Raw genomic sequence first — 230,686 nt, forward strand, 5'->3', positions numbered from 1 at the left:
CGCGTGCAGAACATGCCGTCGCTGCCGCGCGCCTCGTTCAAGGAAATCCTCACCGCTGGCCGCAAAGCGGGCTGGGGTTTGATGCTGATCGTGATCATTCTCGGCGGTATCTACTCGGGCATGTTCACCCCGACTGAAGCCGCTGCGGTGGCCGCGGTATACGCCGCCTTCGTAGCGATCTTCGTCTACAAGGACATGACGGTGCGCGAGTGCCCGAAAGTGATCATCGAGGCCGGCAAGCTGAGCGTGGTGCTGATGTTCATCATCGCCAACGCCATGTTGTTCGCCCACGTGCTGACCACCGAGCAGATTCCGCAGTCGATCACCGCCTGGGTCGTCGAGCAGGGCTTCAGCCCGATCGAGTTCCTGATCGTGGTGAACATCGTGCTGCTGATCGCCGGTACCTTCATGGAGCCGTCGGCGATCATCCTGATCCTGGCGCCGATCCTGTTCCCGATCGCCATGCAGCTGGGCATCGACCCGATCCACCTGGGCATCATCATGGTGGTGAACATGGAGATCGGCCTGATCACGCCGCCAACCGGACTCAACCTGTTCGTCACCTCGGCGGTCACCGGCATGCCGCTGACCCGTGTAGTGCGCGCGGTATCGCCGTGGCTGCTGGTGATGCTGTGCTTCCTGCTCCTGGTCACCTACGTGCCGTTCATTTCGCTGGGCTTGCCTAACTTCCTGGGCATGTAAGACGTTCCACTTTATGGGGGTTCGCCCCCATTACGCCCGGCCTCAGTGCCGGGCTTTTTTGTTTCAGGCAGATCGCATGTGAGCCGTGCCGCCGCAACCGATAACGGGTAACCTTGTATCAAGTCGTGACTCGTGGGTCATGGATCGCGTCAGCATAGGCACCTGAATTTCCATCATGGCGCCTATCGTCAGAAACGCGCGCCTCGCCTCGATCCGCTGACCCAGCATCCGCTCGATAATGGCGCGTGCTGATCTAATTAGTTGAAGGAGTGTCCGCGTGAAGTCTCGTTTGCCTGTGATCGTCGGTTTCGGTGGCTACAATGCCGCCGGCCGCAGCTCCTTCCACCACGGCTTCCGCCGCATGGTGATCGAATCGCTGGACGAGCAGGCACGCCGCGAAACACTCATCGGCCTGGCGGTGATGACCAAGCTGGTGCGCGTGGTCGATGGCGCCTATCAGAGCCAGGCCGGTGAACCACTGTCGGCCATCGAGATCGAGCGCCGCTATGGCGAGCAGGTGCTAGCGTCCACCCTGGTGCGCCGCATCGAGAAACAGCACCTCGACCCCGACGCTGCCCATTGGCACAAGAGCATCTCTTTGAACGGTGAAGGCGGCAGCCTGACCTTCGTCAGCACCCGCAAGCAGTTGCCCGAGCCGCTGCCGGCCAACTGGTCGGTAGAGGAACTGGGCGGCAACGACGTGCGCGTCACCCTGCACGACACCTGTGAATTCAAGGTCGACAGCTACCGTGCCCTGCCGGTGAAATCCGCAGGCCAGTTGCCGACCGGCTTCGAGCCGGGCGAACTGTACAACTCGCGCTTCCACCCGCGTGGCCTGCAGATGGCCGTGGTTGGCGTCACCGATGCCCTGCGCGCCACCGGTGTGCCGTGGCAGACCATCGTCGACCACGTTGCCCCCGACGAGATTGCAGTATTCGCCGGCAGCATCATGAGCCAGCTCGACGAGAACGGCTTCGGCGGTCTGATGCAGTCGCGCCTCAAGGGCCACCGCGTCAGCTCCAAGCAGCTGGCCCTGGGCCTGAACACCATGCCCGCCGACTTCATCAACGCCTACGTGCTGGGCAGCGTCGGCACCACCGGCAGCGTCACCGGCGCCTGCGCAACGTTCCTCTACAACCTGCAGAAAGGCATCGAGCAGATCAATGCCGGCACCGCACGAGTAGTGATCGTCGGCAACAGCGAGGCACCGATCAACGCCGAGTGCATCGAGGGCTATGGCGCCATGGGCGCACTGGCCACCGAAGACGGCCTGCGCCTGATCGAAGGCAAAACCGATACAACCCAGGGTAACGTCGACTTCCGCCGCGCCAGCCGCCCGTTCGGCGACAACTGCGGTTTCACCCTGTCGGAAGCCTGCCAGTTCATCGTCTTGATGGACGATGAGCTGGCCCTGCAACTGGGTGCCGACATCCACGGCGCCGCCACCGACGTGTTCATCAACGCCGACGGTTTCAAGAAATCCATTTCCGCGCCCGGCCCAGGCAACTACCTGACCGTCGCCAAGGCCGTGGCCAGCGCCGTGCAGCTGCTGGGCGTCGATGCCGTGCGCCAGCGCAGCTTCGTGCATGCCCACGGCTCCAGCACCCCGGCCAACCGGGTCACCGAATCCGAACTGCTGGATCGCGTAGCGGCGGCTTTCGCCATTGACAGCTGGCCAGTAGCGGCAGTGAAAGCGTTCGTCGGCCACTCCCTGGCAACCGCCAGTGGCGACCAGGTGATCTCCGCGCTGGGCACCTTCAAGTACGGCATCATTCCTGGCATCAAGACCATCGATGAAGTGGCTGCGGACGTGCACCAGCAGCACCTGAGCATCAGCAACGTGGATCGTCACGACCAGCGCATGGACGTGTGCTTCATCAACTCCAAGGGTTTTGGCGGCAACAACGCCAGCGCCGTAGTACTCGCCCCGCACGTGGTCGAGCGCATGCTGCGCAAGCGTCACGGCGAGGCGGCCTTCAGCACCTACCAGCAGCGTCGCGAGCAAACCCGCGTGACGGCGCGGGCTTACGACGAGCAGGCACTGAAAGGTCAGCTGGATATCATCTACAACTTCGGCAACGACCTGATCGACGACACGCAGATCGACATCGGCAGCGAGCAGATCAAGGTACCGGGCTTCGCCCAGCCGCTGGTGTTCAAGCAGGACGGCCGCTACAGCGACATGCTCGACTGAGGCGTAAGCCACTGTCCATGTAGGAGCGTCGCCCTCGGCGCGAACGATTGTGGTTATACCGCGATTTCCGCGCTGGCCAGACGATTCGCGGCGGGATAGCGGCTCCTACAATGTTTGGCAAATAGCGGTAGCCGGGGAGGCGCTAATTAACTGGCACTAACCGCTTGGCTTCCTCGACCAGCAACTCGCGCCATTCGACGTCGGCCGGCAGTGCTAGAAAGAAAGGATTGAGCAGCGACTCCCGTGCCTCGTAGCGCAGCGGCTCGCCCTGCAGGGTCAGCACCACACCGCCAGCGCCCTCGAGTACGCCCTGAGCAGCAGCGGTATCCCACTGCGAAGTCGGCGCTAGGCGCGGATAGAAGTCCGCGCTGCCTTCAGCGAGCTGACAGAACTTCAGCGAACTGCCGACACTGATTCGTTCTATATCGCCAAAGCGCGTAACCAGGGCGGCCAGCAACTGCTCCTGCTCGGCGCTGCCATGACGCCGACTGGCGACTACAGTGAGACCGACGGCCGGCGTTTCTCGTACGGCAATCGCCTGCGGCTCCTCACCCGGCTCAGCGCGCCAGGCCCCCAGGCAGCGACCGCCGTAATAGATGACGCCCGAGGCAGGAATGCCGACCACCCCGAACACCACTTGCCCACGCTCGATCAGCGCTACGTTGACAGTAAACTCTTCGCTGTCAGCGATGAATTCCTTGGTGCCGTCGAGCGGGTCGACCAGCCACCAGCGAGTCCAACCAGCACGTTCGCTCAGAGCAATATCGGCGTCTTCCTCGGACAGCACGGGAATGTTCGCGTCGAGCGCCTGCAGGCCGTCGGCCAGCACACGATGGGCCGCCAGATCGGCGGCGGTCACCGGCGAGGCATCGGCTTTTTCGATCACCTGAACACCCTGGCGCCAGAACGGCAGAATCACGACGCCCGCCTGCTGCACCAGTTCCAGTACCGCAGGCAGTAACGGATGGCTCATCGGCTCAGTTCCCCACGCTGCTCCAGCAGATCGCGCACCAGATACAGGGCCGCCAGAGCTCGGCCTTCGCTGAACTGCGGATGCTGGATCAGGGCGGACAGCTCACGCAGGCTGACTTTATCCACACGTAGCGGCTCCGGCTCGTCGCCGGGCAGTGTTTGTGGATACAGATCACGGGCCAGTACCACCTGGATCTTCTGGCTCATATAACCGGGAGACAGGCTCAGCTCGGTCAGATGTTCAAGCTTGCGAGCACCGAAACCGGCCTCTTCCTGCAATTCGCGATTGGCGGCATCGAGTACATCCTCGTCCGGCTCGATCAGCCCCTTGGGCAGGGAGATCTCGTATTCGCCAGTACCGCCGCAATATTCTTCGACCAGCAGAACGTGCTCGTCATCCACCATGGCCACGATCATCACCGCACCATGCCCAGTGCCGCGCCCGACCAGCCGTTCGTAGGTGCGCTCGGCACCGTTGCTGAAGCGCAACTGGATTTCCTCGACACGAAACAGGCGGCTGCTAGCGACGATTTCTCGGGCGATGACGGTGGGCTTCTGACGCATGGGTGAGTCCTGCTGCTGGGCTGACCGGAACGGTTATCATACCGCGCCTGCCTGGATTGTCTGCGCTCTAAAAGCGCGCATTTGACGACTAGCAGGCCCTGTCCACCGCATTTCCATCTCAGAGAGCCGCCTTGCCATGAACCTGCCCTGGCCCGAAATCGACACCGTATTGCTGGACATGGACGGCACTCTGCTCGACCTGCACTTCGATAACCACTTCTGGCTCGAGCACCTGCCACAGCGATACGCCGAGCACCACGGCGTCAGCCGTGCCCTGGCCGATGCCGAACTGCAGCCGCTGTTTACGAAGCACGCTGGCCAACTGAACTGGTATTGCACGGACTTCTGGAGCCGCGAGCTGAACCTGTCGATCCGTGACCTCAAGCGCGAGGTCGCCGACCTGATCGCCCTGCGCCCGGACGCCGACACCTTTCTCGCCGCCATCCGCCGGGCCGGCAAACAGGTGGTGATGATCACCAACGCCCACCGCGACTCGCTGTCCCTGAAGCTGGAACGCATCGAACTAGCGCCCTACTTCGACCGCCTGATCAGCTCACATGACTACGGCTTCCCCAAGGAAGACGCGCAGTTCTGGTCTGCCCTGCAGCAGGATCTGTCGTTCGAGCCGGCGCGCAGCCTGTTCATCGACGATAACGTGCCGATCCTGCGCAGCGCCCAACGCTTCGGCGTGAAGCACCTGCTGGCGGTTCATGAGCCGGATAGCCGCAAGGGCGTGAAGGACACCGAAGAGTTCGAGGCGGTACGGGATTACCGGGCGCTACTGAACGGGCTGTAGGTAGCAAGAGCGGCTGGTGAGTGGCGGGAGCGGACATAGAGCGCTGCTGCTTTTGTGGGAGCGGCTTTAGCCGCGAGCTCTTTGTTTGCCTTGATTAAAAGCTCGTGGCTAAAGCCCCTCCTACAAGTTACGCGAACGTCCGCTTCTGCCTTGATGATGGCTCCCACGCTCCAGCGTGGGAGCCCAATCCAGGGCGCTCTGCGCTCGCCAGGCCTCGACATCGGACGCAGAGCGTCCCTGCAGGCATTCCCACGCGGAGCGTGAGGAACGATCAGATCGAACCCCGCAGCAGATGACCGCTTTCGCCTGACGCCTGCCCTTATCCCATCTCACACCACGCCGGTCGTCTGCGCACCAAAAGGCTTCAGCGCGGCTCCGCTACGGTGCAGGAATAGTCCTAAAAAACCTCTCAATAAAATAAAATTCATAAAAATCAGCTAGTTAAAAACTGGCATCGCTCTTGCTCTAGCAATTCCAACTTGGATACAAGATGGAATATCAGAGCATGTCCAACGCCTCCTTCGCTTTTACCCTCGCCGACTGGCAACAGGCTTACCGTGATGCCGCGCAACCAGCCGAGCTGCTGCACGCCCTGCGCGCGCAACTGAGCCGTGACGACAACGCCTGGATCTGCCTGGCCAGCACGGCCCAGCTCGACGCCCAGTTGAGTAATCTGCAGGCCCTGCTCGACAAGGCCGAAGGCCAGCAGGACAAGCTGCCGCTGTACGGCGTGCCGTTCGCCATCAAGGACAACATCAACGCAGCCGGCTGGCAGACCACTGCTGCCTGCCCCGAATTCGCCTACCAGGCCGAGGCCGATGCGACGGTGGTCGAGCGCCTGCGCGCCGCCGGGGCCATCCTCATCGGCAAGACCAATCTCGATCAGTTCGCTACCGGCCTGGTCGGCACCCGCTCGCCCCACGGCGCGGTCGCCAACAGCTTCAATCCGCAGTACGTCAGCGGTGGCTCCAGCTCCGGCTCGGCCAGCGTGGTCGCGCGCGGCCTGGTGCCGTTCTCACTGGGCACCGATACGGCCGGCTCGGGCCGTGTGCCTGCGGGCTTCAACAATATCGTCGGGCTCAAGCCGACCAAGGGCTGGCTACCGAACACCGGCCTGGTGCCAGCTTGCCGCACAGTCGATTGCATCTCGGTGTTCGCCCTCACGGTCGGCGACGCCGAAACCGTCGCGCGCCTCGCGGGCGGTTACGATGCCGACGACGGCTACTCGCGCAGCAACCCCAACAGCGCCCCTGTCGGCATGAAGTCCGCACCGACCTTTGCCGTGCCCGACAGCCTGGAGTTCTTTGGCGATACCCAGACCCAGGCCGTGTTCGAGCAGGCGCTGGAGAAACTGCGCGCCCTGGGCGTCACCCTGCAACCCATCGACTTCAGCCCCTTCCGTGAGCTCGCCGAACAGCTGTATTACGGCCCCTGGGTCGCCGAGCGCACCGTCGCCGTGGAGGGCGTGGCGCCGGAGCACCTCGATCCGGTGGTGCGCGGCATCGTCGACAGCGGTCACCAGTACAGCGCCTGCGACGCCTACAAGGCCGAGTACCTGCGTGCCGAGCTGAGCCGCAAGATCAACGACGCGCTGGCAGGTTTCGACGCGCTGGTAGTGCCGACTTCGCCGACCATTCGCAGCCTCGACGAAATGCGTCAGGAGCCGGTGCTGTTCAACAGCCAGTTCGGCACCTACACCAACTTCACCAACCTCGCCGACCTCTCTGCCCTGGCCGTACCCGCCGGCCTGCGCGACGACGGCCTGCCCGCGGGCATAACCCTGCTCGCCCCCGCCTGGCACGACCTGGCCCTGGCGGCCTTCGGCAAACGCTGGCAGGCCAGCCTGGAGCTGCCGCTCGGCGCCACCGGTCGCGCGCTGCCTCCACAAAAGCCGCCCACGGCAGTGCCTGCCGGCAGCGTGCGGGTAGCCGTGGTAGGTGCGCACCTGACCGGCATGCCGCTGAACTTCCAGCTGACCACCCGCAACGCGGTGCTGGTCGAGCAGACCCTGACCTCGCCGGACTATCGCCTCTACGCCCTGGCCGGCACCGTGCCGCCCAAACCGGGCCTGGCGCGTAGCAGCGATGGCACGTCGATCATCGTCGAGCTGTGGGACATCCCTCTGGCGCGCTTCGGCGAATTCGTCGCGGAAATCCCCGCGCCTCTGGGTATCGGCAACCTGACCCTGGCGGACGGGCGCAGCGTGAAAGGTTTCATCTGCGAGCCCTGGGCGCTGAGTGATGCCCGAGACATCACCAGTTTCGGTGGCTGGCGCGCCTTTATTGCCAGCACCAAGAAGTGAGCAGTGCCCTCTCCAGTAAAGGAGAGGGAGCGACCAACGACCTGCCGCCGAATCTGCCTGGAGAAGCAAACCGATGTTCCATACCGTACTGATCGCCAACCGTAGTGACCAGCAGCGCAGCAGCGCAGCGACGAAGTCAAATTGCAGGACGGGCGTAGCCCGTCACGGCGATCTCGCCACGGAGAACCGCCATGTTTGAAACAGTCTTGATCGCCAACCGTGGCGAGATCGCCGTCCGCGCCATCCGCACCCTCAAGCGTCTCGGCGTGAAGAGCGTGGCGGTGTATTCCGATGCCGACCGCAATGCCCAGCATGTACGTGATGCCGACGTGGCCATAGCGCTGGGCCGCGACAAGGCTGCCGACAGCTACCTGCGTATCGACAAGATTCTCGCCGCCGCCAAGGAGACCGGCGCCCAAGCGATCTATCCGGGTTATGGCTTTCTCTCGGAAAGCGCCGAATTCGCCGAGGCCTGCGAAAACGCGGGCATCGCCTTCGTTGGCCCGACGCCGACGCAGATCCGCGAGTTCGGCCTCAAGCACCGGGCTCGCGAGCTGGCAGCCGAAGCGCAGGTGCCGATGGCGCCCGGCACCGGCCTGCTGCAAAGCCTCGAAGAGGCCCTGGCGGCCGCCGAAGGCATCGGCTACCCGGTGATGCTCAAGACCACCGCTGGCGGTGGCGGTATCGGCCTGACCCGCTGCGCCGACGCCGTGGCCCTGGCCAGCGCCTATGACGGCGTCAAACGCATGGGTGAGCAGTTCTTCAGCGATTCGGGGGTATTTCTCGAGCGCTTCGTCGACCAGGCGCGCCATGTCGAAGTGCAGATATTCGGTGATGGCAAAGGCCGCGTGGCTGCCCTGGGAGAACGCGACTGCTCGCTGCAGCGGCGCAACCAGAAAGTGGTCGAGGAAACCCCGGCCCCGAACCTGCCGCAAGCCACCCGCGAGCGCCTGCATGCCGCCGCTGTCGAACTGGGCGAGTCGGTGAGCTACCGCAGTGCTGGCACCGTAGAGTTCATCTACGACGCCGCTCGCGACGACTTCTACTTTCTCGAAGTGAACACCCGCCTGCAGGTCGAGCACCCGGTGACCGAGATGGTCACCGGCCTGGATCTCATCGAGTGCATGCTGCGCGTTGCCGCAGGCGACGAGCTGGATTGGCTCGCGCTAAACCGTGCCCCGCAAGGTGCGGCCATCGAAGTGCGCATCTATGCAGAAGACCCGCTGAAGAACTTCCAGCCCAGCCCTGGCGTGCTGACCGACGTGCACTTCCCGGACGACGTCCGTGTAGATGGCTGGGTCAGTACCGGTAGCGAAGTGTCGGCCTTCTACGACCCGATGATCGCCAAGCTGATCGTCCACGCCGCCACACGCGAAGAGGCCATCGCCAAGCTGAGCAAAGCGCTGGGCGAAACCCGCCTGCACGGTATTGCCAGCAACCTCGATTACTTGCGCCAGGTGGTTGCCGAGCCGCGCTTCCACGCCGCGCAGATCTGGACCCGCCTGCTCGACACCTTCAGCTACGCGGCGCAGGTGGTCGAAGTACTGGAGCCCGGCACCTACAGCAGCGTGCAGGACTTCCCCGGCCGTCTCGGCTACTGGGACATCGGCGTTCCGCCGTCCGGGCCGATGGATGATTACGCGTTCCGTCTGGCCAACCGCATCGTCGGTAACCACGAGAGCGCCGCCGGGCTGGAATTCACCCTGCAGGGCCCGAGCCTGCGCTTCCACAGTGATGCGCTGGTCGCCCTCGCCGGTGCTGACTGCCCTGCCGAGCTGGACGGTGAAAGCGTGCCCTACTGGGCGCCAATCGCCATCAAGGCCGGCCAGGTGCTCAAACTCGGCCGCGCAACCAGCGGCTGCCGCACCTATCTGGCAGTGCGTGGCGGCTTCGATGTGCCCGTGTACCTGGGCAGCCGCTCGACCTTCGCCCTCGGCCAGTTCGGCGGCCATGCCGGGCGTACCCTGCGCACCGCCGACATGCTGGCCATCTCCCAGGATTTGCCCGCCTGCACCACGCCGGCGCCGATCAGCGAGCCCCAGGCGCTGGATGCCAGCCTGGTTCCCGAGTACGGCACGACCTGGAACATCGGTGTGCTCTATGGCCCCCACGGCGCACCGGATTTCTTCACTGCCGAGGCGATCGAGCAGTTCTTCGCCGCCGACTGGCAGGTGCACTACAACTCCAACCGCCTGGGCGTGCGCCTGAGCGGGCCGAAGCCAAGCTGGACACGCGCCGACGGCGGCGAAGCCGGCCTGCATCCGTCCAACGTGCATGACTGCGAATACGCCATCGGCGCCATCAACTTCACCGGCGACTTCCCGGTGATCCTTACCAAGGACGGCCCGAGCCTGGGCGGTTTCGTCTGCCCGGTAACCATCGCCAAGGCCGAGCTGTGGAAGGTCGGCCAGGTCAAGCCAGGCGACACCCTGCGCTTTCATCCCATCAGCTTCGAGCAAGCTCAAGCACTGGAACAGGCGCAATTGGGTAGCCTGCAAAGCCTAAGCGCGGTCAATGCCGTAGAGTTGCCGGCGCCCAGCCTGCAGCCAGGCGACACCGTGTCGGCCACCGTGCTGGCTGAGCTGCCGGCCGATGGCAGCCGCCCGCGCGCGGTCTACCGCCAGGCGGGCGATGCCTACATCCTGCTCGAATACGGCGACAACGTGCTCGACCTGGCGCTGCGCCTGCGCGTGCACCTGCTGATGGAGGCCCTCAAGGCCGAGCCACTCGCTGGCCTGGAAGAGCTGGCGCCAGGCGTCCGCTCGCTGCAGTTGCGGTACGACAGCCGCGTGCTGCATCAACAGGCGCTGCTCGATCACCTGCTGCGCCTCGAGCGCGAGCTGGGCGATGTGGCGAATCTCAAGGTGCCGACCCGCATCGTCCACCTGCCGATGGCCTTCGAAGACAGCGCCACCCTCGCTGCCGTCAGCCGCTACAGCGAGACCGTGCGCAGCCAGGCGCCGTGGCTGCCAAATAATGTCGATTTCATCCAGCGCGCCAATGGCCTGGCCACCCGCGAGCAAGTGCGCGACATCCTCTTCGCGGCCAGCTACCTGATCCTCGGCCTCGGCGACGTCTACCTCGACGCGCCCTGTGCCGTGCCACTCGACCCGCGCCACCGCCTGCTCAGCTCCAAGTACAACCCGGCACGCACCTACACCGCTGAAGGCACCGTGGGTATCGGCGGCATGTACATGTGCATCTACGGTATGGATTCGCCCGGCGGCTACCAGCTGGTCGGCCGTACCCTGCCGATCTGGAACAAGTTCGTGAAGAACGCCCAGTTCGAGGGCGGCCAGCCGTGGCTGCTGCACTTCTTCGATCAGGTGCGTTTCTACCCGGTCAGCGAAGCCGAGCTCGACGAATTCCGCGACGCCTTCCGTGAAGGCCGCGCGCAAATAAAGATCGAGCAGAGCACCTTCGATTTCGCCGAATACCAGCGCTTCCTGGCGGACAACGCCAGCAGCATCGCCAGCTTCCAGCAGCTGCAAAAGCAAGCCTTCGACGCCGAAGTGCAGCTGTGGCGCGACGACGACGCCGACAGCCACGCCGCGCCAGTTGCCAGCAGCGAGGAGGACGAAGCCGTCGATGGCCAGGCCGTCAGCGCCGACATGTGCGGCAGCGTCTGGAAGGTGCTGGTCGAACCGGGCCAGTACGTCGAAGCCGGTACGCCGTTGCTGGTGGTCGAGGCGATGAAGATGGAGCTGGCCGTGCTCGCGCCGGTAGCGGGAACGGTCAAGGCCGTGCGCTGCCAGCCGGGCAAGGCGGTCACTCCGGGCGACGTGCTGCTGATCCTCGATCCGAGCGAGGCGGCCTGACATGCAACTGGTCGACCCGATCAAACGCGGCAAGGAACGCCCGGAGAACCTCGCCGAGCGTATCTACGGGCAGCTCAAGGACGACATTTCCGAGTTCCGCCTGCTGCCGGGCGACCGTTTCAGCGAAGGTGAAGTGGCCGAGCGCATGGCCGCCAGCCGCACACCGGTACGCCAGGCGCTCTATCGCCTGGAGCGCGAGGGTTATCTGGAGGTGTATTTCCGTAGCGGCTGGCAGGTCAAGCCGTTCGACTTCCACCATTTCGAGGAGCTCTACGACGTGCGCATCGTGCTCGAACTGGCGGCGGTTCGGCGCCTATGCGACCGCCCGGCGGGTGAAACGCCAGAACAATTGGAAGAACTGCGCCACATCTGGACGGCACCGCCCGAGCAACGCCCACCAGAAGGCCGCGAAGTGTCGCTGCTCGACGAAAGCTTCCACTGCCAGTTGGTGGAGGCCACCGGCAACCGCGAGATGGCTCGCCTGCACCGCGAAATCAGCGAAAAGATTCGTATCGTTCGTCGCCTGGACTTCACCAAAACGCCTCGGGTGGAAGCCACCTACGAAGAGCACGCACGCATCCTCGGCGCGATCCTGTCGCGTCGTTGCGAAGAAGCACAGCTGTTGCTGAAGACCCACATAGAGGTCAGCAAGGCGGAAGTGCGCAAGATCACCCTGCACATGCTGCACAACGCCCGCGAGCGGGCCGTACAGGCGCAGGGCTGATGTGGTGTCCCTTGATCCACTGCCAACAACATAAAACTCGTCAGTCAATGGAGATCGTCCTATGCAACGTCGCAGCCTGATCAAGGCCTTCACCCTTTCCGCATCCATCGTCGCCATGGGCCTGAGCTGGAGCATCCACGCCGCCGAGACCATCAAGGTCGGCGTCCTGCACTCGCTGTCCGGCACCATGGCCATTTCGGAAACATCGCTCAAAGACATGGCGCTGATGACCATCGACGAGATCAACGCCAAGGGCGGCGTACTCGGCAAGCAGCTCGAAGCGGTGGTGGTCGACCCGGCCTCCAACTGGCCGCTGTTCGCCGAGCGTGGCCGTCAGTTGCTGACCCAGGACAAGGTCGCGGTGACCTTCGGCTGCTGGACGTCGGTGTCGCGTAAATCGGTACTGCCGGTCTACGAAGAACTCAACGGCCTGTTGTTCTACCCCGTGCAGTACGAAGGCGAAGAAATGTCGCCGAACGTGTTCTACACCGGCGCCGCGCCGAACCAGCAAGCGATCCCGGCGGTGGAATACCTGCTCAGCGAAGACGGCGGCGCCGCCAAGCGTTTCTTCCTGCTCGGCACCGACTACGTCTACCCGCGCACCACCAACAAGATCCTGCGCGCCTTCCTGCACAGCAAGGGCGTTCAGGACAAGGACATCGAAGAGGTCTACACGCCGTTCGGCCACAGCGATTACCAAACCATAGTCGCCAACATCAAGAAGTTCTCCGCCGGCGGCAAGACCGCGGTGGTCTCCACCGTCAACGGCGACTCCAACGTGCCGTTCTACAAGGAACTGGCCAACCAGGGCATCGAAGCCACCGACGTACCGGTGGTGGCCTTCTCGGTAGGTGAAGAAGAACTGCGCGGTATCGACACCAAGCCGCTGGTCGGTCACTTGGCCGCATGGAACTACTTCCAGTCCGTGGAGAACCCGGTCAACGAGAAATTCGTCGCCGACTGGAAAGCCTACGCCAAGGCCAAGAAGCTGCCGAACGCCGACACCGTGGTCACCAACGACCCGATGGAAGCCACCTACGTGGGCATCCACATGTGGGCCCAGGCCGTCGAAAAGGCTGGTACCACCGACGTCGACAAGGTGCGTGCCGCCATGGCCGGCCAGGAGTTCGCCGCACCGAGCGGTTTCACCCTGAAGATGGACGAGAAGAATCACCACCTGCACAAGCCGGTGATGATCGGCGAAGTCCAGGACGACGGTCAGTTCGAAGTGGTCTGGGAAACCGACGGCCCGGTTCGCGCCCAGCCGTGGAGCCCGTACATCGAAGGCAACGACAAGAAAGGCGACACCCCGGTGAAGTCGAACTGATCCACGGGCTCGCCCGGCTCCTCCTGTAGGAGCCGGCTTGCCGGCGAGCAATCTCAAGAGCGCGTTGTTCTGAAGATCAATCGCCAGCAGCTGACTCCTACAGCTCCCCGGTTTTATCGGGCACCAAGGATTACCCCATGCATAACGCATTTGTCCGACTACTTCTCAGCCTGCTGCTGGTAGTGCCATTCGCCGCCCAGGCTGGCGATGCTGCCGACTTCGTGGCTGCCAGCCCGGCGCAGCAGGCCAAACTGCTGGAAAGTTGGGCCGCCATGCCCGACCTGGCGCGCCAACCGCTGCTCGACGCCCTGCAACAGGGCCGTGTAGCTGCGGATAGCGAAAAGACCGCGTTCATCGAAACCGACGACGGCTATCAGGCTGCCGAAGGTGAAGCGTCCCCTGTGGATAACCCGCGCAAATTGCGCCTGAACAACCGCCTGCGTGGCCTGATCGCTAACGCCCAGGCCAGCCATCAGTTGCTTGCCAATGAACCGGCACAGCGCCTCAGTGCTGCAGTGCAGCTACAAAAAAGTGCCCAGCCGGCGCAACTGCCACTGCTCGCCCAGACCCTGGAGAAGGAAGACGACGATATCGTTCGTGATGCCCTGACCCTGGCTCTTGCCAACCTGCAACTGGTCGACGCCAACCCTGCGGTGCGCCTCGCTGCCGTGCGCCTGCTCGGTGAAACCGGTGAGCCGCTGGCGCGTACCCGCCTGGAAAATCTGCTGGAACCCGGCGTGGAAAGTGACGCAGCCGTGCGCACCGCCGCCGAAACCAGCCTGGCTCAGGTCAAGCGCAAGCTGCTGATCGGCGAGCTGCTCGGCCAGGCATTCAGTGGCATGAGCCTGGGATCGATCCTGCTGCTCGCCGCTCTTGGCCTGGCCATCACCTTCGGCCTGCTCGGGGTGATCAACATGGCCCACGGCGAGATGCTGATGCTCGGTGCCTATTCCACCTACATGGTGCAGATCCTCTTCCAACGCTACGCTCCCGAAGCCCTGGCGCTGTATCCGCTGGTGGCACTGCCGGTGGCTTTCTGCGTGACCGCCATCATCGGCATGGCGCTGGAGCGCACGGTGATTCGTCACCTCTACGGCCGGCCACTGGAAACCCTGCTCGCCACCTGGGGTATCAGCCTGATCCTGATCCAACTGGTGCGCGTGCTGTTCGGTGCGCAGAACGTCGAGGTGGCCAACCCCTACTGGCTGTCCGGTGGTATCCAGGTGTTGCCCAACCTGGTGCTGCCGTATAACCGCATCGTGATCATCGGCTTCGCCCTGGCCGTGGTGGTGCTGACCTGGTTGCTGCTGAACAAGACCCGCCTGGGGCTCAACGTGCGCGCAGTCACTCAGAACCGCAACATGGCCGCCTGCTGCGGCGTACCCACCGGCCGTGTGGACATGATGGCCTTCGGGCTCGGCTCGGGTATCGCCGGCCTTGGCGGCGTGGCCCTCAGCCAGATCGGCAACGTCGGCCCGGATCTCGGCCAGAGCTACATCATCGACTCCTTCCTGGTGGTGGTACTCGGCGGCGTCGGCCAACTGGCCGGCAGCGTCATGGCGGCCTTTGGCCTGGGCATCGCCAACAAGATCCTGGAACCACAGATCGGCGCCGTGCTCGGCAAGATCCTCATCCTCGCGCTGATCATTCTGTTCATTCAGAAACGTCCGCAAGGCTTGTTCGCCTTGAAAGGGAGGGTAATCGATTGAGCACCATGACCTTCTGCACCGTGGGAGCTGGCCATGCCAGCCACTGTATCCTCACCATCGCTCGCGCGCATGGCGCGCTCCCACAGGTCGGCTTACAGGGGATTCACCGATGAACGCAGCCAACCAAACGTTGCTGGCCCGCGCCAGCCATAAGCTTGGCCCGCAGGTGTCGCTGGCCCTCGGCCTGCTGGTGCTCGTCGTGCTGCTCGCCATGCCGCTGCTGCACCTGCTGCCCGGTGATCATGCGCTGCACGTGTCGGCTTACACGCTGACCCTGGTCGGCAAGATCCTCTGCTACTGCGTCGTCGCCCTGGCGCTCGATCTGGTCTGGGGCTACGCCGGCCTGCTGTCCCTCGGTCATGGCCTGTTCTTCGCCCTCGGCGGCTATGCCATGGGCATGTACCTGATGCGCGAAGCCGCTGGCGACGGCCTGCCGGCGTTCATGAGCTTCCTGGCCTGGACCGAGCTGCCGTGGTACTGGTACGGCACCGACAATTTCCTCTGGGCCATGTGCCTGGTGGTGCTGGCGCCTGGATTGCTGGCCTTGGTGTTCGGTTTCTTCGCCTTTCGTTCGCGGATCAAGGGCGTGTATTTCTCGATCATGACCCAGGCCCTGACCTTCGCCGGCATGCTGCTGTTCTTCCGCAACGAGACCGGCTTCGGCGGCAACAACGGCTTCACCAACTTCCGCAGCATCCTTGGCTTCGAGATCACCGCCGCGAACACCCGTGCCACGCTGTTCTTTCTGACCGTTGTGTTGCTGGTCAGCAGCCTGTACCTGGGCTGGCGCCTGGCGCGCAGCAAGTTCGGCCGGGTGCTGACCGCCCTGCGCGACGCCGAGAACCGGCTGATGTTCTGCGGCTACGATCCGCGCGGCTACAAGCTGTTCATCTGGGTGCTGAGCGCCGTGCTCTGCGGCCTGGCCGGTGCGCTGTACGTGCCTCAGGTCGGCATCATCAACCCTAGCGAAATGGCCCCGACCCAATCCATCGAAGCCGCCGTGTGGGTGGCGCTCGGCGGGCGCGGCACGCTGATCGGCCCGCTGCTCGGTGCCGGTCTGGTCAATGGCATGAAAAGCTGGTTCACCGTGGCCTTCCCCGAGTATTGGCTGTTCGCCCTCGGCGCGCTGTTCATCGTGGTCACCCTGTTTCTGCCCAAGGGCGTAATCGGCCTTCTCAAGCGAGGGGATAAGTCATGAGAGCTGCACCGATTCCCGAGATGATGATCGACCCGGCTGGCAGCAGCCGTGATGCCATCGGCCTGGGCAAGAGCGCGGGCAGTGGCCTGAACACGCGCCATGGCACCATCCTGACGCTGGAGGACATCAACGTTTCCTTCGACGGCTTCAAGGCACTGACCGACCTGACGCTGTACATCGGCGTCGGCGAGCTGCGCTGCATCATCGGCCCCAACGGCGCCGGCAAGACCACTCTGATGGACGTGATCACCGGCAAGACCCGGCCCAACAGCGGCGTCGCCTACTTCGGCGAGACCTTCGACCTGACCCAGATGAGCGAAGTGCAGATCGCCCAGGCCGGCATCGGTCGCAAATTCCAGAAGCCAACGGTATTCGAGGCGCTGAGCGTGTTCGAAAACCTCGAACTGGCCCAGAAGACCGACAAGTCCGTATGGGCCAGCCTGCGCGCCCGGCTCAACGGCGAGCAGCGCGACCGTATCGACGAGGTGCTCGCCACCATCCGGCTCGACGCCTCGCGCCAGCGCCCGGCAGGCTTGCTGTCTCACGGCCAGAAGCAGTTCCTGGAGATCGGCATGTTGCTGATGCAGGACCCGCAGCTGCTGCTGCTCGACGAACCCGTGGCCGGCATGACCGACGCGGAAACCGAATTCACCGCCGAACTGTTCAAGTCCCTGGCGCGCAAGCACTCACTGATGGTGGTCGAGCACGACATGGGCTTCGTCGGCACCATCGCCGACCACGTCACCGTGCTGCACCAGGGCCGCGTGCTCGCCGAAGGCTCGCTGGACGCCGTGCAGGCCAACGAACGGGTGATCGAGGTTTATCTGGGCCGCTGAGAGTAGCGGCAAGCTTCAAGCCGCAAGCCCGAGCAATCACGATCCACTTTATCGATGGTTCCCACGCTCTGCGTGGGAACCCCCTCCCGGAACGCTCTGCGTTCCAGCGACGCAAAGCGTCGCCAGATGCATGCCCACGCAGAGCGTGGGAACGATCAAGGGGTAAGCCATGCTGCAAGTTCAACAGCTACACCAGTACTACGGCGGCAGCCATATCCTGCGCGGCCTGTCGTTCGAGGCCAAGGTGGGGGAAGTCACCTGCCTGCTCGGCCGCAACGGCGTGGGCAAGACCACCCTGCTCAAATGCCTGATGGGCCTGCTGCCGGCCAAGCAGGGCCAGGTCAGTTGGGAAGGCAAACCGATCACCGGCTTCAAACCGCACCAGCGGGTGCACGCCGGCATCGCCTACGTGCCCCAGGGCCGCGAAATCTTCGGCCGCCTGACGGTCGAGGAAAACCTGCTGATGGGCCTGTCGCGCTTTCCAGGCAGCCAGGCAAAGGAGGTTCCGGCCTTCATCTACGAGCTGTTCCCGGTGCTGCTGGAAATGAAACACCGCCGCGGCGGCGACCTGTCCGGCGGCCAGCAGCAACAGCTTGCCATCGGCCGCGCCCTGGCCAGCCAGCCACGTTTGCTGATCCTCGACGAACCCACCGAAGGCATCCAGCCCTCGGTGATCAAGGAAATTGGCGTAGTCATCAAGAAGCTCGCCGCCCGTGGCGACATGGCCATCCTGCTGGTCGAGCAGTTCTACGATTTCGCCGCCGAGTTGGCCGACCAGTATCTGGTGATGAGCCGCGGCGAAATCGTCCAGCAGGGCCGTGGCGAAACCATGGAGACGGATGGGGTACGCGGGTTGGTGGCGATCTAGCCTGCGCCGTCATAGCGGCGTAAAGGCGGTAGCAGAGCTTTTGTGGGAGAGGCTTTAGCCTCGATTTGGACTGGGCTCCCACGCTGGAGCGTGGGAGCCATCATCAATCTCGTGGGAGGGGCCGGGCGGCGATCCGCTTTAGCCGCGAGCTCTTTGCTCTTCAATAGAGCTCGCGGCTAAAGCCACTCCTACAAAAAGAAAGCTCTGCATCCACCGGCCGCTTCTACCGGCGGATTCACTCGGCGAAATCCGGCTCCAGTCGGGCGATCTGGCGTTTGATGCTTTCCAGGTGCAGCCGCGCACTTTCGGCATTGCCTTCGAGCATGATCCGGCAGGCCTTGCGCGCCAGCTCATGGGGCACGGCTTTGAGGGGCCGGCCGCTGGCCATGGCCTTGAGCTGTACCTCGGCGGCACGCTCCAGGTAGTAGAGGTCGTCCCAGGCTTCGGCGATGGAGCTACCAAGCACCAGCGGGCCATGGTTCTTGAGCATCACGACATCCGCCTCACCCACGGCCCCGGCGATGCGCTCGCCCTCGGCGTTGTTCAATGCCAGGCCGTTGTAATGCTCGTCCACGCGCATGCGGTCATAGAACTTCAAGGCCGTCTGCCCCGCCCAGATGAACGGATCGCCTTCGAGCATGCACAGCGCCGTGGCGTTGGGCATGTGGGTGTGGAACGCCGCCTTGGCGCGCGGATGCAGACGATGCAACTGCGCGTGAATGAAGAACGCGGTGGCTTCCGGCGCGCCCTCACCAGCCACCACGCGGCCATGGAAATCGCAGATCAACAGCGACGAAGCGGTCACCTCGGCGAACGCCAACCCGTAGGGATTGACCAGAAACAGGTCGTCGTGGCCAGGCACCACGAAGGAGAAGTGATTGCAGATCCCCTCGCCCATCCCAAGTCGCGCAGCCATGCGAAAGCAGGCAGCCAGGTCGATCCGCGCCTGACGGATCGCCGGGCTGTCGACCACGCGCGGATCGAGTGGCGTGGCGTTGACCTCGAATGCATGTGCCATGGGTGCTGATCCTCCAAGTGTGCAGATGACGTTACCCTAGCAAGCTGCCCCCATCGCGCCAGGGACAGATAGCGGCAGTCGACGGGCCAGATAGCTGACCCGCCGACTCCAGGCATCTGGCCCTACGGCGGGCAGCGCCTTTATTTTTATGGTGAGCCTGTCGCCAGCAACTCAGCAGGCGCTCTTCACGTCACGAGGTCGCCATGAGCAGCCCAACGCAGATCAGCAACGCCTATGTCCATGCACTGGATCGCCAGTACGTTTTCCATTCCTGGTCGACCCAGGGCGCACTCAACCCGCTGGTGATCGCCGGGGGCGCCGGTTGCACGCTGTGGGACTACGACGGCCGCGAGTACCTGGACTTCAGCAGCCAGTTGGTCAACACCAACATCGGCCACCAGCACCCCAAGGTGATTGCCGCGATCAAGGCCCAGGCCGAGCAACTGGTGACCATCGCCCCGGCCACCGCCAACCTGATGCGCGGTGAGGCGGCCAAACGCATCCTGTCCCACGCGCCAGCCAACTTCAGCAAGGTGTTCTTCACCAATGCCGGTGCCGACGCCAACGAAAACGCCATGCGCATGGCACGCACCTACACCGGCCGCGACAAGATTCTCTCGGCCTACCGCTCCTACCACGGCAGCACCGGCTCGGCGATCGTCGCCACCGGCGATCCGCGCCGGGTGCCCAATGAGTTCGCCCGCGGCCATGTGCACTTCTTCAATCCGTACCTGTACCGCAGCGAATTCAATGCCGCCAGCGAGGAAGAGGAATGTGCCCGCGCGCTGCAGCACCTGCGCCGGGTCATCGAATGTGAAGGCCCGGCCTCGATCGCCGCGATTCTGCTGGAAACCATTCCCGGCACTGCGGGCATTCTGGTGCCGCCGAAAGGCTATATGCAGGGCGTACGCGCCCTGGCCGACGAGTTCGGCATTCTGGTGATTCTCGATGAAGTGATGGCCGGCTTCGGCCGTACCGGCAGTTGGCTCGCGCTGGACAATTTCGACGTGGTGCCGGATCTGATCGTCTTTGCCAAGGGCGTCAATTCGGGCTACGTGCCGGCCGGTGGGGTGATGATTTCCCAGCCCATTTGCGAGTATTTCGACAGCCACTTCTTCCCTGGCGGCCTGACCTACTCCGGTCACCCGCTGGCCATGGCGGCCATCGTCGCCACCCTCGACACCATGGCCGAGGAAGGCATGGTCGACAATGCCCGGCAGATCGGCCAGGAACTGCTTGGCCCCGGCCTCAAGGCGCTCGCTGGCAAATACCCGTTGATCGGGGAAGCGCGCGGCATCGGCCTGTTCCAGGCGCTGGAGTTCGTCGCCGACCCGCTGAAGAAAACGCCACTGGCCGCGCCTATCATGGCGCAGATGAAAGCCACGCTACTGGAGCGCGGGTTGCTGGCCTTCGTGGTGGAGAACCGCATCCACGTGGTGCCGCCGTGCATGGTCAACGCGGCCCAGGTACAGCAGGCGCTGGCGATCTTCGACGAGGTGATCGGAGAGTTCAGCGCCAAGCACCTGTAATAACCCCCGCTTCACCGCATGATGTCAGTCCGTTAAGCAAGGTCAGCGGTTTGCGCTGGCCCTGTAGGAGGCGCGCCCTCGCGCCGAATCATATGGGCGATGCCGGAATCGCGGTGTAGCAACGATCTTTTCGCGCCGAGGGCGACGCTCCCACACGGGCGTATTTTCCGCACGTGCGCAGCCGAACCGCACCCACAACACGCTACAGACCGGCATCAATCATCACTGCCCCTGCAGCACCTCATTGAGAATACGGATGCCCGGTTCGATCAGCGGCACGTCGATGGCGTGAAAGCCCATGCGGAAGTAGCGCTGCGGCGGATCTTCATTGAAGAAGAACTGCGCTCCCGGCTCGATCAGCACACTCTGCTGAGCCGCTGCCCAAGCCAGCCGCTGGCTGTCGATTCCGGCTGGTGCACTGAGCCAGAAGGCGCCAGCGCCAGCACTGCTCACATGTCGACAACCATCCAGAACGCTATCCAGCGCGCCATGCAGCGCTTCACGACGGCGCCCGTGCTCCTCGCGAAAACGCCGCAGGTGCGCATCGTAATGCCCCTGGGCGAGAAACTGAGCGAGCATGCGCTGGTTGTTCAGTGGCGGGTGGCGATACATCAAGCGGCGCAAAGCCCGCAGTTCCTCGACCAGTTCGGCGTCGGCGACCAGGTAACCCAGGCGCAATCCCGGTGAAAAGGCCTTGGACAGGCTGCTCATGTACACCACCCGACCGCTGCTGTCGCTGGCCTTTAGGGCTGGCTGGGGATGGCTGTCGAGATTCAGTTCGGCGTCGTAGTCGTCCTCGATGAGGATCTGGTCGTGCTGGCGGATCTGCTGCAGCAACTGGCTGCGCCGCGCTGCGCTCATGCTCACCCCGGTGGGCACCTGGTGGCCGGGCGTGACATAGAGGTACTCACAGTCGTTGAGGCGCTCGTCGACACGCATGCCCTGCTCGTCGACATCCTGCAGATGGATATCCGCACCCTGCAGATCGAAAACGTTCCAGGCATCACCGAACCCTGGGTTCTCCAGCGCCACACGGGTGCCCTTGCTCATCAGCAGGGTGGCCAGCAGATACAGGGCATTTTGCGAACCGAGGGTGATGAGGATTTCATCGGCGCCGGCCCAGATGCCGCGCTTGGGCAACACCCGGGTACGCAACTGCTCGATCAGCATGGCGTCATCCTGATCATGGCTGTCGCGCAGCCACTCCGGGTTGCGTTCGTTGCGCATGCTGTTGCGCGACACCTCGCGCCAGCGCTCCAGGGGAAACAGATCGGCAATCGGCTGGCCGTAGATAAAGGGATAGGTGAAGCGCCGCCAGTTACTGGGACGCAGCACACCATGCCTCAAACTCGGCTGGATCTTGAACCGGCCGCTCCATCCTGGTGCACCAATGGCCTGAGGATTGGCGTCGCTATGGGCCGGTGCCAGACGCGCCAGGGCGCCTTCACGTTGGCTACCGCAGTAGTCTGGGTGCAGGTAATAACCACTGCGTGGACGGCTGACCAAGTAGCCATTGTCGAGCAGGCTCTCATAGACCAGTGCCACGGTATTGCGGGACACCGACAGCTGCTGCGACAGGCGCCGGCAGGACGGCAAGGGCTCGTCCTGGGGAAAACCGCCGGCAAGAATGGCGGACACCAGCGACTCGCGCAGTTGCTCCTGCAGCCCACGCTGCTGGTCGAAATTCAGGTGGTAGAAGTGGTCGATCATGGTCACTGCCGCTCCACGTGCTGTGTCCACCACGAAGCAATTAGTGAGCCATGGCCCGCGCTCCAGGCTGGCCAGGCGAATGCGCCAAACTGCACCTATTGCCCGACGCTTTGCGCTCTCTATGGTGAAAAACAGCCACCTGGCACGCCCATCGCAAGCCAATCGATCTGTCGACCCCTGGAGCTCTGACCATGACCCATGCAGGCATCGCTACCGCAACGCCCATGAACGGATTCGCCCAGTTGCGCAAACTGGCACTCGCAGGCCTGGCCGGCTGTCTGCTGGCCAGTGCCACCAGCGCTCACGCCGATCTGGCCGACGTCGAAAAACGCGGCTACCTGAGCGTCGCCACCGAGGACGACTACGCGCCGTTCAATTACATCGTCGACGGCAAGCCCGAGGGTTTCCACAAGGAGCTGCTCGAAGACCTCAAAGCCTACGCCAAGGAAAAAGGCTTCGACGTGCGCCAGGAAATCCTGCCGTGGACAGGCCTACTCGCCTCGGTTTCATCCGGGCAGTACGACATGGCTTTCACCGGCGCGCTGGTCACCGACGACCGCCTGCGCGTGTTCAACTTCGCACCGCCTTTCGCCTCGGCCCAGCACTTCTACGTCAAGCGTGCCGGCGATGACAGCCTCAGCGATATCGCCAGCCTGTGCGGCAAGACCGCTGGCCTGCAGGCCGGCAGCGCACTGCTCGCCCGTCTGCCGGAACTGAAGAAGATGATGGCCGATGCCGGCTGCGAAATCGGCGACGTGGTCGAGTACCAGTCCTACCCAGAAGCCTATGCCGATCTCGCCAACGGCCGCCTGGACTATGTGATCAACGCGCTGATCTCGGTCAACGACCTGGTCAAGACCCGTGGCGATACCTTCGCCAAGGGCATCGCCGTATCCGGTGACGGCTTCGCCGCCTGGCCGGTGCCGAAGAAGAGCCCTGAGCTGCTGAAGCTGATCACCGGCTTCATGGATCAGATCCGCGACAACGGCCGCCTGGCCGAACTGCAGACCAAATGGTTCGGCGAAGCCTTCCCGACCATGCCCAAGGAGCCCATCACCGAAGTCGATCAGTTCCATACCCTGGCAGGCATGAAGTAACCCGACGCATCACGGCAGACAGCGAACAGGCGCAGGGATTTACCAGCCGCGCCTGACTCGCTCGCCTCACTCATTTCGTCCCTAAGGAGCTGCCATGAACGGACAAGCCTGGCTACTGCTGCTGGAGGGCGCCTGGACGACCCTGTGGATATCCGGCATCGCGATTGCCATCGGTGTGTTCTGCGGGCTCGGCATTGCCCTGTTGCGCATGGCGCGCATCCCCTTTCTGGAACAGTTCCTGATTCTCTACACCAGCCTGGCACGCGCCACGCCGCTGGTGACCCTGGTGCTGTTCATCTTTCTCTCAGCGCCGATGTTCGGCATCAACCTCGACCGCAACACCGCCGCCATCCTCGCCCTGACGCTCAACACCACCGCCTTCAACGCGGAAATCTGGCGTTCGGCATTCATCAGTTTCTCCCGTGATCAGAAGGAAGCAGCCCTAGCCTGCGGCATGACCCAGGGCGTGTTCTTCCGTCGCATCATGCTGCCGCAGATGCTCACCAGCAGCCTGCCCGGCCTGGTCAACGAAATGTCCTTCCTGATCAAGGGCAGCCCGGCGATCGCCATCATCGGCATCGTCGACCTGACGCGAGTGACCAACCGCATCGCTGCCGTCACCTACGACCCGCTGCCGCCGATTCTCGCTGCCGCGCTGCTGTACATGCTGATCATCGGCGTGCTGCTCAAGCTGCAGGCGATTGCCGAGAAGAAAGCCAACCGACTGGCCATGTAAGGACATTTCAGCATGACCGAATGGAGCATTATCTGGGACGCCCGCGAAGCCTTCTTCAACGGATTCCTCAACACCCTGGCGCTGTTCGCACTGTCCATCGTCTGCGCCTTCGTGCTCGGCTGCGCGATGCTTTACAGCCTGGAAGAACGCACGCCGCTGTCGATCGTGGTGCGCTGGCTGGTCAACGGCATGCGCATGTTGCCGTTCCTGATCCTTACCTACCTGCTGTACTACGGCCTGCCGCGCCTGGGTTTACGCCTGGACGCCTGGACGGCCGGGCTACTCGCCCTGATCGTCTACCACGGCGCCTACTTCACCGAGATCCTGCGCGGCAGCCGCCTGGTCCTGCCCGCGGGCTATGTCGAGGCAGCCAAGGCCCATGGTTTCACGCCCTTCAGATTGTTCATGCGCATCATCCTGCCGCAGCTGGTGATCAAGACCCGGCCGCTGCTGGGCAACCAGTTGATCATCGCCCTCAAGGACACCGCCTTTCTGACCATCATCACCGTGCAGGAACTGACCGCCGCCGCCAACTCGGTACAGGCCACCTACTTCATTCCCACCGAGGCCTTCGTGGTGGTGATCGTTCTGTACTGGCTCATCAGCATCTGCCTGGAACTGGCGCTCAAAAGAGCGGCGCGCTTCGGAGCGAAACGAGGATTCGAACATGGCTGACATCCCGGCGGTACGCATTCAAAACCTGTCCAAGAGCTTCTCCGACATCGAGGTGCTGCGCGACATCGAACTGACCGTGAACAAAGGTGAAGTGGTCAGCGTGCTGGGCTCTTCCGGCTCGGGCAAATCGACCATGCTGCGCTGCATCAACTGGCTGGAAGAGCCGGATCGCGGCAGCATCTACATCGCCGGGCAACGCATCGGCATCAATGAAGAAGCCGGGCGCAAGATGACCAACCGCGAGCTGGCGGCCATCCGCGCCAAGACCGGCATGGTGTTCCAGGGCTTCAACCTGTGGCCCCATCTCAGCGTGCTGCAGAACGTCATGGAGGCGCCGGTGCAGGTCAAGGGCATGGCCAAGGAACAAGCCCGCGCGATCGCCATCGAATTGCTGGAAAAAGTCGGCATGGGCGACAAGCGTGACAGTTATCCTTACACCCTCTCCGGCGGCCAGAAGCAGCGTGTGGCGATTGCCCGCGTACTGGCAATGAGCCCGGAGGTGATCCTGTTCGACGAGCCTACCTCGGCACTCGACCCGGAACGCGTCGGCGAAGTGCTGACGGTGATGAAAGACCTCTCCGCAGAGGGCTACACCATGATCGTGGTCACCCACGAAATGGAATTCGCCCGAGCGGTATCGGATCAGGTGGTGTTCCTGGAAAAAGGTAAGATCATCGAAAAATCCACCCCGGAAAAGTTCTTCAGCAACCCGGAGACCGAGCGGGTACGCAAGTTCCTCGAGCTCTCCGCCTGACGACGAGGCCGGCGCATGCAAGCGCCGGCTGCTACTGACACCCTGACAAGAGGCAGAACATGACCAAGGTAGTTTTCATCACGGGCGCAACCTCCGGCTTTGGCCGCGCTACCGCCCGCCGCTTCGCCGAAGCGGGCTGGGCACTGGTACTCAGTGGCCGTCGCCAGGAACGCCTGGACGAGCTCAAGGCCGAGCTGGAAGGCAAGGTACCGGTACACATCGCCACCCTCGACGTGCGTGACGCCACCGCCGTGCAGGCCGTGGTCGACGGCCTGCCTGCGCCGTTCGACAAGATCCACGCGCTGATCAACAACGCCGGCCTGGCTCTGGCCCCGGAACCGGCGCAGAAGGTGGCCCTGCAGGACTGGCACACCATGATCGACACCAACATCACCGGCCTGGTCAACGTCACCCACGCCGTGCTGCCCAAGCTGCTGGAAACCGGCAAGGGCGCCAGCATCGTCAACATCGGTTCGGTGGCTGGCGAATGGCCGTATCCGGGCGGCCACGTGTATGGCGCCAGCAAGGCGTTCGTCAAACAGTTCAGCTTCAACCTGCGCTGCGACCTGGTGTCCACCGGCGTGCGCGTGACCGACATCGCGCCGGGCATGGCCGAGACCGAGTTCACCCTGGTACGCACCAAGGGCAACCAGGCCGCCTCCGACGCGCTGTACAGCACCACCACGCCGTTGAGCGCGGAAGATATCGCCGAGCAAATTTTCTACGTCGCCACCCTGCCCGACCATATCAACATCAACCGCTTGGAAATCATGCCCAGCCGCCAGGCCTGGGGCCCGTTCGCGGTCGACCGCGACAAGTGACGGCAACGCCGGGCGCGCCCTGCGCCCGGCTTACTGCAGTCATAGTTTCAGCAGACTGGTGCATAACGACAGCGCCGACAACGCCACCAGCAGCACACCGACCAGGCGATGCAGGGAAAACGGCTGCCAGCGCGGCTGCAACCATTGGCCGAGCAGATTGCCAGCCAGCGCCGGTAGTAACAACGTCGCGGCAAGGTGCAGGTGAGCGGTAGCGAGCAGGCCGAACACACCCATACCCAGCAATGCCGTGGCACTGCTGGCGGCGAAGAACATAATCGCCGTGGCGCGCAGCACGCGTGGCTGCAGACCACAACGCAGCAGATAAAGCATCAGCAGCGGCCCACCTGCAGACGCCATCACGGTGGCCAGGCCAGATCCCAGCCCCGCCCAGAACGCCGCCGGTAATGACGGCTCCGCGGCAACGATGAGTGCCTGCGGTTGGCGCAGTACCAGCACAGCACCAATCAGGCACAGCAGGGCAATGGCCGGCGCCAACCACTGACCCGACACCCAGGACAACCCCAACACCCCAAGCGGTACTGCCACCCACATACCGGCTGCCAAACGCACCATCAGCGGCCCATGCATCTCACGTAGCGCACGCGACCAGAGACTGGCACTGCAGAGCAGGTCGAGCAGTAGCACCACGGGGATCACTTCGACCGGTGGCCGAGCACTGAGTAGGCCAAGCGCCAGGATCATGGCAAAGCCAAAGCCGCTGTAACCGCGAACCAGGCCGGCAAACGCGGCCAGAAGCATGAACATGGTGGCACCCATAAGATTTGCCGCCACTCTATGCAGTTGCATTCACGTCAGGCAGAGCCAGATACCGCCACCACGCGAGCCAGCACCTGGCTGCACTCTCTATGCTTGCGCGTTAGAGTAGAGGCTCAGCCGACTCCTCGAACCGCACGCCCTGCAACTGGAAAGCCCCATGACGCCAACGATCCGTGATGCCATCGCTGATGACCTGCCCGCAATCCTCGCCATCTACAACGACGCCGTGCTCAATACCACAGCAATCTGGAACGAGCGCCCCGTGGATCTGGCCAACCGCCAGGCCTGGTTCGACGCTCGTGCAACGCAGGGGTATCCAATCCTGGTGGCGGTCAACGCCGCGCAGGAAGTGCTCGGCTATAGCTCGTTCGGCGACTGGCGACCATTCGACGGCTTCTGCAATACGGTCGAGCACTCCGTCTACGTGCGCAACGACACCCGCGGTCAGGGCCTCGGCCCACTGCTGATGCAGGCGCTGATCGAGCGGGCGCGCAAGATCGGCAAACATGTGATGGTCGCCGCCATCGAAAGCGGCAACAGCGCCTCGGTTCGCCTGCACGAGCGCCTGGACTTCACCATCACCGGGCAGATGTCGCAGGTCGGCTGCAAATTCGGTCGCTGGCTGGACCTGACCTTCATGCAGTTGATCCTGACGCCACAGCGGAGCACGCCATGACCTTGCAGATCCGCCAGCTCGACGAAGCCGACTTCGATGACCGCCGGCCAGGGTTGATCGAGCTGCTGCTCGATGCCGTGGCCAACGGTGCATCGGTAGGCTTTCTGGCCGATATCGACACAGCGCAGGCTGACCGTTACTTCAGCGAAGTTCGCCACAACTTGAGCAGCGGTACGCTGGCGATCTGGGTCGCAGAGGATGAGGGGCAGCTACTGGGCTCGGTGCAGCTCGGCCTGTGCCTGAAACCCAATGGACTGAATCGTGGCGAGGTACAGAAGCTACTGGTACTGAGCAGCGCCAGGCGCCGGGGCATTGCTCGGCTGCTGATGCAGCGACTCGAAGCCCATGCCGAGCATCTGCGGCGCGGCTTGCTCTATCTGGATACCGAAGCCGGCAGTGACGCCGAAAACCTCTATCGCAGCCTTGGCTACACCTGTATCGGCGGCCTGCCGGACTATGCCTGCGGGCCAGACGGCCAGTACCGCGCCAACGCCATCTATTACAAGACGTTGTTCCCAGTCTGACTAACGCAGCTGGCTGTCCTTGCTGCCACGGCGGTTAAAGCCGCCGGCCTTGGCCTGCTCCTTGTCTTCCTGGGCCTGGCAGTTCACGCACAGCCGCACGCCGGGAACGGCCTTGCGTCGCGCTTCGGGAATCGGCGCATCGCATTCTTCGCAGTGGCTCAGGCTCTCACCTGTGGGTAATTGGCTGCGCGCGCGCTGCACGGCCTCTTCGATGGTGCTGTCGATCTGTTCCTGCACGGCGCCGTCTTGCGCCCAACCGGTGGCCATATCGCTCTCCCAATGGGTGGTGCTGACTGGAAGATAGGAGCGTGCGCGCGTGATTGGCAAGCAGCAGCCGACGGCGGACTAATCGGCTCGCGTTGCGCGGCCGCTGTCCGGCGTGGCGGGTGAAGCGGTTGTTATTCCTTGACGTTCATGAACTCGTCGGCCCAGGCCACGTAGTCTTCGGGCTGGGTGTACTTGTGCGACAGTTCGGAAGCGCTGAGGTCAATGCCGACCGCACTGCGTTGCTCACGCAAGCAATCGTAGGTGGCCTTGATCGCAGCGAAATAGGCAGCATGGCCGTTGACCACGATACGCACGCCCAGCTTGGCCAGGCGCGCGTTGTCACGCAGCTTGGGGTTGCCGTAGGTCACCAGCATCAGCGGCACGCTGAGGTGCTCGGCAATCTTCTCCAGGTGGTCGAAGTCTTCGACACCCACCATGCAGATGCCATCGGCGCCCGCCTTCTGGTAGGCAACGGTGCGTTTGATCACTTCATCGACACTGAGCACACCGGCGTTGGTACGGGCGATGATCGCCAGCGCCGAGTCGACACGCGCCTCGAGGGCTGCACGCACCTTGCCAACACCTTCGGCGACGCTGATCAGATCCGTCGACTTGCGGTTGAATTGCGCGGGCAGCAGGGTGTCTTCGATGGTCAGCGCGGAGATACCGGCACGTTCCAGCTCGACCACGGTGCGCATCACATTCAGGGCATTGCCGTAGCCGTGGTCGGCATCGGCGATCACCGGCAAGTTGGAAACACGACCGATACGGGTGGCCTGTTCGACGAACTCGCTGAGGGTGATCAGCGCGAAATCAGGCGCGGCAAGCACCTGCAGAGAGGCCACCGAACCACCGAGGATACCGACCTCGAAGCCGAGGTCACCGGCGATCCGGGCGGACATCGGATCGAAGACCGATGCGGTGTGGTAGCAGGAGTCCGAAGCCAGCAGCGCACGAAAGGCGCGCCGCAGCTCATGGTGGGAAGCACGTTGCATGTTCGACATAAGGCATTGTCCAAAACGTCAGATGAATCGGGTGCCCAGCGGCCTTTTCCTGGCCGCTTTGAGCGAATTCTCGTGTTATGCCGCTACCGGTACGAATGCACGGTGGCCACTGCGTGGGCTGCCTGCTCGCCATCCGTGGGTGTCTCATGCCACCGGCGATCGGCGCATCCTGACACCCAGCAGCAATTATCCCGCCAACTCAGCGGAGAGCCTCAGGCAGCTCTACATCGGGCAACCACTGGCGGAAAATCGCCGAAAAGCGGCCGTCGCGGCGCATTTCCGCCAACTCGCTCTGCCAGGCAGCGACGACCGCCTGATCCGTGTCCAGAGAAAAGGCGATGTAATACGACGACTCCATGAACACCATCTGCGGCTCTACGTCCGCCGGCGTCAGCCCTGCCGGGGCAAGCATGTCGCGCAGCAGGATGTCCTCCAGCATGATCAGGCTGACCCGGCCATGGCGAAACATGGTGACCATGGTTTCGGGCGTTGGTACGCCGTAGAGGTTCTGCAGACCCTGATCCTTCAGCACCTCGTAGCTGTACCACTGCTTGGGCACCGCTAGCGGCCCGCTGGCCGCGACATCCTGGAGGCTGTCCACCTTCAAGCCGCTAGACTTCAGCGAATAAAAGCGCACCTTGCCATGCAGAATCGGGCCGGCCCATTGAAAGCGCTTCTCCCGGTCGGGCGTACGCATCATGGCGAACAGTGCCACGCCCGGTTCACGCTGGGCGATGGTATAGGCACGCGTCCAGGGCATCATCTCGATCTGTGCTTGCGACCCGGTACGGGTTATCAACTCGCGCACTACGTCCACGCCAAAGCCCTGCAACTCGCCGTCCTTCATGAAGGCCGTCGGTGGGCCGGGCTCGGTAAGGATGCGCAGCCCGGCGGCCGCCTGCGCACAGAACAGCAAAGCGAGAAAGAGCACCCCGTAGCGACGTAACAGGCCCATTGGCCATCCCCATAGGTACTTCAAAAAACAGCCAGCCGGGCACCAGCAGCAGGCACCAGTGGTTTGTCGATGCAAACCTGACGGCAATGAGCGTCAACTTTACCGCAGTGCCTGCTCAATTTCAGCTAGCGCTGTGCTTAGTGCTTTCACCAGCCATGACTCTAGCAAGCGGGCGAATTACCGCTCATCGCACAGTACGTAGCAGAGCGGCCAGCGAAGGACTTTGTGGTGATTGCGCTGACAATCGGACTGGCGCACAAGCCTCAGGCAGGCGATCATCGGCGCTCGTCCACCCACGCCGAATGACATGACCGACACCACTCAGACGCCCTCAGCTACACATAAGCCTCGCCCATTCATCGATCTGCTGATCAGCATTCTGATCCCTTCGCTGATCCTCATGAAACTCAGCGGCGAAGCGCGCCTGGGCCCGGACGGCGCGCTGGTGCTGGCCCTCGCCTTCCCGCTGGGCTGGGGCGCTTTCGAGCTGCTCAAATACCGCAAATTCAACTTCGTCGCCCTGCTCGGCTTGGTCAGTGTCGTGCTGACTGGCGGCATCGGCCTGTTGCATCTGGATAACCAGTGGCTGGCGATCAAGGAAGCAGCGATCCCCGGCCTGATCGGCATCGCCGTGCTGGTGTCGACGCGTACTCGTTATCCGCTGATCCGCACGCTGCTGTTCAACAAGACAGTACTCAACGTCGACAAGATTCATGATCGCCTGAAACAGGGTGGCCATACCGAGCGCTTCGAATCGCGCCTGATGCTTGCCACCTACTGGCTCAGCGGCACGTTCTTCTTCTCCTCAGCGATGAACTACATTCTGGCCAAGTGGATCGTCACCAGCCCGGCCGGCAGCGAAGCCTTCAACGACGAACTGGGGCGCATGACGCTGCTCAGCTACCCGATGATCGCCATTCCATCGATGATCATGCTGATGGCCATCTTCTACTACCTGTGGCGCACCATTAATGGTCTCACCGGCCTCAAGCTGGAAGAGATCATGGCCAACGCAGAGCCGGACAAGAAGTCCTGACGGCGCCTAGCCTTGCTGGACATTTACGCCTATCTGGGGCTGTTCGCAGCCGCGTTCGGCGCAGCGACACTACTCCCACTGCAGTCCGAGGCCGTACTGGTGGCGCTGTTGCTCGGCGCCGCCCAGCCGGCCTTGGCACTCCTGTTGGTGGCCAGTACGGGCAATGTGCTTGGCTCGCTAGTCAATTGGTGGCTTGGCCGTTATCTCGAACGCTTTCGCGGGCGCCGCTGGTTTCCAGTCAGCGAAGCGCGCCTGCAACAGGCCCAGACCTGGTACGGCCGCTATGGGCGCTGGTCATTGCTACTCAGTTGGCTACCGGTGATCGGCGACCCACTGACGCTGGTTGCGGGCATAATGCGTGAACCGCTGTGGCGTTTCGTACTGATTGTCACCCTCGCAAAAACCACTCGTTATGCCGTGCTGACCGCGCTGACACTGGGTTTGAGCAACTGAAAGGACACACTCGGTAACGGCCTGTAAAGCGGTGCCAGTTGAGCAACCGGCCCGCCTCCGGGATACTGCGCACCCTGTACACCTACATCGCGGCAGATATGCCCCGGTATAAGGTATGAACGATGGTTGCGACAGCCCATCGAATGCAGAGCCGACTGTCCGTAGAGACGTGAAACAGGGGATCGCAGTTGCAAGGTACCAAACCCACGATGAAACGCAGTGACCTGATTTGGACGCTGATCGGGTTGTGTGCCGTGGTGGCGTCCTGCTTCTTGCTCTACCGCGAAGTACGCAACATTTCTCTCGACGAGATCGCCGAAAGCCTCAAGGCCATTCCGCACCTCAACTGGCTGCTCGCCGGCGCCGCCACCTTTGGCGCCTATTGCGCCCTGGCCTGGTACGACCGCATCGCCATCGCCCACTTGGGCAAGAAGATTTCCTGGCGGTTCATCACCCTGTGTTCCTTCACCACCTACGCCCTGGCCCACAATATCGGCGCTTCGGTGTTCTCCGGCGCCGTGGTTCGTTACCGTGCCTACCGCACCAAGGGCCTCACACCCCACGAAATCGGCATTCTGATCGTCTTCTGCTCCTTCACCTTCGCTCTCGGCACGCTGTTCGCCAGTGGTTGTGTACTGGTGCTGCAGCCGGAGCTGATTCATCGCGTGCTGGATGTCACACCACTGGTTTCCATCGCCATCGGCTCCTTCCTGCTGTTGCTGGTAGGCCTGTACGTGCTGGGCTCGTGGCTGCAGTTCAAGCCCTGGAATTTTGGCAAGCTGCGCGTCGAATACCCACGCCTGCGCATCGTTGGCCGCCAGTTACTGGCAGGCCCGCTGGAGCTGGCCTGCGCGGCGGCGATCATCTACTTCGCCCTGCCGGAGGCCTACAACCCTGGTTACCCGATCGTGCTCGGCGTGTTCCTGGCCTCCTTTTCCCTCGCGCTGCTGTCCCATGCGCCGGGCGGCCTGGGCGTACTGGAAGTCAGCTTTCTCGCCGCATTGCCGGAGATTCCCGCCTCGGACGTGCTCGCCGCACTGATCGTGTTCCGCGCCTTCTACCTGCTGCTGCCCTTCGCCCTGTCGCTGATCGTGGTGCTGGGCTTCGAATGGGGCCAATGGCGCCTCAAGCGTACCGAAGCACAAAATCCCCCATTGCCCTGACGAAGCGGCAGCACGGCGGCTTCATTTCGCCTAGAATGCGCGGCCGTTTTTCAGGAGCCGCGCGTCAATGTCCTTTTCCACCCCTGCCCGCGCCTGCGGTATCGACTTCGGCACCTCCAACTCCACCGTTGGCTGGCTGCGCCCGGACGGCGAAACGCTGATCCCGCTGGAAGACGGCAAGATCACCCTACCCTCGGTGGTGTTTTTCAATCTCGAAGAGCGCCGCCCGGCCTATGGCCGCATGGCTCTGCACGAGTACCTGGAGGGCTACGAAGGCCGCCTGATGCGCTCGCTGAAGAGCCTACTCGGCTCCAAGCTGCTGAAGAGCGAGACTGCGGTCATGGGCAGCGCCCTGCCCTTCAAGGATCTGCTCGGCTTCTTCATCGGCGAGCTGAAGAAACGTGCCGAAGCGGTTGCCGAGCGCCCGTTCGACGCCGTGGTGCTGGGCCGCCCGGTATTTTTCGTGGATGACGACCCGCTGGCCGACCAGGAAGCCGAGAACACCCTGATCGCCGTGACGCAGAAGCTTGGCTTCAAGGACGTATCCTTCCAGTACGAACCGATCGCCGCGGCCTTCGATTACGAGTCGACCATCGAGCGTGAAGAGCTGGTGCTGATCGTCGATATCGGCGGCGGTACCTCGGACTTTTCCCTGGTGCGCCTAGCACCGGAGCGCCGCCAGCAGGCCGAGCGCCACGATGACATCCTGGCCACCGGCGGTGTGCATATCGGCGGTACCGACTTCGACAAGCTGCTCAGCCTGCAGGGCGTGATGCCGCTGTTCGGCTACGGCAGCCGGATGAAGAGCGACGCTCCGATGCCGACCAGCATGCACCTCAATCTGGCCACTTGGCACACCATCAACGTGGTCTACGCGGCCGCGTCGCAGCGGGCGCTGCAGAACATGCGTTACGACATCGTTGACCCGACCGGCATCGACCGCCTGTTCAAGCTGATCGAGCAACGTGCCGGCCACTGGCTGGCGATGCAGGTGGAAGACAGCAAGATCGCCCTGACCGAACAGCATCGGCATTCCATCGACCTGCAACGGATCGAAGCAGGCCTGATCGCGGAACTGACTCGGAAACTGTTCGAAGACAGCATCGCCCCACTGCTCGAACGCATCCGCAGCAGTGTAACCGGGCTGCTCGCCGATGCCGGCGTAGGCCTCGAGCAGGTCGATACGGTGTTTTTCACCGGCGGCTCCAGCGGTGTACCGGCATTGCGCCAGAGCGTGGCCGAACTGCTGCCCAATGCCCGCCACGTGGAAGGCAATACCTTCGGCAGTATTGGCAGCGGGCTGGCCATCGAAGCGAAGAAGCGCTACGGCTGACGCCGAACGGATAGGGACAAGGGATCGCGACTACTTTATATTCTCGCGATCTCACTCCATGGACGGCCACCATGCATACCCTAGAACGCATCTACCCGCTGAAAATGGACGAAAGGCTGGCGGCCGACCAAGCGACTCTTGACCTGCACATGCAGCGTTACGAGTTCGCCAGCCGCTCGCTGCAGGGCCAGCGCGTACTCGATATGGCCTGTGGCTGCGGCTACGGCAGTGCGTTGCTGGCCGAACAGCACCCGGACAAGCAGATCACCGGCATCGACATCGATCCCGAAGCGATCGCCTATGCCCAGGCGAACTACCAGAAAGCCAATCTGCGCTACGTCTGTGCGAACGCGGAAACCTTCACCGACAGCGAGGGTTTCGACAGCATCGTCAGCCTGGAAACCATAGAGCACCTACCCGACCCGGTTCGCCTGGTAGAGAACTACGCCAGCCTGCTGGCCAAGGGCGGCCGCATCATCGCCTCGGTGCCGACCACGCCGACACTGGATGGCAACCCACACCACCTGCACGATTTCAGCCCGCGCAGCTTCTTCGCACTGTTCCGTCGCCACGGCCTGAAACCTCAGGAACGTTTCGAACAGATCCAGCGCTGGGAGTTTTCCGGGTTATTCAAGAAGCCCAAGAAAGCCGCCCGCCAGCACCGCTCGGAAGGCGTCGGCAACGCGGTACTGGCGTACTACCGCAGCCACCCGCTGTACTTGTTCAAGCGGCTTTTCTCAATTTTGCGTTACGGCGCCAGCAACCGTTATCTGACCTGCCGCTTCAGCGTCGACTAGGCTTGTACGACCGCAAAAAGGCGATAGCGGACGTTCGATTTGGTGGGCTGAAGCCCACCCTACAGCCGCACATCTTGGGTAGGGTGGGCTTCAGCCCACCAATTGGCGCCCCACAACGAACGGCCGCTTGCGCCTTTAAGCCACTCGCTTAACGCGGCACTGCAGGCTTCTTCGCGGGCTTCTTGCCTTTGCCCTTGGCGGCATCAGTGCGCTCACGCGCAGCCTGCTGGTTCCTCGCCTGGGCAGCTGCCTTGGCCTGCTCACGCTTGTCCCACGGATTACTACCATCACTGCCACGCGGCGGCAGGCCGGTGTGCTGGGTGAGAATCTTGGTGGTAGTTTGCTTGGCGACCTTATGGCTACCGGCCGGCGTAGAATTTTTGCGACGGGCGCTCTGGTAGCTGTCGGTTGCCGGCTGGTGCAGCGGAATCAACTGTTCCTTGCCCGGCCCGATCAGGTCGGCCCGGCCCATGCGGGTCAGTGCTTCACGCAGCATCGGCCAGCCTTTCGGGTCGTGGTAGCGCAGGAAGGCCTTATGCAGACGGCGCTGCTCCTCGCTCTTGACGATGGTCACCCCGTCACTCTTGTAGGTGACCTTGCGTAGCGGATTCTTGCCCGAGTGGTACATGGCCGTGGCAGTCGCCATCGGCGACGGATAGAACGCTTGCACCTGGTCGGCGCGGAAACCATTGCCCTTGAGCCACAGGGCCAGGTTCATCATGTCTTCATCGGTGGTGCCGGGGTGGGCGGCGATGAAGTACGGAATCAGGTACTGCTCCTTGCCCGCTTCCTTGGTGTACTTCTCGAACATGCGCTTGAACTTGTCATAGCTGCCAATGCCCGGCTTCATCATCTGGTTGAGCGGACCTTCCTCGGTGTGTTCCGGGGCAATCTTCAGGTAACCCCCAACGTGGTGGGTCACCAGCTCTTTCACGTATTCCGGCGATTCGACCGCCAGGTCGTAGCGCAGACCGGAAGCGATGAGAATCTTCTTAACGCCCGGCAACGCACGGGCGCTACGATACAACTGGATCAGCGACGAGTGATCGGTGTTCAGGTTCGGGCAGATACCCGGGAACACGCAGGACGGCTTGCGGCACGCGGATTCGATTTCCGGGCTCTTGCAGGCGATGCGGTACATGTTCGCAGTTGGACCGCCAAGGTCGGAGATCACCCCGGTAAAGCCCGGCACTTTGTCGCGAATTTCCTCGATCTCACGAATGATCGACTCTTCCGAACGGTTCTGGATGATGCGGCCTTCGTGCTCGGTGATCGAGCAGAAGGTACAGCCGCCGAAGCAGCCGCGCATGATGTTCACCGAGAAGCGGATCATGTCGTAGGCCGGGATCTTCTCCTTGCCATAAGCCGGGTGCGGAACGCGCGCATAGGGCATGCCGAACACGTAGTCCATTTCCTCGGTGGTCATCGGAATGGGTGGCGGGTTGAACCACACGTCGACTTCACCGTGCTTCTGCACCAGCGCACGGGCGTTGCCCGGGTTGGTTTCCAAGTGCAGCACGCGGTTGGCGTGGGCATAGAGCACCGAATCGTTACGCACTTTCTCCATGGACGGCAGGCGGATCACCGTCTTGTCGCGAGTCATGCGAGGGCTGGCCAGAATCTGCACGACCTTGGCTTCGTTCGGGTCTTCAACCGGGCCTTTCTCCTGCTCGATAGCGCAAGCCTGGGTGTCCTGGGTGTTCACGTACGGGTTGATGATCTTGTCGACCTTGCCCGGACGGTCGATACGCGTGGAGTCGACCTCGTACCAGTCTTTCGGCGTGTCGCGGCGAATGAACGCCGTGCCGCGCACATCGGTGATGTCTTCGATCTTGTGGCCGTAGGAGAGACGCTGAGCGACCTCGACGATGGCGCGCTCGGCGTTGCCGTAGAGCAGAATGTCGGCGCTGGCATCGATCAGGATCGAGTTGCGCACGCGATCCTGCCAGTAGTCGTAGTGGGCGATACGGCGCAGCGAGGCTTCGATACCGCCGAGCACGATCGGTACGTGCTTGTAGGCTTCCTTGCAACGCTGGCTATAGACCAGGCTGGCACGATCCGGGCGTTTTCCAGCCATGCCGCCAGGCGTGTAGGCGTCGTCGGAACGAATCTTCTTGTCGGCGGTGTAGCGGTTTATCATCGAGTCCATGTTGCCGGCAGCAACGCCGAAGAACAGGTTCGGCTCGCCGAGCTTCATGAAGTCGTCTTTGGACTGCCAGTTGGGCTGGGCGATGATCCCGACGCGAAAGCCCTGGGACTCCAGCAGCCGGCCAATGATCGCCATACCGAACGACGGATGGTCGACGTAGGCATCACCGGTGACGATGATGATGTCGCAGGAATCCCAGCCAAGCTGATCCATCTCCTCCCTGCTCATCGGCAGGAATGGCGCAGGGCCGAAACATTCGGCCCAGTACTTGGGATAGTCAAATAACGGCTTGGCTGTTTGCATGACGGTGACCGGTGTTGAGATGAAAAATCGCGGTCGCGGAATATAGCACAAATTTTGACCAAACCCGACTGTAGCGCTGGGGTAAAACGTCGCTTGGCGGTCTATCCGATGGCATGCAATATGAGTGCGGACAGTCATCAAAAATGTGTCGCCTCGGTATACTCTCAGGGCAGAACAACAACGGTCGTGCACAGGCCACCAAGGAGCCTCCGCTTGCAGCGGCTAGCCATATTCCTGATCTCGCTACTGATGCTCTCAGGCCTGAGTCTGAGCGCTCGGGCTGACATCATCACTCTCGATGCCGGCAGCAGCGGCCTGGCACTCAATCCGCATATCGAACTGCTCGAAGATCCCGGCGCCCGCCTGAGTATCGAGGATATGGCGGATCCGACCGTGCAGCAGCGCTTCGTTGCCGCCAAGGGTAAGGCAAGCGTCGGCCAGAGCCCCAACCCCTGGTGGGTGAAGGTCACCCTCCAGGCGAGCCAGGCGGCACCTGGCCCCTGGTGGCTGGAAGTCGCTGCCGTCAGCCTGCTCGATCTGCAACTGTTCCTGCCCGACGGCGAACAAGGCTGGCATCTGCGTCAGTCCGGAGAAGTGGTGAGCTTTGACGAAGGCCGTGACCATGCTCACCGGCGCATGCTCTTCGAACTGCCGGCCCTGGACGAGCAGCCACTGACCTTTTACCTGCGCAGCTTCGACCCAGCGGGCAACTCCTTTCCGCTGAAGGTCTGGCAACTCGATGACCTGAGCACCCTAAGCGCCGACGAGAACCTCTGGTTCGGCATTATCTACGGGGTGATCACCGCCCTGCTGCTGTACAACCTGTTCATCTTCTTCGCCCTGCGCGACTCGGCGTACTTCTGGTACGTGGTCACCACCACGGGCGCTCTGCTGATGATCCTCGGTATGACTGGGCACGGCTTCCAGCACCTGTGGCCAAACGCCGCGGTACCCTTCTGGCTCGATCGCATCAGCCTGCCAGCGCTATGGGGCTTTGGCGCCTGCCGCTTTACCCAGACGCTGCTGCAAACTCGCCGCCATGTGCCCTGGGCCCATCACCTGCTGACCATAAGCTGCGTCATGTACGTGGTTGCCGTCATGGCAGATGGTTTCGGGCAACGCGCCGTGGGCGCCTGGGTCTTCGTGCTGCTGTCGTTCACGGCCATCCCCGCAGCACTCTGGGCCTCCCTCATGCGCTGGCGCCAGGGCTACTTTCCGGCCTGCCTGTACTTCTGCGGCTACGGCATGATCCTGGCCAGCGTAGTCCTGCTGCTGCTACGCGCCACCGGGGTGATTCAGCCCGCCGCCTGGAGCACCTACGTATTTCCCATCGCGGTGGCTGCCGAGTCGATCCTGTTCTCCTTCGCCCTGGCCTACCGCATCCAGTTGCTGAAAAACCAGCGCTCCGAAGCGCTGCTGCAGGCCAGCCAAGAAAAAAGTGCACGCCTGGCACAGGTGCAGGCCAGCGCCGACGAGCTGCAACTGGCCGTGGAACACCGTACTGCGGAACTCAAGGCGACCAATCTGCAATTGTCACAACGGGAGCAGGAGCTACGCCATGCGGCGTTCCACGACCCACTCACCGAGCTGCCGAACCGCCGCCACCTGATCGAGCAGTGCGAGCGTGCGCTGCAGGTGGCTCAGCAGTCGGGTGAAACGCTGGCGCTGCTGCTGATCGATCTTGATCACTTCAAACCGATCAACGATCGCTACGGGCATGATGCCGGCGACCTGATGCTGCAGCACATAGGCAAGCGAATACGCGAACATGTGCGGGCAAGCGACACGGTTGCCCGACTTGGCGGTGATGAGTTTGCGGTGCTGATCGGTGGCGCGGATGCGCAAGGCTACGCGCACGATGTAGCAGACCGCCTGCTCGCCGGGCTAGCCAGGCCGGTGGGCTACGCCGATCAGGCGCTGACCGTGAGCATCAGTATCGGCGTGGCGTTCTATCCCCAACATGCCGAACAGTTCGCCAGCCTCTACAAGGCGGCGGATCAGGCGCTCTATCAGGCCAAGGCGGCCGGGCGCTCAGGCACCGCCGTGTACGGCAGCAGCAACGCGTAATTAAGCTTATTCGTCGTCGAACTGGTAGCTACCAGGCGCCAGGTTCTCGAAGCGCGAGTACTTACCGAGGAACGCCAGCCGCGCCGTACCCAGCGGGCCGTTACGCTGCTTGCCGATGATGATCTCGGCCACGCCCTTGTATTCAGTCTCCGGGTGATAAACCTCGTCCCGGTACACGAACATGATGATGTCTGCGTCCTGCTCGATCGCACCGGATTCGCGCAAGTCGGAGTTGATCGGGCGCTTGTTGGGCCGCTGCTCCAGACCCCGATTGAGCTGGGAGAGCGCGATCACCGGGCAGTTGAATTCCTTGGCCAACGCCTTGAGCGAGCGCGAGATCTCGGAAATCTCGTTCACCCGGCTATCACCGCTTGAGCCGGGGATCTGCATCAGCTGCAGGTAGTCGACCATGATCAGGCCGATCTCGCCGTGTTCGCGCGCGAGACGACGAGAACGCGCACGCATCTCCGAAGGCGAGATACCGGCGGTGTCGTCAATGAACAGCTTGCGGTCGTTGAGCAGGTTGACCGCCGAGGTCAGCCGCGGCCAATCGTCGTCATCCAGGCGGCCGGCACGCACCTTGGTCTGATCGATGCGGCCAAGGGAGGCCAGCATACGAATAACGATGGATTCCGATGGCATCTCCAGGGAATACACCAGAATCGACTTGTCGCTGCGCATCAGCGCGTTTTCCACCAGATTCATGGCAAACGTGGTCTTACCCATCGACGGACGGCCCGCGACGATAACCAGGTCGGCCGGCTGCAGGCCGCTGGTCAGATCATCCAGATCAGAGAACCCGGTAGACAGGCCAGTGATCGCATCGCCGTTATTGAACAGCTCGTCGATGCGATCGATGGCCCTGACCAGAATGTCGTTGATACCCACCGGGCCACCGGTCTTCGGCCGCGCCTCGGCGATCTGAAAGATCAGTCGCTCGGCCTCGTCGAGAATTTCCTCGCCCGTACGGCCCTCTGGCGCATAGGCACTGTCGGCAATCTCGTTACTGATGCCAATCAGTTTGCGCAGCGTGGCGCGCTCGCGAATGATCTGCGCATAGGCCTTGATATTGGCCACCGACGGCGTGTTCTTCGCCAGCTCGCCCAAGTAGGCCATGCCGCCGACCTGAGGCAACTGCCCCTCCTTGTCCAACTGTTCGGACAAGGTCACCACGTCGAACGGCTGGTTGCGCTCGGCCAGTTTGTGGATGGCGCGGAACACCAGGCGGTGATCGTGACGGTAGAAATCGCCATCGGACACCTGATCGAGCACACGCTCCCACGCGTTGTTATCGAGCATCAAACCGCCGAGAACTGCCTGCTCGGCCTCGATCGAGTGCGGCGGCACCTTCAGGGCAGAGGTTTGCAGGTCGTACTGTTCAGTGATGCTGATGTCGTTCATGGGAGCCTGGAAAGAATGCTTGCGTTGAAAAACAAAAGGCACGGCATCGCTTTCGCAATGCCGTGCCCGATGTTAGCGGGAACGCACCGGAGTGCAAACCCGCTGAGCAGCGCTATTAAGCGGCTACTACGATTACCTTTACGGTCGCTTCAACATCGCTGTGCAGGTGCACGGCTACGTCGTATTCGCCAACCTGGCGAATGGTACCGTTCGGCAGACGAACTTCAGCTTTGGCCACTTCAACGCCGGAGGCGGTCAGTGCGTCAGCGATGTCGTGAGTACCGATGGAACCGAACAGCTTGCCTTCATCGCCCGCGGTAGCGGTGATGGTGACTTCCAGCTCGGCCAACTGAGCAGCGCGAGTTTCAGCCGAGGCCTTCTTGTCGGCTGCTGCTTTTTCCAGCTCAGCGCGACGTGCTTCGAAAGTAGCAACGTTGGCTTCGGTGGCAGCAGTAGCTTTGCCTTGCGGCAGCAGGAAGTTACGGCCGTAACCGGCTTTAACGTTCACTTTATCGCCCAGGTTGCCCAGGTTGGCGACTTTTTCCAGCAGGATGACTTCCATTTGGGTGTTACCTCTTAACTTTTAACCTTCACCGTCCGTAGGCCCAGCACCACTCTTACGAGCAAGGCGCCCACGGAAATCAAACAGACTGTCAACAACGGCTAACAAACAGATCAGGTTCGCGGCCACGAACAACGCCACATATAGGCCAATCGACCAGAAGCTCGACAGCTGCTTCATTGCAATCAAACCGTGCCCAAGCGCCAACCCAGCCAGCATCAACGGCAGCATGCATACCAGCGTAAACGCCCATCCTGCATCACCGAGCAATGCCGGCGCGAAGAACACACCGACAATCAATGCCAGCGCGAGAGGCGCCGGTAAACGGACTTGGCGAAACTCTTCACCAAACCCGCCGGGGTTGTACAGCGACGCCTGCCAGTACCGAGCCAGGGCCAAACACATGACGCTCACCATTAACAACGAGAACGTCACCAGCCCACTCAGGAATGGCAGCAGCGATGCCTGTTGCATACTCTGAACTTGCTCGCTACTGGGGCCGCCCGCAGACGGCGCCGGTAACTCGCTCAGGGCTTCTCGAAACATCTCGGCATAGGCCTCAAGTACTTCGACGAACGCGACGTTAACGATCAGCGCGAATACCACGCCGACCGGAATGCACGCAATCAGCACTCGAACCCAGGAAGAGCTACTACGCAAAACTTGCGCGAGCACCAGCGTTCCCAGCATAACCATCAGCACACTCGGCTCACCGAGGTACCAGATATACACAGCTGGCAACACCGCCCAGATCAAAATACCCAGCGCGTCGCTCAACCCTCTGCGCAGCAATACCAGACCACCAGCAGCGGCACCCAACCAGAACAGCAACGGCACAATGGCCGAACCCACCACCACAAGGGTGGCCTGCATGCGGCCGCGCATCACGAATTCAGCTAGGGCACGCATACGATCTATCTCTTATCCCGTGTCAGCCCGATGTTATCGGCCGTGACCGTCGGTGTAGGGCAGCAGGGCCAGGAAGCGGGCGCGCTTGATAGCGGTAGCCAGCTGACGCTGATAACGAGCCTTAGTACCGGTGATACGGCTAGGAACGATTTTGCCGGTTTCCGAGATGTAGGCTTTCAGAGTGTTGAGATCTTTGAAATCGATCTCTTTCACGTCTTCAGCGGTGAAACGGCAGAATTTACGACGACGGAAGAAACGTGCCATGGGATTGGCTCCTCAAAAGATCCGTGGATTACTCGTCAGCGTTGTCGCTGTCGTTGTTGTCACTGTCATCGCCGTCATTGGACTCGGCATTTTCAGGACGCTCACGACGCTCACGGCGCTCACTGCGGTTTTCTTCGGCCTTGAGCATCTCGGATTGACCGATAACGGCTTCCTCACGACGGATGACAAGGTTACGGATCACGGCATCGTTGTAGCGGAAGTTGTCTTCCAGCTCGGCCAGGGCCTTGCCGCTGCACTCAACGTTCAGCATCACGTAGTGAGCCTTGTGAACGTTGTTGATGGCGTAGGCCAGTTGACGACGGCCCCAATCTTCCAGACGGTGGATTTGGCCGCCGTCTTCTTCGATCAGCTTGGTGTAACGCTCGACCATGCCGCCGACTTGCTCGCTCTGATCCGGGTGAACCAGAAAGATGATTTCGTAATGACGCATGAATGCTCCTTACGGGTTGTAGCCTGCCGCGAAATGCGATCAGACAAGGAGTGAATAACACTGTTGACTTGCTGAAACGGTAAGGCGCGAACGCACCGACCCTACGGCAAGGGGCAACATTCTAGAGAAGCCCCCCACCGCACGCAAGGTGAACTGGTGATATTTTGAACAGCGGGCCGGAAGCTTCAGCTCTTGAGCGAACGCCGCTGGCGCAGCGCTTCGAACAAACAGATACCGGTGGCGACCGACACATTGAGGCTGCTGACGCTGCCAGCCATGGGCAGCTTCACCAGATAATCACAGTGTTCACGGGTCAGGCGACGCATCCCCTTGCCCTCGGCGCCCATGATCAGCACCGTCGGCCCGGTCATATCCTGCTGGAACAACTCCTGCTCGGCCTCACCCGCGGTACCGACGATCCACAGACCGCGCTGCTGGAGCTTTTCCAGGCTGCGCGCCAGGTTGGTCACGGCCACCAGCGGAATAACTTCCGCGGCGCCACAGGCTACCTTGCGCACTACCGGCGTCAGCGTTGCGGACTTGTCCTTGGGCACGATCACCGCCAGCGCGCCCGCGGCATCGGCGGTACGCAGACAGGCACCGAGGTTGTGCGGATCGGTCACGCCATCGAGTACCAGCAGCAGTGGCGGGCCTTCACAACGGTCGAGCAACTCCTCGAGCATCGCCTCACCCCACACTTGGCTGGGGCTGACCTCAGCGACCACACCTTGATGCACGCCCTCGACCCAAGCATCCATTTCGCGACGCTCGCACTGGCCGACGGCGACGCGCGCCTGACCTGCCAGCTCGAGCAGCGGCTGAACACGAGGATCGCTACGGCCATCGGCAAGCCAGATCTGCTTCACCCGCTTGGGGTGATGGCGCAACAACGCTTCCACGGCATGCAAACCGTAGATCTTTTCCAACTGACTCATGACTTGGCCTTGCTCTTCGATGGCCCCTTGCGATGCCGACTCGGCTTACCGCCCTTGTCCGATGCCTTGCTGGCGCCCTTATCCGATTTGGAATCGGCCAGCAGCGCCTTCTTCACATCACGGCTTTTCTGCACGTCCGTGTTGCTGGTAGAACCAGTTCGCGAACTCTTGCCGCCACGGCTGTCTCGACCAGAGGCACTACGCTTGCGAGTTGCCGGCGCTTCATCAACACCCTGGGCCATCTCGAAATCGATCTTGCGCTCGTCTAGATCGACGCGCATGACCTTCACCGAAACGCTGTCGCCAAGTCGGAAGCTGCGGCCACTGCGCTCACCAGCGAGGCGATGATGCACAGGATCGAAGTGGTAGTAGTCGCCCGGCAGCGCGGTGACATGCACCAGGCCCTCGACGTAGATATCTTTGAGTTCGACGAACAGACCAAACCCGGTCACTGCGGTAATCACACCGGGGAAGGTTTCCCCAACGCGATCCTTCATGAACTCGCACTTGAGCCAGTTGACCACGTCACGCGTGGCCTCGTCGGCACGCCGCTCGGACATCGAGCACTGCTCGCCAAGCTGCTCAAGGATCGGCTCGTCATACGGATAGATACGCGCCTTGGGCATGCTGACCGCGCCGGCACGCTGAACGTGAGGCGTGTCCTGCTTGGAGCGGATCACGCTGCGAATAGCACGGTGAATCAGCAGATCCGGATAGCGACGAATCGGCGAAGTGAAGTGCGCGTAAGCGTCGTAATTCAGGCCGAAGTGGCCCTGATTGTCGGCGCTGTACACCGCCTGACTCAGCGAGCGCAGCATCACGGTCTGGATCAGTTGATAATCCGGACGCCCACGGACGCTCTCCAGCAGTGCCTGATAGTCCTTGGGCGACGGGCCGTCCTTGGACTTGCCACGGTGCAGAGAAAGGCCCAGCTCGGTGAGGAACCCCTTGAGTTTTTCCAGGCGCTCCGGCGGCGGGCCGTCGTGCACGCGGTACAACGCAGGAATGCCGTGCTTCTGCATGAACGCTGCAGTGGCCACGTTGGCCGCCAGCATGCACTCCTCGATCAGCTTGTGGGCATCGTTACGCTGAGTCGGACGAATCTCCGCGATCTTGCGTCCGGCGCCAAAAATGATGCGAGTTTCCTGGGTTTCGAAATCAATCGCACCACGCTCATGACGCGCCGCGAGCAGAACCTGATACAGCGAGTACAGCTGATTGAGGTGCGGCAGCACTTCCTTGTATTCGCTACGCAGCGCCTTGCCTTCGCTGCTCTTCGGCTGCTCGAGCATCGCACTGACCTTGTTGTAGGTCAGACGCGCATGGGAGTGGATCACTGCCTCGTAGAATTGATAGTCGGTCATCTTGCCGGTCTTGGAGATGGTGATCTCGCAGACCATGGCCAGACGGTCGACTTGCGGATTCAGCGAGCACAGGCCGTTGGACAACTCTTCCGGCAGCATCGGGATGACCCGCTCCGGGAAGTACACCGAGTTGCCACGCACCTGAGCCTCAGCATCCAGCGCCGAGCCGACCTTCACATAATGCGAGACGTCGGCGATAGCGACGTAAAGCTTCCAGCCGCCCGAGAACAGCCGCCAGTTGCCGCCGTTCTTTTCGCAGTACACCGCATCGTCGAAGTCGCGCGCATCTTCACCATCGATGGTGACGAAGGGGATGTGCCGCATGTCGACACGATTTTCCTTGTCCTTCTCTTCGACTTCCGGCTTGAGCTTGCGCGCTTCCTTGACCACAGCTTCGGGCCAGACATGAGGAATGTCGTAGCTGCGCAACGCCACGTCGATCTCCATGCCCGGCGCCATGTAGTTGCCGACCACTTCGGTCACGTCGCCCTGGGGCTGAAAGCGCGGTGTTGGCCAGTGAGTGATCGTTACTTCGACAAACTGCCCCTGCTTGGCGCCACCATTACGGCCCGCCGTCACCAGCACTTCCTGCTGGATCTTCGGGTTGTCGGGGATCACGAAGCCGATACCGCTCTCTTCGTAATAACGGCCAACGATGGTCTCGTGACCACGGGAGATCACTTCGACAATCGCGCCTTCGCGGCGACCACGGCGGTCGAGGCCGGAAACCCGGGCCAGTGCGCGGTCACCATCGAATACCATGCGCATCTGTGCCGGGCTAAGAAACAGATCATCGCTGGCATCATCGGGCACCAGAAAGCCGAAGCCGTCACGGTGGCCGCTGACACGACCGAGGATCAGGTCGAGCTTATCCACGGGCGCGTATGTGCCGCGGCGCGTATAAATTAACTGACCGTCGCGCTCCATGGCGCGCAGCCGGCGACGCAGCGCCTCGGCCTGCTCTTCGCTGGCCAGCCCTAACTCGTCGAGCAGCTCCTCACGGTTGGCGGGGGAGCCGCGCTCAGCCAAGTGCTGAAGAATCAGCTCGCGGCTAGGGATGGGGTTGTCATACTTTTCCGCTTCACGAGCGGCCTCGGGATCGAGGGATTGCCAATCGGCCATTAGAACCTGTTCACCTTATCTATAGAGTCGGTTTTGCCATGTGTCTATTGAAGCGCGAAAGCGCCCTTCGGGTCAGCTTTCGACACGATTAATTTTTCGCTGACAGGGGTTTACAAGGTAAAAGCACGACCGTATAGTTCGCGCCCACAGCGTCGAGGAGACGTTGTAACACGGAATAGATGAGCAATCATCCGTTTCAGTGCCCAGGTGGCGGAATTGGTAGACGCGCTGGTTTCAGGTATCAGTGACCGCAAGGTCGTGGAAGTTCGAGTCTTCTCCTGGGCACCAAATTCAAAAAACCGAGCCAATGGCTCGGTTTTTTATTGCCCATAGGAACGTGCCTGCTGCAGACCAATAGCCAAGAAACCCGGCAGCCGCCAGGCTTCTTCCAGCAACAGCGGCCGAGTTAAACCTTGAACTGCCCGAGACTGGCCTTCAACTGTCCTGCCAGACCATCGAGCACGCGACCGCTATTGGCCGTCGCCGCCACCGCCTCGGCCGCACGCTGAGCCTCGGAATGAATCACCTCGACCCGCCCACGCACCGCATCAGCGCCCTCGGCCTGATGAGCCGCCGCCTGAGTCGCCGTATTGATCGCGCCATGCACGTCTTCCACGGAGCGCTGTACAGTCTGCTGGATACGCGCACTCTCGCGTAGCGCTGCCAGCCCCTGATCAGCCTGCTGACCGGCTTGAGCAATGGCGCTAACCGCCTCACGAGCCCCCTGCTGCAAAGCGACGATATGCGACTGGATATCGCCGGTCGACTGCTGGGTCTTGCTGGCCAGCGCCCGCACCTCATCAGCCACTACAGCAAAACCACGGCCACTCTCCCCCGCACGCGCCGCCTCGATAGCGGCATTCAGGGCGAGTAGGTTGGTTTGCTCGGCGATAGAGCGGATAACCGTCAGCACCACCTCAATCTGCTCGCTCTGCTTGGCCAGCCGCTCGATTACAGCTGAGCCGGCATCAACGCGCTGAACCAGCTCTTCGATGGAACCACCCACGCGCTTGGCGATGGTGGCGTTTTCCTGGGTTGCCTGACGAATCGCCTCGACCCTCTGCAGAGCTTCCTGCATGGCGCGACTCTCGGCTTGCGCCTCATCGGCCATCGCCGCCAGCGCCTGCAAGCTGGCCGCCACTTCATCACGCTGCCTTTTGGCAGCCGACTCTGCCGCAGCGCTACGCGCCGTCAATGCACTGATTTCCTGGCCGGTACGCACCGCCACCTCGCCAGCCTCGCGCACGATGGGCTGCAATTTGGCAACGAAACGATTGACCGCCGAAGCCATTTCACCGACCTCGTCACGGCTGTCGATCTCGATACGCCGGGTCAGATCACCCTCGCCCGCCGCCAGATCGTCGAGCGCGGCGATCAAGGTACGCAGACGCACCACCACGCGGCGGCCGAGCACGATGGCCAGCGCCAGCAGCACCCCCAGACCGACCACAGCCAGCCCCAGACCGATGCGCCAGCGCAGATTCGAGGCAGCAGCGTCGACTGCCGCACTGGTATTGGCCGACATTCCCTGAGCCGCCTGCTGCGCCGCCGCCAGGCGCGCCGACAACGCAGCGGCGCTTTCGGTGGAAGCGCCGGCAAGGCTGTCGGCAACCAACTGACCGCCGCTGGCCAGCAACGCCTCGAAGCGTGAATCGATAGCGGCCAGCTCGGCATCGATGGCGGACGTGGAGACCCCCATCAGCACCTTGCCAATCTCCACCCCATTGGGACTGATACCAGCCTCGACGAAGTACACGGTAGGATCGCTCTTGGCAGCGTCGATGACCTTGTCCAGCGCGCGCTCACCCGCCCCTTTCTCGAGCATGGCCTTAACCTGCTCGTTCTGGCGGTTGAGGTAACGGGTCAGATGGTTACCCTCGGCATCGTCGTAGATGACGAAAAGCACATTAGGGTTACGCTGCGCACGTCGCGCGAACTCGGACAGCGCCGGCACATCGGAATCCCACATGGCTCGCGGCGCCACAGCAGCGAGCAATTGCGCCAGATCATTGGCGGAATCCTTCAGGCTTTTCTCCAGACTGGCACGTATCTGCACACGCTCTTCGCTCAGCCGACTCGAAAGCCCCGCCGAAAGGCTCTCTCGCGTACGCACCGAAAGCCCGCCCAGACTCGCGGAAACCTCCTGATTGGCCTGCTCAAGCTCACTGGAAAGGCGTCCGGCATCACTGCCCAACTGCCGCTCCAGATCAGTCACCAGGCGGTCTACCGTACTACGGGTCAACGCCAATACCAGCAGCACCTGAACGAACAGCGCGATACCCAGCGCAATGAACACCGGCAGCAATAGACGACTGCGAAATAGCGACAGAACAGCAACCACGGGAAATCCTCCGACCGCCAGAGCAGCGGCAACTTCAAGGTAGGATAATGACAAAGCAAGGCGCGTGCCGAATGACAGCACATCGCCACATCAACCCGAGTATGAGTGCCCGCCAAATGAAAACGGGTCGCACAAAGGCGACCCGTTTTCATGACGTGCTCACGACTCCGAGGGGAGCCGCCGATACTCAGGCGAAAGGATGGCGCAGCACGATGGTCTCGTTGCGATCCGGCCCGGTGGAGATGATGTCGATTGGCGCGCCAACCAACTCTTCCACACGCTTGATGTAGGCACGAGCGTTAGCCGGCAGCTCTTCCAGGGTTTTGGCACCCAGGGTCGACTCGCTCCAGCCCGGCATCTCTTCGTACACCGGCTCCAGACCGATGTAGCTGTCAGCGTCGGTCGGAGCGTCGATCACCGCACCACCCTGGTTCTTGTAGCCAACGCAGATGTTGATGGTTTCCAGCCCGTCGAGCACGTCCAGCTTGGTCAGGCACAAGCCCGAGATGCTGTTCACATCGATAGCACGACGCAGGATAACCGCGTCGAACCAGCCGCAACGACGTGCACGGCCAGTGGTCGCACCGAACTCGTGGCCACGCTTGGCCAGGAACGCACCCACATCGTCGAACAACTCAGTCGGGAACGGGCCAGAACCCACACGCGTGGTGTAAGCCTTGGTGATGCCGAGGATGTAATCCAGAAACATCGGCCCCACGCCCGAACCCGTAGCGATGCCGCCGGCGGTGGTGTTCGAACTGGTGACGTACGGGTAAGTACCGTGGTCGATGTCCAGCAGAGAACCCTGGGCGCCTTCGAACATGATGTCCTTGCCGGCGCGACGCAGGTTGTGCAACTCAGCGGTGACATCGAGCATCATCGGCTTGAGCAGCTCGGCGTATTCCATACACTCGTCGAGAGTGGTCTGGAAGTCGATAGCCGGCTCTTTGTAGTAATTCACCAGCTGGAAGTTGTGGTAATCCAGCAGCTCGCCGAGCTTGGCGGCGAAACGCTCACGATGGAACAGATCACCGATGCGCAGGCCACGACGAGCAACCTTGTCTTCATAAGCCGGGCCGATACCACGACCGGTGGTACCGATCTTCAGCTCCCCACGCGCTTTTTCGCGCGCCTGGTCGAGGGCGACGTGATAGGACAGGATCAACGGGCAGGACGGGCTGATGCGCAGGCGCTCGCGCACCGGCACACCCTTCTCTTCCAGCTTGGTGATCTCGCGCAGCAGAGCGTCGGGTGCAACCACCACGCCGTTGCCGATCAAGCACTGCACGCCTTCGCGCAGCACGCCCGACGGGATCAGGTGCAACACAGTCTTCTCACCGTCGATCACCAAGGTGTGGCCCGCATTGTGGCCACCCTGATAACGCACCACCGCAGCGGCATGTTCGGTCAGCAGATCGACGATCTTGCCTTTGCCCTCATCACCCCATTGGGTGCCCAGGACGACGACATTCTTACCCATAACACTTGTCCTCTTCGCGCAAGCTTGAGCCGGTCACGGCCGGCGAAAGTAATTCAGAATAGACGACCAGAGTGGTCATTCAGTCCAGCGCCAGCACCTGCCAGCGACCGTCACGCAATAACAGCTGGCGATCACAGCGCGATTGCGCAGCCTCGCTCAACTCCTGACCCGGCAATGCCTGTACCACGCGTTCACCTTCCGCGCGCAAACGGCGAACCGCCTGCCACAGGTAGACGTCATGGCTGTCCGGGGCCCAAATGCCAGCGGGCTCTTCGCCGAGCGGCATATTGCCCAGACTTACCAGCGTCTTCAGATCGGTGGAGAACCCGGTGGCTGGGCGCGCACGACCAAAGTCGGCGCCGATATCGTCATAGCGACCACCCTGGGCGATGGCCTGGCCTACAGCCGGCACAAACGCGGCGAACACCACACCGGTGTGGTAGTGATAACCACGCAGCTCACCCAGATCGAAATACAGCGGCAGCTCCGGATAGCGCAACTCCAGCGCATCGGCGATAGCCAGCAAATCATCCAGCGCGGCGTGCACATCATCCGGCGCCTCGACCAGACAGGCCTGAGCCAGGTCGAGCACTTCACGGCCACCACACAACTCGCCAAGCGCACGCAACATGCGGCGCAGTGCGTCCGGGAGCGAGTCGGTCAGTGCATCGATCTCATCCATGGCCTTGCGCTGCAGCGCATCGAACAACTGCTGCTCGACCTCGCCCGACAACTCGGCGGCGCGCGCCAGACCGCGGTAGATACCGACATGACCAAGATCCATGTGCACATCCGGCACCTCGGCCAACTCCAGGGTATCGACCAGCAGACTGATCACTTCGACGTCGCTGGCCGGGCTAGCATCGCCATACAACTCGGCGCCAAGCTGGATCGGACTGCGCGATGTGGTCAGCGCCCGCGGCTGCGCATGCAGCACGCTACCGGCATAACACAGCCGGCTCGGGCCCTCACGACGCAGCGTATGCGCGTCGATGCGTGCCACTTGCGGCGTGATGTCGGCGCGAAAGCCCATCTGCCGGCCGGACAGCGGATCGGTCACCTTGAAGGTGCGCAAATCCAGATCCTGACCAGCACCGGTCAGCAGCGACTCCAGGTACTCGATATGAGGGGTTACCACGAATTCATAGCCCCAGCGCTGGAACAGATCCAACACCTGACGACGCGCTATTTCGATGCGCGCCGCTTCCGGAGGCAATACTTCTTCGATCCCATCTGGCAGCAGCCAGCGGTCTACGGTCGCCATTTCGCCATTTCCCTCTTGATTCGGGCGGCACAAGCCTTCAGTGAAGCGGATGGAAGGCCGAACGCGGCAACAGGCCGGTCAGCTCCAGGAACGGGCATCGACACGATCAGTGAATTGATTGCACGAAGCCCCCACGCCAGCGGCGCGGAAAGGGGCAAGGTCAAAAACCTTGAAAGACAGAACGTAACGCTCAGTTCGTGCCGCATGATTCCCACAGGCGTAAAAAAGCCGGGATTTTCCCGGCTGCCGCATCATACCACGGCTGAGGCCACAGGCCACAAGCTTCAGGCTACAAGCGGTCACCCGCCACACCGTCACCTGCTGCTTGCCGTCTGTGGCCGCCTTTTCAGGGCCGCGATTTTTCCAGGTAACGGAAGAATTCGCTGCTCGGATCCAACACCAATACATCACGCTTGTCGGAGAAGCTCTCACGATAGGCGTTCATGCTGCGGTAGAAGGAATAGAACTCCTGATCCTGACCGTAGGCTTTGGAGTAGATAGCAGCGGCCTGGGCGTCACCCTCACCACGCAGTTCCTCGGCCTGGCGATAGGCTTCAGCGAGCAATACACGCTGCTGACGATCGGCGTCGGCACGAATACCTTCAGCCAGCTCCTTACCCTTGGCGCGATGCTCGCGGGCCTCACGCTCACGCTCCGAACTCATACGATCGAATACGCTGCGATTGACCTCCTTGGGCAGGTCGATGGCCTTGACGCGAACGTCCACCACCTCGATACCCAGCTCACGCTGCGCCGCACGGTTGAGCGATGCAGTTACGTCAGCCATCAACGCATCACGCTCACCAGATACCGACTCATGCAGGGTGCGCTTACCGAACTGGTCACGCAACGACGCCTCGAGACGACGCGACAAACGCTCATCTGCGATCTGCTTCATACCCGATGTTGCGGTGTAGTAACGCTCGGCATCCAGCACACGCCACTTGGCGTAGGCATCGACCATCAACGCTTTCTTCTCAAGAGTGAGAAAGCGTGAATTGACAGTATCGAGCGTCAGCAGACGAGCATCGAACTTGCGCACCTGGTTGACGTACGGAATCTTGACGTGCAGGCCAGGCTGAACATCCGGCTCGACAATACGACCGAACTGCAACAGCACCGCACGCTCGGTTTGCGCCACGATGTAGAAGCTGCTCCAGGCGATCAGTGCCAGTACAACCCCTACGATCAGGGTCACCAGTGATTTATTGCTCATCAACGGCCCTCCCTTGTACGTGGGTCGCTCGGCGCTACATTGTTACCTACGCGCGCGCCAAGATCTGCCGCACCGGCGCCGGAGACGCTATTGGACGTGCTGCTACCACCACGACTGTCGATCATTTTGTCCAGCGGCAGATAAAGCAGGTTGTTCTGCCCCTTGTCGCCAGTCACCATCACCTTGCTGGTGTTACTCATCATCTGCTGCATGGTGTCCAGATACAGACGCTCACGAGTCACCTCGGGAGCCTTGCGGTATTCAGCTACCAGTGCAGTGAAACGATCTGCCTCACCTTGAGCGCGCGAGACCACCTCATCACGGTAACCACTGGCATCTTCGATCAGACGCTGGGCCTGACCGCGAGCTTCCGGCACCACGCCATTGGCATAGGTTTCTGCCTGATTCTTCTCACGCTGCTCGTCTTCACGGGCACGAATCACGTCATCGAAGGCTTCCTGCACTTCACGCGGCGCCGCAGCACTCTGCAAGTTCACCTGGGTCACGGTGATACCGGTGCGATAAGTATCAAGGAACCGCTGCAGACGCTCGCGCACATCACCAGCCATCTGCTCACGACCTTCAGTCAGCACCTGATCCATCTCGGTGGAGCCCACCACGTGACGTACGGCGCTGTCGGTCGCATGCTGCAGACTGGTTTCCGGCATGTCGACGTTCAGCACGAAGTCCTGCAGGTTACTGATCTTGTACTGCACCGTCAGCGGTACTTCGATGATGTTCTCATCTTCGGTCAACATCTGCCCCTGCTTGCTGTAAGCACGCTCACGGGTGACGTTTTCCTGGAACTTGCGATCAATCGGCGGGAAATAGATGTTCAGGCCCGGGCCGACCGTCTCGTGGTATTTACCGAAACGCAGCACGACGGCCTGTTCCTGCTCATCGACCACATAGATAGCGTTGTACAGCCAAAAGGCGCCCACGACGGCCAGCGCAACGAACAGCAGGCCGAAACCGCCACCCTTGCCTCTGGAACCATTGTTGTCACTGCCGCGTTTCTTGCCGCCACCGAACAAACCATTGAGTTTGTCCTGCAGCTTGCGGAAGGCTTCGTCAAGATCCGGTGGTCCCTTGCGGTCACCGCCGCCACCGCCGCCGTTATCACGACGACCGCCGCCACCCCAGGGATCCTGATTGTTCGAATTGCCACCCGGCTCATTCCAAGCCATAGCGCTCTCCATACTAATAAAGCAAAGACGCGCCAACGGCGCGCCCACCAATGCTACAGAATGCCCGCTTCCAGCGGCAAAATCACCGTTGCAGGCTTTATTGCAAAGTGTGTTGTTCGATGAACTCTAGCGGCTGCAGGCCTTCGCGGCTGACCAATCGGTTCAACTCGACGCGAGGAATACGCACCTGCAAAAGACTGCTGCCATCATCAGTGTACGACTCTTGCTGCACCGCACCCAGCTCGAAGAACTGCGCCCGCAGGCGAGCCAACTGCTGCGGCAACTGCAGGGTAGCAACGAACAGATCATCACCCAGCAGCTCTGCCACGGCCTGTTTGAGCAGCGACAAACCGCGCCCATCACGGGCCGACAGCCACACCCGCTCGGGCTTACCATCGGCATTACGCTGGATCTGCGGCTCGACACCCTCCAGCAGATCAAGCTTGTTGTAAACCTCGAGCACCGGAAGATCCTGCGCACCGATTTCGCCCAACACCGCCAGCACCTGCTCGATCTGCGCCGTGCGCTCGGGCTCGTGAGCATCGATAACGTGCAGCAGCAGATCGGAATTACTTGATTCCTCAAGCGTGGCACGGAAGGCTTCGACGAGCTTATGCGGCAAGTGACGAATGAAACCCACGGTATCGGCCAGCACCACCGGCCCAAGATCGTCGAGCTGCAAACGACGCAGAGTCGGGTCGAGGGTAGCGAACAGTTGATCGGCGGCGTAAACATCCGACTCGGTCAGCGCATTGAACAGCGTGGACTTGCCGGCGTTGGTATATCCAACCAGAGAAACAGAGGGGATGTCGGCGCGCTTGCGCCCACGGCGTGCCTGCTCGCGCTGGCTACGCACCTTCTCCAGCTTCTGCTTGATCTGGCGAATACGCACACGTAACAGGCGCCGGTCGGTTTCAAGCTGGGTTTCACCCGGACCACGCAGACCGATACCACCTTTCTGTCGCTCAAGGTGAGTCCAGCCACGTACGAGACGTGTGCTCATGTGATCGAGCTGAGCCAGTTCGACTTGCAGCTTGCCTTCATGAGTACGCGCGCGCTGGGCAAAGATATCGAGGATCAGACCCGTGCGATCCAGAACGCGGCACTCGAACGCTCGTTCGAGGTTACGCTCCTGACTGGGCGTCAGAACATGATTGAAGATGACCAGGTCGGCCTCATGGGCCCGCACCTGGTCATGCAACTCTTGCACCTTGCCGCTGCCAATGAGGAATTTCGCAGTCGGCCGACTGTTCGGCACACTGAAAAAAGCGACAGCGTCGGCACCCGCAGACAGAGCAAGCTCTTTAAATTCCTGGGGATCCTCGCTCGCCTCGGTGTTTTGACTATCCAGATGAACCAGGATAGCCCGTTCACCCCCTTCATGGCGCTCGAAGAACAATACAGCCCCCTGGATTAAGCGTTGCCTGGCTCGGACTCAGCCTGATCAGTCTCGGAAACACTTGGCAGACGAACCGGACGGCTCGGCACCACAGTGGAGATAGCGTGCTTGTAAACCATCTGGCTGACGGTGTTCTTCAGCAGGATGACGAACTGATCGAAAGACTCGATCTGCCCCTGCAATTTGATGCCGTTGACCAGATAGATGGAAACCGGTACGCGTTCCTTACGCAGGGTATTGAGGTAAGGGTCTTGTAGCGAATGCCCTTTTGACATGTGCCGCACTCCTAAATGGATCGATAATTGAATAGGTATGAATGATGTATTAACCAACGAACAGCTTTGGCACGCCCCTCACAAGGATAGACGGCCCGCGGCAAGGTCTCAGTTCAATATGGAGACCGTCGCCAAGTATTTCAAGGCACGTGGCAGATTGTCGCAATCGAGACTATCGAGCCAGTGCAGATTTTCCCAACTACGCAACCAGGTGAACTGCCGTTTGGCCAGTTGCCGGGTGGCAATTACGCCGTGTTCACGCATCAGTGGCGCACTCAAGCGTCCCTCCAGATGCTCCCAGACCTGCCGGTAACCCACCGCCCTGATCGACGGTAGCTCAGCGTGCAGGTCACCACGCTGATGCAGCCGTTCGACCTCGGTAACAAAGCCCTGTTCCAGCATCAGGTCAAATCGTTGCGCGATTCGCTCGTGAAGCACTGATCGCTGAGCGGGCGCGACCGCCAGTTGCGCCACAGTATAGGGGAAACGCCCCGCTGCTGAGCTGTCTTCATTCTGTCGCAGACGCAATTCGCTCATGGTCATGCCGCTGACCTTGAATACTTCCAGAGCGCGCACCAAGCGCTGAGGGTCGTTAGGGTGAATGCGCGCGGCTGACTGCGCATCCACTGCACGCAGCTCCTCATGCAATACGTCCCAGCCTTCGCGCTGCCCTCGCGCCTCAAGCTCGGCACGTATCTCGGCATTGGCTCCTGGCATATCGGCCAGGCCATCGCATAGGGCTTTGAAGTAGAGCATCGTACCGCCCACCAGCAGGGGAATGCGTCCCTGTGCAGTGATCTTGGCCATGACATCCAAGGCATCGCGGCGAAACTCGGCAGCCGAGTAAGCATCAGCTGGGTCGCGGATATCTATCAGATGATGAGGAAACGCCTCGAGAGTGGCCTTGTCCGGTTTGGCCGTACCGATATCCATCCCCCGATAGACCAGCGCGGAATCCACGCTGACCAGCTCGCAGGGCAAAACCTGAGCCAACGCCAGCGCCAGATCGGTCTTGCCTGCTGCGGTCGGGCCCATCAAGAAGATCGCGGGTGGAAGGGAAGACATCGCAAAACTCAAATGAACGGCGGCGCATTTTCAGCGCATGGGCTGCAGCTCGCAAGCGCGGCGCGCTTGTTACTGACCGCGCATGAACAATTTATCCAACTGATCCATGCTCATCTGCGTCCAGGTCGGCCGGCCGTGGTTACACTGGCCACTGCGCTCAGTCTGTTCCATATCGCGCAGCAGACCATTCATCTCCGGCAGCGTAAGACGCCGATTGGCACGCACCGCACCATGGCAAGCCATGGTGCCGAGCAGTTCGTTGAGATGGGCCTGAATACGGTCGCTGGTGCCATACTCGAGCAGATCAGCGAGCACATCGCTGACCAGCCGTGTCGCCTCGGCCTGCTTGAGCAGCGCTGGAATCTGCCGGATAGCCAGCGCTTCCGGGCCGAGCCGCTGCAGTTCGAAGCCCAGCCTCTGGAACCACTGCCCATGCTCTTCGGCACAATCCGCTTCTCGCTGACTCACTGAGATGGATTCGGGCACCAGCAATGGCTGGCCGCGCAGCCCCTCACTGGCCATTGCTACTTTGAGACGCTCGTACATGATGCGTTCATGGGCTGCATGCATGTCCACGACCACCAGGCCATGGGCACTTTCAGCAAGAATGTAGATGCCCTTGAGCTGAGCGATGGCATAGCCCAGCGGCGGAATATCGCCCTGCACTTCCGGCAATGAGACAGGGGCACTGCCCGCAGACATCGGCGCGAAGAACTCCCGATACACACCCTGAGCTTCCGCAACAGGTAGCGACGACTCGCTGCGCTGCCCCTGATAGCCGGCGCCCGGCGAACGCCAGACGGACTCCGCAGGCCGTTCCAGCACACTGGCTGCCAGGCCCATCTCACCCTGGGGGCCGAATTCACCAGCAGCCTGACCGGTAGGGCGCAGCATGGTGTCGACGGCGGCCGGCGTGGCCAACTGATCTTCCGGCCGCACTTCGCCGAGAGCCCGATGCAGGGTGCCGTAGAGGAAGTCATGCACCGTGCGCCCCTCGCGGAAGCGCACTTCGTGCTTGGTCGGATGCACGTTCACATCCACTGCCGTCGGATCGATCTCCAGAAACAGCACGAAAGTCGGGTGACGGCCGTTGAACAGCACATCGCGATAAGCCTGACGCACAGCATGGGCGACCAGTTTGTCGCGCACCATGCGGCCGTTGACATAGAAATACTGCAGATCCGCCTGACTACGGGAGAAAGTCGGCAACCCGACCCAGCCCCACAGGTGCAGGCCGTTGCGCTCGATGTCGATGGGTAGCGCCTGCTCCAGAAAGCCAGAGCTGCAGACCGCAGCTACACGCCGCGCGCGACTGGCGTCGTCGTTGGCCTCGTGCAGTGAGAGAATGCTCTTGCCGTTGTGACGCAGGTGAAAGGCCACGTCGAAGCGGGCCAGCGCCAGGCGCTTGATCACCTCCTGTAGATGATCAAATTCGGTCTTTTCGGCTTTCAGAAACTTGCGGCGCGCCGGCGTATTGAAGAACAGGTCACGCACTTCCACCGAGGTGCCAACCGGATGTGCTGCCGGTTGCACACGCGGCTGCATGTCACGGCCTTCAGTCTCCACCTGCCAGGCCTGATCGGCATCGGCAGTGCGCGAGGTGAGGGTCAGCCGTGCGACCGAGCTGATCGATGCCAGGGCCTCACCGCGAAAGCCCATACTCATGACCTGCTCAAGATCCTCCAATTCGCGAATCTTGCTGGTGGCATGGCGAGCCAGAGCCAGGGGCAGGTCATCCGCCGCGATACCGCGACCATCGTCACGCACACGCAGCAGCTTGACGCCACCCTGCTCGACATCCACTTCGATACGCTTGGCGCCGGAGTCCAGGCTGTTTTCCAGCAGCTCCTTGATGACCGAAGCGGGGCGCTCGACCACTTCGCCGGCGGCGATCTGGTTCGCCAGCCGCGGGCTCAGCAGCTGGATGCGCATCGCTTCACTCATGGCTGGGCAGCCAGCGAGGTAGCGGGGATCTGCAGGGTCTGGCCGACCTTGATCACATCGGTTTTCAGTGAATTGGCGGAGCGCAGCGTCGCCAGGCTGATTTGGTAGCGCTGCGCGATCAACGCCAGGCTTTCACCAGAGCTGACCCTATGCTCGCGCGGCCCCTGGGCGATCTTGCCGTTGTCACGCAGCCAGGCAATGTAAGTGCCCGGCGGCGGATTCTGCTCGAAGAACTGTTTGGCACCCGTAACGATCGAGCGCGACAGACTCTTTTGATGGCTGGCGGAATGCAGCTTGCGCGCCTCACTGGGATTGGAGATGAACCCGGTCTCCACCAGGATCGAAGGAATATCCGGGGACTTCAGCACCATGAAGCCTGCCTGCTCTACGCGACGCTTATGCAGCGGGGTAATTTGCCCCATCTGCCCGAGCACCTTCTGCCCGACGTTCAGACTGGACGACAGCGACGCGGTCATCGACAGGTCGAGCAGCACACCAGCAAGCATCCGATCCTTGTCCTCAAGGCTGACGTTGCCGGCACCACCAATCAGGTCGGATTGATTCTCCGAATCGGCCAGCCAGCGTGCGGTTTCAGAGGTGGCGCCGCGATCCGACAAGGCATACACCGACGCACCGAAAGCGGCAGCACGAGGTGCAGCATCGGCGTGGATGGAAACGAACAGATCGGCGCCTTTCTTACGGGCGATCTCGGTGCGCTTACGCAACGGAATGAAATAGTCACCGGTACGCACCAGCTCACCACGGAAGCCTTTCTCGGCGTTGATCTGACGCTGCAGTTCCTTGGCGATGGCCAGGGTCACGTTTTTCTCGAATTGGCCTTTGGTAGGGCCAAGAGCCCCCGGATCTTCGCCACCATGACCAGCATCGATGGCAATCACGATATCGCGCTTGCCACCTGGCACAGGCGCCAACTTGGGCGGAGCCTGAGTCGGTGTGACCGGCACAGGGGCATCGACGGTTGTGGTCGTGGACAAGCTTGGGGCAGCATCTGACGGCTGATCGAACAGGTCGAGCACCAACCGATTGCCGTACTGCTGATTCGGCGCCAGGGTGAAGCTCTTCGGCGTGACCTGGGACGACAGGTCGATGACCACGCGCAAATCATCGGCAGTGCGCTGCGCCGAGCGCACGGCGGTGATCGGCGTGTTGCTCAGTGGCAACTTGTCCAGCGCGGTGGTCAGTTTGGCGCCACTGATATCGATCACGATACGATCCGGCGCCGTCAGGGTGAACACACTGTGCTGCACCGGCCCGGAAAGGTCGAAAACCAGACGCGTGTTGTCCGGCGCACGCCAGAGGCGAACGCTACGCACATCCGACGCGGCCCACACGTCGACCGCCATGACCGTCAACATCAGCCCGACCGCGATCAATCGCGCGCCTATGCGCATACCCGCCCCCACTTTCTTGTTCATGCTCTGGCAACCAATGCGGCACACCAGCTATCACCCTTCGCACCATGGCTGCGAAGTAGCAGCGACCGGCCACCCGCTCGCGGGGTAATGGTAATGTCCATGTCAGCCTTTGGCAAAACGCCAACGCCGCGCTGTGGCCACTCGATCAGGCACAAGGCATCGCCTTCGAAGTAATCGCGGATACCCAGGAACTCCAATTCCTCCGGATCGACCAGCCGATAGAGGTCGAAATGGAAGGCACGGATCGAGCCGATTTCGTACGGTTCGACCAGGGTGAAGGTCGGGCTTTTGACCGCCCCCTTGTGCCCCAGGCCTTGCAGCATGCCGCGCGAGAGCGTGGTCTTGCCCGCGCCGAGGTCGCCTTCGAGGTAGATAACCCCGCGTCCTTCGGTGACATTGGCGATACGCGCGCCGAGCGCCAGCATGGCGTCTTCATCGGCGGCGAACAGTTCTATTTCCGACAAGCGGCTCGCTCCTGTAACAAATGGCGGATAGCGTCGCACAGATCGCTCGCCGCCAGACCATTTCCTTTTCCTGCCAGGTACTCACCCGCCCCGGCATGCAGCCAGACGCCCAGGCTTGCAGCCTGCCACGGCGTACAACCCTGAGCGATCAGCGCGCCGATCAGCCCGGCCAGCACATCCCCCAGGCCGGCACCAGCCATCACCGGGTCGCCACGATCGCAGACCAGCAGGTACCCCGCTGGGTCGGCGATCAGCGTGCCTGCGCCTTTCAATACACAGACCACTCGATAGCGCTGTGCCAAAGCTCTGGCTGCGGCGGGTCGATCGGCCTGCAACGCCTGGATCGAGATCCCGAGCAGGCGGGCCGCTTCGCCAGGGTGCGGGGTAATCACGCTACCAGGGGCAATGCTCACGGCACCTGCGGCGAGCAGATTGAGCGCATCGGCGTCCCATACCTGAGCAGCTGGTGACGCGGCTGCAGCCGAAATCAAGCTGCGAGCCCAGGCATTCTGGCCGAGACCTGGCCCGACCACCCACACGGTGATTTTGCCGCCAAGCCCGTGCAACTGGTTGGCCGAGGCGACCGCCAGACTCATCACTTCCGGCAGTCGAGCCTGCGCAGCACCGAGATGCTCGCCGCGGGTCGCCAGGGAGACCATACCGGCACCGCTTCGCAGGGCACTCTGCGCCGACAGCAACGCGGCGCCACCGGTGCCGTGATCACCGCCGACCACCAGCACGTGACCCAGCTGGCCCTTGTGAGCGGTTGGTGGCCGGGCGGTCAGGTGCGGCAGAACATCGCCGGCCAGACGCTGCGCCGCCCACGGCTGACTCGCGACAATCTGCGCGTCGACCTGCAGGTCGTCGAACAGCAGACGGCCGACATGATCGAGCGCCTGGCCCAGAAACAGGCCGACTTTCAGGCCGATCAGGGTCACGGTGAGCTGGGCGGCTACCGCTACGCCCAGAACCTGACCGGTATCGGCGCAGATACCCGAGGGAATATCCACCGCCAGCATCGGGCGACCACTGTGATTCATCCATTCGATGGCCGCAGCGTAGGGCTCGCGCACCGCACCTGCCAGGCCGGTGCCGAGCAGCGCATCGACCAGCACACCCTGCGCTTCGTGCCCTGACTCCCAGGCAATCACCTCGACTCCGGCGGCCACGGCTTCATCGCGCGCCAGGGCTGCGTCACCCTGCAGGCGCTGCGGCTCTGCCACTGCCAGCACACGAACCTGCCACCCACCACGCAGTGCCAATGCCGCCAGCAGATAACCATCGCCGGCATTATTACCGTGCCCAGCTACGACAGTGACCGCACCGGTATCCGGCCAACTGCGGCGCAGGGCCCGCCAGATGGCGTGTGCAGCGCGCTGCATGAGCACCAATCCTGGCGTGCCGGCAGCGATCAGCGCAGCGTCCAGCGCGCGCACCTGGGCGCCGCTGTAGAGTGCGATAGGAAGATCGTCTGATGAATGCCGCATGCCTGTGCTCCGATGTCTGGCAGAATTATACGTCGACTATCCCAGATTCCCGCCCAGCATGACTGACGCCACCCCCGACCTCACCAGCCTCGCCCAGTCCATAAAGGACTGGGGGCGCGAACTGGGCTTCCAACAGGTTGGCATCAGCGGCCTGGAACTGGGCGAACACGAGGCGCACCTGCAGCGCTGGCTGGATGCCGGCTACCAGGGCGAGATGGACTATATGGCCGCACATGGCCGCAAACGTTCACATCCGGACGAACTGGTGCCTGGCACCCTGCGGGTGGTCTCGCTGCGCATGGACTACCTGCCCGGCGACACGCAGATGGCGCAGCGCCTGCTAGAGCCCGAAAAGGCCTACGTCTCGCGTTACGCCCTGGGCCGTGACTACCACAAGCTGATCCGCAAACGCCTGCAACAACTGGCCGAGCGCATTCAGCAAGCCATCGGCCCATTCGGCTATCGCGCTTTCGTCGACAGTGCACCAGTGTTGGAAAAGGCCATTGCCGAACAATCCGGCCTGGGTTGGATCGGCAAGAACACCCTGGTGCTCAACCGCAAGGCCGGCAGCTACTTCTTTCTCGGCGAACTGTTCGTCGACATCCCGCTGCCCGAGGACGCGCCCCACGGCAGCGAACACTGCGGCCGCTGCAGCGCTTGCCTGGACGTTTGCCCGACGGCCGCCTTCGTCGGCCCTTACGTGCTCGATGCACGGCGCTGCATCTCCTACCTGACCATCGAGCTGAAAGGCCCGATCCCCGAGGAACTGCGCGCGCCCATCGGCAACCGCGTGTTCGGCTGCGACGACTGCCAGATGGTCTGCCCCTGGAACCGCTTCGCCAAAGCCACCGAGCAGGGCGACTTCCAGCCACGGCACAGCCTGGACAACGCCGAGCTGGCCGCGCTGTTTCGCTGGAGCGAGGAGGAGTTTCTCAGCCGTACTGAGGGCTCACCGCTGCGCCGCGCCGGTTACGAGCGCTGGCTGCGCAACCTGGCCGTCGGCCTGGGCAACGCACCGTCGAGCATCCCGGTGCTGGAGGCGCTGGAGGCGCGCCGCGAGTATCCGTCGGAGTTGGTGCGCGAGCACGTGCAGTGGGCGCTGGATCAGCATGCGAGACGCGCCTAGCACCACCACTCCGTAGCCTGGGTTGAGCGCAGCGATACCCAGAGCGTTACATGACCCAAGCTACCCGGGTTACGGGCTTTTACTTGTGGCTTGTGGCTTGCAACTTGACGCTGCGCTCCTCAAACCTTGAGCAGGTGCTGACGGTAGTACTTGAGCTCGGCGATCGACTCACGAATGTCGTCCAGCGCCTGATGCGTACCGGTTTTCACGAAGCCATCCTTGACCCCAGGCGCCCAGCGCTCGGCGAGAATCTTCAGGGTAGAGACATCCAGGTAGCGGTAGTGGAAGTAGGCTTCCAGCGTTGGCATGTAGCGGTAGAGGAAGCGGCGATCCTGCCCGATGCTGTTGCCGCAGATCGGCGACTTACCCTTCGGCACCCACTTTTCCAGGAAAGCGATGGTCTGCGCTTCCGCCTCGGCCTGGCTGATACGGCTCTCGCGAACCCGCTGGGTGAGACCACTTTCGCCATGGGTGCGCGTGTTCCATTCGTCCATGGCGGCCAGGCGATCATCGCTCTGGTGCACGGCAATCACCGGGCCTTCGGCCAGCACGTTGAGTTCGGTATCGGTGACGATGGTGGCCATTTCGATGATGACGTCCGTCTCGGGGTCGAGACCGGTCATCTCCAGGTCGATCCAGATCAGGTTCTGTGGATTCTGCATGCTGCGCTCCTCTGTAGTGCCGCCATTCTAGCTAATCGTCGCGCCCTGCGCGTCGTCGATCTCCCAGAGCAGCAGGCGCGAATCACGCCAATCCTTCAACTCCACCACACGCTGCGGGGCCACACTGGGGATCTCGAAAGTGTTGCTGATCAGCCAGGCACCTGCTGGCAGCTCGAGCCGGGCCTTGTCCCAGAGCGCCTGCATGGGCGCCGGGGACAGGAAGCAGTAAGCAACATCGATGGCCGCAAGGTCGCTGCGCCAGAGGTTCTGGTAACGAATCCGGCAATTGCGCTGACCGATGCTGCGCAGCCAGGCGATGGCATAAGACAGCGGCGCGGTCTCCACGCCAGTGAACTGGGCCTGAGGAAAACGTCGCGCCAGCCATAACAGGGGGCCCGCCGGGCCACAGCCGAGATCGACGAACGCGAAGCGCTCGCCGCGCTCCTTCAGCAACCGCGCCAGCTCGCGGCGGCTACCGGCGCCAGTGAGGTACAGCGGCACGCGCTCCCCGAAACTGTTCCAGTTGAGCAGCAACAGCAGCAGGAAACCGAGCAGGAACAGCCATGACGGCAACGGTGCACCACTGGCCAGCAGCAGAGCCGGCACGAACACCAGGTTCAGCCACCACCACCAGCGCGACAGCCCAAACCACCGAGCCAAGCAGGCCGACAGCAGGCCATGTAGCAGACCAGCCGCCAGCGGACTCGGTCGCCAACTGGACATGTGCGCGACAGCGACGATCGCCAGCCCCATGCACAGGGTGACGACAAGCTGGATCAGCAATGCCAGCAACGCTGGGTAGCGCTCACCCAATCCATACAGCGCGCGATAGAGAGCAGCCATGCCCAGAGGCTCAGTCAAAGATGGACGACCAGTTTAGCGCCAGCATCAGCAAATTGCCGCCTTCGCCGGCATGCTAGACTCGCCTCCATTTTCAGCGCATCACAAACTCGGAAGCCCCATGGCCAAACGCCAACTCAACCGCCGGCAAAACTGGCGCATCGAAAAGATCCAGGGTGAACGTGCCGCACGTGCGGCCAAACGCGAATCCCGCGTGGTGGAAACTCTGGAAGGCGGCGACCTGGGCCCGGAACAGACCGGCTTGGTGATCGCTCACTTCGGTGTGCAGGTAGAAGTCGAGGCCACGGACGGCGAGCTGTCAGGCCAGATATTCCGCTGCCACCTGCGCGCCAACCTGCCGACCCTGGTGACCGGCGACCGCGTGGTGTGGCGCCCAGGCAATCAGGGTATTGGCGTGATCGTCGCCCAGCTGCCGCGCGACACCGAGCTGTGTCGCCCGGATACCCGTGGCCAGCTGAAGCCGGTAGCGGCCAACGTCGACCTGATCGTCATCGTCTTCGCACCGTTGCCCGAGCCTCACGCCAACCTGATCGACCGATATCTGGTTGCGGCCGAGCATGCCGGCATCCGCCCACTGCTGCTGCTCAACAAGGCCGATCTGATCGATGCGCAGAACGAAACGGCGCTGAACGCACTGCTCGGCGTGTACCGCCAGTTGGGTTACCCGCTGCTGGAAGTGTCCGCCCTGGAAGGTGATGGCATGGAGCAGCTCAAGCAGCAGCTCGATGGCAATATCAGCGTATTCGTCGGCCAGTCCGGTGTGGGCAAGTCGTCGCTGGTCAATAGCCTGCTGCCGGGCGTCGATACCCGAGTGGGCCCGCTGTCCGAGCTGACCGGCAAGGGCACGCACACCACCACCACGGCACGGCTGTTCCATTTCCCCGGTGGCGGCCAGTTGATCGACTCACCGGGTATCCGTGAGTTCGGTCTGGTGCATGTCAGCCGAGATGACGTGGAGGCAGGCTTCATCGAGTTTGCCGAGCTGCTCGGCCATTGCCGCTTCCGCGACTGCAAGCACGACCGCGAGCCTGGCTGCGCGCTACTCAAGGCGCTGGAGGATGGCCGCATTCAACCGCAACGAATGAACAGCTACCGACACATTCTGGCCAGCCTGCCGGAGTCGGAATACTGAGTCATCGCCGACCGATCCTAGTCGAGCGCGTGACCTCATTACTCGCTCGGCTGATCCATCTGCAACGTACCGTCCTCGAAGATATTCAGCCGCTCGCGCATCTGCTCGTTAGATAACGGTTCGGCCGCTGGCGCGCCACCACTACCGCCCGCAGGAGCGTCGGGAGCCTGATCGGGCGCCAGTTCGCCGCCGCCCTGCTCCCCTTCGATATTGCGTTGTGCCTTTTTGGTCAGCACCACGATATCGATGCGGCGGTTGACCGGGTTCAAGGGGTCGTCACGGTCGAACAGTGCCGAAGACGCATAACCGACCACTCGCGCCACCTGGGCATCGTCGTATCCCGCAGCGGTCAACACCCGACGCGCGGCGTTGGCGCGGTTGGCCGACAGCTCCCAGTTGCCGAAGCCGCCAGCGCCGGCGAAAGGCTTGGCATCGGTATGGCCACTGACGCTGATCTTGTTCGGCACGGCCTTGATGGTGTCGGTCAGTGCGAACAGGATGTCCTCGAAATAGGGCTGTAACTGGGCGCTGCCCAGGGCGAACATCGGCCGATTCTCGGCATCGACGATCTGAATGCGCAAACCGTCCTGGGTGATTTCGAACAGAATCTGATCCTTGAAGCGCTGCAACTGCGGATCCTGCTCGACCTTGTTCTGCAGCTCCTGCAGCAGCAGTTCCAGACGCTCGCGCTCCACCTCTTCGGCCTTGGCCTCGGCCTGCTCGGCGTCCAGCTCGGCCGGATCCTTGGGGTCAGTGTCCGCTTCGTCCCCCGGCGACTCCTGGGGCTGTTCGTTGAGGGTGCGATCCGGCGAAGGAGTCGGTGAGCCTCCGAGGTCGATCACGTAGGGGCTGGCACTTTCGGAGAAGCCGATGGGATCCTTGAAGTAGCCGGAAATCAGCTTTTTCTGCTCGGGCGTGGCCGAGGACATCAGCCACATCACCATGAAGAAGGCCATCATCGCCGTGGCGAAGTCGGCGAAGGCGATTTTCCAGGCACCACCATGGTGGCCCCCGGCGACCTTCTTGACCCGCTTGACGATAATCGGCTGGTTGTTTTCCATGGTGCTTAGTTCCCGCGCATTGCCTGTTCAAGCTCGCTGAAGCTTGGGCGGTGCGCCGGGTAGAGGGTCTTGCGCGAGAACTCCACCGCCAGCGACGGCGGCATTCCGGACGCAGAGGCGACCAGGCCGGCCTTGATGGCCTCGTAGACGTTCAGTTCTTCCTTGGCATCGTGCTCGAGCGCGGCGGCCAGTGGGCCGAAAAAGCCATAGGAAGCGAGAATCCCGAGAAAGGTACCAACCAGCGCCGTGCCGACCTTCTCGCCGATCTGCGCGTTATCCGCCTCGGCAAGAATCGACATGGTGATCACGATACCCAGTACCGCGGCCACGATACCCATGGCCGGCATACCGTCGGCGATCTTCGCCACGGCGTGGGCGGGATGATCGAGTTCCTCCTTGAGGCCAACCAGCTCCATGTCGAACAGGCCTTCAAGCTCGTGAGGCGCCATGTTGCCCGAGGACATGATGCGCAGGTAGTCGCAGATGAAGGCGACCATGCGTTCATCGCCCAGCACCGCCGGGTACTTGCTGAAGATCGGGCTAGCTGCGGGATCCTCGAGATCGGCCTCGATGGCCATCATCCCCTCGCGGCGCGCCTTGTTGAGAATTTCATAGAGCAGGCGCAGTACTTCCAGGTAGTAGTCGTGAGTGAACCTGGACTTGAACATCTTCAATGATTTCTTGAGGACGATCATGAACATACTGCCCGGATTGGCCTGCAGGAACGCGCCTAGCGCGGCCCCGCCGATGATCAGCACCTCGAAAGGGTGCACCAGCGCCATGAGCTTGCCGCCAGACGCGACGAAACCGCCGAAGACGCAGGCGAAGACAACGATGATGCCGATGATTTTGGCCATAAAGAAAACTTAAAAAAGTGAAAAGAAAGGGAGGTCGCGCGAAACACCCCTTCTACTTATCGGAAGAGATGGGCGAGACTATAGTCAGTTAAGTCTAAAAAAAGCCATTTTGGCATATCCCCATGGTCGCAAGCACGCCGTTACCCCGCACCCTCGATGCCTGGCTCAAGCAGTTGGATGGCCAAGTACTGCCTATCCCGACTCAGCATCACCAGCAGGTACGCCGCGCACTGAGCGATAGCCGCCGCTCGCTACGCGAGATCGCCGACCTGATGCAGGACAGCCCGGCATTGGTGCTCAGCGTATTGCGTGAAACCAATCGCAAGAGCAGCAGCATGGGTGAAGCGGCGGAAAGCCTGGAAACCGCGCTCAATCGCCTCGGCCTCAAGCGCGCCGAAGAACTGCTGATGCGCATACCGGCCAAGGCGATCACAGACATTCCTCAGCCGCTTCGCCAGATCCAGCTGATCAGCCAGCACGCCGCGCAGCAGGCCAATGGCCTGTTCGCCGCACGCCTCGCCCGCCTGTGGCAGGAAATCCACTGGGGCAGCTTGTTGTTTCTCTCGCCGGTGTGGGCATTGCTGGCGGCTCATCCCCAGCTGTTCGAAACCTGGGAGCAACGCGTGCTGATCAAAGGCGAGCGACCTGCACGGGTCGAACGCGACCTGCTGGGTATTTCCCTCTTTGAATTGTGCCTGGCACTGGCTGAGCACTGGCGTCTGCCTGCCTGGATCATTCAGGGCTATCAGCTGCTGATCAGCGACCGGCGCCTACTGGCCAGGGCGCTACGCCTGGCGCGCCTGCACGATGATCCCCTACGCCAACAGCAGCAGCTGGACAGCGATCCGCCCCTGCAACGCTGGCTCATGCAACCGGCCAACAGCATCTTACTGGCCAACGTATTGGCCGTCTCGGCGCACAACGCCTGGAGCGGCAGACACACCCGGCGCTGGCAAACGCTCAATAGCCTGTACCTGCAAATGCCACTTGCGGAGCTGCATCAGCACATTCACCAGAATGCAGCACACAGCGCGCGACAGGTAGACACCACTGGTCTTTGGCACCCCGCCGAAGCGTTGCTGTGGCCTTGGCATGCACGGCACTTCCAGCCCCCCAAACCGGCGCCCACACCGCAAACCGGCGACTGGCGCCAGCTGTGTACCCAACTGCTCACCCAGCCAACGGCGTTCAGCAACGTGGAACAGCTCACCCGTTGCGCCCATGGGGCGCTGCAAGCGACCGGTCTATCGCGCCAAATCCTGCTGCTCGCCGACCGCAGCCATAGCCGCCTGCAGGTGCAGCAACATGCAGGCGTCGATGCCAGCGCCAGCGGCCTGACGCTCGACCCGGGGCAAAGCCAGGTGCTGCGTCGCCTGCTCCAGGCGCCGGCGCAACTGCGCCTGACACCCGCCAATATTGCCCAGTTCTCTGCCCTGCTCCCTGGCAACCTGAAAGCTCTAATACCCAGTGAGCACCTGCTGATCCGATCACTAGCCAGCAATGATCGGGTGGTGATGATTCTGTTCGCCGACCTGCACGGCAAACCGATCAGCGATACCGTTCTGCAAGCCTTCGCCAAGACCGCGCAATGCATCGAGCGCGCCCTGGACACGTTCAGCAAACGTAACCGCTGAGTGACGGGTTTCTCGCTGACTTGCCTGCGCTACAATCGCACTCTTATTTTCATCAACAGAGGCCTGCATGACTGCCTTCGACGAACTGCCGCTGGTCATCGAACCTGCGGATCTCGCGACGCGACTGGAAGAGCCGAGCCTGATTCTGGTCGACCTGAGCAGCAGCGCCCGTTACCAGGCTGGACATATTCCCGGCGCCCACTTCGTCGACCCCAAACGTACTCAACTGGGTAAACCGCCAGCCCCCGGCCTGCAGCCTGGGCAGGCGGCACTGGAGCAGTTGTTCAGCGAGCTTGGCCATCACCCAGATGCCACCTATGTGGTGTACGACGATGAAGGCGGTGGTTGGGCCGGGCGCTTCATCTGGCTGCTGGATGTCATCGGCCACCCGCGCTATCACTTTCTCAACGGTGGCCTGACCGCCTGGGAGGCTGAGCAGCGTCCGCTTGATCAGAATATCCCCGAGCCGAAAAACACACCGGTGCAGCTGTCGCTGAGTGACGAGCCAACGGCCAGCCTCGATTACCTGAAGTCGCGCCTGGGCGCCGACGACCTGGCCATCTGGGATGCCCGTTCGCTGGATGAGTACCGCGGCGAGAAGGTGCTGGCGGCCAGGGGCGGGCATATCCCCGGCGCCATCCACTTCGAGTGGACAGCCGGCATGGATCCCGCCCGCGGCCTGCGCATCCGTGAGGATATCGGCCAGCAGCTGAACCAGCTGGGCCTGAGCACTGACAAGGAAATCATCACCCACTGCCAGAGCCATCGCCGCTCCGGCTTCACCTACGTGGTCGCCAAGGCTCTGGGCTATCCCCGGGTCAAGGCCTATGCCGGCTCGTGGAGTGAATGGGGCAATCTTTCCGATACACCTGTCGAACAGTGAGTGCGACTTGACTGTCCACTTGTAATTCGCCCGGCAAGAGATGCCGGGCTGCCAAGGAATAAAGATGAAAGAACGCCTGTTTATCCTCAGCCAGTACCTGACTCCGCATCACCTGCTGTCGCGCCTGATCGGCTGCGCAGCCGAATGCCGCGCACCCTGGTTCAAGAATCGCCTGATCACCTGGTTCGCCAAGCAGTATCAGGTCGACATGAGCGAGGCGCAGGTCGAGGATCCGACCGCATTCGAGCACTTCAACGCATTCTTCACCCGCGCCCTGAAAGAGGGTGCGCGCCCGCTGGACAACCTGCCCGGCGCGGTACTCTGCCCCGCCGACGGTGCCATCAGCCAGCTTGGCCGCATCGAGCATGGCCGCGTATTCCAGGCCAAGGGCCACAGCTACAGCGTGACCGAGCTGCTGGGCGGTGACAGCGAGCGCGCCGCGCCCTTCATGGGCGGCGACTTCGCCACCGTGTATCTGTCTCCCAAGGACTACCACCGCGTGCATATGCCGCTGGCCGGCACCCTCAAGGAGATGATCTACGTACCTGGCCGCCTGTTCTCGGTGAACCAGACCACCGCCGAAAACGTTCCCGAGCTGTTCGCCCGCAACGAACGCGTGGTCTGTCTGTTCGACACCGAGCGCGGCCCCATGGCCGTGGTACTGGTTGGCGCGATGATCGTCGCCTCCATCGAAACCGTCTGGGCCGGCCTGATTACGCCGCCCAAGCGGGAACTGAAGACCGTGCGCTACGACGAGGCCGCCCGGGCACCGATCAGCCTCGAGAAAGGCGCGGAGCTGGGCCGCTTCAAGCTCGGCTCCACCGCCATCGTGCTGTTTGGCCCAGAGCAAGTGAAATGGGCCGAGGAACTGGGTGCAAATAGCCCGGTACGCATGGGCCAATTGCTCGGCCAGTGAATCTGCAACGCGGCCTGCAGCCTTTGCCATCAGTGGCGCAAAGGCTGCGACGATGGCCAGATGCTGCTAGAGTCGCCTCACGATGACCGAACGATTCGCTCGCAAGCTGGCGCTGGAGTACAGAAGTTAGATGGATAAACAGAGCCCCCACCTTTTGCTCCGCGTCCCGACGCCGACCAAGCAGGGCCTGACTTTCTGCGATGCCACGCCACGCGACCTAAAACGCTGGATTGCCGGCCTGCCCAAGGCCAACATTGGCGAAACCGCACGTCAGTTGTATCAAGCGCTGATTGAGCTCAATCAGCTGCTGACGCCCTCGGATAACCGCCTGCAGTTGCTGGAGCTCTTGCGCCCCGAGGTGTATTTCGTCTGTCAGCACTTGGAGCGCCACTTCCTCAACCAGGCTATCGTCCTCGACGAACGCCCGCGCAAAGTGGCCAATCTGTGCCAGGCCCTGCAGAACCATTTGGCGATCGGTTACAAACTGATTATTTCGCAGTTGGTTTCGCAGCCGAGCCGCGAACGCAACCAACTGCTCGGCACTGCACTGCAGCGCGCTGTCCACAGCCTCAACGGACCACTGATTCGTACCAGCCAGCTGTATTGCCCGGTACCTGAGGGATTGTGGCTGGAGCTGCACCAGATCTACCTGATCGCTCGCCAACAAGATCTTCACAAAGTGGTGATCCGCGATCCTCTGGCCCGACACACCAAGGGGTTAAGTGCCGAGCAAGGCTACATCGTCGCCCTGCTGATTGGCTGTTCACGCTGCAACCAGATGCGCCAAAGCGCCATCGCCCGCCTGGCCGAGGCGCTGGAGCCCTGGAGTACACTGGTTAATCTGCAAGCAGGTGGTCACCCTTCGAGCATCTTCGCGGTGGCGCCGCAACTGGATGGGCCGCCGCGCTATACCTCGCTGTTCCAGCCGAGCGAACTACTGGGCGCGCTGGGTATCGACCCGACGCCACTGGTCGACACCATCAAGGATCATCTGCAACTGCTGCCCGAGGAGCGAGCCCAGTCCCGCTTGCACGTACCGGATGGTTTCACCACCGACATGCTGCAACACGCCGCTGCTGCCTGGGGTGACATTTCCGAACGCACCTTCCAGCGCACCCAGGGCACGGGCAGCATGACCTTGTGCATTGGCATGAGCGCACTGAACTACTACCTGGCCAATGGCCGGGTGTTCAGCGAGATACTCAAGCAGCAGAGAGACACCATCGCGTCGTTCAAACCGCTCAGCGGTGAACCCGATATCTGGGCCGGCGCACACGACGCCCAGCGAAGCAACGATTGGGAAAACGGCTTACCGTTCGAAGAAATCGAATACCCCAAGCCCGCCGGCGAGCAGGAACAGGCGGAGTCGGGCGCAGGCGAAAACTATCCCAACTACGCCTTGTCGATCGTCAACCATAGCCCGGGCGGTTACTGCCTCTCCTGGCCCAAAGAGGTTCCCAACCAGCTGCAGGCCGGTGAACTGCTGGGCATCCGCGACAACCCCCAGCAGAGCTGGAGCGTCGCGGTGGTGCGCTGGATTCGTCAGGTGCGTGGCGGCGGCACGCAGATGGGCATCGAGCTGGTTGCCCCGCATGCGCAGCCCTGCGGCCTGCAATTGGTTCGCAAGGCCGAGCAGAACAGCCAGTACCTGCGCGCCCTGCTATTGCCTGAAATCTCCGCCATTTCCCGTCCGGCAACGCTGATCACCCCGCGCCTGCCCTTCCAGGAAGGCAGCAAAGTACTGATCAATATCAACGGCCAGGAACGCCGCGCAGTGCTGAGCCAGAAGCAGACAAGCACCGGCAGTTTCAGCCAGTTCGAATACCACGATCTCGAGCAAAAAAGTGCGGATCACGCGACCTCTGTCACAGCCTCCGGAACCCACCGGCCGGCCGGGGAGGAAGACTTTGACTCACTCTGGAAGTCGCTGTAGATTGCCGGAAACCCTTTATTTACCGCCTTCTTCTGCTGTTTTATCGCAGATTCGACCTCGCTAATGGCCATCGAAAAGAAAACCATCCGCCTGCTGATTCTCGAAGACTCGCAGAACGAGGCCGAGCGTCTCGTCAGCCTGTTCCGCAATGCTGGCAATGCCACCCGCGTCCATCGCCTGAGCTCCAGCGAAGACCTGCTCGAAGCCCTCAAGAACAACTGGGATCTGCTGATCTGCGCACCAGTCAGCGAATGCCTGGAGCCTCATGAAGCGCTCGCCTCCATTCGTCGTGAAGGTAAGGACATTCCGGTCATCCTGCTACTCGCCGACAACGAGCCCGACAGCGTCACCGAAGCACTCATGCTCGGCGCCCAGGATGCCCTGCCGCAGGGTGAAGATGAGCGCCTGGTGCTAGTAGCACGCCGTGAACTGGTCAACCTCGAAGAGCGCCGCGCGCGCCGCGCCGCCGAGGTCGCCCTGCGCGAAGCGGAGAAACGCTGCCAACTGCTGCTCGACAGCTCGGTCGATGCCATCGCCTACGTGCACGACGGCATGCATATCTATGCCAACCGCGCCTATCTCGAGTTGTTCGGTTTCGACGACGCCGAAGAACTGGAAGGCCTGCCGATGATCGACCTGATCGGCGGCTCCGACCAGAGCGCCTTCAAGGACTTCCTGAAAAATCACCAGCATCAGGACAACAACGAGCTGGCCTGTGCAGGCGTACGCACCGACGAGAGCACCTTCTCGGCACGTATCGCCCTGTCTCCAGCAGCGTACGATGGCGAACCCTGCATCCAGATGGTGATTCGTGCCGAAACCGGCAACGCAGAACTGGAAGAGAAGCTGCGAGAAATCAGCAGCCAGGATCTGGTTACCGGCCTGTATAACCGCGCCCACTTCATCGAGTTGATGGATGCCGCAGCACACCGCGCCGTCAATGACGAGCAACCGGCGAGCCTGGCCTACATCCGCGTCGACCGTTACGCCGCACTGCTCGCTGAAATGGGCCTCGGCGCCATCGACCTGCTGCTTACCGATCTGGCCACGCTGCTGCGCGCGTATTTCCCGCAGGATGCACACCTGGCGCGCTTCGGTGACGATGTGTTCGCCGTTTTGCAGACAGGCATGTCGCCGCAGCAACAGCGTCCACAACTCGAAGGCCTGTTGAAAAAAACCGAGGCGCACCTGTTCGATATCAACGGACGAACTGCGCAGACCACCCTGTCAATCGGCGTCGCTGGTCTCAACGAAACCACGCCCAAGGCCGGAGAAGTGATCGACCGCGCCCAGCGCTGCGCCGATGAACTCGACGAGCCAGGCACACTCAAGCTGTTCGACCCTGCCGAGGAGCTGGCAGCCGCAGCCAGCCGCGGCAGCGTCGTGGCCATGGTGCAGCAGGCGCTGGAGAAAAACAGCTTCCGCCTGTTGTTCCAGCCGGTCATCAGCCTGCGTGGTGATGAACACGAACACTATGAAGTGCTGTTGCGCCTGCTCAGCCCGTCAGGGCAGGAAGTTCCGCCTGGGGAATTCCTCGCGGTGGCCAGGGAAGCCGGGATGGGTGAGAAGATCGATCGCTGGGTGATTCTCAGCTCGATCAAACTGCTTGCCGATCACCGCTCCAAAGGTCACGCGACACGGCTATTCGTCCATCTATCGAGTGCCAGCCTGCAGGATCAGACACTGCTGCCCTGGCTCAGCGTTGCTCTGAAAGCCGCGCGCTTGCCTTCCGATGCACTGGTGTTCCAGTTCAGCGAACCCGACGCCATCGCTTACCTTAAACAGGTAAAAGTACTGGCTCAGGGCCTCAAGGATCTGCACTGCCATATCGCCCTGAGCCAGTTCGGCTGTGCGCTGAACCCGTTCAATACGCTCAGGCATCTGCCCGTAGACTTCGTCAAAGTCGACGGCTCCTTCTCCAAGGATCTGACCGACCCGGCCAATCAGGAAGCCCTGAAAGTCATGCTGGCGAGCCTGCACAGCCAGGCCAAGCTGACCATCGTTCCATTCGTGGAATCGGCGAGCATACTGGCGACCCTTTGGCAGGCCGGCACGAACTATATCCAGGGGTATTACCTGCAGGGCCCAAGTCAGTCGATGAACTACAACTTCTCGTCAGACGATTGAGCCAACGGGGCAGATTGACTGCCCCGTTGCAGCTGTATCAGGCCTGACCGTCGCGGTCGCGGAACCCCAACAGGTAAAGCAGGCCATCCAGGCCCAGGGTAGAAATCGCCTGTTTGGCAGACTGCTTGACCAGCGGCTTGGCACGGAATGCCACCCCCAGCCCAGCGATAGCCAGCATAGGCAGGTCGTTGGCGCCATCGCCGACAGCGATGGTCTGCTCCAGACGCAAACCTTCCTTGTGCGCCAGCTCGCGGAGCAAGTCGGCTTTGCGCTGCGCATCGACGATAGGCTCGATGGCGACACCGGTTACCTTGCCGTCGATCACTTCCAGCTCGTTGGCAAACACATAGTCGATACCCAGCTTGGCCTGCAACTGCTTGGCGAAATAGGTGAAGCCACCGGACAGAATGGCCGTCTTGTAACCCAGGCGCTTGAGCTCGGCGAACAGGTTCTCCGCGCCTTCGGTCAGGCGCAGCGACGCGCCGATTTCGTCCAGCACGCCAACATCCAGGCCCTTCAACAGCGCCAGACGCTCCTTGAAGCTGGCGCGGAAATCCAGCTCGCCACGCATGGCCCGCTCGGTGATTTCCGATACCTGCTCACCGACGCCAGCGGCCTTGGCCAACTCGTCGATCACTTCCGCCTCGATCAAGGTGGAATCCATGTCGAACACGGCCAGGCGACGATTACGGCGGAACAGTGAATCGGCCTGGAAGGCGATATCGACGTTCAACTCCTGCGCAACGCTGAGGAATTCGGCGCGCAGAGCGGCCGGATCACTCGGCTCGCCACGTACCGAGAACTCGATGCAACCCTTGCCCTGCTCGACCGGCATGTCCAGCGGCATGCGCCCGGACAGTCGGTCGATATGGTCGATGTTCAGCTCGTACCTGGCGGTGATCGCGCTGACGCGCTGCAACTGCTCGGCAGTGACCTTACGCGTCAGCAGCGTCACGCTGTGGCGTGCCTTGCCCTGGCCGGCGACCCAGTTCTGGTAATCGTCTTCCGAGACCGGCGTGAAACGCACCTGCTGGTCGAGCTTGTAAGCCGTGAAGAGGATGTCCTTGAGCACCGAGGACGCGCGCTCGGTGTCGGGGATTTCCACCAGGATGCCGAACGACAGGGTGTCGTGGATAACCGCCTGGCCGATGTCGAGGATATTCACGCCACCTTGGGCCAATACACCGGTAATGGCAGCCGTGAGGCCGGGGCGATCTTCGCCGGTAATGTTGATCAGGACGATTTCGCGCAAGGCGTACTCCGGGGCTCGCAGGACTATGAACGGCCTGCCGAACGGCGATGTGCAGCAGGGCCGGTGAAAAAGGACACATTCTAACCACTTTCAATGCGTCCCGAACACGCTCGGCGCTTTGCCCTGTGCGGGTCGCTCGTTATACTGCGCGCCACTCCAGTCAACGAGAGCCGAGCTCTGTGAACCGGCCCGCCCCCGTAAAACCCGACAACTTCTTCCTTTTGCTTTTCCGTGCACTGCGCCAACGTCGCGTGCCGCTGGCATTGCGCATCGTCAGTCACAGCTTGCTGCTGGTGGCCATGGCGCTGGTGATCTATGCCTGGGTGATCGGCATGCAGTTCAAGCAGGCCATGCAGCAGCAGGCCGAAGCACTGGGCAGCAGCCTTATCACGCAGACGGCAGCCTCGGCGACCGAGCTGCTGGTGTCCAACGACATCCTCAGCCTCAACGTGCTGCTCAACAACCTGGTGAAGAATCCGTTGGTGGCCCATGCGGCCATCTACAGCGTCGACAACCGCATCCTCGCCGAAGCCGGCACGCGCCCAAGCAAGAGCATGCTCGGCGAGACCGAAGGGCTGTACTCGACACCCATCACCTTTCAGGAGGTGATGGCCGGGCAATTGCGCATCAGCCTGGACATGCAGCAGTTCGAGCAGCCGATGACCATCAGCCTGCAGAGCATGGGCATTCTCAGCCTTATCCTGCTGGCCCTGACACTGTCGCTGAGCCTGCGCCTTGGCCGACAGATCTCCACGCCATTGATGCAGATGCGCGTCTGGCTGCGTGACCCTGATGACTACGCGCCAGGCGCCAATCGCCAGGACGAGATCGGCGACCTGGCGCGCCAGCTGCAAGCCCGCCTGGCCCCCGAAAAACCAGAGCCCGAGCCAGAGCCTGAATTCGAAGACCTCGACGATCTGGAAGAGCAGTTCCGGCATGACACGGATGACGACGAAAGCGATCATCACGACGAGCCCGAGTTCGAAGTCCGCGACCTGCGCGACACCCGCTTCGATGCCGACGATTACGACCCGCCGAGCCGCAAGCGTAGCGAATATTCCGACGATGATCCCTTCGCCGATCTATACGACAGCGACGAAGCATCCGCTCCCAGCGCTGCGAAACCGCCGGCAGCGCCACAGAAAAGTGCCGTACTGGCCGTTCAGCTGGGTGCCCAGGAACAGCTGCGTCGTTTGCCGCGCACGCGACTGATGGAGCTGCTGGAAAGCTACCGTAACTGCCTGGACAAGGCCGCGACGCTCTACAAGGCCCAGCTGTACACCCTCAACGATGGCAGCAGCCTGATGCTGTTCCATCACCAGGACAGCGGGGACGACTACCTGACCCACGCCATCTGCTGCGGTGAACTGCTGCGTGCGCTGGGCCATGCCTTGCAGATCGAGGTTGCCGACAGTGGCATCACCTTGCACCTGCAACTCGGCCTGACCCTGGGCGAAGACCTGCAGGGCCTCAGTCAAGGCGACCTGCTGCTCAGCGAAACCGCACAGGATGCCCTGGCCCTGTCTCAGCACAGCCGCAACCTGCTGCTGGTCGAACGTCGCGTCGGTGAAGATGCCACGTTGCGCCAGCGCGCCCGCATCCGCGCCATCGCCAGCCCCGAGGGCGCCAGCTGCGTCGAGCGCCTGCTCGATCCGTATCCTGCGCTGCTCGAGCGGCAAATGGCCCGGCTGCGCGAAGAGCGCTAGGCACCTGCTCAAATCTGCTACGCGTCACCTGCAGACGCATCATGTTCGACCGCAAGGTGGTGGAAGCGAACGTTCGCGTAACTTGTAGGAGGGGCTTTAGCCACGAGCTTTTTATCAAGGCAAACAAAGAGCTCGCGGCTAAAGCCGCTCCCACAAAAGCAGCAGCGCTCTATGTCCGCTCCCGCCACGAAGCAGCCGCTCGGCATTGCGTTGCCCCCATGAAAAGGCCGGCGCAAGGCCGGCCGTTTTCCCACGCGAAGCGATCAGAGCTTGGCGATGGAAACCTCCGTGGACTTAACGAACGCGATCACTTCGCTGCCTACGCGCAGTTCCAGCTCACGCACGGAACGGGTGGTAATCACTGACGTGACGATACCGGAGGCGGTTTGCACGTCGATTTCCGAGAGTACGTCGCCTTCGACGATTTCCTTGATGGTGCCTTTGAACTGGTTGCGGACGTTGATGGCTTTAATGGTCATGGTGAGTCTCCTAGGGTAGCAAGTAGCCCCGAATGGGGCATGAAGTCAGGGTTAGAGCGCCCAGCGCAGTTGCGTCGGGAGCGGTGATACGGGGTCGGGCTGCGGTGGCAGCTCGGGCAATTGCAGAACGCGATTGAGCACCTCGGCCTCCAGCGACGCGAGGCGTGCCGAGCCCTTGTTACGGGGGCGTGGCAGGTTCACGTCCAGATCCAGACCAACCTGGCCGTCTTCGATCAGAATGACCCGGTCAGCGGTGGCGACGGCTTCGCTGACGTCGTGGGTAACCAGCAGTACAGTAAAACCGTGCTTCTGCCAGAGGCCTTCGATCAACTGCTGCATTTCGATACGGGTCAGGGCATCCAGTGCCCCCAGTGGCTCGTCGAGCAGCAGCAGGCGCGGCTCATGAATCAGTGCGCGGGCCAGGGCCACGCGTTGCTTCTGGCCACCGGACAGTGCCGCTGGCCATTCATTGGCGCGCTCGCCCAGACCGACCGCCTCCAGCACTTGCTGGGCCTTGGGCCGCCAGTCACCGGTAAGGCCGAGGCCGACGTTGTCGATCACGCGTTTCCACGGCAGCAGACGCGCCTCCTGAAACATCAGGCGGGTGTCGTCGCGGGTCGCCGCCAATGTGCCGTTACCGGCTAGCAGCTCACCGCCAGTAGGCTGGTCGAGGCCGGCTAGCAGACGCAGCAGGGTGCTCTTGCCGCAACCACTACGCCCAACCACGGCAACGAACTGACCTGAAGGAATGCGCAGGTCGATGTCCTTGAGTACCTGGCGCTCGCCAAAGGATTTCTGAATGCCGCGAATGGTCAACGGCGTGCCTCGATTGAGGCTATGCAAAGCGGTCATTTGGCACCTGCCTTGGTTTGATAGGCCGGATGCCAGCGCAGCCAGGCACGTTCCAGTCCACGGGCAGCCAGGTCGGCCAGCTTGCCGAGTACGGCGTACAGCAGGATTGCCAGCACCACCACGTCGGTCTGCAGGAATTCACGGGCGTTCATCGCCAGGTAACCGATGCCGCTGCTGGCAGAGATAGTTTCGGCGACGATCAGGGTCAGCCACATCAGGCCGAGGGCGAAACGCACGCCGACCAGAATCGACGGTAGCGCGCCGGGCAGGATCACCTGACGGAACAGGGCGAAGCCGGACAGACCATAGCTGCGCGCCATCTCCACCAGCGCCGGGTCGACGTTGCGGATGCCGTGGTAGGTATTCAGGTAGATCGGGAACAGCGTGCCGAGGGCGACCAGAAAAATCTTCGCGCTCTCATCGATGCCGAACCACAGGATCACCAGCGGGATCAGCGCCAGGTGCGGCACGTTACGGATCATCTGCACCGAGCTATCGATCAGGCGCTCGCCCCATTTCGACAGGCCGGTGATGAAACCCAGCGCCAGGCCGATGCCGCCGCCAATGGCGAAACCAACCCCTGCACGCCAGCCGCTGATCGCCAGGTGGGTCCAGATCTCGCCACTGGAAAGCAGCTGCCAGCCCGCCTCGAACACCGCGCTGGGCGCCGGCAGAATGCGCGTGGACAGCAACCCCAGGGCCACCGAGCCTTGCCAGGCGACCAGCAGCGCCACGGGCAGAGCCCAGGGCGCCAGGCGCAGAGCCAGGTTATGGAAAGACGTGTTGCTCATTTCATACCTCAACAATCATCACGGAATAGCCGGGCATCCAGGCCCGGCAGTGTTTCAACTGGCCGACGCCGCCTTGGGCAGGATGTCGTTGGCGACCATTTCACCGAACGGGCTGACGTAATTCGCGCCTTCTGGCAGCGCAGGGCGATTCACATCCAGATGCGGGAACAGCAGCTCGGCGACCCGGTAGGATTCCTCGAGGTGTGGATAACCGGAGAAGATGAAGGTATCGATGCCCAGTGCGGCGTACTCCTTGACCCGCTCGGCGACCGTTGGGCCATCGCCGACCAGCGCCGTACCGGCACCACCGCGCACCAGGCCGACGCCGGCCCAGAGGTTGGGCGACACTTCCAGGTTGTCTTTGCTGCCGCCGTGCAGAGCGGCCATGCGTTGCTGACCGACCGAGTCGAAGCGCGCCAGGGAAGCCTGGGCGCGGGCGATGGTGTCATCGTCGACATGGGCAATCAGCTTGTCGGCGGCCTTCCAGGCCTCTTCGTTGGTTTCCCGGACGATCACGTGCAGGCGAATACCGAAGCGAACTTCGCGGCCCTGGGCCGCGGCCTTCTCACGCACCGCAGCGATCTTCTCGGCCACTGCAGCTGGAGGCTCGCCCCAGGTCAGATACAGCTCGACCTGTTCGGCGGCGAGATCCTGCGCAGCTTCGGACGAGCCACCGAAGTACAGCGGCGGACGCGGTTGCTGAACCGGCGGGTAAAGCAGCTTGGCGCCCTTCACCTGAATATGTTTGCCGTCGTAATCAACCACTTCGCCTTCCAGCACACGGCGCCAGATACGGGTGAACTCAACGGACGCTTCGTAACGTTCGGCGTGGGACAGGTTCAGGCCGTCGCCTGCCAGTTCGTCCGGATCACCGCCGGTGACCAGGTTGAACAGCGCGCGGCCGCCGGACAGACGATCCAGCGTCGCCGCCTGGCGCGCGGCCACGGTCGGGGAAATGATCCCCGGGCGCAGGGCAACGAGGAATTTCAGGCGTTGGGTCACCGGGATCAGCGACGCGGCGACCAGCCAGGAATCCTCGCAGGAACGGCCGGTGGGAATCAGTACGCCGCCGAAACCGAGGCGGTCGGCAGCCTGGGCGATTTGCTGCAGATAACCGTGGTCAACGGCACGGGCCCCTTGCGAGGTACCGAGATAATGGCCGTCACCGTGGGTCGGCAGAAACCAGAAAATGTTCAGACTCATGGAGTGGTCTCCTTGGGATTGGGTCGCTGCGTGGCCAGTGACCACGCAGCTGAATGCCTTACTGCTGGGCTTTCTGAGCGGCTGCGAGGGACGCTGGAGGTCCATCTGGCCGAGTCCAGATCACGTCCTTGATGCTCAATTTCTTGGGGATCAGCTTCAGCTCGGTGAAGGTGTCGGCGATCTTCTGCTGCGCCGCGACCACTTCCGGGGTCAACGCTGCAGCGCCGTAGCCCTGACGCTTCACGGCGATGGAGGTGATGTCCCGCGGCAGACCGAGCAGCGGTGCGACCTGGTCGGTAACCTTTTCCGGATCGGCCTTGGAGTCTTCGCCCACGGCGCGGACTTCTTCGATCAGCACCTGGAGGATTTCCGGGTTCTTCTCGGCGTAAGGCTTGGTGGCGAGGTAGAACTGGTGGTTGTCGACCAGGCCTTCACCGTCACGCAGGGTGCGGGCTTGCAGCTGCTGTTCGGCGGCTGCCTGGAAGGGATCCCAGATGACCCAGGCGTCGACACTGCCGCGCTCGAACGCAGCGCGGGCATCAGCCGGCGGCAGGTAAACGGGCTGGATATCGCTGTACTTCAGGCCGGCATCTTCCAGGGCACGCACCAGCAGGTAATGCACGTTGGAGCCCTTGTTCAGCGCGACCTTCTTGCCCTTCAGCTCGGCGACCGACTTGAGCGGGGAATCCTTGGGCACCAGAATCGCTTCGCTGTGCGGCGCTGGCGGCTCGTAGGCGACGTAGAGCAGATCGGCACCGGCCGCCTGGGCGAAGACGGGCGGTGTTTCACCGGTCACGCCGAAATCCACGGAGCCAACGTTGAGCCCTTCGAGCAATTGCGGGCCACCCGGAAACTCCGTCCATTTGACGTCTACGCCCTTGTCGGCCAGACGCTTCTCCAAGGTGCCCTTGGCCTTGAGCAGCACAAGGGTGCCGTACTTCTGATAACCGATCCGTAGCGTCTCGGCTTGAGCTTGGGTAATGGCGCCGAAGGAAATGGCCGCGGCAAACAAGGCGACCAGACTCCGACGCAAAGTGATAGTGCGCATGGCGCTCTCCTCTGCATTGAGTGTTTGGCCACCTGCTGCCTCGTTGTCGGGCTAGTAAGGTGGTTGCCGGGTGAAGCTTCACCCAGGCGAATGATGTGTGTGAATCCTTACCTCAGGCGCTCCAGCGCCCACTGATCAGACGTTCGTTTAGCAGCCCCGGCTCGATCGGTTGTGGCCGGCGGTTGAGTGCCTGAATCAGGTGTTGCAAGGCGTCATCCAGACGCTGTTCCAGAACGGGCACCAGATCGCCACCGGTGTCGGTGTAGGCAATCTGGCTGTCATCGGCGAAAACCCCGTGCAGCACCTCCTGCGCCTTGAGCGCCGACAGCACCGGTTTCAGGGCGTAATCCACGGCCAACATATGAGCGCTGCTACCGCCCGTGGCGATGGGCAGCACGACCTTGTGATGCAGCGCGCGCTCGGGCAGTACATCGAGCAGGGTTTTCAATGCCCCGGAAAACGAGGCCTTGTACACCGGCGTCGCCACGATCAGCCCATCAGCAGCGGCCACGTGGGCCTGCAAACCCTGAATCCGTGGGCTGTCGAAACGAGCGAAGAGCAGATCCTCGGCCTCGAAGTCGCGCACCTGGTAACTCACCACCTCGACGCCATGGGATTGCAGCCACTGCCGCGCCTTGTCGAGCAGCACGTTGGAGCGCGACTTCTGGTTTGGGCTGCCGCCCAGCAAAACCACCAACATGGGACGTCCTTACTTGTTCGGTTGCGGGGTGAGACGCAGGTAGGGCTTCACCGCCCGGTAGCCTTTGGGGAAGCGCTGCTTGATCTCTTCTTCGTCTTTCAGCGACGGCACGATCACCACATCGTCACCATCCTGCCAGTTGGCTGGAGTGGCCACCTTGTGGCTGTCGGTGAGTTGCAGCGAGTCGACTACACGGAGGATTTCGTTGAAGTTGCGCCCTGTACTCGCCGGGTAGGTGATGGTCAGGCGCACCTTCTTGTTCGGATCGATGACGAACAACGAACGGACGGTCAGGGTGTCGTTGGCATTCGGGTGGATGAGGTCGTAGAGCTCGGAAACCTTGCGGTCGGCATCGGCCAGAATCGGGAAGTTGACCACGGTGCTCTGGGTCTCGTTGATGTCGTCGATCCACTTCACGTGAGAGTCCACCGGATCCACGGACAGGGCGATGGCCTTGACGTTGCGCTTGACGAATTCGTCTTTCAGCTTGGCGGTGAAACCCAGCTCGGTGGTGCACACCGGCGTGAAGTCCGCCGGGTGGGAAAACAGGATGCCCCACTGGCTGCCCAGCCACTCGTGGAAGCGGATACGGCCTTCGCTGGAATCCTGTTCGAAGTCAGGGGCGATGTCGCCAAGGCGGATGCTCATGCTGCGTGCTCCTCAAGTGAGTCGTTGCGTGGCGCTCACTATGCTCAGGAACACAAAATATTAAAAAGAATAAATAATGATTTATTTATAACCAAATTGACTATATCGATAAAGATCGTGCCGACACCCCGTCAAGGGCGGGCCCGTCCAGCGAGATGGCCTTATTCGAGAACCCGCGCCGGATTACCCACGACCTTCGCTCCGGCAGGTACATCGCGAGTCACCACACTGCCAGCGCCGATCAGTGCGTCGTCGCCGACGGTCACACCCGGAAGGATCAGCGCCCCAGCGCCAATCCACACATTGCGCCCGATGCTCACCGGCCGACCGAATTCCAGGCCGGACTCGCGCTCGCCGGGAGCGCGCGGGTGATCGGCGGTGAGTATCTGCACACCGGGGCCGATCTGGGTCTTGTCGCCAATGCTCACGGCCACCACGTCGAGAATCACGCAGTTGAAGTTGATGAACACCTCATCGCCCAACGTGAGATTGAAACCGTAGTCGCAGTGAAACGGCGAACGCACCACCACGCCCCTGCCGATACTCGCCAGGCGTTCGCCCAGCACCTGGGTACGCTCGGCAGGTGACAGGCCAAGGTTGCCGTTGTAGCGCGCCAGCCAGGCAATAGTCGCGGCGCTTTCGGCCTGCAGTTCGGGATCGCTGGCCAGATAGAGCTCACCGATGAGCATTTTGTGTTTTTCACTGAGTGCCATGGTGCGTTGCTCCGTCACGAATGTTCAGTAAAGAACGCCCGAGCACGCATGGGTTCCGGTGATCGGACAAGGCGGTCTTTGCAAATCAATTCAGGGCACGGCAACAGCAGGGAATTCCAGCGCTGGAGCGGGGTAAAACGCAGGCAAAAAAAACCGGGCACATGCCCGGCAAGATTCCACCACGAGGAATGGAGTATCGCGCTACAGGCGGCGAACCGCCGTCGCGCTGAGCACCTGCAACCAGAAACGAGGGCAGGCAGGCTCGAATAAAAAGGATGAGGGAAGCGGTGCTTCGCCCCACCCGAAAAGTATTAAAGCAACGGCAGGCTATAGCTGACGATCAGGCGGTTCTCGTCGAGATCAGTGGCGTCGTTGCCCCGCTGCGAAGCATTACGCCAAGAGAAGCCGAGTCCCTTGAGCGAGCCCTGCTGAAGGGTATAGTCCAAGCGGAAATCGCGCTCCCATTCCTTACGATCACCACCAGGCGCATCGATGTTGTCGCCCTTGAGGTAAGTCACTACCGCTTTCAGGCCCGGCACACCAACGGAGCCGAAGTCATAACCGTACTCGGCCAGCCAGGTGCGCTCACCTGCACTGGCGAACTTGCCGATCTGACGATCTGTGATCAAGTAGGAGCTGGAGCCGTCGCCTTGGTTGAGGAACGGGAAATCACTATTACCAGACACTTGCTGATAACCGGCGCTTAGGGCATGGCCGCTCAGGCTGTAAGTAAAAAGCGCACTCCAAACACGGTTGTCGACTTCACCATTCTTGGTGTCACCGGCATTCCAGTAGCCGCTACTGACGTAACCATCACCGCGTCCTGCAGCGCTGCCGTTCTTTCCATCGGAGCTGCTGTCGAAGTAGCGCAGGTCGCTTTTAAGGCTACCCACTGGCAGAGCAAGGTTATGCACCAAGCCGAGGAAGTGCTGCTTGTAGAAATCCTCCAGGTTGCCGTAGTAGTACTGAGCGGTCAGCTCTTTGCTGATCTGATAGTCGCCACCGGCGAAGTAGAACTTGTTGCTGTCTGCTCCTGCACCACCGATCGCCAAGCCGATGTCGTTACTCGAAGCACGAGTTTTGGTGTGTTCTAGTTGACCGGCTGTCAGAGTCAGGCCGTCGATTTCTTTGGAAGTGATCTGACCGCCGTCGAACAATTGCGGCAGCAGGCGGCCGTCATTGAAGTTCACAACCGGCAGCTTCGGTTGCAGGGTACCAACGCGCAGCTCCGTCTTGGACACTCGCAGCTTGGCGGTGGCACCGGCTTTGCTGAAATCGTTTACAGCACTGCCATCAGTTTCCAAGGGCACCAGTTGGCCAGGAGTGCGATCACGGCCGTTTTTACCCGCATAGCTGCCAGAGTCCAGGCGCAGGCCATAAAGGCCGATTACATCAACACCGACGCCAACGGTGCCTTGGGTAAAGCCGGACTGGTAGTTGAAGATAAAACCCTGCCCCCACTCACGGGCTTCACCGTTGTTGTTCGGGGTGTTCTTGGTATTGCGGTCGATAGCGAAATTGCGCAGGTCGAGTTTGGCGGTGCTGTCTTCGATAAAGCCGGCAGCGTTGGCCTGCTGCGCCAGAGTGGCGATGGTGACAGCCAGGGCCAGGGTGGATTTTTTCATGGGTGATGCTCCAGGGGCATGGGTCGTAAGCTGGCTCAGGCCAGACTCGTAGGCGCTAATGATTGGCGGAAGCAAGGCTAAGCCAAGGCGAATAAAACAAAAAAGAATCAATAATTACTAATAAATTACTTTTTCGAATATACGACTTAGCTCATCGCGGCTTTATATCGGCGGCGCGCTCTTACGACGCTTGGCTCTAACGCAGGTCACGTGGCGAAAGAAGAATGTTTTCAAAAAGTTTCAGTAGATTGAGCGTACGCCTCAGAACAGCTCCAACTGGCCACCGATCAGTGCGGTGAAATCGTCATCCACGAACGGCAGAATGGCATCGGCCACTGGCTGCAACTGCCGGGTCAGGTAGTGGCCATAATCGATAGGCGCGCGGCGTAGTTCGAGGGGCTCCGGCCCGGCCACGCTCATCACGTAACTGATCCAGCCGCCGCTCTGGTACTGCCGTGGGCGCCCCTGCTCGTCGTTATAGGCATCGGCCAGGCGTGCAGCTCGCACATGCGGTGGCACGTTGCGCTGGTAGTCGTCGAGCCTGCGGCGCAGACGCTTGCGGTACACCAGTCGCTCATCGAACTCGCCATCCAGGGTGCTCTGCACATAGCTGCGCACGTAATCCTGATAGGGCTGACGCTTGAAGATGCGCAGATACAGCTCCTGTTGGAACTGCCGGGCCAGCGGCGACCAGTCGCTGCGTACCGTTTCCAGCCCCTTGAAGACCATCTCCTCGCGGCCATCGGCCTGGCGGATCAGCCCGGCGTAGCGCTTCTTGCTGCCCTCTTCCATACCGCGAATGGTCGGCATCAGAAAGCGGCTGAAGTGGGTTTCGAACTGCAGCTCCAGAGCACTCTGCAAGCCGAACTCGGTTTGCAGGTGCTCGCGCCACCAGGCGTTGACCCGCTGCACCAAGCCACGGCCGATGCGCTCGGCGTCTTCCTCGCCATGGGCGCTGCGCAACCAGACGAAGGTGGAGTCGGTGTCGCCGTAGATCACCGCATGCCCCTCGGCCTCGATCAGCTCGCGCGTACGGCGCATCACCTCATGGCCACGCAGGGTGATCGAGGACGCCAGGCGCGTATCGAAGAAACGGCAGCCGCTGGAACCGAGCACACCGTAGAAGGCGTTCATGATGATCTTCAGCGCCTGGGACAGCGGCGCGTTGCCGGCACGCTTGGCCGCCTCGCGGCCCTGCCACACCCGCTCGACGATGGCCGGCAGGCAATGTTTGGTGCGCGAAAAGCGCGCCCCCCGGAACCCCGGCACCGAATGTTCATCTTCGGGTTGGCGCAGACCTTCGACCAGCCCCACCGGGTCGATCAGAAAGGTGCGGATCAACGACGGGTACAGGCTCTTGTAATCCAGCACCAGCACCGACTCGTAAAGCCCCGGCCGCGAATCCATGACGAAGCCGCCCGGGCTGGCTTCGGGCGGACGCTCGCCCTGGTTGGGTGCCACGAAGCCCTGTCGATGCATCAGCGGCATGTACAGGTGGCTGAAAGCGGCCACCGAACCACCGCTGCGATCCACCGGCAAGCCGGTGACCGTGGCCCGCTCGAGGAGGAAGGTGAGCAGTTCGGTCTTGGCGAAGATGCGCGTGACCAGTTCGCAGTCCTTGAGGTTGTAGCGCGCCAGGGCCGGCTTGTCCTCGGCGAACATACGGTTGATCTCGTCCATGCGCTGGTAAGGGTTGTCGATCGCCTTGCCCTCGCCTAGCAGCTGCTGGGCTACGCTTTCCAGGCTGAAGGACTGGAAGCTCCAGGTAGCCGAGCGCAGCGCTTCGATACCATCGATGATCAGCCGGCCCGGCGCACTGGCGAAGAAATGCTGCTTGGAACCATGCTCGCGCCAATTCAGCACTTCGCCGCCGCGGCCAAGGCGCAGCGGCACTTGCAGACGCTGGGCATGCTCGTGCAGAACGCGCAGGTCGAACTGCACCACGTTCCAGCCGATGATGGCGTCCGGATCATGGCGCTCCAGCCAACCGTTGAGGGCCTCCAGCAACTCGGCGCGACTATCCAGATACGCGAGATCGAAGTCGACATCGGCGTCACCATTCGGTGGCCCGAGCATATACACCTGGCGCTGGCCGCAGCCCTCCAGTGCGATGGAGTACAGCTCACCGCGCTCGGTGGTTTCGATATCCAGGGAAACCAGCTTGAGCTGCGGGCGATAGTCCGGCGCCGGCTTCAACTGCGCATCGATCAGCACACCCTCCTGCGTCGGCGTGCCGCCGAACAGCACAGGCGCGGTAATGAAGCGCTCCATCAAGTAACGCTCGGGCGGGCGGATATCGGCCTCGTAGACATCCACACCGTTCTGGCGCAGGGTCTGCTCGAACTGAATCAACGGGCGCTGTTGCCGGCAATACAGACCCAGCACCGGCCGCTGGTGGAAGTCGCGCAGTTGCAGTGGGCGCAGCTCGATATCCACCCCCTTGCCCAGCAAGGTCTCGGCACGCGCACGCTGCTCCACGGGAATGAAAGCCACCGACGTTTGCGGTGGCAAGCGGACGAGACGCGGGCCGCTGTCGGTCGACAGCCAGAATTCCACCTGGGTACCAGCCGGCGTGTCGCGCCAGTGCCGGGTCAGGACGAAGCCCTGCTGTAGATCCACCCTGCCACCTCGAATGCTGTTCAGGGTGCGATGTTATCGCGCATCGTCGCGGCCCGCCCGCGCAAAGCCTGCATGATGCGGTTAAATAGACATCCACGTTTTTCTGCTGAGGCTGTCATGCCCCTCGACCCCGATCAGTTGCAACAGATCACCAGCCGCACCCTGGCTCATTACCAGGCCAGCGCCGAAGGCTTCCGCGAGGGCACCCGCGACCATGACGTCAGCCAGAACATCGAAGCGTTGCTGCGCCACATCCACACGGCCGCGCCCCTGAGCATTCTCGACTTCGGCTGTGGCCCTGGCCGTGACCTGCGCACCTTCGCTGCCCTCGGCCATCGCCCAGTCGGCATCGATGGCTGCCCGGAGTTCGTCGCCATGGCCCGCGCTGATAGCGGCTGTGAGGTCTGGCAGCAAGACTTTCTCGCCCTGGAGCTGCCCGCCGAACGCTTCGACGGCATCTTCGCCAATGCCGTGCTGTTCCATATACCCAGCCAGGAGCTGCCTCGGGTGCTCAGGGAACTTCGGGCCAGCCTGAAGCCGGGCGGCGTGCTGTTCAGCTCCAACCCAAGAGGCGACAACCAGGAAGGCTGGAGCGGCGAACGCTACGGCGCCTGGCATGACCTGGAAAGCTGGCGCCAGCTACTCACGGGCGCCGGCTTCGACGAACTGGAACACTACTACCGCCCGACTGGCCTGCCACGCGAGCAGCAACCCTGGCTGGCCAGCGTGTGGCGTCGCTGCGATGCCTGACTCGGTGACTGCTATAAGGCGGAAGCGGCCGGTGGATGCAGAGCTTTCTTTTTGTAGGAAGGGCTTTAGCCGCGAGCTCTATTGAAGAGCAAAGAGCTCGCGGCTAAAGCGGATCGCCGCCCGGCCCCTCCCACGAGATTGATGATGGCTCCCACGCTCCAGCGTGGGAGCCCAATCCAGGGCGCTCTGCGCCCGCCAGGCCTCGACATCGGACGCAGAGCGTCCCTGCAGGCATTCCCACGCGGAGCGTGAGGAACGATCAGATCGAACCACGCAGCAGATGACCGCTTCCGCCTTTCCACAGTCTAAATCTCCACCTGCGTGCCCAACTCGATCACTCGGTTCACCGGCAGACGGAAGAAGCTCAGGGAGCTGCCGGCGTTCTTCTGCAGCACGGCGAACAACCGCTCACGCCACATCGCCATGCCGATGCGTTCGGACGGAATCACCGTCTCTCGGCTGAGGAAATAGGTAGTCTGCATCGGTGGGCAATCCAGCCCCTTCTCGCTCAGTTGCGCCAGCGCCTGCGGAATATCTGGCACCTCAAGAAAGCCAAAACGCAGACGCACACGGTAGAAGCCCTGGTCATAGGCATCCAGCTCGAAGCGCTCGGCCAACGGCACCCGCGGACGATCCTCATAAAGGACGGTGAGCAGCATGACCCGCTCGTGCAGCACCTGGTTGTGCAGCAGGTTATGCAACAGCGCGTGGGGCACCACATCCACCCGACTGGTGAGGAACACCGCGGTGCCGGACACCCGATGGGGCGGCTGCAGGGCAATGCTGGCAATGAAGTCGCGCAGCACCAGCGCATGTTCGTCGAGGCGTTCGAGCACCAGTTGGCGGCCACGCTTCCAGGTGGTCATCAGGCCGAACAAGAGGATGCCGATGATCATCGGCACCGCGCCGCCGCCCATGATTTTCGGCACGTTGGCGGCGAAGAACACCACGTCGACCAGCAGAAACACCGCCAACAGTGGGATCGCCAATACCTTCGGCCAGCGCCACAACAGCAGGATCACCGCCGACACCAGCAGCGTGGTGCACAGCATGGTGCCGGTCACGGCCACGCCATAGGCCTCCGCCAGGCCACTGGACGACTGGAAGCCCACCACCAGCAACACCACGCCGACCAGCAACAGGCTGTTGATCAACGGGATGTAGATCTGCCCTTGCTCGGCGCTGGAGGTGTGCAGGATCTGCATGCGCGGCACATAGCCGAGCTGAATCGCCTGACGAGTGATCGAGAAGGCACCAGTGATCACCGCTTGGGAGGCAATGATGGTGGCCAGTGTCGACAGGCTGATCAACGGGATCAGCGCCCAGGATGGCGCCAACAGATAGAACGGATTGCGCACAGCCTCCGGGTCACTGAGCAACACCGCGCCCTGACCCAGGTAGTTGAGCATCAACCCCGGGAAGGCCAGGAACAGCCATGCATGCACGATGGGCCTGCGGCCAAAGTGGCCAAGATCCGCGTACAGCGCTTCAGCGCCGGTGATGGTCAGCACCACGGCGCCCATCACCGTTAACCCGAGCAGCGGATTGGTAATGAAGAACTGCAGCGCCCAGTACGGGTTCAGCGCCAGCAGCACTTCCGGCCTCTGCACGATGCCGTGCACGCCCAGTGCACCGAGCACCACGAACCAGATCACCATCACCGGGCCGAACAGATAACCGATGCGCGCCGTACCATGGCGTTGCAACAGAAACAGCGGCACCAGGATCAGTAGCGCCACCGGCACCACCCAATGATCGATGCCATCGACCACCAGGCCGACCCCCTCCACGGCGGAAACCACCGATACGGCAGGGGTGAGCATGCTGTCGCCGTAGAACAGCGCAGCGCCGAACAGGCCGAGCATGATCAGCGCCGTACGCAGCCGCGGATGATTGACGGCTGCGCGTTGAGCCAACGCGGTGAGCGCCATGATGCCGCCCTCGCCGCCGTTGTCGGCGCGCAGGATGAACATCACGTACTTGACCGTGACCACCAGGGTCAGCGACCAGAAGATCAGCGACAGAATGCCCAGCACGCTGGCCTGGGACAAATCGACGCCGTAATGCGGCGAGAAAATTTCCTTGAGGGCATACAGCGGGCTAGTGCCAATATCGCCATACACGATGCCGGCGGCGCCAATCAGTAGCGCAACAGATGAAGTACGGGTAGTGGTGCTCACGTTACGAGATATCCCTGAAGTGACGATGCCTCAGGTATACGCCGAGTTCGCCAGCTCATCAGCCTTGCGCCGCTGACTTTTACGCCATCTTTACGCGACGCCACGCTTCTTTACGCCAACCTTGCACAGCGCCATGATCAGCCCACGCCCTGCCCCGGAAAACCACCATGCCCACCGCCGCCGACCGCCTCACCAGCCGACCGCTGGCGCCACTGAGCCATTACCTGCTGGCCATTCTCGCGGCCTTGTCGGGTTCGCTGCTGGCGCTGGCTGTTTCGCGCTGGCTGGATCTGCCGAACATCTCCCTGGTGTTCCTCGTCGTGGTGCTTCTGGTGGCGGTACGCAGCAGTGTCGGCCCGGCGCTGCTGTGCGCGCTGCTGTCATTCGCCGCTTACGGTTTTTTCTTTCTGCCGCCGGCCTGGTCGGTGGTCGTGCATCGTGAACAGGACGTGCTCACGCTGCTGTTCTTCCTGCTGATCGCCTTGCTGACTGGCAACCTGGCCGCGCGCCAGCGCCAGCAGTTTCGTGACTTGCAAGTGGCCCAGCGACAGACCGAAAGCCTGCTGAGCTTCGCCGAACGGCTGTCGAGCGCTCAGGATCAGCGCGATCTGCTCGCTGCCATGCACAGCCAGCTGGATTTGCCGGCCGAGCGCCTTTGCCTGCTCAACCGTACCGCGCAGGGCAACTGGCAGCAGGCCGATGGCAGCACCTTGGCGCTCAGTGAACTGGAGCGCATCAGCGCCGAACACGCCTGGCAAAACCGCCACCCGCGCGGCTACGACAGCCACAGCCTGACCCATCCGCACTGGTGGTGGTGGCCGTTGATGGACGGCGACCAGCCCTTGGCGCTGCTGGGCATGCGCACCGTGCAGGGCGATCCTCCGGCTGGCGAGCAACGCCAGTTGATCGGCGTGCTACTGCCCCTGCTGGCCCACGCCCTGGCTCGCGTGCAGTTGGTCGAGACCCTGGGGCACACGCGCCTGCAGCATGAAACCGAACGGTTGCGCAGCGCCCTGCTCGCCTCGGTGTCCCATGACCTGCGCACGCCGCTGACCGCCATGCGCGGCGCTATCGAAACCCTGCAGTTGTTCATCGACAGCCTGGACAAGGCGACCCGCGACGACCTGCTAGAAAGCACAGCCAGCGAAGCTTCGCGCCTGGATCGCTATATCCAGAACCTGCTGGACATGACCCGCCTCGGCCACGGCGGCCTGCACCTGGAGCGCGACTGGGTGGCCGCTGGCGACCTGCTCGCCGCCGCCGTGCAGCGTCTGCAGCCCGTGCTACAAAGCCTGCAGGTGCATATCGAGGTACCGCCCGATATGCCGCTGCTATGGGTGCAGGGCGCACTGATCGAGCAGGCACTGGTCAATGTGCTGGATAACGCCGCACGCTTCTCTCCGGTCGGCGGAGCCATCGACATCAACGCCCGCCATGACAGCGAACACCTGTACTTCACCATCAGCGACCAGGGCCCGGGCATTCCAGCCGACGAGCAGCCGCACATCTTCGACCTCTTTTACACCGCTGCCCGGGGCGATCGTGGCGGCCAAGGTACTGGCCTGGGACTGGCGATCTGCCTGGGCATGCTCAACGCCCACGGGGGCACTGCACAGGTTGATTCCACACCGGGCAAGGGCACGAGCATGATTCTGCAACTTCCACTGCAACAGCCCGACGAGGGCAGCAGCCATGACTGATGCACGCATTCTGCTGGTCGACGACGAGGCGGCGATTCGCAAATTCCTGCGCATCGGCCTGCAGGCCCATGGCTACCAGGTACTGGAGGCCGACTGTGGGGAAGCCGCCCTACACCTGGCGGCACTGGAACAGCCGGATCTCGTAGTACTCGACCTCGGCCTGCCCGACATGGACGGCCAGGAAGTGCTGACGCGTTTACGCGAATGGTCGAGCGTACCGGTGCTGGTGCTCTCGGTGCGCGCCGGAGAAAAGGACAAGGTGCAGGCCCTGGACAGTGGCGCCAACGATTACGTCAGCAAACCCTTTGGCGTGCAGGAATTCCTCGCCCGGGTACGCGCCCTGCTGCGCACCCGCCCCGCCAGCGAAAAGCCCGCGGCGGCGCTGGTCAGCGGCGGGCTGCGGGTCGACTTCGCGTTTCGCCGGGTGACCCTGGCCGAGCAGGAAATCAGCCTGACCCGCAAGGAGTACGCCGTGCTCGAAACCCTGGCTCGACATCCGGGCATGGTGGTCACCCAACAACAACTGCTGCGCGATATCTGGGGCCCGACCCATATCGAGCACAGCCATTATCTGCGCATCGTCATCGCTCACCTGCGGCAGAAACTGGGCGACGACCCGGCTGCACCGCGGCTTATCATCACCGAAGCCGGGGTCGGCTATCGGCTGGTGGATAGGGATGGCTGAGCGGCCAGCCTGCGGAGGCCTCTGTTAGACTGCTGCCACAGCCCCTACCGGAGAACACGATGCCCAAGGTCGGAATGCAACCGATCCGCCGCTCGCAACTTATTGCGGCCACCCTCGAAGCCGTCGACCAGGTTGGCATGAGCGATGCCAGCATTGCCTACATCGCACGCCTCGCCGGTGTGTCGAACGGCATCATCAGCCACTACTTCCAGGACAAGAACGGCTTGCTGGAAGCGACCATGCGTCACCTGATGCAGGCGCTTAGCGAGGCCGTCCACGCGCGCTATCGGCTGCTGCGCGAAGACACGCCGCAGGCGCGTCTGCGCGCAATCATCGACGGCAACTTCGACGAAACCCAGGTCAGCGGCCCGGCAATGAAGACCTGGCTGGCGTTCTGGGCCAGCAGCATGCACCAGCCCTCTCTGCGGCGCCTGCAGCGGGTCAACGACCAGCGCCTGTACTCAAACCTGTGCGGCCAGTTCCGCCGCGTGCTGCCGCAACCTCAGGCCCGCGCCGCCGCCCGTGGCATGGCTGCACTGATCGACGGCCTATGGCTGCGCGGCGCGCTGTCCGGAGAAGGCTTCGATACCCGCCAGGCGGCGCAGATCGCCTACGACTACCTCGACCTGCAATTGGCCAAGGCCGACCCCAGCCCCAGCTGATCGCCCGCAAGCGGGCTCCTACGCGGTAGCCATTGACCATTAGGAGCGTCGACCTCGGCGCGATTCGATAGCGGCGTTACCACACTATCGTCAGTGCCCGCGCCATTCGCCGCGAGGGCGCGGCTCCTACATGGCAGCATCTTTCCAGGCTCGGACACAACGCTGATACGCATGTCGTACCCAGCTCGGTTTCCGTCGCCCGCAGGATCTTTATTGATTGATCGATCAATAAAAATAAAGTAGGCTGTTTTTTAATCAAGTCGGCTGACATGTCTTTTCATCTCGCTCACGCCGATCCATCCGCCAGACCGCGAACAGCGTCTGGCTCGATCAGGAGAACGCCCCATGACTCGATTCGAAGACCAGAAGCTCTACATAGGCGGCCAGTACGTCGACTCAAGCAGCGGCGCCACGTTGCAAAGCATCAACCCGGCCAATGGCGAGGTGCTGGCCAATATCTCGCGCGCCAGCCATGATGACGTCGAACGTGCCGTCGTCAGCGCCGAGCAGGGCCAGAAAGTCTGGGCGGCGATGACCGCCATGCAGCGCTCGCGCATCCTGCGTCGTGCCGTGGATATCCTTCGTGAGCGCAATGACGAGCTGGCCGAGCTGGAAACCCTCGACACCGGCAAGCCACTGAGCGAAACCCGCTACGTCGATATCGTTACCGGTGCCGATGTGCTCGAGTATTACGCTGGCCTGATCCCGGCCATCGAGGGTGAACAGATCCCGCTGCGCGACACCAGCTTCGTCTATACCCGCCGCGAGCCGCTGGGCGTGGTCGCCGGTATCGGTGCGTGGAACTACCCGATCCAGATCGCTCTGTGGAAGTCCGCGCCGGCCCTCGCCGCCGGCAACGCGATGATCTTCAAGCCCAGCGAAGTCACCTCGCTGACCACCCTCAAGCTGGCGGAAATCTACAGCGAGGCAGGCCTGCCCGATGGTGTGTTCAACGTACTGACCGGTAGCGGCAGCGAAGTGGGTCAGTGGCTCACTGAACACCCGCGCATCGAGAAGATTTCCTTCACCGGCGGCACGGTCACCGGCAAGAAGGTCATGGCCAGTGCCTCCAGCTCGTCGCTCAAGGAAGTGACCATGGAGCTGGGCGGCAAGTCGCCACTGATCATTTTCGAAGATGCGGATCTGGATCGCGCCGCCGACATCTCGCTGATGGCCAACTTCTACAGTTCCGGCCAGGTGTGCACCAACGGCACCCGGGTATTCGTACCTCGCACGCTGCAAGCACGTTTCGAGAGCAAGGTACTGGAGCGGGTCAAGCGCATCCGCCTGGGCAGCCCGCAGGATGACAACACCAACTTCGGCCCGCTGGTCAGCTTCGCCCACATGGAGCGCGTGCTCGGCTACATCGAGTCAGGCCGCCAGCAAGGCGCCCGCCTGCTGATCGGCGGCGAGCGGGTGACCACGGGTGAATATGCCAATGGCGCCTACGTGGCACCGACCGTGTTCACCGATTGCCGTGACGACATGACCATCGTGCGCGAGGAAATCTTCGGCCCGGTGATGAGCATCCTCATCTACGACAGCGAAGAGGAAGTCATCCGCCGCGCCAACGATACCGACTACGGCCTGGCCGCCGGCATCGTCACCCGCGACCTGAATCGTGCGCACCGGGTTATCCACAAGCTGGAAGCAGGCATCTGCTGGATCAACAGCTGGGGCGAATCCGCTGCCGAAATGCCGGTGGGCGGCTACAAGCAATCCGGCGTCGGCCGCGAAAACGGCCTGACCACGCTGGCCCATTACACCCGAATCAAATCCGTGCAGGTCGAGCTGGGCGATTACGCCTCGGTGTTCTGACTGCGTATGCCGAGCGGCGCCAACCGGCGTCCCGGCAGCGCTGCAAACCTGTTGCATGAGCCGGACACGGGCCTGCGATCCGCTTGGCCCAAGGCTCAGCCACCTACCAGGAGGCCACCATGTCCCAAGAATTCGATTACATCATCATCGGCGCCGGCTCTGCCGGTAACGTGCTGGCGACCCGCCTGACCGAAGACGCCAGCGTCAGCGTGCTGCTGCTGGAAGCCGGCGGCCCGGATTATCGCCTCGACTTCCGTACCCAGATGCCCGCTGCCCTGGCCTTCCCGCTACAAGGCCGGCGCTACAACTGGGCTTACGAGACCGACCCGGAACCGTACATGGACAACCGCCGTATGGAATGCGGGCGCGGCAAGGGCCTGGGCGGTTCGTCGCTGATCAACGGCATGTGCTACATCCGCGGCAACGCCATGGACTTCGATAACTGGGCCAAGCAGCCCGGCCTCGAAGACTGGAGTTATCTGGACTGCCTGCCGTATTTCCGCAAGGCGGAAACCCGCGACATCGGTGCCAACGATTATCACGGCGACAGCGGCCCGGTCAGCGTGACCACGCCCAAGGCCGACAACAACCCGCTGTTCCACGCCATGGTCGAGGCCGGCGTACAGGCCGGCTACCCGCGTACCGATGACCTCAACGGTTACCAGCAGGAAGGCTTCGGCCCGATGGATCGCACCGTGACCCCGGAAGGCCGCCGCGCCAGCACGGCACGTGGCTATCTGGATCAGGCCCGCGAGCGCAGCAACCTGACCATCGTCACCCACGCCACCACCGATCGCATCCTGTTCGACGGCCAGCGCGCCAGCGGCGTCAGCTATCTGATTGGCAATTCGAACGATGCCACCGTCGCCACGGCACGCCGCGAAGTACTGCTGTGTGCGGGCGCCATCGCCTCACCGCAGATCCTGCAGCGCTCCGGCGTCGGCCCTGGGGAGTTGCTGCGCAGCCTGGATATCGATGTGGTGCACGAACTGCCGGGTGTGGGCGCCAATCTGCAGGATCACCTGGAGGTGTACGTGCAGTACGCCTGCACCCAGCCAGTGTCGCTGTACCCGGCCCTGAAGATGCTCAACCAGCCCGGTATCGGCGCAAAATGGCTGCTGGCCGGCGACGGCATCGGCGCCAGCAACCAGTTCGAGGCTGGCGGCTTCATCCGCTCGCGGGAAGAGTTCGAGTGGCCGAACCTGCAGTACCACTTCCTGCCGGTGGCGATCAACTACAACGGCAGCAATGCGGTGAAGGAGCATGGCTTCCAGGCCCACGTAGGCTCGATGCGCTCACCAAGTCGCGGCCGCGTGCAGGTCAAGTCGAAGGATCCACGCCAGCACCCGAGCATCCTGTTCAACTACATGTCCCATGAGCAGGACTGGCAGGAGTTCCGCGACGGCATTCGCCTGACCCGCGAAATCATCAACCAGCCCGCTCTCGATGCTTATCGCGGCCGCGAACTGAGCCCCGGCGCCCATGTGCAGAGCGATGCCGAACTGGACGCCTTCATCCGCGAACACGCAGAAACGGCCTTCCATCCGTCCTGCTCGTGCAAGATGGGCGAAGACGCCATGGCGGTAGTCGATGGCCAGGGCCGCGTGCACGGTGTGCAGGGGCTGCGCGTGGTGGACGCGTCGATCATGCCGGAGATCATCACCGGCAACCTCAACGCCACCACTATCATGATCGCCGAGAAAATCGCCGACCGTATTCGCGGCGATCAGGCCCTGCCGCGCAGCACTGCGCCCTACTACACCGCCAATGGCAAGCCGGTACGTGGTACCCCGCGGCGCGCGGTCGAAGAGATGCGCTCGGCCGGCTAGTTCGGCAGTTCCTGGCTGGTCATCCGGTACCTTGCAGGCGGCGCCAGCCGTTGCAGGTCGAAACGCTCCAGCGCGGCAGCATCGAGGACTTCGATCTGCGGGCTGATCAGCCTGGGAAGCCTTTCGCCTTGCAGGCCACGTACGGCGAGATCCAGCGCAATACGTGCCTGGATCACCGGCGAGTCAGTCGGCGCTGCCAGCACCCGGCCGTTGCGGATTTGCTGCAGCACGCGATCCGTCGCGTAGACCGACAGGATCTGGGTCGACGAACCACTGCTGTACGCCAGCTCGGTCGCGAACAACGCCGCCTCGGCATTACCGATCAGGTAGTCGAGCGGCGGTTCGGTCTTGAACAGTTCACGCACCAGCTTCGCCTGGCGGCTGCGATCCAGCGGGCCGTAGCCGCCGTGTACCAAGGTGATCGCCGTACCTTGCAGGGCTGCGTGCAATCCGCGCTCGGCGTCCTTTATCCAGCCGGCGTCGGCAGGCCCCGGCAGCCAGCCAACACGAATTGGCCGACCATCACTGAGCTTGATCAGATAATTCAGGGTGGCGCTGGCCATATCGGCGAAGTCGACTCGCGAGCGTGAGCTCAGCGTTTCACATCCCAGGCCATTGATCAGGTCGATCACCGGCCGTCCAGCACGTTGCTGAACCGCAATACGCGAACACAGGTCGGAAGGATTGATACCGGCGATCAAGAAACCATCGGCGCCTTTATCGACGCAATGGTCGAACTGCCTGACCTGAACCTCGGGATGGTCGTAGCCGCCCGCTTCGTAGACTCCAAGCCGTACTCCCAGACGCTGGGCTTCCTGTTGTAACCCCCAGGCCACGCCCCACCAGTAACGATCCTTGGCATTCGGGATCAGTACGCAGATGCGCCAGGGCTCACTGGCGGCGTTCGTCGGCTGATAGACCTGCAATTGACCATCGACAAGAACAGGCTGAGAAAACCACGCCGCCGCCGAAAGGCCCGACCAGAGCAGAGCGAGCAACAACAGACAGCGCATATGAACCCTCCCTAGTATCTGTTGGCCTTTCAGCGCGAGCCGTGCGTGAAGCGTCAACAGACCCTAGTACACTGACCACGGTTCATCCTAGCATCCATGCCTGGATGACCGGCATGGATAGAGTATGACACCCCGTAGTGAGACCACCATGACCCTGCTCGACGCCCGCACTGCCCGCCTGCTGCCCTGGATCGTCGCCATCGCGTTCTTCATGCAGACGCTGGACGGCACCATCCTCAATACCGCTCTGCCGAGCATGGCCGCCGACCTCTCCGAAGACCCGTTGCGCATGCAGTCGGTGGTCATCGCCTACATGCTCACCGTGGCGCTGCTGATTCCCGCCTCCGGCTGGCTGGCGGATCGCTTCGGCACGCGGCACATCTTCTTTGGCGCCATCCTGCTGTTCAGCCTCGGCTCGCTGCTGTGCGCGGTCTCCCAATCGCTGAACATGCTGGTGATCGCACGCATCATCCAGGGCCTCGGCGGCGCGTTGATGATGCCGGTGGGGCGTCTGGTGGTGCTGCGCGCCTATCCACGTACCGAGCTGGTGCGGATCATGAGCTTCATCACCCTGCCCGGCCTGCTCGGGCCGCTGATCGGCCCCACCCTGGGCGGCTGGCTGGTGGAGTACACCAGCTGGCACTGGATCTTCCTGATCAATCTGCCGGTCGGCGCCCTTGGCTGCTGGGCCGCCTTTCGTTTCATGCCGGACTTGCGCGGCCCCGAACGCACGCGGTTCGATCTGGCCGGCTTCCTGCTCTTCGGCGCGGCCATGCTGCTGATCACCATGGCGCTCGAAGGCCTCGGTGAACTGCACTTGCCCCATGTGCGGGTGATGCTGCTGTTGCTGGCTGGCCTGGCCTGCCTGGCGGCCTACTGGCTACGCGCCGGGCGCACGCCCAACGCACTGTTCCCGCCCAGCCTGTTCCAGACCCGCAGCTTCGCGGTGGGCATTCTCGGCAATATCTTCGCGCGCCTGGGCAGCGGCGCCCTGCCGTTCCTCACGCCGCTGCTGCTGCAACTGGGCATGGGTTATTCACCGGCCCAGGCGGGCATGAGCATGATTCCCCTGGCCCTTGCCGCCATGGCTATGAAGCCGCTGGCCAAGCCGTTGATTGACCGCCTCGGCTACCGCCGCATCCTGACCAGCAACACCGTGCTACTCGGCCTGCTGATCGCCAGCATGGCCCTGGTCGACGCGCAGACCTCCCACGTGCAACTGGCCATTCAGCTGACCCTGATCGGTGCCGTCAACTCCTTGCAGTTCACCGCCATGAACACCGTGACCCTGATCGACCTGCGCGACAGCGAGGCCAGCAGCGGCAACGGCCTGCTCTCCGTGGTGGTGCAGTTGTCGATGAGTATGGGTATCGCCGCCGCTGCGGCACTGCTTGGCGGCTTCAACCTGGACAATCAAGGTGCGGCGGATAGCGTACTGGGGGCCTTCCAGGCCACGTACCTGTGCGTCGGCCTGCTGTCGATACTGGCGGCAGGAATCTTCCTGCAGCTGTCGCCGGAAGACGGGCGCAGCGCCCGACGCGTGGAGGTGGACGTCGACGAGTAACGCAGCGATCGCCACGGAACTGGGCACGGCGCCTGCTACACTAGGCGCCTCTAAACGCTCCCCCTAGGCTCTGTACCGTGACCGCCACCGCTTTCTCCTCGCTTGCCCTGTCGCCCGCCATGCTGGCGAACCTCGAGTCCCTCGGTTACGCGCAGATGACGCCGATCCAGGCCCAGAGCCTACCGGTCATGCTCAAGGGCATGGATCTGATCGCCCAGGCCAAAACCGGCAGCGGCAAGACCGCCGCCTTTGGTATCGGCCTGCTCAACCCACTCAACCCGCGCTACTTCGGCTGCCAAGCACTGGTGCTGTGCCCAACCCGTGAGCTGGCTGACCAGGTGGCCAAGGAACTGCGTCGCCTGGCCCGCGGTGAAGACAACATCAAGATCCTCACCCTCTGCGGCGGCGTGCCTTTCGGCCCGCAGATCGCCTCGCTGGAGCATGGCGCGCAAATCATCGTCGGCACGCCCGGTCGCGTCCAGCAGCACCTGGCCAAGGCTACGCTGAAACTCGATGGCCTCAACACCCTGGTACTCGACGAAGCCGACCGTATGCTCGACATGGGCTTCTACGACAGCATCGCCGAGATCATCGGGCAGACCCCGGAGCGCCGCCAGACGCTGCTGTTCTCGGCCACCTACCCGGCCGGCATCAAGCAGCTGTCCGCGACCTTCATGCGCAACCCGCAGCAGGTCAAAGCCGACGCACTGCATGACGACACGCAGATCGAACAGCGCTTCTATGAGATCAGCCCCGACGAGCGCATGGACGCCGTGGTCAAGCTGCTCAACAACTACCGCCCGCAATCCTGCGTGGCCTTCTGCTTCACCAAGCAACAATGCCAGGAAGTAGTCGACCACCTCACCGCCAAAGGCATCTCGGCCGCCGCCCTGCACGGTGACCTGGAACAACGCGACCGCGATCAAGTGTTGGCGACGTTTGCCAACCGCAGCCTGTCGGTACTGGTCGCCACTGATGTGGCGGCTCGTGGCCTGGATATCGATGCGCTGGACATGGTGATCAACGTCGAACTGGCACGCGACTCGGAAATTCACATTCACCGCGTTGGCCGCACCGGTCGTGCAGGCGAGAAAGGTCTGGCCATGAGCCTGGTTGCCCCAGCCGAAGGTCATCGTGCCCAAGCCATCGAAACCCTGCAAAAGTCGCCACTCAACTGGCACCCGCTGAGCAGCTTGAAACACCAAGGTGGGGCGCCACTACAGCCGCTCATGATGACGCTGTGCATCGGCGCCGGGCGTAAAGACAAGCTGCGCCCCGGCGATATTCTCGGTGCGCTCACTGGCGAGGGCGGCATCCCTGGCGCGCAGGTCGGCAAGATCGCTATTTTCGACTTCCAGGCCTATGTAGCCGTTGAACGCAGCCTGGCCGTGCAAGCACTCAAGTGCCTCAGCGAAGGCAAGATCAAGGGCCGCTCACTACGCGTACGCACGTTGTAGACTCAAGCTAACTGCAGATCCGTAACAGGGGGTTCCGTGCGCAATATTCTGGTCATCGAAGACAGCCCGCTGGTTCTGAAAATCCTTGAACACCTGTTCCGCCAGGAAACGGATCTGCAACCGGTGTTCTGCGCCTCTCTAGGCGAAGCCGAGGTGATGCTGGAGACCTCGGCAGAGCTGTTCTTCGCCGCCATCGTCGACCTGCACCTGCCGGATGCACCGGATGGCGAAAGCGTCGACCTGGTGATGCGCTACGCCCTGCCGTGCATCGTGCTCAGCGGCTCGTACAACGAAAAGCGTCGCGATGACCTGCTGCTCAAGGGCGTTGTCGATTACGTGCTCAAGGAAAGCCAGCACTCCTACGAGTATGCCTTCCGCCTGCTGCACCGGCTGGATAGCAACAGCCAGGTAAAGATTCTCGTCGCCGAAGACTCGGAGGCCACGCGGCACTTCATCCGTCACGTGCTGGCGCCCCATCGCTACCAGATCATCGACGCCAGCGACGGCGACGAAGCGCTGCGCATTCTCAAGGAACAACCGGATATCGACCTGTTGGTGGTCGATCACAGCATGCCCGGCATCAGCGGCTTCGAGCTGGTCAAGCTGCTGCGCCAGAAGATGAAACGCCACGACCTGATCATCCTCGGCCTGTCCGCCGACACCAAGGGCTCGCTCAGCGCCATGTTCATCAAGCATGGCGCTGACGACTTCCTGCGCAAACCCTTCTGCCCGGAAGAACTGAACTGCCGGGTGATCTCCACCCTGGAACGCCGCGATATGATGCGCGCGCTCAAGCAGGCCGCGCAGTTCGATGCCCTGACCGGGTTGAACAACCGGCGAGCTTTCTACGAGCAGGGCATCCAGCAGTTTCAGCTGGCCCAGCGCAGTGGTCACGATCTGAGCGTGGCGATGCTCGACATGGACTTCTTCAAGCAGATCAACGACGAATACGGTCATGCCAGCGGGGATGCCGCGTTGATCGCCTTCACCCGAGCATTGAGTGCGGCGTTTCCGGATACCCTGCTCGGCCGCCTGGGTGGCGAAGAGTTCGCCATGGTCAGCCAGCAGAACGCCGAGCAGTTGGGCCAGGCACTAGACCGCCTGCGTGAGCAATGCGGGCAGCTCAAATACGCTATCGGTGCGCCGCCACTGTCATTCAGTGCGGGTGTTTACCATGGCGCACCAGATGATCTTGAAAGCCTCCTGCACCTGGCTGACCAGCAGCTCTATCAGGCCAAGCGACAAGGCCGCGCACGTACGCTCTGGCAGTAACGTTCGCAGGCTCACAAACCATGACGCTGCATGATCGCCGCATAGCTGCCATCGGCGCGCATGGCCGCAATCTCGGCGTCGAAGCGCCTGGCTATCTCGGCATGGTTGCCATGGGTGAGGCGGATGAGGATGTGCAGGCCGTTCTCACTCAACGGCATTGGCAGAAACTCCAGTTGATCGGCAACGCCCTTGAGCTGATGACTGAACTGAAACCGAGCGACGTATTCATCCTCAATGGCCAAGCTCACCCGGCCATGCTGCAGCATGTAGGCAGCACTCTCGAAACTACTCACGCCGACCTTAGTGAGGCGTTTGTCGGCAGTGAATGCCTGGGAATAGGCATAGCCGCGCAGCACGGCGATCCTGTGGTGGTACAGGTCGGAGAGTTGGGTGAAGAGGATGTCATCGCCTTTGCGCTGCACCAGGCGGATGCGGTTGATCAGGTAGGGCGCTGAAAAGTGGCCGAATACGGCGCGTTCGTCGCTGTACCAAGCGTTTATCAGCACATCGTAGTCAGCCTCCTGCAGCCCTAGAATGGCGCGATTCCAAGGCACCTCCCGGTACTCGCTGGTATAGCCAGCACGGCTCAGTGCGGTCGTCACCAGCTCGGTCGCGACACCATTGCCCGGTAGCCGCTGATCGGTGAACGGTGGCCAGGTATCAGCAACCAGACGCAGATGCTCTGCGCCTGCTCCGCAGGGCAGCAACAGCAGAGACAGGAACCACGCTCGCCAGCTCTTCAATGGTCGTAGGCCTCGACAGCGAAAGGGGAACATGCCGCGAGGACGAAGCCGGCAGAGGGATCACGATAGCAGCTGCTGAAATAGCGGCTAATAGCCATGCCTCTTTGATATCTGAGCATAATCGCTAGACCAGCCGGAGCAATGGCCAGTTCGTAAAAAAATCCGATAGCGTGTCCCCATCGCATCCCGGCGCCGACAGCTGAACCAAGCCTTCAGGTAAACTGCGCCGTTTCGCGTCAGCCCGCAGCGATGCCTGGCGCCCAGCATCTGCGAGGACGTTGCCGTGCTTTCACCCCAGGTTGTCATTATCGGTGCCGGTGCGGCCGGGCTGATGTGCGCCATGAGCGCCGCCGCGCGCGGTCGCAGCGTGCTGCTGCTCGACCATGCCAACAAGGCGGGCAAGAAGATCCTCATGTCCGGTGGCGGGCGTTGCAACTTCACCAACCTGTACTGTGAGCCAGGCAACTTCCTGTCGCACAACCCGCATTTCTGCAAGTCCGCACTAGCGCGCTTCACCCAGTGGGATTTCATCGCCCTGGTGGCCAAGCACGGCGTGCCCTACCACGAGAAGAAACTCGGCCAGCTATTCTGCGACCACAAGTCCAGCGACATCCTCGGCATGCTGCTGGACGAATGCGAACAGGCGGGCGTCGACCTGCGCCTGGACACTTCGGTGAATGTCATCGAGCGCGGCGAAAACGACTATCGCCTGAGCACCAGCCTCGGCCCGGTGAGCTGCGAGTCGCTGGTGATCGCCACCGGCGGGCTGTCGATTCCGACTCTCGGCGCTACCGGCTTCGGCTACCAGATCGCCCGCCAATTCGGTCACACCCTGCTGCCAACGCGCGCTGGCCTGGTGCCGTTCACGCTGACCGATCCACAGTTGAAAACCCTGTGCAGCGAACTGTCGGGTACCTCGGTGGAAGATTGCCGGGTCAGTTGTAACGGCCAGAGCTTCGTGGAAAACATTCTGTTCACCCACCGAGGCCTTAGCGGCCCGGCGATCCTGCAGATTTCCTCCTACTGGCAGCCTGGCGATGCAGTCAGCATCGACCTGCTGCCACATATCGACCTGCCGGAGTGGCTGCAGGAACAGCAGCGCGAGCGGCCCAACAGCGAGCTAAAAACCCTGCTGGGCGAACTCTTCACCAAGAAGATGGCCAGCCTGCTGGCCGAACACTGGTTCGCCTCCAAACCGATGAAGCAGTACACCCCCACCGAGCTCAAGGCCATCGCCGAGCGCCTGGCGGACTGGCAGCTGGTGCCCGCCGGCACCGAGGGTTACCGGACTGCCGAGGTCACTCTTGGTGGTATCGACACCAACGAAGTGTCGTCCAAGACCATGGAATCGTTGAAAGCACCGGGGCTGTATTTCGTCGGCGAGGTGCTGGATGTCAGCGGCCACCTGGGCGGTTTCAACTTCCAGTGGGCCTGGGCTTCGGGTTATGCCGCGGCGCAGTTCGTGTAACCCATAATAAAAAACGCGTCCGAAGACGCGTTTTTTATTGGCTGCGGCTGATTACTCGCGAACCGCCGAAGCATCCACCCGCGTGGTTTGCTCGGTAGCGACCTGCGTTTCGCTGGCGTAGGACACGGCCGCGGTGAAGAGCACGTCAGTGTGTGAGTTCAGGGCGGTCTCGAAGGAGTCCTGCACTACGCCAATGACGAAACCGATGGCCACGACCTGCATGGCGATGTCGGTATCGACTCCGAACAGGCTGGTCGCCATCGGGATCAGCAGCAGCGAACCACCGGCCACGCCGGACACCCCTGCCGCCGCCAGGGACGACACCACGCAGAGCAGTAGCGCCGTCGGCAGATCGACGTTGATACCCAGGGTATGGGTGGTCGCCAGAGCCATCACGGAAACAGTGATCGCCGCACCGGCCATGTTGATGGTGGCACCCAGCGGGATGGTGATCGAGTAAGTATCCTTGTCCAGCTTGAGCTTCTCGCACAGACGCAGGTTGACCGGGATATTGGCCGCCGAGCTGCGGGTGAAGAAGGCTGTCACCGCGCTCTCGCGCAGAACCGTGAACAGCAACGGATAGGGATTGCGGCGCATCTTGATATAAGCGAGCAGTGGATTGACCACCAGCGTGACCACCAGCATGCACCCCACCATCACCATCAGTAGGCGGGCATAGCCGTATAGCGCCTCGAAGCCGGAGGCCGCCAGAGTGCTTGCGACCAGGCCGAAGATACCGATTGGCGCCTGCTCGATGACGAAACGTACGATGCGTGTAAAGGCATCAGACATGTCGGCCAGCAACACTCGGGTAGTCGGCGCGGCATGGCGCAGGAACAAGCCCAGTGCGATTGCCCAGGCCAGGATGGCGATGTAGTTGGAGGTATTGAGCGCCTGGATCGGGCCAACGAAGATGCTGATCAGTAAGTTGTGCAGCACGTCGATGATGCTGCCAGGCGGTTCGCCGACGGCCGAACTGATGTCCAGCGACAACGTGGTGGGGAACAGGAAACTGGCGATCACCGCCAGGGCCGCAGCACTGAATGTGCTGACCAGGTACATCATCAGTACCGGGCGAACATGGGTGGGCTGGCCGCTCTGATGAGCCGCCAGCGAGGACGTCACCAGCACCAGCACCAGCACGGGAGCGACCGCCTTCAGGGCGAGCACGAAGAGCTCACCGAGCAGACCGACCCTCAACGCAGCGGATGGAGAAATGTAGGCGAGCAGAATACCCAGCACCAGGCCAATGAAAATGCGTAGGACCAGGCTGGTATTGGAATAGGCGGAAGCAATGCGTTTTAGAGTATTCATGTAGTAGACGCTGTCCAGAATTCTAGGCTTGATGGCATTGGGGGACAGGTCAGCAGGGCACGAGCCACGCCAACCGGGCAGGTCACCCCAAGACATCACGCGATTATAAGGGAGGGAAACAGGATCAGCGCCAATTAGATGGCTGGAATGGTCATGCCGGTAGGTCTCACTTGTTATTGTTGTGGGATGGTCGGATCAGGATGCCGGTTCGTCAGGCCGCGCATCATAGGGGTTCAGCAGGTGAGCGGCTCAGCACTCGATGATGTTCACCGCCAGGCCGCCGCGTGCGGTTTCCTTGTATTTGGTCAGCATGTCGGCACCGGTTTCGCGCATGGTCTTGATCACCTTGTCCAGGCTCACATGGTGCGAACCATCGCCATACAGCGCCATACGTGCAGCATTGATGGCTTTCACCGAGGCGATGGCGTTGCGCTCGATGCAGGGAATCTGCACCAGGCCGCCGACCGGGTCGCAGGTCAGGCCCAGGTGGTGCTCCATGCCGATCTCGGCGGCATTCTCGACCTGCTCGGGCGTGCCACCCAGCACCGCGCACAGCGCGCCAGCAGCCATCGAACAGGCCACACCAACCTCACCCTGGCAGCCCACTTCGGCGCCGCTGATCGAGGCGTTTTCCTTGTACAGGATGCCGATCGCACCGGCGGTCAGCAGAAAGTCGATGATGCCGCGCTCGCTGGCGCCGGAAATGGCGTTGGCGTAGTAATGCAGCACCGCGGGAATGATGCCCGCCGCGCCGTTGGTCGGCGCGGTGACAACACGGCCACCGGCGGCATTTTCTTCGTTCACCGCCAGCGCCCAGAGGTTGACCCAGTCGAGCATGCGCAACGGGTCTTCCGTATAGCTGCGCTGGAAGCCGCCCAGCTTGCGCGCCAGGATGGCGGCGCGGCGACGCACCTTGAAACCGCCAGGCAGGATGCCCTCGGTGCGACAGCCGCGCTCCACGCAGGCCTGCATAACGCGCCAGATCGCCAGCAGACCACTGTCGATCTCTTCATCCGTGCGCCAGTGGCGTTCGTTGCGACGCATCACCTCGGCGATGCCGACGCCGTTCTCGCGGGTCAGGCGCAGCAGGTCGGCGCCACTGCGAAACGGCAGCGGCAGGCTGGTCGCGTCGGGGGCGATTTCCTTGTGCCGCGAACCATCGGCCAGCACCGATTCATTGACAACGAAACCACCCCCCACGGAGTAGTAGGTGGCCTCGTGCACCTGCAGCCCAGCCGCGTCGAACGCCGCGAAGCGCAGGCCGTTGGCGTGCAGGGCAAGCGCCTTGCGAATCATCTTCAGATCGGTCTTTTCGTTGAAGGCAACCGAGTGGCCGCCTGGCAACGTGATGCACCTCTCGCTGCGAATAGCCTCGATATAGCCGGCAACCTGCTCGACATCGACGGTATCCGGCTCGTAGCCGCTCAAGCCAAGCAATACCGCCTTGTCGCTGCCATGGCCCTTGCCGGTAGCGCCCAGCGAGCCATACAGCTCGGCTACAACGCGCACGACATTGGGCATGTGCCCCTGGTTTTCCAGTGCATGAGTGAAGAGCGCCGCGGCACGCATCGGCCCGACGGTGTGCGAGCTAGATGGGCCGATGCCCACCTTGAACAGATCGAATACGCTAACGGCCATGGCGGTATTTTTCTTTTATGAGGTGAAGGCAGGTGCCCGGTTATGCACTCGCCGATGGGAAAAATCTAAGACCCCACTTTCATTATGTATACTGATTTATTCTTACCCCATTGATTAGAAAATTTTACCTATAGAATTTCGCCTATGGATCTGATCCGTTTACGCACCCTTCGCGAACTGGCGCGCTGCGGCACCATGGCAGCCACCGCCGAGTTTCTGCACCTGACACCCTCGGCCGTTTCCCAGCAGATCACGCAGCTGGAGCGCGAGGCCGATGTGGCATTGATCGAGCGGCGTGGCCGCGGCGTTGTGCTGACCCCGGCGGGTAGTCGGCTGGTGGCACACGTCGAGCGCATTCTGGTAATTCTCGATGAGGCCCGTTCGGAACTGGCACAGATGCGTAGCGAAATCGCCGGAGAACTGCGGGTGGCCGCATTTCCTTCGATTGCCGTAGCTTTGGTGGCGCCCATCGTGCGCAAGCTGCGCGAGGCCTACCCACGCTTGGACGTGGTGGTGGCGGATCTGGAACCACAAGAAAGCCTCAGCGCCCTGAGCGCCTGGCAGATCGATGTGGCAGTGATCGATGACCTGGCCGGTGCGGCGAAGTCGCGCCAGGAACACTACGAGCTGATCCCGCTTACCGAAGATCGTCTGCACGTACTGCTACCAACGAGCCACGCGCTGGCATCGCGCAGCACCCTGACCATCGCCGACCTGCAGGGCGAGGCTTGGGCGCTGGACTCCACCAACAGCTCGTTCGGCGAGTTCATCGGCAACCTGTGCCGCCGCTCCGGCTTCGCACCGCGTATCAACGCGCACTGTGCCGGGTTCGAGATGGTCGCAGCGATGGTCGCGTCCGGCAATTCGATCTCGGTGGTTTCGGGACTACGCTTGGTGCGTCCGCTGGACAATGTCACGGCCGTGCGCCTGGCACCGGCCATTCAGCGCAAGATATTCCTCGCCTACCGCAAGGGCGAGCGCAAGCATCCCGCCGTGACCGTATTCATCGACGAGGCGATACGGACAGCGGGGGTGCTAGAGGGCTATCAGAGAGTTGAACTGAAAGACAAAGCCTGATTCGCCAGGATCAGAAGCGAAACACTTCCGCGTCGATCCGAATCGGCTCGGCCACTGGCATTTTAGGGGGTTCCTGACGCGCCGCGGGAACCGGCGCTTTCTTACGCGGCTCCTCCACAGCAATAGGCGCATTGCCGTGGTTCTTCACTGCGCTCGCCAATTGCTCGACCAGTTGCTGTACCACCGCGCTCTGGGCGCGTACCTGATCGGCCACGGCGCCCTGGTGCTTCTCTTCGAGGTGCACCAAACGGGTATCGAGCAATTGCCCTTCCCGACCGACCAGCCGCCACTGCGCCTCAAGTATCGCAGGCTGACGCGGGCCGGAGTCCAGGCGGGTTACAGACAGCAGCACCTGTACCTGAGCCTTAAAGCCCGGGTTGTCCGAGGCAAGCACAAGACGCTGGCTGTTGATCCGGCCCGACAGTTGGCGCAACACCTGGCGATCCAGATCGGTGGCCAGGCTGCCAGCCCAGCGGGCATTCCCAGCCGTACTAAGGCTGCCGTCGTCCTGGCGCTGCAGCAACGCTTCACGCTGCAAGTAATCGGCAACGGTAATAGGGCCCAGCAATACACTCATGCCATCCTTGTCAGCGGTTTTGGCGGCACTGCTGCCACCGTCGAGCTGGTAAAGCGAGACGGGCATGAAATGCGAACAACCGGTCAGCGTCAGCAGACCGGCCAGAAGAAGCGTAAGAGGAAGCCGCTTAACAATCATCAATGTCTTCCAGCTGGCAGTGTCGCCAGCGACCATGGCTACAGGTAAAGGGTCAAAAACAAAAAATAGGTAAATCACCGCGTCGGCAAACGCCGGCGAGGTGTCAAATAATCCCTGTCCATATGCAATGCGCCTGCCACCGAGCGCTTTGACCCGAAAAGATGGCATAGGGCCCACCGTCAGGTAGGCCCACAAGGGGCTTTATCATCCGTCAAACCGGCCTGCAACTCCAGTAGGAGGCCACTTGCCAGTAGACCCCTACTCGACCAGTAAGCCATCGACGCGCTGGAATCCACGCGGCAATTTGTTGCCGCGTCGGCCACGTTCGCCCTTGTAGTGTTCAAGGTCGTCAGCCTTCAGAGACAGGGTACGCTTGCCAGCCTGCAAAACAAGGGTGGCGCCTTGTGGAAGCACAGCAAGGCCCGTCAGGTACTCCTCGCGACTGGCGACGCGCTCACCGGGGATACCGATGATCTTGTTGCCTTTGCCCTTGCTCAGTTGCGGCAGGTCGGCGACCTTGAACAACAGCAGACGACCCTCGGTGGTCACGGCGGCCAGCCAGTCTTCCTCGCGACTGATGAGCGGCCTTGGCGCCACTACCCGCGCGCCATTGGGCAGACTGAGCAGGGCCTTGCCGGCCTTGTTCTTGGCCTGCAGGTCTTCGCCCTTGACCACGAAGCCGTAGCCGGCATCCGAAGCGATCACGTACAGCGCCTCATCCTCGGGCAGCAGCACGCATTCGAAGCTGGCACCCGGTGGCGGCGTCAGACGACCGGTCAGCGGCTCGCCCTGGCCACGAGCCGATGGCAGAGTGTGAGCGGCAAGCGAATAGCTACGCCCGGTGGAGTCGATGAACACTGCATATTGGTTGGAACGCCCCGGCGCGGCGGTCTGGAAGCCGTCACCAGCCTTGTAGGAGAGGCCGGTGGCGTCGATTTCGTGACCCTTGGCCGAGCGCACCCAGCCTTTTTCCGAGAGCACCACGGTGATCTTTTCGTTCGGCAGCAGATCGTGCTCGGACAGCGCCTTGGCCTCGGCACGCTCGACAATCGGCGAACGGCGGTCATCACCGTACTTCTCGGCGTCTTCGATGATTTCCTTGCGCACCAGCTTCTTCAGCTTGGCTTCACTGCCCAGCAGCGCCAGCAGCTTCTCGCGTTCCTTGGCCAGCGCGTCCTGCTCACCGCGGATCTGCATTTCTTCCAGGCGAGCGAGTTGGCGCAGGCGGGTTTCGAGAATGTACTCGGCCTGTATCTCGGTGAGGCCGAAGCGCTCCATCAGCACCGGTTTGGGCTGATCTTCGGTACGAATGATGTGGATCACTTCATCGAGATTGAGGAAGGCGATCAAACGGCCTTCCAACAGATGCATGCGATGCTCGACCTTATCCAGGCGGAACTGCAGGCGGCGGCGCACGGTGCCAACCCGGTAGCGCAGCCACTCGACCAACAGAGTGCGCAGATCCTTGACCTGCGGTTTGCCGTCGAGGCCGATGACGTTGGCGTTGACCCGGTAGCTGGACTCCAAGTCGGTGCTGGCGAACAGGTGCTGCATCAATGCCTGGTGATCGACGCGGCTGCTGGCCGGGATGATCACGATGCGGCAGGGGTTCTCGTGGTCGGATTCATCGCGCAGGTCGGCGATCTGCGGCGCCTTTGACGGCTTGGCCTGCATCATCGCAGCGATCTGTTCCAGCACCTTGGCACCGGATACCTGGTGCGGCAACGAGGTGACCACGATGTCGCCGTCTTCGACGCTGTACACGGCACGCATGCGTACCGAACCGCGACCGGTCTGGTAGATTTTCAGCAGGTCGGCACGCGGGGTGATGATCTCCGCTTCGGTCGGGTAATCCGGGCCGAGCACGTGCTCGCAGAGCTGCTCCACCGTGGCGTTGGGCTCGTCGAGCAGGCGTACGCAGGCGGCCGCGACTTCACGCAGGTTGTGCGGCGGCACATCGGTGGCCATGCCTACGGCGATGCCGGTAGTACCGTTGAGCAACAGGTTGGGTAGGCGCGCTGGCAGCGTCGCTGGCTCATTCAGGGTGCCATCGAAATTCGGCACCCAATCCACCGTGCCCTGGCCGAGCTCACTCAGCAGCACCTCGGAATAACGCGACAGCCGCGCCTCGGTATAACGCATGGCGGCAAAGGACTTGGGATCGTCCGGCGCGCCCCAGTTGCCCTGACCATCGACCAGGGTGTAGCGGTAGCTGAACGGCTGCGCCATCAGCACCATGGCTTCGTAACAGGCTGAGTCGCCGTGCGGGTGGAACTTGCCGAGCACGTCACCGACGGTACGTGCCGACTTCTTGTGCTTGGAATCGGCATCCAGGCCTAGCTCGCTCATGGCGTAGACGATGCGCCGCTGTACCGGCTTGAGGCCGTCGCCAATGTGCGGCAGCGCGCGATCCATGATCACGTACATCGAGTAGTTGAGATAAGCCTGCTCGGTAAAGTCGGCAAGGGAGCGGCGTTCAACACCGTCCAGGCTCAAATCGAGGGTTTCGCTCATGCGTGCCTCATTGCAAGGTGGATTGGCGCAGCATCAAGGTGCCGTCGCGCTGACTGAATTCAAGTTGTTTCAAGGCGCTCATGCCCAGCAGGATTTCATCGCCATCCATGCCCGGCGCGATGAGCGCGGAGACGTCATGCAGCACGATATCGCCAAGCTGCAAACGCTCCAGGCGCGTGCGATGCGCTGTGGCGCGGCCGTTGGCGGTGCTGATCTGTACGGGTGCGCCCGATTGCAAACCCAGGCTGCGGGCAACCTGGCTGGGTATCGCCACCTGGGTGGCGCCGGTATCGAGCAGAAAGGTCACCGGATCGCCGTTGATCTGCCCGTCCACCAGATAATGCCCGCCACGACTGCTAGCCAGGCGCACCTCAACGTAGTCGCTGCCATGTACCGACTGCGGCTGGCGGTTGGGGTGGCTCTTGTCATCTTCCCATTTGCCGAAGAAATGCGTGGCCAGCAGCAGCCCCGCCCCCCAGGCCAGCACCAACATCACCCGGCCGGCACGACGGCCAGCAGTCTGCTCGCTCACCGCGTCGCATCCCAGCCACCCGCCGGCGCGGCAAAACGCCAGACCACAGGGCGCTTCTCACCATCGCCACGGGCATGGCCGCCATTGTCGACACCCACCCAAGCACCCTCGGCGTCGACCGACAGCGCCTCGGCCACGCCGTAGCTCATGGGGTAGCGACGTTCATCGGTCAGTGCCTCGGCCGCGAACGACCAGCAACGTTCGGGATCACCGTTCGCCGGATCACGCCGGCAGATACGATGAGCCTGACGCTCCAGGGTAAAAAGTTTTTCGTTGTGAAACGCCAGGCCGGAGAAATCCACATGTGCCGGCGCACCGCCCAACGCCTCGGGCGAAGCCTCTTGGCCGCCCTCGCTAAGCAGCACGCAACCGCCTTCACAGCGCCAGGTTGCACGACGGTTATGCACCACCAACAGACCGCGGCGTTGCTTTTCCGCTGCCAGCCACAGGCGCTCACCGGAAGGATCGACGGCGATCCCTTCGAACAGCGAATTGAAATGCAGCAGCATGCCGCTGGCGCGAGCTTGGCGCACCAAGCCCTCGGGAAGTGCCAGCCACTGCGCATCGGCGGCTGGCGGCACTTGCAACACCGCAGCGCGGCTTTCACTGACCAGGTAGCGATTGCCCTTGGCGTCACAGGCGATGCCTTCGAAATCCAGATGGCCACCGCGTACCAAACCGGCTGCCCAAGCGCGCATGCGCAAGCCCCAGGGCAGCGGCATTACCGGCGCTGGCGGCGCGACGAAACGCTCGGCTTCGGCCTGCCAGATGCGCGCGGAAGAGTCGAGGCGGTAGAGGCGATCATCCTCACGGTCTGACACCGCCCACAGCGCATCACCGCACCAGGCCAGGCCGGACAGATTGCCAGCGTCCATCCCGGCGATCGGGTGTTCGCTGAGCAACTTGAGCTCATCGAGTGGCGGAGTATCCGCCATCACTGGCGTCAGAACCGGCGTCATAATTGAAAACAGCACGGCGCCGAGCAATCGCCGCATCAGAGCAGCACCTCGGCCAGGTTGCCCTTGGACTCCAACCAGGATTTTCGGTCGCCGGCACGCTTCTTCGCCAGCAGCATATCCATTATTTCGCGAGTCTCTTCGAAGTCCTCGAGGGTCAGTTGCACCAGGCGTCGGGTATTGGGATCCATGGTGGTTTCGCGCAGTTGCGGCGGGTTCATTTCACCGAGGCCCTTGAAGCGGGTGACCTGCGGCTTGCCGCGCTTCTTCTCGGCCACCAGGCGGTCGAGAATGCCATCGCGCTCAGGCTCGTCCAGGGCGTAGTAGATTTCCTTGCCGAGGTCGATGCGGTACAACGGCGGCATTGCCACGTACACATGACCCGCGTCCACCAGCGGGCGGAAATGCTGCACGAACAGCGCGCAGAGCAGCGTTGCAATGTGCAGACCATCGGAGTCGGCGTCGGCGAGAATGCAGATCTTGCCGTAGCGCAACTGGCTCAAATCGCTCGAGCCAGGATCGAGGCCAACGGCAACAGCGATGTTGTGCACTTCCTGGCTGGCCAGCACTTCACCACCGTCCACTTCCCAGGTATTGAGGATCTTCCCGCGCAGCGGCAGGATTGCCTGGAATTCCTTGTCACGTGCCTGCTTGGCAGAGCCACCAGCGGAGTCACCTTCGACCAGAAACAGCTCGCAGCGCATCGGGTTCTGCCCTGCGCAATCGGCCAATTTGCCAGGCAATGCCGGCCCTTGGGTAATTCTCTTGCGTTCGACCTTCTTGCCGGCTTTGAGACGGCGGCTGGCGTTGCTGATGACCAATTCGGCCAACTGCTGACCAAACTCCGGGTGGGCGTTGAGCCATAGGCTGAACGCGTCCTTGACCACGCCTGAAACGAACGCCGCCGCCTCACGGGAGGACAGGCGCTCTTTGGTCTGCCCGGAGAACTGGGCATCCTGCATCTTCATCGAGAGGACAAAGGCGATACGCTCCCAGATGTCCTCAGGGGCCAGCTTGACGCCGCGCGGCAGCAGGCTGCGGAACTCGCAGAATTCACGCATGGCGTCCAACAGCCCCTGACGCAGGCCGTTGACGTGGGTACCACCCTGAGCGGTTGGAATCAGGTTGACGTAGCTCTCCTGCACCGAGTCGCCGCCTTCGGGCAGCCACAGCAGCGCCCAATCCACAGCTTCCTTGTTACCGGCCAGGCTGCCGCAGAAGGGCTCGTTGGGCAGTCGCTCGAACTCGCTGACCGCATCCACCAGGTAGGAGCGCAGACCATCTTCATACAGCCACTCGACCAACTCGCCACTGGCCTTGTCGTGGAAGCTCACCGCCAGGCCGGGGCACAACACGGCCTTGGCCTTGAGCACGTGCTTGAGGCGGCTGACCGAGAACTTGTGCGCGTCGAAATACTTAGTATCCGGCCAGAAGTGCACAGTGGTGCCGGTGTTGCGCTTGCCGACCGTGCCGATCACAGCCAGGTCGCTGGCCTTGAAGCCGTCGGCGAAGGCCATGGCGTATTCGTTGCCGTCGCGCTTGACGCGAACCTCGACGCGGGTCGACAGGGCGTTGACCACCGAGATACCGACCCCGTGCAAACCACCGGAGAACTGGTAATTCTTGTTGGAGAACTTGCCGCCCGCATGCAGCTTGGTGAGGATCAGCTCGACCCCCGACACGCCCTCCTCCGGGTGAATGTCCACCGGCATGCCACGACCGTCGTCGCTCACTTCCAGGGAGTTGTCCTCGTGGAGAATCACCTGGATGGATTTGGCATGACCCGCCAGGGCTTCGTCGACGCTGTTGTCGATAACTTCCTGGGCCAGGTGGTTGGGGCGGCTGGTGTCGGTATACATCCCCGGCCGCTTGCGCACCGGATCAAGGCCGGAAAGGACTTCGATGGCATCTGCGTTGTAGGCGTTTTGCTGGGCCATAGGTCTCTGAAATGCTCTGATTAATCGGGGGTCGGACGCGGCCGGTCAGGACACGGGCGCAATGCCGGCGAAGGCGAACAGCATGGGCAAGCGCTCGGCGAAGCCCTGGAAACCATGATCACCGCCTGCCTCGATGCGCAGGGCGCAATGCCGGTAGTACGCCTGGGCGTGCCGGTAATCGAGGGTCTCGTCGGCGGTCTGCAGCCATACCTGAAAACGGGCCGGATCCGTGGGCGGCGGCGTTTCGAGCTCCGCCAGTGCAGCCACGTGATCGGCCGTCAGATCCCAGGTTTCGCCACTGTAATGGTTGCGTTGCGGGCCGAGGTATCCGTCGAACAACCGGTGCGGGCACACCGCCGGGTTAATCAACAGTGCCTTGAGGCCATGCCGTTCGGCCAAGTGGGTCGCATAGTAGCCGCCCAGGGAGCTGCCGACCAGCACAGGGCGACCGAGCTCAGCGATCAGCGCCTCGAGCTCGGCAATAGCCTGGCGTGGGTGGTGATGCAGGGCCGGAACGCGCAGTTGAGCCTGCAGCCCCATGTCGGTCATGGCGACGGTCAACTGGCAGGCCTTGGTGGAAGCCGGCGAACTGTTGAGTCCATGGATATAAAGAATGCTGGTAGTCATAACCGGAGGCTACTAGCGCTGCCCTACAAGCCGCAAGCGTCTGATAACGTTTCAGCACAAGCCGAAGGGCCCGGCCCTTCGGGCTGAAGCGTCAACAGCCCCTAGTAGCCGCGAACACTGTAGTCAGGCTCGAAGACGATACCGCGAACCCGAGACACCCCGGTTTCCAAGCGCCCATCGCCGTGCAGACGCAGCCAGCGATAGCCGGGCGCCGTGCTATCGACTTGAAAGTCCTCGCTGCCAGGGGTGAACTGTACGCAGGTCGATGGCGAGGCAAGCAGCCGCACCTTGCCGCGCATCTCATCGATGGCCTGATGGACGTGCCCCCAGAGAATCGCCCGCGTCTGCGGAAAACGATCCAGCACGGCAAATAGCGCATCAGGATTGCGCAGTCCGATCGGCGCCATCCACTGACAACCGATATCCACCGGATGATGATGCAGGCAGATCAGGTGATGACGATCCGGCGCCTCGCTCAGCGCCCGCTCGAGCAGAGCCAGCTGCGGCTCCTGAAGGTAACCGGGCACTGCGCCCGGAATCGACGAATCGAGCATGATCAACCGCCAGTTGCCGAGATCCACGACGGGCTCCAACAGATCGGTGCCCACACAGGCCGCCTGCATCGCCGGGATATCATCATGGTTACCGGGAATCCAGCGCGCCGAAGCATTCAACGCGGTGCTCATTTCAAGAAAGCGCAAATAGGAGGCTTGGCTGCCGTCTTGGGACAGATCGCCCGTCGCCAGAACCATGTCGATGGCCGTCTGCTCCTCCAGCACCAGATCGATTACTTGGCGCAGGCTGTCAGCGGTACCCATGCCCAGCAGCTTGCCTTCCGTGTCGGCAAACAGATGGCTATCGGTAAGCTGCACCAGCAATACCGAAGAATCAACAGAGGTAGACGCGGACGCACTCGACAAAGTGCTTCTCCTTGGAAGGCAGGCGCAAATTATGGAATCGAGAGGCGGGCTAGGTAAACCCGCCAATAGGGACTAGTTCACAGAAACCCGAAGCATTCTTGTGCAGGCACGTGCGCTCAAACCTGCGGCTCGGTCTCGTGCCCGCACGCCAGGCAATGGCTTAACCATTCACCGAGAAACACATTGAGCTGGGTTTTCTCGTCCGGCTGGTGCATAGCGGGGTTCGGATAGGGGTAGATGCCGCGAAAGCGTCGCGCACTCTGCGCACCGGTGACCTCGGCCATGCGTGCGTCGTGATAGACGCGCACTTCCAACTGTGGCACGGGCAACCAGGGCAGACTGTGTTCCTGGCGCACCTGCACGGTGGAGGTGTACGGACAAGTCTCCACCACTTCCAGCGCCAGCACGCCAAGCTGCCGTTCACCCTGGCTGAGCGCCACACGTCGAGCCCCCTGCGCATCACGCATGCCGGGCAGCAGGCGCATCAGCCGCGCATAATTGGCCTCGCAAGCCGCCTGCAGTTCGATCAGATCGACCCGGTAGCGCTCACGCAGCAGATTTACCCCCATAGGCCCCTTACCTCGGCGCGATTGAGCGCCAGCCACTGCAAGGCGATGATGCTCGCCGCATTGTTGATCTGCCCATCCTTGACCGCCTGCAAAGCATCCTCGAAAGGCCACACCTGCACGCGAATGTCCTCGCCCTCTTCCTCTAGACCGTGTATGCCGCCCACGCCGGCGCTGTCGCAGCGACCGAGGAACAGGTGCACGAATTCGTCGGAGCCGCCCGGCGACGGGAAGTAGCGGGTTATCGGCCACAGCGAGGTCAGCGTCAGCCCGGCCTCTTCCTCGGCTTCGCGCAGCGCGACTTCGTCGGGCTCTTCGTTCTTGTCGATCAGCCCGGCGACCAGCTCGACCAGCCAGGGGTTGGCAGCTTTGTGCATGGCGCCGACACGGAACTGCTCGATCAGCACCACGCTGTCGGTCACCGCATCGTAGGGCAGCACGCACACGGCATCGTGACGGATGAACAGCTCACGGCGCAGTACCGGCCCCATTTCACCGGAAAACTGCTGGTGGCGCAGGTGGAAGCGATCCAGGCGATAGAAACCGCGGAAGCACTCTTCACGCTCGATGATTTCCACTGCATCCGGGCCGGGGGTAAAGGTTTCGGTCATCTGCTGGTCTCTCATTACGTGCGTATTGAATGCATCCTAGGGGCTGTTAAGGCTCTCTCGCAAGCGACGCATCGAAAGCCTGGCCGATCTGCTCGCATTGACGAATAATCACGAACTCCCCTGCCATCAGGCAGTCGAACCCCAGTCCTCCGCCAATGGCTTTTCCTGCATGAATACGTCCACCATTGCCCGCCTCGGCGCAATCATCAGTCTGGGTCTTTTGCTCGGTGCCTGTCAGAGCCTGTCCAAACCCGCTACGCCGCCAGCGCTGGCGACCAGCAACGAGCGCTGGGAACACAAAGCGCCAGGTTGCGCCGCCCAGGACTGTCCGCTGGTCAATATCGAACTGCAGCGTCTGACCGATAAGCCCGAGCTCAATGCACGAATCGAGTCGACCCTGCTTGGCCTGGTGGGCGCCGCGACTGGTGCCCGGCCACAATCACTGGCTGATCATGAGCGTGAGTTTCTCGCCAATGGCAAACCTGGCTGGGTCAGCTATCTGCAAGCCAAGGTACTCAGCCAACATGACCGCTTGGTGGTAATCGAACTGTCGAGCTACCACTTCATTGGCGGCGCCCATGGCGTGCCGGGGCGCACCTACCTGAACTATGACCGTGAGCTGAACACAGTGCTGAGCCCACAGGATTTCATCGTGCCTGGCGAGGAAGCGGCGTTCTGGCAAGTCGCCCAACGCGCCCACCAGGCGTGGTTGATCACCCAAGGTCATGGCAACGATGCTGAATACCTTCAGACTTGGCCCTTCGAGCGCACGCCAAACATCGCCCTCAATCCTGACGCGGTGATGCTCAAGTACGATGTCGCCCGCCTGGCGCCCTACTCCGACGGCCACCCAGAAATAAAGATTCCCTACAGCCAGCTGCAGGGCATCCTGCGCCCGGTCTACATGCCCGGCGCCGCGGCACGCTGAGTGAACCGGGTGAGCGGCGACCTGCCGTTCACCCGGCTGAGCGTCACACCTGCCGGTAGATTACCGAGCCCTCTTCCTTGAAGCGCTCGGCCTGCTCCTTGAAGCCGGCCTCGACCGCTTTGCTCTCGTCGGACAGGCCATTGACCTTGGCGTACTCGCGCACTTCCTGAGTGATTTTCATCGAGCAGAACTTCGGCCCGCACATGGAGCAGAAGTGAGCGACCTTGGCCGAATCCTTGGGCAGGGTTTCGTCGTGGTAGCTGCGCGCGGTATCCGGGTCGAGACCAAGGTTGAACTGGTCTTCCCAGCGAAATTCGAAGCGCGCCTTGCTCAAGGCGTTGTCGCGGATCTGTGCGCCCGGATGTCCTTTAGCCAGGTCAGCGGCATGGGCCGCGATCTTGTAGGTGATGATGCCGGTCTTCACGTCATCCTTGTTCGGCAGCCCCAGGTGCTCCTTGGGCGTGACGTAGCAGAGCATGGCGCAGCCGAACCAGCCGATCATCGCCGCACCGATGCCGCTGGTGATGTGGTCGTAGCCCGGCGCAATATCAGTCGTCAGTGGGCCGAGGGTGTAGAACGGTGCCTCGTCGCAGCACTCCAGCTGCTTGTCCATGTTCTCCTTGATCAATTGCATCGGCACGTGGCCGGGGCCTTCGATCATGCACTGCACGTCGTGCTTCCAGGCGATCTTGGTCAGCTCGCCGAGGGTTTCCAGCTCGCCGAACTGCGCGGCGTCATTGGCGTCGGCGATGGAGCCCGGACGCAGGCCGTCGCCCAGCGAGAAGCTGACGTCATAGGCCTTCATGATTTCGCAGATGTCTTCGAAGTGGGTGTAGAGGAAGTTCTCTTTATGGTGCGCCAGGCACCATTTGGCCATGATCGAACCACCGCGCGAGACAATGCCGGTGACCCGTTTGGCGGTCAGCGGCACATAGCGCAGCAGCACGCCGGCATGAATGGTGAAGTAGTCGACGCCCTGCTCGGCCTGTTCGATCAGGGTGTCGCGGAACAGCTCCCAGGTCAGGTCTTCGGCCACGCCGTTGACCTTCTCCAGCGCCTGATAGATCGGCACGGTACCGATCGGCACCGGCGAGTTGCGGATGATCCACTCGCGGGTTTCATGGATGTGCTTGCCGGTGGACAGATCCATAACCGTGTCCGAGCCCCAGCGAATGCCCCAGGTCAGCTTGGCGACCTCTTCCTCGATGCTCGATCCCAGCGCCGAGTTGCCGATATTGCCGTTGATCTTCACCAGGAAGTTACGGCCGATGATCATCGGCTCCAGCTCGGTGTGGTTGATGTTCGCGGGGATGATGGCGCGGCCGCGCGCCACTTCGTCACGGACGAACTCGGCGGTGATTTCCTTGGGAATGCTGGCACCGAAACTGTTGCCGGCATGCTGCTCCTTGAGCAGGCCGGCGGCGCGGTGCTCGGCGAGCTTCATGTTCTCGCGGATGGCGATGTATTCCATTTCCGGCGTGATGATGCCCTGCCGCGCGTAATGCATCTGGCTGACATTCTTGCCCGGCGCGGCGCGGCGCGGGTTGCGCACATGGGCGAAGCGCATCTTGGTCAGCTCGGCATCTGCCAGACGGCGCTGGCCGAACTCCGAGGACAGGCCATCGAGGCGCTCAGTATCACCACGATCCTCGATCCAGGCGCTGCGCACGTCGGCCAGACCCTTACGCACGTCGATGGTCACGCTCGGGTCGGTGTAAGGGCCGGAGGTGTCGTAGACGGTGACCGGCGCGTTGATCTCGCCACCGAAGTCTGTCGGTGTCACGTCCAGACTGATTTCGCGCATCGGCACGCGAATGTCCGGGCGCGAGCCCTGGACGTAGATTTTCTGCGAACGGGGAAAGGGCTGGATCGACTGCTGGTCGACCTGGGCGGACTCACTGAGATTTTGCTGTTGTTGTTTGCTGCTCATCGGCTGGCTCCTCGGCTGAATGTCGGAGCGAACCTGATAGACGCGATGAAGCAACACCACGCCGTGGCTGTTTGAGCATGCAGGATTCGTGAGAGCGCCGGCATGATCGAACAGCCAGGGCGCGGGCGCACCACGAACGCGGTGCGGGGGTATCCATAATGCAGACTGCAGGAGTGGATACCTCTTGTTCCCTACGCAGGCCTTAACCTGATCAGGTTCAACGGGATCCGGAACTATCCGATCTCAGCCTCCGATTCGAGGCACCCCGACAAGAACTCGGCCAGTCTACTGGCACCTGCCAACCGCAGCAACGCCGACAAGACCCGCAGGTCGGATAGTGACGCCTGCCTGTCCACCACCGCGCGCCTTGACCACCCCGATGGCCGGGCTTAGTCTCGCCGACTACTGCCCATTCTAGGATTCGCTGACATGCTGCGCAGACTCTCCCTGGCCGTTGCCGTGACCGCCACTTCAACCGCCACGGCCTGGGCAGATCCGGCCCCGCTATCGGTGCGCACCGACCTGATGTCGGTGTACCAGGAGGCCGCCGCCAACAATGCCGATCTGGCCGCCGCCCGTGCCGACTTCGAGGCCCGTCGCGAAGGCGTGCCGCAGGCCCGCGCCGGCCTGTTGCCAAACCTCAGTGCAGGCGCACGAACGACCGACACCCGCACCGCCCTGCAGCAGCCCTCCGCCACCCAGTCACGCAGCGGCACGGTGTACCAGGCCAACCTCAGCCAGCCACTATTTCGCGCTGACCGCTGGTTTCAGTTGCAGGCCGCCGAGGCAATAAGCGAGCAAGCCGCTCTGGAGTATTCCGCCAGCGAACAGAACCTGATCCTGCAGAGCGCCGAAGCCTATTTCTCGGTGTTGCGCGCCCAGGACAACCTGGCCTCGACCAAAGCCGAAGAAGCCGCCTTCAATCGCCAGCTCGACCAGGCCAATGAGCGCTTCGACGTCGGCCTTTCGGACAAGACCGACGTATTGCAGGCCCAAGCCGGTTTCGACACCGCACGAGCTAACCGCATCATTGCTCAGCGTCAGGTCGACGATGCCTTCCAGGCCCTGATCACCCTGACCAACCGCGAATACCGCAGCATCGAAGGTATCCAGCACAGCCTGCCGATTCTCACCCCGATGCCCAACGACGCCACCGCTTGGGTCAATACGGCAGCCGCGCAGAACCTCAACCTGCAGGCCAGCAACTTTGCCGTCAATGCCGCCGAGGAAACCCTGCGCCAGCGCAAGGCCGGACATGCGCCAACTCTGGATGCCGTGGCCCGCTACGAGCGCGGCGACAACGACGCACTGGGCCTGAGTAACCCCAACTACACCGGGCAGAACTACGGCAGCGATGTGTCGCAGCGCAGCATCGGCCTGGAACTGAATATCCCGCTGTACAGCGGTGGCCTCACCAGCTCCCAGGCCCGTGAGGCCTACCAGCGCCTCAGCCAGTCCGAACAGCAACGTGAAGGGCTGCGCCGTGAGGTGGTACAGAACACCCGCAACCTGTATCGCGCGGTGAATACCGACGTGGAAACCGTGCAGGCCCGTCGCCAGTCGATCATCTCCAACCAGAGCGCGCTGGAGGCCACGGAAATCGGTTATCAGGTGGGCACACGCAACATCGTCGACGTCCTGGACGCCCAGCGCCAACTGTACGGCGCGGTGCGCAACTACAACGACGCACGCTACGACTACATCCTCAACAACCTGCGCCTGAAACAAGCTGCCGGCACCCTCAGCCCGGCCGATCTGGACGCCTTGGGCCGTTACCTCAAGCCGGACTACAACCCGGATCGCGACTTTCTTCCTTCAGATCTGGCCAAGGCCGCCGAAGCACGCCTGCAAGGCGACGAGTAGCCAGACCAATTGACGTAGCGCCGCCCTGCTCAGCGCGACGGGTGGGCCGGGCTGCGATCCGCTTCAGCCCCCAACTTTTGATGGCTCCCACGCTCCAGCGTGGGAGCGCTCGGCGCACGCCCGGGCTAGCCAGCGGCTTCCGACATCAGCCGCAAAGCACCTCTGAAAGCATTCCCACGCAGAGTATGAGGAAATAGCTGAAGATTGTGGGCTGAAGCCCAACCCACGGCAGATGCGCGATCTAGGCTGGGCCGGACGGCGCTCAGCTTTATTCCGCCACATTGAGCAGCCGCTAAACGATTAGCCTTCCCAACCCCTTCAGCAACCGCTGCAGCGCGCCCTGATTGGCCTTGAGCACTGCCAGCCCGGCCTCGCGCATGGCCGCCGCACGTGATGGCTCGCGCAGCAGCAACGCGACCTGCGCACCGAGCGCCTCGGCGTCAGCCACCTCGCGGAGCGAGCCACGCTCGAGCAACTGCGCGGTGATCTCCTGAAAGTTGAAGCGATGCGGCCCCATGATCACCGGCAGCCCCAACGCCGCTGGCTCCAGCGGATTGTGGCCACCCGTCTCGACCAGGCTGCCGCCGACGAAAGCGACATCGGCCAGGCCATACAGAAACATCAATTCGCCCATGCTGTCGCCGAGCAGTGCCTGCACACGCGGGCCGACAGCCTCGCCTGAAGAGCGACGCACGAAACTCAGGCCTGCCTCACGCAGCTGCGCGGCAGCACTGTCGAAACGCTCCAAGTGACGCGGCACCAGAATCAGCAGAGCGTCGACCTGAGTCGCGAGCAATTGCTGATGCGCCTGGATCACCAGCGCATCTTCCCCCTCACGGGTACTGGCAGCGATCCATACCGGCCGCTGCTGCGCCTGCCATTGCTCACGCAGCGTGGTGGCACGCGCCAACACAGTTGCATCCACTTGCTGGTCGAACTTGATCGAGCCGGTCACCTCTACCGCTTCAGGCCGGGCGCCGAGGGCAATGAAGCGCTGCGCCTCGACCTGGCTCTGTACCGCGAGCAAAGTCAGCTCGGCGAGCATCGGCGCAGTGAGCTTGGCAAAGCGTCCGTAGCCTCTGGCGGAGCGCTCGGACAAACGTCCATTGGCCAGCGCCACCGGAATACCTCGGCGGGCACACTGGTGGATGTAGTTGGGCCACAACTCGGTTTCCATGATCACCGCCAGACGCGGACGCACGCGTTCGAGAAAGCGCGACGCCGCCCAGGGCAGGTCATAGGGCAGATAGCAGTGCTGAACGCGACCGGCGAACTGCGCCTCGGGAAACAGCGCGCGAATGCGTTCGGAGCCGGTCGGCGTCATGCAGGTCAGGGTGATCGGCAGATCCGGGTAGCGTACCAGCAGCTCGCGCACCAGCGGTGCCGCTGCGATGCTCTCGCCGACCGATACCGCGTGAACCCAGATGCCGTCGGGGCGCAGGGCTGGCAGGAAGGCGAAGCGTTCGCCAACACGCTTGGTGTAGGCTGGCGCACGCCAGGCCCGCCAGATCAGGCGTAGACCGATCAACGGCAGGCAGAGATGGAACAGCAGGCTATAAAGATATCGGTTCATGGCGGCGAAGCTTAGGGATGCCGGCGTTGCAGCACAAGCAGGCACAGAACGCCGGGCACCAGCGCACGCATCAAGGCTCCAGTATGCGTAGCCGATCACCGAGATAGCGCACCAGCCACTGCGCGGCCGGGCCCAACGTTTCGTCACGGCGAAACACCAGCTCCACCGGCAACGGCGGCGCGATCCAGTCACTGCTCAGCTCGATCAGATGCCCTTGATAGGTCGGGTACTGTGCCACGTGCCGTGGCAGGCACGCCCAACCCAGGTTACGCATCAGCAGCTCGGCCATCACATAAAAGCTGTCGGTACGCCAGGCGGTCGGGCTGATCCGCTCGTTGCCGGGATAGTGACTGTCCTGCAGAGTTATCAACAACTGCCGGTGCTGAGCCAACTCACGACGGTCGACGGAGCGGCCCTGTGCCAGTGGATGAGCGGCTCCGCAAACCATGACCATATCCACCATACCCAAGCGACGGCGCTCCAGCTCGGCAGGCATGCCGTCATGGTGAAACAGCAGGCCGAGGTCGGCACGCCGTTCGAGCAACTGGCGCGCCACTACCCCCTGGCCGCCGCTGGTCATCTGCACCTCGACCCGCGGGAACGCCTGGGCCAGCGCCTCCAGACTGTCGAGTATCGGCGGCATCGGCAGCGCCTCATCCTGCGCCAGGCGCAGACACACCTCCTCGCCTCGCGACAGCCCAAGGGCTCGCCCCTCCAGCCGCTCGGACTGTCGCAGCAACTCGCGCGCCTCTTCGAGCAACGCCTGGCCGGCTTCGGTCAGGCGCGGCTGACGACCGCTGCTGCGTTCGAACAGGCGTACGCCCAGATCGTCCTCCAGCGCCGCCACTGCGTTGCTGACGGCCGATTGCACCCGCCCGAAACGCCGCGCCACGGCAGAAAACGAGTTGCCATCGGCAACGGCTACGAACACTTCAAGTTGCTCAAGAGTCCAGCGCACAACCTATCTCCAATCAAGATAGGTAATGAGTTTACCTAACAGAGTGAATCCGTAAAATCAGTCCTCTGTTAATAGGAGTATTACCGATGAATGGTTATCTCTATCTCGCTCTGGCCATCGCTGCTGAGGTGGTTGCGACCACGTCCATGAAGGCCGTCGATGGCTTCAACAAACCGCTTCCGCTACTGCTGGTGATCGCGGGCTACAGCATTGCGTTCTGGATGCTGATTCTGGTGGTACGCGCCATTCCAGTAGGCATCGCCTACGCCATATGGGCCGGCCTGGGTATCGTGCTGGTCAGCATCGCGGCGATGTTCGTCTATGACCAGAAACCGGACTTGCCCGCGGTACTGGGCATGGGCCTGATCGTCAGTGGTGTCGTAGTGATCCAACTGTTCTCCCGCGTCACCGGGCACTGAGGTAGCCGCGAGCTCACCAACGGTTTGCCGCTTGAAGCTTGCCACTCTCACCAAGGTTATACTGCGCACCTGTTTTCCCGAGAGGCGCCCGCATGTCCCACACTCTGAGCACAGACGTCCTGATCGTTGGCGGCGGTGTCGCCGGCTTATGGCTGAATGCGCGCCTGCGTGCCAAGGGCTACGCCACGCTGCTGCTGGAGCGGGAAAGCCTGGGGGGCGGTCAGAGCGTCAAGTCCCAGGGGATCATCCACGGCGGCGCTAAATATGCCCTGCATGGCGCCCTGAGCGGCGCCTCCGAAGCCATCGCCGACATGCCGCGGCGCTGGCGCGAAGCACTCGATGGCAGCGGTGAACTCGATCTGTCGGGCGTGCGTCTACTTTCCGATGCTCATTACCTGTGGTCGCCCGGCACCCTGGCGGGCAACCTCACCAGCTTCTTCGCCAGCAAGGCCGTGCGCGGCCGTGTCGATCAGGTCAAGGGCGAGCAGTTGCCGCCTGCGCTGCAGCATCCGAAATTCAAGGGCAAGGTCTATCGCCTGGCAGAACTGGTGGTAGACGTGCCTAGCCTGATCACACGCCTGGCCGATCTCGCCGGTGACAGCCTGCTCGCCGCCGACGATATCCAACCGCTGCAAGAGAACGGGCAACTGGTTGGCCTATGCGTCGACGGCCGCGAGATTCGCGCCCAACGCATCGTGCTCAGCGCCGGTGGCGGCAATGCCGAGCTGTTGGCCAGCCTGCACGTCGCGCAGCCGAGCCAGCAACTGCGCCCCCTGCACATGGTGATGGTCAAGGGCCCAACCTTGAAACCGCTGTACGCCCATTGCCTGGGCGGCGGCCCCAAGCCGCGGATCACCGTTACCAGCCATCCAAGCGCCGATGGCGAATGGGTCTGGTACCTCGGCGGTGACCTCGCCGAAGCCGATGGCGTAGCACGCGACGAAGCGGCGCAGATCGAGGCGGCGCGCAAAGAGCTCACGCAGTTGCTGCCCTGGGTCGACTTGTCGGCAGCACAGTGGGCAACCCTGCGGGTAGAACGTGCCGAGCCGGCACAGAGCGGCCTGGTGCGTCCGGACAACGCCTTTCTCAGCGACCAGGGTGCGCTGCTGGTCGGCTGGCCAACCAAACTGGCTCTGGCGCCGGATTTCGCTGATCGTGTACTTAGTAACCTCGAACGTGACGGCATCCACCCGCTAGCACATCTGCCGCTGCCCGAATTGCCGCGCCCGGCCATCGGTCGTACCGCCTGGGAGACCTCGTTTTGATACGTGATCTGCAAGGTCTGCACCGCCCACTAGGATCGACCGGTCTGATCGTTTCTCCTCTAGGCCTGGGCACGGTCAAGCTGGGCCGCGATCAGGGGGTCAAATACCCCAACGGTTTCACCATTCCCGATGATCAGCAGGCGCTCCAGCTACTTGGACTCGCCCGGGAGCTGGGCATCAACCTGCTCGATACCGCGCCCGCCTACGGCATCAGCGAACAGCGCCTCGGCCCGCTGCTGCGAGGCCAGCGCCAGGACTGGGTGATCGTCAGCAAGGTCGGCGAAGAATTTGACAACGGCCTGTCGCATTTCGACTTTTCCAGCGCCCATACCCGCCGCTCGGTGGAGCGCAGCCTGAAACGTCTGGAAACGGACTACATCGACCTGGTGCTGGTGCATTCCAACGGCGATGACTTGTCCATTCTGCGCGACGAAGCCGTCTACGACACCCTTGCCGAACTCAAGCAGGCCGGGCTTATCCGCGGCTTTGGCTTCTCCGGAAAAACCGTCGAGGGCGGCCTTCTGGCCCTCGAACGCGGCGACTGCGCGATGGTAACCTACAACCTCAGTGAGCAGCATGAGCGCCCGGTATTGGACTATGCTGCGAGTCACGCCAAAGGCATCCTGATCAAAAAAGCCCTGGCCAGCGGGCACGTCTGCCTGGAGAGCGGTGTCGATCCGGTTCGGGCAAGCTTCGAACTGATCTTCGCGCACCCCGGCGTCGGTAGCGCCATCGTCGGCACCATCAGCCCGCTGCACCTGGCGCACAACGTCGCCATGGCCGCTGATGTAATTGTGGGCACTAATAGCGGTAACAAAGGATCAGGAGAGTGATGAACGGGTGTGCCTGACACACCCTTGACGCCGCTTATGCGGCCGACCCCGACGCAAGAAGGAGCCGACATGCCGCGCATCATTTCCCGAAAAGACCCCGCCACCTTCAAGACGCTGCCACTGTTCGTCGAGGCCTCGCCCGACAGCATCGTTTATCAGAGCCTGGGCAGACCACTGAACTTCAGCGAAATGCTCGAGCGCCGCAAGCCAGTCGAACTGAACGATAGTCAGCGCTTCGCGGTGGAATTGGCCAACCTTGGCGTTTCGGTACGCCTGACCCTGAACTGGCAAGGCCGCGAGTACTGGGTGCTGGTGCGCCAGCGGCGTCTCGACCGTGGCGACGTCGTGCTCAAGTTGATCTCCGGCTACGTACCGGCCCATGAACTCAACTTGCCACTGATGACGGCCATCCAGGAAGTCGCCGAAGAGTGCTTGCTGGAGACCAGCGAAGGCTGGCTCCACGGCCGTTTCGGCGACACCTGGCTGCCAGCACCTTACGAGGGCACCCTCAAGTACCGAGATGGCGTGCACTTTCGGCTTAGCCCACTCTCTGGCGCGGCGCGCCCCGTACAGTGCGGCAACCTGACCTTGCTGGAGCGCCCGCGCGCCTACGTGCACGTACCAACAGCCTCGTTGCAGTTGGTCTACGACTTGCGCCTGGATCTGCCCAAGGAAGCCAAACAGCCCAGCCTGCTGCACGTTGACGAGCACCTGGAGAACGGCAAGCTGATCGCCCGCCTGGATCACGCCCGCCCGGATCTCTATCTGATTCCTCTGCAACAAGGCCGCCCGACGGCGGAACTGATGACCCTGCGCCAGGGCCAACTGGTACCTGCCAATACCCGTGGTTTGTGGCTAGCCGAGAGCTTCGCCGCCCAGGATGGCTGGCTGGTACGCGATGAGCGCATTCGCTGGAAGGACTGGCTGGCGCTGCAAAACATCACGCCGAAGGCCCACAAGTCCGGCCCAGGCACTATCCGCGCGGGCACCGTACAGGCGCCCCGAGTACGCCTGGATACTGCAGCCGCGGTTTGACAGCAGACACGTTGGCCAGGTGCCGCCTGGGCCGCCAATGGAATAAAGGATACAAAGCGAAACCCCGCTGAATAGCGGGGTTTTGTGCACTCAGCGGCTGCGAATCTTCTCGACGATGGCGGTGGTCGAGCTGTTCTCGACCAGCCCCAGGACTCGCACCTCGCCACCGTAGGCCTGCACGATGTCGGCACCGACCACTTGCTCGATGCCGTAGTCCCCACCCTTGACCAGCACATCCGGCTGAACCTGCTTGAGCAGGCGTTCGGGCGTGTCCTCGCTGAAGCTCACCACCCAGTCCACGGCGCCGAGGCCGGCCAGCACAGCCATGCGGCGATCCACGGCATTGATCGGACGGCCCGGCCCCTTGAGGCGGCTGACCGATGCATCGTCATTGATCGCGACCACCAGACGATCACCCTGGGCACGCGCCTGCTCGAGGTAAGTCACATGACCGGCGTGCAGGATGTCGAAGCAGCCATTGGTAAACACGATCTTCTCGCCATGGGCGCGAGCGTCTTCAGTGGCCAGCAGCAGCTGCTCCAAGCTCAGTACACCGCGCTCGGAGCCCTGTTCACGCTGCACCGCACGACGTAGCTCGGGGGTACTGATCGCCGCCGTGCCCAGCTTGCCGACCACGATGCCTGCGGCCAGATTGGCCAATGCGACGGCCTGAGGCAGTTCTTCACCAGCAGCGATAGAGGCTGCCAGTGTCGAGATTACTGTATCCCCAGCCCCCGTCACGTCGAACACTTCGCGTGCGCGCGCCGGCAGATGCAGTGGCCCGTGATCAGGGCGCAGCAGGGTCATGCCGTGCTCGCCACGGGTAACCAGCAACGCACCCAGATCCAGCTCGCGCATCAAACGCGCACCACGGTTAACCAGCTCAGCTTCGTCTTCGCAGCGGCCAACGATCAACTCAAACTCGCTGAGGTTCGGGGTAATCAGGCTGGCGCCGCGATAGATAGAGAAGTCCTTGCCCTTCGGGTCGGCCAGCACGGGAATACCCCGCGCCCGGGCGGCCTGAATCAGCACCTGATGGTTCTGCAGGGCGCCCTTGCCGTAATCGGACAGCACCAACACCTTGACCTCATCCAGCAACTGCTCGACCTGCCGCGCCAGCGCATCGGCGTCGGTGTGGAACGGTTCCTCGAAATCCATGCGCAGTAACTGCTGATGACGGCTCATGACCCGCAGCTTGACGATAGTCGGCTGGCTCTCGATGCGCTGGAAATAGGTTTTCACGCCAATGGCTTCGAGACTCTGACGCAGGCTTTCCGCCGCCTCGTCTTCGCCGGTGACACCCACCAGCACCGCAGGCGCGCCCAATGCAGCGATATTCAGCGCAACGTTGGCCGCACCGCCCGGTCGATCCTCGATCTGCTCGACCTTGACCACCGGCACCGGGGCCTCAGGCGAAATACGCGAGGTAGCGCCGTGCCAATAACGATCAAGCATGACATCACCCACCACGAGAACGGGGGCCTGATCGAAACGGGGCATGGATAACTTCATGCGGGAACTCCGGCTTTACTGAGCGCTGAAAATGTCGAGAATTCTAGCATAGCGGCGACCTGCAACAGGCTTCATGCGTCCTGAGCTACTTACGCTAGCGACATCAGGTAAACTGCCGTACGCCCTCAACGCCGATAAGTAGATCTGCATGTCACGCCTCAGTAACGAACAGTTTTCCGCCCTGCGCCAGCATGCTGAGGTGATCGAGGCCGACCATAATGGCGAAAAAGTCCTCAAGTTGGTTGACGGCAGCTTTCTCAAACTGTTCCGCCGCAAACGACTGATTTCGTCAGCCACCTTGGTGTCTCATGCCAAGCGCTTCGCCGACAACGCCACAGAACTGAAACGACGCGACGTCCTCTGCCCAGAGATCATCGCGACTTATCGAATCCGCAGTATCGAACGTACTGCGGTTCACTACTGGCCCCTCCCTGGCAACACGCTGCGCCAGATACTCGCCCAGCAAAACAATGAACAGGTAAAGCTGTGCAGCGACCTGGGTTCACTGATCGCAGAATTGCATGACAAAGGTGTGTATTTCCGCTCCTTGCATCTGGGTAATGTCGTGCAGGACGAGACAGGCCAAATTGGCCTGATCGACATTTCGGATATGACCTGCGGCGACACCTCACTAGGCCGACTGAAACGTGCGCGTAACTTCCAGCATCTGTTTCGGTACCGACAGGATATAAGCAGCCTGGAGCCGCATCGGGCTGCCTTTATAAAGGGATATACACAAAACCTCTCGGAGAAAGACGCTGCTCATTTCCGCAATCGTCTTGACGCACTCTTCGATAAGCAGGCAACTGAGCGAGACTGAAGGTGACCACGTTAAGTGTGCTGATACCGGTATACAACGCTGCTCCGTACCTGGAGCAAGCCATCGACTCGCTCCTACAACAAAACCGGCCTGCGGATCAGATCGCTATCATCAACGACGGCTCTACTGACGACTCACTGGAGATTCTGGAGCGCTACGCTCGTGCCGAACAGCGCATAGAGCTGTACAGCATAGCCAATGGCGGCGTATCCAAAGCCCGTAATCTGGGCCTTGAACATTGCAAGGGCGATTATATCGCGCTGATGGATGCCGATGACCGCAGCCTACCGGCACGATTCGAGCAGCAGCTTGCGGCGATGGAGCGTCTACGACTGGATGTTTGCGGATGTGCGCTGCGCACGTTCGGCCACAAAGAGAGAACTGTCGTCTACCCGGCAGACGACGCTAGCCTCAAGGCCAACTACTTGTTTTACGGACGCACCATCCCAGGCCCCGCCGCAATGTTACGCAGTAGTGCTATTGCCGATATTCGCTTTGACGAGAGCCTGCGGTTCGCCGAAGACTTCGGCTTTTTCCTGTCGATGATGCTGCAAACTCCAGAAGTACGTATGCACAATATCGACCAGCCGCTATACGCTTACCGTGTCCATGCCGGTCAGGCCTCTCAGCGGCTGGCAGCGGAAAACCAGGGTAGCCTTAGCCAGCTGCTGCACACCTGGCTACCCACCGCCGACATTACCTGCAACCACGAGCAGCTCGCCAGCCACTATCGACTCTGGCATGACCAACAACCATTGCCGGATGAGAGACTCAAGACCTACCTGCCCCTCATGGCTCAGCTATGTGACTGGCTGCAACGGCACGCAGGAGCAGAGGTATTAATCCTGGCGTTGTGGCAGCACCTGGCACGCCTCCACGCCCGAAACGCCCATGCATTGGCATTGATTACCGAGCATTCTGACGTCACGCTGTCACTATGGCAGCGGCTGCTGGCGCACCTTCGGGGTAGTCGCTAGCGACAACGCGAGCGTCAAGGGAATCCAAGTTAGAAACCAGACCTCACGTGGCTTACTCCAGATACCCGCTCCATCGGTCAGAAAAGCCACCGACGCAAAGCACCATATCCCCAGTAATGCGCCGCCTAAAGCCAGATGTCGATGCCGCCATGCGGCCAAGAACAGCATTGCCCATATAACGAGCCAAAGCAGTAGGCCAACACTACCCAGATCCAGGCCAACGCTGAGAAACAGGTTGTGTGGATGATCGGGCTCATTTCTCATGATAGCCAGCGGCACGCTATACACTCCACCAAGACCAAACCCTCCCAGCGGATGCTGTGCCAGAATCGCCAAGCCCTCAATAGCCAACTGGGGCCTATATGAGAGCCCCCGATTGGTGACCATATCAGGCAGGAATATCAACACCATCGTGCAAACCGCGAGACCGGCGACAACAGCCAAGGTATAGATCCACTCACGCTTGATCGCCGCCGTCAGCAGCAACCCTGCACTAAGTGCCAGCCAGACTCCACGGCTTTGAGTAAATAATATGAAGGCAGCCAGCAGCAGCAGAGCCAGGCACCAAACGCCCTGCTGAGCGAGTCTGGCTGGGCGTAGATACAGCAAAGCCATTAGAAAGAAACCGAATACGTGAGCAGCCAGAATGGGGTGGTTTAACTGCCAGAAACTGGTCAGACGAAAGCTGAGTGGCAGATCATAGTGAATGTAGGCGGTATAGAGAGAAATGCCTGCCAGAACCGCCATCGCATAACAGCTGAACGTCAGAAGCCTCACCAGAAAACGTTTGTCGATACCGGAAGCCAACACACCCGATAACAATGTCAGGTAGATCATCAGAGCATGCTTGATCTCCCGCCCCGGCTCCTCGCCATTACTCCACAGACTGCTGAGCAGCGCCCAAGAAAAAAAAACGGTCAGTGCAACCATCAATGGCGAGAACCAGCTACGCCAGTCTTGCCTATTGAGTACCAGCAGATACAGCGTCGGCAGCCAAAGCAGAAGGATGACCAACTGGTAATAAAGCCCGCTACTAGGCAGCGCTATGCCGAGCACAAGGCACAGCAATCCCGGCAGCAGGATCAGCGGCTGCTTGAACCAGACGGACTGAAGACTTGTAAAACTATTCGGCGACACCACACCCACTCCATCATAAGACCATGCCCACATGGGCCCGCATTAACAAAGACCTCCGTTACCCGGAAGCTACCTGCTCTGCCAGCAGACTTCCTATCAGACGCCGGTACTGATCACGAAAATCTTCCACAGCATGTGCTCGACGCAGGTATGCGTATGCCTGCTGGCCCAGAGCCTCACGCTCGCTACTGGACATTTCAAGCATCGCCCGCAGCTGCTGAGCCAATGTCAGCACATCTGCAGGTTCGAAGGTGAGTCCGCCGCTGTCCTGCAGAATGGGCCTCAGGCTATCGATTGACGACCCCAATACCGGAAGCACCCCGCTCATCCCTTCAAGCAATGCCAATGGCAAGCCCTCACTCAATGAAGGCATGACGAAAGCATCGAAAGCCTTCACATATTGCAAAGCATCATCCAGCGTGCCCGGCAGCAACACACGACCGTGCATGCCATGCTCACTGATACACGCCTCAAGCTCCTTGCGGGATCGGCCGTCGCCGATTATCAAGAGACGCGCCAGGGGAAATTCGTGCTGCAAGCGCGCGAACGCCTGAACCAGATAGATATGCCCCTTGACCGGAACGAGGCGGCCGATAGTGCCGACAACCACATCCTCGCCACCCAATCCCAGGCGAGCACGGGCGTGCACACGATCAAGCTGCATTTGTTCGGCTCGATCGATATCAATGGCATTGTTTATCTGCACGGTATTGTCGGTGGTCAAACCACAATGGGAGTGCAGCAAATCGTCTCTCACCGCGCGGGATACACCAACGAACCGCCAAGCCTTGGTCAGCAAACGTCGCATTTCCCAGCGTCGGTAACGGCGGTCGTACTCACCCAGGCCATGAAGCACGCCGATGCATGCGGGCACCCTCAAGAACAGGTTGAGCAACATGAGCATGTTGATCGGTTTGAAGCGGTGCCCGATCACGATGTCGTAGTGATTACTACGACAGTGTTTGTATAACGCCCAGAGCGCCCGCAAACGCAAACCTTTGGTCGCCGCCTGGCTGAATTCGAAATAGACGGTTCGCGCGGCACAACTTTCCGGCTCACCCGGCCTCGGCCGGCCGCGCAGAAATGCGGTGGTGACGTCATAACGCTCGCGCGGCAAGGACTTGATGATCTGCTCAGCAAGATCAGCGGCACTGACGTTATAGCGGTTCTGCAACTGCAAGACTTTCAAGGGCTGTGTCACGAACGCCGCTCCCCGCCCCTTCTGCCCAGCAAAATACGCAGAGCCTTACGGGTATATGTCCAGCGTAATATCACTCCAGGGTCTGTTTTGAGCGCCTTGCGGTAAAAAAACATGGCCTCTTTATTGCACCCAGCGCCGCTGAAAACCCGAAATAGGGAAAGACAGCGCTGAGCGTAATAGCGTCGCCGAAGTCCCTGGAAACGTTCGGGCATCCGCTGCGCTGAAAACACCTCGTCCACCAGAGCCAACCCAGTCTGACGGGCAAACTCAAGATTTCGCCGCATGCTCGCAGGATGCTTGTGAATAACGGCCATAGGGACATCAAGCGTCGTACAGGGAAAACGTGCAAGAACCTGAACGAAGACAGGTATGTCCTCTGTACTGCGGAACTGCTCAGGATAAAGCCCTGCCGCGAAAACCTCGCGGTGCATCGCGCATGCTCCGTTGCAAAGCGATAACGTCTTGTCGAACAGATATGCATGCAAACGTGCCTCAGCCGTAGCTGGCAGAGGCGCTGCGGCGTGCACAGAGCGCCTGCCACCAACTGCAACGGAGTGATGGCCGGCAATGACCATCCTGCTGTGGGGCTGTGCAGCGATGTGAGCGCTTAGCGCGGCCAGCGCCCCCGGCAACATCTCATCATCGGCATCGAGAAAAACCAGATATTGCCCACCAGAGTGCGCGATCGCATAGTTCCTGACTGAAGCCAAGCCACCATTTTCCTTACGAATCGTGGTGAAGCAATCACCATGGGCAGCTCGAAGCTCGGCCAAGACACTAGGCGTGTCATCAGTGGAACCATCATCGATTACCAGCAACTCCGCATCGACATCGTGCAATTGCGTCGCCACGGATGCCACAGCACGCGGCAATACGAATGCATAGTTGTACGCAGGGATAACGACAGTGATCAGTTTTTCAGGCGTTGGCATTCCATCGCACCCCATTACCAGCCTGGCACGCCAGTACTAAAGCATTTATCTCAAAGGTCACTCTGGACTGAAGGCTCACCCTGAGCATCCTTTTGTTCATCGTCCAGCCCCATGGCATGCAGGCGGGCATAGTAACCATTCGCCGCCAGCAAAGACTCATGACTGCCACGCTCTACGATCCGTCCCTGATCCATGACCAAAATCAGATCGGCCTTCTCTATGGTGGACAAACGATGCGCAATCACCAACGTAGTTCGCCCCTCCATGACCCGATCCAAAGCACTTTGGATATAACGTTCAGATTCGGTATCCAGAGCAGAGGTCGCCTCATCGAGGATCAACAGTGGCGCGCTCTTCAACAGGGCACGAGCAATCGCTAGACGCTGTCGCTGCCCGCCGGAAAGCATCACACCATTCTCACCGACCACTGTGTCAAAACCCTTTGGCAAACGCTCGATGAACTCGCTGGCATAAGCCGACCGAGCGGCTTCCTCGACCTGCTCACGCGGTAATTGGCGCAGATCACCATAAGCGATGTTGTTGAACACGGTGTCATTGAACAGCGACACCTGCTGTGTCACCAGAGCGATGTGCTTGCGCAGATTCTCGACGCGATAGTCTTCTACTGGCGTCCCGTCGAGCAGGATCTGCCCTTCGCCATGTTGATAGAAACGTGGGATGAGATTGGCCAGCGTAGACTTGCCGCTGCCTGATCGCCCCACCAGGGCGACCATTTGTCCAGGTTCGACGGTGAAATTGATGTCACTCAGAACGGCTCTGTCGGTTCCCGGATAAACGAAATTCAGCTGACGAACTTCAAGGGCACCCTGAACACGATCTTTTTCGACGATCCCCGAATCCGGCTCAGGAGTTTCATCCAATTGTTCAAAGATACTTTCTGCGCCCGCTAGCCCCTTCTGAATCGTCGAGCTGACCTCTGAAAGCTGGCGAATCGGCTTGGGTAGCAGACCGGCCGCAGTGATGTAGGCCACTAGGTCGCCGACGCTGGCATCACCGCGCAGGAGAAGCACCAGGAACATCAGAAATGCCATGGCGGCATAGTTGACGAACTGCAACGACGGCGTATAGATCGCGCCAGTACGGGTCATACGCAATTGCTTGCGAGTACTGTCCTCGCTGGCCTCGAGAAAGCGCTCACGCTCGTAGCGCTCGCCACCGAAACTGCGAACCACCCGGTAGTTCTGAATGGTCTCAGAAGAAACATGGGTCAACTCGCCCATGGCACTCTGGATCTTGCGGCTCTGACTGCGGAATTTCTTGCTGGCGCTTTTCACCATCAGGGCGATTAGCGGCAGAATTGCCACCATCACCATTGTCAGCTTCCAGTTCATCCACAGCAGATAGCCGAACAGGAATATTACCGTAAGGCCTTCGCGAACCATCACTTTGAGGGCATCGGTTGCCGCGCCGGTAACAGAGCCCACGTTGTAGGTAATCCGCGATATCAGATAGCCCGTGGCGTGGTTGTCGAAGTAGCGGTTGGGCAGGGTCAGCAGGTTATTGAACAGTGCGATACGCAGATCCTGCACAAGCCCCAGGGAGACCCGTGCCAGATAGTAACCGCCCAGAAAAGACCCCAGCCCTTGCCACACGGTGATCAGCAGCAAGGCCAGCGGCACGCCATAGAGAAGCTGCATGCTGCCCAGCAGAGGCAGATCCACCGCCCCGGCATCCGGCGCTGCGAGGCCGTCGACGAAATACTTGAGCAGGCCTGCCATCATCGGCTGTGTTGAAGCGAAGATGACGTAGCCGATCATACTGACGCCAAACATGAACCAGTAACGTTTCATGTAGCTCAACAGACGCATGTAGAGCTTGAAGCTGGACAGTTGGGGGGGGCGAGCGGGGGTGTCAGACATCGGGATGCCCATCTGGTAAACAGGGGCGCGAGTCTACCATAGGGCAGTGTCTCTCTCCTAAGGCACCATATGACCTAAACCTCGCCAACTCAGAACTCAATTGAGCAAATATAAAATAGACTAGTAAATCAGCCCCAAAAATTCAACCGTACGATACCGCGGAGCTCACTTATAATCCGTGTGATGAATTGAGTCTTCTCGCCGGTTTGAAGCTGGCTTTTTTCTCACTTTTGAATATTCAAAACCAAAGATTCCTAAGAAGGTAACTTTCCTTTTACCCTCACCAAGCTTGACTCGACTATAGACCATGCGCTGAAACTGCCTAAAAAAACCAACTTCCCCGGCTAGAGACTTTCGAAGGCACAGTCGTATTCTATCTTCAGATAAAAGAGCTGCTGCACGCCCATTCATTGAAAACAACTCGACACAATCATCGAATCGGTTATCAGAGACATAGGCGCAAGCCCAATCAACCAAGAGCTTTGGATTTCTGCGCTCCGCCCAATACCGACCAAGATACTCAGTTACAATTCTCACCTGCCTTGGGAAGTTCCTATGCACGTTACTTCCGTGCAGCCTGTAAAAAAAGGAATTATCCCTAAGAATCTCGAATCGGTAACTGGGATTATCTTGCAGATATCGAAAAATCTTTGTCCTCAAAACGATATCATCACCGGTCATGTCTTCATCGAAAGCACCGACGGCATCAATAACTTCCCTGCGAAAAACTGCGCTCTGGATGTAGAAAGACCCGAGCTCCGAATACTCCAGCTCCAACAGGTCATCAACACTCGCCACTTGCTGACTATACAGCGGCAGCTGAGCTGCCTTGGTTGTTACGTATCCATCATTATCAATGCTGACGGTTTTCGATGAGGCAATGAAGGCTAGATCGGGATCAGCATTCATCATCTCGATCTGCTTTAGCATAATCGAGGGGTTATAAACATCATCCAGCGATATAAATGCCACCAAGCCTCCAACCGACCGCTTGTATGCATTATTAAAATTTAAACCAATATTACCAGTATTACTCTGCGCAACAACGGTCATTCTAAATGGAACAGTGCTGGAGAGTTCCTCTAACAAGGCAACACTATTATCACTAGACCCATCATCAACAACCACAACCTCTACTCTATCATAGCCGATATCACGTATTGACCCGATAGCATCCGAAAGATAACGCGCATGGCAATAGCCCAAACAGCATATAGACAGCAATCGCCCCTCAACGCCACTCATTCACGACCTCCACGACACGCATAACTTCATCATCGCCCATGACAGGGCTAATAGGCAACGAAATTACTTCTCGATGGATTTTCTCTGTTACTGGTAGCGACATATCATTCCATTCTTCATACGCACGTTGCTTATGAGGAGGAGTAGGATAATGAATATTGGTCTGAACCCCATTTAGTTCTAAGTAAGATTTGAACTCATTCCGCCGTTCAGTACGAACGACAAAAACGTGCCACACATGCGCAGCTTCTTCATAAGCCGCGGGCAATATAATAGAACCATTACTTATATTATCACGATAATACCTTGAAACTTCCCTACGCCTAACGTTATCCCTATCTAAATACTTTAGTTTGACATCCAAGACTCCCGCCTGAAGTTCATCCAGCCTAGAGTTAACTCCTTTATAAATATGATTGTACTTATAGTCAGAGCCATAATTCGCAATTGCCTTAACTCGCTGAAAAAGAGCGTGATCATCGGTGGTAATTCCGCCCGCGTCCCCCATGGCCCCCAAGTTTTTACCTGGGTAGAACGAGAAGCCAGCGGCATCACCCAATGCGCCTACACGGCGGTTCTTATAGAAGGCTCCATGAGCCTGGGCTGCATCCTCAATGACTTTCAAGCCGTACTTTTCAGCGAGCGCCCAGATTCGATCCATCTGAACAGCCTGACCATACAAGTGCACTACCATTATTGCCTTGGTATTTGAGGTGATTTTCTCCTCAATCAATTCAAGGTCAATATTATAAGTATTAATATCCGGCTCGACTAGAACCGGAATGCAGCCGCATTGCGAAACAGCAAGAATAGAGGCGATATAGGTATTAGCTGGAACAATAATTTCGTCACCCGTGCCAAAACCATACGCAGTTAAAATAAGGCTCAGTGCATCCAGGCCATTAGCCACACCTAGCGCATGTGAGCTACCACAGAAATTTGAAAAACTATCCGAAAATAACTCGTTCTGTTTGCCTTGGAGATACCAGCCGCTACTGAGCACCTGACTAATCCGCTCATTAATCTCGGCTGAATACTGCTCGTTGAGCCTGTGCAAATCTAGAAACTTAATCATACGCAGCCTTTAATTATCCTGATACCGACCAGAACGCCTAGTGTTTTCCTTTAACGACTTGACCGGGCTCAACATTTTTCGTAACGATGGCACCCGCTCCTATCAGAGCATTCTCTCCTATGGAAACGCCTGGTAGAATAGTCGCATTAGCGCCTATAGAAGCCCCTCGCCCAACGAGCACACCGTCCAACTGCCAATCTTTATTTTGCGAACGCGGGTACTTATCGTTGCAAAACGTAACATTTGGACCAACAAAAACATCATCTTCTATTTTAACACCAGTCCAAACCTGAACGCCGCACTTAATAGTTACATTATTGCCAATCTGCGCACCACCCTCAATAAAGCAATGCGAACATATATTGCAGTTCTCACCAACAACGGCACCTTCCAGAACCACACAAAACTGCCAAATCTTTGTGCCCACGCCTATATGATTAGATTGAACATCAGAAAGTGGATGAATCATGGTGCAACCTCACTCAAGAATTCTTCGTAATTTCTAATATAGTCACTTTCATCATACACACTCGAAGCCAAGACCATCACAACACAGTCATGGGAGAATCCAGAAAACTCACGCCACAAACTACCTTTCAAGTATAGGCCTTGACTAGGACTCTGAAGCCTTACCGTCTTACGCTCCCGCCCATCATCAAGAGTGAACTCACAACTACCGACAGGACAAAATATTAATTGCTGCAAATTACGATGCGCGTGCCTGCCCCTGACCGCATTTGAAGTAGTACCATAAATATAATAGACACGCTTCACGTCGAAAGGGATATTCACCTTGCCCTCTATTGCTACTAAAGAGCCTGTTTCATCTCCCATAACTCGAAAATCTATCAACTCATAGTCCATGAAAACCTCTATACAAACCGAGTAGCAAAATTGCGATAGCAACGCACTCCAGCACAGCACTCCAATGCAAACTAAGAAAGCCGAACCATTAACTTCTTATTTTCTTTATCCCCAGCAAGTATAACGGGACTTTCATATATAACTTCACGTACTTTCGAAAAAAATAGTAGTCACTTTTCCCTGACCATTTTCTTTCAAAAACATACTGCGACCTTTTTGTCATCAGCCATTGGCGCAGGGTGCTGTGGGTCTTGAGGGTTCGACTGTCCAGATGATCAACCACTGAACTAGTCACCAGACCGTGGAGAAGCCCTTTTTCTTTAAGCGTTCGAGCGTAATCGTTGTCCGCGTACCAAAAATAGAAGCGCTCATCTAGCATGCCAGTGATATCGAGCATTTCTCGCCTGAACACCAGGCACCAGCCGGATATTTCCCTCAGTACGTCGTAACCATGATGGATTCCACTGTCCAGATCGAATCCATTGCGTGGATGGTGCAACGAGCAAATTGGGCTGGCGCTGTACAATCTTTCATCAGCAGAAAAGGCCTTAAGCAGGCTAGTAGCCCATCCGGGATGAAAGCTCAGGTCGTTATTGCAAATCGCGACAAACGGGCTATCCCCTTTGGAGATACCGTGATTCATGTAGCGGTGATAATTAAACGGTGGCGGCAGATAGACCGTCTCCACAGACTCGAAATCATATACGGGCGCGACATGGTTGGACTCAACCACGATCACGCGAAAAACAATCGAAACAGGATCTTCAGACGCAAGCAAAGTACTAAGACAATGCTCGGTCATAGAGCGAAGCTCTTCATTCTTGGCGAAGCTCAATATCACGACATCAATGGAAACAGGAGCACCATTAAGGCTGACTTGCGGATGAAGCGACGACTCAAGCATGTGGTTTCCCTGCGGTATGACTCTTTTTCAATAGAAGATGCCTGACCCGCTTCAGGAGTTGGCGATCCCAGTCGCGAAGAGGCACTTGCCGAAGTAGGCTCCACGCATACTTTTTGTCATCCGTAACCGCCATACGCAGAGCTTTGGTTATCAACCGGGCTTTGCCTGATGCGTATGCAGAATGTTCCCTGTAAGCTTGGATAACCTGCAGGCCGTAGTCGTATTCAGATTTGTAATTCTTCGACAGGCTGTCTGGGTGCTTGCGATATAGAGTAACGACATCGGGAAGAATATCCACATAGTAGCCAGCATGGGCGATTTTCAGCGTCATCTGGAAGTCCTGTACCTTGATCGCGGGGTCATAGCCACCCACGGCCAGCATCACGTCACGCCGGTACACTGCGATGTTGCCACCGACAACCAAAGCCAAAGCCAAAGCCTGATAGAAATCATAACGCCGCACCCTGCGCTTCTTGTCTTTCTTCGGAAGCAGTTCACCCAGTTCATCTATACGGATCGCCACGCCACCAAGACAACCTACCTCCGGGTGTTCGTGCAGATAAGCAGCCTGTAGAGCTAGGCGACCAGCGGGCATCACATCGTCGGCGTCGAAGGTCGCTACGTAAGCACCCTGAGCCAATGCCAGGCCGGTGTTCAATGCTGCGCTGACGCCCTGATTCTCCTGCCTAACGAATTCGACACGCTGCACCTGGCTGGCTGGCTGGAGGGCCTGCAGGCTGCGCTCGATGACTTGCACGCTGTCATCACTGGAACCGTCATCGACGACGATCAGTTCGAAGTTAGCGTAGTCCTGCTCCAGCACACTGCGCAAAGCATCGCCAATATAGGAGGCATAGTTGTAGCAGGGGACGATGACTGAGACGAGTGGCATCTCGGCTGCTTTCATTCGAGACCTCGCCAGCCACGGGGGCCTACCTGCCAGGATTTTTCAAGGTGTAATCCCGGTGGGCCGATCAACACATCAGCCGGTAAATCCTTCCACTGTTTGTTCTTCCACATCATGAAGTGCAGATAGGGCAACTCTTCGTCCCCCTGCTCGCTATTACTCAACCGACCATCGTTCAGGAACCAGCTATCAGCCACAACGCGGCGTCCATCCGCATGAAGGGTATACGTGCTGTGCGACTCGACAAACTCGCTGCGCTGGCTCCAATCGTTAAAGCGTGCAGCAAATGCACGCAGCGGTTCCGGCCAATTCTTGTGTCGAACGAAAATACGACTGAAGGCCCCTTCGTCGAGCGCTTGGTGAGCTTGATCCTCGTAACGACGCTGCCAGTTGGGAATCTGCCGAAAAGCATCCCGCATGAGAGCGGTATTGCGCAGCACACATAAATGCCCAGAAATTCTTCGACTATGTGTCGAAAATAGATCCTTACTTTGCAGTCGGTCGGATGTGAAGTAACGGCGTAGATCGCCATAAATCACGTCTATATCACCGAAGGCCCAAAAATCATACCCCTCCAAATCTTCGGCATGAACGGCACCAATCGCAGGCTTGATATCACACAGTTTGTAAGGGCTATCAGGCTTAAAACTAATGCTCAAACGCCCCGAAACCAGCTCACAGTAATCAGAAAATGTCATGCTGATGAAGCGGACATTAGGAGGAGGATCTTCAGGGATAGCGCAATCCGTATACAACAACCAGTCAATACTCGGGTTACGGCGGCAGCTCTCGAGAAAAAAATCGAACCAGAAAGGCCATCGACCAAAATAGGGGATCACAAAACGAATGCTGGGCACCTTCAAACTCCAAGAAAACCTCTGATTTTCCCCCAGCGCCGCTCGTATTGAGCCTTGCGCAGTGGGGCCTGCATCGCCAGAACGATCTGCCTGCCTAAATCGAAAAAGCGAAACCGACGCTCAGCCAAGTCGCATCCCTGTTCAGCAATACGACTTGCCAGAACCGAGTCAGTTCGCAAACGTTTTAGCTTTTCTCGAAACTCCTCTACCGACCGATACAGCACAACATTCTGCATATCAACGAAGCCTAAAGCCTGATTCTCTTGGGCACCTTGATCATAGGTAAACAAGATACAGCCACAGGCCATCGCTTCAAAATTCTTGATCATATATTCACCCATCCCGACATCAGCACTGGCAAAAAAGCGTATTCGATTCAGGGTCTGTACGTATTCACTACCAGAGCTCGTGCGCATGACCTGAAGAGGTTCAAGACGCGACAGGGCCCCGAGCATCTCCTTACGGCCATGATAAGCACCACTTTTGGTGCTGCCCACGAATGCCAATTCGATATCACGTTCACCCTGTGCATTGGTCAATAAACTGTGGTCGTAGCCTTTAGGGACAAATACAGCATCCACGCCTTCGCTCTGCAGGCGACTGGCTACTCCAAACCCAGAGCTTAAGACCCGAGCCCATGGTAGATGCCGATAGTGCTTCGAAAAAACACCCTTATACTTTCCAGGGATATAGTTCTGATAAGCATCATGCTCCAGAAAAACCACGTTAGGAATTGTTCTTATAAAAGAAACCTGGCGTATTTCTTTCTTGAACCTCAGAAAAAAAACAATTCGATCATATCTATGCACATCAACATGACGCGCAAAGTACTTCTTGAGGCTGTCCTGCTCGTCATTTGACAGTCTACGGATATCACACTCGCAGTGAGCAGCAATACCTTCATATAGCCGGTCGAGTATTATTCTTTGTTCCGCCTGAACCAACAAAAGAACCTTCATGGCCTCCACCATTCTTTCGCTTCGACAACAATCTTATCTGATCTACTTCGTATGGAGGCTATCATATGAGCATAACGATTTTCTCGGCGCCCCATTGAGCGCTTCGATGAAAAAATTTCGTCGACTATTTCCCCGCCGATTCTGACCCGAGCAGCACGTACGTCTAACGTATGTAAAAGAGCCCCAGAGTCTGCCATGACAAATCGCAGCAGGCGCTCTGCATGAAGAGCACGCCCTGAGCGCTGGCAATACTCAAGCGCTCGCTCGATACGTTTCCCATATGGTAAATAGGCTTGTCGACCACATATCGCGAAGCGATCATTCAGCCCATTCCACCATTGCCAATTTGGAATATAAACAGCTTTCGATTTATTGGCAGCTGCGCGAATGGCAAAAACAGGGATTGGATCTAAATAGAGCAAATCCGGCCTTAAAAAAATCACGACGTCAGGCCCGTAGGCCTCAACTCGCAAGGTGACTCTATATAATGAATTTAGCTGATGAATCAGATTGGAAAAAGATCTGTACTCATCTTTCCATACGTCTCCTCGAGCTTTTAACTCATCGGAACCCCAGCGAGCGAGGCAGATGCCCGGCAACTCTAGTTCGCCATCCATCCAGGAAAACGGCTCATAATTCTCTTTAGACAGCACGCCGTGCTCACCCGAACGAGGGTTGATTACGTCCTGCTGGTCATAAAAATGATAAAAGGATTTGACACCAAAATCAGCTGGCAACTGAGCATATATATGCTGCTCAATAGAGGGATAACACATCGCCGTATTTCTAGGAATCCCAAAATAAACAATCGCAACTTTCACTCTGCCGCCTCGATTACAAAAACGCAAGACATAAAACTCGGGCAAAATCGGGACAACCACTTCCCTTATAACTCATGATGCAGTTTAATTGCCCTCGAGACATGAGATTTAAGCGCACACGGCGCTTAAAAGGGTCATCAGCTCCAGCTTTTCGGAGTCAGTAGCATTATTAGATTTTTCCACCATTCAACATGCTGCCTGTTTTTGTTTCTTTGCCAGAAACCTTCATCCTTAACGAATCCAGGATCACGACCACAGTCCAGATCACTTTTGCAGATTGATTCGGGCTGCTGTTGGCATAGCATTGGATAAGCGGCCCGCCCCGGAAAGCGACGCTTAAGAAAAGTATCAATACCCTGATTACAGTATTGCTGAGATATCACATGCTGGGCAGCGTCACTGCCAAGTACGTAAGCATGGGTTCCCAATGCCCGACAACCAACAATACCTTTTCGCCATATTGGCCATAGCTTTCCCAGTATCAACCCCATATACAAGACAGGAGGATTATGCCGATCCAGATAACAGTTTATGCGATCGACCTGCTCTGACTTTACCTCATAGAACAACACGTCATCTTCCAAAATAAGAGCACGCCGCCAGCCACGATCAAGCAGCATTTGAGCGCAACGTTGATGCGATTGAAAGCAACCCCGCTGTGGATCCAAAGGATCGCGTTCGGCCAGCACGAACTCTACGGTTAGAGATAAACGAGAAAATTGTTCCAGCAACCTTTCACGCCGATCCTCTCGCTCAACAAGACTGATACATAAAACACCATCGAGCGCGAACCAATCACTCACATTCAAACCCCTAAATCTAGAAAAGCGGACGGAGCGAACCTATCTCGCACGATACATCTTCAGGCAACTGGAGATAAAATCTTCGCGAACTTTTCTTTTATAGAAATATTGATAGCATAATTTCCGCGACACCTTCTCCGATTTGAATATGGCATATAACGCAAAAAATCTCTCTGCTGCCAACGCATCATGCTTTGTAACTAAACCAGACACCGCGGCATCGTAAACATCCTCCGACATATATTTTTCAAACCAAAAACGATAAAATCGCCCTACACAGAATGCTAGGCAGAAGAGTCTATCAGTGACATCGAAAGAGCACCCTTCAAAGTCAATAAACTTTAGATCACCGGCTGCTGTGACAATTATGTTATTTGGATGCGAATCCAGATGAACAAACCCCTGATCAAGCATCCGAGAAAACAACTCAAAGACACGCGGTAATATATCACCGACGATAGACCTGTCTCGCTGCAAAAGAGCATCGAGCGTATAACTCCCTGGAAAATACTCGACCACCAGTAGCTCTTCAAATAAAAAGCCAAACGTTCGCCTGCGGGCATAACCATATACAGCGGGAGTTAAATCACTGCTTGTTAGTTTAGCAAGATTTGAAAATTCATCAGCCAAGCAATTCTTTCCCGACCGTTTTACTCTTAATCCATTGCGAAATCTAACACTCCAACGTCCAAATTTTCTGTACTTGAATACAGCATCTTCGTTTTTTAGTAGGTAAACCGCACGCTCCGCGTCGGCAACGCCAAACGCCGGAAAATCAGCAACATATCCAACCAAGAACTCTTCAACACGCTTGTGAGTAGCTTCCTTGCCTGGCGCAATAAAAAACTCAAAATGGCCTACTTTAGTTTTTTTGAATTTCGCACATTCTGAATCCGCCATATAAATCCCAACACTCAACCTTGCATATTTTTCAGAAACAACTCACCAAACCGGTTACGGGCGGCAGCATCATCAAAGCGCGTAAGTGCCTCAACATATTTAAGTCTCTCTATACCCTCCTGCGCGGCAAGCTCAACCAGTATCAAAGCAAGCTTCCTGTGATCCCCAAATGGAAATAGATCACCTACGCCGCCAACCACCTCACGCCCACCACCACAATCACTGCATACAACCGGAACCCCTGCCGCCATAGCCTCCAGTAATACCATGCCAAATGGTTCGTGGTCAGAACTCAAAACGAATACGTCGAACGCCTTAAAATAGCGTCGCCCTTGTGGTACTTGGCCAAGAAAATTAATAGAAGCACTCACACCTAGCTCAGCTGCGAGCGACTTCAGATCAGCCTCTAACTTGCCACACCCCATGATTGCCAACTGACTTTTACTAGGAAGCCTTGGTAAAGCTCTGGCAAAGCCGCGAATGAGAGTGGCTTGATCCTTGTCTGGATGTAGCCTGCCGACGTTACCCACAACCCAGGCATCCTGCGGTAATCCGAGAAACTCACGAGATTCCTCGCGGCTGACTTGCAAAGCCTGTACTGCCTCAGTATCTATACGGTTATAGAGCGTCTCTATACGCATCCCAGGCCAGGCGGGCAGGCATGATCTGATGTCGTCACGCACAGCATTGGAAACACCGAGCAGCGTCAGTCGCTTGCGAAAGGCATTGGCGAAGAACCTTCGAAAACGACGCTGATAAACACCGAAGGCGTGGTTTATGCCAATTACTGGTAAACGGGTGGCCAAACAAGCGACATAAGTAGGCTTAAAACGATGAGCGATGCAGAGTTTGAAATTATGTGAACCAACTAGACGGCGAATATCTCGGATGACGCCTAACTTGAGACCACGCATATCGCGTGAGCCATAACCGAGAAATACTACTTCATCGGAGGCGGAACCCGCCTCGACATCGGCATTAGCTATCCCCGACAAGTAGACAGTCATTACCTTATAGCGAGTGCCTGTAAACAGACTGGCGTACTGGCGAGCGCAATCCAAAAAAGGCCCATCGTAGCCATGGCAGATTTGTAGAACCCAAGGCTCAGAACTGCTCATTCAAGACCGCCTCTAGCTGGCATGTTCAGCATTGCGAACATGCCAAGCGAATACATATTGAAATGACTCGTGCACTCACTGGGTAGCTCCGGCTTGGGAGACCAGAACCTGGAAGGCCCGCTCCACACGACGCACACTTAAAAAAAACGACCAGAACCGCCTGGCCGCACCAATTGAAAGGCTTGGGCGGACAACGATATTATTTCCCCAGCCTGGGCGCCAACAAAAGCCATCTCGCCTTTTACGGTAAATGGTCAATACCGGCACACCTAAAGCGGATGCCAAGTGGCCAATACCTGAGTCATTACCTATCACGTATCCGGACTCGCAAAGGTATGCGGCCAGCTCCTTTGCATCAGCCAAGAAGGGTACTGGAAACTCCTCTTCAAAAAGAGGTGCCCACTCTGCCCGTTCTTTTGGAGACAGAACAAACTCAGGCTCATAGCCCAGTAATTTCAGCCTACGCGCCAAGCTCAGGTACTTCTTATAAGACCAGTTCTTCTTTTTGTTGTACGAAGACGCATGCAATACGACGCGTGTGGAGTAACGTTGCGTTTGCAGTTGACCTGGAATGCAAAATCCGATGTCCGCTGACGCATCCGGCAACTCCAGTTTGGTCTTGCAGAACGCTACTGCTTGCTCAACCATCGTCGCACTATCATCGTCCAAGACGCGCAAACGCCCAGCGCAAGACGCCAGTTTTTGCAAAACTACCGCTTTCTCCAAGCCGTGCGTCGACGCAATTCTCTCAAAATGATCGACAACATAGTCAGGGGCAACACGCAAAGCGCCGACAAAGACAAAGCGTTCGGCCAGCCACTCAGCAGGCTGCGACGTAATGGCTATCACCCCTCCGCAGTCAGAAATCACTACATCATAGGATTCATGTAGTGACTGCACGGCACTGGAGTCGGGGAAGGAAATGATCTCCAGCCCAGGCAGCCACTGCGCAAGATGAGCTAGGTGATTACTGACCATAGTCACCCTGAAACCAGCGCGCGCCAAATTACTGGCAATGAGCACATAAATCAGGCTATCGCCCAACCCCAATGACGGCACTACAGCAACACAGCAGTCCGAGCGTTCGAGGTAAGCTTGCCCAGCTAAAGCCGCATTATCTGCACTCACTGCCGGCCTTATTCCTTCACCACCAGAATATCTTCCATGATCAGGTATTGCAGATCCGAGCCGAAGAACATGTTCAGGGCGTCGGTGGGCGAGCAGATCATTGGCTCGCCACGGCGGTTCAGTGAGGTGTTCAGGGACACGCCGTTGCCGGTGAGTTTTTCCAGCTCCAGCATCAGGTCGTACCAGCGCGGGTTGTATTCGCGCTTGAGCACCTGAGCGCGGGACGTGCCGTCTTCGTGGACGACTTCGCTGACGCGCTCTTTCCATTCATCGTTGACCTCGAAGGTGAAGGTCATGAACGGGCTCGGGTGATCGACCTTGAGCATCTGCTCGGCGACGGTGTCGAGCATCGACGGGCAGAAGGGTCTCCAACGCTCACGGAACTTGATCTGTTCGTTGATGCGGTTGGCCACGCCAGGGATGCTCGGGCAACCAATGATGGAGCGGCCGCCAAGGGCGCGCGGGCCGAACTCCATGCGGCCCTGGAACCAGGCCACGGGATTGCCGTCGACCATGATCTGCGCGATGCGCTGCGGCATGTCGTCGATCTGCTGCCATTTCGGCGCATTCGGGTGGCGTGCGCAGGCCGCGATGACGTCTTCATTGGAGTAGGCGGGGCCGAGGTAAACATGCTCCATCTTCTCGACCGGCACGCCGCGCTTGTGGGAAACATAGGCAGCGGCGCCAACGGAAGTACCGGCGTCGCCGGAAGCCGGCTGAACGAACAGCTCTTTGACCTCGGGACGAGCAATGATCTTCTGGTTGAGCTTGACGTTCAGCGCACAGCCGCCAGCAAAAGCGATCTTGCCGGTGTCGCGAATGATGTCGCCCAGGTAGTAATCCATCATTTCCAGCGCCAGCTTCTCGAACAGCGCTTGCATGCTGGCGGCATAGTGGATGTAGGGATCGTCGGCGATATCGCCTTCACGCTTGGGCCCCAGCCACTCGATCAGCTTGGGCGAGAAGTAGAAGCCCTTGCCCTTTTCCTTGTAGCGACGCAGGCCGATGACGTTGGCGTAGTCGGTGTTGATCACCAGTTCGCCGTTCTCGAACTTGGCCAGGCGGGAGAAATCGTATTTGCTGGCATCGCCATAGGGCGCCATGCCCATGACCTTGAATTCACCGTCGAGCATCTCGAAGCCGAGGAATTCGGTAATCGCGCCATACAGGCCACCAAGGGAATCCGGGTCGTAGAATTCCTTGATCTTGTGGATGCGGCCGTTCTCGCCATAACCGAAGAAGGTGGTGGCGTACTCGCCCTTGCCATCGATACCGAGGATGGCGGTCTTCTCGGTAAAGCCCGAGCAGTGATAGGCGCTGGCGGCGTGCGCCAGGTGATGCTCGACCGGCTCGATCTTGATCTTTTTGGCGTCGAAACCGAGTTGTTCCAGGCACCAGACGATTTTCTTGCGGTAGCGCTTGTAGCGACGGTTGCCCATGAGGATCGCGTCGAACGCGCGATCCGGTGCGTACCAGTAGCGCTTGGCGTAGTGCCAGCGCTCTTTACCGAACAGGCTGATCGGGGCGAAGGGAATCGCCACTACGTCGACGTCCGAGGGCTTAATGCCAGCCTGCTCCAGGCAGAACTTGGCCGACTCGTAGGGCATGCGGTTCTTCGCGTGCTTGTCGCGCACAAAGCGCTCTTCTTCGGCAGCCGCGATCAACTTGCCGTCGATGTACAGCGCAGCGGATGGATCATGGCTGAGGGCGCCGGAAAGGCCAAGAATCGTCAATGCCACGGATAAAGCCTCTTAGTGCGCTTGCCGAACGTCGACAGGCGCGATTGTTTGGTTTCGCCAAGCCCGCCTGGGGCGGGCTCAGGTGATAATCGGTAAACGCAGATCCAGCTCCTGATACAAGGCGCTTTCTGCCGACCAGTTGCGCAACAGGCGCGCACGATCCCGGGCATAGGCGGCCTTGAAACTGCTGGTGCTGCCGTGATGCTGCATGGCATCCAGATCAATCAGCGCCCAGCGGCCAGCCTGCCACAGGATGTTGTTGCCCTTGAAGTCACCATGGCTGATGCGCTCACGCAGCAATGCCGCGAACAAGGTCTCAAGCGCCTGCAGATCCGCCTCGGGCGGCAACTCGTCTGCCTGGTAGGGCGCGAAACGAGCAATTATATCCACACCCGGCGTGTGTTCGGTAATCAGATAAGCCTGACGGCGCAGCCACAGAGTACGACGCTCGAGCACGGCCAGCGGCTTGGGCGTGGCGATGCCTAGAAAATCCAGGCGATTGCCTTCGCACCAGCTGTGCCAGGCACGACTGGGCCGCCAGAAACGCCTCAGCCAGTGCCCGAAGCTCTTGATGTTGTAGCGTTTGATAACCAACTGTCGGCCAGCTTGCTCGACCCGGGCCACAGTAGACGAGCCGCCCAGTTTGAGCGGCTGCCCAGCGGCAATTGCCGCGTCCGGATCGGCCAGCAATGGCGCCAGCAGTGCATCGTCTTCCCGCCGCACCACCTGCAGGCGCGAGGCGCTGCTGGAGGCCCGAAAGGCCGTGCACTCACGCTCGATCTTGGCCATGTACGCCTGCATGCGCGTCGCTCGCGCCTTGGTCACGGCCTTGAGCAGTGCCTCCAGCGGCAGCGCATGCTCGCCATTGATCAGCAGGTAATGCACCAGCAGCTCTTCGACAAAACTGTCGACGGCACCGGGAAGCTGCGCGAAGAACAGCCCGAGATTGGCCAACACCTTATCGCGCGACAGCGGTTGCCCGGGAGTTTCAGCGCGGATGCCACCGCCATCGATCAGATAAAGGCGGCCATCCTGGCGCAGCAGATTGTCCAGATGCAGATCATCCTGCCAGAGTCCCTTGCGGTGCAGCTCAGCGATCACCGCCAGGGCTTCGCCCAGCACCTGCTGCTGAGCGTCACTCAACCAGGGCTGATCGGCCACCGCCTGCCAGTCGTCGGCCAAGCTGCGAGCGTTCTCGAGGAACTCGAACAGCAGCCAGCCACCCTCCCCGGAGATTGAGCCATGCTCAATCAGGGGCGGTGTACACAGCCCCTGCTCCGCCAGCAACTGGGCGCCCTGCAGCTCACGGGCGTAATGCCGCTCGGCCTTGCTGCCGACCAGCAACTTGGCCAGCACCGCACGCCCTTGCCACTGCGCTCTGCCCACATAGCGTTGGCCTGGCAGCACACGCAGCAGGCTGTGCAGCTCGAGAGATTGCTCTGCCGGTGCCTCGATCAGCAGCGGCAGTTCGGGGCTACGCCCCACATCGGTCAGAGAGGCCAGTTTCATGCGCGCTGAGCCTTGTCCTTGAAGCGCGCCGTCAGGCGCTGCAGCCAATGATGCACGCTCTGTTCACTGCCCAGGTAGGCGGCCAGGAACGCGACCGTATCTTCTTCACTCCAGGGATTGGCGCGGCGCAACAGCGGTTCAAGATCCTTGATCCGGTCACGCTCGCCGAAAAACAGCGGGCGCGTCTTTTCCAGGTCGATCAGTTGAGCAGCGAAGCCGTCAACACTGGGTTGCAGGAAGATATGCTTGGGGTAGAAGCAGCCATGCAATTGCCCTTTGTCATGTACCTGGCGGGCCAGTGCACCGCAGGCGCTAACGATTGCCAGGCGCTGTTCGGCAGCGAGTGCCGTCCAGCCGGGTAGCCAGCTGTCGAGATCCTGCCAGCCATCCAACGCCCGGGTCAGCAGAATGGCCCGGCGCTCGCCTGCGACACGCCGCTCGGCATACAACGACGCACTCATGGCCGGGATGCCCAGGCGGCTGTAGCGGCGGATGCTGCGGAATTCACGCGCTAACGTCGGCTCGCCCAATGGGCGCTCCAGGCTGCGGGTCAGGTAGTTGCTCTGACGTTTCAGGTAGTAGCCATGACCATCCAGGTCGAGCCGGTACACCGAACTCCAGCCGCCACGTGGGGCCTTGTTAGGCTCGTCCACTGCATGCAGCTCGAGCGCCCACAGCGCCTCGAAACTGGCCAGATTGTGGCGTTCGAGCAGCGAGCGATCCTCGCTGTCGATGAAGTCCTTCATTCTCTTCCCTCGAAATAGCGGACGATTTGGCCGATACGATGCTTATCACTGTCGTTCAATCGCTCGCGACGCCGGTACTGCAGGTAAAAACGCAGCCGCTGAGTACGTGACAGGTGATATTTGGCGACCTTATCCAAGCAGGCCAGATCCTTGACGATACGCCTGCGCAGAAACGGCCCCCACCAGAATGCTCCAGTCGGGCAGTCGATGAAATACAGGCGGCGGTGCTCGTCGACCAACAGGTTGCGCCACTTCAGATCATTGTGCGCGAAGTGGTGGTCATGCAGAGTGCGCGTGGCCTTGGCCAACTGGCAGCTGACATCCTCGACCCAGGCACGATCACGTAGGCGCGCATCGTTGCTGTCAGCAAGGCGCCACATATCCATGGTGTCGGCCAACTCCTGAGTGATCAACGCGCCCCGATCAAAGGTGGTGCCCTTGCGCTCAAGGCCGTAGGCGGCAATCGGCGCAGTGGGAACGCCCCAGGCGGCGAAATGCTTGAGGTTCTGCCACTCGGCCTTGACCCGCGGCCTGCCGACGAAGCGGCGAGCGCCTTTGCCCGCGCCGTGGTAACGCTTGACGTAATAACGCAGCCCATCGAACTCCACACGGATCACATCCGACAGCGGATCCTGGGTAATCGCCTCGCCCTGCAGCGCGAAGACCGCCTCCAAAGTGGCGAACGCTCTTGCAGCCTCTGGCGTTGCCAGAGCGGTAACGCGCCACTCACTCATGGCTTGCCCCTGTTTCGTACTTGCGCGTATAGCGCGACAGCAAGCGTTCGGCCTTGCCTTGCAGCCAGGCCAGCAACGCGGCCTCGTCCTTCAGGATCTGGCGCAACGAACGCGCGCTGCCGGTAGCAGCGAAATAAGCCTTGAGGAAGCGCAAAAAGTCGCGCTGTGTAAGGCCGATATTCAGCGCCGAAAAGTACAGCCCGGCCAGATCCTTGTCGCGCCAGCGCCGCGGTACGGCAGGACGTATCTGGGCGCGGTGCAGGTCGATCACCGACAGGCGGAAATCAGCGGCGTCGAACGGCTTGTCGGTGTGCAGCATGAAATGACAGATGTAGCAGTCGCGGTGGTTCACGCCGGCAGCATGCATGCGCCCGGTCATTTCAGCCACACGGCGAATCAGCGCACGCTTGAATGCTGGCTGTGGCGGCTGGTCACGCCAATTGACCGTCAGTTGCTCCAGATCGACGGTCGGCGCCAGTTCTTCGGTGACGATGAAGGAATGCTGTTGCGCCGGGTTACTGCCGCGCTCGCCGTAAGCCACGGCGGTCATGGTCGGCACACCGGCCTCGGTCAGGCGCTGGATCGCTTTCCATTCCTGACCAGCACCGAGCACCGGCAAACGTGCGGTGGACAGGTTCTTGAGGATTTCGCCCCAACCCACCCCGCGGTGAATCTTCACGAAGTAGCCTTTGCCGTCGACTTCGGTGCGCAGCGTGCGGCGCGCCTCGAGCTCCCGGTAGACCTGGCCTTGCAGGCGCTCGACTTCCTGGAAGGCATCCTTGCCCTGCCACAGCGTGGCGAATGGCTGTTCGAGAAACAGCTTCATGGCTGGACACTCCTCATCACGGGCGCGGCGCCAGAATCACATCAGCGGCACGCTGCGGCATGCTGTACAAATCAGCGCTGCCGGCGAATGCCAGGCCGTTGCGTTGCCAGGCTGCACGGCCTTCGGCGTCTGCCAGCATCTGGGCGAGGGTGCGGTTCAGCGTGGCCTGCTCAAATGGGCTAGGCACCACGCGACCAACATCGGCATCCCTGATGTAGTGAGCGTAGCCACAGACATCGGTCACCAGCACCGGCAATCCTGCCACCAGCGCCTCAAGCAGCACGGTGCCGGTATTTTCGTTGTACGCCGGATGAATCAACAGATCGGCGCCCAGCAGGAAGCGCGGAATATCGCTGCGCCCCTTGAGAATTTGCACCCGGTCGCCGATCCCCAGCGTGGTGATCTGCATCAGGAAGGGCTTGGGATCGTCCTGGCCGATGACGATCAGCCGGGTACGTTTCTTCAACTCGGGCGGCAGCGCGGCCAGCGCCTTGAGGCTGCGATCCAGCCCCTTGGTCTTGAAGCCTGAGCCGATCTGCACCAGCAGCAGATCGTCATCGGCCAGTTTGAACTCGCGACGGAACTCGGCGCGTATCTCGGCAGCGTTGGCCGGTGCTCGACGATCCTGGGAAATCCCCGGCGGCAGCAGATGGAAGCGCTCGGCCGGCGTCGCGTAATGCTTGACGAACAGCGGCTGCTGCACCTCCGATATCATCAGGATCTCGGTTTTCGATTCGGGCGCGAACACCGCACGTTCGTATTCGGCGAAATGCTTGTAACGGCCCCAGCGGCGATACAGCGGGTTGCGCAAGGTCTGCGCCTTGTCTTCGAAACAGCCGTCGGCGGCGTAGTACACATCCAGCCCAGGCATCTTGTTGAAACCCACCACGCGATCAACCGGACGCTGACGCAGATCCGCCTGAACCCAGGCGGTGAGCTTTTCGTTGCGGTGATGATTGAACAGCGCCTTGACCGGCACCACGACCACCTCGAAACCCTCAGGTATTTCGCCTTCCCAGATCGGCGTGTACACGCGGATGCTGTGACCGCGGCTCTGACACTCAAGTGCGATACGCATGAAGTCGCGCTGCAGGCCGCCGAAAGGAAAGTATTTGTAGAGGATGAAAGCCAGGCGCATCGGCCCTTCGCTCTGTGGCATCAGTCTATCCCCATGTCCAGCAGCAGCGCGTGCAACTCGGTGAACACCCGCTGCGGCAGCAAATCATCGAAACACGGCTTGTCGCGATCACCCTTGCCAGCATCCGGGCCGCTGGCACACAAGTGAATCTGCGAACGGCCGTAGGCGCCAACGCGGCCGGGCAACGTCGGCCCGTACAGCGATACGCAAGGCACATCCAGCGCGGCAGCCAGATGGCCGAGACCGGTATCCACGGCAACGCAGGCCTGGGCACCGGCGATCACCTTGGCGACGCCGGCCAGGTTGAGCTTCGGCAGCACCGCAGCACCCTCGATGCCGGCAGCAATACGCTCGGCTCGCGCCTTTTCTACCGCGTTGCCCCAGGGCAGCCGAACCGACCAGCCCTGCTCGCTGACCTGCTCGGCCAGCTCGCGCCAGTAGGCTTCCGGCCAGTGCTTGCTCGCCCAAGTGGTGCCGTGCAGGAATACCAGATAAGGGCGCGGTGACGGATCTGCAAGCTGGGCGCGATCCAAACCGTAATCACCCAGACCGGCGGGCACGCTGTAACCCAGCGCCTGACCGAACAGCTGGCGGGTGCGCTCCAGGGCATGCTGGGCACGGGGTACGCTGTAGCGGCGATCATAGAAGCGCGTGGCAATCGGCTCGCGGGCGGAATTGCGATCCAGCCCGGCCACTGGCGCCTTGACGTATCGAGTCAGCCAGGCGCTCTTGAGCAGCCCCTGGGCATCGATAACCAGGTCATAACGGGTGTCGCGCAAGCGTTGCTTGAAGCGCGACCACTCACCGCTACGCAGGGTCTGCAGCGGGTGCTTGCGCCAGCGGCGGATGGCCACCGGAATCACCTGGGCAACCGCCGGGTGCCAGGCCGGAATCTCGGCGAAGCCCTCCTCCACTACCCAGTCGAAACGGATACCGGGAATGGCTCGGGCCGCGTCGGTCAGCGCCGGCAGGGTATGGATCACATCGCCCAGCGACGAAGTCTTGATCAACAGCACTCGCATCCGCCGCTATACCTCGACCGGACGGGCGACGAGCCGATCCAGCGCATCGTTGGCGACGCGCGGTTCGAGCTGTACCAGGCAGTTGTAATGGCCAAAACGGCAGGTACGGTCAAAGCACGGGCTGCACTCGATACCGAGACGAATAATTTCGACCTGTTCGGCCAAAGGTGGAGTGAATGCAGGCGAAGTCGAGCCATAGACCGCCACCAACGGGCGATTGAGCGCTGCCGCCACGTGCATCAGCCCGGAATCGTTGGAGACCACCGAGGCCGCGCAGGACAGCAGGTCGATGGCCTGGGCCAGACTGGTTTCACCGGACAGGTTGACCACTTCCTCACGCAGCCCCGGGATCAGCCGTGAACGGATATCTTCGCCGACCGGGTGATCTTTCTTCGAGCCGAACAGCCAGACCTGCCAGCCCTCACGGATCTTGTGCTCGGCGACACGAGCGTAATGCTCGCTCGGCCAGCGCTTGGCCTCACCGAACTCGGCGCCCGGACACAGGGCCAGAACCGGCCGATCCAGAGTCAGGCCGAAGCTCGCCAGCGCTGCGTCACGGGTCGCCGGATCGATGCTCAGCGAAGGCCGTGGATAGGGCTGCGGCAGCTCGGCACCAGGCGCGTAGGCCAGCGCCATGAAACGCTCGATCATCAGCGGGTAACGGGCTTTGTCCAGGGTGCGCACGTCGTTGAGCAGGCCGTAGCGCATCTCGCCCTTCCAGCCAGTGCGCACGGGGATACCCGCGAAGAATGGCACCAGCGCCGATTTCAGCGAGTTGGGCAGCAGAATCGCCTGGTCATAGCGGCCAGCCAGGGATTTGCCGATGCGCCGCCGCGTGGCCAGTTCTAGCACGCCGTGACCGAGGGGAAAACTCAGCGCCTCACGCACTTCAGGCATGCGCTCGAGAATCGGCCGACTCCACTCCGGCGCCAGCACGTCGATGGCGCAATCGGGATAGCGCACTTTCAGACATTGAAACAATGTCTGCGCCATCACCATGTCGCCTACCCACGAAGGGCCGATGATCAGAATATTCATAAGCTCAACGGTGCAATGATTGAGGGGGCACGGTGGCGAGTGACGGTCATCAGAGGCCCAGTTCACGCCAGATACGCATCACGTTGCGTCGGTGCTCGTGGAACTGGTCGCCACCCACTACCCCGGGCTGCTTCTGCAACGCCTGTCGATGGGCTGCAGAGCGATAGGTTTTGTAAGCATCCTGCAGCAGGGTCGCCTCGCCATCGCGGAGCAGACCGAGCCGATCCAGGCCTTCCAGAATGCGAATGTTATCGGTGAATTCGAGCAGTACCGGGTGCTGCTTCGACCACGCCAGAGCCGCGTATTGGACCATAAATTCAATATCGACGATACCTCCGGCGTCCTGCTTAAGGTCGAACACCGCCGCTACGTCGAAGGCATTGTCCGCCGTGCCGGCAGCGGTAGCGCGAGTGCCGAGATTGTCACGCATCTTCGCACGCATCTCACTGACCTCGGCCTGCAGCCTGGCCTGATCACGCTCACGGGCCAGCACTGCCGTACGCACCTCGGCAAAAGCCGCACCTACCCGCGGGCAACCGACCAGCACCCGGGCACGCACCAGCGCCTGATGCTCCCACGTCCAGGCTTCGCCTTCCTGATAACGCCGGAAAGCCCCCAGCGAGCTAACCAGCAAGCCCGCTGCGCCAGAGGGACGCAGCCGCATGTCGACCTCGTAGAGCTGGCCGGAGTTGGTCTGCGCGGTCAGCAGATGAATGATGCGCTGCCCCAGCCGGGCGAAGAACTGCGCACCGTCGATGGGCTTGGCGCCATCGGTCTCGGCTTGAGAGTCGCCATCGTGGATGAACACCAGATCCAGGTCGGAGCCGTGCCCCAGCTCGATACCACCGACCTTGCCGTAGCCGACGATGATGAAGTCCGGCGCACACAGGCTGCCGTCGGGCCGCTGCGGCGTGCCATGCCGAGTGACCATCTGCCGCCAGGCCAGGGCCAGCACCTGATCGAGAATGGCCTCGGCCAGCCAGGTCAGGTAATCACTGACCTTCATCAACGGCAACGTCCCGGTAATTTCCGATGCGGCCACGCGCAGACCGTGGGCCAGCTTGAAATGGCGCAGCGCTTCCATCTGCTGCTCCAGATCCTCCTCGGGAATGCGCGTCAGCCGCTCCTGCAGCTCGGCCGCCAGTTCCGGGGCCTGGGGCGGGCTGAACAGACGCCCTTCATTGAGAAGTTCGTCGAGCAGCAGCGGAAAACGGCTGATCTGCTCGGCGATCCAGGGGCTCGCCGCACACAAGGTCAGCAGGCGCTGCAACGCACCAGGGTTTTCCGTGAGCAGCACCAGATAAGCGGAGCGCCGGGCGACCGCCTCGATCAGCGGTAGCACGCGTTCGAGCACCAGATCCGGCTTTTCCTGCTCCACCGTGGCGGCCAGTAACCGCGGGATGAAGGCATCCAGACGCTCGCGGCCGATGCGCTGCATGGCCCGCACCTGATTGCCGTTGCGCAGGCCTACCAGGCGCTGCCAGGCAGATTGGGCATCGGTGAAGCCAGCTTCGGCCAGTTGCCGGCAGGCGGCCTCCTCATCCTGATCGTCGTTCCACAGCGGCAGCCAGGCAGCACCGACCATGGGCTCCTCGCCGGTGTCTTGATCTTCGTCCGGGTCGGCGATGACCTGACGGAAGTGCCAATCGACACGCCCACGCCAGTACATCAGTTTTTCATGGAAGGCTTCCCAGCCATCGAAACCGAGCATGAACGCCACCCGCGCACGATCCTCATCGTTGTCCGGCAGCATCTGCGTCTGCCGGTCATCGATGGCCTGCAGGGCGTGTTCGGTGTAACGCAGGAAGGCATAACCGGCGAGCAGTTCGTCGACCGCCTGCGACGGCAGATAGCCTTGCCCCTTGAGGGTATCGAGCACCTTGAGCAGCGAGCGCTGCTGCAGGCTCAGATCACGACCGCCGTGAATCAGCTGAAAGGCCTGGGCGATGAATTCCACCTCGCGGATACCGCCGGAGCCGAGCTTGATGTTCTCGGCCATGCCCTTGCGGCGTACCTCCTGCTGAATCAGCTGCTTCATGGTGCGCAGCGCGTCGATGGCGGAGAAGTCCAGGTAACGCCGATAGACGAACGGGCGCAGCATCTCCAGCAACTGCGCGCCTGCCTCCTGATCACCGCCGACCACCCGCGCCTTGATCATCGCGTAGCGCTCCCAGTCGCGACCCTGATCCTGGTAATACTGCTCCAGCGCATTGAAGCTGAAGACCAGCGCGCCGGAAGAACCATAGGGGCGCAGGCGCATGTCAGTGCGGAACACGAAGCCGTCGACGGTAATGGCGTCGAGTGCCTTGATCAGTTTCTGGCCCAGCCGAATGAAGAACTCCTGGTTATCCAGCGGCCGTTTGACCCCCTGGGTTTCACCGCCTTCCGGATAGCCGAAGATCAGGTCGATATCCGACGACAGGTTCAACTCGAAGGCACCGAGCTTGCCCATGCCGAGGATAACCATGTGCTGCGGCTCGCCAGTGCGGCGCCCGACCGGCGTGCCGAACTGCTCGCAGTGCCTGGGGTAGAGCCATTGATAGGCCAGATCGATGCAGGCATCGGCCAGATCGGAAAGATCGCGACAGGTTTCCACCAGATCCGCCTGACGGCTGACATCCCGCCAGATGATGCGCACCTGCTGACGATTGCGAAAGCGCCGCAGACTGCGCGCCAGGGCGTTTTCGTCAGTGCACTCGCTCAGTTGCTCGGCAAGCTGCCCCCGCAACTCGCCAGCCGCCAGCCGGCGCTCCAGCTCACCGCTATCGGCCAGCTCGAGGAGCATCTGCGGGTCACGCAGCCCCTGCTGTGTGACGAAGTCACTGGCCGCCGCGACACGCTGCAAATGCTCCTTGCGCAGCGGCGGCCAGCCGGCGAAATCGGCGGCAGCCTGGGAAGACAATTGGCTGAAGGCCTGAGTCAGGGACTGTTCGGCGCGCTGGGCCAGCGGCTGGAGGATGGCGGGCAAAGAAACCAGCGCGGGCAAGCTCATGGTCTATCCTTTTCGGCGGGCTACGGAACCTGTTGGGAAACCGACGAAGCCCTTGCGAAGGCTCGCCGCGTCTGGCTCACGCCTGATTTGATTGTAGTTTTGGTACGACTCAATCGTTCGGAAGAGCTGAAATCGCCAGCGAAATGTAGTAAAACTACACAAAGCCGGATCTACCCAACCGGTATATCCAAGAATTAATGTGCCCGCTCAAAAAGCCGGCCACGCATCCTGGCTTCCGATTCTGGAAGCCTTTCCGCTCTGGAGCAAGCCATGCAAGACCTCGATCCAATCGAAACCCAGGAATGGCTGGACGCACTGGAATCCGTCCTCGACAAGGAAGGCGAAGACCGTGCCCACTATCTGATGACGCGTCTGGGTGAGTTGGCCACTCGTAGCGGCACGCAGTTGCCCTATTCGATTACCACCCCCTACCGCAACACCATCCCGGTAACTCGCGAAGCGCGTATGCCGGGTGACCTGTTCATGGAGCGCCGCATCCGCTCGATCGTTCGCTGGAACGCTCTGGCCATGGTCATGCGCGCCAACATGCAGGATCCGGATCTGGGTGGTCACATCTCTACCTTCGCCTCCAGTGCGACCCTCTACGACATCGGCTTCAACTACTTCTTCCAGGCTCCGACCGACGAACACGGCGGCGACCTGATCTACTATCAGGGCCACGCCTCTCCCGGCATCTACGCACGCGCCTTCCTGGAAGGCCGCCTGAGCGAAGAGCAGATGCTAAAGTTCCGTCAGGAAGTGGACGGTGGCGGTCTGTCGTCGTACCCGCACCCGCATCTGATGCCGGACTTCTGGCAGTTCCCGACCGTATCCATGGGCCTGGGCCCAATCACCGCGATCTACCAGGCACGCTTCATGAAGTACCTGGAAAACCGCGGCCTCATCCCGGCCGGCAAGCAGAAAGTCTGGTGCTTCATCGGTGACGGTGAGACCGACGAGCCGGAAACCCTGGGCGCCATCTCCCTGGCCGGCCGCGAAAACCTAGACAACCTGATCTTCGTCATCAACTGCAACCTGCAGCGCCTCGACGGCCCGGTTCGCGGTAACAGCAAGATCATCCAGGAACTCGAAGGCGTGTTCCGCGGCGCCAACTGGAACGTTAACAAGGTCATCTGGGGCCGCATGTGGGATCCGCTGTTCGCTCAGGACGAAGACGGCCGCATGCAGCGCCGTATGGATCAGGCGATCGACGGCGAGTACCAGAACTATAAGGCCAAAGACGGCGCCTACGTGCGCAAGCATTTCTTCGGCCACGACCCAGAGCTGCTCAAGCGTGTCGAGAAACTGTCGGACGAGGAAATCTTCAACCTCAACCGTGGTGGCCACGACCCGTACAAGGTCTATGCGGCCTACCACCAGGCGGTCAACCACAAAGGTCAGCCGACCGTCATTCTGGCCAAGACCATCAAGGGTTATGGCACCGGTGCCGGCGAAGCCAAGAACACCGCACACAACACCAAGAAAGTCGATATCGAGTCGCTGAAGAAATTCCGCGATCGCTTCGACATCCCGCTGAACGATTCGCAGCTGGAAGAACTGCCGTTCTACCGCCCAGCCGAAGACAGCGCGGAAATGAAGTACCTACGCAAGTGCCGCGAAAAGCTCGGCGGCCACCTGCCGCAGCGTAACCGCGGCAACATCAGCATCCCGACGCCGCCGCTGGAAACCCTCAAGGCCGTTCTGGATGGCTCGGGCGACCGCGAAATCTCCACCACCATGGCCTTCGGTCGCATCCTCGCGTCGCTGGTCAAGGACAAGGAGCTGGGCAGCCGCATCGTGCCGATCCTCGCTGACGAGGCCCGTACCTTCGGTATGGAAGGCATGTTCCGCCAGCTGGGTATTTACTCGCCTGTCGGCCAGTTGTACGAGCCGGTCGACCGCGATCAGGTGATGTACTACCGCGAAGAGAAGGACGGCCAGATCCTCCAGGAAGGTCTCAACGAGGCCGGTGCGTTCTCCTCCTTTATCGCTGCTGGTACCGCCTACAGCAACTACAACACGCCGATGCTGCCGGTTTACATCTTCTATTCGATGTTCGGCTTCCAGCGTATTGGCGACCTGGCCTGGGCTGCCGGCGACGGCCAGACCCGCGGCTTCCTGCTGGGCGGCACTTCCGGCCGTACCACGCTGAACGGCGAAGGCCTGCAGCACGAGGACGGCCACAGCCACATCCTCGCCAGCACCATCCCCAACGTGCGCAGCTATGACCCCACCTACGCTTACGAGCTGGCGGTGATCATGCGCGAGGGCACGCACCGGATGATGACCCTGCAGGAAAACGTTTATTACTACATCACCGTGATGAACGAGAACTACCAGCAGCCGGCCATGCCCGAAGGTGTCGAAGAAGGCATCATCAAAGGCATGTACCTGCTCGAAGAGGACAAGAAGGAAGCCGCCCACCACGTGCAACTGCTGGGCTGCGGCACCATCCTCAACGAAGTTCGCGAAGCGGCTAAGATCCTGCGCAACGACTACAACATCGGCGCCGATGTGTGGAGCGTTACCAGCTTCAACGAACTGCGTCGCAATGGCCTGGCCGTGGAGCGCAGCAATCGCCTGCACCCCGAACAGGAACCCAAGAAGAGCTATGTCGAAGAGTGCCTGAGTGGCCGTCAGGGCCCGGTCATTGCCAGCACCGACTACATGAAGCTGTTCGCCGAACAGGTTCGTCAGTGGGTTCCGGTCAAGGAATACAAGGTACTGGGTACCGACGGTTACGGCCGCAGCGACAGCCGCCGCAAACTGCGTGACTTCTTCGAAGTGGATCGTCGCTGGGTCGTTCTGGCCGCGCTCGAAGCGCTGGCCGATCGTGGTCAGATCGAACGCAAGGCCGTGGCCGAAGCCATCGTCAAGTTCGGTATCGACCCCGAAAAACGCAACCCACTGGACTGCTGAGGAGACGCATTGTGAGTGAATTGATTCGCGTACCCGACATCGGCGGTGGTGAGGGTGAAGTCATCGAGTTGTTCGTCAAGGTTGGCGACCGCATCGAGGCCGACCAAAGCCTGCTGACCCTCGAGTCGGACAAGGCCAGCATGGAGATCCCGGCCCCCAAGGCCGGCGTCGTCAAGAGCCTGAAAGTGAAGCTGGGCGATAACCTGAAAGAAGGCGACGATCTGCTCGAACTGGACGTGGAAGGCGATGCCGAAGCCGCCCCGGCCGAGCAAGAGCCGGCACCTGCCCAAGCAGAACCTGCCGCTGCAGCGCAACCAGCCGCCGAGCCGCAAGCTGAGCCTGCTGGCAGTGCCGAGCCTCAGGAAGTCAAAGTGCCGGACATCGGTTCCAGCGCCAAGGCCAGCATCATCGAAGTAGCGGTCAAGCCGGGCGACACCATCGAAGTCGACCAGTCGCTGATCACCCTCGAATCCGACAAGGCGAGCATGGAAATTCCATCGCCTGCCGCTGGCGTGGTGGAGAGCGTGTCGGTCAAGGTCGGTGACGAAGTGGGTACCGGCGATCTGATCCTGGTGCTCAAAGGCGCCGCGGGTGCACAGCCGAAGCAGGCTGCCAGCGCTCCTGCTGCCGCACCAAGCGCTGCTCCCCCTGCCGAAGCCGCTGCTCCTGCGGCTGCCGAAGAACCGGCGGGTGAAAGCAGTGAAGAAGTGCGTATTCCGGATATTGGCGAAGACGCGGCTGGCGTGATCGAAGTACTGGTCAAGGTTGGCGACAGCGTCGAAACCGAACAGTCGCTGATCGTGCTGGAGTCGGCCAAGGCCAGCATGGAGATCCCTGCCCCCAAGGCTGGCGTCATCGAAAGCATTTCCATCAAGGTCGGCGATCAGGCCAAGACCGGTGATCTGATCCTGGTTCTGAAAGTCCAGGGCAAAGCCGCCGCCAAACCTGCAGCCGCCGCTCAGGCGCCAGCTGCTGCCCCGGAACAGGCCAAAGCGGCCAACGTTCAGGGTTCGGCACCTGCCAAGGCTGCACCGCAGGCCGCTCCGGCAGCCACGCCAAGCCGTGATGGCAGCAAAGTGCACGCTGGCCCGGCCGTACGCCAGCTGGCCCGCGAGTTCGGCGTCGAGCTGAGCGCCGTGCCAGGTACTGGCCCGAAAGGTCGCATCCTCAAGGAAGACGTGCAGGTCTACGTCAAGGCCGAGCTGCAGAAAGCCAAATCGGCTCCTGCCGCAGCGGCTGCCGGTGCAACCGGTGGTGCTGGCATTCCGCCGATCCCGACCGTCGATTTCAGCAAGTTCGGTGAAATCGAAGAAGTGCCGATGACCCGCCTGATGCAGGTCGGCGCCGCTAACCTGCACCGCAGCTGGCTCAACGTGCCACACGTGACTCAGTTCGATTCGGCTGACATCACCGAGCTGGAAGCCTTCCGCGTCGCCCAGAAGGCCGTCGCCGAGAAAGCCGGCGTGAAGCTGACCGTTCTGCCACTGCTGCTCAAGGCATGCGCCTACCTGCTCAAGGAGCTGCCGGACTTCAACAGTTCGCTGGCGCCAAGTGGCAAAGCGATCATCCGCAAGAAGTACGTGAACGTTGGCTTCGCAGTCGACACCCCGGATGGCCTGCTGGTACCGGTGATCAAAAACGTCGATCAGAAGAGCCTGCTGCAACTGGCTGCTGAAGCCGCTGCACTGGCAGAGAAAGCGCGCAACAAGAAGCTTTCGGCTGACGACATGCAGGGCGCCTGCTTCACCATCTCCAGCCTCGGCCACATTGGCGGCACCGGCTTCACGCCGATCGTCAACGCGCCGGAAGTGGCAATCCTCGGTGTCAGCAAGGCAACCATCCAGCCAGTCTGGGATGGCAAGGCCTTCCAGCCCAAGCTGATGCTGCCGCTGTCGCTGTCCTACGATCACCGTGTGATCAATGGCGCAGCCGCTGCACGCTTCACCAAGCGCCTGGGCGATGTGCTGAACGACATCCGCACCATGCTGCTGTAAGCAATACGTTTTCGAGCGCCACGCTCGTAACCTCGACCCCGCCCGATCAGGCGGGGTTTTTTTTGCATATTTCAACGCTGTGGTCGCATTAAAGTGCGCTCGAAGCCCCGTAATAGACGTCAAATTTAAATAATTGTTTATTTAGATCAGCCAGTTAAAAGAAAGACGTCACAATGCCATTAGATTTCTTGTCAGCCGTCACCCCATGGTGCAACCTAAGGGCCATTACCGCCTTGCAGCGGCCAGGGAGATACGGCAACCCCCTCGTTAGCGCTATAGTGAAAAGGCCAGGCGTTTGCCTAGGCCAGCAGATGGATACAGCCATTCGATGAAAAGCCATCCCGATGCCGCGAGCCGTTTAGCGGCCGAGGTCGTGACGCAACTGCCCGTGCCTTCTCGGCTCGGCATGCTGCGTTTCGAGCGGATGAACGAAGCGAACTGGCTGCTGCTGTTCATTGATGCTTCTTGCGAAAAGCAGCTCGGTATCGCCGCCAGTGACCTCTGCACCCTGGTGGAAACGCCCTACGCCAGCCTGATGGAACCGGAAGCACGCTACCGGCTGCACGATGCCATTCAGCAACAATTGTCTGAAAGCACACATTACCTGGTGCACTACACACTGCACACACCGCACGGACCGTTGAGGTTGATGGAGCTCGGTGAGCCATTCAAACAACGGGGACGACACCTGTTGCGCGGCTATCTGATGGTCACCGACGACGCTTTCGCAGACAGCCACAACCTTCCCACGCCAGAGCCACCAGAGCACACCGAGGTGCTGGACTCGCTAGAGCAATTTCAGCGAAGCCAGGCTGAACTGCAGCAGCATCAATTGCGCTCTCTCGCGCAACAGCAACTCATCGTGCGCCTGGCCAGCCAGCGCTATCAGAGCAGCGATCCGACGCGTGAAGCTGCCGAGCTGATCACCCGCAGCGCCTGCGAGATATACGGCGTTGCCAGAGCGGGTATCTGGCATATCAATGGCGACACGCTAGATCCCGTGGCGTTGTATCTGCTCGATCAGGATCATTACGAAGTACCGTTACCGATCGACGGTCGTCGCTACCCGAAATACCTTCGTGCATTGAAAGAAAGTCGCTCGCTGAACGCCCATGACGCCGAAAGCGATCCGCGCACCAGTGAGCTGCGTGACGACTATCTACGTCCCGAAGCGATCACCGCCATACTTGATGCCAGCATCCGGGTCGGTGGTGAACTGGTTGCCGTACTGTGCCTGGAACACACCGGTGGGCCGCGGATCTGGCAGGCGGAAGAAGTCACCTTCGCCGGAGAGTTGGCCGATCAATACGCCAACGTGCTGAGCAATCAGGAACGCCGTAACGCCACCAGCGCTCTGTATCTGTTCCAGCGCGCCGTCGAGCAGAGCGCCAGCGCCTTCATCTTGCTTAATCGCGACGGCATGGTGGAGTACGTAAACCCAAGCTTCACCGCGATTACCCAGTACAGCGCCGACGAAGTGCAGGGTCGTCAGCTGTCGGAGCTACCCGCCTTGGAGAATCTAAGCGAGCTGCTATTCGACAGCACTTCCGGGCTGGCAGAACAGAACAGCTGGCAGGGCGAATTCAAGAGTCGGCGTAAGAACCTGGAACCGTACTGGAGCCAGTTCTCGATTTCCAAGGTGCACGCCGACGACGGCACGCTGACGCACTACATTGGCATTTATGAAGACATTACCGAAACCAAACAGTCTCAGCAGCGCATCGAACGCCTGGCTTACAGCGACAACCTGACCGGCCTGGGCAATCGCTATGCGTTTATTCGAGCCCTGGAAAAACGCTTCACCACCACCAGCAGCTCACCGATTAGCCTGCTACTGGTCGATATCGACAACTTCAAACGAATCAACGACACCCTTGGCCACCAGACTGGCGACAAGTTGCTGGTGAGCCTGTCCAAGCGCCTGCGCAACAGCTTCGGCGGCGAAGGTACTTTGGCGCGCTTCGCCAGCAACGAATTCGCCATCCTGCTCGACAATTGCCACAGTGAGCGCGGCCAATTGATCGCTCAACAGGTGCTGGAAACCCTCGATAAGCCGTTGTTCGTCGATAACCAGTTGATCAACGTCACCGGTTCCGTTGGCCTGGCCTGCTCACCTGAACACGGTGAAGATCCGCAGACATTGATGAAGCATGCCGGCCTCGCACTGCACAAGGCCAAGGCCAACGGCAAGAATCAGTTGCAGGTATTCACAGATGTTCTGAATGCCGAGGCCAACTACAAATTATTCGTGGAAAACAACCTGCGCCGCGCCCTGACGCAGAACGAACTCGAGGTCTACTACCAGCCCAAGCTGTGCCTGAAGACCGGACAACTGCTGGGCATGGAGGCGCTGCTGCGCTGGCAGCATCCGGAAAAAGGCATGATTCGTCCGGATCAGTTCATCAGTGTCGCCGAGGAAACCGGGCTGATCGTGCCCATCGGCAAATGGGTGGTGCGTCAGGCCTGCCGCATGAGCAAGCAGCTCACCGCCGTCGGCTTGGGTAACCTGCAGGTGGCAATCAACCTGTCGCCCAAGCAGTTCAGCGACCCGGATCTGGTCGGCTCGATTGCCGCCATCCTGGAGGAAGAGCAGTTGCCGCCGGAGATGCTTGAGCTGGAGCTCACCGAAGGCCTCCTGCTGGAAGCTACCGAAAGTACCCGCAGCCAGCTCAGCCGCCTCAAGCAATTGGGCCTGACGTTGGCCATGGATGACTTCGGCACGGGTTACTCGTCACTCAGCTACCTGAAAAAATTCCCGATCGACGTGATCAAGATCGACCGCAGCTTCATCAAGGACATCCCGGAGAATCAGGACGACATGGAAATCACCTCGGCGGTGATCGCCATGGCGCACAACCTCAAGCTCAAGGTGGTCGCCGAAGGTATCGAAACCGCAGCCCAGCTGGGTTTCCTGCGCCGTCAGCATTGCGATATCGGCCAGGGCTACCTGTTCGACCGCCCCATACCCGGCCGAGATCTGGTAGAAAGCCTCAAGCGCTACCCGCGGCGCCCTACGCGCTGAACGGTCGCTAACAGCCAACGGCCGCTGCGGTCTACCCCAAACAACAGCAACGACTCGGAGAACATGATTCATGGTCTTACGCTCGCAAATTCTCGCCCACAAACTCGAGCTGCCCAGCGCCGAACAGGCCTTGCCTGGCCGCGAGACACCGATTTCAGTGCCCGAAGCCCACTATGTCAATGGCAACCCGCTGCAGGGCCCGTTCCCCGCAGGTCTGCAGACTGCGCTGTTCGGACTGGGATGCTTCTGGGGTGCCGAGCGCCGCTTCTGGCAGCAGCCTGGCGTGTGGACCACCGCTGTGGGCTATGCCGGCGGTCATACGCCCAATCCGACGTATGAAGAAACCTGTTCGGGCCTAACGGGCCATGCCGAAGTGGTGCTGGTGGTGTTCGATCCGCAGCAGACCAGCTATGAAGAGTTGCTCAAGGTGTTCTGGGAGGTCCACAACCCAACCCAGGGCATGCGCCAGGGCAACGACATCGGCAGCCAGTACCGCTCGGCCATCTACTGCACCGACGAGCAACAGCTCAAGGCCGCCCGTCATAGCCAGGCACAGTTCCAAAGCGAACTGGAGAAATCCGGACTTGGCGAGATCACCACGGAGATCGCCCAAGCACCGACCTTCTACTACGCCGAGGCTTACCACCAGCAGTACCTGGCGAAGAACCCGGAAGGCTATTGCGGCCTGAAAGGAACCGGTGTGTGCCTACCAGCCTGAGGGCTGGAATAGTCCTATCTGACGGGATGCTACAACCCCAGGACGGCGCTAGACTTAGCCAACAGTCACTTTGCAGATCAAGCACGGAATGCCGGATACCACTCAGTACATTTCGCCCGACCAGCTTTGTGTCGGGCTTTATGTCCAACTCGATCTGAGCTGGTGGGAACATTCGTTCGCCTTCAGTAATTTCAAGATCAAGGACGAAAGCCAGCTCAAGCAGCTCCGTGCGCTGGGTCTCAAGCGCTTGCGCTACGACCCCGCGCGTAGCGACTGCGGGCCCCTGGCATTGCCGACCAAAGTGGTCGAACAGGCGCCACCAACCCCGCCAGATCCTCAGGAACAGGCGCGTCAGGTGCGGGTCAAGCAACTCAGCGTGCTGCGCAAAAGGCTGTCCGAGGTCGACCGCGCCTTCACCCAGGCCAGCCAGCGGGTCAAGACACTCAATCAGAGCCTGCGAAACCAGCCGGAGAACTCGGTCAAACTGGCTGGGGCATTGGTCAACGAGCTGGTCGAGACCATGCTTGGCGAGGATGGCGTAGCACTGCACAGCATCACCGGCAAGGCTGCCGAAGATGCCTACGTGCATTCGCTCAACGTCACCGTGCTATCGGTCATGCTGGGCCGCCAGCTGGGCCTGGATAGCGAGGCCTGCCACATGCTCGGCATGGGCGCCCTGCTGCATGACATCGGCAAGCTGGAAGTACCCAGCAAGGTACTGCTCAAACTACCGCCCCTGACTCACGCCGAGCAGCAGTTGCTGGAGATGCACACCGTGTTCGGCCGACGTATGGGCGAGAAGCTGATGCTCGACGACGACGTGCTGCGCATCATCCACGAGCACCATGAATATTGTGACGGCAGCGGCTATCCACGGCAGTTGCACGAAGCATCGATCGGCCGCCTGAGCCGCATCGTGTGCATCACCAACCACTTCGACAACCTGTGCAACCCACTCGACCCGCGCACAGCCCTGAGCCCTCACGAAGCTCTCGCACGCATGTACTCGCCACAGCAGCGAGTGCGTTTCGATGAGGTCGCGCTAAAGGCGTTTATTCGCTGCATGGGCGTCTACCCGCCGGGCAGCCTGGTTCAGTTGCAAGACGAGCGCTACGCCCTGGTGCTGGGTATGCACCCAACGCTGCCAATGAAGCCGACGCTGATCATCTACGATGCTCAGGTGCCCAAGGAAGAAGCGCTGATCGTCAATCTGGAAGCAGACGCCTCAGTGGTCATCGCAAGCAGCGTGCGCGCCTCGCAGCTGCCCCCCGAAGCCCGCGAGTACCTGAATCCGCGTCAGCAACTGAGCTACTACGTCGATCCACGGCGAAGGTAGATCAGCCCGTCATCCATAGATGCACCCAGATGCCCGAGTATCCCTATCTTCTCATTCATGGCCTGATTGGCAGCCTGCGTGATCTGGCACCGCTATTTCGCTCACGGAGCATCCAGGCACACATGCCCGACCTGCTCGGTTACGGCGGCCTGCAGCATGTGGATCCCTCCACCATCACGCTACCCGGGCAGGTTGCGCACCTTGCTCGATGGCTCACGGAGAGAGACATCGAGCGTGTGCACCTGGTAGGGCACTCCGTTGGAGGCGCAATCGCCATGCTGTTCGCAACGGCTCATCCGACAAGGGTCGCGTCGATTTACAGTGTCGAGGGAAACTTCTCGCTGACCGATGCCTTCTGGTCAGCCAGCGTGGCTCGGATGACGCCCCATGAGGCTGATACGATGCTGGCGCAATTCAGGGAGAACCCGGATGGCTGGCTGGCAAAGTCTGGGATCGCGACCACCGCGAGCCATCGTGCAAGCGCATCGAGCCTCCTGGGCAACCAGCCGGCATCGACCATCCAGGCCACCGCACGCTCGGTCGTTGAGGTAACCGGTCATGCTGACTACCTGCAAGCAGTCAGGGAAATATTCGAAGGATCGACACCCGTGCACCTGATCGCCGGAGAGCGCTCGAAAGAAGGTTGGACCCTCCCACCGTGGGCGCTGGAAAAGGCCGCCAGCGTTACCTGCCTGCCCGGTGGGCACCTGATGATGCTGGAAGACCCGGAGCAGTTCGTGAGCGCCCTCACAAGCCGCTGAAACCAGGCCTTCGATCGATACAGATAAGAGCCGTCAGCTCTGCTCAGCGATCAGCCAGTCGAGGCGCCAGCTGCCTTTGCTTTGTGCCATGCGTTCGGCCAGCCAGGGCAACAGCTCGCGTAATTCCTCTTCCAGTCCCCATGGCGGGTTACTGATCAGCAGGCCGGAACCGTTCAGGCGCTGAGCCTCATCAGCGGGGTGCACGAACAGTTCGGCACGTAGCAATTTCGGCGCCGCGCTCTTTTCCATGTCGCGGTAGAAACGCTTGAGCTGACGCTCGTCCTTGATCGGGTACCAGATCGCCACGATGGTCTGGCGCATACGACCGATGGCCTCGTTGAGCGAGGTAACGCAGCGCTCCAGCTCATCGGCCTTCTCGAACGGCGGGTCGATCAGCATGACTGCACGCTTCTCACGCGTCGGCAGCAGGGCACGCGGCAGATGCCAGCCTTCGCCCAGGTGCACGGCCACACGCCGGTCACCGGCCATGTTTTCCTTGAGCAACTGACCGTCTTCCGGGTGCTTCTCGTTGAGGTGCAGGCGATCCTGCTCGCGGGTGTGCAGACGCGCCAGCTCGGGCGAGCCCGGATAATGGCGCAGGACGCCATCGGGGTTCATCGCACGGATCACTTCCAGATAATCGAGTAACGGTTCCGGTGCATCCGTGGCGTCCCACAGACGACCGATGCCCTCACGCCACTCACCGGTGCGGCTGGCCTGGTCGCCAGTCAGGTCGTACAGGCCGACACCGGCATGGCTATCCAGATAGGCGTACGGGGCCTCCTTGCGCGCCAACAGGGCGAACAGGCGGCACAGCACCAAGTGTTTCAATACATCGGCGTGGTTGCCGGCATGGAAGGCGTGGCGGTAATTCATCATCGGCTCCTGAGCAGGAGGCGAATTGTAGCCGTCCTGCGCGCGCGCTGCAGCGCCTGCGGTGGAATGCCCCAGGCCATTTACGGCTTGTTCCTCGCCATCACGGCGGTCGATGATGCTAGCGGGCCGCGCGCAGCTCCCTAGACTGGCCTCATTCAACCGGAGAGCCATCATGCCCGAGACCTTGCTCAGCGCCCGCAACCTGGCGTTCGAACTCTACGAAGTGCTGAATGCCGAAGCGCTCACCAGCCGCCAGCGGTTCAGCGAGCACAGCCGGGAAACCTTCAACGCCGCGTTGGATACCGCGCACAGCATCGCCGAAGAGCTGTTCGCTACGCACAACCGCAAGGGCGACGAGAATGAGCCGCAGTATGTCGACGGCGCCGCGCAGTTGATCGGCGAGGTCAAGCCAGCGCTGCAGGCCTTCGTCGACGCTGGTTTCCTGAACGCGACCAGAGACTTCGAGGCAGGCGGCATGCAACTGCCCAACCTGTTGTCCCAGGCTTGCTTCGCGCATTTCCAGGCGGCCAACATCGCCACGGCCTCCTACCCGCTGCTGACCATGGCGGCCGCCAACCTGATCGAAGCCTTTGGCGATGAACTGCAGAAGCGTCGTTTTCTACAGCCGATGATCGAAGGCCGCTTCTTCGGCACCATGGCATTGACCGAGCCCCATGCAGGCTCCTCTCTCGCCGATATCCGCACCCGTGCCGAGCCGGCAGCTGATGGCAGCTACCGCCTAAAGGGCAACAAGATCTTCATCTCTGGTGGCGACCATAACCTGAGCGAGAACATCATCCACCTGGTGCTGGCCCGACTGCCCGACGCGCCGGCCGGGGTGAAAGGTATCTCGCTGTTCATCGTGCCGAAATTTCTGATCGACGAAGACGGCAGCCAGGGCCTGCGCAACGATGTGGTTCTGACAGGCCTGTTCCACAAGATGGGCTGGCGCGGCACCACCTCCACGGCATTGAATTTCGGTGATCACGGTAATTGCGTCGGCTATCTGGTGGGCAAGCCTCATGCCGGCCTGTCCTACATGTTCCAGATGATGAACGAGGCGCGTATCGGCGTCGGCATGGGTGCGGTGATGCTCGGCTACGCCGGCTATCTGTACTCTCTGGAATACGCACGCCAGCGCACGCAGGGGCGCCTGCCCGACGGCAAGAGCCCGGCAAGCGCTCAGGTGGCGATCATCGAGCACGCCGATGTACGCCGCATGCTGCTGACCCAGAAGGCCTACGTGGAAGGCGCCTTCGACCTCGCTCTCTACTGTGCTCGCCTGTTCGACGATAGCCAGACGCTGGAGGACGCCGAACAGCGTGAGCAGGCCGGGCAACTGCTCGACCTGCTGACTCCGGTGGCCAAGTCCTGGCCGTCCGAGTATTGCCTGCAAGCCAATGCCCTGGCGATCCAGATTCTCGGCGGCCACGGTTATACCCGCGATCACCCGGTGGAACAGTATTACCGAGATAACCGCCTCAACCCGATCCACGAAGGCACCCACGGCATCCAGTCCCTCGACCTGCTAGGGCGCAAGGTCGGCCAGCACGGCGGCGCGGCACTCAAGGCATTGAGCCGGCAGATCATCGATACCTGCCAGCGCGCCGAACCCTTCATCGAACTGGACGCCTTGCGTCAGCCGCTGGAAAAACTACTGGCGCGCCTATCGAACGTCACGCTAGCGCTGCTCGGCGACCTGCAGCAGGGCCGCGTGAACAGCGCTCTGGCGGACTCGGCGCTGTACCTGAAGGTATTCGGCCATCTGGTAATCGGCTGGCGCTGGCTGGAGCAGGCCGTTCACGCGGAGCAGGGTCGCCTAGCTGGTAATGCGGCCGATGTCGACTTCTACAGTGGCAAACTGCAGGCAGCGCGCTATTTTCTGCTGCGTGAAGTGCCCGGCTGCCATCACGACCTGGATGTGCTGGAACAGCGCGACGACACCTGCCTGACAATGAACGAGGCGTGGTTTTGAGGGATAAAAAAACGGGCCCATTTAAGGCCCGTTTTCAGCGCCAACGACTCAGCGCGGGATAATCACTGGTGCGCTGAGTTTTTCCAGCAAGCTGGCCTGCGCGCTACGCGAGTTCTGGTTGCCGGTCGGCGAAAGCCGCAGGTAGCGCCCGTCTGGCTGCAGCACCCAGGCATGGGTGTTGTCGGTCAGGTAGGTTTCCAGCTCCTTCTTCACGCGCAGAATCAGTTTTTTACCCTCGACCGGGAAGCAGGTCTCCACGCGCTTATCGAGATTGCGCTCCATCCAGTCGGCACTGGAGAGATAGATTTTCTCTTCGCCGCCATTGAGGAAGTAGAACACCCGGGTGTGCTCCAGGAAGCGACCGATGATCGAACGCACCTGAATGTTGTGCGACACGCCCGGCACGCCCGGCCGCAGGCAGCACATGCCACGCACCACCAGATCGATCCGCACGCCGGTCTGGCTGGCCTTGTACAGCGCGCGAATGATCTTCGCATCGGTCAGCGAGTTGAACTTGGCGATGATGTGCGCCGGCTTGCCTTCGCTGGCCAGGTGGGTTTCCTTGGCGATCAGGTCGAGCAGGGTTTTCTTTAGGGTAAAGGGCGCATGCAGGAGCTTCTTCATGCGCAGGGTCTTGCCCATGCCAATCAGCTGACTGAACATTTTTGACACATCCTCACCCAGCGCCACGTCGGCGGTGAGCAGGCTGTAGTCGGTGTACAGACGGGCGTTGCCGGCGTGGTAGTTACCAGTACCCAGGTGCGCGTAACGGACGATCTCGCCGTTCTCACGACGCAGAATGAGCATCATCTTGGCGTGGGTCTTGAAGCCCACCACACCGTAGATCACCACCGCACCGGCAGCCTGCAGGCGGCTAGCCAGGGCCAGGTTGGACTCCTCGTCGAAGCGTGCGCGCAGCTCGATCACCGCGGTGACTTCCTTGCCGTTGCGCGCGGCTTCCACCAGGGCATCGACGATCTCCGAGTTGGCGCCAGAACGGTAGAGCGTCTGTTTGATGGCCAGCACGTGGGGGTCTTTAGCGGCCTGGCGCAGCAGGTCAACGACCGGCGTAAAGGACTCGAAGGGATGCAGCAACAGGATGTCCTGTTTGCTGACCACGCTGAAAATATTCTCGCTGTTCTGCAACAACTTGGGGATTACCGGCGTGAACGGCGCGTATTGCAGATCCTGATGGCTTTCCAGACCGGTGATGCTGAACAGGCGGGTCAGGTTGACCGGGCCGTTGACCTGATACAGCTCGTGCTCCGACAGGCCGAACTGCTTGAGCAACTGGTCAGTGAGGTGTTTCGGGCAGCTGTCGACCACCTCCAGGCGAACCGCATCACCGTAACGACGGCTGAACAGCTCACCGCGCAGGGCGCGGGCCAGGTCTTCGACATCCTCGGTGTCCACCGACAGATCGGCGTTACGGGTCAGACGGAACTGGTAGCAACCCTTGACCTTCATGCCAGGGAACAGGTCATCGGCGTGGGCGTGGATCATCGACGACAGGAACACGTAGTTGGCGCCTGGGCCGCCGACGTCTTCCGGCACCTTGATGATCCGCGGTAGCAGACGCGGCGCAGGGATTACAGCCAGACCAGAATCGCGACCGAAGGCATCGACGCCTTCCAGTTCGACGATGAAGTTCAGGCTCTTGTTGACCAGCAGCGGGAACGGGTGCGTCGGGTCGAGACCGATCGGTGTGATGATCGGCGCGATCTCGTCGCGGAAATAGCGGCGCACCCAGGCCTTGTGCTTGGTCGTCCAGTAGCGGCGGCGAATGAAGTTGATGCCGTGCTTGGCCAGCGCAGGAAACAGCACATCGTTGAGGATGGCGTACTGCCGGCCAACCTGCTCGTGTACCAGTTCGGCGATGCGCGAGAGCGCCTGATGTGGCTGCAAGCCATCGGCGCCGGCCTGTTCACGGGCGAAGTTGATCTGCTTCTTCAGCCCGGCAACGCGGATTTCGAAGAACTCATCGAGGTTGCTGGAGAAGATCAGCAGGAACTTCAGACGTTCCAGCAACGGGTAGGACTCGTCCAGCGCCTGTTCCAGCACGCGGATGTTGAACTGCAGTTGCGACAGCTCACGATGGATGTACAAGCTACTGTCATCCAGGCTGGGCACTGGCACGGCGACCGCCGTGGTTTCGACTACTGGCGTTTCCACTATCGCTTCCACCGGCGCTTCGTCGATCACCGGCAGGCTGACTGCCGGTACATCGAGCTGTTCGTTCTCACTGAGTCCTTCGTTGCTCATTGAATTACCCTGGAGGGGCTACTGCCCCTGTCGTATGAGTTCGGCCGCACGCACGGCGAAATAAGTGAGGATGCCATCGGCACCCGCTCGTTTGCAGGCCGTCAGCGACTCGAGAATGACCGCTTCGCTGAGCCAGCCGTTCTGGATGGCAGCCATGTGCATCGCATATTCGCCACTGACCTGATAGACAAAGGTCGGCACCTTGAATTCGCTTTTGACCCGAGAAACGATGTCCAGGTACGGCATGCCCGGCTTGACCATGACCATGTCGGCGCCTTCGGCGAGGTCGGCGGCGACTTCATGCAACGCCTCGTCACTGTTGGCCGGATCCATCTGGTAGGAGGCCTTGTTGGCCTTGCCGAGGTTCAGCGAGGAGCCCACCGCATCGCGGAACGGGCCGTAGTAGGCGCTGGCGTATTTGGCAGAGTAGGCCATGATCCGTACGTTGACGTGATCGGCCAGCTCCAGCGCCTCGCGGATAGCCTGGATGCGCCCGTCCATCATGTCCGACGGCGCCACCACCTGAGCGCCCGCATCGGCGTGAGACAGCGCCTGCTTGACCAGCGCATCGACGGTGATGTCGTTCTGCACGTAGCCTTCTTCGTCGAGAATGCCGTCCTGACCATGGGTGGTGAACGGGTCGAGGGCCACGTCGGTGATCACCCCTAGCTCGGGGAAGCGCGCGCGCAACGCACGGGTGGCACGCTGAGCGATGCCGTCCGGGTTCCAGGCTTCACTGCCGTCGAGGGTTTTCTTTTCTGCGGGGGTTACCGGGAACAGCGCCAACGCGGGAATACCCAGAGCCACCCACTTCTCCGCTTCCTGCAGCAGCAGGTCTATGGACAGACGCTCAACGCCGGGCATGGATGCCACCGCCTCACGCTGATTCTCGCCATCGAGCACGAATACCGGCAGGATCAGGTCGTTGGTGCTCAGCACGTTCTCACGCACCAAACGCCGGGAAAATTCGTCGCGACGATTGCGGCGCAGGCGGGTGGCTGGGAACAGGCGGTTAGCAGGGGTAAAGCTCACGTGCAGACTCCTGGGCCCGCTCAAGCGGGCGAAGTGTGACAGTTATAAGCCGCCATTATGACCAAATGATGACGACGATAACGAATACTGCGACGGCACGTCGCAGCCGATAAGGCACATCGGATGCACCAAAATTGCTCGCAATCGGCATAACACCCCGGCATTGCAAGCAAAAGCTGCCAGCGGTTATTTCACAGTATTTCGACAAATGCTGTTTTACGTTGTCGAACCACGTAGCCTTGCGTTCCCTCCTCTACGGTCATCTTCAATGCTGGAAAATTTGCTGCAGCACTTCGGTTACCCGGCCCTGGCCCTGGGCACTTTTCTCGAAGGTGAAATGTCGCTGTTACTGGCGGCTTATCTGGCGTTGCGGGGCATTTTGCAGATCGAGCTGGTGATAATCTTCGCCTTCCTCGGCACCTATGCCAGCGACCAACTGTGGTTCCATCTGGGCCGCCGTCACGGTCGACGCATTCTCGATAATCGTCCCCAGTGGCAAGCGCTCAGCGACAAGGCACTGGTGTACTTGCGCCGCCATCCGGATCTTTGGGTGCTGGGCTTCCGCTTCTTCTACGGCATGCGCACGGTGATGCCACTGGCCATCGGTATCTCCGGCTATCCGCGTCGCCGTTACGTGATTCTCGATGCCATCGGCGCAGCGATCTGGGCCATCGTGCTCGGCACCCTCGCCTATAAGCTTGGCCGCGCACTCGAAGGCCTGCTGGGTGAGCTGCATCAGGTTCAGTTGTACGTCTTCGCGGGTTTGCTGATCATCGGCCTGGGCATCTGGCTGTACCGTCGTAGACAGCGCCGCACCTGAAACACTGCAATTGACGACGACCTCACAAACGTTCAAAAGCCTGTAACAATTGGCTGACTGATCAGTCATAACAGAAGACACGTTACCCCCAAGCGAGACCGCCGGACGCTAGATCCGGGCTCGGCTCGTACCTCATCAGGAGTTGGTCGATGAACAAGAAAGTCGCAGTGATTCTTTCCGGTTGTGGCGTCTATGACGGCTCGGAGATCCACGAAAGCGTGATCACCCTGCTGCGCCTCGACCAACGCGGCGCCGAAGTGCAGTGCTTCGCGCCAAACATCGATCAGGCACACGTACTCAACCACCTCAGCGGCGAGGAAATGCAGCCGGCGCGTAACGTGCTGGTGGAATCCGCACGCATCGCCCGCGGCAACATCAAGGACGTGCGCGAACTGCGCGCTGACGACTTCGATGCGCTGATCCTGCCGGGTGGTTTTGGCGCTGCCAAGAATCTTTCCAACTTCGCCAGCGCTGGCGGCGACTGCACCGTGCAGGCCGACGTGCTGGCGGCTGCGCAGTCGTTCGTCAGCGCCTCCAAACCCATCGGGCTGATCTGCATCGCCCCGGCCCTGGCTGCGCGCATCTTCGGCGCCGGCGTGACCTGCACCATCGGTCATGACGCCGACACCGCCGCAGCACTGACCAAAATGGGCGCAGAGCACGTCGAGTGCAACGTCGAAGATATCGTCGAAGATACCCAGCGCAAGCTGGTGACTACGCCGGCCTACATGCTGGCTGAGTCCATCTCCCAGGCGGCGTCAGGGATCAATAAGCTGGTAGACCGCGTGCTGGAACTGACCCACGAGTGAAAACTATCGCCGCCCACAGCGGCGACGCTTAAACGCTTGGTCGACAAGGCGTTCAACCGCGTGACAGACGCGTCAGCAGGCGATCCAGAGAATTGGCGAAAGCCTGCCGATCCCTGTCGCCGTAGGCAGCCTGACCACCGCCGACCTGCCCCTGCTCACGCAGGTCGGTGAACAGATTACGCACCGCCAGACGCTCGCCCATGTTGCGCTCGTCGAACTCCTTGCCGCGCGGATCCAGCGCCAGCACACCTTTCTTCACCAGACGATCAGCCAGCGGCACATCGCTGCAGATCACCAGCTCGCCTGGCACGGCGTGCTCCACCAGATAATCATCAGCCGCATCCGGGCCGCTCGGCACAACGATCAAACGTACACAGGCGAAAGCCGGCTTGGGCTGCGCTTGCCCGGCGACCATGACGACTTCGAAGTTACGCTTGAGCGCGAACTTGACCACCTGATCCCGCGCCAATCGTGGGCAAGCGTCGGCATCGATCCATACGCGCATATTTAGACCGGCGCGCGACGCACGGTGGCTAACAAAGCGGCGGCGCCCACGAACAGTGCGCCAAAACTGCGGTTCATGATGCGCTGCTGACGCGGCGTGCGCAGCAGACGCAGAACGCGTACGGCCAGGCCGGTATAGCCGGCCATTACGATCAGATCGACAGTCACCATGGTCACGCCAATGATCAGGTACTGCTCGGTCAGCGGTGCATGGGGGTTGATGAACTGCGGCAGCACCGCGAGCATGAAGACGATTGCCTTGGGGTTGCCGAAATTCACCAGGAAGCCGCGCAACACCAGGCTCAGCGGCCGGCCAATCGGGCGCTCGCCGCTCACGTTCATATCGGCAGGTAGCGCAGACCATTGTCGCCAGCCCAGGTAAACCAGGTAAGCGACGCCAAACCACTTGATCAGGCTGAAGGCCAGCGCCGAGGTCGCCAGAATCGCACCGACGCCAGCTGCGACGATGATGATCTGTAGCGCCAGGCCGAGCTGCAGGCCCAAGGCGTTCCAGTAACCGCGCAGGAAGCCGTATTGCAAGCCGGCCGACATCGATGCGATGGCACCGGCACCTGGCGACAGGCTGATCAGCCAACAAGCGACGAAGAACGCGAGCCAGGTTTCCAGAGCCATAATGACGACCTCGAATTAATGATGATCAGGATTCGATCTTGCGTGCTGCCGGTACATCACCGTTGCGCCAGCGCCTCACGGCCTTCTGGAAGAACAGGCTGTTGGGAATCTGTACCCAGGTGCCCGGCGCGTCACCGGTCAGGTCTTCCAGGGTGGTGTAGAACAGGTTGATGTCCAATACACGACCCCGCACGCCCGGCTTGTCGGCGCTTTCCAGCACTTCGACACAGTCGCCAATGCGGAACGGCCCGAGGGCGAAGATCAGCAGCGCGCAGAACAGGTTCGACAATACGCTCCAGATGGCGAAGAAAGCGATGGCTGCCACTGCCGCAAAGCCGGTCAAAGCACCCCACAACACCTGGGCCGAAACACCTAAGCGCTCCAGCACCAGCATGAACGCGCTACCCAGGATCAGCCAGCGGGTGAGGCCGCGCAACGGCACCAGCAGCTCTGCCGGTAGCTGTGGATAGCGATGGCCCAAGCGGCTAATGCCACGAGTGAGAATCCGCTGTGCCAGCCAGGCCAGTACCAGAATCAGAACGACCTGCCCAGCGAGCATCAGTGGCTGGCTCCAGGCGGTTAGCCAGGCCAGGTCGGTAAAATCGAAATTCAAGCCATTGCCTCCAGTTCTTGCTGCAACACTTCTAGAGTTTCCAACGCTTCCAGCCACTGTTCTTCCAGCTCGCCTTCACGGCTCTTCAGCCCTGCCTGTTCGGCCAACGCCTGGCGCAGCTCTTCCTTGCGCGCGGCCTCGTAGATGGCACTATCGCCAAGGCGCTCTTGCAGTGCGGCGAGCTTGCCCTGCACCTGACCGAGCTCAGCCTCGAGCTTGTCCGCTGCCTTCTTGTGCGGTGCCAGTTGCTGGCGCAGCGCAGCGGCGGCCTGGCGCTGGCCACGCTTGTCATTGCCCGTGCTGACCGCTGTCGCAGTCGCTGGAGCGGCCTGGCGCTGACGATAATCCACCAGCCAGCGCGCGTAATCCTCCAGGTCACCGTCGAACGGTGCCACGCGGCCATCGGCGACCAGCAGGAACTCGTCAGTGGTGCTCTTGAGCAGGTGCCGATCGTGAGACACCACCACCACCGCCCCGGCGAATTCCTGCAGTGCCATGGTCAACGCCAAGCGCATCTCCAGGTCGAGGTGGTTGGTCGGTTCATCGAGCAGCAGCAGGTTGGGCTTGCCCCAGGCGATCAGCGCCAAGGCCAGGCGCGCTTTCTCGCCACCGGAGAAATTCAGCACCGGCTCATCGCAACGCGGCCCACGGAAGTCAAAGCCGCCGAGAAAATCGCGCAGGGTCTGCTCGCGCTCGCCGGGGGCAATACGCTGCAGGTGCAACAGCGGGCTGGCCTTGTCGTCCAGGGAGTCGAGCTGGTGCTGGGCGAAGTAGCCGATCACCAGATTCTCGCCACGCTGCAAGCTGCCGCTCAGCGGCTGCAGCTCAGCGGAGAGGTTCTTGATCAGCGTCGACTTGCCCGCGCCGTTGGGGCCGAGCAGGCCGATACGGGCGCCCGGCACCAGGCTCAGCTTGACCTGCTGCAGAATGGTCTTGTCGCCATAACCGAGGCGGCCTTCGCTAAGGCTGAGCAGCGGTGTGGAAATCTTGTCGGCCTCACGGAACACAAAATCGAAGGGCGAGTCGACATGCGCCGCACTCAGCTCTTCCATACGCTCCAGCGCCTTGATGCGGCTCTGAGCCTGGCGTGCTTTGGTCGCCTGGGCCTTGAAACGGGCGATGTACTTTTCCATGTGCGCACGCTGCACTTGCTGCTTCTCGTACGCCTGCTGCTGCTGGGCCAAACGCTCGGCACGGGTACGTTCGAAGGCACTGTAACCGCCACGGTATAGCGTCAGCTTGCGCTGCTCGACGTGGGCGACGTGGTCGACCACGGCATCGAGAAAATCCCGGTCGTGGGAGATCAGCAGCAAAGTGCCCGGATAGCTCTGCAACCAGCCCTCGAGCCAGAGAATGGCATCCAGATCCAGGTGGTTGGTCGGCTCATCAAGCAGCAGCAGGTCGGATGGGCACATCAGCGCCTGGGCCAAATTAAGGCGCATGCGCCAGCCACCGGAAAAATCGCCGACCCGGCGATCCATCTGCGCATTGTCGAAGCCCAGGCCGGCCAGCAGCTTGCGGGCACGGGCGTCGGCAGTGTAGCCGTCGGCGCTGTCCAGCTCGCTGTGCAGGCGAGCAATGGCGCTGCCGTCCTGGCGCTGCTCGGCAACTGCCAGATCAGCCTGCACACGGCGCAGGTTGTGGTCGCCGTCAAGCACGTAGTCCACGGCCTGGCGCTCGAGGGTATCGACCTCCTGGCGCATATGGGCGATGCGCCAGTCGCCGGGCAGCAGGCAATCGCCGGCATCCGGGGTCAACTCGCCACGCAGCAAGGCGAACAGGCTCGATTTTCCGGCGCCGTTGGCACCGATAAGGCCGGCTTTGTGGCCGGCGTGCAGGGTCAGCTCGGCGTCTTCTAGCAGACGCTGCGGGCCACGCTGTAAGGTAAGGTTCAGAAGTCGGATCATAATGGCGGCGGATTCTACCAGAGTCCCCTGCCGCTTACTCGGAGCGTACCGTGACTACTGACCTGTGGGACTTCGCCACGAATCTCTATGCCCGCCCTGGCGTCGAGACGGCCTGTTTGGCGCTGCAGGATGCTGGAGCGGATGTCTGCCTGGTGCTCTGCGGCCTATGGCTGGATCAACGCGCAACACACTGCACCACCGACTACGTGGCGCAATTACGCCAGGCTGCAGCCCCCTGGCAGCGCGACGTCGTCGTACCACTGAGGCAGTTGCGTCAATCCTGGCGTGAGGCCGCGCAGACGGATCAGGCGCTGGCGCTATTACGCCAGCACCTCAAACAACTCGAGCTGGATGCGGAACGAGAACACCTGCAGCGCCTGCAAGCGCTGTCAGCTGGCTGGCCTAAATTACCCGAGAGCAGCGCCCGGCATTGGCTGGACGCCCTCGCCCCGACCAGCACAACCGCGACTCGCGAAGCGTGCGACCTGCTGCACAGCACACGCCTGCAGCGATAATGGCCGTACGCCAGCCTGACGAAATGTTGGCTATTTGGGTGAGCGTGGCACTTGTCAGGAACCCAGAATCAGTTAAGTTGTACGACGACGGACAATCCCGTCGCCTTTACTCCTAACAATTACAAAAAGGGTTCTGTGCATGAAAAAGCTGAAACTGCTCGTCTGTTTTCTGTGCCTGTTTACCGGCTACGTGGCCGCTGCCTCTACCGATGAACAGGATGTCGCCACTGCAGTGGACGGCCTCACCCAGGCCATGCTGCACAAGGACATCGCCAAGCTGCAGGCACTGACGGCCGAAAACCTCACCTATGGCCACTCCAGCGGCAATATCCAAGACAAAAAAGCCTTTATCGCAGACATCGAAACCGGTAAGAGCGCGTTCAAAGAACTGAAGATGCTCAACCAGAAGATCACCCTGTCCGGTGACGTCGCGTTGGTTCGCCATCACTTCTCGGCTCAAGCCATCAACAAAGAGAAAGGCATCGTCCCGACCGAAATCGAAAACTTCCAGATCTGGCAAAAACAGAAAGGCCAGTGGCTGTTGATCGGTCGCCAGGCCTTCCGCTTCTAAGCTCCCCCAGTGATCAAGCCAGTGCAGCGCACTGCGCTTGACCACCGACAGACGCCCGTCTGTGACCTGTCAGAACCGTAGGGCGTATTAACCGAAGGCGTAATCCGCCATATAAACGGACAACGCTGTTCGCAGCAAAACGACGGATTACGCTTCGCGCCCTAAGGGAGCGCCTTGGCACGCTAAAAAGTCAGGCCTGCAATTCCTTGTCCAATACCTCTTCGATTTCACTCTTGATCTTGCCGCTCAGCACCGAAAGCAGCAGGCCAAGATTGAGTTGCAGGTTGACCCGATCCTCACTGACCTCGATCCGACCGTCGGCGCCGCTGCGTTTGAACTCCAGAGTGTCGCCGTTCCACTGATAACGCACGTCGTATTCGCGCGCCAGGCGCTCGGCCAGTTGTTCGGCTTTGCCGCGAGCGGCTTCGACGCCCAGGTTATGGGGGCGGTCGACGGTAATTCTGGCCATCATGGCTCTCCTGACTGAAATCGCTGGCGGGGGAATATACAAGAAGCGCCCGGTGGGCCACTACCGGCGTGCGCCTGTGCCCGGCTTTTAGGTTTAGAATGCGGGCACTCGGCTGACTAGAGCCTGTCGAAACCGTGCTGCGGGCTAGCCGCTGGCCCCACTGGCGACAGTGCCTCGCATGGCTTTAGCTCATAGGCTTTTAAAACGGCGCCAAGCCTCTCGGATTTCAGGAAAGGGTGACATGAACGATCCGCTCAAGAACGACGGCAGCGAACCCACCACTCACTTCGGTTTCCAGGACGTTCCGGAAAGCCGCAAGGCGGACAAGGTTGCCGAAGTATTCCACTCGGTAGCCGCCAAGTACGACCTGATGAACGACCTGCTCTCCGGCGGCATGCACCGCCTGTGGAAGCGTTTCACCATCGAGCTGTCCGGCGTACGTAGCGGCAACCGCGTGCTGGACATCGCTGGTGGCACCGGTGACCTGGCCCGCCAGTTCTCGCGCATCGTCGGCGAGACCGGCGAGGTGGTGCTGGCCGACATCAACGCTTCGATGCTCAAGGTCGGTCGTGACCGCCTGCTCGACCGCGGCGTGTCGGGCAATATCGCATTCGTCCAGGCCGACGCCGAAAAGCTGCCCTTCCCGGACAACCATTTCGACTGCGTGACCATCGCCTTCGGCCTGCGCAACGTCACTCATAAAGATGCCGCCATCGCCTCCATGCTGCGCGTGCTCAAGCCCGGTGGTCGCCTGCTGGTGCTGGAATTCTCCAAGCCGAAAAGCAGCCTGCTGTCCAAGGTCTACGACACCTATTCGTTCAACTTCATGCCGCTGGTGGGCAAGCTGGTCACCAACGACGCCGAGAGCTATCGCTACCTGGCCGAGTCGATCCGCATGCACCCGGATCAAGACACCCTCAAGGCGATGATGGAAGCCGCCGGTTTCGACCGCGTGACTTACCACAACATGACCGGCGGCATCGTCGCTCTGCACCGCGGTATCAAGCCCTGATGCTGAGCCAGGCCCTGTTCGCGGGCGTCGAGCGCGGCCTTAACCGCGTACTCGCGCTGGACAGCACTGCCCTGCCGCGCCTGACCCGGCTGCATGGCCGGGTGATCGCGGTCGAGTCGCGCGCACCAGCGTTCCAGTTGTTCATCCTCGCCGACGGTGAAGGCCTGCGCCTGGCCAGCCAATGGACGGGGCAAGTCGACTGCACCCTGCGCGCGCCAGCCAGTTCTCTGCTGAGCCTGGCGCTGGCCAAGGACAAGCAGGCCGTGCTGCACACGCCAGAGGTCGATCTGGACGGCGAAAGTGGCGTGCTGCTGGAGCTGGCCGGCGTGTTGCAGGATCTTGAGCTGGATTGGGAATACGAGCTGTCACGCTGGCTCGGCCCGATCGCCACGCCACTGCTGGCCGGCCACCTGCGCAGCCGCACGGGCTGGACGCGGGACACTCTGCACAGCCTGCAACTGAGCCTGGCCGATTACCTCAGTGAAGAATCACGCACCCTGGTTGGCCACCGTGAGGCCGACGCACGCTTTGCCGAACTGGATGCCCTGAAACTTTCCCTCGACCGTCTCGACGCGCGCATCGAGCGCCTCGCCCAACGCCATAAGCCCATCGCATGAAGCTGCTTGCCGTTCGTCGTCTGTTGCGCATCCTCTACGTGGTCATCCGCTATCGCCTGGATGACCTGCTGTTCGCCCTGCCGCTGCCCTTCTGGCTGCGCGCGCCGCGCTTCCTGCTGCCCTGGCGCTGGCTGCCGCGCAAGGCTTCGCCGCTCAATCGCGGTCAGCGCCTGCGCTTGGCCCTGGAAGAATTGGGGCCGATTTTCATCAAATTCGGCCAGTTGCTGTCCACCCGCCGTGACCTACTCCCGCCGGATATCGCTGACGAACTGACCCACCTGCAGGATCGCGTACCGCCGTTCGACCCGGCCAAGTCGCTGGCGCTGATCGAGGAACAACTCGGCATGCCGGTCAGCCAAGCGTTCGCCCGTTTCGACACCGAACCGCTGGCCTCGGCCTCGGTCGCCCAGGTGCACGCGGCGCAGCTGAAAAGCGGTGAAGAAGTAGTGGTCAAAGTGGTTCGCCCGAACCTCAAGCCGATTATCCGCGCCGACATGGCCTGGTTGTTCCTGCTCGCCAAACTGGCCGAGCGCGCCTCGAGCGAAGCCCGTCGCCTGCACCCTGTGGACGTGGTCAGCGATTACGAGAAGACCATCTACGACGAACTCGACCTGCTGCGCGAGGCGGCCAACGCCAGCCAGTTGCGACGTAACTTCGAGGGCTCGGATCTGCTCTACGTGCCCCAGGTGTATTGGGACTGGTGCCGCCCCAAGGTGCTGGTCATGGAGCGCATCTACGGCATCCAGGTCACCGATCTGGCGACTCTGGCCGACCAGCGCACCGACATGAAACTGTTGGCCGAACGCGGCGTGGAGATTTTCTTCACCCAGGTGTTCACCCACAGTTTCTTCCATGCCGACATGCACCCGGGCAACATCTTCGTCAGCACGCGAACGCCGTGGAACCCGCAGTACATCGCCATCGACTGCGGCATCATCGGCAGCCTCACCCCCGAGGATCAGGATTACCTGGCGCGCAATCTGGTGGCCTTCTTCAAGCGTGACTACCGCAAGGTGGCGCAGTTGCACATCGACTCTGGCTGGGTGCCGCAAGAAACCCAGGTCAACGATTTCGAAGCGGCGATCCGTACCGTGTGCGAACCGATCTTCGAACGCCCGCTCAAGGACATCTCCTTCGGTCTGTTGTTGATGCGCCTGTTCCAGACCGCGCGGCGCTTCAATATGGAAGTGCAACCGCAGCTAGTGCTGCTGCAGAAGACCCTGCTGAATATCGAAGGCCTGGGTCGCCAGCTGTACCCTGATCTGGATCTGTGGACCACCGCTCAGCCGTTCCTCGAGCGCTGGATGCGCCAACGCGTCAGCCCGCGCAACCTGCTGCAAAACCTGCAGAGTCAGGTCGAGCAAGTGCCGCACCTGGCCAACATGACTCGCAGCCTGCTCGAACGCATGGCTCAGCCGCATGCCAAAGATCCACCACCGCCATGGCGCGAGCGTGACGGCTGGGCGGTACGACTGATCGGCGCCGCGCTGATCGGCGGCGGTGTGGTGCTGGCCCTGGGCATGGCCAACCTGAGTGAACCGGCCATCGCCTGGCCAGCCTGGCTGATGACCGCCAGTGGTCTGTACCTGATCGTGCGCCGATAGCCAGCCAGCGCCCTGGCTGGCACACTTGCAACGAAACGCCGCGTCTCGAATACGGAAAAGCAATGAACAACTGGTTAGATGAAGTCACTTGGAACGAAGACGGCCTGGTGCCGGCCATCGCCCAGGATCACCAGACCGGGCGCATCCTCATGATGGCCTGGATGAACCGCGAAGCATTGGCCCTGACTGCCAGCGAGCAGCGCGCCATCTACTGGTCACGCTCGCGTGGCAAGCTGTGGCGCAAGGGCGAGGAATCCGGTCATGTGCAGAAGCTCCACGAGCTGCGTCTGGACTGTGACGCCGACGTAATCGTGTTAAAGGTTGAACAGCTCGGCGGCATCGCTTGCCATACCGGGCGCGAAAGTTGCTTCTACCGGGTATTCGAGAATGGCGCGTGGAAGACCGTCGATTCCGTCTTGAAAGATCCGCACACCATATATACACCGGAACACCGCCATGACTGATACCCTCAAGCGCTTGGCCGAGGTGCTGGAGTCGCGCAAGGGCGCGGCCCCAGACAGCTCCTACGTGGCCAGCCTGTACCACAAGGGTCTGAACAAGATCCTGGAGAAGGTGGGCGAAGAATCGGTGGAAACCATTCTTGCCGCCAAGGACGCTGCCACCAGCGGTGACTGCAGCGATCTGATCTACGAAACTGCCGACCTGTGGTTCCACAGCATGGTCATGCTGGCCGCGCTGGATCAGCACCCGCAGGCGGTACTGGATGAACTGGATCGCCGTTTCGGCCTGTCCGGGCATGCGGAAAAAGCCGCACGAAGCGACAGCGACAGCGACACTTAATAAAGACTCTGACGAGGACAATGCAGCATGGGCATTTTCGATTGGAAACACTGGGTAGTCATCCTTATCGTCGTCGTGCTGGTGTTCGGCACCAAGAAACTCAAGAACCTCGGCTCCGACGTCGGTGAAACCATCAAGGGTTTCCGCAAGGCGATGAACGAAGACGAAACCAAGCCGGCTGAACCGCAAGCGCAACAACCCCAACAGCCTTATCAGCAGCAAGCCCCGCTGAACCAGCCACATACTGTGGAAGGCCAGGCCAGCAAGGTCGAAGAACCTCTGCGTAAAGACTGAGGCCAGAGCATGTTCGGTATCAGTTTCAGCGAGCTGCTAGTGGTCGGTCTGATCGCCTTGCTGGTGCTCGGCCCCGAGCGCCTGCCCGGTGCAGCGCGCACCGCGGGGCTATGGATTGGCCGTATCAAACGCAGCTTCAATGCGATCAAGTCGGAGGTCGAGCGTGAAATAGGCGCCGACGAGATCCGACGCCAGCTGCATAACGAGCACATCCTTGAGCTGGAGAAGGAGATGCAAGCGGTAAAGAATGACATTCTGCCGCCAAGCACGCCCGCTCCACAGGCCCAGACGCCGCTCCCCACGGAGCCTTCAGCGCCCGTTGCCGAACCCGCGGCGGGATCGGCTGTTACGCCCACCCCGATCTCAACGCCAGCCCCGGCGCCCGTCGCCAGCCAGGACAAGACGCCGCAACCATGAGTCGACTCTCTGACAACGACCAGGAAATGCCGCTGGTTTCTCATCTTGCCGAGTTGCGTACGCGCCTGCTGCGTTGCGTAGCCGCTATCTTCCTGCTCTTCGCCGGTCTGTTCTACTTCACACAGCAGATCTACACCCTGGTTTCTGCACCACTGCGTCAGTACCTGCCGGAAGGCGCAACGATGATCGCCACCGATGTGGCGTCGCCGTTCCTCACCCCGTTCAAGCTGACGATGCTGGTTGCCGTATTCCTGGCCATGCCAGTGATCCTGCATCAAATCTGGGGGTTTATCGCCCCGGGCCTCTACAAGCATGAGAAACGCATCGCCATCCCGTTGCTGATCTCCAGCATCGTGCTGTTCTATGCAGGGGTGGCTTTTGCCTACTTTCTGGTCTTTCCAATCATCTTCCACTTCTTCGCCAGCGTAACGCCCGAAGGCGTGTCGATGATGACCGATATCGCCAGTTACCTCGATTTCATCATGACCCTGTTCTTCGCCTTCGGCTTTGCCTTCGAAGTGCCGGTGGCCGTGGTACTGCTGATCTGGATCGGCATCGTCGACGTCGCCTATCTGCGCAAAATCCGCCCTTACGTGATCATCGGCTGCTTCGTGCTCGGCATGATCCTGACCCCGCCGGACATCTTCTCGCAGACCCTGCTGGCCGTGCCGATGTGGCTGCTGTTCGAGCTGGGCATCATTGCCGGTAGCCTGATCCGCACAAGGCGTGGTGAGCCCGACCCTGATGAGGATGAAGCGCCGGTCGACCAGCCGCCCAGCACTCAGCCATGAATCTGCTGCTGCTCGAGGACGGCGACTTCATCGCCGCCGACCGGGTGCGCCTGGACGGCCGGCGCCTGACCCACCTGCACGAAGTGCACCGCGCCGAGAACGGCGACACCCTGCGGGTCGGCCACCTCGGCGGCGCCATGGGCAGTGGCCAGTTGCTGCAGCTGGACGCCAACAGCGCCGAGCTGCAGGTCAACTTCGACCAGCCAGCACCCGCCAAGCTGCCGATCACCCTGCTGCTCGCCCTGCCCCGACCGAAGATGCTCAAGCGTGTGCTGCAAAGCGTCGCCGCCATGGGCGTGCCACGGCTGATCCTGCTCAACAGCTACCGGGTGGAAAAGAGCTTCTGGCAGACACCCTTTCTCGAACCGACGGCGATTCGAGAACAGCTGATTCTTGGCCTGGAGCAGGCCCGCGATACGGTGCTGCCCGAGGTGATCATCGAGAAGCGCTTCAAGCCCTTCGTCGAGGATCGTCTGCCACAGTTGGCGGCAGGCACGCTTGGCCTGACCGGCCACCCCGGTAGCTACCCGGCGTGCCCCCGCGCCGTTGAACAACCGGTGACTCTGGCCATCGGCCCCGAGGGCGGTTGGATTCCCTACGAGGTGGAGAAACTGGCTGAGGCCGGCCTGCAGCCGGTGCAGCTCGGCGAGCGCATCCTGCGGGTAGAGACAGCGGTGACGGCTCTGCTGGCCAGGTTGTTCTGAGCTGGCGGCTCGGTAGCGATACCGTCCGTTCGTGATCTCGTGGGAGGGGCTTTAGCCGCGATTGTGCCTGTATAGGCGTAAAGGGCTCGCGGCTAAAGCCGCTCCTACACGATCCCGGATGTCCGCTTTTAACTTACTGAAACCAACCACCGCCTCAAGGGACATCCAGTAACGCCTTGTCCGGCAGAGCGATTTGGCGCCAGCCTGCTGTCTGCCTATGATGAACACCTCGTGCCCACAAGGAGCTGTCATGCGCCGTCTGCTCACCGGCCTCACCGTTATTTTCCTGCTCTTGCTCAACACCCTGATCCTGATCGGGCCGATGCTGATTATCGCCATCGGCAAGTTCGTGCTGCCGGGCAAAGCACTCAAGGCCGCCTGCTCACGCCAGGTGATGTGGGTCGCCGAGTTCTGGGCCGAAAACTGCAAACGCATCTTCGCGGCGCTCACCCCGACCCGGTGGGATATTCGCGGCGGCGGCGAACTGCATCAGGACACCTCCTACCTGGTCATCAGCAATCACCAGTCGTGGGTCGACATTCCGGCGCTGGTGCAGGCGTTCAACCGCAAGACGCCCTACTTCAAGTTCTTCCTCAAGCAGCAACTGATCTGGGTGCCCTTCCTCGGCCTGGCCTTCTGGGCGCTGGACTATCCGTTCATGAAGCGCTACTCGAAGGCCAAGCTGGAAAAGTATCCGCACCTCAAGGGCCAGGATCTGGATATCACACGCCGCGCCTGCGAGAAGTTTCGCGAGCTGCCGGTCACCGTAGTCAATTACCTGGAAGGCACGCGAGTCACCCAGGCCAAACAGGCACAGCAGGGCTCGCCCTATCGCTATTTGCTCAAGCCCAAGGCCGGCGGCGTGGCCTTCGTGCTGGCGGCGCTGGGTGAGCAGCTGGACGCCATCCTCGACGTCACCATCGTCTACTCGGAAGAAACGCCGCCCGGTTTCTGGAAGCTGATCAGCGGACAGGTACCGAGAGTCATCATGGATATCCGCACGCGCGCGCTCGATCCCGCGCTCTGGCAGGGCGACTACCAGAACGATGCCGAATTCCGCCTGTACGTGCAGAACTGGGTCAGCGCTTTATGGGAAGAGAAGGATGCATTGATCGAGCAATTGAAGCAGGAGAGCGCGGCCTGAATCTGCTACGACCAGGCCCGGTGCATCAGTCCGGCAGGATCATATGGCCCGCCTCGTCCAGCGGCGCGAAGGGGTTGTGCGCCAATTCCCAGAGATGGCCGTCCGGGTCGGCGAAGTAGCCGGAGTAACCGCCCCAAAACACCTTTTCAGGCGCTTTGACCTGCCGTCCGCCCGAGTCGACAGCAAGCACCATGGCCGCATCCACGGCCTCGGGGCTTTCCAGATTGTGCGCCAGAGTGATGCCGGAGAAGCCCACAGGCCCGGCCTCGGGCAGGTTGGCATCCTTGGCCAGTTCGTCCCGCGAGAACAGCCCCAGCGCGAGCCCTTTGAGCTTGATGAATACGATCTTTTCCTGGGAAGCGGACGAGCGCGTCCAACCCAGCCGTTCGTAAAAGGTGGCGCTGGCCTGTACGTCCGCCACGCCAAGGGTGATCAGAGAAATCCGTCGGTCAAAGCTCATGAGTTGCTCCTGCAGGTTGAGCCAGACAGGTTAGCAGCCGAGTATGCCGTCGGAAGAAAAGGATCACGTAAAGGTGGAAGCGGAGCCCTGACAGACTGTGTGAAAACTACTGCGCTCGGGCATGCGGCGTTAAAAACCGGCTGGAATGCCAGCCCAGTCAAAATGCTCATTTACAACTCGTAAACTGCGCTTTTTCGCCGGCTTTTGCCTTGCCTGACCTTCGCTCGCTACGTTTTCACACGGCCTGCTGAGGTTCCGCTTGTTTGCATCAGGCAGCGCTGAAGGTCTTGTGCGGGTCGATGACGAATTTCTTCGGCACGCCGGCATCGAACTCGCCGTAACCGCGCGGCGCGTCCTCCAGGCTGATGACCTGCACGCCAACCACTTCGGCGATGTTGATGCGATCCCACATGATCGCCTGCATCAAGGCACGGTTGTACTTCATCACCGGTGTCTGGCCGGTATGGAAGCTGTGCGACTTGGCCCAGCCGAGGCCGAAGCGGATGCTCAGGCTGCCGATCTTCGCCGCCGCGTCCACTGCCCCCGGATCTTCGGTGACGTAGAGACCGGGAATACCGATCTTGCCGGCCACCCGCACCACGCCCATCAGCGAGTTGAGCACCGTGGCCGGCGCTTCGTGCTGGGCACCGGCATGGCCGTGGCCGCGGGCTTCGAAGCCCACGGCGTCGACGGCGCAATCCACTTCCGGCTCACCGAGCAGGTCGGCGATCTGTTCGTGCAGCGGCGTGTCCTTGGACAGGTCGGCGATTTCAAAGCCCTGGGCCTTGGCGTGGGCCAAACGCACCGGGTTGACGTCACCGATGATCACCACTGCAGCGCCAAGCAGTCGCGCAGAAGCCGCTGCGGCAAGGCCGACTGGGCCGGCGCCTGCCACGTACACCGTGCTGCCCGGCCCCACGCCTGCGGTGACCGCGCCGTGGTAACCGGTGGGCAGAATGTCGGACAGGCAGGTCAGGTCGCGGATCTTCTCCATCGCCCTGTCGCGATCCGGCAGCTTCAACAGATTGAAGTCGGCGTAGGGCACCAGCACGTATTCGGCCTGGCCTCCGGTCCAGTCGCCCATGTCCACATAGCCATAGGCGCCACCGGCACGCGCCGGGTTGACCGTCAGGCAGACGCCGGTGTGCTGTTCCTTGCAGGAGCGGCAGCGGCCGCAGGCGACGTTGAAGGGCACGGACACCAGATCACCGATCTTCAGGTTCTCGACATCGCTACCCTTCTCGATCACCTCACCGGTGATCTCGTGGCCGAGCACCAGGCCGACCTGGGCGGTGGTACGCCCGCGCACCATGTGCTGGTCAGAGCCGCAGATATTGGTGGAAACCACCTTGAGGATGACCCCGTGCTCGATCTTGCGACCACGCGGATCCTGCATCTTCGGATAGTCGATCTTCTGGACTTCGACCTTGCCTGTGCCGAGATAGACGACACCGCGATTACCAGACATATGCATCTCCTTTCTTGTTGTGGATACAAGGCGCATAGGCCTTGCAAGGGAGTATTGAAGCGTCTGTCTCGACAGCCTCCGGTAAGGGCAGGGCGACTACCGAGTGAGCGTGTCGACGATCTGTCGTCGAACGCAGGTCAGGGGAGAGTAGCCAGCGCCTGGCAGTTCCGTGGGTACAGAACCGACAGTCGGTGTTCTATGCGCGGCAAAGATGCCTCAGAGCACCACGGTACGATTAGCGTTGAGGAACACCCGTCGCTCGAGGAAATAACTGACGGCACGAGCCAGGGTCAGACACTCGATGTCCCGGCCTTTGGCTACCAGATCCTCGGGGTAGTGCGCATGATCGACGCTTTCCACACCCTGGGTGATGATCGGCCCCTCGTCGAGGTCGTTGTTGATGAAGTGCGCGGTGGCGCCGACCAGCTTCACGCCCTTCTGATACGCCTGGTGATAGGGCTTGGCACCCTTGAAACCGGGCAGCAGCGAGTGATGGATGTTGATCGCCCGGCCATCGAGCTTGCGGCACAGCTCGGCGGACAACACCTGCATATAGCGGGCGAGCACCACCAGTTCGGCGCCGGTGTCCTCGACCACCTGCATCACCCTGCGCTCCTGCGCCGGCTTGTCGTTGGGGTCGAGGGCAAAGTGGTGATAGGGGATGCCGTGCCAGTCGGCCAGCGGCTTGAGATCAGGGTGATTGGAGACGATGGCGGTGATGTCCATCGGCAACTGGCCGGTGCGCTGGCGGTAGAGTAAGTCGTTGAGGCAATGATCGGCCTTGGAGACCATGATCACCACCTTGGCGCGATAGCCCGGCGGCGTCAGTTCTGTGCGCATCTCGAAGGGCGCGGTGCGCTCATCAAGGCCGGCGAGAAACGCCGCTTCGTCGAAACCGGCCTGGGCGCGGAATTCGACGCGGATGAAGAAGCGGCTGGCCAGCCGATCATCGAAGCTGTGGTGCTCGGTGACGTAGCAGCCCTGCTCGAACAGGTAGCGAGTAACCACATCCACGGTACCCAGCAGACTCGGGCAATGGGCGGTGAGAATCCAGGTATCGGGGGTGCGGCTCATGAAAGCGATTCCTTGTGGTGATCGCTCCCATGCGCCGGCCGGCAGTGCACGATGTGGAGCGTCATTGGCTGCGCTTGTGCGTAGCCTTTGGGAGTGGTGAAGTTAAAGCAGGAGCGACGGTCAGCATTTATTCTGTGGGAGCGGGCCATGCCCGCGATTTTTCGCGGGCATGGACTAGGCGTCCCCGCCCGCTCCCACAGTTAGTCACTGCTTTTATCCTGCTCGCGTTCTCAGGCCTCCACAGCCAACCCGTACTCGGCGCTGGCATCCTGCAGCCACAGCCAGAAGTAGTCGGAGAAGCTGCGGCGGATCAGCAGCTCCCAGGTCTCCTCGCCGGTGCGGCGAATCACCAGTTGGGACTTGGCGAACACCGTGCCTACCGCCTTGCCCACCGGAAAGTTTTTCGGGTGAACGTCGTAGCTGCTGGACTTCATCAGCAGCTCGCGCACCTTGGGCCCGCGCAGCTCCAGCAGGGTCTGCCCTCCGCTGACGTTGACCACCGAAATATGCTGACCATCCAGCGTCTCGCGCAGCGTGCGCTCGACCTCGAACTCGCTGCCGCCTGGCACGATCAGCAGCCATTCGTCCGGGCCCAGCCACTGCAGCGAGGTATCGCCGTTGGCCACTAGGGTCAGTGCGCCCGGCAGCTCGAGGCCGAGGGCCTTGTGTACACCGCCGGCAAAATTGGCATCGTCGGCGTCGCCACGCAGGACCAGATGGCCCAGCAGGCTCTTCTCTCGCAGGGTGACGCCAGCGCCCTGGCGGCCCTTGCCGGCCAATTCGTGCAACCCGGCATGGTGCAGGGACGACTGCCCGGCGATGTCGGCAGGGCGTTGCTGATAAAGATTGGCGTTAGACATTCTGGCGATCCCCTTTCGGGTCATAGAACACGGAGCTGACGATTTCGGCTTCGATCACGCTGCCATCGACCAGCGGCGCGAAGACGCGCTCGCCGATGCGCTTGAGGCCGCCTCTGACCAGGGCCATGGCGAAGGAATGGCCCATCGCGGCGCTCATGTAGCTGGAGGTGACGTGGCCAACCATGGTCATCGGAATCTGCTGCTTGGGGTCGAAGACCAGCTGCGCGCCTTCTGGCAGTACCTTGTTCGGATCCACCGGCTTGAGGCCGACCAGTTGCTTGCGGCCTTCCTTGAGGGTGTCTTCGCGATTCATGCCACGCCAGCCGATCCAGGAGAACGGTTTGGTACGGCCAACGCACCAACCCATGTTCAGATCGTCCGGGGTGACCGAACCGTCGGTGTCCTGGCCGACGATGATGAAGCCCTTTTCGGCACGCAGTACGTGCATGGTCTCGGTGCCATAAGGCGTCAGGCCATGCTTCTGGCCGGCGGCGATGATCTTCTCCCACACGCCCAGGGCATAGTTGGCCTGGACGTTGACTTCGTAGCTCAGCTCACCGGTGAAGGAGATCCGGAATACCCGCGCCGGCACGCCGCCGACGTTGCCTTCCTTCCAGGTCATGAACGGGAAGGCGTCCTTGTCCAGGTCGATGTCGGTAACTTCGGCCAGCAGCTTGCGGCTGTTGGGGCCGGACAAGGTCATGGTCGCCCAGTGGTCGGTCACTGAAGTGAAGTACACCTTCAGCTCCGGCCATTCGGTCTGGTGGTAGATCTCCAGCCACTCCATCACGCGGGCAGCGCCGCCAGTGGTGGTGGTCATGACGAAATGGTTGTCGGCCAGACAGGCCGTCACACCGTCGTCGAAGACCATGCCGTCTTCCTTGCACATCAGGCCGTAGCGGGCCTTGCCCACGTCCAGCTTGGTCCAGGCGTTGGTGTAGACGCGGTTGAGGAACTCGCGCGCATCCGGGCCCTGAATGTCGATCTTGCCCAGGGTCGAGGCGTCGAGAATGCCCACCGCGTTACGCACGGCCAGGCACTCGCGGGCCACCGCGGCGTGCAGGTCTTCCCCTTTTTTCGGGAAGTACCAGGGGCGCTTCCACTGGCCGACGTCCTCGAACTCGGCGCCGTTTTCCAGGTGCCACTTCTGGATGGCTGTGTAGCGCTTGGGCTCGAACAGATCGCCGCAATGACGACCGGCGATGGCGCCGAAGGTCACCGGGGTGTAGTTCGGGCGGAACATGGTGGTGCCCATTTCGGCGATGCTGATGCCCAGCGAACGGGCGGCGATGGCCAGACCGTTGATGTTGCCCAGCTTGCCCTGGTCGGTACCGAAGCCCAGCGCGGTGTAGCGTTTGACGTGCTCGACCGACTCGAAGCCCTCACGGGTGGCCAGCTCGATACCGGCGGCGGTGACGTCGTTCTGCTGATCGACGAACTGCTTGGGCGCACGTGCGGTGTTCTTGTCGTGCGGCACCTGAAACAGCGCAATCGACGCTTCCTCGATGCGCTTCTCGGCTTTCGGCAGCGTACCGCTCACGGGCTGGAAGCCCACCTCGGCGGCCGCTTTGGCACCGGCTTCGAAACCATCGGCGAGGCTGTCGCCCATGCCGAACACACCGTTCACGGCACCGGCGCAATGACGCTTCTGGAAACCTTCACCCGGCACGAAAGCGAGGATGTCTTCACGCCAGACCGGACGACCACCAAGGTGCGACGCCAGGTGCACCACCGGGCTGTAGCCGCCGGAGCTAACGATCAGGTCGCAGTCGAGGGTCTCGCCCGGGCTGGTGACCTTGTGCCTGGCGGCATCGATGGCGCAGATGCGCGCACCGGTGACACGCTTGCTGCCACGCGCCTCGACCACACCGCTGCTGGTGAGCACGCGCACGCCACGTCGGCGCGCTTCCTCGACCCAGCTGCCGCGCGGGTTGCTGCGGGCGTCGGCCACGGCTACTACCTGGCGACCGGCGTCGAGCCAGTCGAGCACCACGCGGTAGGCGTAGTCATTGTTGGTCGACAGCACCAGTTTCTGACCGGGCGCCACGCCATAACGGCGCACGTAAGTCGACACGGCATCGGCCAGCATGTTGCCGGGCACGTCGTTGTTGGCGTACACCAGCGGGCGCTCGTGGGCGCCGGTGGCGAGCACCACGCGGCCGGCACGCACACGGTGCAGGCGCTGGCGCGGCTGGCCCATTGGCGCGACTTCGCCGAGGTGATCGGTGAGACGCTGGTGGATGGTGAGGAAGTTGTGGTCGTGATAACCGTTGACCGTGGCACGCGCCAGCAGGATCACTTCCGGCATGGCCTGCAGCTCGGCGATGGCCTTGGCGGCCCACTCGACGGCCGGCTTGTCGTCGAGCATCTCGCGGGTGGAGAGCAGGCTGCCGCCGAGCTCTTCCTGTTCATCGGCGAGAATCACCCGGGCGCCGCTGCGCCCAGCGGCCAGGGCCGCGGCCAGACCGGCAGGGCCGGCGCCGACCACCAGTACGTCGCAGTGCTGGTTCAGGTAGTCGTAGATATCCGGGTCGTTTTCTTTCGGCGCGCGGCCGAGGCCGGCGGCCTTGCGAATGTACTTCTCGTAGGTCAGCCAGAGGTTCTGCGGGTACATGAAGGTCTTGTAGTAGAAACCGGGCGGCATCATGCCGCCGCCGACCTTGCCGAGAATCCCCATCAGGTCGGTGTTGACGCTCGGCCAGCCGTTGGTGCTGGTGGCCGTCAGGTTGGCGTACAGCGCCTGCTGGGTAGCGCGCACATTGGGAATCTGCGCCGCCTCGGTGCCGCCGATCTGCAGCACGGCATTCGGCTCTTCGGCGCCGGCAGCGACGATGCCGCGTGGGCGCGAGTACTTGAAGCTGCGGCCGACCACGTCGACGCCGTTGGCCAAAAGCGCAGCGGCCAGGGTGTCGCCGACATAACCCTGATAGGTCTGGCCGTTGAAGCTGAAGGTCAGCGGCTGGCTGCGATCGATGCGGCCGCCCTGGGAAAGACGATTGACCTGGCTCATGCCGTTACTCCTTGGTCAGCGGCCTTTTTCGCGGCGACGCCAGCCTCAGTCACGCTGGGGCGCTCGCCGATCTTGTAGGTTTCGAGAATCTCGTAGCTCACCGTGTGACGGGTGACGTTGAAGTACTGACGGCAGCCCGCCGCATGGATCCACAGCTCGTGGTGGATGCCGCGCGGGTTGTCGCGGAAGAACAGGTACTCGCCCCACTCCGCATCGGTGCAGGCATTCGGGTCCAGCGGGCGGGGAATGTGCGCCTGGCCGCCAGCGTGGAATTCTTCTTCGGAACGCAGTTCGCCACAGTGAGGGCAGAAGATGTGCAACATGTTCGGTACCTCCAGAAAACCATCGTCCCTCTCTCAGCGAGAGAGGGCGCCAAAATCAGTGCGCCACACCGGCTGCGCCGTGCTCGTCGATCAGCGCACCGTTGTGGAAGCGCTCGATGGAGAAGGCCTTGGCCAGCGGATGCATCTCGCCCTTGGCCAGGCTGGCCGCGAACACGTTGCCCGAGCCCGGCGTGGCCTTGAAGCCACCGGTGCCCCAGCCGCAGTTGAAGAACAGGTTCTTTACCGGGGTCTTGGCGATGATCGGGCAGGCGTCCGGCGTGGTGTCGACGATGCCGCCCCACTGCCGGTTCATGCGCACGCGCGAGAGCACCGGGAACATCTCGACGATGGCCTGCAGGGTGTGTTCGATGGTCGGGTAGGAACCGCGCTGGCCGTAGCCGTTGTAGCCGTCGATGCCGGCGCCGATGACCAGGTCGCCCTTGTCCGACTGGCTGATGTAGCCGTGTACGGCGTTGGACATGATCACCGTGTCGATAATCGGCTTGATCGGCTCGGAAACCAGCGCCTGCAGCGGGTGCGACTCCAGCGGCAGGCGGAAGCCGGCGAGCTTGGCCAGGTGCCCGGAGTTACCGGCAGCGACCACACCGACGCGCTTGGCGCCGATGAAGCCCTTGCTGGTTTCCACGCCGATCACCGCACCGTCCTGCTTGCGGAAGCCGATCACTTCCGTCTGCTGAATCAGGTCGACGCCCAGGGCGTCGGCGGCGCGGGCGAAGCCCCAGGCCACGGCGTCGTGACGGGCCACGCCGCCACGGCGCTGCAGCGAGGCACCGAGCACCGGGTAGCGGGTGTTCTTCGAGCAATCGAGGTAAGGAATCATCTCCGCCACCTGCTTGGCATCGACCACTTCGCCATCGATCCCATTGAGGCGGTTGGCGCTGACGCGGCGCTCGATGTCGCGCATGTCCTGCAGCGTATGACCAAGGTTGAACACGCCGCGCTGGGAGAACATGACGTTGTAGTTCAGATCCTGGGACAGACCTTCCCACAGCTTCATGGCGTGCTCGTAGAGGTGCGCGGACTCGTCCCACAGATAGTTGGAACGCACGATGGTGGTGTTACGTGCGGTGTTGCCGCCGCCCAGCCAGCCCTTCTCGACCACGGCGACGTTCTTCACGCCGAACTCCTTGGCCAGGTAGTAGGCGGTAGCCAGGCCATGCCCGCCACCGCCGACGATGATCACGTCATACACCGGCTTGGGAGTCGGATTGCGCCACATGCGTTGCCAGTTTTCGTGGTGACTGAAGGAATGCTTGAACAGGCCGAAGCCGGAATAGCGCTGCATGGGGGACTCCTGAATTCTGTTCCAACGTAGCAGCCGGCCCGCTGGCGACCGGTAAGACCGATCGCCGCCAAGCCGGCTGCCACGACAACGACGATGCGTTAGCGATACACCGGGTAATCGGCACACAGCCCGGCAGCCAGGCCGGCCACCTGAGCCTCGACATCGGCATCGCCAAGGTGCTCGAGGATGTCGCTTATCCAGCCTGCCAGTTCACGGCACTGGGCTTCCTTGAAACCACGGGTGGTGACCGCAGGGGTGCCGATACGCAGCCCGGAGGTCACGAACGGTGACTGTGGATCGTTGGGTACGGCGTTCTTGTTCACCGTGATGCCGGCGCGACCGAGGGCTGCGTCGGCATCCTTGCCGGTGATGCCCTGCTTGATCAGCGAGAGCAGGAAGAGGTGGTTGTCGGTGCCACCGGAGACCACATCGAAACCGCGCTCGATGAACACCTCGGCCATGGCCTGGGCGTTCTTGATGACCTGCGCCTGGTAGTCCTTGAAGCCTGGCTCCAGCGCCTCCTTGAAGCACACCGCCTTGCCAGCGATCACATGCATCAGCGGGCCGCCCTGGGCGCCCGGGAATACCGCAGCGTTGAGTTTCTTCTCGATCTCTTCGTTGGCCCTGGCGAGGATCAGGCCGCCACGGGGGCCGCGCAGGGTCTTGTGGGTGGTGGTGGTGACCACGTCCGCGAGGGGAATCGGATTCGGGTACAGGCCAGCCGCAACGAGACCGGCAACGTGGGCCATGTCGACGAACAGGTAGGCTCCGACCTTGTCGGCAATGGCACGAAAACGCGGGAAATCTAGGGTCTTGGAGTAAGCGGAGAAGCCGGCTACGACCATCTTCGGCTGGTGCTCGATGGCCAGGCGCTCGACCTCGTCGTAGTCGATCAGCCCGGTGTCGGTATCGATGCCGTACTGCACGGCGTTGTACAGCTTGCCGGACGAGCTGACCTTGGCACCGTGGGTCAGGTGGCCGCCGTGGGCCAGGCTCATGCCGAGAATAGTGTCGCCGGGCTGCAACAGCGCCAGGTACACGGCGGAGTTGGCCGAGGAGCCGGAGTGCGGCTGCACGTTGGCGTAATCGGCGCCGAACAGCTGTTTGGCGCGCTCGATGGCCAGCGCCTCGACCTTGTCCACATGCTCGCAACCGCCGTAGTAGCGCTTGCCCGGATAGCCTTCGGCGTACTTGTTGGTCAGCCCGCTGCCCTGCGCCTCCATCACCCGCTTGCTGGTGTAGTTTTCCGAGGCGATCAGTTCGATGTGATGTTCCTGACGACGCTCCTCGGCATTCATCGCGCTGAGCAGTGCGTCATCGTAGCCCTGGATCTGATCTTGCTTGCTGAACATCACGTATCTCCCCGAAGCGCCTGAAGGCGCCGCATCTGGCTCGGTTGCTCGATATGAGTCTTGTTGCAGCGATGGTATGACTCGCCCTCGAGAACCAGATGCCTATGCACGCCACGGGAGATTGCGTTTGCGACATGGCCGAGTGTCGCAATTGCACATGCCGCAAACTCAGATGAACCGCAGCGCGACCAGCACGAGAAAGTGCCCGGGATAGAACAGGTAGGCCCAGCGTCGTACCGGCGGTACTGGGAATGGCGGACGTGCGCGCAACAGCAGCAGGCCGATCAGCGGGGCGAACAGGCAGATGGCGAGCACGCTCCAGGCGAACGGGTCGCCCCGAGCGGCGTCGCTGTAGAACGGTGCCCAATAGTTGGCCGCCAGGCAGCACAACATCGGCAGCAGCCAGGCGCCGTAGGGCTTGCGCAGCGCCAGCAGGAAAGCCGCCGGCAACACCGCGCCGAAAGCGCCGAACATCAGCCACTCATGGCCGAACACGGCGATCAACAGCGCCGCCCCACCCAGCCAGCAGGCCTGGGGCTGCGGGCGCTGCACGGCGTTGGCGATCAGCAGGCCGAGAACCAAAGTCGGCAGCACGTTGAGCGATTCCGCCGTGGGCACCAGCAGTCGATAGGGCCACTCGGAGAGCAGCGAGAACAGCAGCAACCAACCTAGGTAACTCAGCGACACACCATTGGACGGGCCAACGCTCGGCCGCGCGACGTTGGCGGCGATGGCCAGACAGAACAGCGGAAAGGCCAGACGGCCAGGTACATAAAGGAAATACAGGGAGGGCCAGACATGGCGAAGGTGATCGATCAGCATGGTCAGCAGCGCCAGCCATTTGATCAAGTCGAGGGCCGCATCACGACCGAAAGGCATTGGCTGAGCAAGTGATGCTGGAGGCATGTGCACGCGTCACGCTGGGATATGAGGCTGCACGGTAGAGGCTGTGGCTGCCTCGACGCAAATCAGAAGGCGGCACAGGGCTGAACCCTGTGCCGCCCGTTCGAGGCTTACTGCAGTTTGGCGTTGCAGCTGCTCGAGGCCGTGACCAGGCGCTGCTGCAGCGCGGCATCCGGCGGAACCTGCTTGCTCATCTCGGCCATTTCGGCCTCGCTGAACTCTTCGCTGACCTTGGTCGCGGCGCAATCGCAGAACGCAGTGAGTTGTTCCTGAGAGTGGCCGGACTGAGCGCCTTTCACGCATTCCTGCACGAAGGTCGACTTGGCTTCAGGGGACCAGGGTTCGGCTGCCACGGCCGGTAGGGCGAAGGCGAGCGGTGCGAAAAGTGCGATCAGATGACGGTAGCTCATGGTGGGCTCCTGTAGCGTGGAATCGGTGAGTCTTTGATTACGACTCTCTGCTTTGTGAGCCCACAGACCGCCGTGAGTTCAGAATGATTGCCCTCGAAGAGCCCTGAACAATATGTCGCGCCAGCGAGTTCTAAGCCTGGCCAAGGCGGGCTAAAGTAGCGGCATACGCCCGCTTGGGGCGCAGCAGACAAGGATTTTCCAATGCCCGACAATTCCCAGCAATTCGCCAGCGACAACTACTCGGGCATCTGCCCCGAGGCCTGGGAAGCCATGGCAGAAGCCAATCAGGGCCATCAGCGCGCCTATGGCGACGACGAATGGACGGCCCGCGCCGCCGATCACTTCCGCAGCCTGTTCGAAACCGACTGCGACGTGTTCTTCGCCTTCAACGGCACCGCCGCCAACTCCCTGGCCCTCTCAGCGCTGTGCCAGAGCTACCACAGCGTGATCTGCTCGGAGACCGCCCACGTCGAGACCGACGAATGCGGCGCGCCGGAATTCTTCTCCAACGGCTCCAAGCTGCTCACCGCCCATACCGAACAGGGCAAGCTGACGCCCGCGTCGATCCGCGAGATAGCCCTAAAACGCAAGGACATCCACTACCCCAAACCGCGGGTGGTCACCCTGACCCAGGCCACCGAAGTCGGTACCGTTTACAGCCCCGCAGAAATCCAGGCGATCAGCCAGACCTGCGAGGAACTCGGCCTGCACCTGCACATGGACGGCGCGCGCTTCTCCAATGCTTGCGCCTTCCTCGGCTGCAGCCCGGCGGAGCTGACCTGGAAAGCCGGTGTCGACGTGCTCTGCTTCGGCGGCACCAAGAACGGCATGGCGGTCGGCGAGGCGATCCTGTTCTTCAACCGCGAGCTGGCCGAAGACTTCGACTACCGCTGCAAGCAGGCCGGGCAGCTGGCCTCGAAGATGCGTTACCTGTCAGCACCCTGGGTCGGCATCCTGCAGAACGATGCCTGGCTGCGTTATGCCAAGCACGCCAACCACTGTGCACAACTGCTCGCCAGTCTGGTGGAAGACGTGCCCGGTGTCAGCCTGATGTTCCCGGTGCAAGCCAACGGCGTGTTCCTGCAGATGTCCGAACCGGCCCTCGCCGCCCTGACCGCTCGCGGCTGGCGCTTCTACACCTTCATCGGCGCCGGTGGCGCACGCTTCATGTGTTCCTGGGACACCGAAGAAGCCCGCGTCCGTCAACTGGCCGCGGATATCCGCGAAGTGATGGCGGCCTGACGGGTTGGCCTAACCTGTGGGAGCGTCGCCCCCCGCGCGATGCAATAGCGGCCATCCTGGAACATCCGGTGTATGCCCATCCATCGCCGCGAGGACGCGACACCTAAAAAGCGTGCCGTAAGTAGGGCGTATTAGGCGCAGGCGTAATCCGCCGATTACATCATCAAGCATGCGCTCCGTACGCCCTCTCAATGCGGCGGCTTGTGGATAAACGCCACGGTTTCATCCAGCGTTGGCGCCAACCAGCGCAGTGGCCAGGTCAAAGAAGCAACCAGAGTGCGATGACTGGGCCGGCTGTAGTAGCGCTCCTGGACAGGTACGGCGGCCTCGCGCAAGCGTTTGGCCAGGCCAGCGCTGTTGCGTTGCGGGTCGACCAATTCATCGTCGTTAGCGGCCATCAGCAAGGCGGGCGGTGCACCGGCATGCACCTGGTTGATGGGCTGCGAATCCGCCGGGGACTGAGGGTGAAAGAACACCGGTTTTACCTCTGGGTTCTCGATGGGCAGAAAGTCATAGGGCCCGGCCAGGCCAATCCAGCCTTTGATCGCGCTCTCAGGCACGCCCACCTGCCCACGCCAACGCGGATCCAGCGCCAGCATCGCCGCGTTGTACGCCCCGGAGCTGTGGCCCATCAGGAATAAGCGTTGCGGATCGCCGCCATAACGCTGTACCTCCTGCAACGTCCAGGCCAGGGCGGCGGCGTTATCGAGCAGAAACTCCGGATAGCGCACCTGTGGATAAAGCCGGTAATCGGCAATCACCGTGACGATGCCACGCGCCGCCAAGGCCTCGCCGACAAAGGCATAGTCACCACGCGCGCCTGAGTTCCAGCTCCCGCCATAAAAGAACAGCACCACTGGAGCAGGCTCTTGCAGGTTGGCAGGCCGGTAGATATCCAGTAACTGCCGCGGCCCGCTGCCATAGGCCACACCCTTGACCTTGCTAGCACCACCCGGCGCCAGGGCGTTGAGAATGTCCACTGACGAACAAGCGGCCAGGCCTAATAGCGGCACGATCAAGGCCAGGTAACGAAAGGGCTTTGCTAGAGTCATTCAGCTCTCCATGTGGGCAGATCGCCCATCAGCCAATACGACTGCCGGCGATTGCAGCAAGTGCCCATTTTTCAACAACTGGGGATAACCGATGAGACTATCCCCAGCTAGCGGGGATGAGTATGTGGATAAGCTGTCGGCAAAGGCCTACAGGGCAGACATCCCGGTACCTGACGGCTTTCGTACAAAAAATGTTCTATATCAATATGTTGGCCCATCACTTACACACATTCGCAGTGCAGCACTTGCTGCACAAGCTGTGCATATGTATCCACAGGCCTTATAAATCGCAGCCCGCAGCGATCTGTATGTTTTTCAACCAACGACTTGATAGGCCATTTAATCCACAACGGGCGATAGGCGCCACTCCAGCGCTGTGGATAGACGTCCCCAGAATCCGTGGATGATGACGTGGGTAACCTGTATATAAACGGCTGTAGCCGTTATCTGGTGAGGGATCTAGCGATTTGAGCGAAAAACGTTCTAATTCATGATCTTGCAGAGTTATCTACACACATAAGCTGTGCGCTTAGTTGTGCATAAGGTGTTCAGACAGCCATACAGGCCAGTGATTACGTAGCCTCAAGCAAATAGATCGTTTTTTGATCAACAGCAATCCAAGCATACCAAGCGCCTTGGCAACGCTCCGCAATCGATATCGGGTTGGCTAACGGTGAATAACCCAGCCGCCGCCTTTCCCCAAAGTCCGTGGATCAAGCTGTGAATAACCTGTCACCACCGAGCCACAGCCCCTTATTTATAAGGCCTAGCGGAAAACGATCAAAAAACCACCAACTCTACTGAGCTGGCTTATCGCCGATCACAGCTGCTCAAGCGTAACTTATTCTTTTTTGCACACAATTACTGTGTGTCTAGCTGTGGATAAGCTGTTTGATGCTGCCTACCGTTCACTGATTGCAAGCCCTGCAGGGTACTGCTGGTTTTTCAACCAAACGCACGAGGATCAGTAATCGATGCTCACGTCGTTACGCGGCACGCTGCAGCAGGACAGGATGTATCCCTCGGCCACGTCTTCGTCGGTAATGCCGCCGTTGTGCTCCATATCCACATCACCGGCCGTCTTCAGTACCTTGCAGGTTCCGCAAATCCCCATCCCGCATGCCTTGGGGATATGCAGCCCGAGCTTCGCCGCCGCCGCGTGCACGGTCTCGCCCGGGCCGACCTGAATGCTCTTGCCGGTGCTGGTGAATGCCACCTGATTGAGATCGGCAGCCGGCACGTCCGGCGCATCGGCGGCCTGCTCGGCCAGTTCCTTGACCTCCTCGCGCACGTCCGCCGGTACCGGGCCGAATGCCTCCTCGTGGTAGCGGGTCATGTCGAAGCCCTTGGCTTCGAGCAGCCGCTTGACCGCCGCCATGTAGGGCGTAGGCCCGCAGCAGAAGATCTCGCGCTGCAGATAGTCCGGCGCCATCAGTTGCAACATGGGCTCGTTGAGATAACCGCGATAGCCCGACCAGGCCTCGCCCAGACCATGCTTCTCGCAGATCACGTGCAGATTGAAGTTGTTGATCCGCGCAGCCATATGTTCCAGCTCGCGGTGGTAGATGATGTCCTTGGGCGAACGCGCGCTGTGCACGAAGACCATATCGACGTTGGCGTTGGTGTCGTAGAACCAGCGCGCCATCGACATCACTGGGGTGATGCCCACCCCACCACTGAGAAACAGCACCTTGTCGGCCGGGAAATCGATGGCATTGAACAGCCCGACCGGACCATGCACCGCCAGCTCCTGGCCTTCGGACAGGTTGTCGTGCAGCCAGTTGGACACCTTGCCGCCAGGCACCCGCTTGATGGTGATGGAGAAGCTGTAAGGCACCGAGGGCGCACTGGAAATGGTGTAGGAGCGCATCACCGGCCGGCCTTCGATCTCCAGCTCCAGGGTGACGAACTGACCCGGCTTGAAGAAGAACAGCACCGGCTGGTCAGCCATGAAGCAGAAGGTGCGCACATCCCATGTTTCCTGGATGACCTTGACGCAACGCACCACGTGGCGGCCATTGCTCCAGGTCTGGGTAGTGACGGGATAGAGGAATTCGTTCGACATGGTCGTTTCTCTCGCGCACGCAGGCCGCTCACCGGCCCTGTCTTTGCCGCGATTGTGCGCAACGCACCTGTCGTTCATTTACCTGCCAGCGACATCGGCATGCTAACGCCGACCTGCCCCGTAGACACTGGCCTACCGAGTCGGGAAATGATTCGGCCATGTCGCCCATGGATAAGGTTCAGGTTGCGCCCGGCTCCACACTCGCCCCCAGCCGAACAGGATAAGAGCGCCAGCCGCAACCCCTCTGAAAAGCGCCAATCGGCAGGCGGTCAGGGGTGCGATGCGCCACCTTGCGTACCACCGCAACAGCCACTTTCACGGCCAGCGCCGCGCGCTCGCCACGAGGAGTTCTCCGATGACCGTCACCTCTACACTGAGCCTTGGCGACCCGCTGGAACCGGCCCGCGCCGCAGCCGCCGACATGCTGCAGAAGCGCGAACGCACCTTTTCCCTGCCGCAGCCGTTCTACAACGACGAGCGCGTGTTCCAGCTCGACATGCAGGAGATCTTCCACAAGGAATGGCTGATCGCCGGCATGACCTGCGAGATCCCCACCAAGGGCAATTACCTGACCCTGCAGATCGGCAACAACCCGGTTCTCGTCATCCGCGGCGCCGATGGCGTCGTGCACGCCTTTCACAACGTGTGCCGGCATCGCGGCTCGCGCCTGTGCACCAGTGACAAGGGCAAGGTGGCCAAACTGGTCTGCCCCTACCATCAGTGGACGTACGAGTTGGACGGCCGCTTGCTGTTCGCCGGTACCGAAATGGGTGCCGACTTCGACATGAAGCAATTCGGCCTCAAGCCGGTGAACTGCAAGACCGCTGGCGGCTACATCTTCATTTCCCTGGCCGAGAACCCACCGGCCATCGACGAATTCCTCGCCACCCTGGCTCATTACATGGAGCCATACGACATGGAAAACACCAAGGTGGCGGTGCAGACCAACCTGTACGAGAAGGCCAACTGGAAACTGGTGCTGGAGAACAACCGCGAGTGCTACCACTGCAACGGCTCGCACCCGGAGCTGCTCAACACCCTGCTGGAATGGGACGACACCAACGACCCGCGCGCCAGCCAGTCCTTCAAGGATCACGTCGCCGAATCCGCGGCCAAATGGGAAGCCGAGAAGATCCCTTACCTGCATGCCGGCTTCGGCCTGCGTAACCGTATCGTGCGCATGCCGCTGCTCAAAGGCACCGTGTCCATGACCATGGACGGCAAGCAGGGCAGCAAAAAGCTGATGGGCCGCATCCAGAACCCGGATCTGGGCTCGATGCGCATCCTCCACCTGCCGCACTCGTGGAACCATTGCATGGGCGATCACATCATCGTCTTTACTGTGTGGCCGATCAGCGCCCAGGAAACCATGGTCACCACCAAATGGCTGGTGCACAAAGATGCCGTCGAAGGCGTTGACTACGACGTTGCCCGCCTACGTGAAGTCTGGGACGCCACCAACGACCAGGATCGTCGTCTGGCCGAAGAGAACCAGCGCGGCATCAACTCCACTGCTTATCAGCCCGGGCCCTACTCGAAAACCTACGAGTTCGGCGTGGTCAACTTCATCGACTGGTACAGCGGCCGCATGCTCAACAACCTCGGCGCCGCTCCGGCGCCCTACCTGCGTGACGTCAAGGCGCAGTAAAAACAGGGGCTGCAAAAAGGCGATAGCGGCCGGTGAACAGAGCTTTTGTGGGAGAAGCTTTAGCCTCGATTTTGCCTAGCTAGGCGTAAAGAGCTCGCGGCTAAAGCCCCTCCTACAAAAAGAAAGCTCTGCATCCACCGGTCGCTTCCGCCTTTAACCTAACCATGCCCCCGCGGGGCCTCTCCCTGCCCGTTCGGTTCGTGAACGGATGTTTCACAGCATTTCACGCCAGTAAGCGAAACAATCGAGGCAGTCCCGGCTAAAGGCGCATACGCGGTTTTCTCTGCGAAGCGGCCTGGCCACGCGCTTCCACTTCGCGAGGAAACCACCGTGAGCGTGAAACCACTGAGCAAAGGCCCCAACGATCAGGCTGGCGGCGACGGTCTGCGTTTCGACAGCATCATGCGTCTGAGCCTGAAGGCCGAAGGCAACCCCAAGCCCAAGGAAGACCGCACCGCCACCGACAATGAGACATGGCCGCCAGTGGACAAAACCCAGGTCGAAGCGGCGAAGGACGGCAAGATCCGTTACGAGGTCAATGGTCAGGGCGTAGTGGTGGAGCGCTCGGTCAACCCCGAGTTGTACAAGTTTCTGGTCAACCTACACGCCCTTAACCAGTCCCCCGAGCAGAAGGCTCAGGTAGTCGCGGCAATGGGCGACGAACACATCATCGCCGACCGCAATACCGAGGTGCAGGACTGGGGCGACTACACCCAGTTCAAGTGGCAGGGCAATTTGGAAGACGCCGAGGTGATCACCTACATCACCGCCGACGGCGAAACCGTCAGCGTCTCCAAGGCGCTGACCCCCGAGCTATTCGCGTCGGTGCAGCAGATCGGCCTGTCTCGCTACACCCTTGAGCAGCGCGTGGCCGATGGCCGTGAGGTGGCGGGTGCCGACACCTACGTGGCCGAGCATGATATTGCCCTGTGGGGCGGGCCAGACGAATTCGGCAATGGAGTCATCCAGTTCGAGACCAAGGACGGCAAGAAGTACGTCGTATCCCAGCACGAAAACAAGGAGATGTACGACCGGGTTGCGGGGATGTGGAGCGACCACGTCAAAGGCGGCGACTCGATCCAGGCGCTGCGTGACAAATACGACCTACCCAATCTCGATACCCTGGATCTGCTCGGTCAGAGCAGCGGCGAGAAGGCCAACAAGGACGACAAGGAAGAGATGACGGTGGTCGAGTTGGCCACCAAGAACCTGCTCGACAAGTACAAGAAGCTCATCGACGACGGCACGGTCGGCAAAGACAGCGACATCTACAAGCTGGTCAAGGCCATCGAGGCCAAGGCGTCGATGGAAAGCGGTCACCGCATCACGCCCTACATCGAAGACCCGCGCGGCGGAAATACCACCTGGCGCCAGTTCGATACCGATGGCGAAACCCTGAGTACCGAGGACATGCAGGACATCCTCAACGGCGACTCGGTGGATAAGCTGCTCAGCGACATGTTCACCAGCGGCGACGGCGAGAAGGACAAGATCGGCAAGGAGTTCCAGGCCGAACTGGACAGCGCCATCGAGAAAGTCAGCGGTGAAGACAAGACCAAACTGGCAGACGAAATTTACGAAACCCTGACCAGCCTGGACTTCGTCAAATACCTGGCCGACATGAAGAAACAGGGCCTGAACAGCGAGGGCCAAGCGGAAGTCGCCCGCCTGGCGTCGAGCCTGGAACTGCTCGACCCGGAGCGCGCCCGCAAGGCTGAGTCCGAGCTCAAGCAGAACGGCATTCTGGTCGAAATCGATACCCTGGTAGGCGACCCTGGCGCAATTCCCGACGAATACAAGGAAATGGCCTACAAGGACCTGGGCGGCCTGATCAAGACCATTCTCAAGTCCGCCGATATCCCGCGCCGCGTACAAGACAGCATCGAGAAGTTTTACAACGAGCTGCTCAATGACAAGACCAAGATGGCCGACTTCGTCGAGCTCAGTAACCAGCTCAACAACGGCACCATTACCCAGGCTGATTTCGATCAGCAGCTACAAACCAAATACATTCCGGCGGAAGTCAGCAAGGATGATTTCACCAGGGCTATCGGCACGCTGAACCAGTACGGTGTACTCGGCACTCTCTCCGCATTCGGCTCCCTGGGCGGGGCGATTTACATGCTTTCGGCCAAGAACGGCCAGCTGTCCGACGAACCGCTGGAACGCCTGGCCATCGCCAAGGACTTCATCACCTTTCTCAGTGGTGGGGCGCAGTTCGAGAAGACCAAGATCTTCGACTTGTTCACCAAGACCAACACTGCCGAATTGCTGGGACTGAGCAAAACCCTTCCGGAAATCTGGGGCAAAGAAAACGGCACCATCGGTAAAAAGATCGAAGGTTTCCTACGCGAGCGCGGCATCTCCGGTATTCCCGATGCGGCAGAAAACCGCGCCAACAGCCTTATCGAGCTGGGCTCGCTGAACGGTGGCGGCGGCGGTAACGCCGTTGACCAAGTCAGGCTTTCCGCCGAAGCCTCGGGCATTGGCTCCCTCGATGATGCTGGCAGCCGGCAACTGCTCGATAGCATCGTTACCCGCGCCGGTGGAACGCCACCGGCAGACTACTCGCGCTACAACAGCCTCAACGAAATTGCTCAGGAGCAGAACCTCAACATCACCGAGGAGACCATCAACGACAGTATCAACGAACAGCGCACCGCGAGCGGGCTGGGCAATGTTCCGGATGATGCCTCGATCAGCGAATTTGCCGATCACCTGGAAAACGCTGCCAGTCGCTCGGTTAGCTCCTCGATCTCATCCGGCAGCACGACCTACTACGATGCCGTTTCGTCGATTTACGAAGATGCCGTGGAGTATTTTGAAGAGCGCAACATCACGCCACCGAGTCGTGAGTCATTCGACCGGGTATTCGATGAACGTCAGCAGCAGTCAGGCCGCAGTACGCCAGCGAGCAACGACCCATTCGACGGTTTCTCCGGCAATTTCGAGTTGGATCGCGAGTCCATCAACGAGATGTTCGAACAGGAAAATCGCACACCGCCTGCCGCCGATATCGTTGATGACGCTATCGAGCAGGTCAACGACTCGATCCGCAACGCACCCACGACGCCGAACATCGTCGATAGCGCGACTATTCGCGACGCTCTGACCCCGACCGGCGCGGTGGACGTGCCGTCCATAAAGCCTGGCTTGGCGGCGAAGATTGGCGGCACCCTGACCAAAGTACTGGGCGTGGCCCCGGACATCCTCAGCGTGGCGGACATCGTGATGGGCGGCTACGCCATCAAGGATGCCATCGCCAACAACAGCGACATGGGCAAGGCGGCCGGTGCGTTGCAGATCATTAGCGGCGTAGCGGGTACAACGGCTGGCGTAATCGGCACCGTCGGCCTGTTCGCCAGCATCGGCGCGCTGGCAGGCGCAACCGGCCCGCTGTTCCTGATCACCGCGGGCCTTGGGCTGATTGCCGGCATCATTGGCATTTTCGTCGACCACGAGAAAAAACAGAAAGCCACCGACAAGGAAGGCCAGTGGTTCAAGGATCTCGCCGAACTCGGCATGACCCAGGAAGACTGGGGCGACAAGCTCGAATACGCGCGCTACAGCTTTTACGAATACGACGGTCGCGACGCCCCCGCCGGACAGAGCATCTACGACTACCAGAAGGATGAATGGGAGAATTTCAAGGACACGCCGCAAGAAGGCGGCTCGTCCATCAATCGTCTGGATGACGACCTGCACCTGGCCAAGTTCGACAAGGACTTCTATCAGGACAATCGCGAGGTCATGCACACCATCCGCGAGCGCTGGGATGACTGGAACGGCAAAGATGCCATCGTCAGCAAGAAGGATCTGGAAAAGATCGCCAACGGCGACGGCAGCGACGAAGAGAAGGCGGCTGCACAGTTCCTGCTCGACAACGGTGAGTTTTGGACGCAACTCGATACCCAGTGGGGTAAAGGCGGCCATGATAATAAGGTGAGCACCAACGACCTCAATACCTGGCTGAAAATGGTCGGCGCCCACGAAGAGCAGTACGACCGCGCCTTCTTCGACGAGAATCAGGGCGTCATCGATACCATCCGTGATCGCTGGGACGACTGGAACGGCAAGGACGCCATCGTCAGCAAGAAGGATCTGGAGAAGATCGCCAACGGCGATGGCAGCGACGCCGAGAAAGAGGCGGCGCGCTTCCTGCTCGACAACCAGGGCTTCTTCGACCAGCTCGACAACCTGGCCAAGAACGACAGACGCGACGGCAAGATCAGCACCGGCGATCTGGAAACCTGGTTGAAAGCCATTGGCGTGGAAAAAACCGACAAGAGCGAGCTGACCTACAACCCTAATGACAACATGCCGGCCTGGCGGGTGATGCGCGGCTGATTGGCCAGAACGGTTCGATTGGCAATCGACTCCTGCAGGGCGCCGTTTGCGGGCGATCAAGGTCACCCGCACTCGCGCTTTTGTCTCTCTGGTGGGCTAAAGCCCACCCTACAGCGCGCGGTTTGGCTTCGATTCGCTTCAGCACACCAATCGATCCGCCCTCGGATGCTCGCCGGCAAGCCGGCTCCTACATGGGTAAATCCCAGCAGGCTCGGCAGGAGCCGGCTTGCGGGCGATCGAGGGTGCAAGCGCCCTGCAGAGGCCTGTCTTGCAGCGCTATCTAACCGGCAACCCAATCACCCGGCCGACACAGGCGGAGCGCGGCATCCCCTGCTGCGACTCGGCCAGTTCGGCGATGCGCCCGGCGACCTGCTCATCGAAGGGCGCCGAGCGGCCGCTGGCGGTGTCGATGTTCATCAGCATCTGCTCGCTTTCGGCCACGGTTTGCCCGTCAGCGCAGCGCTCGACCAGGTGATGGATGTGCAGGCGCTTGCGATCATGGTTGAGCAGTCGGCTGCGCACCTGAACCTCCACGCCTAGCTTCACCTCGGCGAGAAAATTGAGGTGGCACTCCAGCGTGTAGAGCGTATGCCCGGTGCGCGCCCTGCCCGCCTCGTCGAGGCCGACGAGATCCATCAGCCCGTCGGTGGCGAAACTGCAGATCAGCAGGTAATAGGCATCGCGCAGGTGGCCGTTGTAGTCGACCCAATCGGCCTGCACCGCAGTTCGGTAGGTAACGGACAGCATGTTCATTCCTCGAAGGCGAAACCATGGCGCGCCTTGGTCTGGCGCACGGCATCGAGCACCGCCAGCAGGCAGTCGTCGCGGTAGCGCTCTAGCTCGGCGATACTGCGCTGCCCCTGCTGCTCGCCCGTGCCGGCGACCACATCGTCGATCAGCGCCTCGGTCAGCTCCGGCGCCTGCAGGTAGGTCCAGGGCAGCTTCAGCGCCGGCCCGAACTGGGCCATGAAGTGGCGCATGCCAGCGTCGCCGCCCGCCAGGGTGTAGGTCATGAAGGTGCCCATGAACGACCAGCGCAGCCCGGCACCGAAGCGGATCGCATCGTCGATCTCACCCGTGGTGGCCACACCGTCGTTGACCAGATGCAGCGCCTCGCGCCACAGCGCCTCGAGTAGGCGGTCGGCGATAAAACCCGGTACTTCCTTGCGCACGTGCAGTGGGCGCATGCCCAGTGCGCTGTAAATGCCAATGGCTGCCTGAACGGCCTCAGGCGCAGTGCGCTCGCCACCGACCACCTCCACCAGCGGTAGCAGGTACACCGGGTTGAACGGATGGCCGACCACGCAGCGCTCCGGGTGATGCGCCCCAGCATAGAACTCGCTGGGCAGCAGGCCGGAGGTGCTGGAGCCGATGATCACATCGGGGCGCGCCGCGGCGCTGATGCTGGCGTGCAGGTCGAGCTTGAGCTCGAGCCGCTCTGGCGCGCTCTCCTGGATGAAGTCGGCACCGGCCACACAAGCATCGAGGTCATCGAAAAAGCGCAGTCGATCCATCGCTGCTCCTGGCGCCAGCCCCTGCTTCTGCAGGGCCGGCCAGGCATTGGCGATGCGTGTGCGCAGCGCCGCTTCGGCGCCCGGCGCCGGATCCCAGGCATGCACATCGAGGCCATGGGCCAGGGCACGGGCGACCCAGCCCGCACCGATCACGCCGGTGCCGAGGGCGGCGAAGATTTTGATATCGGTAATGAAGGACATTTCCAAGCTCCAGGCTAAAGGCTCAGCGTTTTTTCAGGTTCATCTTTTCGCGCCCTTCGGCCGGGCTCAGCACCCGCCCGCCAAGACGCTCGATGATCTCGGCCGCACGCTCGACCAACGAGCCGTTGCTGGCTGGCACGCCCTTGTCCAGCCAGATGTTGTCTTCCAGGCCGACGCGCACGTTACCGCCCAGCAGCATGGCCTGGGCGAGCATGGGCATCTGCATGCGGCCGATGCCGAAGCCGGCCCAGGTCAGGCCCGGTGGCAGGTTGTCGACCATGGCCTTCATGGTCGTGGTGTCCGCCGGTGCGCCCCAGGGAATCCCCAGGCAAAGCTGGATCAGCGGGTCGTCCAGCAAGCCTTCCTTGATCATTTGCTTGGCGAACCACAGATGACCGGTGTCGAAGATTTCCAGCTCGGCCTTCACCCCCAGCTCGGTGATGCGCTTGGCGCCAGCGCGCAGTTGCGCCGGGGTGGAGACGTAGATGAAGTCACCGTCGCCGAAATTCAGGGTGCCGCAATCCAGGGTGCAGATCTCCGGCAGCAGCTCCTCGATATGGGCCAGGCGGGTCAGCGGGCCGACCAGATCGGTGCCGGCGCCGAACTCCAGCGGCTGTTCGCCCCGGCCGATCTCCAGGTCGCCCCCCATGCCGGCAGTGAGATTGATGATCACGTCGGTGTCGCTATCGCGGATGCGCTCGACCAGCTCGCGGTACAACGCCACATCGCGGCTCGGCCTACCGGTCTGCGGGTCGCGCACGTGGCAGTGGGCGACGGTGGCACCGGCCTTGGCGGCCTCGATGGCCGCAGCGGCGATCTGCTTCGGGGTGACCGGAATGGCCGGATGGCGGCCAACGGTATCGCCGGCGCCGGTGACCGCGCAGGTGATGATGACTTCATTATTCATGTTCGATCTCCTCTTCTTCGGGGCGAACGCCGTCACCGCGCAAGCACGGTAACGACACGGGATGGGATTAGCGGGTGGCGTTCAGGGCTTCGGCGGCAGGCTTGCCGTCACGGGTGGTGACGCCTTCCAGCCAGCCGGCGACGGCCTCGGGGTTGGCGGCAATCCACTCACGCGCCACTTTGTCTGGCGCCTGGCGATCCATGATCGGCTGCATCAGCTCGGCCTCCTGCGCGCTGGTGAAGCGCAGGCTGGTCAGCAGGCGATTGGCGTTGGGGCAGCGCTGGGCGTAGTCCGGCGAGGTCACGGTGGAAACGGTGGCGGCGCCATCGTTGGGGCCGAACACACCTTCGGTACCGCTCAGGTAGGTGATCGGCATCTGCAGGTTCATCGGGTGTGGCTTCCAGCCGAAGAACACCACCGGCTTCTCGCTGCGCACCGCGCGGCCCACGGCGGCGAGCATGCCGGCCTCACTGGATTCCACCAGTTTGAATTCACCGAGACCGAAGCGGTTCTGGTCGATCATCTTCTGGATCGCCATATTGGCGCCGGAGCCTGCCTCGATACCGTAGATCTTGCCGTCCAGCTGGCTCTTGAAGCGCGGGATATCGGCCAGGGTCTTGAGGCCCTGCTCGGCGGCGTAACTGGGCACGGCGAGCACCGCCACGGCGTCGTTCAACGAGGGCTGCTCGGCCACCTTCACCGCACCGGAGTCGAGGAAAGGTTTGATGTTGTCGTCCATGATCGGCTTCCAGTAGCCGAGAAAGGCATCGACCTGGCCCTTCTGGATACCGGCGAAAATGATCTGCTGCGACGCCTGGGTCTGGGTCGTTTCATAACCGAGCCCCTGCAGCAGTTCGCTGGCTACGGCGGTGGTGGCGACGACGTCCGTCCAGCCGACGGCGCCAAGGCGAACGGTCTTGCAACTCTCCTCGTCGGCGGCCAGCAAGGGCGTACTCAACAAGGTAAGCGTGCAGCACGCTGCGAATGCGGTAAGCGCTTTCATTGATAGGCTCCTCTCAACGGTTTGATCTGGTTTTTAGTACCGTGACCGGAAAAGCGTGATTCCGATGCGTGCACCTTACGCAGATACCCGGCAAGCGATTCGCACTATATCGACACAAATCCAGACCATACCGACTTGATCGGAGAGCGCTCCTGCCGTTAGATGCGGATTCCACATGCGGGGGCTCCGCCATGTCGCACCACTTCTGTTTCTTCCTGCTGCCCGGCTTTTCGATGATGGGGCTGATGTCCGCCATCGAGCCGTTGCGGGTCGCCAATCGCTTTCACGCGCCGCACTACAGCTGGCGCCTGCTGAGCGACGATGGCCAGGCCGTACCGGCCAGCAACGGCATGTCGCTCAACGTCGACGGCGCCCTGGATGAGGAGTTGGCGGACACCAGCCTGTTCGTGGTGGCCGGCTTCGATCCGCTGGCAGGTTTCAACCCGCAGCTGGCGAGCCGCTTGCGCCGCGCCGACCGGGAGTGCCGGGTGCTGGGCGGCATCGACACCGGCAGCTTCGTGCTGGCCGAGGCCGGGCTGCTGGAAACACGGCAGCGCTTCACCCTGCACTGGGAGGCGCTGGATGCCTTTCGCGAACGTTATCCACAACTGCAACCGACCCAGGAGCTGTTCGAAATCGACGGCCGGCGCATCACCAGTGCCGGCGGCACCAGCAGCCTCGACCTGATGCTCGGGCTGATCGGCCGCGACCATGGCGAGTCGCTGTCGATTCAGGTATCCGAGCAGTTCGTGCTCGGCCGTATCCGCACGCGGCTGGATCACCAGCGCATGCAGGTCAGCAGCCGCTATGGCATTCACGACAAGAAGCTGGCGCTGGTGATCGCCGAGATGGAGCGCTGCACCGAAGAGCCTCGTTCCCCCGGACAACTGGCCGACACGGTGAGCATCACCACCCGGCAACTGGAGCGGCTGTTCCGTCAGCACCTGGACACCACGCCCATCACCTTCTACCTCGGCCTGCGGCTCGACAAGGCACGTCAGCTGTTGCGCCAGAGCGACCTCAGCGTGCTGGAAGTGGCGCTGGCCTGCGGCTTCGAATCGGCATCCTACTTCGCCCGCCGCTACCGCACCCGCTTCGCCGTCAGCCCACGGCAGGATCGACACGAAACAGCCCCACCCACTCTACGACCGTGAAAAGGCGCAAGCATCCTACAGGCTGCAAAGTGGCGGAAGCGGACGGTGAGCAGAGCTTTTGTGGGAGAGGCCGGGCGGCGATCCGCTTTAGCCTCGATTTTGCCTAGCTAGGCGTAAAGAGCTCGCGGCTAAAGCCACTCCTACAAAAAGAAAGCTCTGCATCCACCGGCTGCTTCCGCCTTGTAGCTGCATGCCGGTCATCCCCTGCTCTGGAACAGGCCTGCCCAAAGAGGCTTATCCATTCACGACCTCGCCTTGACGCTTTCGGCAATCCCCCAGTCGTTTTTGCACCCGGTCGATCGGGCGCCGAGGCATATGCTCCCCACAAAGCGCCAGCAACGAATCTGGTGCCACCAATCAAGGGGAGCAGCCTGATGAGCCCAGCCGAATTGCACGCCGACAGCATCGTCATCGACGGTCTGATCATCGCCAAGTGGAACCGCGAACTGTTCGAAGACATGCGCAAGGGCGGCCTGACCATGGCCAACTGCACGGTGTCGGTCTGGGAGGATTTTCAGGAAACCATCGATGCCATCGCTTCGAGCCAGAAACTGATCCGCGAGAACAGCGACCTGGTGATGCAGGTGCGCAGCACCGCCGACATCAGCCGCGCCAAGGAGCTGGGCAAGACCGGCATTCTGTTCGGCTTCCAGAATGCCCATGCGTTCGAGGATCAGATCGGCTACGTGGAGATCTTCAAGCAGCTCGGCGTGGGCATCGTGCAGATGTGCTACAACACCCAGAACCTGGTCGGCACCGGCTGTTACGAGCGTGACGGCGGGCTGTCCGGCTTCGGTCGCGAGATCGTCGCCGAGATGAACCGCGTCGGGGTGATGTGCGACCTGTCCCACGTCGGCAGCAAGACCAGCGAGGAAGTCATCCTCGAATCGAAGAAGCCGGTCACCTATTCCCACTGCCTGCCGTCCGGCCTCAAAGAACACCCTCGCAACAAGTCCGACGCCGAGCTGAAGTTCATCGCCGACCATGGTGGCTTCGTTGGCGTGACCATGTTCGCGCCCTTCCTGGCCAAAGGCATCGACTCGACCATCGACGACTACGCCGAGGCCATCGAGTACGTGATGAACATCGTCGGCGAAGACGCTATCGGCATCGGCACCGACTTCACCCAGGGCCACGGCCAGGACTTCTTCGAGTACCTGACCCACGACAAGGGTTACGCCCGCCGCCTGACCAGCTTCGGCAAGATCGTCAACCCGCTGGGCATCCGCACCGTAGGCGAATTCCCCAACCTCACCGAAACCCTCCTCAAGCGCGGCATGAGCGAACGCACCGTGCGCAAGGTCATGGGCGAAAACTGGGTGAGGGTGCTGGCCGACGTCTGGGGCGAATAGGCCGGACGCGACGCCAAATCCACCCTACGAACGACTTGATTATGGAGTTATCCACATGGCCACCCATGCCCCCGAAATGCCCATCCAGGTCGACGACGAAACGGGCGTCTGGACCACCGACGCCCTACCGATGCTTTACGTACCGCGGCATTTCTTCGTCAACAACCACATGGGCATCGAGGAAGTGCTCGGCGCCGACAAATACGCCGAAATCCTCTACAAGGCTGGCTACAAGTCCGCCTGGCACTGGTGCGAGAAGGAAGCCGAGTGCCACGGCATCGAAGGTGCCGCGGTGTTCGAGCACTACATGAAACGCCTGTCGCAACGCGGCTGGGGACTGTTCGAAACGCAGAAACTCGATCTGCAAACCGGCTATGCCGAAGTGAAGCTCAAGCACTCCGCCTTCGTGTACGTCTACGGCAAGGTAGGTCGCAAGGTGGACTACATGTTCACCGGCTGGTTCTCCGGCGCCATCGATCAGATTCTCGCCGCCAACGGCAGCTCGATCCGCACAGTCTCCGTGCAGCAATACAGCGGCTCGGAAGAAGGCCACGACGATGGCTTGTTCATCACCCGCCCGCTGTAACCAATAGGGCAAGAGGCGCCACCCAATAAAGGTGCCTTTGCCCGCGTCAACCGTGAACGCTGTGCAGTCGCCGAGGAGAAGGTCATGGCCTTCGAAGCAATGTTCCAGCCGATCCAGATCGGCAAACTGACCATCCGTAACCGCGTGCTCTCCACCGCGCACGCGGAGGTGTATGCCACCGACGGCGGCATGACCACCGAGCGTTACGTGAAGTACTACGAGGAAAAGGCCAAGGGCGGCATCGGCCTGGCCATCTGTGGTGGCTCCTCGGTGGTGGCCATCGACAGCCCGCAGCACTGGTGGGCATCGGTGAACCTGGCGACCGACCGGATCATCCCGCACTTCCAGAACCTGGCCGACGCCATGCACAAGCATGGCGCCAAGATCATGATCCAGATTACCCACATGGGCCGTCGCTCGCGCTGGGATGGCGGCCATTGGCCAACCCTGATGTCGCCGTCCGGCATCCGCGAGCCGGTGCACCGTGCCACCTGCAAGACCATCGAGCCAGAGGAAATCTGGCGGGTGATCGGCAACTACGCCCAGGCCGCACGCCGGGCCAAGGAAGGCGGCCTGGATGGCGTCGAACTGTCCGCCGTGCACCAGCACATGATCGATCAGTTCTGGTCGCCGCGGGTCAACAAACGCACCGACGAATGGGGCGGCAGCTTCGAAGGCCGCATGAAGTTCGGCATGGAAGTACTCAAGGCCGTGCGTGCCGAAGTGGGCGACGATTTCTGCGTGGGCATGCGCATCTGCGGCGACGAGTTCCACCCGGACGGTCTGTCCCACGACGACATGAAGCAGATCGCCAAGTACTACACCGAAACCGGTATGCTCGATTTCCTCGGCGTGGTCGGTTCGGGCTGCGACACCCACAACACCCTGGCCAACGTCATCCCCAACATGAGCTACCCGCCAGAGCCGTTCCTGCACCTGGCGGCCGGCATCAAGGAAGTAGTCAACGTGCCGGTGCTGCACGCGCAGAACATCAAGGACCCGAACCAGGCCACGCGCATTCTCGAAGGCGGCTACGTGGACATGGTCGGCATGACCCGGGCGCACATCGCCGATCCGCACCTGATCGCCAAGATCAAGATGGGCCAGATCGACCAGATCCGTCAGTGCGTCGGTGCCAACTACTGCATCGACCGCCAGTATCAGGGCCTGGACGTGCTGTGTATCCAGAACGCCGCGACCAGCCGCGAGTACATGGGCCTGCCGCACATCATCGAGAAATCTAACGGGCCGAAACGCAAGGTGGTGATCGTCGGTGGCGGCCCGGCCGGGATGGAAGCCGCTCGCGTGAGCGCCGAACGTGGCCACGACGTGACGCTGTTCGAGAAGCAGGAGCAGCTCGGCGGGCAGATCACCCTGGCCTCCAAGGCCCCGCAGCGCGACCAGATCGCCGGCATCACCCGCTGGTATCAGCTGGAGCTGGCGCGCCTGGGCATAGACCTGCGCCTGGGTACCGCGGCCGACATGGACACCATCAACGACCTGCGGGCCGACATCGTCATTCTCGCCAATGGCGGGCACCCGTTCCTCGAGCAGGTCGAGCACTGGGGCGCGGCCGAAGGCCTGGTGGTCAGCAGCTGGGACATCCTCAGCGGCAAGGTGGCACCGGGCAAGAACGTGCTGGTGTACGACACCATCTGCGAATTCACCGGTATGTCGGTGGCGGACTTCCTCGCCGACAAGGGTTGCCAGGTCGAGATCGTCACCGACGACATCAAGCCGGGTGTGGCTATTGGCGGTACGTCATTCCCGACCTACTACCGCAGCATGTATCCCAAGGAAGTGATCATGACCGGCGACATGATGCTGGAGAAGGTCTACGCCGAGGGCGACAAGAAGATTGCCGTGCTGGAGAACGAATACACCGGCGCCAAGGAAGAGCGCGTGGTCGATCAGGTGGTCGTCGAGAACGGCGTGCGCCCGGACGAGGGCTTGTACTACGCCCTGAAGGAAGGCTCGCGCAACAAGGGCCAGATGGACATCGACGCGCTGTTCGCCATCGCGCCACAGCCCTCGCTAAGCCAGGCCGGCGACGGTTACCTGCTGTTCCGCATCGGCGACTGCGTGGCCCAGCGCAACACCCATGCGGCGATCTATGACGCGCTGCGGTTGTGCAAGGATTTCTAAGAAAAGCCGCTGATGATTCCCACGTCGAGGCGTCGAACCGTCCGCGTGGGAACTCCGAACACGCCTGTAGGAGCCGGCTTGCCGACGATGAACGATAACGCGGCTGCCACGCCAAACCGCGCTGCCTGAATCGCTGGCAAGCCAGCTCCTACAAGACCCTTGCGGGAGCTCCACCATGCTGCAAACCATTCTCCCCATCCTGCTCTTCGCCGCCCTCGGCCTGGCCGTACTGGGTGCAGCGAAACGCTTCTTCATGTGGCGCCGTGGACGGCCCGCGCAGGTCGACTGGCTCGGTGGCCTGCTGAACATGCCGCGGCGCTATCTGGTCGACCTGCACCATGTGGTCGAGCGTGACGCCTACATGTCGAAAACCCACGTGGCGACTGCGGGGGGCTTCGTGCTTGCCGCCGTGCTGGCGATCGTCGTGCATGGTTTCGGCCTGCACAACCGCATCCTTGGCTTCGCCCTGCTGGCCGCGACGGCCTGTATGTTCGTTGGCGCCCTGTTCGTCGCCAAACGCAGACGCAATCCGCCGGCACGGCTGTCGAAAGGCCCGTGGATGCGCCTGCCAAAAAGCCTACTGATGTTCTCCGCAAGTTTCTTCATCGCCACGCTGCCGGTGGCTGGCATTCTGCCCACCGACTTCGGTGGCTGGGTGCTTGCGGCCCTCCTGACCGTGGGCGTGGCCTGGGGCGTGTCCGAGCTGTTCTTCGGCATGACCTGGGGGGGGCCGATGAAGCACGCCTTCGCCGGCGCCCTGCACCTGGCCTGGCACCGCCGCAGCGAACGCTTCGGCGGTGGTCGCTCCACCGGCCTCAAGGCACTCGACCTGAGCGATCCCAAAGCGCCGCTGGGTGTGGAAAAACCCACCGACTTCACGTGGAACCAGCTGCTCGGCTTCGACGCCTGCGTGCAGTGCGGCAAGTGCGAGGCCATGTGCCCGGCCTTCGCTGCTGGCCAGCCGCTGAACCCGAAGAAACTGATTCAGGACATGGTCATCGGCCTGGCCGGTGGCAGCGACGCCAAGTTCGCCGGCTCGCCCTATCCATCCCTAGACGGCCGTGGCAAACCACTCGGTGAGCACAGCGGCGGCCCGCATCAGCCCATCGTCTCGCTGCAGGGCAAGGCGCTGGTCGATGCCGACACCCTGTGGTCGTGCACCACCTGCCGCGCCTGCGTGGAGGAATGCCCGATGATGATCGAGCATGTCGATGCCATCGTCGACATGCGCCGCCACCTGACCCTGGAGAAAGGCTCGACACCGAACAAGGGTGCCGAGGTGCTGGAAAATCTCATCGCCACCGACAACCCGGGCGGCTTCGCACCGGGCGGACGACTGAACTGGGCCGCCGACCTGAACCTGCCGCTGCTCAGCGAGAAACAACGCACCGACGTGCTGTTCTGGGTAGGCGACGGCGCCTTCGACATGCGCAACCAGCGCACCCTGCGCGCCTTCGTAAAGATCCTCAAGGCGTCCGGGGTGGACTTCGCCGTGCTCGGCCTGGAGGAACGCGACAGCGGTGACGTGGCCCGCCGTCTCGGCGACGAGGCGACCTTCCAGCAACTGGCCACCCGCAATATCGCCACCCTGGCCAAGTACCAGTTCCAGACCATCGTCTCCTGCGACCCGCACAGCTTTCACGTGCTGAAGAACGAGTACGGCGCCCTGGGCGGCCATTATCAGGTCATGCACCACAGCACCTTCATCGAATCGTTGATGCAGCGCGACCTGCTACCTCTCGGTCAACACAAGGGCGGCAGCGTGACCTATCACGACCCCTGCTACCTGGGCCGCTACAACGGCGAATATGAAGCGCCGCGCACGGTGCTCAAGGCCATCGGCATCGAAGTCCGGGAAATGGCCCGCTCCGGTTTCCGCTCACGCTGCTGTGGCGGTGGTGGCGGCGCGCCGATCACCGACATCCCCGGCAAGCAGCGGATTCCCGACATGCGCATGGAAGACATCAAGGAAACCGGTGCCGAACTGGTGGCCGTCGGCTGCCCGCAATGCACCGTGATGCTCGAAGGCGTGGTCGAACCGCGCCCGCAGATCAAGGACATCGCCGAGCTGGTGGCCGAAGTGCTGATCGAGAGCGAAGCACAACGGAAGAAACCGGTGGCCAAATCAGACACCGTGGAGGTGGCGTGATGGCTCAGATGCGTAGGATGGGTGATAACCCATCAATGGCCGATGGGTTATCACCCATCCTACGGTGCCGCGCTGGCGGAGGTGGCCTAAATGAGTGACCTGATCCGACGCGACCCGCACGCCGAATGGATCGCACGCAATCGCCTGCATCCATTGCACGCCGCCATGCAGACTCAGCAGATCCAGTGGGTCGGCCCCAACGGCTTGGTGCGCAAGAACCCGCACGCAGCGGCCGCCGGCTTCATCGGCCCGGCCGGACTCAAGCGCATCGACCGCAGCGGCGCGCAGCAGGGCGGCTCGAACAAACGCCAGAGCGCCAGCGTGGAGGTGCAACTGCCACTGCACATCGTCGAGCAGCCAGCATTCATCATCGCCGTGGTGCCGGACATGGTCGGCGGCCGCCTGAGCAGCCACGACAAGGATCTGCTCGGCCTCGCCCACCTACTGGCCGGCAAGGACGGCGCAGTGCTTGCCGTGGTGTTTGGCGAAATCCGCGGAAGCACCTTCGAAGCCGCGGGCGTGGATCGCCTGATACACCTCGACGGCGAAGAGTACGCAGGCTACTCACCGGAGCAGCGGGTGCTTGCCCTGCGCGCGGTGGAAAGTCAGTTCGCTCCGCGTCACTGGTTACTGCCGGACAGCCGCAACGGCGGTGGCGAACTGGGCCGACGCATGGCGGCCAGCATGGGCGAGCGTCCGGCAACGCGTGTCTGGCAGGTCAAGGACGGGCAAAGTACCGGCCGCGCGGGTGCGGGCCGCGAGGATATCGCCCAAGTAGCACCCCGCCTGATTCTAGCTGCGGCGGAATGCGCCGAACCGGTCAGCGAAAGTCGCCATGAAGCGCGGCTGGTCGAGCTGTCGGCACAGGTCGCGCGCAACCTGCCGCGTATCGAAGACCTGGGTTCGGTGGCCGTCGACCCGGCGCAGATTCCCATGGCCGAAGCGGAGTTCATCCTCTCCGGCGGCAATGGCGTGAAGGACTGGGCCCTGTTCCATCGCGCCGCCGCGACACTCGGCGCCACCGAAGGCGCCTCGCGCGTGGCAGTGGACGACGGCCATATGCCCCGCGGCCGCCAGGTCGGCGCCACCGGCACCTGGGTCACCGCCCGTGTGTACATGGCGGTCGGCATCTCCGGCGCGATCCAGCACCTGCAGGGCATCGGCGCTTGCGACAAGGTGGTGGCGATCAACCTCGACCCCGGCTGCGACATGATCAAGCGAGCTGACATGGCGGTGATCGGCGACTCTGCCGCCATCCTCCAGGCCTTGATGGAACGGGTCGAAGCCCATCGCCAGGGAGCCAAACGCGATGCCGCATGAACAGCCTATCGCGGGCATGGCCCGCTCCCACACCTGCATCGCAACCTCGTGGGAGCGAGTCATGCTCGCGAAATCGTACGTACCGGTGGAGTTCCAGCATGGCTGAATTGAACATCATTGCCCTCGTCTCCATCGGCGCGCACCCGGCATCGGGGCGGCCGCGGCGCGCCGAGCAGGATGCCCGCGCCGTGGAACTGGGCCTGAAGCTGGCAGGTGAAAGGCTCAATGTGGTGCATGCCGGCGATCCGCACGAAGAAACCCTGCGCGCCTACCTGGGCATGGGCCTGCCCGGCCTCACCGTGCTCGAACAGACTCGCGAGGCCGATGCCCTGCCGGCCCTCGCCGAGCACCTGCAACGAGCCAAGGCACAGTTGGTGCTGACGGGCAGCCAGTCGGAAACCGGTGAGGGTTCGGGCATGCTGCCTTACCTGCTGGCCGAGCGCCTGGGCTGGCCGCTGATCGTTGGCCTGGCGGCAGTGGAAAGCATCGAAGGCGGCAGCGCCCAGGTGCTGCAGGCGCTACCCCGCGGGCAACGGCGGCGGCTCAAGGTACGCCTGCCCTTCGTCGCCAGCGTCGACGGTGCGGCACCGGCCGCTCGCCAGAGCGCATTCGGCCCGGCCCGTCGCGGCACGCTGGATAATGAATCGGTGGAACTGGTCGATGACCCGCTCTATGCCGATGCCCAGTGGCAACCGGCCCGTCCGCGTCCCAAGCGCCTCAAGGTGATCAAGGCCAAGACCGGCGCCGAACGCATGAAGGCGGCCACGGCCAAGGCTTCAGGTGGCGGCGGTCAGGTGCTCAACGGTGTCTCGCCACAGGAGGGCGCAGAGGCTATCTTCAAGTTGTTGCTGGACGAAGGCGTACTGCGCTGACGGGGCGCCGATCTTCAAACACTCCACGAGGACAGGACGATGATGCACGCCGAATTGATCGACCAGGAAGATCTCCGCGAACGCCTGGTAGCCTTGGGCATCAGCATTCCCAGCGGCGCCAGCGCCGAGCAGGCCTGCGAATACGCGGTCACCGGCCTGTGCCCGGAACGCGCCCTGGCGCTGCGCCATATGGTCGAAGACATACTCGCCGGCAGCGCCACCGTGCTGCCGACCGTACGCGAAGCCATCTCACGCACCCTGCTGCCGGCTCTCGTGCCACGCCGCTAGGGCTTCTGGAAAATGGGCAGGCTGCAGCGCAGCCGCCCTACTCTGCAAACCGCCATAATTTGCACACAAATGCTGTGCATGTGCCTGTGGATAAACTGTTGAATAACTGTCAGCCGCCCGGCATCACGGGCCTTGCAAGTGCTTGTCGGTTTTTTGTCCAGAAGCTTTTCGGAAAAACCGCCAAGAAGCCCTTTCCAGGGCCACTCCAGCAAAAATCGTAAAGAGCAGGCAACGTTATCGTCAGCACCAATAGCTTGCGCACAAATACTGTGCGCATGGCTGTGGATAAGCTGTTTGGAAAGCGCCGAAAGCCCGATGCCATGCGGTTCTCGAAAGGCAGGTGTTTTTTGTGCCCCCCCCCCCCCCCGGGTGGTCACCCTTCGGGCCCTCGCAAGCGACGTCAAAAATCGCTCCAGGCGATTTTTTGCTCAGGATGCATCTGGCGGTAACGGCCGTAAGTCGTCACCGCCATCTGGATCAGAGGATGCGCACGCTGGCGAAGGTCGACTCCCCCTTAGCACGACTGAGCGCGGACATGGCGGAAGACGACTCGTGCATCAGGTCATCGCGAATCGGCACCAGGGAAATCACGTTCGAGCTGCTGCCCGCGCGCTCGTCACGTGGCGGAATGCCGAAGTACTCGCGGTAGCACTTGGAGAAATGCGGCGTGGAGACGAAGCCGCAGACCGAGGCAACTTCAATGATCGACATGGAGGTCTGCTTGAGCAACTGCCGGGCGCGAATCAGGCGCAGCTTCAGGTAATAGCGCGACGGCGAGCAGTGCAGGTACTTCTGGAACAGACGCTCCAGCTGACGACGCGAAACATCCACGTAGAGCGCCAGTTGATCGAGGTCGATGGGCTCCTCGAGGTTAGCTTCCATCAAGGCGACGATTTCCTGCAGTTTCGGCTGATTGGTGCCGAGCATGTGCTTGAGCGGCACGCGCTGGTGATCCTGCTCGTTGCGGATGCGCTCGTAGATGAACATCTCGGAGATCGCCGCCGCCAGTTCGCGACCATGCTCGCGGCCGATCAGGTGCAGCATCATGTCCATCGGCGCGGTGCCTCCGGACGAGGTATTGCGGTTGCGGTCGATGGAGAACAGACGCGTGGTGATGGCCGCACGGGGGAAAGCCTCCTGCATCGCAGCGAGAAACTCCCAGTGCACACTGCAATCGTAGCCATCGAGCAAGCCGGCCTTGGCCAGTGCCCAGCTGCCAGTACACACCGCGCCCATTTGCCGGCCCTGACGCGCCTGGGCTTGCAGCCACTGAACGTGTTCACGGGTGACGCTGCGCTGAATATCCACACCGCCACAAACGATCACCGCACTCAGGGCTGGCGCGTTGGCAGTGCAGGCATCCGGGGTGATCTGCAGACCGTCGCTGGCGCACACCGGCAAGCCATTGAGGGTCAGGGTGTGCCAGCGATACAGCTCCTTGCCGGAAAGCTGGTTGGCCATGCGCAGAGGTTCCACGGCGGACGCCAGGGAGATCAGGGTGAAATTGTCCAACAGGAGAAACCCGATGGATTGGGGAACACGGCTCTGGAGCTGCGCTCCCTGATTGAACTGTGACATCGGTGAACCCTCACGCTAAGCACGTTGTGAGCCTTCATCACGAGGCTCTGATTTTCTTGTATTCACGGCACATGGCAGTCAAGCAGATGGCCTATATAACGCAAAGGTCATGCCGACATTGAACGGTCGTTCAATAAAATATCGCCCAGGCTGGAACGCCCCGGCAGAGCGAGCCAGAGGTACTCGGCGATTCATCTTAAAATTGGCGCAAAGTGCCATGCCACAAGGGCTTGAGCATTTTGGTAGCACTACATCCTGAGGGTGTTCCCATACTTTTGGGATGGTTACCCGGCGGCAGTAACGGAGCCCGTGACTGAGCGGTCACGGCAATGACGATTCGGCCATTACTCGACCTGCACCAAAAGCTAGCGGACAACCGGCCATCTGGGCGATAAACGCCCATTGGTAACAGGCGGATTTCCTGTTATCGCCGCATAGCTCGACGATGAGCTCGCAGCGGCTGATTCAACAAATAAGTTGGCACAGCCACTCCGACTGCCAGGGTCGTATGGATCCATGAAAAGACGTCATCAATTTGCAGGTACCAGCCTCTCCCGGATGTACCAGGCGATCAGAACAGTTCAAAAATCGCT

General features: G+C 61.3%; 196 protein-coding genes, 1 tRNA gene, 1 pseudogene and 1 riboswitch. Of the genes and pseudogenes, 85 read left to right on the forward strand and 113 right to left on the reverse strand.

The window, feature by feature from the left end; genetic code table 11:
• A partial coding sequence (locus ACZ3GY_RS21025) for a TRAP transporter large permease (protein WP_465911857.1) occupies positions 1-702 on the forward strand: 702 nt, incomplete at its 5' end.
• A gap of 277 nt (positions 703-979) precedes the next feature.
• Positions 980-2,896 (forward strand): beta-ketoacyl synthase, encoded by a 1,917-nt coding sequence (locus ACZ3GY_RS21030; protein WP_463563375.1) that lies wholly within the window; start codon positions 980-982, stop codon positions 2,894-2,896.
• Between the two features lie 142 nt (positions 2,897-3,038).
• On the opposite strand, the gene cysQ is transcribed toward ACZ3GY_RS21030, so the two are convergent.
• Together cysQ and nudE are read right to left on the reverse strand one after the other, a co-directional pair.
• Positions 3,039-3,869 carry a 3'(2'),5'-bisphosphate nucleotidase CysQ gene (gene cysQ / locus ACZ3GY_RS21035; RefSeq protein WP_465911858.1) on the reverse strand — a complete coding sequence of 277 codons (831 nt, stop codon included), beginning with the start codon at positions 3,867-3,869 and terminating at the stop codon, positions 3,039-3,041.
• Positions 3,866-4,432, reverse strand: a complete 567-nt coding sequence (gene nudE / locus ACZ3GY_RS21040) for an ADP compounds hydrolase NudE (RefSeq protein ID WP_225835883.1) — start codon at positions 4,430-4,432, stop codon at positions 3,866-3,868. Before nudE ends, cysQ begins: the two co-directional genes overlap by 4 nt.
• Before the next feature lie 136 nt (positions 4,433-4,568).
• Here nudE and yrfG point away from each other — a divergent pair, with 136 nt between their 5' ends.
• From yrfG to urtE, 9 genes are all read left to right on the forward strand, one after another.
• The gene (gene yrfG / locus ACZ3GY_RS21045; protein ID WP_465911859.1) at positions 4,569-5,228 is read left to right on the forward strand and encodes a GMP/IMP nucleotidase; all 660 of its coding nucleotides are present in this window, start codon (positions 4,569-4,571) and stop codon (positions 5,226-5,228) included.
• Positions 5,229-5,733: 505 nt separating this feature from the next.
• Positions 5,734-7,530, forward strand: coding sequence for an allophanate hydrolase (atzF, locus tag ACZ3GY_RS21050; protein ID WP_465911860.1), 1,797 nt, complete (start codon positions 5,734-5,736; stop codon positions 7,528-7,530).
• 191 nt (positions 7,531-7,721) lie between these two features.
• Complete coding sequence (uca, locus tag ACZ3GY_RS21055; RefSeq protein ID WP_465911861.1) at positions 7,722-11,348, forward strand: urea carboxylase; 3,627 nt, start codon at positions 7,722-7,724, stop codon at positions 11,346-11,348.
• A gap of 1 nt (position 11,349) precedes the next feature.
• The gene (locus ACZ3GY_RS21060; RefSeq protein ID WP_465911862.1) at positions 11,350-12,072 is read left to right on the forward strand and encodes a GntR family transcriptional regulator; all 723 of its coding nucleotides are present in this window, start codon (positions 11,350-11,352) and stop codon (positions 12,070-12,072) included.
• 61 nt (positions 12,073-12,133) lie between these two features.
• Positions 12,134-13,399 (forward strand): urea ABC transporter substrate-binding protein, encoded by a 1,266-nt coding sequence (gene urtA / locus ACZ3GY_RS21065; RefSeq protein WP_463563370.1) that lies wholly within the window; start codon positions 12,134-12,136, stop codon positions 13,397-13,399.
• 137 nt (positions 13,400-13,536) lie between these two features.
• Positions 13,537-15,108 carry an urea ABC transporter permease subunit UrtB gene (urtB, locus tag ACZ3GY_RS21070; RefSeq protein WP_465911863.1) on the forward strand — a complete coding sequence of 524 codons (1,572 nt, stop codon included), beginning with the start codon at positions 13,537-13,539 and terminating at the stop codon, positions 15,106-15,108.
• 109 nt (positions 15,109-15,217) lie between these two features.
• Positions 15,218-16,306 (forward strand): urea ABC transporter permease subunit UrtC, encoded by a 1,089-nt coding sequence (gene urtC / locus ACZ3GY_RS21075; protein ID WP_042553852.1) that lies wholly within the window; start codon positions 15,218-15,220, stop codon positions 16,304-16,306.
• A complete protein-coding gene (gene urtD / locus ACZ3GY_RS21080) occupies positions 16,303-17,142 on the forward strand; it encodes an urea ABC transporter ATP-binding protein UrtD (RefSeq protein WP_465911864.1) in 840 nt (279 codons plus the stop codon). The genes urtC and urtD overlap by 4 nt, the downstream gene beginning before the upstream one ends.
• Before the next feature lie 169 nt (positions 17,143-17,311).
• The gene (gene urtE, locus ACZ3GY_RS21085) at positions 17,312-18,010 is read left to right on the forward strand and encodes an urea ABC transporter ATP-binding subunit UrtE (RefSeq protein ID WP_465911865.1); all 699 of its coding nucleotides are present in this window, start codon (positions 17,312-17,314) and stop codon (positions 18,008-18,010) included.
• Positions 18,011-18,245: 235 nt separating this feature from the next.
• Here the strand turns inward: urtE and ACZ3GY_RS21090 are convergent, their stop codons facing one another.
• Positions 18,246-19,028 (reverse strand): aldolase, encoded by a 783-nt coding sequence (locus tag ACZ3GY_RS21090; protein ID WP_465911866.1) that lies wholly within the window; start codon positions 19,026-19,028, stop codon positions 18,246-18,248.
• A gap of 203 nt (positions 19,029-19,231) precedes the next feature.
• On the opposite strand from ACZ3GY_RS21090, the gene ACZ3GY_RS21095 reads away from it, so the two are divergent.
• Positions 19,232-20,557, forward strand: coding sequence for an aspartate aminotransferase family protein (locus tag ACZ3GY_RS21095; RefSeq protein WP_465911867.1), 1,326 nt, complete (start codon positions 19,232-19,234; stop codon positions 20,555-20,557).
• A 222-nt stretch (positions 20,558-20,779) separates the two neighbouring features.
• On the opposite strand, the gene pdxR is transcribed toward ACZ3GY_RS21095, so the two are convergent.
• Positions 20,780-22,267 carry a MocR-like pyridoxine biosynthesis transcription factor PdxR gene (pdxR, locus tag ACZ3GY_RS21100; protein WP_465912005.1) on the reverse strand — a complete coding sequence of 496 codons (1,488 nt, stop codon included), beginning with the start codon at positions 22,265-22,267 and terminating at the stop codon, positions 20,780-20,782.
• A 191-nt stretch (positions 22,268-22,458) separates the two neighbouring features.
• Here pdxR and ACZ3GY_RS21105 point away from each other — a divergent pair, with 191 nt between their 5' ends.
• The 5 genes from ACZ3GY_RS21105 (at position 22,459) to ACZ3GY_RS21125 (ending at position 26,350) form a co-directional block, all read left to right on the forward strand.
• Positions 22,459-23,364 carry a transporter substrate-binding domain-containing protein gene (locus tag ACZ3GY_RS21105; RefSeq protein ID WP_465911868.1) on the forward strand — a complete coding sequence of 302 codons (906 nt, stop codon included), beginning with the start codon at positions 22,459-22,461 and terminating at the stop codon, positions 23,362-23,364.
• Positions 23,365-23,458: 94 nt separating this feature from the next.
• Positions 23,459-24,100: an amino acid ABC transporter permease gene (locus ACZ3GY_RS21110; protein ID WP_070880824.1), complete on the forward strand. Its 642-nt coding sequence runs from the start codon at positions 23,459-23,461 to the stop codon at positions 24,098-24,100.
• Positions 24,101-24,112: 12 nt separating this feature from the next.
• Positions 24,113-24,775, forward strand: coding sequence for an amino acid ABC transporter permease (locus tag ACZ3GY_RS21115; RefSeq protein ID WP_465911869.1), 663 nt, complete (start codon positions 24,113-24,115; stop codon positions 24,773-24,775).
• Positions 24,768-25,529, forward strand: coding sequence for an amino acid ABC transporter ATP-binding protein (locus ACZ3GY_RS21120; RefSeq protein WP_465911870.1), 762 nt, complete (start codon positions 24,768-24,770; stop codon positions 25,527-25,529). The genes ACZ3GY_RS21115 and ACZ3GY_RS21120 overlap by 8 nt, the downstream gene beginning before the upstream one ends.
• A 59-nt stretch (positions 25,530-25,588) precedes the next feature.
• Positions 25,589-26,350 (forward strand): SDR family NAD(P)-dependent oxidoreductase, encoded by a 762-nt coding sequence (locus tag ACZ3GY_RS21125; RefSeq protein ID WP_465911871.1) that lies wholly within the window; start codon positions 25,589-25,591, stop codon positions 26,348-26,350.
• Positions 26,351-26,389: 39 nt separating this feature from the next.
• Here the strand turns inward: ACZ3GY_RS21125 and ACZ3GY_RS21130 are convergent, their stop codons facing one another.
• On the reverse strand, positions 26,390-27,115 hold the full coding sequence (locus tag ACZ3GY_RS21130) for a TSUP family transporter (RefSeq protein WP_465911872.1): 726 nt from the start codon (positions 27,113-27,115) through the stop codon (positions 26,390-26,392).
• Between the two features lie 169 nt (positions 27,116-27,284).
• Between ACZ3GY_RS21130 and ACZ3GY_RS21135 the strand changes: the two genes are divergently transcribed.
• Positions 27,285-27,803 (forward strand): GNAT family N-acetyltransferase, encoded by a 519-nt coding sequence (locus ACZ3GY_RS21135; protein ID WP_465911873.1) that lies wholly within the window; start codon positions 27,285-27,287, stop codon positions 27,801-27,803.
• Entirely contained in the window at positions 27,800-28,327 is a 528-nt protein-coding gene (locus ACZ3GY_RS21140) for a GNAT family N-acetyltransferase (RefSeq protein WP_465911874.1), read from the forward strand. Before ACZ3GY_RS21135 ends, ACZ3GY_RS21140 begins: the two co-directional genes overlap by 4 nt.
• Here the strand turns inward: ACZ3GY_RS21140 and ACZ3GY_RS21145 are convergent, their stop codons facing one another.
• The 3 genes from ACZ3GY_RS21145 to ACZ3GY_RS21155 all read right to left on the reverse strand — a co-directional run bounded on the left by ACZ3GY_RS21145 (position 28,328) and on the right by ACZ3GY_RS21155 (position 30,553).
• The gene (locus ACZ3GY_RS21145; RefSeq protein WP_465911875.1) at positions 28,328-28,594 is read right to left on the reverse strand and encodes a DksA/TraR family C4-type zinc finger protein; all 267 of its coding nucleotides are present in this window, start codon (positions 28,592-28,594) and stop codon (positions 28,328-28,330) included.
• A 131-nt stretch (positions 28,595-28,725) separates the two neighbouring features.
• Positions 28,726-29,589, reverse strand: coding sequence for an isocitrate lyase/PEP mutase family protein (locus ACZ3GY_RS21150; RefSeq protein ID WP_225839934.1), 864 nt, complete (start codon positions 29,587-29,589; stop codon positions 28,726-28,728).
• 208 nt (positions 29,590-29,797) lie between these two features.
• Entirely contained in the window at positions 29,798-30,553 is a 756-nt protein-coding gene (locus ACZ3GY_RS21155) for a substrate-binding periplasmic protein (RefSeq protein ID WP_465911876.1), read from the reverse strand.
• Positions 30,554-30,860: 307 nt separating this feature from the next.
• On the opposite strand from ACZ3GY_RS21155, the gene ACZ3GY_RS21160 reads away from it, so the two are divergent.
• From ACZ3GY_RS21160 to ACZ3GY_RS21180, 5 genes are all read left to right on the forward strand, one after another.
• Entirely contained in the window at positions 30,861-31,589 is a 729-nt protein-coding gene (locus ACZ3GY_RS21160; protein WP_465911877.1) for a VC0807 family protein, read from the forward strand.
• Between the two features lie 12 nt (positions 31,590-31,601).
• Positions 31,602-32,042, forward strand: coding sequence for a YqaA family protein (locus tag ACZ3GY_RS21165; RefSeq protein WP_465911878.1), 441 nt, complete (start codon positions 31,602-31,604; stop codon positions 32,040-32,042).
• A 209-nt stretch (positions 32,043-32,251) separates the two neighbouring features.
• On the forward strand, positions 32,252-33,205 hold the full coding sequence (locus tag ACZ3GY_RS21170) for a lysylphosphatidylglycerol synthase transmembrane domain-containing protein (protein WP_465911879.1): 954 nt from the start codon (positions 32,252-32,254) through the stop codon (positions 33,203-33,205).
• A gap of 67 nt (positions 33,206-33,272) precedes the next feature.
• Positions 33,273-34,538 carry an Hsp70 family protein gene (locus ACZ3GY_RS21175; RefSeq protein ID WP_465911880.1) on the forward strand — a complete coding sequence of 422 codons (1,266 nt, stop codon included), beginning with the start codon at positions 33,273-33,275 and terminating at the stop codon, positions 34,536-34,538.
• Between the two features lie 71 nt (positions 34,539-34,609).
• The gene (locus ACZ3GY_RS21180; RefSeq protein WP_465911881.1) at positions 34,610-35,335 is read left to right on the forward strand and encodes a class I SAM-dependent methyltransferase; all 726 of its coding nucleotides are present in this window, start codon (positions 34,610-34,612) and stop codon (positions 35,333-35,335) included.
• A gap of 148 nt (positions 35,336-35,483) precedes the next feature.
• On the opposite strand, the gene ACZ3GY_RS21185 is transcribed toward ACZ3GY_RS21180, so the two are convergent.
• Positions 35,484-37,787, reverse strand: coding sequence for a YgiQ family radical SAM protein (locus tag ACZ3GY_RS21185; RefSeq protein ID WP_465911882.1), 2,304 nt, complete (start codon positions 37,785-37,787; stop codon positions 35,484-35,486).
• Between the two features lie 249 nt (positions 37,788-38,036).
• On the opposite strand from ACZ3GY_RS21185, the gene ACZ3GY_RS21190 reads away from it, so the two are divergent.
• The gene (locus ACZ3GY_RS21190; protein ID WP_465912006.1) at positions 38,037-39,854 is read left to right on the forward strand and encodes a sensor domain-containing diguanylate cyclase; all 1,818 of its coding nucleotides are present in this window, start codon (positions 38,037-38,039) and stop codon (positions 39,852-39,854) included.
• 6 nt (positions 39,855-39,860) lie between these two features.
• Here ACZ3GY_RS21190 and dnaB read toward each other — a convergent pair whose 3' ends face one another.
• From dnaB to rnr, 7 genes are all read right to left on the reverse strand, one after another.
• Entirely contained in the window at positions 39,861-41,255 is a 1,395-nt protein-coding gene (gene dnaB, locus ACZ3GY_RS21195) for a replicative DNA helicase (protein ID WP_463563355.1), read from the reverse strand.
• A gap of 115 nt (positions 41,256-41,370) precedes the next feature.
• Complete coding sequence (gene rplI, locus ACZ3GY_RS21200) at positions 41,371-41,817, reverse strand: 50S ribosomal protein L9 (protein WP_463563354.1); 447 nt, start codon at positions 41,815-41,817, stop codon at positions 41,371-41,373.
• 21 nt (positions 41,818-41,838) lie between these two features.
• Positions 41,839-42,726 carry a YybS family protein gene (locus tag ACZ3GY_RS21205; protein WP_465911883.1) on the reverse strand — a complete coding sequence of 296 codons (888 nt, stop codon included), beginning with the start codon at positions 42,724-42,726 and terminating at the stop codon, positions 41,839-41,841.
• A 33-nt stretch (positions 42,727-42,759) separates the two neighbouring features.
• Complete coding sequence (rpsR, locus tag ACZ3GY_RS21210; RefSeq protein ID WP_225835939.1) at positions 42,760-42,990, reverse strand: 30S ribosomal protein S18; 231 nt, start codon at positions 42,988-42,990, stop codon at positions 42,760-42,762.
• 28 nt (positions 42,991-43,018) lie between these two features.
• On the reverse strand, positions 43,019-43,441 hold the full coding sequence (gene rpsF, locus ACZ3GY_RS21215; RefSeq protein WP_225835941.1) for a 30S ribosomal protein S6: 423 nt from the start codon (positions 43,439-43,441) through the stop codon (positions 43,019-43,021).
• 185 nt (positions 43,442-43,626) lie between these two features.
• Positions 43,627-44,376: a 23S rRNA (guanosine(2251)-2'-O)-methyltransferase RlmB gene (gene rlmB, locus ACZ3GY_RS21220; protein ID WP_225835943.1), complete on the reverse strand. Its 750-nt coding sequence runs from the start codon at positions 44,374-44,376 to the stop codon at positions 43,627-43,629.
• The gene (gene rnr / locus ACZ3GY_RS21225) at positions 44,373-46,862 is read right to left on the reverse strand and encodes a ribonuclease R (RefSeq protein WP_463563352.1); all 2,490 of its coding nucleotides are present in this window, start codon (positions 46,860-46,862) and stop codon (positions 44,373-44,375) included. The genes rlmB and rnr overlap by 4 nt, the downstream gene beginning before the upstream one ends.
• A 201-nt stretch (positions 46,863-47,063) precedes the next feature.
• On the opposite strand from rnr, the gene ACZ3GY_RS21230 reads away from it, so the two are divergent.
• Positions 47,064-47,150: transfer RNA gene (locus ACZ3GY_RS21230), tRNA-Leu, on the forward strand.
• Positions 47,151-47,268: 118 nt separating this feature from the next.
• Here the strand turns inward: ACZ3GY_RS21230 and ACZ3GY_RS21235 are convergent.
• From ACZ3GY_RS21235 to ACZ3GY_RS21295, 13 genes and pseudogenes are all read right to left on the reverse strand, one after another.
• Positions 47,269-48,153 carry a methyl-accepting chemotaxis protein gene (locus ACZ3GY_RS21235; protein ID WP_463565980.1) on the reverse strand — a complete coding sequence of 295 codons (885 nt, stop codon included), beginning with the start codon at positions 48,151-48,153 and terminating at the stop codon, positions 47,269-47,271.
• Positions 48,127-48,831, reverse strand: a pseudogene (locus ACZ3GY_RS21240) (HAMP domain-containing protein); the annotation flags it as partial. The gene ACZ3GY_RS21235 and the pseudogene ACZ3GY_RS21240, both read right to left, overlap by 27 nt.
• Before the next feature lie 559 nt (positions 48,832-49,390).
• Positions 49,391-50,683 (reverse strand): adenylosuccinate synthase, encoded by a 1,293-nt coding sequence (locus tag ACZ3GY_RS21245; protein WP_463563351.1) that lies wholly within the window; start codon positions 50,681-50,683, stop codon positions 49,391-49,393.
• A 79-nt stretch (positions 50,684-50,762) separates the two neighbouring features.
• A complete protein-coding gene (locus ACZ3GY_RS21250) occupies positions 50,763-51,947 on the reverse strand; it encodes an ATP phosphoribosyltransferase regulatory subunit (RefSeq protein ID WP_463563350.1) in 1,185 nt (394 codons plus the stop codon).
• Positions 51,948-52,293: 346 nt separating this feature from the next.
• Positions 52,294-53,163, reverse strand: a complete 870-nt coding sequence (gene hflC, locus ACZ3GY_RS21255; RefSeq protein ID WP_225835948.1) for a protease modulator HflC — start codon at positions 53,161-53,163, stop codon at positions 52,294-52,296.
• Entirely contained in the window at positions 53,163-54,350 is a 1,188-nt protein-coding gene (gene hflK, locus ACZ3GY_RS21260) for an FtsH protease activity modulator HflK (RefSeq protein ID WP_463563349.1), read from the reverse strand. Before hflK ends, hflC begins: the two co-directional genes overlap by 1 nt.
• Before the next feature lie 97 nt (positions 54,351-54,447).
• A complete protein-coding gene (hflX, locus tag ACZ3GY_RS21265) occupies positions 54,448-55,749 on the reverse strand; it encodes a ribosome rescue GTPase HflX (RefSeq protein WP_463563348.1) in 1,302 nt (433 codons plus the stop codon).
• A gap of 14 nt (positions 55,750-55,763) precedes the next feature.
• Positions 55,764-56,024, reverse strand: a complete 261-nt coding sequence (hfq, locus tag ACZ3GY_RS21270; protein ID WP_463563347.1) for an RNA chaperone Hfq — start codon at positions 56,022-56,024, stop codon at positions 55,764-55,766.
• Positions 56,025-56,132: 108 nt separating this feature from the next.
• Positions 56,133-57,089, reverse strand: coding sequence for a tRNA (adenosine(37)-N6)-dimethylallyltransferase MiaA (miaA, locus tag ACZ3GY_RS21275; protein ID WP_463563346.1), 957 nt, complete (start codon positions 57,087-57,089; stop codon positions 56,133-56,135).
• A gap of 69 nt (positions 57,090-57,158) precedes the next feature.
• On the reverse strand, positions 57,159-59,033 hold the full coding sequence (gene mutL, locus ACZ3GY_RS21280; protein ID WP_465911884.1) for a DNA mismatch repair endonuclease MutL: 1,875 nt from the start codon (positions 59,031-59,033) through the stop codon (positions 57,159-57,161).
• Positions 59,030-60,457, reverse strand: coding sequence for an N-acetylmuramoyl-L-alanine amidase (locus ACZ3GY_RS21285; protein ID WP_465912007.1), 1,428 nt, complete (start codon positions 60,455-60,457; stop codon positions 59,030-59,032). The genes mutL and ACZ3GY_RS21285 overlap by 4 nt, the downstream gene beginning before the upstream one ends.
• Before the next feature lie 8 nt (positions 60,458-60,465).
• Entirely contained in the window at positions 60,466-60,933 is a 468-nt protein-coding gene (tsaE, locus tag ACZ3GY_RS21290; RefSeq protein WP_463563344.1) for a tRNA (adenosine(37)-N6)-threonylcarbamoyltransferase complex ATPase subunit type 1 TsaE, read from the reverse strand.
• Positions 60,921-62,420 (reverse strand): NAD(P)H-hydrate dehydratase, encoded by a 1,500-nt coding sequence (locus ACZ3GY_RS21295; RefSeq protein WP_465911885.1) that lies wholly within the window; start codon positions 62,418-62,420, stop codon positions 60,921-60,923. The genes tsaE and ACZ3GY_RS21295 overlap by 13 nt, the downstream gene beginning before the upstream one ends.
• 58 nt (positions 62,421-62,478) lie before the next feature.
• Here ACZ3GY_RS21295 and queG point away from each other — a divergent pair, with 58 nt between their 5' ends.
• On the forward strand, positions 62,479-63,546 hold the full coding sequence (queG, locus tag ACZ3GY_RS21300; RefSeq protein ID WP_465911886.1) for a tRNA epoxyqueuosine(34) reductase QueG: 1,068 nt from the start codon (positions 62,479-62,481) through the stop codon (positions 63,544-63,546).
• A gap of 119 nt (positions 63,547-63,665) precedes the next feature.
• Here queG and orn read toward each other — a convergent pair whose 3' ends face one another.
• Together orn and ACZ3GY_RS21310 are read right to left on the reverse strand one after the other, a co-directional pair.
• Positions 63,666-64,208: an oligoribonuclease gene (orn, locus tag ACZ3GY_RS21305; RefSeq protein ID WP_465911887.1), complete on the reverse strand. Its 543-nt coding sequence runs from the start codon at positions 64,206-64,208 to the stop codon at positions 63,666-63,668.
• Positions 64,209-64,235: 27 nt separating this feature from the next.
• Positions 64,236-65,051, reverse strand: coding sequence for a class I SAM-dependent methyltransferase (locus tag ACZ3GY_RS21310; RefSeq protein ID WP_465911888.1), 816 nt, complete (start codon positions 65,049-65,051; stop codon positions 64,236-64,238).
• Between the two features lie 118 nt (positions 65,052-65,169).
• Here ACZ3GY_RS21310 and rsgA point away from each other — a divergent pair, with 118 nt between their 5' ends.
• Positions 65,170-66,201, forward strand: coding sequence for a small ribosomal subunit biogenesis GTPase RsgA (rsgA, locus tag ACZ3GY_RS21315; RefSeq protein WP_225835972.1), 1,032 nt, complete (start codon positions 65,170-65,172; stop codon positions 66,199-66,201).
• 38 nt (positions 66,202-66,239) lie between these two features.
• Here the strand turns inward: rsgA and motB are convergent, their stop codons facing one another.
• Together motB and motA are read right to left on the reverse strand one after the other, a co-directional pair.
• Positions 66,240-67,262 (reverse strand): flagellar motor protein MotB, encoded by a 1,023-nt coding sequence (gene motB / locus ACZ3GY_RS21320; RefSeq protein ID WP_465911889.1) that lies wholly within the window; start codon positions 67,260-67,262, stop codon positions 66,240-66,242.
• A gap of 5 nt (positions 67,263-67,267) precedes the next feature.
• Entirely contained in the window at positions 67,268-68,119 is an 852-nt protein-coding gene (gene motA / locus ACZ3GY_RS21325; protein WP_463563339.1) for a flagellar motor stator protein MotA, read from the reverse strand.
• Positions 68,120-68,241: 122 nt separating this feature from the next.
• On the opposite strand from motA, the gene ACZ3GY_RS21330 reads away from it, so the two are divergent.
• From ACZ3GY_RS21330 to ACZ3GY_RS21350, 5 genes are all read left to right on the forward strand, one after another.
• Positions 68,242-69,753 (forward strand): HDOD domain-containing protein, encoded by a 1,512-nt coding sequence (locus ACZ3GY_RS21330; RefSeq protein WP_465911890.1) that lies wholly within the window; start codon positions 68,242-68,244, stop codon positions 69,751-69,753.
• 67 nt (positions 69,754-69,820) lie between these two features.
• Complete coding sequence (locus ACZ3GY_RS21335) at positions 69,821-70,636, forward strand: rhodanese-like domain-containing protein (RefSeq protein ID WP_465911891.1); 816 nt, start codon at positions 69,821-69,823, stop codon at positions 70,634-70,636.
• Between the two features lie 58 nt (positions 70,637-70,694).
• Entirely contained in the window at positions 70,695-71,552 is an 858-nt protein-coding gene (gene asd / locus ACZ3GY_RS21340; protein ID WP_465912008.1) for an archaetidylserine decarboxylase, read from the forward strand.
• Between the two features lie 130 nt (positions 71,553-71,682).
• Positions 71,683-73,485 carry a cyclic-di-GMP receptor FimW-related protein gene (locus ACZ3GY_RS21345; RefSeq protein WP_465911892.1) on the forward strand — a complete coding sequence of 601 codons (1,803 nt, stop codon included), beginning with the start codon at positions 71,683-71,685 and terminating at the stop codon, positions 73,483-73,485.
• A gap of 63 nt (positions 73,486-73,548) precedes the next feature.
• The gene (locus ACZ3GY_RS21350; RefSeq protein ID WP_465911893.1) at positions 73,549-75,612 is read left to right on the forward strand and encodes an EAL domain-containing protein; all 2,064 of its coding nucleotides are present in this window, start codon (positions 73,549-73,551) and stop codon (positions 75,610-75,612) included.
• A gap of 37 nt (positions 75,613-75,649) precedes the next feature.
• Here ACZ3GY_RS21350 and serB read toward each other — a convergent pair whose 3' ends face one another.
• Positions 75,650-76,864, reverse strand: coding sequence for a phosphoserine phosphatase SerB (gene serB, locus ACZ3GY_RS21355; protein WP_465911894.1), 1,215 nt, complete (start codon positions 76,862-76,864; stop codon positions 75,650-75,652).
• A 179-nt stretch (positions 76,865-77,043) separates the two neighbouring features.
• Between serB and ACZ3GY_RS21360 the strand changes: the two genes are divergently transcribed.
• Positions 77,044-78,570, forward strand: a complete 1,527-nt coding sequence (locus tag ACZ3GY_RS21360) for an AhpA/YtjB family protein (RefSeq protein ID WP_465911895.1) — start codon at positions 77,044-77,046, stop codon at positions 78,568-78,570.
• A 263-nt stretch (positions 78,571-78,833) separates the two neighbouring features.
• Here ACZ3GY_RS21360 and ACZ3GY_RS21365 read toward each other — a convergent pair whose 3' ends face one another.
• The 10 genes from ACZ3GY_RS21365 to ACZ3GY_RS21410 form a co-directional block, all read right to left on the reverse strand.
• Positions 78,834-79,049, reverse strand: a complete 216-nt coding sequence (locus tag ACZ3GY_RS21365) for a TOBE domain-containing protein (protein ID WP_463563332.1) — start codon at positions 79,047-79,049, stop codon at positions 78,834-78,836.
• Between the two features lie 51 nt (positions 79,050-79,100).
• Complete coding sequence (ssuB, locus tag ACZ3GY_RS21370) at positions 79,101-79,901, reverse strand: aliphatic sulfonates ABC transporter ATP-binding protein (protein ID WP_225835987.1); 801 nt, start codon at positions 79,899-79,901, stop codon at positions 79,101-79,103.
• On the reverse strand, positions 79,898-80,692 hold the full coding sequence (gene ssuC / locus ACZ3GY_RS21375) for an aliphatic sulfonate ABC transporter permease SsuC (protein ID WP_225835989.1): 795 nt from the start codon (positions 80,690-80,692) through the stop codon (positions 79,898-79,900). The genes ssuB and ssuC overlap by 4 nt, the downstream gene beginning before the upstream one ends.
• A 54-nt stretch (positions 80,693-80,746) precedes the next feature.
• Positions 80,747-81,895 carry an FMNH2-dependent alkanesulfonate monooxygenase gene (gene ssuD / locus ACZ3GY_RS21380; protein ID WP_225835991.1) on the reverse strand — a complete coding sequence of 383 codons (1,149 nt, stop codon included), beginning with the start codon at positions 81,893-81,895 and terminating at the stop codon, positions 80,747-80,749.
• 58 nt (positions 81,896-81,953) lie between these two features.
• Positions 81,954-82,943, reverse strand: coding sequence for a sulfonate ABC transporter substrate-binding protein (locus ACZ3GY_RS21385; RefSeq protein WP_465911896.1), 990 nt, complete (start codon positions 82,941-82,943; stop codon positions 81,954-81,956).
• 112 nt (positions 82,944-83,055) lie between these two features.
• Positions 83,056-83,643, reverse strand: coding sequence for an NADPH-dependent FMN reductase (ssuE, locus tag ACZ3GY_RS21390; protein ID WP_465911897.1), 588 nt, complete (start codon positions 83,641-83,643; stop codon positions 83,056-83,058).
• A 9-nt stretch (positions 83,644-83,652) separates the two neighbouring features.
• A complete protein-coding gene (locus ACZ3GY_RS21395; protein WP_465911898.1) occupies positions 83,653-84,291 on the reverse strand; it encodes a peroxiredoxin in 639 nt (212 codons plus the stop codon).
• A 161-nt stretch (positions 84,292-84,452) separates the two neighbouring features.
• Positions 84,453-85,004 (reverse strand): sugar O-acetyltransferase, encoded by a 552-nt coding sequence (locus ACZ3GY_RS21400; protein ID WP_465911899.1) that lies wholly within the window; start codon positions 85,002-85,004, stop codon positions 84,453-84,455.
• Between the two features lie 311 nt (positions 85,005-85,315).
• Positions 85,316-86,629: an OprD family porin gene (locus ACZ3GY_RS21405; protein ID WP_465911900.1), complete on the reverse strand. Its 1,314-nt coding sequence runs from the start codon at positions 86,627-86,629 to the stop codon at positions 85,316-85,318.
• Positions 86,630-86,890: 261 nt separating this feature from the next.
• Positions 86,891-89,248, reverse strand: coding sequence for a DNA polymerase II (locus ACZ3GY_RS21410; protein WP_465911901.1), 2,358 nt, complete (start codon positions 89,246-89,248; stop codon positions 86,891-86,893).
• A 117-nt stretch (positions 89,249-89,365) separates the two neighbouring features.
• Here ACZ3GY_RS21410 and ACZ3GY_RS21415 point away from each other — a divergent pair, with 117 nt between their 5' ends.
• A complete protein-coding gene (locus ACZ3GY_RS21415) occupies positions 89,366-89,998 on the forward strand; it encodes a class I SAM-dependent methyltransferase (RefSeq protein ID WP_465911902.1) in 633 nt (210 codons plus the stop codon).
• A 305-nt stretch (positions 89,999-90,303) separates the two neighbouring features.
• On the opposite strand, the gene ACZ3GY_RS21420 is transcribed toward ACZ3GY_RS21415, so the two are convergent.
• Positions 90,304-92,178, reverse strand: coding sequence for a potassium transporter Kup (locus tag ACZ3GY_RS21420; RefSeq protein WP_465911903.1), 1,875 nt, complete (start codon positions 92,176-92,178; stop codon positions 90,304-90,306).
• Positions 92,179-92,345: 167 nt separating this feature from the next.
• Here ACZ3GY_RS21420 and ACZ3GY_RS21425 point away from each other — a divergent pair, with 167 nt between their 5' ends.
• The 5 genes from ACZ3GY_RS21425 to betA all read left to right on the forward strand — a co-directional run bounded on the left by ACZ3GY_RS21425 (position 92,346) and on the right by betA (position 98,872).
• Positions 92,346-93,878, forward strand: a complete 1,533-nt coding sequence (locus ACZ3GY_RS21425) for a sensor histidine kinase (RefSeq protein ID WP_465911904.1) — start codon at positions 92,346-92,348, stop codon at positions 93,876-93,878.
• Positions 93,871-94,563: a response regulator gene (locus ACZ3GY_RS21430; protein ID WP_463563323.1), complete on the forward strand. Its 693-nt coding sequence runs from the start codon at positions 93,871-93,873 to the stop codon at positions 94,561-94,563. Before ACZ3GY_RS21425 ends, ACZ3GY_RS21430 begins: the two co-directional genes overlap by 8 nt.
• A gap of 59 nt (positions 94,564-94,622) precedes the next feature.
• Positions 94,623-95,225, forward strand: a complete 603-nt coding sequence (gene betI / locus ACZ3GY_RS21435; RefSeq protein ID WP_463563322.1) for a transcriptional regulator BetI — start codon at positions 94,623-94,625, stop codon at positions 95,223-95,225.
• Between the two features lie 345 nt (positions 95,226-95,570).
• Complete coding sequence (betB, locus tag ACZ3GY_RS21440) at positions 95,571-97,043, forward strand: betaine-aldehyde dehydrogenase (protein ID WP_463563321.1); 1,473 nt, start codon at positions 95,571-95,573, stop codon at positions 97,041-97,043.
• A 119-nt stretch (positions 97,044-97,162) separates the two neighbouring features.
• On the forward strand, positions 97,163-98,872 hold the full coding sequence (gene betA / locus ACZ3GY_RS21445; RefSeq protein ID WP_465911905.1) for a choline dehydrogenase: 1,710 nt from the start codon (positions 97,163-97,165) through the stop codon (positions 98,870-98,872).
• On the opposite strand, the gene torT is transcribed toward betA, so the two are convergent.
• Positions 98,869-99,885: a TMAO reductase system periplasmic protein TorT gene (gene torT / locus ACZ3GY_RS21450; protein ID WP_465911906.1), complete on the reverse strand. Its 1,017-nt coding sequence runs from the start codon at positions 99,883-99,885 to the stop codon at positions 98,869-98,871. The genes betA and torT overlap by 4 nt on opposite strands.
• A 148-nt stretch (positions 99,886-100,033) precedes the next feature.
• Here torT and mdtD point away from each other — a divergent pair, with 148 nt between their 5' ends.
• From mdtD to ACZ3GY_RS21465, 3 genes are all read left to right on the forward strand, one after another.
• Complete coding sequence (gene mdtD, locus ACZ3GY_RS21455) at positions 100,034-101,449, forward strand: multidrug transporter subunit MdtD (RefSeq protein WP_465912009.1); 1,416 nt, start codon at positions 100,034-100,036, stop codon at positions 101,447-101,449.
• Positions 101,450-101,526: 77 nt separating this feature from the next.
• Positions 101,527-102,906, forward strand: coding sequence for an ATP-dependent RNA helicase DbpA (gene dbpA, locus ACZ3GY_RS21460; RefSeq protein ID WP_463563318.1), 1,380 nt, complete (start codon positions 101,527-101,529; stop codon positions 102,904-102,906).
• 36 nt (positions 102,907-102,942) lie between these two features.
• The gene (locus ACZ3GY_RS21465; RefSeq protein WP_465911907.1) at positions 102,943-104,178 is read left to right on the forward strand and encodes a diguanylate cyclase domain-containing protein; all 1,236 of its coding nucleotides are present in this window, start codon (positions 102,943-102,945) and stop codon (positions 104,176-104,178) included.
• 11 nt (positions 104,179-104,189) lie between these two features.
• Here ACZ3GY_RS21465 and ACZ3GY_RS21470 read toward each other — a convergent pair whose 3' ends face one another.
• Positions 104,190-104,954: a substrate-binding periplasmic protein gene (locus ACZ3GY_RS21470; protein ID WP_465911908.1), complete on the reverse strand. Its 765-nt coding sequence runs from the start codon at positions 104,952-104,954 to the stop codon at positions 104,190-104,192.
• A gap of 250 nt (positions 104,955-105,204) precedes the next feature.
• On the opposite strand from ACZ3GY_RS21470, the gene ACZ3GY_RS21475 reads away from it, so the two are divergent.
• Entirely contained in the window at positions 105,205-106,389 is a 1,185-nt protein-coding gene (locus tag ACZ3GY_RS21475; RefSeq protein WP_465911909.1) for a BaiN/RdsA family NAD(P)/FAD-dependent oxidoreductase, read from the forward strand.
• Between the two features lie 51 nt (positions 106,390-106,440).
• On the opposite strand, the gene sstT is transcribed toward ACZ3GY_RS21475, so the two are convergent.
• Both sstT and ACZ3GY_RS21485 read right to left on the reverse strand, forming a co-directional pair.
• A complete protein-coding gene (gene sstT, locus ACZ3GY_RS21480) occupies positions 106,441-107,703 on the reverse strand; it encodes a serine/threonine transporter SstT (protein ID WP_465911910.1) in 1,263 nt (420 codons plus the stop codon).
• 249 nt (positions 107,704-107,952) lie between these two features.
• Complete coding sequence (locus ACZ3GY_RS21485; protein ID WP_465911911.1) at positions 107,953-109,341, reverse strand: L-serine ammonia-lyase; 1,389 nt, start codon at positions 109,339-109,341, stop codon at positions 107,953-107,955.
• 144 nt (positions 109,342-109,485) lie between these two features.
• Here ACZ3GY_RS21485 and ACZ3GY_RS21490 point away from each other — a divergent pair, with 144 nt between their 5' ends.
• Entirely contained in the window at positions 109,486-110,418 is a 933-nt protein-coding gene (locus ACZ3GY_RS21490) for a LysR family transcriptional regulator (RefSeq protein WP_465911912.1), read from the forward strand.
• A gap of 10 nt (positions 110,419-110,428) precedes the next feature.
• On the opposite strand, the gene ACZ3GY_RS21495 is transcribed toward ACZ3GY_RS21490, so the two are convergent.
• The 9 genes from ACZ3GY_RS21495 to ACZ3GY_RS21535 all read right to left on the reverse strand — a co-directional run bounded on the left by ACZ3GY_RS21495 (position 110,429) and on the right by ACZ3GY_RS21535 (position 119,796).
• Positions 110,429-111,133, reverse strand: a complete 705-nt coding sequence (locus tag ACZ3GY_RS21495; RefSeq protein ID WP_465911913.1) for a PqiC family protein — start codon at positions 111,131-111,133, stop codon at positions 110,429-110,431.
• Between the two features lie 258 nt (positions 111,134-111,391).
• Positions 111,392-113,647 carry a DNA topoisomerase IV subunit A gene (gene parC, locus ACZ3GY_RS21500; RefSeq protein WP_465911914.1) on the reverse strand — a complete coding sequence of 752 codons (2,256 nt, stop codon included), beginning with the start codon at positions 113,645-113,647 and terminating at the stop codon, positions 111,392-111,394.
• A 7-nt stretch (positions 113,648-113,654) separates the two neighbouring features.
• Positions 113,655-114,179 carry a retropepsin-like aspartic protease family protein gene (locus ACZ3GY_RS21505; protein ID WP_463563310.1) on the reverse strand — a complete coding sequence of 175 codons (525 nt, stop codon included), beginning with the start codon at positions 114,177-114,179 and terminating at the stop codon, positions 113,655-113,657.
• Positions 114,176-115,174, reverse strand: coding sequence for an esterase-like activity of phytase family protein (locus ACZ3GY_RS21510; protein ID WP_465911915.1), 999 nt, complete (start codon positions 115,172-115,174; stop codon positions 114,176-114,178). The genes ACZ3GY_RS21505 and ACZ3GY_RS21510 overlap by 4 nt, the downstream gene beginning before the upstream one ends.
• Positions 115,174-117,072, reverse strand: a complete 1,899-nt coding sequence (parE, locus tag ACZ3GY_RS21515; RefSeq protein WP_465911916.1) for a DNA topoisomerase IV subunit B — start codon at positions 117,070-117,072, stop codon at positions 115,174-115,176. Before parE ends, ACZ3GY_RS21510 begins: the two co-directional genes overlap by 1 nt.
• A 45-nt stretch (positions 117,073-117,117) precedes the next feature.
• A complete protein-coding gene (locus ACZ3GY_RS21520; protein ID WP_463563307.1) occupies positions 117,118-117,699 on the reverse strand; it encodes a YqiA/YcfP family alpha/beta fold hydrolase in 582 nt (193 codons plus the stop codon).
• A 101-nt stretch (positions 117,700-117,800) separates the two neighbouring features.
• Positions 117,801-118,619 (reverse strand): 3',5'-cyclic-AMP phosphodiesterase, encoded by an 819-nt coding sequence (cpdA, locus tag ACZ3GY_RS21525; RefSeq protein WP_465911917.1) that lies wholly within the window; start codon positions 118,617-118,619, stop codon positions 117,801-117,803.
• A 116-nt stretch (positions 118,620-118,735) separates the two neighbouring features.
• The gene (locus tag ACZ3GY_RS21530) at positions 118,736-119,188 is read right to left on the reverse strand and encodes a DUF1249 domain-containing protein (protein WP_463563305.1); all 453 of its coding nucleotides are present in this window, start codon (positions 119,186-119,188) and stop codon (positions 118,736-118,738) included.
• Positions 119,179-119,796: an NUDIX domain-containing protein gene (locus tag ACZ3GY_RS21535; protein WP_463563304.1), complete on the reverse strand. Its 618-nt coding sequence runs from the start codon at positions 119,794-119,796 to the stop codon at positions 119,179-119,181. The genes ACZ3GY_RS21530 and ACZ3GY_RS21535 overlap by 10 nt, the downstream gene beginning before the upstream one ends.
• A 169-nt stretch (positions 119,797-119,965) precedes the next feature.
• Between ACZ3GY_RS21535 and ACZ3GY_RS21540 the strand changes: the two genes are divergently transcribed.
• Entirely contained in the window at positions 119,966-120,724 is a 759-nt protein-coding gene (locus ACZ3GY_RS21540) for an RsiV family protein (protein WP_465911918.1), read from the forward strand.
• Between the two features lie 43 nt (positions 120,725-120,767).
• Here ACZ3GY_RS21540 and thiC read toward each other — a convergent pair whose 3' ends face one another.
• Positions 120,768-122,654, reverse strand: a complete 1,887-nt coding sequence (thiC, locus tag ACZ3GY_RS21545) for a phosphomethylpyrimidine synthase ThiC (protein ID WP_465911919.1) — start codon at positions 122,652-122,654, stop codon at positions 120,768-120,770.
• A gap of 171 nt (positions 122,655-122,825) precedes the next feature.
• Positions 122,826-122,932: riboswitch (TPP riboswitch) on the reverse strand.
• Between the two features lie 151 nt (positions 122,933-123,083).
• On the opposite strand from thiC, the gene ACZ3GY_RS21550 reads away from it, so the two are divergent.
• Positions 123,084-124,517 carry a TolC family outer membrane protein gene (locus ACZ3GY_RS21550; protein ID WP_465911920.1) on the forward strand — a complete coding sequence of 478 codons (1,434 nt, stop codon included), beginning with the start codon at positions 123,084-123,086 and terminating at the stop codon, positions 124,515-124,517.
• A gap of 292 nt (positions 124,518-124,809) precedes the next feature.
• On the opposite strand, the gene waaA is transcribed toward ACZ3GY_RS21550, so the two are convergent.
• Together waaA and ACZ3GY_RS21560 are read right to left on the reverse strand one after the other, a co-directional pair.
• Positions 124,810-126,090 carry a lipid IV(A) 3-deoxy-D-manno-octulosonic acid transferase gene (gene waaA, locus ACZ3GY_RS21555; RefSeq protein ID WP_465911921.1) on the reverse strand — a complete coding sequence of 427 codons (1,281 nt, stop codon included), beginning with the start codon at positions 126,088-126,090 and terminating at the stop codon, positions 124,810-124,812.
• Positions 126,091-126,160: 70 nt separating this feature from the next.
• A complete protein-coding gene (locus ACZ3GY_RS21560; protein ID WP_463563298.1) occupies positions 126,161-127,048 on the reverse strand; it encodes a LysR family transcriptional regulator in 888 nt (295 codons plus the stop codon).
• An 86-nt stretch (positions 127,049-127,134) separates the two neighbouring features.
• On the opposite strand from ACZ3GY_RS21560, the gene ACZ3GY_RS21565 reads away from it, so the two are divergent.
• The 4 genes from ACZ3GY_RS21565 to ACZ3GY_RS21580 all read left to right on the forward strand — a co-directional run bounded on the left by ACZ3GY_RS21565 (position 127,135) and on the right by ACZ3GY_RS21580 (position 130,600).
• Positions 127,135-127,467: a DMT family transporter gene (locus ACZ3GY_RS21565; protein WP_465911922.1), complete on the forward strand. Its 333-nt coding sequence runs from the start codon at positions 127,135-127,137 to the stop codon at positions 127,465-127,467.
• A 92-nt stretch (positions 127,468-127,559) separates the two neighbouring features.
• On the forward strand, positions 127,560-128,732 hold the full coding sequence (locus ACZ3GY_RS21570) for an NAD(P)/FAD-dependent oxidoreductase (protein WP_465911923.1): 1,173 nt from the start codon (positions 127,560-127,562) through the stop codon (positions 128,730-128,732).
• Positions 128,729-129,565, forward strand: coding sequence for an aldo/keto reductase (locus ACZ3GY_RS21575; RefSeq protein ID WP_465911924.1), 837 nt, complete (start codon positions 128,729-128,731; stop codon positions 129,563-129,565). Before ACZ3GY_RS21570 ends, ACZ3GY_RS21575 begins: the two co-directional genes overlap by 4 nt.
• 69 nt (positions 129,566-129,634) lie before the next feature.
• Positions 129,635-130,600, forward strand: coding sequence for a metal ABC transporter ATPase (locus tag ACZ3GY_RS21580; RefSeq protein WP_465911925.1), 966 nt, complete (start codon positions 129,635-129,637; stop codon positions 130,598-130,600).
• A 90-nt stretch (positions 130,601-130,690) separates the two neighbouring features.
• Here ACZ3GY_RS21580 and hldE read toward each other — a convergent pair whose 3' ends face one another.
• Entirely contained in the window at positions 130,691-132,112 is a 1,422-nt protein-coding gene (hldE, locus tag ACZ3GY_RS21585) for a bifunctional D-glycero-beta-D-manno-heptose-7-phosphate kinase/D-glycero-beta-D-manno-heptose 1-phosphate adenylyltransferase HldE (RefSeq protein WP_463563294.1), read from the reverse strand.
• 148 nt (positions 132,113-132,260) lie between these two features.
• On the opposite strand from hldE, the gene ACZ3GY_RS21590 reads away from it, so the two are divergent.
• Both ACZ3GY_RS21590 and ACZ3GY_RS21595 read left to right on the forward strand, forming a co-directional pair.
• Positions 132,261-132,932 carry a BUD32 family EKC/KEOPS complex subunit gene (locus ACZ3GY_RS21590; RefSeq protein WP_465911926.1) on the forward strand — a complete coding sequence of 224 codons (672 nt, stop codon included), beginning with the start codon at positions 132,261-132,263 and terminating at the stop codon, positions 132,930-132,932.
• 2 nt (positions 132,933-132,934) lie between these two features.
• A complete protein-coding gene (locus ACZ3GY_RS21595) occupies positions 132,935-133,909 on the forward strand; it encodes a glycosyltransferase family 2 protein (protein WP_465911927.1) in 975 nt (324 codons plus the stop codon).
• Here the strand turns inward: ACZ3GY_RS21595 and ACZ3GY_RS21600 are convergent.
• The 26 genes from ACZ3GY_RS21600 to glnE form a co-directional block, all read right to left on the reverse strand.
• Positions 133,868-135,046, reverse strand: a complete 1,179-nt coding sequence (locus ACZ3GY_RS21600) for an O-antigen ligase family protein (protein ID WP_463563291.1) — start codon at positions 135,044-135,046, stop codon at positions 133,868-133,870. The two genes, ACZ3GY_RS21595 and ACZ3GY_RS21600, sit on opposite strands and share 42 nt — an antisense overlap.
• Positions 135,047-135,104: 58 nt before the next feature.
• Positions 135,105-136,247 carry a glycosyltransferase gene (locus ACZ3GY_RS21605; protein WP_463563290.1) on the reverse strand — a complete coding sequence of 381 codons (1,143 nt, stop codon included), beginning with the start codon at positions 136,245-136,247 and terminating at the stop codon, positions 135,105-135,107.
• Entirely contained in the window at positions 136,244-137,179 is a 936-nt protein-coding gene (locus tag ACZ3GY_RS21610; protein WP_463563289.1) for a glycosyltransferase family 2 protein, read from the reverse strand. Before ACZ3GY_RS21610 ends, ACZ3GY_RS21605 begins: the two co-directional genes overlap by 4 nt.
• Before the next feature lie 50 nt (positions 137,180-137,229).
• Positions 137,230-139,059, reverse strand: a complete 1,830-nt coding sequence (gene msbA / locus ACZ3GY_RS21615) for a lipid A export permease/ATP-binding protein MsbA (RefSeq protein ID WP_465911928.1) — start codon at positions 139,057-139,059, stop codon at positions 137,230-137,232.
• Positions 139,060-139,224: 165 nt separating this feature from the next.
• Positions 139,225-140,304 (reverse strand): glycosyltransferase, encoded by a 1,080-nt coding sequence (locus tag ACZ3GY_RS21620; RefSeq protein ID WP_465911929.1) that lies wholly within the window; start codon positions 140,302-140,304, stop codon positions 139,225-139,227.
• Entirely contained in the window at positions 140,291-141,379 is a 1,089-nt protein-coding gene (locus tag ACZ3GY_RS21625; RefSeq protein WP_465911930.1) for a DegT/DnrJ/EryC1/StrS family aminotransferase, read from the reverse strand. Before ACZ3GY_RS21625 ends, ACZ3GY_RS21620 begins: the two co-directional genes overlap by 14 nt.
• A 37-nt stretch (positions 141,380-141,416) precedes the next feature.
• The gene (locus ACZ3GY_RS21630) at positions 141,417-141,848 is read right to left on the reverse strand and encodes an acyltransferase (protein ID WP_463563285.1); all 432 of its coding nucleotides are present in this window, start codon (positions 141,846-141,848) and stop codon (positions 141,417-141,419) included.
• Entirely contained in the window at positions 141,845-142,243 is a 399-nt protein-coding gene (locus ACZ3GY_RS21635) for a sugar 3,4-ketoisomerase (protein WP_463563284.1), read from the reverse strand. The genes ACZ3GY_RS21630 and ACZ3GY_RS21635 overlap by 4 nt, the downstream gene beginning before the upstream one ends.
• Before the next feature lie 88 nt (positions 142,244-142,331).
• Positions 142,332-143,147, reverse strand: a complete 816-nt coding sequence (locus tag ACZ3GY_RS21640; RefSeq protein ID WP_465911931.1) for a glycosyltransferase family 2 protein — start codon at positions 143,145-143,147, stop codon at positions 142,332-142,334.
• On the reverse strand, positions 143,140-144,054 hold the full coding sequence (locus ACZ3GY_RS21645; protein ID WP_465911932.1) for a glycosyltransferase family 2 protein: 915 nt from the start codon (positions 144,052-144,054) through the stop codon (positions 143,140-143,142). Before ACZ3GY_RS21645 ends, ACZ3GY_RS21640 begins: the two co-directional genes overlap by 8 nt.
• Complete coding sequence (locus ACZ3GY_RS21650; RefSeq protein ID WP_463563281.1) at positions 144,051-144,917, reverse strand: DUF6625 family protein; 867 nt, start codon at positions 144,915-144,917, stop codon at positions 144,051-144,053. The genes ACZ3GY_RS21645 and ACZ3GY_RS21650 overlap by 4 nt, the downstream gene beginning before the upstream one ends.
• Positions 144,914-145,870: a glycosyltransferase family protein gene (locus ACZ3GY_RS21655; RefSeq protein WP_465911933.1), complete on the reverse strand. Its 957-nt coding sequence runs from the start codon at positions 145,868-145,870 to the stop codon at positions 144,914-144,916. Before ACZ3GY_RS21655 ends, ACZ3GY_RS21650 begins: the two co-directional genes overlap by 4 nt.
• On the reverse strand, positions 145,867-146,691 hold the full coding sequence (locus ACZ3GY_RS21660) for a hypothetical protein (protein ID WP_465911934.1): 825 nt from the start codon (positions 146,689-146,691) through the stop codon (positions 145,867-145,869). The genes ACZ3GY_RS21655 and ACZ3GY_RS21660 overlap by 4 nt, the downstream gene beginning before the upstream one ends.
• Before the next feature lie 137 nt (positions 146,692-146,828).
• Positions 146,829-147,494: a hypothetical protein gene (locus tag ACZ3GY_RS21665; RefSeq protein ID WP_465911935.1), complete on the reverse strand. Its 666-nt coding sequence runs from the start codon at positions 147,492-147,494 to the stop codon at positions 146,829-146,831.
• Positions 147,495-147,533: 39 nt separating this feature from the next.
• Positions 147,534-148,394: an AarF/UbiB family protein gene (locus ACZ3GY_RS21670; protein WP_465911936.1), complete on the reverse strand. Its 861-nt coding sequence runs from the start codon at positions 148,392-148,394 to the stop codon at positions 147,534-147,536.
• A gap of 14 nt (positions 148,395-148,408) precedes the next feature.
• Positions 148,409-149,512, reverse strand: coding sequence for a glycosyltransferase (locus ACZ3GY_RS21675; protein WP_465911937.1), 1,104 nt, complete (start codon positions 149,510-149,512; stop codon positions 148,409-148,411).
• A 75-nt stretch (positions 149,513-149,587) separates the two neighbouring features.
• Positions 149,588-150,640 carry a glycosyltransferase family 9 protein gene (locus ACZ3GY_RS21680; protein ID WP_465911938.1) on the reverse strand — a complete coding sequence of 351 codons (1,053 nt, stop codon included), beginning with the start codon at positions 150,638-150,640 and terminating at the stop codon, positions 149,588-149,590.
• An 8-nt stretch (positions 150,641-150,648) separates the two neighbouring features.
• Positions 150,649-152,379, reverse strand: a complete 1,731-nt coding sequence (locus ACZ3GY_RS21685) for a carbamoyltransferase family protein (protein WP_465911939.1) — start codon at positions 152,377-152,379, stop codon at positions 150,649-150,651.
• A 78-nt stretch (positions 152,380-152,457) separates the two neighbouring features.
• Complete coding sequence (locus ACZ3GY_RS21690; protein WP_465911940.1) at positions 152,458-153,888, reverse strand: lipopolysaccharide kinase InaA family protein; 1,431 nt, start codon at positions 153,886-153,888, stop codon at positions 152,458-152,460.
• Entirely contained in the window at positions 153,885-154,634 is a 750-nt protein-coding gene (locus ACZ3GY_RS21695) for a lipopolysaccharide kinase InaA family protein (protein WP_465911941.1), read from the reverse strand. The genes ACZ3GY_RS21690 and ACZ3GY_RS21695 overlap by 4 nt, the downstream gene beginning before the upstream one ends.
• Positions 154,631-155,368: a lipopolysaccharide kinase InaA family protein gene (locus tag ACZ3GY_RS21700; RefSeq protein WP_465911942.1), complete on the reverse strand. Its 738-nt coding sequence runs from the start codon at positions 155,366-155,368 to the stop codon at positions 154,631-154,633. Before ACZ3GY_RS21700 ends, ACZ3GY_RS21695 begins: the two co-directional genes overlap by 4 nt.
• Complete coding sequence (rfaP, locus tag ACZ3GY_RS21705; RefSeq protein WP_465911943.1) at positions 155,361-156,194, reverse strand: lipopolysaccharide core heptose(I) kinase RfaP; 834 nt, start codon at positions 156,192-156,194, stop codon at positions 155,361-155,363. The genes ACZ3GY_RS21700 and rfaP overlap by 8 nt, the downstream gene beginning before the upstream one ends.
• Positions 156,195-156,210: 16 nt before the next feature.
• Positions 156,211-157,332 (reverse strand): glycosyltransferase family 4 protein, encoded by a 1,122-nt coding sequence (locus ACZ3GY_RS21710; RefSeq protein ID WP_465912010.1) that lies wholly within the window; start codon positions 157,330-157,332, stop codon positions 156,211-156,213.
• A gap of 20 nt (positions 157,333-157,352) precedes the next feature.
• On the reverse strand, positions 157,353-158,354 hold the full coding sequence (waaC, locus tag ACZ3GY_RS21715) for a lipopolysaccharide heptosyltransferase I (RefSeq protein WP_225836134.1): 1,002 nt from the start codon (positions 158,352-158,354) through the stop codon (positions 157,353-157,355).
• A gap of 6 nt (positions 158,355-158,360) precedes the next feature.
• The gene (gene waaF, locus ACZ3GY_RS21720; RefSeq protein ID WP_465911944.1) at positions 158,361-159,392 is read right to left on the reverse strand and encodes a lipopolysaccharide heptosyltransferase II; all 1,032 of its coding nucleotides are present in this window, start codon (positions 159,390-159,392) and stop codon (positions 158,361-158,363) included.
• 49 nt (positions 159,393-159,441) lie between these two features.
• Positions 159,442-162,384, reverse strand: a complete 2,943-nt coding sequence (gene glnE, locus ACZ3GY_RS21725; protein ID WP_465911945.1) for a bifunctional [glutamate--ammonia ligase]-adenylyl-L-tyrosine phosphorylase/[glutamate--ammonia-ligase] adenylyltransferase — start codon at positions 162,382-162,384, stop codon at positions 159,442-159,444.
• 270 nt (positions 162,385-162,654) lie between these two features.
• Here glnE and aceE point away from each other — a divergent pair, with 270 nt between their 5' ends.
• From aceE to ACZ3GY_RS21755, 6 genes are all read left to right on the forward strand, one after another.
• A complete protein-coding gene (aceE, locus tag ACZ3GY_RS21730; RefSeq protein WP_465911946.1) occupies positions 162,655-165,303 on the forward strand; it encodes a pyruvate dehydrogenase (acetyl-transferring), homodimeric type in 2,649 nt (882 codons plus the stop codon).
• An 11-nt stretch (positions 165,304-165,314) separates the two neighbouring features.
• The gene (gene aceF, locus ACZ3GY_RS21735) at positions 165,315-167,297 is read left to right on the forward strand and encodes a dihydrolipoyllysine-residue acetyltransferase (protein WP_465911947.1); all 1,983 of its coding nucleotides are present in this window, start codon (positions 165,315-165,317) and stop codon (positions 167,295-167,297) included.
• A gap of 328 nt (positions 167,298-167,625) precedes the next feature.
• The gene (locus tag ACZ3GY_RS21740) at positions 167,626-170,319 is read left to right on the forward strand and encodes a sensor domain-containing phosphodiesterase (RefSeq protein ID WP_463563266.1); all 2,694 of its coding nucleotides are present in this window, start codon (positions 167,626-167,628) and stop codon (positions 170,317-170,319) included.
• Positions 170,320-170,389: 70 nt separating this feature from the next.
• Positions 170,390-171,037, forward strand: coding sequence for a peptide-methionine (S)-S-oxide reductase MsrA (gene msrA / locus ACZ3GY_RS21745; RefSeq protein ID WP_465911948.1), 648 nt, complete (start codon positions 170,390-170,392; stop codon positions 171,035-171,037).
• Between the two features lie 88 nt (positions 171,038-171,125).
• Positions 171,126-172,373 carry a cyclic di-GMP phosphodiesterase gene (locus ACZ3GY_RS21750; protein WP_463563265.1) on the forward strand — a complete coding sequence of 416 codons (1,248 nt, stop codon included), beginning with the start codon at positions 171,126-171,128 and terminating at the stop codon, positions 172,371-172,373.
• A 29-nt stretch (positions 172,374-172,402) separates the two neighbouring features.
• The gene (locus ACZ3GY_RS21755) at positions 172,403-173,134 is read left to right on the forward strand and encodes an alpha/beta fold hydrolase (RefSeq protein ID WP_465911949.1); all 732 of its coding nucleotides are present in this window, start codon (positions 172,403-172,405) and stop codon (positions 173,132-173,134) included.
• Positions 173,135-173,167: 33 nt separating this feature from the next.
• Here ACZ3GY_RS21755 and ACZ3GY_RS21760 read toward each other — a convergent pair whose 3' ends face one another.
• Positions 173,168-174,010: a 23S rRNA (adenine(2030)-N(6))-methyltransferase RlmJ gene (locus tag ACZ3GY_RS21760; protein ID WP_463563264.1), complete on the reverse strand. Its 843-nt coding sequence runs from the start codon at positions 174,008-174,010 to the stop codon at positions 173,168-173,170.
• A gap of 172 nt (positions 174,011-174,182) precedes the next feature.
• Between ACZ3GY_RS21760 and ACZ3GY_RS21765 the strand changes: the two genes are divergently transcribed.
• Positions 174,183-175,985, forward strand: a complete 1,803-nt coding sequence (locus ACZ3GY_RS21765) for an acyl-CoA dehydrogenase family protein (protein ID WP_465911950.1) — start codon at positions 174,183-174,185, stop codon at positions 175,983-175,985.
• A 48-nt stretch (positions 175,986-176,033) separates the two neighbouring features.
• On the opposite strand, the gene ppk1 is transcribed toward ACZ3GY_RS21765, so the two are convergent.
• Both ppk1 and hemB read right to left on the reverse strand, forming a co-directional pair.
• Positions 176,034-178,247 (reverse strand): polyphosphate kinase 1, encoded by a 2,214-nt coding sequence (gene ppk1, locus ACZ3GY_RS21770; RefSeq protein WP_463563262.1) that lies wholly within the window; start codon positions 178,245-178,247, stop codon positions 176,034-176,036.
• Between the two features lie 18 nt (positions 178,248-178,265).
• Positions 178,266-179,279 carry a porphobilinogen synthase gene (gene hemB / locus ACZ3GY_RS21775; protein WP_225836153.1) on the reverse strand — a complete coding sequence of 338 codons (1,014 nt, stop codon included), beginning with the start codon at positions 179,277-179,279 and terminating at the stop codon, positions 178,266-178,268.
• A gap of 268 nt (positions 179,280-179,547) precedes the next feature.
• Here hemB and ACZ3GY_RS21780 point away from each other — a divergent pair, with 268 nt between their 5' ends.
• Together ACZ3GY_RS21780 and elbB are read left to right on the forward strand one after the other, a co-directional pair.
• Positions 179,548-180,099 (forward strand): DedA family protein, encoded by a 552-nt coding sequence (locus ACZ3GY_RS21780; RefSeq protein WP_225836154.1) that lies wholly within the window; start codon positions 179,548-179,550, stop codon positions 180,097-180,099.
• A gap of 149 nt (positions 180,100-180,248) precedes the next feature.
• On the forward strand, positions 180,249-180,908 hold the full coding sequence (gene elbB, locus ACZ3GY_RS21785) for an isoprenoid biosynthesis glyoxalase ElbB (protein WP_465911951.1): 660 nt from the start codon (positions 180,249-180,251) through the stop codon (positions 180,906-180,908).
• Between the two features lie 52 nt (positions 180,909-180,960).
• On the opposite strand, the gene ACZ3GY_RS21790 is transcribed toward elbB, so the two are convergent.
• The 4 genes from ACZ3GY_RS21790 to ACZ3GY_RS21805 are packed head-to-tail and all read right to left on the reverse strand — an operon-like array spanning position 180,961 to position 184,565.
• Complete coding sequence (locus ACZ3GY_RS21790) at positions 180,961-181,413, reverse strand: YaiI/YqxD family protein (RefSeq protein ID WP_463563259.1); 453 nt, start codon at positions 181,411-181,413, stop codon at positions 180,961-180,963.
• Between the two features lie 2 nt (positions 181,414-181,415).
• Complete coding sequence (gene rhtB / locus ACZ3GY_RS21795) at positions 181,416-182,045, reverse strand: homoserine/homoserine lactone efflux protein (protein WP_463563258.1); 630 nt, start codon at positions 182,043-182,045, stop codon at positions 181,416-181,418.
• A gap of 25 nt (positions 182,046-182,070) precedes the next feature.
• Positions 182,071-182,604 (reverse strand): mechanosensitive ion channel family protein, encoded by a 534-nt coding sequence (locus ACZ3GY_RS21800; protein ID WP_225839547.1) that lies wholly within the window; start codon positions 182,602-182,604, stop codon positions 182,071-182,073.
• A gap of 50 nt (positions 182,605-182,654) precedes the next feature.
• Positions 182,655-184,565, reverse strand: a complete 1,911-nt coding sequence (locus tag ACZ3GY_RS21805; RefSeq protein WP_465911952.1) for an ATP-binding cassette domain-containing protein — start codon at positions 184,563-184,565, stop codon at positions 182,655-182,657.
• Positions 184,566-184,615: 50 nt separating this feature from the next.
• Between ACZ3GY_RS21805 and ACZ3GY_RS21810 the strand changes: the two genes are divergently transcribed.
• Together ACZ3GY_RS21810 and ACZ3GY_RS21815 are read left to right on the forward strand one after the other, a co-directional pair.
• Positions 184,616-185,080 carry a TIGR02444 family protein gene (locus ACZ3GY_RS21810; protein ID WP_465911953.1) on the forward strand — a complete coding sequence of 155 codons (465 nt, stop codon included), beginning with the start codon at positions 184,616-184,618 and terminating at the stop codon, positions 185,078-185,080.
• A 139-nt stretch (positions 185,081-185,219) separates the two neighbouring features.
• On the forward strand, positions 185,220-185,651 hold the full coding sequence (locus ACZ3GY_RS21815; protein ID WP_463563255.1) for a nuclear transport factor 2 family protein: 432 nt from the start codon (positions 185,220-185,222) through the stop codon (positions 185,649-185,651).
• A 190-nt stretch (positions 185,652-185,841) separates the two neighbouring features.
• On the opposite strand, the gene ACZ3GY_RS21820 is transcribed toward ACZ3GY_RS21815, so the two are convergent.
• Positions 185,842-186,120 carry a polyhydroxyalkanoic acid system family protein gene (locus ACZ3GY_RS21820; protein ID WP_463563250.1) on the reverse strand — a complete coding sequence of 93 codons (279 nt, stop codon included), beginning with the start codon at positions 186,118-186,120 and terminating at the stop codon, positions 185,842-185,844.
• A 241-nt stretch (positions 186,121-186,361) separates the two neighbouring features.
• Here ACZ3GY_RS21820 and ubiE point away from each other — a divergent pair, with 241 nt between their 5' ends.
• The 10 genes from ubiE to yihG all read left to right on the forward strand — a co-directional run bounded on the left by ubiE (position 186,362) and on the right by yihG (position 193,504).
• Positions 186,362-187,132 (forward strand): bifunctional demethylmenaquinone methyltransferase/2-methoxy-6-polyprenyl-1,4-benzoquinol methylase UbiE, encoded by a 771-nt coding sequence (gene ubiE / locus ACZ3GY_RS21825; RefSeq protein WP_465911954.1) that lies wholly within the window; start codon positions 186,362-186,364, stop codon positions 187,130-187,132.
• Positions 187,132-187,749: a ubiquinone biosynthesis accessory factor UbiJ gene (locus ACZ3GY_RS21830; protein ID WP_465911955.1), complete on the forward strand. Its 618-nt coding sequence runs from the start codon at positions 187,132-187,134 to the stop codon at positions 187,747-187,749. Before ubiE ends, ACZ3GY_RS21830 begins: the two co-directional genes overlap by 1 nt.
• The gene (gene ubiB, locus ACZ3GY_RS21835) at positions 187,746-189,353 is read left to right on the forward strand and encodes a ubiquinone biosynthesis regulatory protein kinase UbiB (RefSeq protein WP_465911956.1); all 1,608 of its coding nucleotides are present in this window, start codon (positions 187,746-187,748) and stop codon (positions 189,351-189,353) included. Before ACZ3GY_RS21830 ends, ubiB begins: the two co-directional genes overlap by 4 nt.
• A gap of 62 nt (positions 189,354-189,415) precedes the next feature.
• Complete coding sequence (gene hisI, locus ACZ3GY_RS21840) at positions 189,416-189,817, forward strand: phosphoribosyl-AMP cyclohydrolase (protein ID WP_463563246.1); 402 nt, start codon at positions 189,416-189,418, stop codon at positions 189,815-189,817.
• Positions 189,810-190,154 (forward strand): phosphoribosyl-ATP diphosphatase, encoded by a 345-nt coding sequence (locus ACZ3GY_RS21845; protein WP_463563245.1) that lies wholly within the window; start codon positions 189,810-189,812, stop codon positions 190,152-190,154. The genes hisI and ACZ3GY_RS21845 overlap by 8 nt, the downstream gene beginning before the upstream one ends.
• A 27-nt stretch (positions 190,155-190,181) precedes the next feature.
• On the forward strand, positions 190,182-190,448 hold the full coding sequence (locus tag ACZ3GY_RS21850; RefSeq protein WP_225836177.1) for a twin-arginine translocase TatA/TatE family subunit: 267 nt from the start codon (positions 190,182-190,184) through the stop codon (positions 190,446-190,448).
• A 9-nt stretch (positions 190,449-190,457) separates the two neighbouring features.
• Positions 190,458-190,865 carry a Sec-independent protein translocase protein TatB gene (gene tatB / locus ACZ3GY_RS21855; protein WP_463563244.1) on the forward strand — a complete coding sequence of 136 codons (408 nt, stop codon included), beginning with the start codon at positions 190,458-190,460 and terminating at the stop codon, positions 190,863-190,865.
• Positions 190,862-191,656, forward strand: coding sequence for a twin-arginine translocase subunit TatC (gene tatC / locus ACZ3GY_RS21860; protein WP_463563243.1), 795 nt, complete (start codon positions 190,862-190,864; stop codon positions 191,654-191,656). The genes tatB and tatC overlap by 4 nt, the downstream gene beginning before the upstream one ends.
• Positions 191,653-192,360, forward strand: a complete 708-nt coding sequence (locus ACZ3GY_RS21865; protein ID WP_465911957.1) for a 16S rRNA (uracil(1498)-N(3))-methyltransferase — start codon at positions 191,653-191,655, stop codon at positions 192,358-192,360. Before tatC ends, ACZ3GY_RS21865 begins: the two co-directional genes overlap by 4 nt.
• Before the next feature lie 250 nt (positions 192,361-192,610).
• Positions 192,611-193,504 (forward strand): 1-acylglycerol-3-phosphate O-acyltransferase, YihG family, encoded by an 894-nt coding sequence (gene yihG, locus ACZ3GY_RS21870; RefSeq protein WP_465911958.1) that lies wholly within the window; start codon positions 192,611-192,613, stop codon positions 193,502-193,504.
• A 25-nt stretch (positions 193,505-193,529) separates the two neighbouring features.
• On the opposite strand, the gene ACZ3GY_RS21875 is transcribed toward yihG, so the two are convergent.
• The 10 genes from ACZ3GY_RS21875 to ACZ3GY_RS21920 all read right to left on the reverse strand — a co-directional run bounded on the left by ACZ3GY_RS21875 (position 193,530) and on the right by ACZ3GY_RS21920 (position 204,670).
• On the reverse strand, positions 193,530-193,964 hold the full coding sequence (locus tag ACZ3GY_RS21875) for a VOC family protein (protein ID WP_465911959.1): 435 nt from the start codon (positions 193,962-193,964) through the stop codon (positions 193,530-193,532).
• Between the two features lie 268 nt (positions 193,965-194,232).
• A complete protein-coding gene (fdhA, locus tag ACZ3GY_RS21880) occupies positions 194,233-195,432 on the reverse strand; it encodes a formaldehyde dehydrogenase, glutathione-independent (RefSeq protein WP_465911960.1) in 1,200 nt (399 codons plus the stop codon).
• 216 nt (positions 195,433-195,648) lie between these two features.
• The gene (gene purU / locus ACZ3GY_RS21885) at positions 195,649-196,506 is read right to left on the reverse strand and encodes a formyltetrahydrofolate deformylase (RefSeq protein WP_465911961.1); all 858 of its coding nucleotides are present in this window, start codon (positions 196,504-196,506) and stop codon (positions 195,649-195,651) included.
• Positions 196,507-196,736: 230 nt separating this feature from the next.
• Positions 196,737-197,366: a sarcosine oxidase subunit gamma gene (locus ACZ3GY_RS21890; protein WP_225836200.1), complete on the reverse strand. Its 630-nt coding sequence runs from the start codon at positions 197,364-197,366 to the stop codon at positions 196,737-196,739.
• Positions 197,359-200,376 carry a sarcosine oxidase subunit alpha gene (locus tag ACZ3GY_RS21895; RefSeq protein ID WP_465911962.1) on the reverse strand — a complete coding sequence of 1,006 codons (3,018 nt, stop codon included), beginning with the start codon at positions 200,374-200,376 and terminating at the stop codon, positions 197,359-197,361. The genes ACZ3GY_RS21890 and ACZ3GY_RS21895 overlap by 8 nt, the downstream gene beginning before the upstream one ends.
• On the reverse strand, positions 200,373-200,699 hold the full coding sequence (locus ACZ3GY_RS21900; RefSeq protein WP_465911963.1) for a sarcosine oxidase subunit delta: 327 nt from the start codon (positions 200,697-200,699) through the stop codon (positions 200,373-200,375). The genes ACZ3GY_RS21895 and ACZ3GY_RS21900 overlap by 4 nt, the downstream gene beginning before the upstream one ends.
• A 55-nt stretch (positions 200,700-200,754) precedes the next feature.
• Positions 200,755-202,005: a sarcosine oxidase subunit beta family protein gene (locus tag ACZ3GY_RS21905; RefSeq protein WP_042553863.1), complete on the reverse strand. Its 1,251-nt coding sequence runs from the start codon at positions 202,003-202,005 to the stop codon at positions 200,755-200,757.
• A gap of 98 nt (positions 202,006-202,103) precedes the next feature.
• Complete coding sequence (gene glyA, locus ACZ3GY_RS21910) at positions 202,104-203,357, reverse strand: serine hydroxymethyltransferase (RefSeq protein ID WP_465911964.1); 1,254 nt, start codon at positions 203,355-203,357, stop codon at positions 202,104-202,106.
• Positions 203,358-203,525: 168 nt separating this feature from the next.
• Positions 203,526-204,263: a TraX family protein gene (locus ACZ3GY_RS21915; RefSeq protein WP_465911965.1), complete on the reverse strand. Its 738-nt coding sequence runs from the start codon at positions 204,261-204,263 to the stop codon at positions 203,526-203,528.
• Positions 204,264-204,370: 107 nt separating this feature from the next.
• On the reverse strand, positions 204,371-204,670 hold the full coding sequence (locus tag ACZ3GY_RS21920) for a hypothetical protein (RefSeq protein WP_463563233.1): 300 nt from the start codon (positions 204,668-204,670) through the stop codon (positions 204,371-204,373).
• Positions 204,671-204,871: 201 nt separating this feature from the next.
• Between ACZ3GY_RS21920 and ACZ3GY_RS21925 the strand changes: the two genes are divergently transcribed.
• Positions 204,872-205,912 carry a threonine aldolase family protein gene (locus ACZ3GY_RS21925; protein WP_465911966.1) on the forward strand — a complete coding sequence of 347 codons (1,041 nt, stop codon included), beginning with the start codon at positions 204,872-204,874 and terminating at the stop codon, positions 205,910-205,912.
• A gap of 188 nt (positions 205,913-206,100) precedes the next feature.
• Here the strand turns inward: ACZ3GY_RS21925 and ACZ3GY_RS21930 are convergent, their stop codons facing one another.
• Both ACZ3GY_RS21930 and gbcB read right to left on the reverse strand, forming a co-directional pair.
• Complete coding sequence (locus ACZ3GY_RS21930; protein WP_465911967.1) at positions 206,101-206,964, reverse strand: alpha/beta hydrolase; 864 nt, start codon at positions 206,962-206,964, stop codon at positions 206,101-206,103.
• 964 nt (positions 206,965-207,928) lie between these two features.
• A complete protein-coding gene (gene gbcB / locus ACZ3GY_RS21935; protein ID WP_465911968.1) occupies positions 207,929-209,029 on the reverse strand; it encodes a glycine betaine monooxygenase reductase subunit in 1,101 nt (366 codons plus the stop codon).
• Positions 209,030-209,384: 355 nt separating this feature from the next.
• On the opposite strand from gbcB, the gene gbca reads away from it, so the two are divergent.
• Positions 209,385-210,677 (forward strand): glycine betaine monooxygenase oxygenase subunit, encoded by a 1,293-nt coding sequence (gene gbca / locus ACZ3GY_RS21940; RefSeq protein ID WP_465911969.1) that lies wholly within the window; start codon positions 209,385-209,387, stop codon positions 210,675-210,677.
• Positions 210,678-211,007: 330 nt separating this feature from the next.
• Entirely contained in the window at positions 211,008-215,024 is a 4,017-nt protein-coding gene (locus tag ACZ3GY_RS21945) for a hypothetical protein (RefSeq protein ID WP_465911970.1), read from the forward strand.
• A gap of 276 nt (positions 215,025-215,300) precedes the next feature.
• Here ACZ3GY_RS21945 and ACZ3GY_RS21950 read toward each other — a convergent pair whose 3' ends face one another.
• The 4 genes from ACZ3GY_RS21950 to choX all read right to left on the reverse strand — a co-directional run bounded on the left by ACZ3GY_RS21950 (position 215,301) and on the right by choX (position 218,649).
• Positions 215,301-215,771: a thioesterase family protein gene (locus ACZ3GY_RS21950; protein ID WP_465911971.1), complete on the reverse strand. Its 471-nt coding sequence runs from the start codon at positions 215,769-215,771 to the stop codon at positions 215,301-215,303.
• Between the two features lie 2 nt (positions 215,772-215,773).
• Positions 215,774-216,739 (reverse strand): L-carnitine dehydrogenase, encoded by a 966-nt coding sequence (locus ACZ3GY_RS21955; RefSeq protein ID WP_465911972.1) that lies wholly within the window; start codon positions 216,737-216,739, stop codon positions 215,774-215,776.
• 22 nt (positions 216,740-216,761) lie between these two features.
• Positions 216,762-217,646 (reverse strand): 3-dehydrocarnitine:acetyl-CoA trimethylamine transferase CdhC, encoded by an 885-nt coding sequence (gene cdhC / locus ACZ3GY_RS21960; RefSeq protein ID WP_465911973.1) that lies wholly within the window; start codon positions 217,644-217,646, stop codon positions 216,762-216,764.
• 67 nt (positions 217,647-217,713) lie between these two features.
• Entirely contained in the window at positions 217,714-218,649 is a 936-nt protein-coding gene (choX, locus tag ACZ3GY_RS21965) for a choline ABC transporter substrate-binding protein (RefSeq protein ID WP_225836236.1), read from the reverse strand.
• A 191-nt stretch (positions 218,650-218,840) separates the two neighbouring features.
• On the opposite strand from choX, the gene ACZ3GY_RS21970 reads away from it, so the two are divergent.
• From ACZ3GY_RS21970 to ACZ3GY_RS22005, 8 genes are all read left to right on the forward strand, one after another.
• A complete protein-coding gene (locus ACZ3GY_RS21970) occupies positions 218,841-219,803 on the forward strand; it encodes a GlxA family transcriptional regulator (protein ID WP_465911974.1) in 963 nt (320 codons plus the stop codon).
• 374 nt (positions 219,804-220,177) lie between these two features.
• Positions 220,178-221,155: a dipeptidase gene (locus ACZ3GY_RS21975; RefSeq protein WP_465911975.1), complete on the forward strand. Its 978-nt coding sequence runs from the start codon at positions 220,178-220,180 to the stop codon at positions 221,153-221,155.
• 55 nt (positions 221,156-221,210) lie between these two features.
• Positions 221,211-221,741 carry a DUF5943 domain-containing protein gene (locus ACZ3GY_RS21980; RefSeq protein WP_465911976.1) on the forward strand — a complete coding sequence of 177 codons (531 nt, stop codon included), beginning with the start codon at positions 221,211-221,213 and terminating at the stop codon, positions 221,739-221,741.
• Between the two features lie 84 nt (positions 221,742-221,825).
• On the forward strand, positions 221,826-223,886 hold the full coding sequence (dgcA, locus tag ACZ3GY_RS21985; RefSeq protein WP_465911977.1) for a dimethylglycine demethylation protein DgcA: 2,061 nt from the start codon (positions 221,826-221,828) through the stop codon (positions 223,884-223,886).
• A gap of 175 nt (positions 223,887-224,061) precedes the next feature.
• The gene (gene dgcB / locus ACZ3GY_RS21990; protein ID WP_465911978.1) at positions 224,062-226,035 is read left to right on the forward strand and encodes a dimethylglycine demethylation protein DgcB; all 1,974 of its coding nucleotides are present in this window, start codon (positions 224,062-224,064) and stop codon (positions 226,033-226,035) included.
• A 90-nt stretch (positions 226,036-226,125) separates the two neighbouring features.
• Entirely contained in the window at positions 226,126-227,355 is a 1,230-nt protein-coding gene (gene etfA, locus ACZ3GY_RS21995) for an electron transfer flavoprotein subunit alpha (RefSeq protein WP_465911979.1), read from the forward strand.
• A 98-nt stretch (positions 227,356-227,453) separates the two neighbouring features.
• Complete coding sequence (gene etfB, locus ACZ3GY_RS22000) at positions 227,454-228,227, forward strand: electron transfer flavoprotein subunit beta (protein ID WP_465911980.1); 774 nt, start codon at positions 227,454-227,456, stop codon at positions 228,225-228,227.
• 39 nt (positions 228,228-228,266) lie between these two features.
• Positions 228,267-228,515, forward strand: coding sequence for a hypothetical protein (locus tag ACZ3GY_RS22005; protein WP_463563218.1), 249 nt, complete (start codon positions 228,267-228,269; stop codon positions 228,513-228,515).
• A 477-nt stretch (positions 228,516-228,992) separates the two neighbouring features.
• On the opposite strand, the gene gbdR is transcribed toward ACZ3GY_RS22005, so the two are convergent.
• Entirely contained in the window at positions 228,993-230,093 is a 1,101-nt protein-coding gene (gbdR, locus tag ACZ3GY_RS22010) for a choline metabolism transcriptional regulator GbdR (protein WP_463563217.1), read from the reverse strand.
• Positions 230,094-230,686: the final 593 nt, after the last annotated feature.

The sequence above is a fragment of the Pseudomonas sp. PME37.24/006 genome (genome assembly GCF_055556635.1).

What these genes read in the sequence shown, in the direction of transcription:
- ACZ3GY_RS21490 (WP_465911912.1), top strand. Translation starts at nt 109,486, where the DNA reads ATGGATCTGATCCGTTTACGCACCCTTCGCGAACTGGCGCGCTGCGGC.
- rlmB (WP_225835943.1), bottom strand. Translation starts at nt 44,376, where the DNA reads ATGAGTCAGTTGGAAAAGATCTACGGTTTGCATGCCGTGGAAGCGTTG.
- ACZ3GY_RS21170 (WP_465911879.1), top strand. Translation starts at nt 32,252, where the DNA reads ATGAAACGCAGTGACCTGATTTGGACGCTGATCGGGTTGTGTGCCGTG.
- hfq (WP_463563347.1), bottom strand. Translation starts at nt 56,024, where the DNA reads ATGTCAAAAGGGCATTCGCTACAAGACCCTTACCTCAATACCCTGCGT.
- hflC (WP_225835948.1), bottom strand. Translation starts at nt 53,163, where the DNA reads ATGAGCAATAAATCACTGGTGACCCTGATCGTAGGGGTTGTACTGGCA.
- ssuB (WP_225835987.1), bottom strand. Translation starts at nt 79,901, where the DNA reads ATGACCGCTTTGCATAGCCTCAATCGAGGCACGCCGTTGACCATTCGC.
- rplI (WP_463563354.1), bottom strand. Translation starts at nt 41,817, where the DNA reads ATGGAAGTCATCCTGCTGGAAAAAGTCGCCAACCTGGGCAACCTGGGC.
- ACZ3GY_RS21760 (WP_463563264.1), bottom strand. Translation starts at nt 174,010, where the DNA reads ATGAATTACCGCCACGCCTTCCATGCCGGCAACCACGCCGATGTATTG.
- ACZ3GY_RS21955 (WP_465911972.1), bottom strand. Translation starts at nt 216,739, where the DNA reads ATGTCCTTCATTACCGATATCAAAATCTTCGCCGCCCTCGGCACCGGC.
- ACZ3GY_RS21140 (WP_465911874.1), top strand. Translation starts at nt 27,800, where the DNA reads ATGACCTTGCAGATCCGCCAGCTCGACGAAGCCGACTTCGATGACCGC.
- ACZ3GY_RS21250 (WP_463563350.1), bottom strand. Translation starts at nt 51,947, where the DNA reads ATGGCGACCGTAGACCGCTGGCTGCTGCCAGATGGGATCGAAGAAGTA.
- rhtB (WP_463563258.1), bottom strand. Translation starts at nt 182,045, where the DNA reads ATGGCTCTGGAAACCTGGCTCGCGTTCTTCGTCGCTTGTTGGCTGATC.
- hldE (WP_463563294.1), bottom strand. Translation starts at nt 132,112, where the DNA reads ATGAAGTTATCCATGCCCCGTTTCGATCAGGCCCCCGTTCTCGTGGTG.
- glyA (WP_465911964.1), bottom strand. Translation starts at nt 203,357, where the DNA reads ATGTTCAGCAAGCAAGATCAGATCCAGGGCTACGATGACGCACTGCTC.
- yihG (WP_465911958.1), top strand. Translation starts at nt 192,611, where the DNA reads ATGCGCCGTCTGCTCACCGGCCTCACCGTTATTTTCCTGCTCTTGCTC.
- ACZ3GY_RS21185 (WP_465911882.1), bottom strand. Translation starts at nt 37,787, where the DNA reads ATGCAAACAGCCAAGCCGTTATTTGACTATCCCAAGTACTGGGCCGAA.
- ACZ3GY_RS21765 (WP_465911950.1), top strand. Translation starts at nt 174,183, where the DNA reads ATGCCCGAGACCTTGCTCAGCGCCCGCAACCTGGCGTTCGAACTCTAC.
- urtB (WP_465911863.1), top strand. Translation starts at nt 13,537, where the DNA reads ATGCATAACGCATTTGTCCGACTACTTCTCAGCCTGCTGCTGGTAGTG.
- ACZ3GY_RS21125 (WP_465911871.1), top strand. Translation starts at nt 25,589, where the DNA reads ATGACCAAGGTAGTTTTCATCACGGGCGCAACCTCCGGCTTTGGCCGC.
- ACZ3GY_RS21850 (WP_225836177.1), top strand. Translation starts at nt 190,182, where the DNA reads ATGGGCATTTTCGATTGGAAACACTGGGTAGTCATCCTTATCGTCGTC.
- fdhA (WP_465911960.1), bottom strand. Translation starts at nt 195,432, where the DNA reads ATGTCTGGTAATCGCGGTGTCGTCTATCTCGGCACAGGCAAGGTCGAA.
- cysQ (WP_465911858.1), bottom strand. Translation starts at nt 3,869, where the DNA reads ATGAGCCATCCGTTACTGCCTGCGGTACTGGAACTGGTGCAGCAGGCG.
- thiC (WP_465911919.1), bottom strand. Translation starts at nt 122,654, where the DNA reads ATGAGCAGCAAACAACAACAGCAAAATCTCAGTGAGTCCGCCCAGGTC.
- choX (WP_225836236.1), bottom strand. Translation starts at nt 218,649, where the DNA reads ATGAAAGCGCTTACCGCATTCGCAGCGTGCTGCACGCTTACCTTGTTG.
- ACZ3GY_RS21580 (WP_465911925.1), top strand. Translation starts at nt 129,635, where the DNA reads ATGCCGCGCATCATTTCCCGAAAAGACCCCGCCACCTTCAAGACGCTG.
- ACZ3GY_RS21550 (WP_465911920.1), top strand. Translation starts at nt 123,084, where the DNA reads ATGCTGCGCAGACTCTCCCTGGCCGTTGCCGTGACCGCCACTTCAACC.
- ACZ3GY_RS21180 (WP_465911881.1), top strand. Translation starts at nt 34,610, where the DNA reads ATGCATACCCTAGAACGCATCTACCCGCTGAAAATGGACGAAAGGCTG.
- ACZ3GY_RS21335 (WP_465911891.1), top strand. Translation starts at nt 69,821, where the DNA reads ATGACTGCCTTCGACGAACTGCCGCTGGTCATCGAACCTGCGGATCTC.
- gbdR (WP_463563217.1), bottom strand. Translation starts at nt 230,093, where the DNA reads ATGTCACAGTTCAATCAGGGAGCGCAGCTCCAGAGCCGTGTTCCCCAA.
- ACZ3GY_RS21925 (WP_465911966.1), top strand. Translation starts at nt 204,872, where the DNA reads ATGCCCGACAATTCCCAGCAATTCGCCAGCGACAACTACTCGGGCATC.
- ACZ3GY_RS21395 (WP_465911898.1), bottom strand. Translation starts at nt 84,291, where the DNA reads ATGAGCATCCGCCTTGGCGACATCGCCCCTGACTTCGAACAGGATTCC.
- ACZ3GY_RS21190 (WP_465912006.1), top strand. Translation starts at nt 38,037, where the DNA reads ATGCTCTCAGGCCTGAGTCTGAGCGCTCGGGCTGACATCATCACTCTC.
- ubiB (WP_465911956.1), top strand. Translation starts at nt 187,746, where the DNA reads ATGAAGCTGCTTGCCGTTCGTCGTCTGTTGCGCATCCTCTACGTGGTC.
- ACZ3GY_RS21160 (WP_465911877.1), top strand. Translation starts at nt 30,861, where the DNA reads ATGACCGACACCACTCAGACGCCCTCAGCTACACATAAGCCTCGCCCA.
- ACZ3GY_RS21590 (WP_465911926.1), top strand. Translation starts at nt 132,261, where the DNA reads ATGTCACGCCTCAGTAACGAACAGTTTTCCGCCCTGCGCCAGCATGCT.
- ACZ3GY_RS22005 (WP_463563218.1), top strand. Translation starts at nt 228,267, where the DNA reads ATGATGCACGCCGAATTGATCGACCAGGAAGATCTCCGCGAACGCCTG.
- ACZ3GY_RS21980 (WP_465911976.1), top strand. Translation starts at nt 221,211, where the DNA reads ATGGCCACCCATGCCCCCGAAATGCCCATCCAGGTCGACGACGAAACG.
- ACZ3GY_RS21365 (WP_463563332.1), bottom strand. Translation starts at nt 79,049, where the DNA reads ATGACCATTAAAGCCATCAACGTCCGCAACCAGTTCAAAGGCACCATC.
- ACZ3GY_RS21120 (WP_465911870.1), top strand. Translation starts at nt 24,768, where the DNA reads ATGGCTGACATCCCGGCGGTACGCATTCAAAACCTGTCCAAGAGCTTC.
- ACZ3GY_RS21350 (WP_465911893.1), top strand. Translation starts at nt 73,549, where the DNA reads ATGGCCATCGAAAAGAAAACCATCCGCCTGCTGATTCTCGAAGACTCG.
- ACZ3GY_RS21510 (WP_465911915.1), bottom strand. Translation starts at nt 115,174, where the DNA reads ATGCGGCGATTGCTCGGCGCCGTGCTGTTTTCAATTATGACGCCGGTT.
- parE (WP_465911916.1), bottom strand. Translation starts at nt 117,072, where the DNA reads ATGGCCCAGCAAAACGCCTACAACGCAGATGCCATCGAAGTCCTTTCC.
- ACZ3GY_RS21520 (WP_463563307.1), bottom strand. Translation starts at nt 117,699, where the DNA reads ATGACTACCAGCATTCTTTATATCCATGGACTCAACAGTTCGCCGGCT.
- urtC (WP_042553852.1), top strand. Translation starts at nt 15,218, where the DNA reads ATGAACGCAGCCAACCAAACGTTGCTGGCCCGCGCCAGCCATAAGCTT.
- ppk1 (WP_463563262.1), bottom strand. Translation starts at nt 178,247, where the DNA reads ATGAGCAACGAAGGACTCAGTGAGAACGAACAGCTCGATGTACCGGCA.
- nudE (WP_225835883.1), bottom strand. Translation starts at nt 4,432, where the DNA reads ATGCGTCAGAAGCCCACCGTCATCGCCCGAGAAATCGTCGCTAGCAGC.
- ACZ3GY_RS21640 (WP_465911931.1), bottom strand. Translation starts at nt 143,147, where the DNA reads ATGCTTGAGTCGTCGCTTCATCCGCAAGTCAGCCTTAATGGTGCTCCT.
- ACZ3GY_RS21710 (WP_465912010.1), bottom strand. Translation starts at nt 157,332, where the DNA reads ATGCGCCTGGCTTTCATCCTCTACAAATACTTTCCTTTCGGCGGCCTG.
- ACZ3GY_RS21145 (WP_465911875.1), bottom strand. Translation starts at nt 28,594, where the DNA reads ATGGCCACCGGTTGGGCGCAAGACGGCGCCGTGCAGGAACAGATCGAC.
- betI (WP_463563322.1), top strand. Translation starts at nt 94,623, where the DNA reads ATGCCCAAGGTCGGAATGCAACCGATCCGCCGCTCGCAACTTATTGCG.
- ACZ3GY_RS21620 (WP_465911929.1), bottom strand. Translation starts at nt 140,304, where the DNA reads ATGAGTGGCGTTGAGGGGCGATTGCTGTCTATATGCTGTTTGGGCTAT.
- rpsF (WP_225835941.1), bottom strand. Translation starts at nt 43,441, where the DNA reads ATGCGTCATTACGAAATCATCTTTCTGGTTCACCCGGATCAGAGCGAG.
- rfaP (WP_465911943.1), bottom strand. Translation starts at nt 156,194, where the DNA reads ATGAAGCTGTTTCTCGAACAGCCATTCGCCACGCTGTGGCAGGGCAAG.
- ACZ3GY_RS21405 (WP_465911900.1), bottom strand. Translation starts at nt 86,629, where the DNA reads ATGAAAAAATCCACCCTGGCCCTGGCTGTCACCATCGCCACTCTGGCG.
- ACZ3GY_RS21690 (WP_465911940.1), bottom strand. Translation starts at nt 153,888, where the DNA reads ATGAAACTGGCCTCTCTGACCGATGTGGGGCGTAGCCCCGAACTGCCG.
- ACZ3GY_RS21930 (WP_465911967.1), bottom strand. Translation starts at nt 206,964, where the DNA reads ATGACTCTAGCAAAGCCCTTTCGTTACCTGGCCTTGATCGTGCCGCTA.
- betA (WP_465911905.1), top strand. Translation starts at nt 97,163, where the DNA reads ATGTCCCAAGAATTCGATTACATCATCATCGGCGCCGGCTCTGCCGGT.
- ACZ3GY_RS21740 (WP_463563266.1), top strand. Translation starts at nt 167,626, where the DNA reads ATGAAAAGCCATCCCGATGCCGCGAGCCGTTTAGCGGCCGAGGTCGTG.
- urtD (WP_465911864.1), top strand. Translation starts at nt 16,303, where the DNA reads ATGAGAGCTGCACCGATTCCCGAGATGATGATCGACCCGGCTGGCAGC.
- dnaB (WP_463563355.1), bottom strand. Translation starts at nt 41,255, where the DNA reads ATGAACGACATCAGCATCACTGAACAGTACGACCTGCAAACCTCTGCC.
- queG (WP_465911886.1), top strand. Translation starts at nt 62,479, where the DNA reads ATGACTGACGCCACCCCCGACCTCACCAGCCTCGCCCAGTCCATAAAG.
- ACZ3GY_RS21670 (WP_465911936.1), bottom strand. Translation starts at nt 148,394, where the DNA reads ATGGCGGATTCAGAATGTGCGAAATTCAAAAAAACTAAAGTAGGCCAT.
- ACZ3GY_RS21790 (WP_463563259.1), bottom strand. Translation starts at nt 181,413, where the DNA reads ATGCGCGTATGGATCGATGCCGACGCTTGCCCACGATTGGCGCGGGAT.
- ACZ3GY_RS21135 (WP_465911873.1), top strand. Translation starts at nt 27,285, where the DNA reads ATGACGCCAACGATCCGTGATGCCATCGCTGATGACCTGCCCGCAATC.
- urtA (WP_463563370.1), top strand. Translation starts at nt 12,134, where the DNA reads ATGCAACGTCGCAGCCTGATCAAGGCCTTCACCCTTTCCGCATCCATC.
- yrfG (WP_465911859.1), top strand. Translation starts at nt 4,569, where the DNA reads ATGAACCTGCCCTGGCCCGAAATCGACACCGTATTGCTGGACATGGAC.
- ACZ3GY_RS21095 (WP_465911867.1), top strand. Translation starts at nt 19,232, where the DNA reads ATGAGCAGCCCAACGCAGATCAGCAACGCCTATGTCCATGCACTGGAT.
- ssuC (WP_225835989.1), bottom strand. Translation starts at nt 80,692, where the DNA reads ATGAGCAACACGTCTTTCCATAACCTGGCTCTGCGCCTGGCGCCCTGG.
- ACZ3GY_RS21345 (WP_465911892.1), top strand. Translation starts at nt 71,683, where the DNA reads ATGGATAAACAGAGCCCCCACCTTTTGCTCCGCGTCCCGACGCCGACC.
- gbcB (WP_465911968.1), bottom strand. Translation starts at nt 209,029, where the DNA reads ATGTCGAACGAATTCCTCTATCCCGTCACTACCCAGACCTGGAGCAAT.
- uca (WP_465911861.1), top strand. Translation starts at nt 7,722, where the DNA reads ATGTTTGAAACAGTCTTGATCGCCAACCGTGGCGAGATCGCCGTCCGC.
- motB (WP_465911889.1), bottom strand. Translation starts at nt 67,262, where the DNA reads ATGGAAAACAACCAGCCGATTATCGTCAAGCGGGTCAAGAAGGTCGCC.
- ACZ3GY_RS21310 (WP_465911888.1), bottom strand. Translation starts at nt 65,051, where the DNA reads ATGGCTGCTCTCTATCGCGCGCTGTATGGATTGGGTGAGCGCTACCCA.
- waaF (WP_465911944.1), bottom strand. Translation starts at nt 159,392, where the DNA reads ATGAATATTCTGATCATCGGCCCTTCGTGGGTAGGCGACATGGTGATG.
- ACZ3GY_RS21570 (WP_465911923.1), top strand. Translation starts at nt 127,560, where the DNA reads ATGTCCCACACTCTGAGCACAGACGTCCTGATCGTTGGCGGCGGTGTC.
- ACZ3GY_RS21495 (WP_465911913.1), bottom strand. Translation starts at nt 111,133, where the DNA reads ATGATTGTTAAGCGGCTTCCTCTTACGCTTCTTCTGGCCGGTCTGCTG.
- ACZ3GY_RS21330 (WP_465911890.1), top strand. Translation starts at nt 68,242, where the DNA reads ATGGTCGCAAGCACGCCGTTACCCCGCACCCTCGATGCCTGGCTCAAG.
- purU (WP_465911961.1), bottom strand. Translation starts at nt 196,506, where the DNA reads ATGAGCCGCACCCCCGATACCTGGATTCTCACCGCCCATTGCCCGAGT.
- waaC (WP_225836134.1), bottom strand. Translation starts at nt 158,354, where the DNA reads ATGCGAGTGCTGTTGATCAAGACTTCGTCGCTGGGCGATGTGATCCAT.
- ACZ3GY_RS21150 (WP_225839934.1), bottom strand. Translation starts at nt 29,589, where the DNA reads ATGCAACGTGCTTCCCACCATGAGCTGCGGCGCGCCTTTCGTGCGCTG.
- ACZ3GY_RS21130 (WP_465911872.1), bottom strand. Translation starts at nt 27,115, where the DNA reads ATGTTCATGCTTCTGGCCGCGTTTGCCGGCCTGGTTCGCGGTTACAGC.
- hisI (WP_463563246.1), top strand. Translation starts at nt 189,416, where the DNA reads ATGAACAACTGGTTAGATGAAGTCACTTGGAACGAAGACGGCCTGGTG.
- ACZ3GY_RS21110 (WP_070880824.1), top strand. Translation starts at nt 23,459, where the DNA reads ATGAACGGACAAGCCTGGCTACTGCTGCTGGAGGGCGCCTGGACGACC.
- mutL (WP_465911884.1), bottom strand. Translation starts at nt 59,033, where the DNA reads ATGAGTGAAGCGATGCGCATCCAGCTGCTGAGCCCGCGGCTGGCGAAC.
- ACZ3GY_RS21780 (WP_225836154.1), top strand. Translation starts at nt 179,548, where the DNA reads ATGCTGGAAAATTTGCTGCAGCACTTCGGTTACCCGGCCCTGGCCCTG.
- ACZ3GY_RS21535 (WP_463563304.1), bottom strand. Translation starts at nt 119,796, where the DNA reads ATGACCGAAACCTTTACCCCCGGCCCGGATGCAGTGGAAATCATCGAG.
- motA (WP_463563339.1), bottom strand. Translation starts at nt 68,119, where the DNA reads ATGGCCAAAATCATCGGCATCATCGTTGTCTTCGCCTGCGTCTTCGGC.
- gbca (WP_465911969.1), top strand. Translation starts at nt 209,385, where the DNA reads ATGACCGTCACCTCTACACTGAGCCTTGGCGACCCGCTGGAACCGGCC.
- msrA (WP_465911948.1), top strand. Translation starts at nt 170,390, where the DNA reads ATGGTCTTACGCTCGCAAATTCTCGCCCACAAACTCGAGCTGCCCAGC.
- ACZ3GY_RS21155 (WP_465911876.1), bottom strand. Translation starts at nt 30,553, where the DNA reads ATGGGCCTGTTACGTCGCTACGGGGTGCTCTTTCTCGCTTTGCTGTTC.
- ACZ3GY_RS21090 (WP_465911866.1), bottom strand. Translation starts at nt 19,028, where the DNA reads ATGGCACATGCATTCGAGGTCAACGCCACGCCACTCGATCCGCGCGTG.
- ACZ3GY_RS21245 (WP_463563351.1), bottom strand. Translation starts at nt 50,683, where the DNA reads ATGGGTAAGAATGTCGTCGTCCTGGGCACCCAATGGGGTGATGAGGGC.
- ACZ3GY_RS21630 (WP_463563285.1), bottom strand. Translation starts at nt 141,848, where the DNA reads ATGATTCATCCACTTTCTGATGTTCAATCTAATCATATAGGCGTGGGC.
- glnE (WP_465911945.1), bottom strand. Translation starts at nt 162,384, where the DNA reads ATGAGCTTGCCCGCGCTGGTTTCTTTGCCCGCCATCCTCCAGCCGCTG.
- atzF (WP_465911860.1), top strand. Translation starts at nt 5,734, where the DNA reads ATGTCCAACGCCTCCTTCGCTTTTACCCTCGCCGACTGGCAACAGGCT.
- ACZ3GY_RS21700 (WP_465911942.1), bottom strand. Translation starts at nt 155,368, where the DNA reads ATGAGTGAGTGGCGCGTTACCGCTCTGGCAACGCCAGAGGCTGCAAGA.
- ssuE (WP_465911897.1), bottom strand. Translation starts at nt 83,643, where the DNA reads ATGTTGGTGGTTTTGCTGGGCGGCAGCCCAAACCAGAAGTCGCGCTCC.
- ACZ3GY_RS21750 (WP_463563265.1), top strand. Translation starts at nt 171,126, where the DNA reads ATGCCGGATACCACTCAGTACATTTCGCCCGACCAGCTTTGTGTCGGG.
- msbA (WP_465911928.1), bottom strand. Translation starts at nt 139,059, where the DNA reads ATGTCTGACACCCCCGCTCGCCCCCCCCAACTGTCCAGCTTCAAGCTC.
- rsgA (WP_225835972.1), top strand. Translation starts at nt 65,170, where the DNA reads ATGGCCAAACGCCAACTCAACCGCCGGCAAAACTGGCGCATCGAAAAG.
- dgcB (WP_465911978.1), top strand. Translation starts at nt 224,062, where the DNA reads ATGCTGCAAACCATTCTCCCCATCCTGCTCTTCGCCGCCCTCGGCCTG.
- ACZ3GY_RS21485 (WP_465911911.1), bottom strand. Translation starts at nt 109,341, where the DNA reads ATGGCCGTTAGCGTATTCGATCTGTTCAAGGTGGGCATCGGCCCATCT.
- tatC (WP_463563243.1), top strand. Translation starts at nt 190,862, where the DNA reads ATGAGTCGACTCTCTGACAACGACCAGGAAATGCCGCTGGTTTCTCAT.
- aceE (WP_465911946.1), top strand. Translation starts at nt 162,655, where the DNA reads ATGCAAGACCTCGATCCAATCGAAACCCAGGAATGGCTGGACGCACTG.
- ACZ3GY_RS21610 (WP_463563289.1), bottom strand. Translation starts at nt 137,179, where the DNA reads ATGCCAACGCCTGAAAAACTGATCACTGTCGTTATCCCTGCGTACAAC.
- ACZ3GY_RS21875 (WP_465911959.1), bottom strand. Translation starts at nt 193,964, where the DNA reads ATGAGCTTTGACCGACGGATTTCTCTGATCACCCTTGGCGTGGCGGAC.
- rnr (WP_463563352.1), bottom strand. Translation starts at nt 46,862, where the DNA reads ATGGCCGATTGGCAATCCCTCGATCCCGAGGCCGCTCGTGAAGCGGAA.
- ACZ3GY_RS21755 (WP_465911949.1), top strand. Translation starts at nt 172,403, where the DNA reads ATGCCCGAGTATCCCTATCTTCTCATTCATGGCCTGATTGGCAGCCTG.
- sstT (WP_465911910.1), bottom strand. Translation starts at nt 107,703, where the DNA reads ATGAATACTCTAAAACGCATTGCTTCCGCCTATTCCAATACCAGCCTG.
- ACZ3GY_RS21800 (WP_225839547.1), bottom strand. Translation starts at nt 182,604, where the DNA reads ATGCTCGCTGGGCAGGTCGTTCTGATTCTGGTACTGGCCTGGCTGGCA.
- ACZ3GY_RS21675 (WP_465911937.1), bottom strand. Translation starts at nt 149,512, where the DNA reads ATGAGCAGTTCTGAGCCTTGGGTTCTACAAATCTGCCATGGCTACGAT.
- tatB (WP_463563244.1), top strand. Translation starts at nt 190,458, where the DNA reads ATGTTCGGTATCAGTTTCAGCGAGCTGCTAGTGGTCGGTCTGATCGCC.
- hflK (WP_463563349.1), bottom strand. Translation starts at nt 54,350, where the DNA reads ATGGCTTGGAATGAGCCGGGTGGCAATTCGAACAATCAGGATCCCTGG.
- mdtD (WP_465912009.1), top strand. Translation starts at nt 100,034, where the DNA reads ATGACCCTGCTCGACGCCCGCACTGCCCGCCTGCTGCCCTGGATCGTC.
- ACZ3GY_RS21625 (WP_465911930.1), bottom strand. Translation starts at nt 141,379, where the DNA reads ATGATTAAGTTTCTAGATTTGCACAGGCTCAACGAGCAGTATTCAGCC.
- ACZ3GY_RS21950 (WP_465911971.1), bottom strand. Translation starts at nt 215,771, where the DNA reads ATGCTGTCCGTTACCTACCGAACTGCGGTGCAGGCCGATTGGGTCGAC.
- ACZ3GY_RS21900 (WP_465911963.1), bottom strand. Translation starts at nt 200,699, where the DNA reads ATGTTGCACATCTTCTGCCCTCACTGTGGCGAACTGCGTTCCGAAGAA.
- orn (WP_465911887.1), bottom strand. Translation starts at nt 64,208, where the DNA reads ATGCAGAATCCACAGAACCTGATCTGGATCGACCTGGAGATGACCGGT.
- ACZ3GY_RS21635 (WP_463563284.1), bottom strand. Translation starts at nt 142,243, where the DNA reads ATGGACTATGAGTTGATAGATTTTCGAGTTATGGGAGATGAAACAGGC.
- pdxR (WP_465912005.1), bottom strand. Translation starts at nt 22,267, where the DNA reads ATGATCGACCACTTCTACCACCTGAATTTCGACCAGCAGCGTGGGCTG.
- ACZ3GY_RS21905 (WP_042553863.1), bottom strand. Translation starts at nt 202,005, where the DNA reads ATGCAGCGCTATTCCGGCTTCGGCCTGTTCAAGCATTCCTTCAGTCAC.
- ACZ3GY_RS21425 (WP_465911904.1), top strand. Translation starts at nt 92,346, where the DNA reads ATGCCCACCGCCGCCGACCGCCTCACCAGCCGACCGCTGGCGCCACTG.
- ACZ3GY_RS21915 (WP_465911965.1), bottom strand. Translation starts at nt 204,263, where the DNA reads ATGCCTCCAGCATCACTTGCTCAGCCAATGCCTTTCGGTCGTGATGCG.
- ACZ3GY_RS21645 (WP_465911932.1), bottom strand. Translation starts at nt 144,054, where the DNA reads ATGAAAGCAGCCGAGATGCCACTCGTCTCAGTCATCGTCCCCTGCTAC.
- etfA (WP_465911979.1), top strand. Translation starts at nt 226,126, where the DNA reads ATGAGTGACCTGATCCGACGCGACCCGCACGCCGAATGGATCGCACGC.
- ACZ3GY_RS21295 (WP_465911885.1), bottom strand. Translation starts at nt 62,420, where the DNA reads ATGCGGCATTCATCAGACGATCTTCCTATCGCACTCTACAGCGGCGCC.
- cdhC (WP_465911973.1), bottom strand. Translation starts at nt 217,646, where the DNA reads ATGAATAATGAAGTCATCATCACCTGCGCGGTCACCGGCGCCGGCGAT.
- ACZ3GY_RS21865 (WP_465911957.1), top strand. Translation starts at nt 191,653, where the DNA reads ATGAATCTGCTGCTGCTCGAGGACGGCGACTTCATCGCCGCCGACCGG.
- ACZ3GY_RS21205 (WP_465911883.1), bottom strand. Translation starts at nt 42,726, where the DNA reads ATGCGTGCCCTAGCTGAATTCGTGATGCGCGGCCGCATGCAGGCCACC.
- ubiE (WP_465911954.1), top strand. Translation starts at nt 186,362, where the DNA reads ATGAACGATCCGCTCAAGAACGACGGCAGCGAACCCACCACTCACTTC.
- betB (WP_463563321.1), top strand. Translation starts at nt 95,571, where the DNA reads ATGACTCGATTCGAAGACCAGAAGCTCTACATAGGCGGCCAGTACGTC.
- ACZ3GY_RS21385 (WP_465911896.1), bottom strand. Translation starts at nt 82,943, where the DNA reads ATGCGCACTATCACTTTGCGTCGGAGTCTGGTCGCCTTGTTTGCCGCG.
- ACZ3GY_RS21530 (WP_463563305.1), bottom strand. Translation starts at nt 119,188, where the DNA reads ATGGGGGTAAATCTGCTGCGTGAGCGCTACCGGGTCGATCTGATCGAA.
- torT (WP_465911906.1), bottom strand. Translation starts at nt 99,885, where the DNA reads ATGCGCTGTCTGTTGTTGCTCGCTCTGCTCTGGTCGGGCCTTTCGGCG.
- ACZ3GY_RS21415 (WP_465911902.1), top strand. Translation starts at nt 89,366, where the DNA reads ATGCCCCTCGACCCCGATCAGTTGCAACAGATCACCAGCCGCACCCTG.
- elbB (WP_465911951.1), top strand. Translation starts at nt 180,249, where the DNA reads ATGAACAAGAAAGTCGCAGTGATTCTTTCCGGTTGTGGCGTCTATGAC.
- ACZ3GY_RS21105 (WP_465911868.1), top strand. Translation starts at nt 22,459, where the DNA reads ATGACCCATGCAGGCATCGCTACCGCAACGCCCATGAACGGATTCGCC.
- ACZ3GY_RS21815 (WP_463563255.1), top strand. Translation starts at nt 185,220, where the DNA reads ATGAAAAAGCTGAAACTGCTCGTCTGTTTTCTGTGCCTGTTTACCGGC.
- ACZ3GY_RS21235 (WP_463565980.1), bottom strand. Translation starts at nt 48,153, where the DNA reads ATGGCTTCGGCGGTCAATCGTTTCGTTGCCAAATTGCAGCCCATCGTG.
- ACZ3GY_RS21565 (WP_465911922.1), top strand. Translation starts at nt 127,135, where the DNA reads ATGAATGGTTATCTCTATCTCGCTCTGGCCATCGCTGCTGAGGTGGTT.
- ACZ3GY_RS21470 (WP_465911908.1), bottom strand. Translation starts at nt 104,954, where the DNA reads ATGTTCCCCTTTCGCTGTCGAGGCCTACGACCATTGAAGAGCTGGCGA.
- ACZ3GY_RS21540 (WP_465911918.1), top strand. Translation starts at nt 119,966, where the DNA reads ATGAATACGTCCACCATTGCCCGCCTCGGCGCAATCATCAGTCTGGGT.
- rpsR (WP_225835939.1), bottom strand. Translation starts at nt 42,990, where the DNA reads ATGGCACGTTTCTTCCGTCGTCGTAAATTCTGCCGTTTCACCGCTGAA.
- urtE (WP_465911865.1), top strand. Translation starts at nt 17,312, where the DNA reads ATGCTGCAAGTTCAACAGCTACACCAGTACTACGGCGGCAGCCATATC.
- ACZ3GY_RS21060 (WP_465911862.1), top strand. Translation starts at nt 11,350, where the DNA reads ATGCAACTGGTCGACCCGATCAAACGCGGCAAGGAACGCCCGGAGAAC.
- ACZ3GY_RS21805 (WP_465911952.1), bottom strand. Translation starts at nt 184,565, where the DNA reads ATGATCCGACTTCTGAACCTTACCTTACAGCGTGGCCCGCAGCGTCTG.
- ACZ3GY_RS21115 (WP_465911869.1), top strand. Translation starts at nt 24,113, where the DNA reads ATGACCGAATGGAGCATTATCTGGGACGCCCGCGAAGCCTTCTTCAAC.
- ACZ3GY_RS21400 (WP_465911899.1), bottom strand. Translation starts at nt 85,004, where the DNA reads ATGGCACTCAGTGAAAAACACAAAATGCTCATCGGTGAGCTCTATCTG.
- ACZ3GY_RS21430 (WP_463563323.1), top strand. Translation starts at nt 93,871, where the DNA reads ATGACTGATGCACGCATTCTGCTGGTCGACGACGAGGCGGCGATTCGC.
- ACZ3GY_RS21895 (WP_465911962.1), bottom strand. Translation starts at nt 200,376, where the DNA reads ATGAGCCAGGTCAATCGTCTTTCCCAGGGCGGCCGCATCGATCGCAGC.
- ACZ3GY_RS21970 (WP_465911974.1), top strand. Translation starts at nt 218,841, where the DNA reads ATGTCGCACCACTTCTGTTTCTTCCTGCTGCCCGGCTTTTCGATGATG.
- ACZ3GY_RS21920 (WP_463563233.1), bottom strand. Translation starts at nt 204,670, where the DNA reads ATGAGCTACCGTCATCTGATCGCACTTTTCGCACCGCTCGCCTTCGCC.
- waaA (WP_465911921.1), bottom strand. Translation starts at nt 126,090, where the DNA reads ATGAACCGATATCTTTATAGCCTGCTGTTCCATCTCTGCCTGCCGTTG.
- ssuD (WP_225835991.1), bottom strand. Translation starts at nt 81,895, where the DNA reads ATGAGTCTGAACATTTTCTGGTTTCTGCCGACCCACGGTGACGGCCAT.
- miaA (WP_463563346.1), bottom strand. Translation starts at nt 57,089, where the DNA reads ATGTCTTCCCTTCCACCCGCGATCTTCTTGATGGGCCCGACCGCAGCA.
- ACZ3GY_RS21695 (WP_465911941.1), bottom strand. Translation starts at nt 154,634, where the DNA reads ATGAAGGACTTCATCGACAGCGAGGATCGCTCGCTGCTCGAACGCCAC.
- dgcA (WP_465911977.1), top strand. Translation starts at nt 221,826, where the DNA reads ATGGCCTTCGAAGCAATGTTCCAGCCGATCCAGATCGGCAAACTGACC.
- ACZ3GY_RS21830 (WP_465911955.1), top strand. Translation starts at nt 187,132, where the DNA reads ATGCTGAGCCAGGCCCTGTTCGCGGGCGTCGAGCGCGGCCTTAACCGC.
- ACZ3GY_RS21820 (WP_463563250.1), bottom strand. Translation starts at nt 186,120, where the DNA reads ATGGCCAGAATTACCGTCGACCGCCCCCATAACCTGGGCGTCGAAGCC.
- ACZ3GY_RS21845 (WP_463563245.1), top strand. Translation starts at nt 189,810, where the DNA reads ATGACTGATACCCTCAAGCGCTTGGCCGAGGTGCTGGAGTCGCGCAAG.
- ACZ3GY_RS21655 (WP_465911933.1), bottom strand. Translation starts at nt 145,870, where the DNA reads ATGAAGGTTCTTTTGTTGGTTCAGGCGGAACAAAGAATAATACTCGAC.
- parC (WP_465911914.1), bottom strand. Translation starts at nt 113,647, where the DNA reads ATGAGCGAAACCCTCGATTTGAGCCTGGACGGTGTTGAACGCCGCTCC.
- ACZ3GY_RS21175 (WP_465911880.1), top strand. Translation starts at nt 33,273, where the DNA reads ATGTCCTTTTCCACCCCTGCCCGCGCCTGCGGTATCGACTTCGGCACC.
- ACZ3GY_RS21890 (WP_225836200.1), bottom strand. Translation starts at nt 197,366, where the DNA reads ATGTCTAACGCCAATCTTTATCAGCAACGCCCTGCCGACATCGCCGGG.
- ACZ3GY_RS21975 (WP_465911975.1), top strand. Translation starts at nt 220,178, where the DNA reads ATGAGCCCAGCCGAATTGCACGCCGACAGCATCGTCATCGACGGTCTG.
- etfB (WP_465911980.1), top strand. Translation starts at nt 227,454, where the DNA reads ATGGCTGAATTGAACATCATTGCCCTCGTCTCCATCGGCGCGCACCCG.